The following is a 230,686-nucleotide window of genomic DNA, read 5'->3' as shown; positions in this document are numbered from 1 at the left end:
CCGGCCTTGCGGATCACCGATTCCACGCCCTTGATGATCTCCGAATAAAACGGATTGGCGAAGTCCGGCACCAGCAGTAGCAGTAGTTTGCTTTCGCCGCGCGTCAGGCTGCGCGCCAGCGCGTTGGTGCGGTAGCCCAGCGCGGCGACGGCGGTCTCCACCCGTTCGCGAGTATCCGCGTTCACCGGTTTGGTGGAGTTGAGCACGCGCGACACTGTGGCGATGGAGACACCGGCATGGGCCGCAACTTCGGAAATGGAAGCCGCTTTGGAAGTGTTGATAGACATGGCGGGTAGTTTACTGATAAATTGGGTTCATTGTTGGGAAAGCGCTTTCCTAATATACTGTAAAAAAGCGTTAAAAGGTGTACTCCTGTATTGAGATTATGGATATCAAGTATTCATATTATGGAGATGAAACAGATACTTAACGCTGGAGGTAAACGTGGGAAAGCGACTATCATGAATTTGTCGTACTTTTCCCAACCCCCTAAATCGATGTGGCTTAAGACCGCACGAAGGAGACAGACGTATGCACTATATGAGACTCTCGCGGCTCAATCGCGCCCTGGCCGCCGCCGGCATCTTCACCACCGGCCTCGCGATGGCGCAAACCGCCGACACCACCAAGCAGACGGGCATTCAGGAAGTGGTGGTCACTGCGCAGAAGGTCGCGCAACCGGCCAGTAAAACTCCGCTGGCGCTGTCCGTTCTGGGTGGCGAAGATTTGAAAGAAGCTGGCATCACCGAACCGCGCGCACTGGCCGACATGGTGCCGAATGTGCAGATCGGCCAGGAAAGCGGCAAGCTGCAGATCGCGATTCGCGGCGTGGTCAGCCTGGATATGACGGAGAAGGGCGATCCTTCGGCAGCCTTCAACGTGGACGGTGCCTATATCGCCCGCCCGGAAGCGCAGGGTAGCGCCTTCTTTGACCTGGACCGCATCGAAGTGCTGCGCGGCCCGCAAGGCACGCTGTATGGACGTAACGCCACCGCCGGCGCGTTGAACATCATCACCGCCAAACCGGAGAAGCAACTGGGCGGCAAAGTGAGTGTGGAGCTGGGTAACTACAACACCAAGCGCGTCGAGGGCATGGTCAACATCCCGATCAACGCCATGTGGGGATTGCGCGCCGCCGTATCGGGCAACCGTCATGACAGCTATCTGAATCCTGGCCCGAACACCGACATTCCGCTGGAAAGCCAGGACGATCGCGCCGGCCGTATCCACTTGCTGGGTACCTTCAGCAAGGACACCAGTTTGCTGCTGACCGCCGAGACCAGCCGCGTCAAAGGCGGTGGTTCGACACCGGTCCCGATCTCCAACTTCTTCAACGGCACAGCGGTCGATACGCTGGCGTTCTCGCCGGCCGGCACCGGCAACAACATCTCGAATCCGGTGTATGTGGATCGAGGCGCCACCGAGCAGCTGACCACCTCGCAGCGCTTCATCGGCACCAACGGCCACCGCAACAACAAGGCCGACAGCCTGCGCGCTGAATTCAAAACCTCTCTGGGCGATAGCGTCGGCCTGAGTTACCAGGTGGCGCGCCTGAAGACCGAGCTGGATGAACTGCAGAACGGTATCTACTTCGGTTTCCCGCTGACTGGCCTGATCAGCGGTTCGTCGCAATCCACCTCGCACGAGCTGCGCCTGAACTCCACCACCAACGGCCCGCTGCGCTGGGTGGCCGGCGCCTACTACTTCACCGAATGGATCGACCGCTACACCGACTACACCACCTACATCACCGCGCCATTCGGTTCGTTTAATGTGCTGGTGCCGTATCGTCCCTACATCACCAACAAATCGAAGGCGGTGTTCGGCCAGGCCACCTACGCGGTGCGTGACGACACCCGTGTGACGGTCGGCCTGCGCTTTACCCGCGACGAGAAAACCGGCACCGACCCGCTGGCCGGCACCGTGTCGGAAGATGGCAGCGGCGTCAGCTCGGCGGCCTACAGCAACCACGTCAAGTTCAGCAACACCAGCTGGAAGCTGGGCGTCGATCATGACCTGAGCAAGAAGATCATGCTGTACGCCAGTGTGGCCACCGGCTACAAGGCCGGCGGCTTTAACGATCAGGCTACCGCCGGCAGCTACAAGCCGGAGCATTTGACCGCGTTCGAGACCGGCGTCAAAGGCCGCTTCTTCGACAACACGCTGCAAGTCACCGGTAACTACTTCCATTACGATTACAAGGATCTGCAGCTGACCTCCATCGTCTGCCGCAGCGCCGATGTGACCACCTGCGGTTCGCAGACCACCAATGCCGCCAACGCCAAGGTGGATGGCGCGGAACTGGAAAGCACGCTGCTGGTGGGCGAGAACGGCACGCTGCGTGCCAACGTTGCCCTGACCAAGGCCAAGTTCAAGTCCTATCACCCGAACGCCACTGACGACTGGTCCGGCGACAGCCTGGATCGCGCGCCTGAACATACGCTGGGCCTGGCCTACACCCACCGCTACACGCTGCCAGGCGGCGCCGAGCTGTCCGCCACTGCGCAGACGCGCTTCTCCGCGTCGTACTACATCAGCGACCCGTCGGCCGGCATCCGTTACCAGCAGCCTTCGTTCCACAAGTCCGAAGTTTCGCTGGGCTACACCTCGCAGAGCGGCAAAGTGCGGGTGCAGCTGTATGCCAAGAACCTGGAAAACGAGATCACCATCGAGAGCCGCGTGCCTGGCACCTTCTTCGTTGGCGATCCGCGCACTTACGGCATCCGTACTTCGTATAGCTTCTGATTCACCACGCGGCGGCATTCACGCCGCCGCTTTGTCTCTCGAAAGGAGTTGATGTGTCCACACACGCAAACACAGGGCGCCAGGCTGACTGGCGGCAGGGCGCCATCCTGGTGCTGGCCGGCTTTCTGCCGGTGATGGCCATTGTGGCCCTGGCGCCGACTTTGCCGACGCTGCTCGCGCACTTCAAGGATATGCCGAATGCGCAGCTGATGGTGCCGCTGCTGATTACCGCGCCCAGCGCCTGTATCGCGCTGTTCGCGCCGGCCGCCGGCGTCATCACCGACCGCTTCGGCCGACGCAACCTGCTGCTGTGGGCGATGGGCGTGTACGGCATCGGTGGTTTTATCCCGTTCTTCATCGATAATTTCTGGGCGGTGGTGGCCGGCCGTATCGTCATCGGTATCGGTGAGGCGGCGGTGCTGACGGTCTCCAACACGTTGCTGGCCGATTACTTCGAAGAGAAGGTGTGTCATCGCTGGCTGATGATCCAGGGTCTGACCGGTTCCATTCTCGGTTCCATCACCATTGCCTGCTCGGGCTTCCTGGCGGCGCAGGGCTGGCAATGGCCGTTCGCGGTGTACCTGATCGCGGTGCCGATTCTGCTGGCCAGCATCGTCTATCTGTTCGAGCCGCAGCCGCGCGCCAAGTCGCAAACGGCCAGCGTCAGTTCACCATTCCCGTACATGGTGGCGGTGTCGATGTGTGCGGTAACCATCGTGCTGTCGGTGATCTACTTCGTGCAGGTGATTCACTTCTCGGTGCTGCTGAAAGATCTGGGCGTCGCCGATCCGAAGTCGATCGGCCTGGTGATGGCGATTCCAAGCCTGGGTGTGCCGGCCGGGTCCATCCTGTTCAAGCTGACTACCCGCTACGGTGCGCGTACCCAGATGGGTGTTGTGTTCCTGCTGTACTGCTTCGGTTTGGGCGGCATCGGCATGGCGCCGGACTACAAGGTGGCGCTGGCCTTCGCCTTCCTGCAGCAGCTGGCCAACGGCATCATCGTACCGGCGCTGATCGCCTGGGCACAAAGCAAATTCTCGTTCGAACATCGTGGCCGTGGCATGGGCTGGTGGGCCAGTGCCTTTTTCGCGGCGCAGTTCCTGTCACCAGCGTTTGTCAACGCGGTGCGTGGCTGGACCGGCAATCTGCAAAGCGCCTTCCTGGTATTTGGCGTTATCTCCGGCGTGTGCGCATTGGTGGTCTTCCTGACCCGCGACCGCAGCCAACCGTCCCTGATTCTTTCCCAACAAGGTAACAAATGAAAGCAACGCATCAGATCAAACGCGGCGTCTCGCTGTACAGCTACCAGTACGAGACCTTCCTGCGCAAAATGACGCTGGACGACTGCATCGCCCACGCCGCCGGCCTGGGGGCCAAGGGCATCGAAGTGCTGGCCGAGCAGTCCTTCACCAGCTTTCCCGAGGTGCCGCAGGCGCAGATCGACGGCTGGTTCGCATCGCTGGAGCGCCACGGCGCCTACGCCCAGTGCCACGACATGTTCCTGGACACGAAGCTGTACAAGCACCGCAAGCTGAGTTTCGACGAGATGGTGGCGTCGATGCAGCGCGACCTGCATTTCGCCCACAAGCTGGGTTGCAAGACCATGCGCATCATCGTCAACACGCCGCCGGAAGTGGTGGTGGCCTGCGTGCCGCTGGCCGAGAAGCTGGATATCCGCATGGGTATCGAGGTGCACTCGCCGTTCCACTTCGATCATCCATGGATTTTGCGTTACACGGAACTGACCCGCGCCACCGGCTCGGATCACGTGGGCTACATCCCGGACATGGGCATGTACACCAAAAATTATCCGCGTGTGTTCCGCGACCGTTTCCTGCGTCTGGGCGCGACGCCCGCCATCGTCGACTTCATCCTGGAAGCGCACGCCGCGCGCGTGCTGACGGATTACCTGCTGATGGACATCCGCAAGATGGGCGCCAATCCGGTCGACCTGCAGATGGCCGAGACCACACGGCACAACATCTGGAGCAATCCACGTCGCATGCTGGAGTTCATGCCATGGATCTTCCACATCCACGCCAAGTTCTACGAGATTGATGACAGCGGCAAGGAGCCGGCGATTCCGTATGAGGAGATCATCCCGGTGCTGATCGAAGGCGGCTACACCGGTCACTTGTCGAGCGAATACGAAGGTCAGCGCCACATCGAGGACGCTTTTGAGGTGGATGGCCGCGAGCAGGTTCGCCGCCAGCACGAAATGTTCAAGCGCCTGCTGGGCGAAGTCTAAGGAAGGACTGCACATGTACGATCAACACATCATCTATCCCGCCAGTCTGCGCAACACCGCCGAAGGTGGCAACGTCACCGGTTTCAGTCTGGGCGCGCGCCTGCCTTACTATCGTGGCCAGCCGCTATCGGTGGTGGAAGACGTCGCGGTGACTGTGGACGGCAACAAGGTGGCGCGCGAGCAGGTGCGCTTCAGCGTGCGTGGCAAAACCTGGTCGCTGGACCAACTGGAAGAAGCCACCACCGAACGCTGGGAATTTGGCGAAGTGGCGGATATTCTGGTGGCGCATCCAGGCGGCCTGTCGACCGGCCAGCATCAGGTCAGCGTCGCGGTGCAACTGCGCATCTCGTATCTGCCATGGAGTTCGGTAACCACCTGCACCCGCCAGGAAGCACTGGCTGAATAAGGAGCTACAAATGACCAGTACCATCAAAGGACCGGCCATTTTCCTGGCGCAGTTTGCCGGCGACCAGGCGCCGTTCAATTCGTGGGACGCGATCACGCGCTGGGCCGGTTCGCTCGGCTATCGCGGCGTGCAACTGCCCTCCAATGACGGTCGCCTGTTTGACCTGAAGCTGGCGGCCGAGAGCAAAACCTATTGCGACGAGCTGGCCGGCGTGGCGCGCGCCAACGGCGTCGAGATCACGGAGTTGAGTACCCATTTGCAGGGCCAGTTGGTCGCTGTGCATCCGGTGTACGACGAGGCGTTCGATGTGTTCGCGCCGGAAGCGCTGCGCGGCCGGCCGGCCGAGCGCCAGCAGTGGGCGGTGGAGCAGATGCTGTTGGCCGCCAAGGCGTCGCGCAATCTGGGCCTGGACGCCAGCATCAGCTTTCCCGGTGCGCTGGCCTGGCCGTTTCTGTATCCGTGGCCGCAGCGGCCAGCGGGCCTGGTGGAAGCGGCGTTCGACGAACTGGCCAAGCGCTGGCTGCCGATCCTGAACGCCTACGACGAAGTGGGCGTTGATGTCGCCTTCGAGCTGCATCCGGGCGAAGACCTGTTCGATGGTGCCACCTTCGACATGCTGCTGGAGCGCGTCAACCATCATCCGCGTTTGGCGATCGCTTACGATCCGTCGCACTTCCTGCTGCAGCAGCTGGACTACCTGGAGTTCATCGACATCTATCACGAACGCATCAAGGTGATGCACGTGAAGGATGCCGAGTTCCGTCCGACCGGCAAGCAGGGCGTATATTCAGGCTACCAGCCATGGTTGCAGCGCGCCGGCCGTTTCCGCTCGCTGGGCGACGGCCAGATCGACTTCCGCGCGATCTTTTCCAAGTTCGCCCAGTATGGCTTTAAAGGCTGGGCGGTGCTGGAATGGGAGTGCTGCCTGAAGCATCCAGAGCAGGGCGCGGCCGAGGGCGCGCCATTTATCCGCGATCACATCATCCGGGTGACGGAAAAAGCATTTGACGACTTTGCCGGGGGCGCGCGCGATCCCCAGCAGATCCAGCGCATGCTGGGCATATAAACAAGGAGACAGGATGGACAGGAGAACCCTACTTAAACGCATCGCGCTTGGCGCCGGTGCCGCCTACTGGCACGGCGGCACGCTGGCGATGGAGCTGGCACAGGCGGCTGGCGCGCGCGATGAAGGCGGCATTAGCGCGCCGGTGGCCTTCCCAAGCGCGCACGCCGCCACGCTGGCAGCGCTGTGCGAGGTGATTATTCCGAAGACCGATACGCCAGGCGCCAAGGAAGCCGGTGTGCCAGCCTTCGTGGCCGATATGTACGCGCACTGGATGAACGACGCCGAGCGCAAGCTGGTCACCGATGGTCTGGCGGCGCTGGATGCCGCCGCCCGCGCGCAGCACGGCGCTTCGTACGCTGAATGCAGCCCGGAGCGGCAGGCAGCCCTGTATGGCGCGACCCGCGAGGCGGCCAAGGGCTATCAGTCACGCGGCTTTGGTGCGCGTATCAACGATCCGGCCGCGCCATTCTTCTTCAAGCTGCGCGACCTGGTCACGCTGGGCTATTTCACTTCCGAAGCTGGCATCACCGGCGAACTGGCCTACGTGCCGGTGCCGGGCCGCTGGGAAGGTGACATCGACATCAAAAAATGGAATAGGCAGATTCAGATATGAGCTACGACTTCGACGCAATCGTCATCGGCTCCGGCATCACCGGCGGAATGGCGGCAAAGGAACTGACCCAGCGCGGCCTGAAGGTGTTGATACTGGAACGCGGCCGTCCGCTGGAACACCAGAAGGGCTACACCACCGAATTCGTCACGCCATGGGACGCGCCGAATCGCGGCCAGTTCGATCGGGACGAGATCGCGCGCGACTATCCGATCCAGTCCAACCAGCCGCACGGCCAGTTCAAGTGGGACAACAAGCATTACTGGGTCAAGGACAGCGAGCAGCCGTATGTGCAGGCCAAGCCGTATTCGTGGATACGCGCCAATGTGCTGGGCGGCCGTTCGCTCTTGTGGGGCCGTCAGGTCTATCGCTGGAGCGATCTGGATTTCGAGGCCAACAAGCGTGACGGTCATGGCAGCGACTGGCCGATCCGCTACAAGGACATCGCACCGTACTACACCCGCGTTGAGAAGTACATCGGCGCCTCGGGCGAGAATCTGGGCCTGCCGCATTTCCCGGACATGGAGCTGCAACCGCCGATGGAAATGACTGCGCCTGAAAAAGTCATGCGCGAGAAAATCCACGCCAAGTGGCCGGAGCGTTACCTGACCATCGGCCGCACCGTCAACCTGACCGAGAAGAAGAACGATCGAGGTCCCTGCAACTACCGCAACATCTGCCAGCGCGGCTGCTCGTTCGGCGCTTATTTCAGCTCCTTGTCGGCGACGCTGCCGGACGCGCAGAAGACCGGCCGTTTGACCGTCAAGACCAATATGGTGGTGGCCCGCATCGTCACCGACGACAAGACCGGCCGTGCCACCGGTGTGGAAACCATCGATGCAGCGACTGGCAAGCGCAAGACCTACACCTCGCGCATCGTGTTCCTCAACGCCGGCACCGAGGCGAGCGTGCAGATTCTGCTGCAATCGGCTGGCAAGCAGCACCCGAATGGCCTGGGCAACAAGGGCGATGTGCTGGGGCGCTACATCTGTGACCATGACGCCGCCAGCGTGTTCGGTGTTATGCCGGGGCTGGAGGATCGCTACTTCTACGGCCGTCGCGCCAACGGCATCTATGTGCCGCGCTTCCGCAATCTGAAAGGCGTGCGTGAAGAGGGTGTGGAGTTTGACCGTGGTTACGTGATGCAGGGCGGTTCGGCGCGCATGGGCTGGACCGACATGGCCGGTGATGGCGACGACTTCGGTGCCGATTACAAGCGCCGTCTGGCCAAACCGGGACCGTGGTTGGTCTACCTCGGCGGTGCTGTCGAAACGCTGCCACGCGCCGAGAACCGCATCACGCTGGACCCGGTGGCGCGCGATCGTTACGGCCTGCCACAGCTGCGCTTTGACGTGGCGCGCGGCGACAACGAGAACAAAATGGCTGATGATGCCATCCGCGAAGGCACGGCGATGCTGGAAGCCAGCGGCGCCAAGGTTCTGGGCAGTGGCCGCTTTGGCAACCTGCCCGGCGTGACGGTGCACGTGCAGGGCGGCGCCCGCATGGGCAACGATCCGATGACTTCCGTGCTGAACGCGCACAACCAGGTGCATGGCGCGCCTAACGTGTTCGTGACCGACGGTTCGGCCATGGTGTCGGCCGGTAGCGTCAATCCATCGCTGACCTTCCTGGCGCTGACCATGCGCGCGGCGGAATACGCGGTGGCGCAGATCAAGGCGGGCAAGCTATGAGCCGGCGTATCCGACTTGGCATGGTGGGTGGCGGCGAGGGCGCATTCATCGGCGCCGTGCATCGCATCGCGGCGCGTCTCGACGATCGCTATGAGCTGGTGGCGGGCGCGCTTTCGTCTAGTGCAGAAGCATCGCGCCGTTCCGGTGCCGCACTTGGGCTGGCGCCGGAGCGCGTGTACGACGATTATCGCGCCATGGCGCTGGCTGAAGCCGCGCGCGAAGACGGGATTGAAGCGGTCAGCATTGTCACGCCGAATCACGTGCACGCGCCGGCCGCGCAAGCCTTCCTGGAAGCTGGCATCCACGTCATCTGCGACAAGCCTGTGACCACCAACAGCGCCGACGCCCGCATGCTGGAGGCGCTGGCGCAGCAGCGCGGCCTGATTTTCGCTGTCACGCACAATTACTCGGCCAACGCCATGGTGCGTCATGCGCGGCAGATGGTGCGGGATGGAGAACTGGGCGAGATCCGTGTTGTGCAGGTCGAGTACGCGCAGGACTGGCTGGCGGAACCGCTGGAGCAGGGCGGCCAAAAACAGGCTGCCTGGCGCACCGACCCCGCCAAATCGGGCGGCGGCGCGATTGGCGATATCGGCTCGCATGCATGGCAGCTGGCCGACACCATTGTTGGCCGTCCGCTGGAATCGCTGTCTGCCGAGTTGACATCGTTCGTGCCCGGCCGCGCGGTGGACGACAACGTGCAGGTGCTGTTGCGCTATCAGGGCGGCGCACGCGGTGCGCTGTGGGCCAGCCAGATCGCGCCGGGCTGCGCCAACGAATTGCGCATCCGCGTGTTCGGCAGCAAGGGCGGTATCCAATGGCGTCAGGAGCAGCCGGAAGAACTGCTGTGGACCCCGCTGGGTGAGCCGACCCGCATTATCCGTCGGGGCACGCCCGCCGCCAGTGGCGCTGCAGCGCGCCTGAGCCGCATCCCCGGCGGCCATCCGGAAGGTTATCTGGAAGCTTTCGCCTCGCTGTACAGCGAAGTGGCCGAGCACCTGCTGGCCGCGCGCGAAGGCCGTGCACCAGCGCCCGATGCGGAATTCCCGACCATTGACGACGGCCTGCGGGGCGTCCTGTTTATTGAAGCGGTCCAGAAGTCGTCCCAGGCGGGCGGCAACTGGGTCGCATTGGAGACGAAATGAAAAATAACTTCAGTGACTACCTGATCGCGGCGCAAGGCAGCCGGGTGGAAGATGGTCTGATCAAGCTGGAAGTGTGGCTGCCGTGGTATCGGACATTGCCGTTGTCGGTGGTTGAAGTGGCCGCCACCAGCATCGATGGCCGCGCGCTGTCGCTGGACGGCGCCGAACTGGAAGTGAACGGCAAGCGCTACCCACTGAGCGCGCTGCCGGATCTGGTGGACGAGCTGTGGTTCGTGCAGGATTCGGCCTGGCTGTACGTGCGCGACGCGCAGGCCAAGGCAGGCGGCAAGCATGACGCCGAACTGCTGGTCAAACTGTACCCGCCATACATCCCGATGCTGACCTGGGTCACGCGCGGCGCCGCCACCATCTAAGAAAGGATTGAGAATGCAAACGCAACCCAAACTGGGCGCGACGCTGTTCGCCTTTACCAATGAATGGCATGCGCGCGAATACAATCTGGAACAGCTGATCGCCAAAATCGCTGAACGCAAGCTGGGGCCTGGGCTCGAAGTGATCGGCTTCCAAAGCTTCCGCAGCTTCCCGCATATCAGCGATAACGAAGCAGCACAGTTCCGCGACCTGGTCGCCAAATACGGCCTGGCGCCATCCTGCCTAGGCCTGAACGCCGACGTCGCCATCCGGCGTGGCAAAATGATGAGCGTGGACGAACTTGTGGCCTACCACGAACCGCAACTGGAAGCCGCCGCCAAACTGGGCTTCCCGGCCGCGCGCCTGCAATTCGCGGCACCGGCCGAAGTCGCGATTCGCCTGCTGCCGCTGGCCGAAAAACACGGCATCAAGATCGGACCTGAAATCCACGCGCCGCTGTCGCCCAACTCACCGCCGGTGCAGGCATACCGCGAAGCTTACGCCAAAGCCAACTCGCCGCTGCTGGGTTTCATCCCCGACTTCGGCTGCTGCGCGCGCGCACTGCCGCCGAGTTATCTGGACAACCTGCGTGCCCAAGGCATGCCGGAAGACTTGCTGCAACTGGCGATCGAAGTCTGGCACCTGCCGCAGGACGCCGGCTGGAAGCGTGGCGAATTCGCGCGCCGTGTCGAAGGCCGCAACGCCGATCCGGCCGTGGTTAGCGCGCTGTCGGTGATGTTCAACATCGTCAGCCCGAACAAGGCCGAAGTGTGGCGCGAGATCGTGCCGCAGGTGATTCACGTGCACGGCAAATTCTACGACTTCGACGCCAACGGCAGCGAATCCGCCATCGCCTACGAAGAGATCCTGCCAGTGTTCCGCGACGGAGGCTACGACGGCTACATCTCCAGCGAATGGGAAGGCCACCTGTATTCGCGCGCCGACGCCTTCGACATGGTCGAACGCCACCAGGCGCTGTGCCATCGCATTCTCAACGCAGCCTGAAAGGAGCGGGACATGAAACTGGCAACGCTGCGCACCGGAGAGCCGGACGGCCGGCTGCTGGTGGTGTCCCGCGACTTGAGCATGGCGCTTGACGTCGGCGTCATCGCCCCCAACCTGCTGCGGGCGCTGGAGCGTTGGGACGAAGTTGCGCCGCTGCTGCATGCCCTGTCCGATAAACTGAACGCCGGCATGCATCCCGGTGCCATGCCATTCGAACCGCGCGAATGCATGGCGCCACTGCCGCGCTGCTTCCAGTGGTGCGATGGCTCGGCCTTCCTCAGTCATCGTCAGCGCATGGACCACGCCAGCATCACCGCGCCGTTGCCAGAGCTGGACAGCGTACCGCTGATGTACCAGGGTGGCTCCGACAACTTTCTCGGCGCCTGCGACGACGTGCGCTTGCCGGACGAACGCCAGGACATCGATTTTGAAGGCGAATTTGGCGTCGTGGTCGACCGCGTGCCGATGGGGGCGACGCCGGCCGAAGCCGCGCGTCACATCCGCCTGCTGGTGCAGCTGAACGACTGGAGCCTGCGCGCGCTGGGACCGCGCGAAATGCGCAGCGGGTTCGGCCTGCTGCAAGCCAAACCATCGACCAGCTTCGCGCCGGTGGCGATCACCCCGGACGAATTGGGTGACAACTGGCGGGACGGCCGCGTGCATCTGGATCTCGAAGTGGAATGGAATGAACAGCTGTTCGGCCGTCCGAACGGACGTGAAATGCACTTCAGCTTTGGCGAATTGATAGCGCATGCGGCCAGCACGCGCAGACTGAGCGCCGGCACCATCGTCGGTTCCGGCACCGTATCGAATAAAGTGCGCGAAGCCGGCACCGCCTGCATCGCTGAGCGCCGCATGATCGAATTGCTGGAGCAGGGCGCCGCCGCCACCTCTTTCATGCGCTTCGGCGACCGCGTCCGCATGCGCGCCACCACCCGCGACGGCGAGGCGCCGTTCGGCGCCATCGAACAGCGGGTGGTGGGCGCGCTGTAAAACGCTCATGCAACGGGCGGTAAGCTCATCGTGTGGCGTTGCGAGAGCGGCCGAATTCCTGCGGGGCCGCCACTTCGCGCAGCGGAGTGCCGTTACGCGGCTTGAAAATCTCGCTGATGCCCATGGTGAGGATAGGGCCAGCCAGCGCCAGGTAGGAGCTGTCCACCCCAAACGGATTCCCGGCCAGGAACCAGCCGATGGTCGCCACCACCGACAGGATGATGCCGAAAAACGCGCCGCGCGGGGTGCCGAACTTCGGTGCATAGAAGGCCATCAGGATCAGCACCGCCAGCGTGGCGCGCAGCGCTTTCCCGAGGAAGGCGATCATCAGCAGCTTTTCCGCATACAGGGCCAGGATCAGCGGCAGCAGACCAGTCACGGCGATGGCGACACGCAGGAACAGCACCGATTTGCGGTCGTCCTTGGCCTTGTTGAAGAAGGGATCAAAGAAATCCTTCATCGCCAGCGTGGATGACGCCAGCGTGGTGGCCGAGATGCCGCCAAACAGCGCGCCCGCCAGGCCAACCACCATCACGCTGGCCGAGAAGGCTGGCATGTGGGCGATCAGTTTCGGGAAGGCGTCAATCGATTTGATACCTGGCCACATGACGGCGCTGCACATGCCGATCAGCGCCGCCATCAGGCCGAAAGGAATCATCAGCGATGAAACGTAATAGCATGCGCGGCGCGCCACGGCGGGATTGTCGGTGCCGACCAGTGCCTGAATCACATACTGGGTGGCGAAGATGGAGCCAATACCGCCTATCATCCAGGCGAAGATCTGGCCCCAGCCGATTTCAGTCCAGTTGAACATCTTGGCCGGCAGGTTGGCCTGCAGGGTTGCGATGCCGCCGCTGGCGTCCAGAGCGTATGCCAGCGCCAAAATCACGCCGATGTATTTGACGATGGAGTGCGCGAAGTTGGTGTACACCACCGAGCGCATGCCGCCCAAGCTGACGTAGATCACGGTGGTCACGCCGATCAGCAGAATGGCCCAGCTCTTTTTGATGTGCAGCACCGCTGCCAGCACCGCGCCACCGCCCGCGTATAGCGCCACGGCGACGATGCTCAGCGCCACAATGGTCAGCACCGAAGAGGCAAAGCGCACAGGCTCGCCGTAAGCGGAGGCCAGGATGCCGGAGATGGTGTTCTGGCCACTCTCCTTGAATTTTTTCACCAGCACGAACGACAGCAGCAGGAAGCCCAGTGACAGCGCCACCAGGTTCCAGGCGGCCGAGATGCCGACTTCAAAACCCTGCTGCGCGGTGCCGATACTGACCGAGCTGCCGATAAATTCCGATAGCAGCAGGGCGCCGATCAGATAAGCCGGGAAGTTGCGGCCGCCGGCCGTCATGCCTTCGCTGCTGCTCGCGTGTTTTCGCACGCTGTAGGTAATCCAGGATATGACAGCGAAGTACGCCACCGCGATCCCACCAATCGTTAGTAACCTTGTATCCATGATGTCTACTCCAATTCCTCTCCACCTGCTTACAGAAACGCGCGCAGCTGGGTGGTAAATTTCATATTAGCTTCTATATTCGAGATGTGCGACGCCGGCACGGTGGCCAGTTGCGCATTCGGGATTTGTTCCCGTAGCCAGATGCCATCGGCAACTGTGGTCACAGGATCGGCATCGCCAGCGATGATCAGCGTCGGAAGGTTGATGCGGCCCACGTCCTCGCGCAGGTTTGCCGCCGCCAGTACCAGGCAGCAGTCGGCGTAGCCGTTGGCATCCTGCTCACGCAGGCGACCAGTCATGCGCGCCACCGTGACCGGATCGCGGGCAATGAAGGCGGGCGTGAACCAGCGCGCCGACGCGCCGGCCGCCACGCTGGACATGCCCTCGGTACGGACCTGCTGTGCGCGGGCCAGCCAGCCATCGGCGGTGCCGATGCGCGCCGCCGTATTGGCCAGTATCAGCCGCGTGAAACGCTGCGGCGCATGAATGCCCAGCCACTGACCGGTCAGCCCGCCCATCGATATGCCGCAAAAGGCGGCGCGCTCGATCGCCAGGTGGTCGAGCAGGGCGATGACGTCCAGGCCGAGCCGGGCGAGGTCCAGCGGCGTGCTGCTGGGCGACGATAGTCCATGACCACGCACATCGTAGCGGATCACGTAATGATCCAGCGCCAGCGCGGCTGCCTGCGCATCCCACATCGACAGGTCGGTGCCGAGCGAGTTGGATAGCACCACGCATGGGTTGGCGGAAGAGCCATCGGTGCGATAGTGCAGCTGGGCGCCGGCGGTATCCATGAAAGGCATTGTGATTCTCCTTGTTTCAGGCGGCGGCGCGCTGGCGTTCCACTTCAGCCGCCGGCAGCGCGGCGCGTTCACCCGTCATGCGGAAGTCGAAGTCGATCGATGCGCATGGCTGCTGCAGGCGCAGCGCGTCCAGTTGCCGCGGATCGGTGATGCGCGACACCGGTGGCACCAGGCCCTCGCGGGTGGCGAAGGCAAAGTCGTCCCACAGGTATTTGTCGCCGTCGATGTTAATTTGCGTGGTCAACTTGCGCTGGCCTTGCGCGCTGACGAAGAAGTGGATGTGCGCGGGACGCTGGCCGTGGCGTCCCAACTGGTCCAGCAGCTGTTGGGTGGTGCCATCCGGCGGGCAGCCGTAGCCGACCGGGATGATGCTGCGGAACTGGTAGCGGCCCTGGGCATCGGTGATGATGGAGCGGCGCAGGTTGAAGTCCGATTGCGTGCGGTCGAAGAAGGAGTAATTGCCCAGCAGGTTGGCGTGCCACACCTCGACTTTTGCGCCAGGTAGCGGCTGGCCATCTTCGCCGTACACCGTACCTTGCATCATCAGTACCTCGGCGCGCTCGCTCTCGGTGCCATCGTCCAGGCGGGCGTAGCCCACGCTTTCAGGCGCGCCAGCCACGTACAGCGGGCCTTCGATGGTGCGTGGCGTGCCGCCGGCCAGGCCGGCTTTGGCTTCCGCTTCATCGGCGCGCAGGTCGAGGAAATGCTCCAGACCCAGGCCGGCGGCCAGCAGGCCCAGTTCACTCGACGCGCCGGCGGCCGACATGTAAGCCACGCCATTCCAGAATTCGGTGGGGGTGATGTCCAGGTCTTCGATGGCTTTGCACAGATCGCCCAGCAGGCGCACTACAACTTGCTGCAGGCGCGGGTTGGCCGGGCGCTGCGCCGCGTCTACGATCCAGGTTTGTACCAGTTTGTCGATTTCCGCATGCTTCATGTCAGGTCTCCTCTATTATCGGTGATGGTTTAAAGGTCGTTGTCGCGAACCGAGGATGGATGGCGGCAAAGCGGCATCACCTCGATCTGCATGTAAGGGAACAGCGGCAAAGCGGTCAGCAACGCGTGCAGTTCGTCGACACTGGCCACATCGAAGATGCTGATGTTGGCGTACTGGCCAGCGATGCGCCACAGGTGGCGCCATTTGCCTTCGTTCTGCAGCTGTTGTGCCAGAGCTTTTTCGTCGGCTTTCAGCTTGGCGGCTTGGTCAGCCGGCATGGCCGTCGGCAGACTGACGTTCATACGTACATGGAACAGCATGGGTTTCTCCTTTATTGGCGCTGCATGGCGCGCAGTTTGTCGGTGTCGATTTCAACCCCCAGGCCCGGGCCGGTCGGCACTTGCAGCATGAAGTCCTTGTAGACCAGCGGCTCGCTGAGCACTTCCTGAGTGAGCAGCAGTGGGCCAAACAGTTCGGTGTCCCAGGCCAGGGTTGGGAAGGTCGAGCAGAGGTGCGCCGTGGCGGCGGTGCCGATGCCGCCTTCCAGCATGGTGCCGCCATACAGTTCAATGCCGGCCAGGCGCGCCACGGTAGCCACTTCCAGCGCGGGCAGCAGGCCGCCGGACTGGGTGATCTTGACCGCGTAGACATCGGCCGCATCGGCGCGCGCCAGGGCCATGGCGTCGTCCGGGCCGTGCAGCGCTTCATCGGCCATGATGGCGACGTCGAAGCGCTGCTTCAGGCGCGCCAGCGCGCCGACGTTATGGGCTTTGACTGGTTGTTCGATCAGGTCGATGCCACCGGCTTCCAGCGCCGCGATGCCGCGCACGGCGTCGGTTTCGGTCCAGGCCTGATTGACGTCCACGCGCACGCTGGCCTTGTCGCCCAGGGCACGCTTGATGGCCAGGACGTGGGCCACGTCGTCCTGCACGCTGCGCAGGCCGATCTTCAGTTTGAAGATGCGGTGGCGGCGGATCTCCAGCATGTGCTCCGCTTCGGCGATGTCTTTGGCGGTGTCGCCGCTGGCCAGCGTCCAGGCGACCGGCAGCGCATCGCGCACACGCCCGCCCAGCAGTTCGGACAGCGGCACCTTGAGGCGGCGTGCCTGCGCGTCCAGCAGTGCGGTCTCGATCGCGCATTTGGCGAAGCGGTTGCCCTGGATGGTCTTGCGGATCCTGGCCATGGCCTTGGCCACGGCGCTGGCATCCATACCGGTGATCAGCGGCGCGATGTAGGTGTCGATGTTGGTCTTGATGCTTTCCGGGCTCTCTTCGCCGTAATTCAGGCCGCCGATGGTGGTCGCTTCGCCCCAGCCAACGATGCCGTCGTCGCAAGTGACCCGGACCAGCACCAGCGTCTGCGTGTTCATGGTGGCCACGGAGAGGCGGTGAGGGCGGATGGTTGGCACATCCACAAGGAAGGTGTCGATATTCTGAATCATATTTTTTCCGTATAATCGCTTATATGGGATCAAGATATCTCCGCTGAGGGTACTGGGTCCAACACTGTTTTGGTATGAGCTTGATACCTGAAAGGTATAGTTGGTATGGAATTAAGGCATTTGCGCTACTTTGTCGCGGTGGCGGAGGAGCGCAACTTCACGCGCGCGGCCGAGCGGCTGCACATCGCACAGCCGCCATTGAGCCGTCAGATCCAGCAGCTGGAGGAATTGCTGGATGTGGTGCTGATCGAGAAGGGCTCGCGCCCGTTGAGGCTCACCGAGGCCGGTGAATTCTTTCTGGTCCATGCGCGCACGCTGCTCGATCAAGCGCGCGACCTGAAGGCGATGACGCAGCGCGTCGGCAAACTGGAACGCAAGCTGGTGGTGGGCTTTGTCGCCTCGACGCTGTACGGCGAACTGCCGGACATCGTGCGCCGCTTCAGCGAGCGCTTTCCGCAAGTCGAGGTGACGCTGCACGAGATGATGACGGTGGAGCAGATGCAGGCGCTGAAGGAAGGCCGCATCGACGTTGGCTTCGGCCGTTTGAAAAGTGAGGATCCGAGCATACGCCGCATCACGCTGCGCGAGGAGCGCATGGTGGCCGCGCTGCCGCCCAATCACCGGCTGGCCGAGCGCAATGCCTTGTGGCTGCGCGACCTGGTGCACGAAAAGCTGCTGGTTTATCCGAAGTCGCCGCGCCCCAGCTTTGCCGATCAGGTGCTGGCGGTGCTGAGCGAGGCCAACGTCGTGCCAGGGGCGGTGGCCGAAGTGCGCGAGCTGCAGATTGCGATGGGACTGGTGGCGGCGGGACAAGGCATCGCCATCGTACCGGAGAGTGTGCAGGCCATGCATCACCGGAACGTGGTGTACCGCCCGCTGGACGACAAGCATGCGTTCTCGCCCATCCTGTTCAGCGTGCGCCACATGGACCGCTCGCCAGAGCTGGGACATCTGCTGGCGGCGGTCTATTCGATCTACGACGAGTTGGGCATCGCCTACGTGCCGGAGACGCTTTAAAGGCTGGACAGGAACCGCGTGACGGCCTTGGTGAAGGCTTGCGGCTGTTCGGCATAGCTGAGATGTGAAGCCTGCTGCAGCACTTCCAGCTGCGCGCCGGGGATACCTTCTGCCAGCGTGCGTGCCATTTCCACCGGCGTGCCCTGATCCAGCTCACCCGCGATCACCAGCGCCGGCGCTTTGATGTCGCCCAGGCGCGCGGTGGTGTCCACATTGCCCACGGCGGCGCAGCAGCCGGCGTAGCCGACGGCGTCGGTGCTGACCACGCGGCGGCGGAAGCGCGCCACGGCGGCGGCTTTGGTGGCGCGGAATTCGTCGTGGAAGTAGCGGCCCATCACGGCGTCGGCGATGGCTTCGATGCCTTGCGTTTGTACGGTGGTGATGCGCTGGCGCCAGTTGTCGCGCGCGGCTTCAGGATAGCCGGAGGTGGTGTTGGCCAGTACCAGTGCGCGTACCAGCGTTGGATGGCGCAGCGCCAGTTCCTGGCCGACCATGCCGCCCATCGACAGGCCGATCCAGACCACCGGCCCGGTATCCAGTTCGCGCAGCAGGGCCGCCGCGTCGTCGGCCAGTTCGGCCATGCTGTAGGCGCCGGCCGGAGATTCGGAGCTGCCATGGCCACGGTGATCGTAGGCGACGACGCGGCAGTCTTCGGCCAGCAGGTTGGCCAGCGGGTCCCACATGGTCAGGTCGCAGCCCAGCGCGTGACTCAGTACCACGGTGTGGCGCGGTGCTTTGCCGTTGCGTGGTTCACGCACCGCGTAGTGCAGGGCGGGACGACCGTTGCTGCGGCCTTCGTGGCCGATGCCGGTATGAGCGGTGGCGGCCGGCGCCAGCGGCGCCAGTTCGTAGCCGATCTGGGCGCCGACTTCGCGCAGAATCACTTGCGCATGCGAGAAGGCGGTGTTTGCGGCCGGTACGCCGGCGTAGATGGCGGACTGGATCAGCACTTCTTTCAGTTCGTCGGGCGTCAGGCGGTTTTCTTCCGGGCCAAGCAGCGCGGCGCGCACGTGCAGGTCGTATTCTTCCCAACGTCCCAGCGCGATGGTGATCGACAGGACGATGGCGCGGCGGGTTTTGGCTTCGAGCCCCGGACGTCCCCAGATTTCGTTCCACGCGAAGCGGGTGATCAGGTTCTGGAAGTCGGCGTTGAAGTTGGTGGCGTTGTTCAGCGAACGGTCTACCCAGGCGTCGCCCAGGATGCCACGGCGGTTGGCCAGGCCACGTTCGAAATCGTGATCGATAGGATCGAAACTCATTTGGTATTCCTCAGGTTCAGGGCGGCGATGTCGCCGCGCAGGCTTTGCAACTGGCGCGCGGCCAGGCGGTGGGCGGGGGCGGTGGCCTTGACAGCGTCGAACAGCGTTTGCAGATGGGCGGTGTCGACGGCGGCACGCAGTTGTTCATCGGCTTGCACCGCTTCGGCCAGCACTTCGGACAGATGGCGGCCGGAGGACAGTGCCTCGCCGGTCATCTTTTCCAGCAGCGCGTGGGCGGCGGCTTTGCCGATGGTGGCGGCCAGGTAGGCCGATGCGGCTTCCGCGAACACCAGTCCTTGCAGCGCGTCGATATTGCGCAGCATGCGCGCGCGGTCGATTTGCAGGCCGGCGAAGGCGTCGTTCAGCGCTTGCAGCGCGCCGTGTGCACTCAAGAAAAGCTGCGGCCATTCGGCCAATTCGGCCTGCCAGTTGCCGAGTCCACGTTCGTGCTGTTGACCCATGCAGGCCAGCAGTGCGGCGCCGTGTTGCGGCGTGCGCTGCGCGGCGGCCAGTGCGATCATGGCGGACACCGGGTTGCGCTTGTGCGGCATGGCGGACGAGCCACCACGGCCATTACCGGATGGTTCGGCCAGTTCGCCGATTTCGCCTTGCGCCATCAGGCTCAGATCCGTGGCCAGCTTGCCCAGGCTACCCGTCAGCACGGCCACTTCCAGGCCAAGGCGAACCCACTCGTCGCGCTGGGTGTGCCACTGCGGCGCGTTCTTCAAACCCAGCGCATTGGCGACCCTTTGAGCGACGGCCGGTCCTTGTTCGTCCATCACCGACAGCGTGCCGACCGCGCCACCGAGCTGCAGCTGCAGCGCGCGTTCGGCGGCTTCGCGCAGGCGCTGACGCGAGCGCACCAGCGGCGCCAGCCAGTTGGCCAGCTTGAAGCCGAAACTGGTGACCTGCGCCGGCTGCATCATGGTGCGCGCCAGTACCGGCGTGGCCAGATGCTGTTCGGCCAGATGCAGCAGATGGCCGGTGAGGTCGTGCAGGCCATCGTCCAGCAACTGCAACGAGTCACGCGTGACCAGCACCTGCGCGGTGTCGATCACGTCCTGGCTGGTGCTGCCCCAATGGACTTTGCTGGCGGCGCCTTTGTCGCGCGCGGCCACCGCTTTGGTGAGTTCCTTCACCAGCGGGATGGCCAGGCTACCGGCGCTGCGCGCGGCCGCGATCAGGGCGGGGATGTCATATTGCCGGGCATCGCAGGCGGTGGCGATGACGGCGGCGGATTCGGAAGGCAGCAAGCCTTCCTCGGCCTGGGCTTGTGAAAGTGCGGCTTCAAAACGCAACATCGCCTGCACAACCGCCGTGTCTTCAAACACGGCGATCATGTCAGGCGTGGTGAGGAAGCTGTCAAAAATTGATACGCTCACTCAAACTCCGGTTTTATACATAGTCAAAGAAGGCGGTTTCCTTCTCGCCCTGCATCCGGATCTCCCAGCTGTACTGGCCCGGAGCTGTCTTGGATGCGATCAGCGTGGCGCGGCGCGCTGCCGGCACTTGCTCCAGTATCGCCGATTTTTGCAGATCCGGGTCGTCTTCAAGGAACACGGCGGTGAACTGGTGCTTGACCAGGCCGCGCGCAAACACGGTGACGAAGGCGAACGGCGCGCCGGCTTCCTGCTTGACGTCGGCCAGACGCAGAACGAATTCGCCTTTTTCGCCGGTCGGCAGGCGGCGGAAGCCTGGGATCGGATGGGCCGCTTCCGCTGCGGCGGCAGCCGGTTGCCACGATTCGATCTGGGCGTCGTTGATCGCTACGCCGTCGCCGTCGTAGATGGTGCCGTTGATGGTGATGCTGCCTTCAATGGCGTTGCTGAATTCATTCGCCCATTTCCACGCTTCGTGCGAGAACGGACCAATGGTTTGCGAGGTAGTGATGTTGCTCATGCCTGTCTCCTGTCTTGCTCAGATACTTGCTCAGATGCCGAACGGCGTGGCGTCACGGCCGCGCAGTACGATGTCGAATTCATAGCCCAGCATCTCGTCGCCGACGGTCTGCTCAAGGCTGAAGCGGGAGATCAGGCGCTGGCGCGCCGCCTCGTCCGGAATGCTCTGGAAGATTGGGTCGTAGTCGAACAGCGGGTCGCCAGGGAAGTACATCTGGGTCACCAGGCGCTGCGCGTAGACGTTACCGAACAGGGAGAAGTGGATGTGGGCCGGACGCCATGCCTTGTCGTGATTCGCCCATGGATACGGGCCCGGTTTGATGGTGACAAAGCGATAGCGGCCTTCTTCGTCGGTCATCATTTTGCCCCAGCCGTTGAAGTTCGGGTCCAGCGGTGCGTTGTGCTGGTCCTTCTTGTGGCGATAGCGGCCGGCGGCGTTGCACTGCCAGATTTCCAGCAGCGAGTTGCGGACTGGCTTGCCGTCTTCATCGACGATGCGGCCGGTGACCACGATTTTTTCGCCCAGCGGTTCGGCTTCGCCATGTTTGGTCAGGTCGGTATCGTAGGGCAGGATGATGCGCGGCGATGGCGCGATGTTCTGTTCCGCCGCAGTGCGGGCGTCGATGCGCAGCATCGGCTGCGTCGGGCCGCGCTTGACGGTGGATTTGTATGGGGGATAGGTCAGTTCCGGATAAATTCCCGGAGCGATGGCGTCGAATTTCACGGCTAGTCTCCTGATGTTTGGTGTGTAAATAGTACGGACAGCAGGTCGTATTCCACAAGATGGGCGCTGCGTGCTATATTCGCTATGCGCACCGAGTGTGCGATATGCGCACAAAATACCCTTTTTCTGATGATGGATACTGATTTCTCCCCACGCGACCTGGTTGCCGGCCTTGAAAAGGGCTTGCAGGTGATTGAAGCCTTTGACCAGGAACGCAGCCGTCTCACCATCGCCGAGGTGGCGGAACGCACTGGCTTGACGCGGGCGGCGGCGCGCCGCTATCTGCTGACGCTGACCTATCTGGGCTATATGCGGCACGAGAACAAGCAGTTTTCGTTGACGCCGCTGGTGCTGCGGCTTGGTCAGTCCTATCTGCATTCGGCGCGTTTGCCTCGGCTGGTGCAGCCGTTGTTGTATCGCTTGGCCTATACCGTGGGCGAGGCCGCGTCGGCCGGCGTGCTGGATCACGATCAGCTGGTGTGCGTGTCGGCGGTGACGGCGGGGCAGCTGGTGTCGGCCACGCTGCAGCCGGGCACGCGGGTGCCGGCGTGGTGTACCGCCAACGGCCGCATGCTGCTGGCGCACCTGCCGCAGGAGCAGCTGGATGCGTATCTGGAGCGGGTGCAGCTGGAGCGCATCACCGAGCACACCATCGTCGACAAGCAGCAGCTGGCGCGCGAGATTGCCGAGGCGCGTGCGCAGGGCTATGCGCTGGTGGACCAGGAGCTGGAACTGGGCTTGCGTACCATGGCGGTCCCGCTGAAGAACTTCCGTGGCGAGGTGGTGGCGGCGATGAACATCAGCGTGCACGCCGCCCGCATGTCGTTGCAGCAGATGGTGGAGCGCTGCCTGCCCACGCTGATCAAGATGCAGGTGGAACTGAACGCGCTGCTGTAAGCCGCTACAGGTCCAGCACCAGCAATGGCCCGAGGGCGCGTGAGCAGCAGGGCGTGAAACTGTCGTTGGCGGCATGTTCTTCGTCGCTGAAGTACTGGTCGCGGGTCAAGCGCGCCGGCCAGCACGCCGGTGATGCAGGTGCCGCAGACGCCTTGTTCGCAGGAGACCGGGATCGCAATGCCATGCTCGGCCAGCGCCTGAACCACACTCTGGCCTGGCGCTACGGAATAGACCTTGCCGCTGCTGGCGATTTGTACCTCGAACGGCTGGTCGCCAGCTTCGCCACCCGCGTCCGCCGCACCGAAATATTCGCGGTGCACCGCTTGCTTCGGCCAGCCCAGGGCGCTGGCGGTGGTCGTCACCAGCTCGATGAATCCCGCGGGACCGCAGACGTAGAGGTGCGTGTCCGGCGGAGCATCGCGCAGCAGGCGCGCCACGTCGGGCCGCTGTCCCTCGCTGTCGAAATGGAAGCGCGCTTTGGCGGCGTATGCCGCGTTGCGGATGCGCTGCGTGAATGCGGCGCGGGTCGGCTCGCGTGCACAGTAATGCAGCTGGAAGTCAGCAGCATCGGCCGCCAGTTGCTCGGCCATCGCGAGTAGGGGCGTGATACCGATGCCGCCAGCCAGCAGCAGATAACTCGACGCCGGCGCCAGCGCGAACAGATTGCGCGGTGCGCCGATGCGAACAGTCTGCCCGACATTAATGCTTTCGTGGACCGTCTGCGAGCCACCACGCGACGCCGGTTCGCGCAGTACCGCGATCAAATAACGATGCCGTTCGTGCGGCGCATTGCATAGCGAGTACTGACGCACCAGCCCATTATCCAGCGCGATGTCGATGTGAGCGCCGGCCGCAAAGGATGGCAGTTCGCCGCCATCGGCGCGCACCAGTTCCAGGCTGACGATGCCCTCGGCCTCCACCTGTTTGCGCGCCACAGTGACAGTAATCATATTGTCCATGGTCGGCCTACAGCGAAGTGAGTTTCTGTTCGGCCGCAATCAGACCATCAAGCACGCGGCGCGCACGGACGGCGGCGGCATCCCCTGGCAGCAGCACTGGTTTCAACGACCAGAAATCGGCACCGTTCATCATCTGTTGCTGCGCTTCGAGCATCGGCAAGTCCTCGTTGGTGAATGGGACGCTCAGCGCTTGCACCTGTTCTTCAGCCACATGACGAGCGAATTCGCCCATGGCTTTGGGCGCGCAGAAGGCAAACCAGTAGTGCGTGCTGCCTTGCGTCTCCGGCGTGAAGATGTGCGGCAGCGGGAACGACCGGCCTTCGTTGCGAGGCTGGCCGGTGGCCACCGCGCCAGCGTCCAGCAGCATGCTGGCTGGCGCATCCCAACGCACGTCGATCCAGCGGTCTACTGGCAGCCCTTGCGGAAAGCCCATGCTGGTGTAGAGGAAGTCGGGCATGATTTCAGCCACCGTCTGCCGATTTGAGTAGATGGTGTTGCCGGCCTGTTTAACGCTGGTGATGGCGTCGGACACGCTGCTGCTGCCCAGCGTGGACGGATGCAGGTACTGGATGTGGCTCAGGTCCATGATGTTGTCGGTCTCCAGCACGTAGTTGGCGCGCGCGTGCAGATAGCGTTTGCCGACGTAGAAGACCTCTGGGTCCATACACGAAAAATCGGGCAGCAGCGCGACATCCGCTTTATCCTCATCGCCCATCCAGATCCAGATGGCGCTGAATTTTTCGATCACCGGATAGCTTTTGACCGTGGCCGCCGCCGGGACCTTGCCGTCGCCGTGCGGATTGTGGATGCATTTGCCGCCGCCGTTGAACTGCAGGCCGTGATACGCACACTGCACGCCGTTCGCCACCCGCTTGCCCAGATGCAGAGGGGCGAAGCGGTGCGGGCAGCGATTGCTGATCGCCTGAATCACGCCATCGTCATCGCGGAACAACAGCACCGATTCATCCAACAGCGTGCGCTGAAACAGCGCCTCGCCACCAACTTCGTTGTCCCACGCCGTCATGTACCAGCAGTTGCGCAGATATGCCATGAGTGTCTCCTCCATTTGTTTTTATGTATGCGGCGCATACATTGAGTAAATGATGGCACAATTACGCTTATTTGCAAACGGATTTCTAATTGGGTATGGCTACAGAGCGTGGGTATCATCACGGCGACTTGCGGGCTTCGCTAATTGCCAAGGCCTTGGAGGTGGTGGAGTCGGACGGCTATGAAGTGGTGTCGCTGCGGGCGCTGGCCGAGCAATTGGGCGTCACCCGAGGCGCACCGTATCGCCACTTCCCGGAGAGAGATCAACTGCTGGCGGAGGTGGCGGCGATCGGCTTCCAGCGCCTGCACGCGCTGGCGCATGCGGAAGCCGCAAGGGACGCCGAACCGATGGCACGCGTGGTGGCTGCGGCGCGCCAATTCCTGCGTTTTGTGGACGCCAACCCACAGTTGTTCCGGTTGATGTTCGAGGCCGGACTACTGAACGATCCGACCACGCATCCGCAACTGGCGCAGGCGCAGAGCGATACCTACGCGACCATACTGGCGATGTTCAGCGCCGCGCTGGAACAGGATGGCATCGCCGCTGGTCGGGCGCGTGGAAGGCTGATCGCATTCTGGGCCACCATTTATGGCTACGCCAAAATCAGACAGGCATCGCTGCTGCAAACCTATATGGTGGGCGATCTGGGCGCGGCCGATATCGAAGATCAGGTGATCGCGTCGGCCATCGGCCGCGACACGCTGTAATCAGGTGCGGCGGAATTCCTTGGGCGTGACGCCCATGCGTTTCTTGAACAAACGGCTGAAGTAGGCCGGGTCCTGGAAGCCCAGTTCATAAGCGATGCTGGCCACGCTGGCTGGCACATAGGTCAGCTTGCGACAGGCTTCCAGCATCAGCCGGTCCTGCGTGATGTCGAAAGCCGATTTGCCGGACAGCTTTAGGCACAGGCGATTCAAACGTGTCGGCGTCACCCGTAGCAGTTCGGCATACTGGCCCACCTGCCATTGTTCCTTGAAGTGCTGTTCCACCTCGTTGCGAAAGCGGCTGAACAGCTGGAAGTCGGCGCTGCCCGATTGATCGGCGATGCGGCGTTCGGCGTGCACGCGTACCAGCAGCAGCAGGGCGGCGCGGGCCAGCCATTCCAGCATCATGGTGTGGCCGTACTCGGGCCACGATGCTTCCGTCACCAGCTGCTGCAACAGCGTTTCAATCCGCGCCCGCATCTCCGGTTGGGCCGACAGGTCGATCGCCAACGGTTCGACGAATAGCGAGGAAAACAGGTCGGCGCGATTTTCGGTGGCGGAAAAAACAACGTTCTGGTCCACCGTCAGCACATAGCCGTGCGCCTCGGGCGAGAAATCGAAGCCATGCACCACGGTCGGGTGGATGGTGATGACCACCGGTCCGCTGCACTCCCACAGCGCGTCATTGACGGTGGCGCGCACCTCACCGCCGAATAAAAATAGTACCTGAAACGAGCCTGCATGCGTGTGGCGGTCGATGTGCCAATCGTACACGCGGCTGCGGGTTTCAATCAATTCGGTGTGCACCGATTCGGCGTTTTCCGCTCTTGTCTGTTCGCCATAGAGAGCGAACTGCGGAATGTCTTTGGTGCTGGGTTTGGTGTAGGCTGGCATGGGCGTGCTGGAGATGGTCTGTCAAAATAGTACAAGTTTTAGCGGATTTCATCCATTTTTTTTACGGCGCGGCAGGGCTACGATGACTCCATACTAATCAACAAGGAGACACGCTATGCGTACCCAGGTAGCCATCATTGGCGCCGGCCCGGCCGGTTTGCTGCTTTCCCACCTGCTGCACCTGCAAGGGATCGAATCCATCGTCCTCGAATCGCGTTCGCGTGAAGAAATCGAAGCCACCATCCGTGCCGGCGTGCTGGAACAAGGCACCATGGACATCCTGACCGAAGCCGGTGTCGGTGACCGCATGCGCGCCGAAGGCGCTCTGCACCACGGTATCGAACTGGCTTTCGGCGGCCGCCGTCACCGCATCGACCTGACCGAATTGACCGGCAAGGCCATCACCGTCTACCCGCAGCATGAAGTTATCAAGGATTTGGTGGCGGCGCGCGTTGCGGCGCAAGGTCAGTTGCTGTTCCAGGTCACCGACGTCGGCATCCAGGGCGTGGAGACCACGCAGCCTTCGGTGACCTTTACCCACAAGGGTGAACAGCACAAGATCGAAGCCGATTTCGTGGTTGGCGCCGATGGCTATCATGGCGTGTCGCGTCCCGCCATGCCGGGGCAGGAGCAGCGCAACAACTATCAGAAGATTTATCCGTTTGGCTGGTTCGGTATTCTGGTCGAGGCGCCGATTTCGTCGGAAGAGCTGATCTACGCTCAGCATGAACGCGGCTTTGCGTTGATCAGCACCCGTACTCCTACCGTGCAGCGCATGTACTTCCAGTGCGATCCGACCGACCACGTGGATAACTGGTCCGACGATCGCATCTGGGCTGAGCTGCATGCGCGCACCGAGAGCAACGACGGCTGGAAACTCAAGGAGGGCAAGATCTTCCAGAAGGGGATCATCGGCATGCGCAGCTTCGTGTCGACGCCGATGCAGAGCGGCCGCCTGTTCCTGGCCGGCGACGCCGCGCATATCGTGCCGCCTACCGGTGCCAAAGGCATGAATCTGGCGGTTTCCGACGTAGCGCTGCTGGCGCGCGGCCTGGATCAGTTCTACAAGAAGGGTAGCGAACAGCGTCTGCAGACCTACACCGAGGATGCGCTGAAACGCATCTGGCGTGCCGAGTACTTCTCGTGGACCATGACGCGTTTGCTGCACACCTTTGCCGATGCTACGCCCTTCGAACGCGAAATGCAGCGCGCGGAGCTGGACAACGTGGTCAACTCGCGCGCGCTGGCTACCTCGCTGGCTGAAAACTACGTCGGCGCGTTTTAAGCTTCGCTGAGCACAGCGCGGGTGCGACCCGCGCGTGCGAAGCAGCAGACCGCGACGGTGGCAATCGCCAGCGTGGCGTTGCCAAGACTGGTGTAGCCGGCGTGCTGCACCAGCGTGCCACCCAATACCGGACCGATGGCGGCGCCAATCATCAGCATTGCCGGCGTGGCCGACAGTGCGCGGCCGCCTGGGTCGAGACGTGCGATCAGGCCGAAGGCAAAGGTGTGGGTGAAGATCATCACGGCTGCATAGGCGGCGGTGGCGCCGGCATATGGCGCGAACTCGCTGCTGTGCGAGATGATGAGCGCCAGTGTCGCTTGCACCACCGGGCCGGCCAGCACCACATAACGCGCTGGCCAGCGGCGCTCCAGTAGCGCGGCCAATGGCGCCGGCGCCAGATTCACGATGCCCAGCGCGACCAGCACACCGGTCACTGCGGCCACGCCAAAGCCGCGATCCGCGCCGATGCGTTCGACAAAGCTGAACATCATCGCCTGCACCAATCCCATACAGCTGATGCCGACCGCCGCGTACCACACGGTACTGTCGATGTGTGCAGTGCTGCGTTGGCCTTGCTCGGTGGCGCCTTGGCGGCGCGGGAAAGCGGCCACACTGGTCAGCGCAGCGACGATCATCACAGCCGCAAACACCTTGAACAATGCTGGCCCGCCGGCGCGCTCCACCAGCACCGGCGTGCCGCCGAGGATGAAGATGCCGAACACCGCCAGCGCCAGTCCGGCCATGGCGAAGCTGCGGTGTGGCTGTTCGCCGCTGCCGATGGTGCCGTGAGTGACGCTGAGCGCACTGCCGGCGGCCAGGCCGGCCAGCGCGTGCAGTGCCGCCATCGCGCCGTAGTCGCTGGTTTGCGTCATTGCGGCGAAAGCGATGCCTGCGATGCCGAAGCCCCAACCGGCGACGCGCTCCGGAGCGATGCGCTGGAAGCGCGGCGCCCAGAACAGGCTGGCACACACTGCTCCGCCGAGAAACAGCGTCGCCAGCAGACCGGCTTGTTGTGGCGCCAGGCCGTAACGGGTAATCAGCGTGCCGACCCAGACTGGCAGCGCTACCAGGTCTATCATGCCGGCGCAATGGCCGATCATCAGTGCGATGCGGTTGGCGCGTCGCGGCGCGTGGTCATTCATCGAGGTCTCCAGGATTGATATAGATGTCGCCTTGCGGCGTGATGGTGATCGGCAGCGCGGTCAGCTTGTCGCCCATGCACGGTCCTTGCACGCAAGCGCCGTTCGCAATCTCGAACAGCGCGCCGTGCGCCGCGCAGACGATGTGGGTACCGGCGGCGTTCAGGTAAGCGTGACGACGCCAGGCCATCGGCGTGTCGCCATAGTGCGGACACTGGTCGCGGTAGGCGTAGACCTGTGTGCCTTGCCGCACCAGCAGCACACTGTCCTGGCCTTCATCCAGCGGATCGAAGCCGCGCGATTCGCCGTCCGGCAGTTCGTTCAGTGTGCACAGCTTCATTTGGTCTTCAGCAGGAAGTGGCCCAGTGCCGGCACCAGAATCAGCGCGCCCAGCATATTCCAGAGGAACATGAAGGCCAGCAGCAGCCCCATATCGGCCTGGAACTTGATCGGACTGGCGACCCAGGTGACGACGCCGATCGCCAGCGTGAAGCCGGTCAGCATCACTACCTTGCCGGTGAAGAGCAGGGCGCGGTAGTAGGCGAACGACAGCGTAGCACCCTGACGCAGCTGCGCCAGCGTGATGCTGAGGATGTACAGCGCGTAGTCGACACCGATGCCGACGCCGAGTGCGATCACCGGCAGCGTGGCTACCTTGACGCCCATGCCTAGCGTGACCATCAGCGCTTCCGCCATCACGGAGGTCAGCATCAGCGGCAGCACCGCCACCAGCACCGCGCGCCAGGAACGGAAGGTGATAAAGCACAGCAGCACTACCGCGCCATACACCAGCAACAGCATGTTGCGCCATGCCTCGTGCACCACGATGTTGGTGGCGGCTTCGATGCCGGCCGAGCCGGCGGCCAGCAGGAACTGGGTGTCCTTGGTGTTGTTGGCGGCGGCGAAACCTTCGACGTGACTGATAACGCGCGTCAGCGTGTCGGCCTTGTGGTCGCGCAGGTAGACGTAGACGGTCAGCAGGTTGCAACTGTCGTTGTACAGGCCACGCGGCGCGCCGGCGGTGACGGTGTTGAGCATGTCCTGGTTGGGCAAGAACTCATACCATTTCGGATTGCCTTCGTTGAGGCCCGCCAGCACGCGGCGGTTCAGCAGCGACAGGCTGTTGGTGCTTTCTACGCCGTCGATCTGGCGTAGCTGCCATTCCAGCGCGTCGATCTTGTTCAGTGTGTCGTACTGCGAGCATTGGCCATCGGCGGTTTTGACCATCACTGCCAGTACGTCACTGGAGGCGCCGTAGGCGGCGCTGAGGGCGGCGACGTCACGGTTGTAGCGGCTGTCGGCGCGCAGTTCGGGTGCGCCGGGATCGAGGTCGCCGATTTTGAGTTGGGTGCTGAGCGCGTAGGCGCCCACCGCCAGCACCAGCGCGACTACGATGGCGCCGGTGGCCCAGCGGCGGCTGGTGTAGCGGTCCAGGTGTGCCCACAGCGGGTGGCGTCGCTTGCCTGCAGCATCGGCCTGTTCGGCGCGCAGGCTGCGCGCGGCGGCGGTGACGCTGACGCCGGTGTAGCTGAGCAGGATGGGCAGCAGGATCAGGTTGGTGAAGATCAGCATGGCCACGCCCAGCGAGGCGGCTACCGCCAGTTCGCGGATGACGGCGATGTCGATGGTGGACAGTACGGCGAAGCCGACGGCGTCGGCCAGCAATGCGGTCAGGCCGGCCAGGAACAGGCGGCGGAAGGTGTAGCGGGCGGCCACCAGTTTGTCCATGCCGCGGCCGATGTCCTGCATGATGCCGTTCATTTTCTGCGCGCCGTGGCTCATGCCGATGGCGAATACCAGAAACGGTACCAGGATGGAGTAGGGATCGAGCGCGTAGCCGAGCAGAGGCAGCACGCCGAGCTGCCATACCACGGCTACTAGTGACGCCAGTACCACCAGCGTGGTGGAACGTGCGCAGCGCGTGTACCAGTAGACCATGGCGCTGGCGATGGCGACCGCTATCGCGAAGAATATCAGCACCGCGCGCACGCCGTCGATCAGGTCTCCCACCAGTTTGGCGAAGCCGGTGATGTGGATGCGCACACCCTGTTGTTCGTATTTGGCGCGCAGGGTTTCGAGCTTGTTGGCGAATTCGCCGTAGTCGAGTGCTTTGCCGTCGCTGTCCTTGACCAGCAGCGGTACGTAGATGGCGCTGGAGCTGGCGTCGGAGGCGATCAACTGGCCGATTTCGCCGGAGCGGGCGATGTTGGCTTTCAGCTGTTCCAGGCTTTGCTGGCTGCCGTCGTAGCCGTCCGGGATGACTGGGCCGCCTTCCAGGCCGTCTTCGGTAACGCCGACCCAGCGTGTGGCGGGCGTCCACAAGGACTTCATCTGGTTGCGGGCAACGCCGGGGACCAGGAATACTTCTTCGCTTAGTTTGCGTAGGGTTTCCAGATAGGCTGCGTCGTAGATGCTGCCTTTGGGGTTGTCGACGGCGATGCGGACGGCGTTGCCCAAGCCTGTCAGCTCGTTCTGGTATTGCAGGTAGTTGGCGATGTAGGGATGGTGGGTGGGGATGGTTTTTTCAAAGCTGGCGTTGATGGTGAGGCGGGTGGCCTGCCATCCGAGCAGCGCGGTCACCAGCACGCAGATGGCGAGGATCAGCAGGCGGTGGTTGAACAGCAGTCGTTCGAGGATGGAACCGGAGTTGCTGTCGAAGGGCGGCATCTCTTGCGCCGCCGGCGACTGGTTAAGATCGGACAAATTCATTTTACGGCTCCGGGGGATTGCGCGGGTACGGGGATCAGACCTTGGATGCTGAGGGCGAGCAGGCTGCCGTTTTTGGTCGCCAGCAGGCCATTCAGTGGCGGCAGCGGGGCGGCTGGTGCCGGAACCAGGGCGTCGTCGCGCAGGGTGAGTAGCATGCCGGCCTGGTTGGCGAAGATTAGCGTGCCTTCGTCGCGCGCGGCGGACGCGGTGATCGAGACTGGAGCGGGGTTGGCTAGTTGGCGCCAGCTGATGCCCTTGTCGTTTGAGCGCCAGACGTTGCCGCGCAGGCCGGCCAGGATGTAGTCGCCGTTGGTCAGGATGTCGGCGGTGAAGAAGCTGCCCTGATACGGGACGCTGAGGGTGTGGAAGCTGCGGCCGGCGTCGGTGGAGAGGGCTGCGTATCCGCGTTCTCCGGCGATCAGGATGGTGTCGCCCTGCTGGCGAGCGGCGTTCAGGTGCAAGCCTTTGGGGTTGTGCAGGCGGTCCATCCAGGCGTGCCAGGTGGTGCCGCCGTCTTCGCTGCCGAGGGCGAGGCCGTAGGCGCCGATGGCCAGCATGCGCTGGTTGTTTAGCAGGCAGATGTCGAGCAGGGGTTTGTCGGCGCCGTCGGCCACCAGGCGTTCGGCGTCGCGCAGGGCCAGGGCGTCGTTGCTGCGTTTGGCGGTTTCCAGTGCCAGGGCGGCGATGCGTTCGCCGTCCAGTACTTTTTGCCAGTGCGCGCCGCCGTCGGCAGTGCGCAGGATGATGCCGGCGTGGCCGACCGCGATGCCGTTGCGGGCATCGCTGAAGCGGACGGCGGTCAGGGTCACGCTGACAGGAATGTCGGCCTGCTGCCAGCGCTGGCCATTGTCGTCACTGAACAGGATGATGCCACGCTCACCGACAGTCACCAGGCGCGCACCAGCGTGCGCCGCCCCGAGCATCACCGACTGCGCCGCATGCCCCGACACCACCGCCGGCCGCAAGCGCGCGGCCACCACCGCGCCATTCGCGCCACCGGCCGCCTTGGCACCCGCCGAGCCGCCAAAGGAGTCGCTTGACGTAGACGCGCCGGCAATAGGGCCAAGGGGGCCACCCGTTGTCGCCGTGTCAGCCGTCGAGGCGGCCGAGCCGATCGCCGTCGTAGCTCCAGCCGAGCCGACGCTCGCCGCTGCCGGGGCGATGGCGCCATCGGCCGCCACACCGCCGTGGGCGGCGGCGAGGGCGGTTGCTGTGGCGGCGGCTGTGGCCAGCGTCTTGAGGTACAAGACTATCTTCCGCATCAGCGCGCACCTTCCCCGGCCATGGCATCCGGCGTGAACACGCTATCCTGATAGCGCGGTTTCAGCGGATACTGCGCCGCCTTGGCGTTATACAGATTCCCAATGAACCCCGTCCCCGCCACCAGATCCGCAAAGCCAAACGCACCAATCACCGTCCCAGGCAGATCCGGCGCTACAAAAGTCTGCGACCACAACGTCTTCCACAGCTGACCATTCGCATCCCAACGATCACCCAGCACACAGTTCCAGGTATCCTCATCGCAGTAGTAGCGGCTCTTCGGTGCCTGATGCCGCTGGCCAGCACGCAGCGTCGCCTCCACCACCCACACCCGATGCTTCTCCCACCGCACATGATCCGGATTCAGAAACGCCCGGCCCATCACCTCCGCATCAGTCTTCGGCTGCAACAGCTTGTTGCCGTTATACGGAATCAGCATCTCCTGCTTGCCCACCAGCTTCCAGTCGAAACGGTCGGTGCGGCCATTCCAGGTTTCGATCTCGTCAAAGCTCATCACACCCGCAGTGGATGGCGTTGGCGTATCGCAGCACGGATTCGGCAGCTTGCGCACACGGCGCTGACCGGTCAGATACACCCAAGCCTGATCCTTGCTCGGATCGATATTGGTACGTCCCACAATCGCCTCGCCCGCGCGAATCGGTGGCCCGGAATTGATCAGGCGCAGAAGCCAGAACTCATTCGACTTGGAGAACTGCTCCAGCGAGCCATCCTGCAGATAGTAGGGCATCTGCTGATCGCCGGTGCCGCTGGTGGTCAGCACCGCCTTGCCATCGCTGGTCAGCTGATACTGATTCACCTGGAACTGCCACGACGTGCCGCGCCAGCGCAGCATGTGATTCCACATCACCTCCGCACCAGTTTTCGGAATCGGGAACGGAATGCCGCCATAAGCGCCGGTGGTCACATCGCTGGCCAGCTTGGCGCGGGTGGCGTTCTTGAAGGTGTTATCGTAGACCCATTGCGGCGCCGCAGCCGTGCGGTGCGTGGTGTACACGTCCAGACGATATTCCGGATACTTCTTCAGCAGCGCCTTGGTGCCATCGGTCAGCAGCGCGCCATACTGATCGATATTCTTCGCGCTGACCACATACAGCGGCTTCTCATCCTTGAACGGATCGCCGCGACGGCCACCGGCCTTGTCGCCGGCAATCGGCGTGGTGTAACCGCCAGTCCAAGCGGGAATACTGCCATCCTTGTTGCCCGCCTTTTCGCCACCCAGCGGCGTCAGTTCCGATTTCAGCTTGGCCGCTTCCTCCGGCGTTACAGCCGCCCACGCGGGCAGCGCCACCGCGCAGGCCAGCAATGCGATTTGAATCTGCTTCATATACAAGTCTCCTGATAATTAAAATGTGCGACGCAGCGACAGCGCGACGTAATCGCGGTCTGCCAGTGGATTGCCGCTGCTATAGACGGCGCTGCCGCCAGCGAGCAAAGGCTGGTAATTGACGAACGGCTCGGCGTGGCCCAGATATTTGTTGTAGCTGACACTGAACTGCCACACGCCCTGATAAGTGCCATCCACGCCAAGCGTGGCGGTGCCGGTATGCTTGGCGCCCCAGCTCAAGCCCGTGACGGTGGAGTTACCCGACACCACATAGCGCACACCAACCGGCACATTGATGTCCAACGCCGGCAGAATCTGACGATAGGTCGGCGTATAGATCACCTGCAGCGCGGTTGCATCGCGCGTGCGCAGCCCGTCCAGCGTATGCGCGGGATCGTCGATCGACAGCGCGCGATTCCACGCCAGTTCACCGATCAGCGCCGATTCGCGCGCCAGGAAGTTGGGCGACAAGGTGCTGAGCCACGACACGTTGACGTGCGCGGTGCGGCCGCGCGCATACGTCGGTTCGGGCTGCACATTCGCATACACGATGTTCTGACTGGTGAGCGGCATGTTGTGCCGCACCGACGCTTCCATCGACAGATTGGTATCCCCGATCGAACGGGTGGCGCTGAAGCCGACCGTGGTCACCGCATCCGGGAACACGTAATACCAGCTACCCGGCGCGCTGCTGGTGACATTCAACTGCGAATAGAACACGCCGGACTTGTCGTGATAGCGCGCCGCATAAAAGCCCAGGTCCGTCTCTTCCAGCCGCCACTTCAGCTGCGCACCAAACTGGCCGCGATCCGATGGCTTGCGCTCCGCGCCCGGCAGCAGCGTATAGGTGCTGACGATCTCCGGCAGCGTCGAACCGCCCCAGATATTATTGGCGTTGCTGAAGTAGCTGCCGGCCGGCGCCATGCGGTCGGCCTCATAGTGGAACTGGTAATACGCCCCCACCATCACATCCTGATTCAGCTGCAGCTGGCCAGACAACTGCGGCACCGGACGGATGATTTCCTTGAACTGTGCGTTGGGCGAGGACTGCAGCTTCCACACATCCATCGGCCCCTGCGCGCGGGCGATGCCGTTATCACCGAAGAACAGCGTCTCGCCATACACCAGCGCGTGCTGGCCCAGACGCGCGGTCAGCTTGCTGCTTTCGCCCAGCTGCCAGCCGCCGAATACAAACGCATCCAGCAGTTCAGCCTTGCGGCCGGCCAGCTTGCGGGTGGAGCTGGGCATGCTGTTGTAGGGCGACTGGCCGTTGTGGGTATCGGTGGCGTCGGTGCTGCCGTCGTACGCCTGGTCGTACCACGCCGCGCCGCTGATGCGCAGACCGTAGCCCTTGCGGTACACCGCATCGAACTCGCTCAGCAGGTCAACGCGCTTGGACACGAAGCCCTTGTTGCGGAAGTTATCGTCGCCGGCGTTGAAGTTCAGCGCCTGCGGCACCGCCGATGCTGCCACACCCGGCACCAGCAGGCGCGTGCTGTTTACCAGCGCGGCATCGGCATCGTGAACGCGGTACAGCGTCGTCGCCTTGATGGTGTTATCAAAGCGCAGACTCCAATCTGGATTGGTGGTTTCGATTTCGCCCGCCTGGCTACCGGCGGCCGAGAGAACGGCTGCCGCGATCGCGGTCAGCCGAAAGGTACAAATACGCATGTGGTGTCTCCATCTTTTATGATTCGTGGAGTTCGCAGTTTGCGCATAACCGTTATATGTGTAAAATTGATTCCATGCATGTGTCGTATCGATACGGTGAATGCAATCATAAAAAAATGACAGGAGACGGCGTGCGGTTCAATAAACTGGATTTGAACCTGCTCGTAGCGCTGGACGCGCTATTCACCCTGCGCAGCGTCAGCCGCGCGGCAGAGCAGCTACATATGAGTCAATCGGCATTAAGCAGTTCGCTGGCCCGGTTGCGCGAATACTTTGACGATGAATTACTGGTGCAGGTGGGCCGGCAGATGGAGCTGACGCCACGCGCGGAAGCTTTGCAGGAAGCGGTGCGCGATGTGCTGGTGCGGGTCAACGCCACCATCGTGGTGATGCCGCACTTCGATCCCACCAAATCGGACCGCGAGTTTCGCATCTACGTCTCCGACTTCACGCTGGCGGTGCTGATGCCGCATGTGCTGGCGTTGGCGCAGGAGCAGGGCAGCACGGTGCGCTTCCACCTGCTGCCGCAGACGCGCCAGCCGCAACGAACGCTGGAGCAAGGCGATGGCGACCTGCTGGTCATCCCCGGGAATTTCTGCTCGCCCGATCACCCCACCGAAGAGCTGTTCGACGAAGAGTTCTGCTGCGTGGTGTGGAATGGCAGCCGTCATGCGCGCGAAGGTCTGGACATGACGCAGTACGCCGAAACCGGCCACGTGGTGATGCAGCCGCCCGGCATGGAGCGTTCATATGAATTCACGCAGACCCAGGAAACCGGCATGCTGCGCCGGCTGGAGGTGACCTCGTTCAGCTTCCTCGCCGCGCCGTATCTGGTGGTGGGCACGGAGCGTATCGCCACCATGCACAAGCGGCTGGCGCGCGTGGTGGCGCCTGGCCTGCCGATCACCATCCTGCCGTTGCCAGGGCCGATGAAGAGCATGAATCAGGTCATGCAATGGCATAAATTCCGCACCCAGGACCCGGGGCTGGTGTGGCTGCGCGGCCTGCTGCAGCAAGCGGTGTTGCGGATGGACGCGCAGTATTCGTCCGCTGGATAGGTCGGATCGATAGAAACGATTGTACGGGGAGTCGCATCCTGCATAGGATGCCGGAGTCTATGACTTTGAAAGGACTTCCCCATGTCGCGCCGTTTTGTCGACCTCTCCATTTTCCTCGAAAATGACGTTCTGTCGGACCCGCCCATCCTGGCGCCGAAGATCGAATACCAGACCCACAGCGATACGCTGGGTGAATTCATGCATCTGCTGCCGGGCACCAAGGCCGGCGACTATCCGGACGGCGAAGCCGCCGCCGCAGAATGGGTGCGTCTGACCACGCACAGCGGCACTCACCTCGACGCTCCCTATCACTTCCACTCGACCATGAACCGCAAACTGGGCGAGCCGGAACGTTCGATCACGATTGATGAAGTGCCGCTCGAATGGTGCTTCCAGCCTGGCGTGAAGCTGGACTTCCGCCACTTCCCGGACGGTTACGTGGTCACCGCGCAGGACGTGGAAGCGGAACTGGCGCGCATCGGCCACACCCTGAAGCCGTTGGAGATTGTGGTGATCAACACCCGCGCCGGCTCGCGCTACGGCCAACCGGACTACGTCAACTGCGGCTGCGGCATGGGCTACGAAGCCACCATGTATCTGCTGGAGCGCGGCATCCGTGTCACCGGTACGGATGCCTGGAGCTGGGATGCGCCGTTCAGCTACACCGCCAAACGCATCGCGGAAACCGGTGACGTTAGCCTGATCTGGGAAGGCCACAAGGCCGGCCGCGATATCGGCTACTGTCACCTGGAGAAGATGCATAACCTGGAAGCGCTGCCCGGCGATGGCTTCATGATTTCCTGCTTCCCCCACAAGATCCGCGCCGCCTCCGCCGGCTGGACCCGCGCCGTTGCTATCTTTGACTGACGTATCCATGGCGTCGATACGTCGCATGGATATATTCAATTTTCCGTTGCGTGCGCCGGCCCTTATAGTTGGCCTATACGACCACTCACAAGAAGGAAAGCAGCATGTTTAAATACTTCCCGACTAACTATGTCTGGAACCTCTCGGTCGATTTGGCCATCGAGATGGGCGCGCGCATGGGCGAGATTGAGGAGATGTGTGCGCCGCTGCAGGATGCGGCCAAACAGCCCGACGCCGCCGGCACCAAAGCCTTCCGCGAAACCTGGGCGCGCATGGCCGACAAGCTGTGCTCCCTGGCGGAAGAGGATGAACAGCGCGGCCGCCTGATCTCGGCCGGCGACAAATACGGCCGCGCCGCCACCTACTACCTGACGGCGGAACGCCTGCAGGCGCATGGCGCACCGGGTCGCATGGAACTGTATAAACGATTTGTCGAAGTGTTCAATCGCGGCATCAAGCTGGCGGGTGAAAACTGCGAACGCGTCGAAATCCCTTACGGCGATGCTCACATCTCCGGTCTGCTGGTGCGCGCCGAAGGCGTGACCGGTCCGGTGCCGATACTGGTGCAGGTGAACGGTCTGGATTCCACCAAGGAGATGAAGTACCGCGTCGGCTTGCCACGCTGGCTGGGGCAGCGCGGCATCTCGTCCCTGATCATCGACCAGCCAGGCACCGGCGAGGCATTGCGCCTGCACGGTCTGACCGCGGTCTACGATTCCGAACGCTGGGCCAGCAAAGTGGTGGACTGGCTGGAGACCCGCGCCGACGTCGACGCCAAGCGCATCGGCCTGGAAGGCGTGTCGCTGGGCGGTTACTACTGCCCGCGCGCGGTTGCCTTCGAACCGCGCTTCGCCTGCGGCGTGGTGTGGGGCGCCAATCACGACTGGCGTGACGTGCAGAAGAAGCGTCTGGCGAAAGAGGGCAGCTTCCCGGTGCCGCACTACTGGGAGCACGTGCGCTGGGTCTGGGGCGCCAAGGACATGGACGAATTCATGACCATCGCCGAGAAGGTTCATCTGGATGGTGTGCTGGATCGCATCAAGGTGCCGTTCCTGGTCACGCACGGCGAAAAGGATTCGCAGATTCCGCTGCACTGGGCGCAGCGCACCTACGACCAACTGGTCAACAGCCCGAAACGCGAACTGAAGATATTCACCGAACGCGAAGGCGGCGTACAGCACTCCAGCTTTGATAACTCGGCCAATGCCGGCGCCTACATCGCCGACTGGATCGCGGAAACCCTGGGCGGCCGTACCGCTCTCTGACAAGGACCAAACATGAATATTATCGGACCAGACGCACTGGTATTCGGCGTCGACGACGTCGCCGCTTGCAGCCAATACCTGATCGACTACGGCCTGAAGTCGGTCGACGCCGACGCCAACGGCGGCCGTTTCGAAGCACTGGATGGCACTTCGATCGTCATCCGCCATCAGGATGACGTCTCGCTGCCAGCACCGTTGCCGACCAAGTCGATGCTGCGCAAGACCGTCTACGGTGTGGCCGATAGCGGCACACTGGCCGCCATCGCGGATGAACTGGGCAAGGATCGTGAAGTGCGCCGCCTAGCGGACGGCTCGCTGGAAACCGTGGATGATTCGGGCTTCGTGCTGGGCTTCCAGGTGACGGTGCGGCGTGAACTGACGCTGGCCGCCGAAACCATCAACGCGCCAGGCGCACCGGCGCAGCGTGGCGCCAACGTGGTGGCGGTGGACGAAAACGCCGCCATCGTGCCGCGCACGCTGTCGCATGTGGTGTATTTCGTGCCGGACGAAGCGAAGGCGACCAAGTTCTATACCGACCGCCTGGGCTTCCGTTGCACCGATCGACTGGCAGGTGCCGGCCCGTTCCTGCAACCGGCGGGTACGCTGGATCACCACACGCTATTCCTGATTCAAACCCCGCCGTTCATGCAGGGCGTGGAGCACTTCACCTTCCACCTAGGCGGTCCGACGGAATTGATGCAGGCCGGTACGCGCTTCGTCAACAAAGGCTACCAGTCGTTCTGGGGACCGGGCCGCCACAAGTTTGGTTCGAACTGGTTCTGGTACTTCAACAGCCCGCTGGGCTGCCACGTGGAGTACGATGCCGACATGGATCTGCACGACGCCAGCTGGAACGCACGCACGGTGCCGATGAGTGCCGACGCGTCGCAGCTGTTCCTGTTCCAGTCGCGTGAAAAGTGGGCGCCGGGCGGACCGCCACCAGGTGTGGGCGCCGGCAAACCATAACAGAACAAGTATTCGGAGACACTCATGACACAAGCAAAAAAAGTACTGATCGTCGGCGGCGGCTTTTCCGGCATGTCCGCCGCCATCGAGCTGCGCAAGCGCGGCATTGAAGTCGACCTGGTCGAGATCGACCCGGGCTGGCGCTCCTACGGCGCCGGTATCAGTCTGGGTGGCGCCACGCTGCGCGCCTTCAAGAAGCTGGGCATCCTGGACGAATTCCTGAAGCGCGGCTTCGGCAGCGACGGCGTCGATCTGTGCACGCCGAACGGCCATCGCATCGCTCAACTGCCAACGCCTCGCATCACCGGCCCGGACGTGCCGGGCGGCGGCGCCATCATGCGTCCGGTGCTGGCGGCGATTCTGGCCGAAGCCACCCGCGCATCGGGCACCAATGTGCGCTTGGGCTGCACTTTCAAGAGCATCACCCAGGACGCGAACGGCGTGGATGTGGTGTTCGATGATGGCAGCACTGGCCGTTACGATCTGGTGATCGGCTCCGATGGCCTTTATTCGAAAATGCGCGAGACAGTGTTCCCCGACGCGCCGAAGCCAAAGTACACCGGCCAGGGCGTGTGGCGCGCGGTGCTGCCGCGACCACCGGAAGCGGAACGTGCGGCGATGTGGCTGGGACCGAAAATCAAGGTTGGCCTGAATCCGGTGTCCGCCACCGAAATGTATATCTATGTGACCGAAGATCGCGCCGACAACGCCTTCATTTCGCCGGACGAGTTCCTGGAACGCTTGCGCGCGCTGCTGGCGCCATTCGAAGCGCCAACGGTGCAGTGGATGCGTGACCAACTGGGCGTGCATTCGCAGATCATCTACCGTCCGCTGGAAGGCTTGCTGCTGCCACGTCCATGGAGCAAGGGCCGCATTGTGCTGATCGGCGATACCGTGCACGCCACCACGCCGCACATGGCGTCCGGCGCCTGCATCGGAATCGAGGATGCGATTGTGCTGGCGGAAGAACTGGAGCAGCACGCCGACACCGATGCCGCGCTAGCCGCCTTTGAGGATCGCCGCTGGGAACGCTGCCGCATGGTGGTGGAGAACTCTGGCCGTCTGGGCGAAATCGAGATCACCGGTGGCGACAAGGCGGAACATGGCCGCATCATGCGCGAAACGCTGGAAGCGCTGAATCAGCCAATCTGAAAGGATGCAATGAAATCTGTACGACGCATTGTTACCGGCCACGATAGTGACGGCAAGGCGGTCATCATCGAGGCAGGCCCGCTACCGACCGTGGTGCCGATCGAGAAAATACCGGGCACGGTGTTCCATGAAATCTGGTCCACCGACGCCACGCCGGCCCGCGTCGGCAATACGCCAGATCCGACGCTGGCGCCGCTGATGCTGCCGCCGCCAAAGCTGGGTACGCGCATCCGCATCGTTGATATTCCGCCGGACAGCGAGGAGTTCCTCAGGCACGGCGCGGACAATATGAAGGATGCGTTCAGCCAGATCGGCGATGCCGCCGCGTCGACGGTGAAGCAGAATTCACCGCATCCGCTGATGCACCGCACTGAGTCGATCGATTACGGCATTGTGCTGGACGGCGAGATGACGCTGGTGCTGGACGATAGCGAGCAATTGCTGCACGTGGGCGATATTGTGATCCAGCGTGGCACCAATCATGCCTGGGCCAATCGCTCTGGGCGCATGTGCCGGATGCTGTTCGTGCTGGTGGATGGTGAGTACGAGCCGGAGCTGCGCGCCGCGCTGGCGGCACGATGAGCAGCGGTTTGTTTAGCCTGAGCGGCAAGGTGGCGCTGGTCACCGGCGCCGCTCAGGGCTTGGGTTGGGCGATCGCTTCCGAATTGGGCGCGCATGGCGCGGCAGTGGTGCTGGCGGATCGCGATGCCGAGACAGCTGCCGCGCGCGCCGCCACACTGCGGCAAGACGGCGTCGACGCTATCGCGATTCCTTGCGATGTTGGCGACGCGGCGGACGTGGCAAGGTTGGCGCGGGAAGCGTTGGCCTGGCATGGTCAGGTGGATGTCTTGGTCTGCAATGCCGGTATCCAGGGGCCGGCCGGGCCGTTGGAGGCGGCATCGGATGAGGATTGGCAGCGCGTTTTCGACATCAATCTGCGTGGCGCGGCACGGCTAACCGGTTTGCTGGCGCCGGAGATGGCGCGGCGCGGTGACGGGCGGATTGTGCTGATGTCCAGCATCGCCGGCCTGCGCGGCAACCGTGCGATTGGTTTATACGGTTTATCGAAAGCCGCGCTGGCGCAGCTGGCGCGCAATCTGGCGGTCGAGTGGGGGCCATCCGGCATCTGCGTCAATGCCATTTCGCCGGGCCTGATTCGCACGCCGCTGGCGCAGGATCTGCTGGCCAATGACGCTTTCATGCAGCGCCGGCTGGCGATGACGCCGCTGCGCCGCGTGGGCGAGCCTTCCGAAATCGCTGGCGTGGCGGTCATGCTGGCCAGCCGCGCGGGCGGTTTCATCACCGGACAAAACATCGTCGTCGACGGCGGTACGCTGATTTCCGACGGCAGTTAGGAGAAACACATTAAGTTCGCAACCCTGAAATCCAGCTCGCCGGATGGCCGGCTGGTGGTGGTGTCGCGCGATGGTGCGCGTGCCGTGTACGCGAGCGGTATCGCTGCGACCATGATTGATGCGGTGGAGCGCTGGGAGCAGGTGTCGCCGGCGTTGAAGGTGCTGTACGAGCAGCTGAACGAGGGCACTGCCGAGGGCAGTTTCGCTTTCAATCCGCGTGATTGCGCGGCGCCGCTGCCACGCACTTATCAGTGGTGCGATGCGTCGGCGTTCCTGAATCACGGCCGCTTGATGGAGAAGGCTTTCAATACCGATCCGATTCCGGACTTTGAGACGATTCCGGTGATGTACCAGGGCGCGTCAGACGATTTCCTTGGCCCGCACGATGATGTGCCGCTGCCGGACGAATCGCTGGGCATCGACTTTGAGGGCGAGTTTGGCGTCATCGTCGGCCGTGTGCCGATGGGCGTCAGCCCGCATGCGGCTCAGGAGCAGGTGCGCTTGCTGGTGCAGATCAACGACTGGAGCTTGCGCAAGCTGGGGCCGCGCGAGATGGCGACCGGGTTTGGCTTCTTCCAGTGCAAACCGTCGACCAGTTTTGCGCCGCTGGCCATTACGCCGGATGAAATCGGCCCGGCGTGGTCGGAGGGGCGGGTGAAGCTGAATCTGCACGTGGAGTGGAATGGCGAGTGGTTCGGTCATCCGAATGGCGCGCAGATGAATTACAGCTTCGGTGAGCTGATTGCGCATGCGGCACGGACGCGCAAGCTGTCGGCTGGCACGGTGATTGGTTCGGGCACGGTGTCGAACACTGAGCGTGCTGTGGGCTCGGCCTGCATCGCTGAGCGCCGGGTGATCGAGATCATTGACCAGGGCGAGGCCAGGACGGGCTTTATGCGTTTTGGCGATACGGTGCGCATGGTGGCGCAGGACGCGCAGGGGAATACGCCGTTTGGCGTGGTTGACCAGCGCGTGGTTCAGTCGTCGGTGTAAGGAGCGAGCATGCATGTAGTCGTAACAGGCGCCGGTGGCTTCGTCGGCGCGGCGCTGGTCAGGCGTTTGCTGGAGGAAGGCATTCCCGGCGCAGCACCGCTCACGCGCCTGTCGCTGATCGATCGTCACTTCGCCGCGCCACCAGCGTGCGCCGCCGCAGCCGTCGCGCAGGAGGTTGCCCGCGCGGCGAGGCCGCTGGTGCGCTTGCTGACTGGCGACTTCGGGGCCGCTGGCGTATTGGACGAGGTGTTTTCCCCTCCGGTCGACGTGTTGTTCCACCTGGCCAGCGTGCCGGGCGGGCAGGCCGAGCGTGAATTCGCGCTGGGCTACGATGTCAATCTGCTGGCGCCTCTCAAGCTGTTTGAACGCGCCGCTGCGCAGGCCAACGTCCCGCGCGTGGTTTACGCCAGCAGCATTGCCGTCTATGGCAGCGTGCTGCCCGATCCGATCGATGACGGCACGCCGGCGCGGCCGGGCATGAGCTACGGCGCGCACAAGCTGGTGGGCGAAATCGTGTTGGCAGACCTGAGCCGGCGCAAGCTGGTGGATGGCGTGTCGCTGCGCCTGCCCGGCATCGTCGCCCGTCCAGGTCTGTCGGCCGGTCACGGCTCCGCATTCATGAGCGCCATCATGCGCGCCGTGGAGACGGGCAGTGACTATGTATGTCCGGTATCGCCCGAAGCCGGTTGCTGGTGGATGTCACTGCAAAGCTGCGTCGACAACCTGCTGCACGCCGCCGGACCGCTGGACACCTCGGCACTGGCGGCGGAGCGCGCGGTGACGCTGCCGGTCTTGCAGCACACAATAGGCGAGATCAAGGCCGCGCTGGCCCGCCGCTTTGGCAGCGACGCGGTGGCCCGCATCAGCCATGCGGCCGATGCCACCATCGAAGCCACCTTCGGCCGCATGCCCCGTCTGGATGACAGCAATGCACGCCGTTTCGGCTTTGCGCACGACGGCACGATCGACCGTCTGATCGAACGTGCCTGCATGACCTAAAGATCCAGCACCAGCCGCGCACTCAATGCGCGGCTGCAGCATGGCGTGCACTGATCGTTGGCGCGCTTTTCGGCATCGGTAAAATAGCTGTCGCGATGATCCGGAACGCCATCCAGCACACGCGTGACGCAGGTGCCGCATACGCCTTGCTCGCACGAGACCTCGATCTCCACGCCCTGCGTCGCCAACGCCTGCACGATGGACTGATGCGCGGCCACCGGCACCACCTTGCCACTGCTGGCCAACAGCACCTCAAAGCTGCTATCGCCGCTGGTGTCGACGGCGGCACCGGCGAAATACTCCTGATGCACCCGATCCGGCGCCCAGCCTAGCGAACGCGCCGTGCCGGTCACGTAATCAATAAACCCCGCCGGGCCACAGACATACAAATGCGTGTCGGCATCCGGCTCGCTTAGCAGGGCCGGCAAGTCCATCTTGTCGCCGCCATCGTCCAGATATAGCTTGCCAAATCCGGCGGCTGCACCCGCGAATGCGGCGCGACTGGCCGAGCGCGCGCAATAGTGCAGCGCGAAGACACTGCCATCGCGCGCCAACTGGCTGGCCATGCTCAAAATCGGCGTGATGCCGATACCGCCAGCGAAAAGCAAGGTGCGGCGCGCCGCCTGCAACGGGAAATGATTACGCGGTGCGCTGATGCGCAGCGTATCGCCCACCTGCAAGCGGTCATGCATGGCACGGGAGCCACCGCGTGAAGCCGGCTCGCGCAGCACCGCGATCTGATAGCGACGCGTTTCGCCTGGCGCATTGCAGAGCGAGTACTGGCGCACCAGGCCAGGGCCGATGTGCACGTCGATATGCGCACCGGCGCTGAATGGCGGCAGCGCGCCGCCATCAGCCGCCACCAGCTCGAAGCCTGCGATGTCGACGGCCAGCATGGTCTTGCTGGCGATACGTACGTTAATCAGCTCCATGGCGTTCACGCGGCTGTGCGGACTGCGATGATGCGGCGCGCCCGATTGGCACCAGCGTCGACGTGGATATCCACCTGCGGCGCACCGGCAAACTGCCGCATATTGCGATACTGTTCTTCGATGATGACGCGGTCCTCCTCGAAGGTTTGCGCGGTCTGTTGGTAGACCAGATCGATATTGTCCGGCTGCTCCGGATGTGCGCTGGCCGACATGGTCCAGAAATAGTGCGAGCTGGTTTCGGTTTCCGGCGTCACGCCGTGGAAGCCGCGCATGTGAAAGCCGCCGCGCTCCGGATTTTCCAACGACTCGGCGCCCACATCGACCGCACCGGTAAAGATCTGCAAATGATTGAGGTGGAAGTCGATTTCCTGCCAGCGGTCCACCAGCCCCTTGAACGGCCAGGCCGCAGTGTAGGTGGCGGGCGGTGTCGAAGCTTTCATCCAGCGCACCACGCGCACCGAGTTTTCGTCGGACGATACCGTGGTCGGCGCCTCCATGTGCACCTTGGCGTTGCCGCCGATGGTCTTGCCGTGCACATAGCCGACGTGGCTCAAGTCCAGCAGATTATCGTGGATCAGCTGATACGGCGCGCGGTAATGCACCACACCGGTTTTGTGCTGGTAGCGCGGGTTGCTGTGAGCAGGAATCGCCGGCGGCTCACAGTGCGGCTGGGTGCCGCTGGCGTCACCAAACCAGACCCAGATTACCTCATCGCGGATCACGGCGGGATAAGCCGCCACGCGCGCCTTGCCGGGAATTTTCACCTGACCGGGAATCTCGATGCAGGCACCGCTGCCGTCATACAGCAAGCCGTGATAGCCGCAGCGGATGCCGCCGCCATCCAGTATGCCGCAGGACAGTGGCACACTGCGGTGGCAGCAGCGGTCTTCCAGCACCGCGACGCCGTCGTCGCCGCTACGGAATATGACGACCGGGCGGCCGAGCAGGGTGCGAGCGAGCGGTTTGTCGGTCAGTTCATGAGCGAAGCCGCCTACATACCATTGATTGAGTGGGAACATGGTTTATCTCCTTGGTTATTTTCCGAAGGATGATTGCGCACATGGCTGTATTTGAAAATAGAATTTACTGCATAATGTTTATTTGAATTCGTAATTCAGGAGGTGCGCATGAGCGGTTTCGATCTCAACCTGCTGCCGGTGGCGCTGGCGATTTACGAGGAAGGCAGCGTTAGCGGCGCCGCGCGCAAGCTGGGCATGAGTCAACCTTCGGTGAGCGTGGCGTTGAACAAGCTGCGCACCTCGCTGGGGGATCCGCTGTTTGTACGCACCACGCAGGGCATGGAACCGACGCCGCGCGCGGTCACGCTGGTCGGACCAACGCGCGACATCCTGCAACGGGTGCAAACTGAGGTGCTGGCCAACGAGCAGTTCACGCCCGCCACCACGGAGCGCAAGTTCACGCTGGCGCTGTCGGACATCGGTGAAATGACTTTTTTGCCACGCCTGCTGGAACTGCTGCGCGCCGAGGCGCCTGGCGCTTCACTCAGCTCCGTCTCGATGCCGCCGGCGGAACTGGCGCTGGCGCTGGAGCATGGCGAAGTGGATCTGGCGATCGGGTATTTCCCCGATCTGAAGAACCGTAACATCTTCCAGCAGCGATTGTTCTCGCATTCCTTCATCTGCCTGCTGAGCGCATCGCATCCGCACAAATCGCCGCGCATGACCTTGCAGCAGTTTCTGAAGATGGGGCACGCGGTGATCCGCGCCGAGGGACGCAGCCAGGAATTGTTTGAGCAGTTCCTGACCCGCAAACGCATCCAGCGCCGGGTGGTGCTGGAGACGCCGCACTTCATGTCGATTCCCTTCCTGATCGCCGGCAGCGATCTGGTGGCGACGGTGCCGCGTGCGGTGGGTGAAAGCTTTGCGCAGTTTGCCGACATCAAACTGGTGGAGCCGCCGCTGGACATTCCCAGCTTCGATCTGAAACAGCACTGGCACCGCAAATACGCCAAGGATGGCGCCAACGTCTGGTTGCGCGGCGTGATGGCGACGCTGTTCGGCAGTTAGCGTCGTGCCGCCGCCACCTGCGCCATGCGGGCCATGGCGATCTTGGCGCTCATGCTGTCCTGATTCCAGTACTGACGGATCACATCCCACAGCGCCAGCGTGGTAGTGTAGGGCAGACCCATGCCGTGGGCGACACTGGGCAACAGCGTGCCGCGCTTGGCGCTGGCGGCGAAGTCTCGGCTGGACTGGCGCGCGCATTCGTCAAATCCATCCAGCTTGACGTCCTGCCGCACCGGGATCGAACCCTTGGCCAGATTGAAGGCGCGCTGGAAGTCCTTGCCCATCACTGCGCGCGCCAGATCCTGTTGCGCCGGCTGGCTGGAAGGGGCGACCTTGAACAGCGCCAGCGAATCGATGTCGAAGGTGAATGCGCCGGAGGTGCCCGGCGCGGCGGTGCACAGGATGTCGACGCCGGGCAGCTTGCCGGCGGCGTAAATCTCGCTCTTGGCCCAGTCGCCCATCAACTGCATGCCTGCCTCGCCCTTTGCCAGGGCGGCGGTAGCGGCCACCCAGTCGCGGTATTTACCCTGCGGCCCGGTGTAAGCCTTGATGCGCTTGAAGGTCTGCAGGATTTGCTCCATCTGCGCGCTGTTGAGCGCCGCCGGATCGAGCTGCATGAAGGCGCGCTTGTAGAAGTCGACGCCGGCGATGCCGATGATGACCGTCTCAAACGTGCCCAGGTCCAGCCAGGACTGGCCGGAGTAGGCCAGCGGCGCAATGCCGGCCTTGCGCATAGCGTCGGCCACGGCAAAGAATTCGTCCCAACTGGTGGGCATGCGCGCATTGGCTTTCTTCAGCGCGGCGGCATTCACCCACAGCCAGTTGACGCGATGGACATTGAGCGGCGCCGCTACGTAATGGCCATCGAATTTCATGGTGTTGCTGATGATGGGCGGCAGCAGCGCGTCCCAGCGCTCGGCCTGAGCGACGGTGTCGATGTTGGCCAGCTTGCCAGCGCGGCCCCATTCCTGGATTGACGCGCCCTTGATCTGCGCGGCGGTCGGGGGATTGCCGGAGTTGACGCGAGAACTGAGTAGAGTCAGCGCCAGTCCGCCGCCGCCGTCGGCCACCGCGAAGTCGCGCCATGTATGGCCTTTGCTGCGCATTGATGCTTTCAGGTTGGCCAGCGCGCCGGCTTCGGCACCGGTGGTCCAGAAATGCAGTACCTCGACTTCGCCGGCGTGGCAGGACAACGCGAGCAGGGCGGCGCAGACGCCGCTGAGCAGCCGCTTCATGGCGCCGCTCCCGGCGTCGCATCGATCGGCAAGGTAACGATGACACGCAGACCGTGCGGCTTTACCGGCTCCAGCGTTACTGTGCCCTGATGGCGTTCGACGATCTCCTTGACGATGGACAGTCCCAGGCCGCAACCACTACCGCTGTAGGTGGCGCGGACGAAGCGCTCGAACACGCGCTCGCGGTCTTCGGACGGGATGCCGGGGCCATTGTCTTCGACGATCAGCAGCGCGGACTGGTCCTGTTGGCGTACCCGCACCGTGACCTCCGCGCCGGGCTGGGCGTACTGAATGGCGTTGTCGATCAAATTGGCCAGCGCTTCGCGTAGCAGCATGGCGTTGGCGTTCACCGGCACGACGGCATAGGTGGCATCGGTGGCATCCTCGTCGAAGCCCAGATCCTGGCCGGCACGCAGCGCGCGCGGCACCAGTTGAACTACCGACTCGCGGGCGAAGGCACGCAGGTCGAAGTGGCCGCGTCGCATCTGTGCGGCGGCATCCGGCTCGGTGCGCGCCAGCGTTAGCAATTGCGCGACCAGGTGTGCGCTGCGATCGGCGCTCTGGTGGACCAGCTCCAGGCGTTTGCGCTGCTCATCGTCGGTGGCCGCTTCCAACGCCAGCTTGGTCTGGCTTTGCAGGCCCGCCAATGGTGTACGCAGCTGATGCGCGGCATCGCCGATAAAGCGCTTCTGCGCGCCGATCTGGCGCTGCACGGCGGCCAGCAGGTGATTCAGCGCACTGGCCAGCGAGCGCAGTTCCACCGGCGCCAGTTCCAGCTTGATCGGCGTGAGATCGTCCGGCGCACGGCTTTCGACTTCGCGCCGCAAGCGCGCCAGTGGCGCCAGGCCGGCGCGAATGCCGTAGCCGACGATCAGCGTCATCGACAGCACCAGCAGCGACAACGGCAGCAACGTATCGCCCAGGATGGCGCGCGCCAGCTCTTCGCGGTCCGCGCTGCTGCGCGCCACCTGCACCAGCATGGTTTGTTTGGGGGAGGCGATGTCACCAAACGGCACGTACAACGCGACGATGCGCATCTCCTTGGCGGGACCGGCCACTCCTTCGGCCGGCGTCACCATGCCTTCGTAAAAATACGGCGTGTCGAGACTACGCTGGGCATCGGCGGGCGGCGCTGGCAGCGTGTTATTCCCGAGGATGAAACTGCCCGGCGGCGTGCTGACGGTGTACATCAAGCGGTCCTTGGGATCGGCTTCGAGGATGTCTTGCGCGGCGCGCGGGAAGTCGATCAGCAAGCCCTGATCGATCGGCTTCAATTGTCGCAGCAGCGCGCGCGATGCCTGTACCAGGCTGGCGTCGATGGCGCGGTTGGTGTATTTGGCGGCCAGCCGATAGGTGGCCAGCCCTCCCGCCAGCCATAACACCAGCTGCGGCAAAATCAGCCACAGCATCAGTTTGCGCGAGAGGGAGACCATGCGCACCTAGGCGGCCTTGCCGGATTCTTCGAGCAGGTAGCCCAGCCCGCGCACAGTGCGGATGTCGAGCCCCGAACCTTCAAGCCGGCGGCGCAGGCGATGGATGTACACCTCGATCGCATTGCCGGCGCCGATGCCGCCGCCATCGTTGGCCCACGCTTGCGTGATCTGCTCTTTGGTGACCACGTTATCGCGCTGGATCAGCAGCAGTTCCAGCAGCTGAAATTCGCGTGGGCTCAGTTCCAGCGGCTGGCCGTTGACGGCGGCGCGGCGATTGCGGGCATCGAAGATCAGATTGGCGCAGCTCAGTTCCGCGCTGGAGGTGGCGGCTTTGGCGCGGCGCAGCAGTGCGCGCAGGCGCGCTTCCAGTTCAGGGAAGTCGAAAGGCTTGGTGATGTAGTCGTCGGCGCCCGCGTTCAGGCCGGCCACGCGGCTGTCCAGGCCATCCTGCGCGGTCAGCACCACCACCGGCATCAGCGCATCCGCCGCGCGCAGTTCACGCAGCACCGACAAGCCATCGAGCATCGGCAGGCCGAGATCGAGGATGGCCAGGTCGAAGCGTTGACGTTGCAGCAGGAACTGCGCCACCGGTCCGTTGGGCGCGTGCTCCACCGTGTAGCCAAGCTTGTTCAGTTGGGCTTTGAGGGCGTCGGCCAGGATGGTGTCGTCTTCGGCGAGGAGTATTTGCATGGTCAAAGTTTAACAATATATGAACGAGGAAACCACAAAGATCGCTCACGAAATTGATTGTATGCACAAACAAGCTTGCAAAGATTTACGTTGAATTAATGCGGTGCTATAGTTTATTAACACTTGTTAATGTTAATAACGCAAGCAAAGGAGGAGCCAGCACACCACGCCGCAGCAGCACCAGGGCCGTAGATGCCCGCCATACCAACAATAAACTGACGAGACAAAGATCATGTTGCATACGACACCATACAAGCAGAAAGCCATTGTGGCGGCCATCAGCGCCATCCTTGCCGGCACCTCGGCCATCGCCGGCGCGCAGACCACGGCGCCCCAGGACACGCCTACCGACGCGGCCACCGAAGCCAAGCCAATCGCCGTCGATAACGTCGTTACTGTCACCGGCACCAGCATTCGCGGCATCGCGCCGGTGGGTGCGGGCCTGACCAAGATGACGATGGCGGACATCGCCGCCACCGGCGCCACCACCGGCACCGAAATGCTGCGCGCACTGCCGCAACTGAATAACTTCAACACCACTGGTAACAACACTGGCAGCAACCAGGCCAACTTCGTCGATCAGCCGGCGGTGCACGGCATCGGCGTGGGTAATGGCGGCGGCGGTTTGACGCTGCTGCTGCTGGATGGTCACCGTTTGCCGGGCGCCGGCATCAATCAGACCGCGCCCGATGCGGGTGGCATTCCGCTGTCTGCGCTGCAGCGGGTGGAAGTGATGGCCGATGGCGGCTCGTCGATCTATGGTTCGGACGCGATTGCCGGCGTGGTCAACTTCGTCACCCGTCGTAATTTCAATGGCGCGGAGACCGGCTTTAACACCGGCAGCGGTAGCGGCTATCGCAGCACCAACTTCAGCCAGGTGTTCGGCAAGACCTGGGAAGATGGCGGCTGGCTGCTGTCCTACGAGCATACGCACAACACCGCGCTGGCCGGCACCGAGCGTTCGTACATCGTCAACGATCAGCGTCCGTATGGTGGATCGGACAGCCGTTCGACCTTGTGCAGCCCGGCCAACATCACCATGGGCGGCGTGGCCTACACCTTGAACGCCAGCGGCGCCATCACGCCGGGCACCAGCAAGTGCGAGGCCAATCGTGCCAGCGATCTGTATCCAGCGCAGACGCGCGATTCGGTGTTTTCATCGCTGCGTCAGAACGTGAGTGACCGCGTTGAGTTGTACGGCAGTGTGCTGGCGTCGCAGCGCGATGTGAAGACCCATGTCGCAGGCGACGGCGTCACCAGTGGTTCGACCACGGTCAGCGTGCCGTCTTCCAGCCCGTACTACCGCGCCATCAACGGTTCCACCGATACGCAGTCGGTGACTTACAACCCGGCCGGCGACTTCGGTTCAACCTTCACCAACAACATCCGCACTCAGACCCTGTCCCTGGTGGCCGGCGCGAATGTTGAACTGTCCGGCGGCTGGAACGCCAAAGTGGAATTCAACTATGGCCTGGAACGCGACGATGTGCGTAACCACGGCATCGATCAGGCACTGGCTACCACCAGCGCTGCCAACGGTACTTTCAATCCGTACGGCGTGGGCGCGGCTACCGACGCGGCGCTGCTGGCCCGCATTGGCAACTACGAAACCCGCTACTTCGCGCGTCAGACGTTGAAGGAAGGCCAGGCCAAGCTGGATGGCTCGATCTTCAAGATCCCCGGCGGCGATGTCAAGCTCGCGGTGGGCGTGGACGTGCGCCAGGAAGGCTTCGACGGCCTGGTGGTAACCGGCCAGCGCGACGCCGGTACGCCTTACAGTGCAGGCGGCACGCGCACCAGCAAGTCGGCGTTCGGAGAACTGTTCTTGCCGCTGGTGGGCAAGGCCAATCGCGTTTCCGGCGTGGAGAAGCTGGACCTGTCGCTGGCTGCGCGCTACGATAATTACAGTGACGTTGGCAACACCACCAATCCAAAAGCCGGTGTGACATGGACCGTGGTGGAGGGCGCGCAGATCCGCGCCAGCGCCGGCCGCTCCTTCCACGCACCGAGCCTGGCCGATGCCGGCACCGCTATCGACACCCGCGCGATCCGCTTCCCGTGCATCTCCGGCGCTTACGTCGGCTGCTCCAGCGCTGGCTCCAGCGATTACACGGTGGTGCTGGCCGGTGGTAACAGCAACCTGAAACCGGAGACGGCGCAGACCTACAACGTCGGCTTCGATCTGAGCCCGTCGCTGCTGAAGGGCTTCAAGTTGAGCATGTCCTACTTCGCCATCAACTACAACGACGTCATCACCTTCCCGACCTTTGGTCCGGTGGTGAATCCGCTGGCGGCCTATGACAAGTATCGCATCGTGCGCTCAGCCGGCATGACCGACGCCGAATGGCTGGCGGTGATTCAACCGCTGCTGGCCGGCATGCGCCACGATGGCCTGGTGTATCCGGACGTCGGCGGCCTGCCAACCGCCGTGTATGACCTGCGTCGTCAGAACTTTGCCGACGAGCGTATTCGCGGCATCGACTTCGATATCGGCTACGGCTTCCGCACGGAGCTGGGCAAGTGGAACCTGAACCTGGCCGGCACCCGCATGCTGAAGTTCGACCAGATCGTGCCCGGCGTGGCCGACAAGATCGAACTGCTGGGTACCAACTACGCCATCAAGACCAAGGCGCGCGGGCAACTGGGCTGGAGCAGCGGCGCGGTGGCGGCCAGCCTGTTCCTGAACTATACCGGCGGTTATCGCAACTCGGTCAGCACCGGCGTGCAGCAGGTATCGTCGTTCACCACGGTTGATACCAACTGGGCGTGGACGCTGCCGAACACCGATGGCTGGCTGAAAGGCACGCGCCTGACCTTCAACATCAGCAATATCTTCAACCGTGACACGCCGGTGTACTACACCAGCGGCACCAATGGCATTGTCGGCTTCGACGCCTCTTCGGCATCGGCGCTGGGCCGGGTGGTTTCGGTGGGCCTGAACAAGGACTGGTAATCAGGCGTTGATGAAGATGGAGGCCGGCGATGGAACAACAGGAACGACACAAACGCATCCTGCGGATGTTGGCGGAGCAGGGTACGGCCAGCGTCATGCATCTGGCCGAAGCGCTGGGTGCTTCGCTGGCGACGATACGGCGTGATCTGACGCTGCTGGAAACCGCCCAACTGCTGCAACGCACGCATGGCCGCGCCCATCTGGGCGGCGCTGCGGCGGCGCGGCAGCTGAGTTCCAGCTCGTTCGAGGGCAGCGTGCAGTATCGGGTGGAATGCAAGCGCGCCATCGCCCGCCGGGCGGTGGAGCTGTGTGCCGATGGCGATACGGTGCTGATCGGTGGTGGTACCACCACCTTTCAGATGGTGGATTTCATGGCCGGCCTTCGCATGCGTGTGCTGACCAATTCCTTTGCCATCGCGCGCGGCCTATTGGCCGGCAGTGACAACGAAGTCAGTCTGACCGGCGGAAAAATCTATCCCGAGCAGGGCGTGATACTCAGCCCGTTCGACACTCAGGCGGTGCAGTACTGGCAGGCGGATCATCTGTTCATGGGCGCGCACTGGCTGTCATCGCAGGGTGTGATGGAGGCCGATCCGCTGCTGATACAAGCCGGCCGGCGGCTGATTCCGCAAGCGCAGCACGTCACCGTGCTGGCCGATGCGTCCAAGTTTGGCGGCAACGGCGGCATGCTGCTGTGTGGCCTGGAACGCATCAACCGCGTCATCACGGACAGCGGTGTGCGCGACAGCGCGGTGCGGATGCTGGAGCAGGCCGGCGTGGAAGTGCTGGTGGTCGATCCCGAAACCCCTACAAAAAGAACGTCCCACGAAGGGACGCAGTCTTTAGCTATCTATTGAGGAGTTCATGAAACCAAGTCCCGAAGAAATCGCCCGCGCCAATGCGGAAGAGGAGGCGCGGCGCATCAACCTGCCCGCAGGTGAGCCGGTGGCCCGGTTCATCGAGCAGGCGCAGGCACTGATACCGACGCTGCGCGAGCGTGTGTTGCCGGTTGCCGCGCTGGTGGAAGCCGAACCGCGCCCGGAACTGGCGCTGCGCTTTGCCATGCGCGTGGTGGCCACCGGTTCGGCGCTGCCGGAGCGGAATTGGAAGGAGGGCGACAGTTTCATCGTCGATTTTGGCGAGCATCTGGCGGGTTATCTGTCGTTCCGCGTGGCGCCGACCGGCAGTGTGGCGGACAGTCCGATCCGGCTGCGCCTGACTTTGGGCGAAGTGCCGACCGATGTGGCGGAGCCGCTGTATCCGTATCGCGCCTGGATCAGCGCCGCCTGGCTGCCGGAGGAAATCATCACCATTGACGATCTGCCGACGGAGTTTCGCCTGCAGCGCCGTCACGCCTTCCGCTACGTGAAGGTGGAGATCCTGGCTGCGTCGCGCCGCTTTGGCGTGCGCTTTGACGAAATGCGGGCGCACGCCGTCAGCTCGGCGGCGACCGATCCCGCGCCACTGCCGGGCAGCTACCCGGAATGGATACGCCGCGTCGATCTGGTGTCGCAGTACACGCTGCGCGACTGTCTGCAAACCTGCTTCGAGGACGGTCCACGCCGCGACCGTCGGCTGTGGGTGGGCGATCTGCGCATGCAGGCGCTGGTCAACTACGTGACCTTTGGCGCCAACGATGTGGTCAAGCGTTGCCTGTACCTGTTTGCCGGCCTGCCGCGTTCCGATGGACTGGTCAACGGCTGCGTCTACGAACGTCCGGTGCCTACCTACGCCGACACCACCACGCTGGATTACGCGGCGCTGTATTGCGTCACGCTGCAGGAATATGTGGAAGCGACCGGCGATACCGCCTGCGGCCATGACCTGTGGCCGGTCGCGTGCCGTCAGATCGATTGCCTGCTGGAGCGCCTTGACGCCAGCCATCTGTTCCACGATACCGGCGCCACCTGGTGCTTTATCGACTGGGCGTTTGGACTGGAGAAGAGCGCCGCCACTCATGCGGTGATCGTATTCGCGCTGCGCCGCATGCTGAAACTGGCCGAAACGCTGGGACGAGGCGGCGAAGTCGCACACTATGCCACCGCCATCGAGCAAATGACTGAGGCGGCACGCGCACAGCTGTTCGACCGGGAACGTGGCGTCTACACCAGCGGGCCGCAGCGCCAAGTGTCCTGCGCCACGCAAGCGTGGATGGTGCTGGCCGGGATACCCGAATCGCGCGAGCAGGCGCGGACCGCGCTGCGCAACGTGATGGCCGATGCCGACGCGGTACGCCCGATCACGCCCTATCTGTACCACTACATCGTGGAAGCGATGCTGGCCTGCGGCATGCGCGATGAGGCGCTGGAGCTGGTGCGCAGCTATTGGGGCGGCATGCTGGACGCCGGTGCCGACACCTTCTGGGAAGCCTACGATCCGCAGGAGCCGCTGACATCACCCTACGGCGACATCCACGCCAACAGCTACTGCCACGCCTGGAGCTGTTCGCCGGCATGGCTGTCCCGCGCACTTGGTCTGGGCGCGCCCAATCTGGAGACTCAATGAAAGACGGGATCATCGAATCGCCGCGCCTGCGCGATCTGCCGCGCACCGCCTGGCGTGTGGCGCTGCTGGCTGGCATGGCGTCGTATCTGGACGCCGGCGCCATCATCACCAGCGGCGGCGCACTGGTACTGTACAAGGATACCTTCGGTCTGACGCTGGGCCAGATCGGCCAGCTGTCCGCGCTGCTGACCGCATTGTTCGCGATCGGCGCCCTGGTCGGCGGCCGCCTGGGCGATCGTTACGGCCGGCGCAAAGTCTTCACTGTCACCATGGCTGGCCTGGCCGCCGGCGCAGCCATGCTGGCCTTCGCACCGGACATCATCATGCTGTATGCCGGCACGGCGGTGGTGGGCTTCTGCATCGGCGCCGACCTGCCGGTGTCCATGGCCATGATCGCGGAGGAGGCACCACCCGGCTTCAAGGGACGGCTGATCGCCTTTTCGCACGTGCTGTGGATGGCCGCCATTGGCACCACTTTCATCGTACAGATGATTGTTGGCGATATGGGAGTCATGGGCGGCCGCATCATGTGGACGCACATCCTTCTGGTCACGCTGCTGGTGCTGGTGCTGCGCTCCACGCTGCCGGAATCGCAGGAGTGGACCCGTGCCTACGCCCGCCGCCAGCAGACCGGTGCCGATGGCCGTGCGCTGGAAAGCAGCAGCTTGCGTGAACTGTTCGGCCGCCGCTACATCGGTCCCTTCATCGGACTGGCGCTGTTTTATGGCGTGTTCAATCTGGCGGCGAATACCGGCGGCCAGTTCGGAACGCTGCTTTACACTGAACTGGCGCATACCTCGGTGTCCACCGCCGCCATGGTCAACACGGCGCAACTGGTGATCTCGTTTGCCAGCGCGCTGCTGTTCATGCGCACCGTCGATCTGCCATCGCGCATGAACTGGTTCCTGATCGGCGGCGTGCTGGCGGTTGCCGGCCAGGCGGTGCCGGTGGTTTTTGGCGTCAACGTGATATCGCTGGCAGCGTGGCAGATCATGCAGGGCGTGGGCGGCGCGTTCGCCGGTGAATCGATGTGGAAGGTGTGGAGCCAGGAGCTTTTTCCAACGCTGCTGCGCACCACCGCGCAGGGTGCCACCACTTTCTTTACGCGCATGCTGGCGGCGGTGTCCGCGCTCGGCACGCCGTACCTGATCCAGAGCGGTCCCGAAACACTGTTCGTGACGCTGACCCTGGCCGTGGCCTTCACCACCGCGCTGGGCTGGTTGTATATCCGCAGGGTGCCGGCGGTAGCGGCGCATTAAATTAATTATAAGGAGTGAGACAGGAATGAAGATGAATAAATCGCTGCGCCGCGCCGTATTGGTGGCTTTGTACAGTGCAGGCATGGCGCATGCCGCCGACCTTCAGCCATGGCGCGATGCCTCGCAGCCGGTGGAACTGCGGGTGGAGCAGCTGTTCAAGGCCATGAGTTTCGAACAGAAATCGGCGCTGGTCAGCGCCACCGATCCGATCGAGTACGCGCCACTGGCGCCGCTGGGCATACAGCCGCTGACCCGCGTCGATGCCTCCTCCGGCCTGCGCGGCGACAAGGGCGTGACCGCGTTCCCGGTACCGCTGCAACTGGGCGCCACCTTTGACGTCGAACTGGCGCGCGAATATGGCAAGGCGATTGCCGAGGAAGCGCGCGGCAAGGGCTGGAATGTGATCCTGGGCCCGACCGTGGACACGGCACGCGATGGCCTGAGCGGCCGTCTGACCGAATCCTTTGGTGAAGATCCGCTGGTGAACGCGGAGCTGGGCAGCACCGTCGCCGCCGCCATGCAGAGCCAGGGTGTGATCGCCATGGCCAAGCACTACACCGCTTACCACACCGAACGCGAACGCCTGACGATGGACGTGGAAGTATCGCAGCGCGCGCTGCATGAGGTCTACAACCTGCCGTTCTATTACCTGATCGAGAAGGCGCAAATCGGTTCGCTGATGGGTTCTTATCCTAAAGTGAACGGCAAGTTCATGCTGGAGAACGCGGAGTTGATCGCGCAGATCAAGCAGCACGGCTTCAAAGGCTATCTGGCCACTGACTTCATGGGCGGCCAGGATGGCGTGGCGCAGTTCAACGCCGGCATCGACTCATGGTCGCTGCAACCGTTCCTGCGCGTGCCAGACGCGCTGCGTGATGGCCGCATCAAGTCCGCGCGTCTGGACGATGCGGTGCGCCGCACGTTGTGGACGCTATTCTCGACCGGCGCCTTTGATCGTCCGGTGACCGACACCCCGGCCGCCGTGGTCACCACGGCGGCACACCAGGCGCTGGCGCGCAAGGTGGCGGAGAGCGGCACCGTGCTGTTGAAGAATGAAGGCGGCGTGCTGCCGCTGAAGCGCAGCGGCCAGATCGCCGTGATTGGCCCCGCCGGCAAGGAGACCGTCACCGGCGTGATGTGGTCTACCTTCGTCGATCCAGGCCAGTTCGTGACGCCGATCGAAGCGATCGCCGGCGCCGCCGGCTCGGCCGCCAAGGTGGTGCATGCGCAAGGCTCCACCGGCGACTTCGTGCTGCCGACCATGTCGACCGAGGGTGGCATGATGGCACCGCCGGCACCGCTGGCATCGCCGGACGGCACGCCGGGCTGGCAGGCCAGCTACTTCGCCAGCGAGGACTTCAGCGGCGCCGCCGTGCAGGATGTGGTGGCGGGCATCGACGTGCGTGGCCGGCCCAAACAAACCATGCCGGCCAAATGGTCGGCGCGCTGGGCCACCGACTATACGCCTAAAGCGGATGGACTGCTGCGGGTGGCCGTGCCCCTGTGCGGCACTGTCAAGGTACGGGTGGACGGCAAGCTGGTGATCGATGGCATGCGCTCGACGGCGGACGGCTTCCCCGGCTCCGGACCGACCACGTATCCGCTGCAGGGAACCGCGACGCTGAACGGCGGCCGCAAGGTGCGGGTGGAAGTGGAATACAGCACGCGCGGCGGCTTGACCGGTCCACGCATCCAGGTGGGCTGGGAGCCGGCATCGCAGATTGCGGATGCGGTGGCGCTGGCACGCAAGTCGGATGTGGCGGTGGTATTCGTCAACCAGGTCACCGGTGAAGAGATGGACCGCGACAATTACGCGCTGCCGGCCGATCAGGATGCGCTGGTGGAGGCGGTGGCCGCCGCCAACCCGAACACGGTGGTGGTGCTGAACACCGGCGGCGCGGTCAAGATGCCTTGGCTGTCCAAGGTCAAGGGCGTGGTGCAGATGTGGTATCCAGGGTCCGCCGCCGGTACCGGCATCGCCAGCGTGCTGTTTGGCGACGCCGAACCGGGTGGCCGCTTGCCGGTATCCTTCCTTGCCGACGAAAGTCAGGGTATTCGCCCATACCGTGGCGGTGGCACGGTGCGTTACGACGAAGGCGTGATGGTCGGCTACCGCTATCTGCAGCAGCACAACCAGCAGCCGCTGTTCCCGTTCGGTTACGGCCTGTCGTACACCAGCTTCAAACTGGATGAGGTGCGGGCACGCGCATCGACCAAGGCCGACGAGGCGGCGCTGGTGTCGGTACGGGTGAAGAACACCGGCGCCCGCAGCGGTTCCACCGTAGTGCAGGTCTACAGCGGCGCGTTGCCGGTGCCGGTGGAGACGCCGAAGGCCAAACTGGTGGGCTTCGCCCGCGTGCAGCTGGCCAGCGGCGAACAGCGGGTGGTCACGATTCCGGTGCCGCGCCGCCTGCTGTCCTACTGGGATGAGAAGTCCGGCAAGTGGATCGCCGCCAGCGGCAAGGTGGCGCTGAAAGTTGGCCAGAACTCGGCCGACCTCAATCTGTCCACCGACATCAGCCTGAAAAACTAGCACCTGGCTGACGTGCATGCACCGTCGATATCCGAGTATATCGACGGTTACGAGTTGACTACGTCGAACCAACCGGGCGTTGCCGAGATGACTTCCCACAGTTTGCCTGGAATGCTAGCCCGTGATACGTCGCCAGCGGAAATCGAAAGGCGAACATCACTATCCCGTCCGTCGCGGGCGTAATCCATCCATTCGGGATTGATCACCAGGCTTTGTCCCACGGCGACCAGCGAAAGTCCCATATCGAGCGCGCTGTCAGCTTGTGCCGGCGTCTTGATGCGGCCCGCAGCCATCAGCGGAACGCGGCCGCCTATGTGATCATGCAATATGCCGACGATCGTCGCGCTGTACGCGCCAGTTGACGGTTTCTGATCCAGGGCGTTGCCAAGGGAGGCATGGATGTAGCTTGCACCGGCATCAATCAGACGCGTGATCAACTGCAGCGAATCCGCAAGCGTCAGTCCTCCCTCGATATCTTCTTCCACCGAGACGCGATAGCCGAGCGCAAAAGGTCGATCAGCGTGTTCTGCGATCGTGCGCTTGATGGCGTCCACAATAGCCAGCGGAAAACGCATACGATTCTCCAGCGATCCGCCCCATTGGTCGCTGCGACGATTCGAATGCGGAGAGAAGAAATTTTGAATCAGGAAGCCGTGGGCGCCATGGAGTTCAACACCATCAAAGCCCGCAGCAATGGCGCGGCGTGCCGCCTCGGCGTATGCTTTCACCACATCGACGACTTCCTCGTCGCTCAACTCCCTCGGCATGATGGCTGGCGCAAATGGACCACCATCGCCAACCACCGCGCTTGCTGCGACCACGTCGGACACCAACGACGGCAAGGTCTTCACACCCGCGTGGAAGATTTGCAGAATTGCCGGTGCGCCGCCGCTCTTGGCAGCGAGAGCCAGTTTGCGCAAGCTCGGAATAAAGCGGTCGTCGTGAGCGGCAAATTCACCGGTAAAGCCGATACCATTTGCCTGGACGTGGGTGCAACCCGTGATCACCAAGCCAACGTGCTGTGCCCTGCGGCGGTAGTACGCTTCTTCTTCATCGGACACGGTGCCGTCGTCGTTGCTGGCCCAGGTGGTCATTGGCGCCATCACGATGCGATTGCGTAGAGATAAGCCTGGAAGGAGCTCCATTGGCTCGAATAGTTTGCTGTGTTTCAAGGCATTCACTTTCATATATAGATTGGTAGGCCGTCGCCGGCGGCGCTCTGATACATCAAATCGTATAGTCGATCTGACTCATGTGCGCTTCCCCCATTCGATCACCGAAGACTGGGTATTTACCGAGCATGGTGTCGATCGCCAGGACATCGGCGGCCGTTAGTTGCAAACGCTGAGCTCCGAGGTTTTCAAGCAGATGCGCCTCGCTGCGGGTGCCGGGAATAGGGACGATGTTTGGTCCTTTCGCCAGTAGCCAGGTCAATGCGACCTGAGATGGTGTTGCGCCTTTTTTCGCCGCGTAGGTCTTGAGCCATTCGACCAGCGGCATATTAAGCTTCAAGAATTCTTTCGATAAGCGAGGAAACCCAGCGCGAAAGTCGGTCTTAGGATCGAACACCGTATTCGTATCGATCTTACCGGTCAGGAAACCCGCGCCTACTGGCGACCATGGCACAAAGCCGATCCCCAGTTCCTGGCAGGTGTCCAGCACCCCATTCAATTCCACGTTACGGGTCCATAGCGAATATTCCGACTGGACCGCAGCCACCGGTTGCACGGCGTGGGCGCGACGAATGGTGTTGGCACTGGCTTCGGACAGGCCGAAATGCAGCACCTTGCCCTGTTTGATCAGCTCCTTGAGGGCGCCAGCCACTTCTTCGATCGGCACAGCTGGATCAACCCGGTGCTGGTAATACAAGTCGATGTGATCGGTACGCAGGCGCTTGAGCGATGCTTCGACTACTTTGCGGATATGTTCAGGCCTGCTATTCAAGGCTATCGTTCCGTCGATTGCGAAACCGAATTTCGTCGCAATCTGTACCTGGTCTCGGAACGGGGCGAGCGCCTCACCGAGGTAGTCTTCGCTGATGTAAGGCCCGTAAACTTCGGCCGTATCGAAGAACGTCACGCCGTTTTCGTACGCCGTACGGATGGTTTTGATGGCCTGCTCCTTGGGTACGGGCGCGTTGTAATTCCCCGCGAACGTCATGCAGCCGGCGCCGATTTCCGACACCTTCATGGTTCCCAAAGTACGTTGTTTCATCGTATTTCCTCGCGTTGGTTGAATGGTTTGATTGGCCTGAGCGCCGAGCATCGGAACAACCGCTACCGATGCGCCAAGCCTGATTGAGTGCTTAATGAAGCAGCGTCTGTCAATGTTTTCTGACATCGATCCTGGCCTTTTATAAGAGTTAAAGAAGAATGCTGTGAGTCCATGACGCCAATGTAACCCCGTACAATAGATATGATTAGATGCGATAATCTTCTTGCACTTATAGACTGAGGTTATAAATGGTTAAAGAAAGCATGGATGACCTGGGAGCATTCCTACTGGTGGCGACGCAACGCAGCTTCACACGCGCGGCAGCACAGCTCGGAATTTCACAGCCCGCGCTGAGTGCAAAGATCACTGCCTTGGAAGCGCGCCTTGGGGTACGCTTGCTGACACGTTCAACGCGCAGCGTCTCCACCACAGAGGCCGGCGAACGGCTATGTAAGTCGATCAGCCCACACTTCGATGGCATTGTTTCCGGGTTAAATGAGTTGAGTGAACTGCGGGACAAACCTGCAGGGAGCGTGCGCATTACCTCAGTCGAACATGCATCGCAGACTATCCTGTTGCCGGCGCTAGCGAAGCTGCTTCCCGACTATCCCGATATTACGGTGGAGATTAGTGATGACTACAGTCTTGCCGACATCGTGGCGGACCGCTTCGATGCCGGGGTGCGTTTGGGGGAGCAAGTTGCGCAGGACATGATCGCGGTACGTATCGGACCGGACTTCAAGCAATGCGTGGTCGGTTCCCCGGCGTACTTCAAGAAGCATGGAAAGCCCAAGACCCCGCATGATTTAACTGCGCACCGTTGCATTGCATTGCGCCTGCCAACGTCTGGCGGCGTCTGGTCGTGGCCATTTGAAAAAGAGGGCCGGGAATTGAAGGTTCGGCCAGGCGGGCAGTTGGCATTCAACACGATCTCACTGCAACTTGACAGCTGTCTGGCGGGACTCGGTCTGGGATATTTGCCCGAAGATGTCGTGAAGGGGCATATAGCAGCGGGCCGCCTGCAACGTGTGTTGGCGGACTGGTCGGCATCGATGTCAGGCTACCACCTCTACTACCCGAGCCGGCGTCAGCCGACTGCGGCATTTTCGTTGGTAGTCGCGGCTTTGCGCCTGCGAGGAGGAAAGCGCGGCGGCCGATAGCTTGCTTGAATCCCTATGGCGTTGCCTTCTGCGCGATCCGGTGCACGGCCTGGTGCATAGCATCGATAAATTCGTTCAATTTTTGCGTAGCTCCCGGATCTACGTTTTCCCCCGCCAATTGCAATGTCTCTACCGCCGTTCTTACCCGGGGATTGTTTTGGATGAGCGCATCCACTTGAGAGATCGTTTTCAGGTGATCGCGGCACAGCTGACGCCCCGGAGCTGAAAGTCCGTGATAGATCGCGATGGTGGTATCGTTGGTTTCAAGCCGCACGTAGCGGACATGGCCATCATAGATATGCAACCTTGGGTGAAAATAGTCGCCAACCGTGGTCGGGTAGTCAACCGCCGTCAGGGCCAGCGTTCCCCATTTTTTCTTTCCCTTTAACTGATTGCAGTCCCGACAGCAAAGCGCCATATTCCAGTAATGCAGAGAGAACTGGGGATATTCTTTCCGAGATAAGATGTGTTCCACCGGCCGTGCATGAGCGATATTTTGGAGCCAGCGACGGCAATAGCAACAACGATTGCCCTGCAGTTTAGCAAGGTGTTTGCGTAGCATCGATATGATTTCCCTGCCCAAGGGACGTTTCTTGCCTCCCTTTTTAGGGAATTTATAGTCGGTCAGTGTTGGCCAGCGGTCTTTCTTTAAGCGCGTCGCTTTCCGATGCTCATCTTCCCATGCTTTTTTCGCCTCCGCCCACAGGGCTTTGGTGCTGTGTGGTTGAGATAGAAATTGATCACGTTCTGCATCTAGTTCGACAGCGGTTCTATACATGGCCATCATTTCTGATCCTGCGTGGTGTTATCAGTCGATGCCAGCGCTGACAATTCCTCAACGGCGGACCGTGCGCGCTCAACCAGACTCAGGTCAAATTCAATGTCTTCATCGGCAGCAAATCGACGCTGCTTCTGAATAATCTCTTTCATGTTTTCCAGTTTTTCCAGCGTGTCGACCTTGGCACCGCTGTCCTCGTGGTCGCGGTTTGCCGCATCGATATAGCCCGCCACCAGGGAGGCACAGCGTTCGTGCACCTCGCGGTTGTTGTGGGTATAAGTCCGGAAGCCTTCGAATAGCGCGGTTTCGACGGAGCGACGATCGTCATTGGTCAGCTTCCACAATGCGCGATCTCTGATGGTGAAACAGTAATCTGTGCTGTCTTCCGTGCTGGCGATAATGATCGGTGAGTGGGTGGCGACCAATATGTCGACTTCAAAGGTCCGGGCTATGATGCGGAACAGCGTGGGAAGCGCCTGTTGCCAGGCGACGTGCAGGCTGATCTCCGGCTCGTCCACGAGCAGCAAGGCGCCAGCTTCGGCTTGAGAAATCATCTTTGCGAGAAGAAAAATGATTTGCTGTTCGCCTGAACTCAGTTCATCAAATGGCAGAATGCTGTCGTGATTCGAGCGGCGCAGGCCCAGCTTGTATTTTTTCGCTTGGTTGGGGTTGTTGCGCAGACTATGGATCAAGCTAAGATCATCGTCATCTTCGGACTCCAAGCTAACCACGCCGCTCACCAGGCGATCCTGTCCACGTTGGCTGGCCTTCAGGTTTTTTGAGATCAGATACCGTATCGGCGAGAATCCAATCAACCCCAGTATTTCCTTAAGCGTTTGCGAGCGAGGGGGGGATGCGTGGATAGCCAGCATGACCGAACCGATGTTGATTGCGGCCTTCTTAGTATCGACCGCAGTCGCGCTTGTTCTCGCTCCCATATACTGGTAGAACTCGCCAGCATCTTTTTGCATGTTGATAGGGAAGCGGTCCGTCGCGCCAAAAGATATTGCGACAGTGTGCCGTTTGGATGCGACGCTCTCGCTGGCAATTTCGCTCAATAGCAAGCTCTTTCCTTCCCCATTATTCCCAATGATGTACATACTTTTGCCACGATGGTTACTGTCCGTCATGACCTCTGCCAATTCGCCTCGGCCTACACCTTTGAGCCAGGTGCCGTCGGGCTTGGCAGTCAGGTAAGTTTTAGCGGACAAGGCGTAGTCATGCTGCTCTACTTCCGCTATGGAGACAAAACGCGACAGTCCTGCAGCATTATGATGTCCTGGTGAAAATTCTCGGGCAAAAATTTTCGCTAACAATGGATCCTTGGTTTCGAGTTGGTCGATTAAGTCCAACTGGAACTGCAATGGGTCCTCAAAGACATCCGCGATCAGCGCCGCGATAAAGGTAGCAGCGACGCTCGCGTCGTTGTCAGCAGTGAGCAATGACAACGGTTCGGCATCGATGAACATAATGCCATTGCGACCCGAACGCCTGATTTCACTGTCATTGACAATCAGCCAGGCAGAATATCGGCGCTTGGTATCGGAAGCGCTATGGGGGAAATCGATAACCGCTGCAATTCTTCCGCTATTGACGAGGTCATATCTGATCATAGCCTTGTGGCTTTTTGCTGTGCAGTCACTCTGCGGGACGACTGCAAGGGCGGAGCGAAATTTGAGCGGCGTGTTGAGCAAAAAAGCGATCAATTCAATTACTGTCGTTGTTTTGCCGGCGGACGAGTTGGACTGAGCCCATGAAAAATGAACGCTGTTTACCGGCGTTGGATTGAGAAGAAGAAAATCTAGTTCAGGTACATGAGCGGTATAGCGATCGATAAGTTGGTGGCGGTCGACGCGAGTGAGAGGGATACCGCGCATATATAGCCGCATGGCTGTATAAATGTCTGTGGCTTCGCTGCTGCCTACAAATAGCAGATCCTTATGCTGAGTAGACATTGCAGCAGCAAAATGGCCGATCCGGGTGTCCAGGTCACCAATCGTTTGTGCACGATGAAACATGCAATTCGCTGCAAGATGGGCTGCAAAGTATTCCCGCGGAAGATCACTCTTCGATGTGACTAACTGAGCGTGCCCGTATTCAAACGTATGCACAAGCTGGCCATCACTCTGATCTTTGACCCAATGATTTATTAGCTCGTATTGCTGCAGGACCCAATCTGTTAAAAGTGCGAAGTCGGGGCCATTTTGATCATTGATATCGAACATTGCGTTCGTAGCCGCAAACGTGTGGCTGAATTTCCCTATATAGGTGTGATGAGATGTCGCAGCCAGCCAAGCGAAGACGGCTCGCTTATTTGGAAGATTTTCTTCTCTAAGAAGGGGCAGTCGCCGCAGCCTTGATCGTCCCGAGTACTCATCATCGCTGCATAAAAACAAAAGCATCAATCCGTGCATGTATGTCAGCTCAGTGTTGGATGGGCCTAATTTAAGCATGTGCTCCCAAAATTTCATCGCCTGTACGTCGCTGTCCCGATAATTAGCCATGGTTCCTATGCAAGAATTAAAGTTGCCAAATTGTATCATTTTGATGAAAAGCCAACTACTGTGCTATCAGCAATTACGATTGCACATAGGTTGACACTGAGATAATATGAGAATAATTCTTATTTTCATTTGAGCGTAGTCGATGGCGACAGCGGAACTGGAATCGCAACAGCGGGTGGCGGCGCTTTATAGCGACCATCACGGCTGGCTGTTCGGCTGGTTGCGCAAGAAGCTGGGCTGCGCTCACAACGCGGCCGACGTGGCGCATGACACCTTTGTGCGCATCATCGCGTCGCGTGATGTGATGTTTGGCGTGCAGGAGCCGCGCGCCTATCTGACCACCGCCGCCAAACATCTGCTGGCCAACCGCGCCCGCCGTCAGCTGATCGAACAGGCTTACCTTGAAGAGTTGGCACATGCGGCCAACCAGGTCGATGGCTATCCTTCACCGGAGCAAATCTATGCGGCGATGCAGGCGCTGGAGCAGATCAGCGATGCCTTGCAGGGATTGGCCGTTAAGCCGCGTCAGGCGTTCCTGCTGCATTACCTGGATGATTTGACGCAGTCCGAAGTCGCCGCCTCGCTGGGCGTCTCGACCCGCATGGTGCAGAAGTATCTGGCGCAGGCGCTGCTGCATTGCCATCTGGCGGCCGAAGGTCTCGGCCAGTGAGCAATGAGATAGCACAGGCGGCGGTGCAGTGGATAGTCCGCTTGTCGTCCGACGACGACACAGAGCGCGCGCACGCCATCGCTGGTTTCGACGCCTGGAAAGCGGCCGATCCGCGCCACGCCGAGGTGGCGGCGCGCATGCAAGGGTTGATCGCCCGCGCTGGCGCTTTGCGCGGCGACAGTGGCGGTGGCATCAAGCCGGCTCACGCCGCGCTGAACGCGGCGCACACACTGGAACGCAAACAACGACGCCGCACGCCACGACGGATGGCAGCCGCTTTGGCGGTGGCCGCAGCGCTAGCGGTGCCGGGCTGGCTGTCGCTGCACGCCTGGCCGCCAGGCTATCTGCTGGCCGACCTGCGCACCAGCACCGGCCAATGGCAGACCCACACGCTGGCCGACGGCACGCGCATCACGCTGGGCAGCGGCAGCGCCGTCAATCTGCGCTTCGACAGCCAGCGCCGCACGCTGGAACTGGTGCGCGGCGAGATTCTGGTCGAGGTGGCACATGACGCCAACCGGCCGTTCGTGGTGGAGACCGAGGAAGGCAGCGTGCGTGCGCTGGGCACGCGCTTCGTGGTCCGCAACGACGGCGTGGTCACCACCTTGAGCATGCTGGAGTCGCGCACGCTGGTGTGCACTGCCGCGCAGCGCCTGCATCCGCAGCCGGACGAGCAGGGGATCACGGTGGACGCCAATCAGCGCGTGCGTATCCGCGAGAACGCACTGGGAGTGGTGGAGACCATCGACGGTCGCGCCATTGAGGATGCCTGGCGGCGTCACCAACTGGTGGCCAACGGCATCGCGCTGCCCGACGTGCTGGATGAACTGAACCGCTATCGTCCCGGCCATATTCAGTACAACCGCCAGCAGCTGGAAGCCATCAAGGTCCATGTGGTGCTGCCGCTGGACGATACCGAACGCGCGCTGCAACTGCTGATCGACAGCCTGCCGGAGCTGCGGGCGCGCCGGTTGACGCGCTATTTCGTCATGGTCGACGCGGCGCCGCCGGCCCGGTAAAAATATTTCGCGATCCAGTTCGTGTTTTGTTTTCTCGCGTGTCAAGGAAGGTGAGATCAACAAAAACGGGAAACTTCCACCATGCGATACCAACACTTCATCCTGCCCGCCATCGCCCTGGCCGCGCCGCTGGCCCAAGCCCAAACCCAGGTGCAGGCCGATATTCCGGCCGGTCCGCTGGCCGATGCGCTGAGCCGCTTCGCCCAGCAATCCGGCGTCGCCTTCGTACTCGATGCGCGGCAGGTGCAGGACTTGCAGACGCACGGCCTGAAAGGCAGTTATGGTGTGGAGGATGGCTTCAACACGCTGCTGCACGGCAGCGGTTACGTGATCGGCAAAACCGCAGCCGGCTATCGCCTGGTGGCAGCCCCCAAGCAGGACAGCGGGCAGATGACCGATTCGGTACTGCCCGCAGTGAGCGTGAAAGCCGATAGCGAGCGCGAATCCGCTACCGGCCCGGTGCCGGGCGTGGTCGCCAAGCGCAGCGCCACCGGCACCAAAACCGACAGCGCCATCGTCGAAGTGCCGCAGTCGATCTCAGTGATCGGCGCGCGCGAGATCGATGACAAGGGCATGGTGACGCTGACCGACGCGCTGGCGCAGACCGCCGGCGTGACCGTCAATCCGTATGGCTTCGATTCACGCGCGCCGGACTGGGTGATGCTGCGCGGTTTCGACGGTTGGTACACCAGCAGCTATCGCGACGGCCTGGCGCAGAACGTGGGTATCACCTTCCTTGGCGTGCAGACCGAGATCTATGGCCTGGAACGGCTGGAAGTGCTGCGTGGCCCGGCCTCGGTCCTGTTTGGCAAGGGCGACGTGGGCGGGGTGGTCAACCGCGTCAGCAAGGTGCCCAGCACGGACGCGCTGCGAGAGATTGGCGTGCAACTGGGCCGCTATGACCGCAAGCAGGTGATGGCCGATCTGGGTGGCGCCTTGGACGGCGAGCAGCGCTGGCTGTGGCGCGTGGTTGGCGTGGATCTGGACACCGGCACGCAGGAGAGCTATCCGAATGGCCAGCGCATGAAGCAGAAACGCCGCTATCTGGCACCGTCGCTGACCTGGCACATTTCGCCGCAAACCTCGCTGACGCTGCAAGCGGAGGCGCTGCGCGACGATAGTTCGGATGATATTCAATACGTCACGGCGGCGGATGGCTCGCAGAGCAGCATCAAGGAAGGCGATCCGAATTACAGCCGCATCGAAACCGATTCCGACGCCGCCGGCTATCAACTGACGCACACGCTGGACAATGGCTGGCAGTTGCAGCAGAAAGCGCGCTACGCGCACCGCAGCATGGACAAGCACCATATCGTGTCGTTCTTCGACGTCGATCCGAACGAGTTGCTGCGCCAGGCGCGGCATGATGTGGAATCGGTGCGGGAGACTGCGGTCGACACTTCGCTGCAAGGCACGCTGACGGCGGGCGGCATCACGCATCGACTGCTGTTCGGCGTCGACTATGACCGCAACCGCGCCGAGTGGCAGCGCTGGCAGGACATGACCAGTTCACTCGACATGGTGAATCCGGTGTACGGCATCAGCATCGCCGAACCTGCCACGAACTCGCGTGACAAGCAGGTGGTCAGCGAGCAGCTGGGCGTGTATGCGCAGGATCAGCTGCAGTTCGACCAGCACTGGCGGCTGACGCTGGGCGTGCGCCAGGACCGCGCCCGCACACATCTTGACGATCGGCTGGGCGATGTGCAGGACAACCGTACCGACAACGCCACCACCGGCCGTATCGGTGCCAGCTACCTGGTGGGCAATGGCTGGGCGCCATATGCGAGCTATGGCGAATCGTTTGTGCCGGTGATGGCGATCGACGACGATGTGCTGTTTAGTCCCAGCCGCGGCAAGCAGATCGAATTGGGCGTGAAGTACATCCCCGAAGATAAACCGTGGTCGTTCACGGCGGCGGTGTACAACCTGAAGAAAACCAATGTGGTGTCCTACGACCCGGTGGAATTTGTGCCGCATGCGCTGGGACTGGTGCGCTCGCGCGGGCTGGAACTGGAGGGACGCGCGGAGCTGAGCCGGCAGTTGTGGCTTACCGGCTCGTTCACGGCGCTGAACATGAAGATCCTGTCGAGCGCCATTCCCGAGGAAGTGGGTAATATGCCAATCCTCACGCCGAAACAGACCGCGTCGCTGTGGCTCGATTATGCGACCGGTGCCAGTGGTGGCCCGGGGTTGAGCGTAGGCGGTGGCCTGCGCTACACCGGCAAGCGTTACAACGATGCCGCCAATACTTCGTTCGAAGACGGATACACGGTGACCGATGCCGCCATCCGCTACGACACCGGGCCGTGGCGCTTCGCCCTCAACGTCAGCAATCTGTTCGACCGCTCCTACCTAAGCGGCCGTGCCTACGGCAGCTACTTCCGTGGCGCCGAACGCAATGTGATACTCACCGCGAAATATCGCTGGTAAGCCGTAGCGTGGTGGCCGGGCTTGCGGGAAGCTGGAATAGCCATGCCGCTTTGCCATCTACGCTGCGCGCCTGTCCGGCGAGGCGGATTTCGCGGCCATCCACCGTCAGCGACAGTGTGGATGGCCAGTCGGCGGCGGGTACTTGGAGCTGAATCGGACGATCGCTGGTGTACATCCAGCGGCCGTCGTCGCGCCATAGCGCTGCCGCCGTATCGCCGCTGTCGGCCGACAGCGCATAGCCTGACGCGGACAGCGTGCTGCCACGGCCCAGGAACAGGTAGTCCAGCTGTCCGCCGCGCTCCGCGACGATGGCGTAGCGGCCCCGCAGCTGCACGCCATCGCGCTGGTACTGCGCGTCCGCCGCATCGCCCGAGATGATGGTCTGGCGGCGCTCTCCCGCAGTGCTGACGCGCAGCGCGAGCGCATGGCCATCGTCGATCTGCTCGACCTCGCGCACCAGGCTTGCGCCATTCTCGGCCGGCTCGAAGATGGCGGTGAATGGATGCGTCCATGCCTCGCCGCGCTGACGTATCACCAGCGTGGGCAGCGGCGCGCGTTCGATCTCGGACGGCAGCATGCCGGCGCTCCACGCTGTCGATGGCGGCGCCATCACCGAGAAGTATTCACGCTGTGCCGAACCTTGCAACCACGCCGTCATGCTCAACGCGCGCTCCCGCAGTTTGAGGTCGAAACGCGCGCGCAGCGGTTGTTGCGATGTTAGCGACTTGCGGTTCTGCCAGAAATCGTAGCCCGCCAGGTCGCCATCGGCAAACGTGAGGCGCTGCGACGGCGTGTTCGCCAGCGGCTGGCCGCCTGCGCCGACAAACTGCATGCTTTGTCCGAGGTTGTGGTAGATGTAGTCGTGATAACGGTCCTTGCCGTCGCGCCGGCGCGAACGGAAGATGTCGACGAAGTAGCCGGCACCGTCTTCAAGCCTGATGACGCCCAGCGTGCGCGCCTGATCGGCATTGGTCTCCGGCTCGATGAAGCGCACGTCGCTGAAGGTCGCCCAGGGAAAAGATGCCGCCGCCGCGCTGCCGGATGCGGGGTACATGGCCTGCACGGTGAACGGGTGGTTGCTCTTCATTGACGGGTAGGCCGACACGCCGTCGACCACCACCGTGTTATGTGCCGGGAACTGCGAATAATATTCAAGGTGATCGTTTTGCAGATAGCCGGAACCACGTCCGCTTTCCGGTGCCAGGCTCAGTCCCTTGGCGTACAGCTCCATGGCGATGCCGTTGGCGTGGGCGTGATTGCCGCTGGAGCCGACCTGCGAAATGACCATGGCCTTGCGTTCCGCATCCGCGCCCGCGTAGCCATTGCGCTGTATCAGCCAGCTGGCGTTGGGGGCGTAGAAGGTGGGCGTCTGCCAGGCGGTGGCTGGAACCACGGGCGCATTCGGCATCGCCAGGGCTGGCGCGGGCCGAAGGCTGTCCAGCAGCGCATGGACATCATCCTTGCGTGCCGCTTCGCCCGCGCTGCGAATGGAAGCGAGCAGCGAGGCATAGCCGTTGGCGTCCTCGCTTTGCTGGTGTCGGATGGCGTGGGCCAGCAGGAGTTCCACCATGGCGGTGCGCGGCAGTTCGTAGCGGGTGTCGCCAAAACCGACGGTGCGGCCGTTGGGCAGCAGGTATTGGGGCAGGGCGCGCGCGGCCTTTGGTAGCGCCGGCAGATCCTTCAGCATATCGATGCCGAAGCTCTGGTCCAGCAAGTCCACGCACTCCATGAAGTCGCCCGCCACGTTGATCGAATAGCTGGGGGATTCGTTCCAGATGCCGGTGTTGGCGTCGTAGCCGTACTCCATCAGGCGGCGCAGCCCCCATTGACGAGAGCCGTCGCCATCGATCGCGCTGCGCACGTAGTGCTGGCTGCCGCGCCGGTCGGCATAGCTGTCGTCGGCGCCCAGGATGGCAGCGATGTGCAGCACGAAGCGCGCTTCGATCAGGTTCCAGTTATTCCATGGCACGCCGTTGGCGATGATGAGATCCGCCCACTTCTTGAAGGCGCCATCGTACAGCGCGCGCTTGTCGCCGGCACGTTGCGCGATGTAGGCGTGCATGAAGTCATAGGTTTCAGTTAGCGGGCCGACGACATCTTCGTGGATCACTTCAAACGACTGCAGGCCGACCAGCGTCTGGGCATGACCGAGGTTGAGGTCTATCGGCGTTTCGCGATAGGCGATGCCGCTTATGTAAGTATCGAAGATATCGTAAGCGAAGCGCGCATAGCTTTCGTCACCGCTGGTCCAGTAAAGGAAGGCGGCGTCGCGCGCCAACTCGACGATGCGCATGTTGATCGACTCGACAACGCGACCGCTTTTGGCCTGGCTGGCCCATTCCCACGGCTTGCCCGGCGCGTCGCGGTTCTGCAGCCAAAGCAGATCACGTTCGCCCATATACGGTTTGATGTCTTCCAGCTTGGGCGTGAGGTACTGGCTGGTGGCATCACGGCTGCCAGTGTAGCGCACGGTCGGCACCGGCGCGCGCCCCTCGGCATGGTCGTAGACGCCGTTCTTCACATACACCTGCGTGCTGTGCGACTGCCAGTACATTTGCAGGCGCGAGACGATCCATGCCGGATCGCTGCGATGCCGATCGACGTAGGGCTGCACGCGTGCCCGAATCGCGCGCAGGCTGCGTTGCGCGTCGGGGTTGCGCTCGATCAGTGCGACCACGGCGGACGGCGCCTCATCCTGCACCAGCAGGCGTGGATGGCCGGCGCCGGCCGCGCCGGCGGCTAGCATCAAGGCGAAAAGCGTAGATAAGCGCCGCACGTCAGAACCTCAAGGTAGCACTGAGGAAGAAGGAGCGCGGCGGATTGGTTTGCACCGTGGTCAGGGCGTTTGGATACTGCGCGATAAACTGGTCCAGCGTCATCCCGGTCGGCAGGCTGCCCAACTGGCCGATCTGGGTGGCGTTGCGATCATTAAAGACGTTGTTGACGTTGAAGTCGAAGCGCAGCTTTTCGTTGTAGTTGTAATAGATGCCCAGGTCGGAGACGCGATTCGGCGGCAGGTAGGCCAGCGCGGCGACGGTGGTCGGACGCTTGCCGATGTAGCGGAAGCGGAAGTAACCGCCGAAGTTGTCGAAGTCCGCATTGACGGTGCCGTTGTAGACCACCTTGGCCGAGCGCTCTTGCGGGCCGGAGGTATAGACGGCGGTGTCCGGCGTGGTGGCGACACCGGTCGCGCAAGCTTTCAGCGCGCCGCCGCAGCCAGCCGCCCACGATGCGGCGCTGAGTGCTTTACCCTGGTTCAGCGTCAGCACATTGCGCATGCCCAGCCAGTTGGTGAGGCGGAAGCGGTTGTCCAGCTCAATGCCATAGGATCGGTAATGGCTGTAGATTAGCGGCCGGGTATAAGGCGTGACGCCGTCCGCCAGTGTGCCGTAGCTGGTGACGCCAACGCGGTCGATGTCGACGAAGTAGGGCGTGGCCTCGATGCTGAAGCCCTTGGTGCTGTAGTTATAGCCGATTTCCGCCTGTTTGATGACCGGCAGGATGTTCGGATCGGTGGCATCCACTTTCCACTGCGCGTCGTAGTTATTCCAGTAGCCGTCGCCGTTTTTATGACCCAGCGTGTAGCGGGCATGGATGGTCTGACGTTTGCTGACGCTGTAGCTGATCGCACCGGTGTACTGGAAATAGTGCACGTTCTTGTTGTAGCGGATGGCCGCGCTGTCGGGATTGACAGCGTAGACGTTGTCGTAGATGGTCAACGGATCGCCATCCAGGCCACCGAAGCTGCGGCTGGTGGCGCTGCTGTTAGTGACATAGCGATAGTTCGTGCCATGGAAATTGTACGAGGTGTAGCGCGCGCCGAAGTCGAACAGCCAAGGGCCGGTTTCGTAGGTGAGGCCCAGCAGCGGCGAGATTTCGCGGGTGCGCACATCGTCATACAGGCTGCCGACGCTGTTGCCGCCGGTGCCGGCCACCGCGCCGAAGCCGGTAGGATCGGTCAACTGATAGGTGACCGGCGTGGCGGACTGCGTGGTGAAGGTGACATTGTAGGTGTCAGGTGAATTCTGCAAGCCCATGACACCCTGGCCGCCATTGAGCGCGTCGCGCACAAAGTGTATCCAGGCGGTGTAGGCGCCGGCGGTGACGGTGAGGTTGGACTTGTCGGCAAAGCTGATCGATTTATTGGCCGTGAACAGGTCGACGAAATCGTCGCTGCGGATGCGGTTATTCAAGGCGCTGACTGTCAACACCAGATTGGTGTTGGCGATCGGCGAATTCCCCGAGATGGTATTGTTGGGCAGCAGATTGGGCGTGGTGCTCTGCACGCATAAAGCGCTGCATGCCGCGCCGGTGCTGCTGCTGGCGGTGGTGCGCTGGTTGACGCGCACGATGACCTGGCCGGTGCTGCGGTCGGTCAGGGTGTAATAGCCAGGCGTGGTGCTCAGGCCGGCCAGCACGGAGCCCAGATTGGAATACACGGTGGACGAGGTCACCGACTGGTAGCCTATACCTTCCGCCTCGTTGTGATGGACCTCGTTGCTTTGGTAGCGGACGTTGTTGTTGACCTTCCAGCCGTTGCCGAAGTCATGCTCCCATTTCAGGCCGATGTAGCCGCCGCGATTGCGGGCGAAATTGCTGGGGTCCCAGTAGTCGGTGCGGCCATCCAGGCCGGAAGGAGTGGCGTGCGCGATATTCCCGGTCGGGATGAAGTTGGCGCTGCGGCCAAACGGCGTATCAAATGCGATCGGGCCGAATCCGTGTGCCATCGGCCGTACGATGTCCAGATATCCGGTATGGTCGTCCAGATATTTGACCGATAGCTGCAAGCTGCCGTTACCCCAGTCGCTGCGATACAGCTTATTGACGTTGGCCTTGATCTGGCCACCGCGATTGGGCGGATAAGCGATGTCGCGGTAGCCGTAACTGCGACGGTAGTCGCCGCCGATCGACCAGCCGAAGGTCTTGTCCTCATTACGCACGCCGTAATAGAAATCGTATTTCTGATACAGATTGCCGGGATGATCCTTGTTCTCCACGCCCAGGCGGGTGCCGAACATGCCACCCGGGTCGGTCAGGCCATTCTTGGAGATGTAGTTGAACAGGCCCGCCGGCGCGTTCGGCCCGGTGACTGCGGCCGAACCACCGCGTACCGCTTGCACGCTTTTGGTGGTGGCGTCGGCGCGCAGGAACATATCGGGCGAGAAGTTGGAGAACAGGCCGCCGACCACTGGCAGGCCGTCCTCCATCAGCGCGTTCCAGTAGTAGCCCACGGTGCCGGCGCTGGTGCCGCTGGAGATGCCGCGCGCATAAACGGTGTTGCGCGATTCGCCGGCGTCCGAGGTGACGACCACGCCGGGGATTTCGGTCAGCAGATCGGCCGCGCTGACCGGTGCCACCGCGCGCAGCCGCTCTTCGTCCAGCGTGGTGACAGAGATGGCCGCTTTGTCGGCGGTGGTGTTGCGCAGCACGCCGGTAACGACCACCACGGTGGGGGCGTCGTCGCCAGTGGCTGGCGGAGTGTTGGCGGTATCCTGTGCGAAGGCGCTGGAGCTGAGGACCAGCAGGCCGACGCCAGCTTGACGTGCGACGTTGCCCGCCTTGCGGCGTTTGCTTGCATTCTGCAAAATATGTCTCCTTGTTGTCGTGACTAGGATTGTCACGTTATCGATAACACGCATAGCTGCAATGCGTTGTGGTTATCGATAACATAATGATCGGCCCTGCGAGTGTCAAGAAACTTTGATATCGATAACGAAAACCTGTTGCAGAAAAGCGGCGGCTATTGACATGCAAACAAGAGCTCGTATAATCCGATCCGTTATCGATATCAAACGGCATCGAAATAACCGAAAAATTAATAAACGCCCGCCGGCACAGGTTGACCAGGAGGGCAAAGGAGACCAATTTGTTCATCTTCATACGCGTGCTCGCGTTTCTGCTGGCGTGCCTGCAGTTGCCGCCAGCCTTGGCCCAGGCGATGCCGGACCGGTTGCAGGTTCACCCGTTCCCCAATCCGGTTCGCTACACCCACCACAATGACGACTTCACGGTGCGCGTGCGCACGCCGGGAGGCGTGTGGCAGGATCTGTACGAATACAAGGTCAAGGTAGACCTGGATAATCCGCAGATGGCATCCATGGTGTACTTCAACTTCAACGGCACTGTGGAACTGGCGGTGCAGAAGAATAACGGCATCTTCTCGCAGGTGCGGGTACGGCCGGAGGGCAAAGGCGTCAAGCCGGTGGTCAAGGACGGCATTGCCTACTTTACGCTGCGTCGTCCGGAAAATCTGAGTGTGGAATTCGACGACGACCATCTGCACAATCTTCACGTATTCACGCACGCGATTCGAGACGATATGCCGGCGGTGCCGGCCAACCTGAATTCCAACGACATCGGCACCGCGCAACTGCCAGACCTCACTCAGAAGACGGTGTTTTTCGGCCCCGGCATTCATAGCGGCGAATTCCGTCTGCGGTCGCACACCACGGTGTATATCCATGGCTCGGCCATTCTCAAGAATCCGCTCATCCTCGAAGGCGTGGAAGATGTGAAGGTGTATAGCGACGGCCTGTTCGACGGCGTAGATATGACCACCATCCGCAACGCGCGCAATATCGAAATCGATGGTCCGATCTTCATCAATCAGCCGCACGGCACCATGCGCTGCATTACCTCGCAAGACGTGACGGAACGTTCTATCCGCAGCATAGGCGCCGGTCAATGGTCGGATGGACTGGGTCACTTTGCCTGCGAACGCGTGACGATAGCCGACAGCTTTATCCGCACCTCCGACGATTGCCTCACTTTTTATAATCATCGCTGGGACATCTGGGGTAATACGCGCGACGTTAAAGTCAGCGGCAGCACGCTGTGGGCCGATATCGCGCACGCGGTCATGATCGGCATCCATGGCAATACGCCCACGCCGCAGCATCCGCAGTCCGAAGTGCTGGAGCGGCTGCGCTTTTCGGATATCGACATCCTCGATCATGACGAGGACGATCCCGAGTACGAGGGTGCGCTGGGCATCATGGCCGGCGACGACAATCTGGTGCGCGACGTGGTGTTTGAAGACATCCGCGTCGACCGCATCGAAGAGGGCAAGTTGTTCAATCTGAAGATCGCCTATACCGCCAAGTACAACACCAGCCCCGGGCTGGGCATCGAGAATGTCACGCTGCGCAACATCCACTACACGGGCAAAGGTTCGCCCAGCGCTTCGGCCATCACCGGCCATGACGCGCAACGCAAGGTCCGCAACATCACCATCGACAACGTGACTGTCGGTGGCAAGCGCATCACCGGTCCGGAGGCCGGGGTGCTGGAACTGAACCAGTTTGTCGACGGCATCCACTACCGCTAGCGAAGGGGATACAAATGATTCGATATTTTCGCGCCATGGCAATGGCGCTGGCTTTGTGCTGCCCGCTCGCCGGAGCGGCCGATACGATACAGACCTTGGCCACCACTTATCAGCCGGTCCTGACCGAGACGGTGGATGCCAGTGGTTTCAAACATCCGGGTGTGGGCCTGACCCGCCAGGTGCTGGAGGACATGCGCACGCAGGTGCTGGCGCAAAAGGAGCCGTGGAATACTTATTTCAACCAGATGCTGCTGTCCAGCGCCGCTGGTCGCGCGGTGACTTCGAATCAGCAAAGCGCTTCCGATCCCAGCAAGCCATCGTCGTATGCGTTCAACAGCCAGGGCATCGAATCGCGTTTCATCGCGGATGCGCTCAAGGCTTATACCCAGGCCATTCTGTACTACGTGACCGGCGATGAAGTCTATCGCGCCAATGCGCTGCACATCATCCGCATCTGGGCGCAGATGGACCCGGCGCAGTATGCGTACTATACCGACGCGCATATCCACAGCGGCATACCGCTGAACCGCATGGTGGCCGCTGCTGAAATTCTGCGCTACTCCAGCTATCAGACGGCGGATCTGGCCTGGACCGATCAGGATACGACCAGCTTTACCAATAATCTGATCACACCGGTGATTGAAACGCTCCAGCACAGCAATGCCTACTTCATGAATCAGCACCTGTATCCGCTGATTGGCGCCATGTCGGGTTACATCTTCACCGGCAATCGCGTGCGCTACAACGAGGGCGTGGAGTGGTTCATGGTGAACAAGACGGCGGTGGATCAGGGCCAGAACGGCGCGATCAAGCAGCTGTTCCGGCTGGTGACCAAAAACGATGTCACTGGCGAGGCGGTGACGCCGGTGGTGCAGCACGTTGAGATGGGCCGGGACCAGGCGCACGGCGCCGGCGACGTCACCAACGCTTCGCTGCTGGCCCGTCTGCTGCTGGCGCAGGACACCAAGGTCGATCCGGTCGAGGGCACAGCATCCACTGCGGCCAACGCGGTCGGTCCCTATGAGTTCCTGAACGACCGCATCCTCGACGCCACCGAATACTTTGCCCATTACATGCTGGGCTACGAAACTCCTTGGGTGCCAACCGCCGCTCACACCGATGCCGCGGGCAACCCCACCATCATCTACAAGCAGCTGGCCAGCGCTTATCGCGGCAGGCTGACGCAGAATACCTGGGAGCCGTTTTACTACTACAAATACGTGAAGGGCATCGACATCGCGCAGCGCGCGCCCAACTTCACCCGCCTGTTTGCCGACCGCACCCTGTACAACTGGGATGGTGTCGATGGCGGTGGCGACTTCTGGCTGTTTATTCCACCTGCGGCGGAGGCGGAGGGCACGCAATATCTGGTCAAGCCGATCGTCGAGCCGGTGCGTGAAATTGAGGACCGCTTTAGCGCGCTGGATGACGGCGCGTTGGCGGCGCAGGACGATACCGCCTCCTATGTGCGCGTGACCGCAACCACCGCCGGCAGCAAGATCGCTGTCTTCGGTTATGCCAACGCCACCCGCACGGTGGCCTTCCTGGTGCGCACCAACGGCGTGGCCGAACTGGATGTATTCGACGACACCATCACGCTGCCGGACACCAAAGGCCAGTGGCGTTATGTCAGCTACGCCTTCAACGCGTATCAGAGCCTGGGCGACATGCTGTTCATCACAGTGAAAGGACCAGGAACGACGGTCGATCTGGATCACATCAACGTGCAGGCCGGGACCGTGCTGACGCCACCGGTATTCGATTCCGGTGATGCGGACGTCAACCTGTACACAAATGCCGGTTCCACCGCCGCCGTCAGCTACAGCTTTGCCGCCACCGACGGCAGCAACACTGGAGCGTTGACCTACCAGATCGACAATCTGCCGGCGGGCGCCAGTTTCGATAGCGCGACCGGCGCATTCTCGTGGACGCCGTCGCAGGCCGGCAGCTACAGCTTTGTGGTGGCCACATCGGATGGCACCACCGTTACCGCGCGTAGTGTCAAGGTGGTGGTGGGCGCGGATCGTCAGGCCGCTATCGCCGCCGCCAGCGCGGCCTACAAGCCTGACACTATCTACATCACCAGCAGCCTGTCCGACTATCAGGCCGCCTATCAAGCGGCGGTCAGCGCCGCCGGCAGTGCGACCGATGCCGAGTTCTATGCCAAGCTGGCCGCATTGGGCACGGCCACCGCCAACCTGAAGGAGCTTACGCCGCTGCTGGCCGATGGCAGCATCAATTACGCCAATATGTTCGTGGCCTCGACCTTCGGCACCCAGGTACCGAATGCGCTGGATGGCACGCCGGATACCTTTGTGGTGTACACGCTGGCGCAAAATCTGACGCACACCTTCGACTTCGGTCCAAGCTTCAAGGTGGCGGCCAATGCCTTCCAGCTGCAGGTGCGTGCCAGCTTCCCTGAGCGCATAGGCGGTGTCGCCATGTTCGGCTCCAACGACAACGAGAACTGGACCCGCCTGACGCCAGGCCTGACGGTGGTGACGGAGGATATGCAGACCTTGCCCGTGCAGGATGATCTGCAGAACCAGCGCTACCGCTTCTTCAAGATGCAGATGCTGGAACCGTCGAGCACCTTCCTGGAGGTGGCGGAGTTCCGCATCTACGGCCAGCGTTACGAGACCGTCAATGAAATCAGCGCGGTGACTATCGCCGCCGACCCAAGCCTGCGCAACCGCATTGTGCCCGGCGCCACGGTCAAGCTGAGTTTCGTGTCGAAGACGCCAATCAATAGCGTCAGCGCCACCATTCAGGGCTTGCCGGCGGCCGTTACCAGCAGCGATAACCTCAACTGGACCGCGACGGCGGTGATGAACGCCACGGTGACACCGGGCACCGTCAAGTTCCTGATCAATTACAAGACCGCAGCCGGCGTGGATGCGGAACCGGTACTGTTCACCACCGATGGCACCTCCTTGCTGCTGGCGGACTTGAACGGCTATCTGGGCGATCTGCTCAACATCACGAGCCTGAGCGATTCCAGCGGCCGCAATGCCGCCGACCTGCTGGTGGCAGCCAATCTGCTGGTCGACTCCAATCTGTCGACCTTCACCGACTTCCGTTTGAACGGCAGTGGCAGCGGCGGCTATCTGACTTTCGACTTCAAGCAGGGCGGCACGGTCACGCTGTCGCGGGTGGAGATTATTCCACGCCAGGACAGCTACTACACCCGCATCAAAGGCACGGTGGTGCAAGGCTCCAATGACAACAGCAACTGGACCACACTGACCGCTGCCGCCGCATCCACGCTGGACTGGCAGACGCTGACGGTGAGTGGCACCCAGCCTTACCGCTACATCCGCATCTACAACAGCAGCGCGTGGTACGGCAATATGGCCGAACTTCGCCTGTACGGCGTGGCGCAATCAGCCAACAAGATCGCCACGGTGTCGCTCAGTTCCGCGCAGAGCATCCGCAACCGTGTGGTGGCGGGGAATACGGTCAAGCTGGCGTTTGTGGCCAAGGAGGCGATCAACAATGTGAACGTGACGATTCAGGGCCAGGCCGCGACGGTCAGCAGCAGCGACAACGTCAACTTCACCGCCGAGGCCACGCTGGCACAGGGCGCGGCAGCAGGCAACGTGACCTTCGCCATCGCTTACAAGCAGCAGAACGGCAGTGACGGCGTGACCAACAGCAGCACCACCGACAGCACGGCTTTGTATGTGGTCAGCGAGGCCGATGTCATCGCCAACGTGCCGACGCTGACAACGCTGATCGACTCCACCAGCAACCGCACGGCGGCAACCACGCTGGCGCAGGTGAATGCGCTGTTCGACGCCAATCCCGCGACCAATTCGGACTTCCGCATCGGTAGCAGCAATTCCGGCGTGGGCAGCTACATCGTGTTCGATTTCAAGGCGGACAAGCAGGTGAACCTGAGCAGCGTGGAACTGCTGGCACGGCAGGACAGCAATTACGCCCGCATCAAGGGCGTGGTGATTCAGGGCTCGAACGATAACGCGACGTGGACCACGCTGACAGCTGCCGCTGTCTCCAGCATGGATTGGCAGACGCTGGCCATCAGCGGCTCCACGGCTTATCGCTATATCCGCATCTACAACGCCGGCACCTGGTTCGGCAACCTGGCGGAGGTGCGCTTCCACGGCTCGCTGCATGGCATCAGCGAGAACGTCAGCGCGTCGGCTCAGATGACGCAGCAGGGCGCGACGCTGAATCGCGCCACCGGCAAGTACGTGGGCGGCGTGACCATCACCAACACCGGGAGCACGGCACTGAACGGCACGTTGCAACTGGTGCTGAACAGCCTGACCTCCGGCGTCACCTTGGACAACGCTGGTGGCACTTTATCCGGCGCTCCCTATGTGACGGTGGCCTCGCCACTGGCGGCCGGCGCGACGCTCAATGTCGCGCTCACGTTCAGTAATCCCGCGCGCGGACTGGTGTCTTACACCCCGGCGCTGTATCGGACCAACTAGGAGACGGCAATATGAATAGTCCATTCAAACGCTTGCTGGCCGGCGCGCTGATCGCGCTGGCCGCTTTGGGCGCCGGTAGCGGCAGTGCGGCGGCCGGCACGCTGCACATCGCCATCGATACCTCGTCGTTCGGTGCCACCAGCGGTTATCTCGATATGCAGCTAAGCGCCACTGCCGGCATGCCGCTGGCGACGGCACTGGTCAGTAACATGACGGGTTTCGACAGCAGCGCCTTCATCGATTCCTGGGGCGTGACCACGGTGGCGGGCGGCTACCTGTTCCGCAACGACACCGCCAATGACCTGTTCCATGCGGTGAGCTATGGCGGGGTGATGTCGTTCGACCTGACTTTCAGCGGCGCGGTCGATCCGCTGACGGCCTACATCTCGCACTTCGTGATCTCGGCCTATGGCGCGGATGGCGTCACGGCGCTCGGCAATCCGGACCCTGTCACCGGCGCGCTGGCGAATTTCAGTTGGACGCCCGCGACATCGGCTGGAACTAATGGCATTATTGGCATACAAATCACGGATGCGCGGGTGGCGGTGGTGCCGGAACCGGCCGCGTGGCAGTTACTGGCCGCCGGCATGCTGCTGATGGCGATGGTACGACGCCGCCAGCGCTAACCAACAGGGGAGACAATGGATAAACGGATCATGGCACTGGCGCTGCTGGCGGCGCACTATACGATGCCGGCGCTGTCGGCGCAGCCGCACCGCGCGGAGTGGGAGCAGCCGGAGGTGGTGGCGGTCAATCGCGAACCGATGAAGGCGACCTTCTTCAACTTCGAAACGCGCGAGAAGGCGCTGGCGGGCGACAAGGCGGCTTCCGCCAATTATCGCTCGCTGGACGGTACATGGTCGTTTGCCTATTCTCCCAATCCGGAAGCGCGGCCCAAGGAATTCTTCCGGCCTTCGTATGACGTCAGCAAGTGGGGCACCATTCAGGTGCCCGGCATGCTGCAAACGCAGGGCTACGGAAAGCCGATTTTCACCAATATCCAGTATCCGTTTCCGGCCAATGAGCCTTTCATTCCGCATGCGCTGAATGAGGTGGGCTCCTACCGCCGCGATTTCGAGTTGCCAGCTGCGTGGAAGGAGCGTGACGTATTCCTGCAAATTGGCGCGGCCGGCGCGGCTTATTACGTATGGGTGAACGGCCAGCGGGTAGGGTATTCCGAGGATTCCAAGCTGCCGTCCGAATTCAATCTGACGCGTTACGTGCGCCCCGGCCGCAATACCATCGCCATCGAGCTGTATCGCTGGGCGGACGGTTCCTATCTGGAGGATCAGGACTTCTGGCGCGTCAACGGGATTGAGCGCAGCGTTTATCTGTATGCTGAACCGAAGACGCGTTTGCGCGACTACAAAGTGGTCGCCACGCTGGACCGGCCATCTTATCGCGATGGCCGCTTTGAACTGGAAGCCGAAATCGCTGGCGCCACAGCTGAGGTTCAGGTGCGGGCACGCGTGCTGGATGGCGAGCGTGAACTGCTGCAGGCTAGTGCCACGCCAGGTGCGGATCGCAAGGCGGTGCTGCGTGGCGCCATCCCGTCGGTGCAGCCTTGGTCGGCCGAGACACCCAAGCTGTACACGCTGCTGATTGAGGTCAGCGACGCGCAGGGCAAGCTGCTGTCGGCCACCGCGCGTAGGATAGGCTTCCGCACGGTGGAAGTGGCTGACGGCGAGGTGCGTGTCAACGGCAAGCGCGTGATGATCAAGGGTGTGAATCGTCACGAGCACGATCCGCATACTTATCGCGTGATGTCGATGGAATCGATGCGCAAGGATATAGAGTTGATGAAGCGGGCCAACGTCAATGCGGTGCGCACGTCACATTATCCGAATGACCCGCGCTGGTACGATCTGGCCGATGAATATGGCCTGTATGTGATGGATGAAGCGGACATCGAGTCGCACGGCTATATGGAGTTGGGCGACAAGGCACCAACAGCGGCGGCGCGCGCCGCGATCCAATTGGGTTACAAGCCGCACTGGCGTGTCGCGCACCTGGACCGCGTGTCGCGCATGGTGGAGCGGGATAAGAATTCGCCTTCGGTGATCTTTTGGTCGCTGGGGAATGAGGCCGGCACCGGACCTAACTTTGAAGCGGCTGCGGCCTGGATACGCAAGGCCGATCCGACGCGTTTGATCAGCTATCTTGGCCACGGCACGCTGAGCGAGGTGCATCTGCCTAACGAGTATGTGGATATTTATGCGCCGATGTATGACGATATTGAGAAGATGGCCGATTATGCGCAAGATCCGGCCTATCATCAGCCCATGATCCAGTGCGAATATGCGCACGCGATGGGTAATTCGCTGGGCAATCTGGAAGATTATTGGCGTGTGATTCGCGCGCATCGCAAGCTGCAGGGCGGTTTTGTGTGGGATTGGGTGGATCAGAGTGTGATCGCCAAAGACGAGAAGGGGCGTACTTACTGGGCGTCCGGGTTTGATCTGAATCCGGAGCGTGGCGATAACAGCGTGGTCGGCGACGGTGTGTTGCGCTCGGACCGCACGCCTGATCCTGAATATTATGAGCTGCAAAAGGTGTATTCGCCGGTGGTGTTTGAGGGCGATGCGCGTAGTGGGGCTCTGGAGGTAGTGAACCGGTACGATTTCCGCGATCTGTCGCATCTGGCGCTGGAGTGGCGGCTGGAGCGCGACGGCGTGACAGTGGCACGTGGCGCGCTGGCGCCGGCATCCGCTGCGGCGGGAGCGCGTCAGCAGGTGGACGTGTCGGCGGTGCTGGTCGCGGCGCGGTCGGCTCAAGCGGCTGCGGTGCCACCCTCGGCGCAGGCCGCATCGCCGGGTGGGGAACTGGTGCTGACAGTCGGCGCTCGCAGCAAGGTGGCGGAAGCGGGTGTGGAGCAGGGCGCCTTGGTCGGCTGGTCGCAGTTTGTGCTGGCGTCGGCCGCACCGGTTGCCAGCCAGGCCGGCTGGGTGACGCCGCAGCGCGTTGGCGACACCTATGAGCTGCGCGCCAGCGATGCCGTGCTGCGACTGCAGGCGGAAACCGGTCTGCTGACTTACAGCGTGGCCGGCCAGCCACTGCTGAAGGGCGGCAGCCCCAATTTCTGGCGCGGCCTGACCGACAACGATGAAGGCGCGGGCGTCGACAAGAGTCACGCCATCTGGAAGACCTTCACCGAGCAGCGCAAAGTCCGCGCCATCTCGGTGGACGGCGACAGCCTGAAAGTGCTGTTCAGCTTTGGCGCCGGCGCCGCCCACTGGGAGAATATCTACCGCATGCGTGCCGATGGCGCGCTGGAGGTGGCCGCCAGTTTCACGCCGCTGCGTGACGATCTGCCCGACCCGCTGCGTCTCGGCCTGCGTTTCGACAGCGCCACCGGCATAGACAAACTGCGCTGGTATGGTCGCGGACCGCAAGAATCTTACGTCGATCGCCATACCGGCGCCGCGCTGGGTCTCTACCAGGGCAATCTGGCTGACCAATATCACTCCTACATTCGCCCGCAGGAAAGCGGCAACAAGACCGATGTGCGCTGGCTCGTCTTGCGCGGAAAGCAGGGCGGGGTGAAGGTCAGCGCCGACGTGCCATTCTCTTTCAACGCGCTGGCCTTCCCGTATGAAGACCTGTATCTGCGCCCACGCGGCACATGGAAAAGCGCCGAGATCGCGCCGCATGGCGATGGCAGCCTGCTGATCGACATGGCGCAGGCTGGCGTGGGTGGCGACACCGGCTGGAGCCTGGACGGCCGCCCACATGTCAAGTACCGCATTCCGCTGGCCGCCGCCAGCTACCGATTCGTGGTTACGCCGTCACAGACCGGCATGCAATAGCCAGGAAGTGTTGACCCTCGTCGCAGGGTTGTTTATGATGTTTAGTAAAGTTATCGATAACTTGCCGTAAGTTGTTATCGATAACCAATAAGAATATACCAGAGGAGAAGAAGTAATGAGGAAGATGCTGATGAATACGCTGCAGCTGACCGCAGCGGCCCTGGCGGTTGGCCAGGCTTACGCCCAAACCCCGGCCACCGACGCCAAAGATGCCAACGATAATACGGTGGTGGTCAGTGGCATACGCGCCAGCGCCAGGTCCGCGCTGGCCGTCAAAAAAGACACGATGGAGGTGGTCGACTCCATCTCCGCCGAAGACATCGGCAAATTGCCGGATCCGAACGTGGCCGAAACCCTGACCCGCATTCCCGGCGTGCAGGGCTACCGTTATGGCGGCGAGGGCGCCTCGCCGGTGGGCCAGGGCTCGGGCCTGACCATTCGTGGCCTGTCCGGGCAGACCGCATCGCAGGTCAATGGCCGCGCCTATTTCACCGCCGGCAGCCGCGAATACAACGTGGAAGGCGCGATTCCTGGCATGGTGGCCGGCATCGACGTCTACAAGAATCCATCGGCCGAACACGTGGAGGGCGCGATCGGTGGCCTGGTCAACATCCGCACCCGCAAGCCGAGCGACTTCAAGGAGTTCACCGCCACGCTGAGCGTCAACGGCCGGGAGAACGATCTGGCCAAGAAAAAAGATCCCGAGCTGTTTGGCCTGATCGCCAACAAGTGGGATCTGGGCGGCGGCTCGCGCATCGGCCTGATGGCGGCCGGCGTGTACCAGAAGAGCACCGGCCGTTCGGACAACAATCCAGCCAACGGCGGTGCCAACTTCAAGCGCGCGGTGCGCGCCGACAGCGCGGAATATGCCTCGCTGGCGGCCGCCAACACCAGCAACAATCCAGCACTGCCGATGAGCGCTTACGTCGGCCGCACCGACATCAACTACCTGGCCAGCGTACCGACCGTGGCCAGCGCCGGCGCTTACACGCCCGACCTGACTGGCCTGACGGCGGCGCAGGCGGCCAACGTGATGGTGGCACCTGGCCTGACCAGTAACGTGTTCCAGGAGACTATCTACCGCACCCGCAAGGGTTTGAGCCTGGCCGCCGACTACCGCCAAAGTAATACGCTGCGCTTTTATACCGAAGGCGAGTACACCTACTACCGCTACTACCAGAATTATCGCGGCCTGAATTCGGTCGATGGCGGCAATGTTCAGAACCTGCAAACCACGCCGTTCAATTTCACCGAGGGACTGGCCAACCGTAACCTGAGCGGCGGCAGCGACGATGTACTGGTCAACAAGCGCCTGCTGAGCGGTACCTTCCTCAATTCGACCGTCAACACCATCGGTGGCGAGGAGCGTCGTCCCTACACCACCTGGATCGCCGCCGGTGGCGTGGAGTGGAGCCCGAATGCGTTCTGGTCGCTGAAGGCGGACCTTTCGTACATCAAGGCCGACCAGACCCAGGATAACCGCTCGGTCAACATGGATTCGGCCAATGGACTGTACTGGAGCACTACCCGCGTGGCCGATGGCGCGCCGCACTCGCTGACATTCAGCGGTCCTAGCCTGTCGGACCCGAGCAACTTCGTGTTCCGCGACTATAGCAATGGCACGTATCAGAAGTGGGACGATAACGGCTATGCCGCCAAGCTGGATGCGGCGTACTCGCCGGAAGAGGGCTTCTTCAACAAGATCAAATTCGGCGGCCGCGCAGCACATCAGAAGAGCCTCTACACCAACTTCAGCTTCAGCGGCAAGGCACTCACCAGCGATGGTGCGACCCTGACCGCCAACCGCTCCAACGGCATCAACGCTTCCACGTTGTCCGGCGTGCTGGAAACCGCACCGAGCAACTTCATGAACGGCGATGCCGGTTACTCTGGCGGTTACGTGGTGTACTCGCCGGCCGCGCTGGATGGTAATCAGGTGCAGGCATTGTTCCCTAATGCCGGTATCCCGTCGGTGGGCAACTATGCCGAGAATCTGCTGTCGCGCCGCGTGTTCAATGAACACACTCTGGCTGGCTACGTGCAGGGCGAATTCGCGACGGCGGACGAGCGCCTGCGCGGCAACGTCGGCGTGCGCCTGGTGCGCACCGATACCGACGTCACCGCGCGTGTGGCCAGTACCACCAGCGGCAGCACGGTGGTGGTGGACAATCTGAAGTCGACTTCCTACACCTATGCGCTGCCTTCGTTTAACCTGACTTACGATATCCAGAAGGACTTCCTGGCACGCTTTGGTTATGGCCGCGGTATGACCCGTCCGGAAATCAGCGCGCTGAATCCATCCATCACGGTCAACACGGTCAGCGGCACCGGCACCGCCGGCAATGCCGACCTGCGTCCGCAACTGGCCAACAGCTTCGACCTGTCGCTGGAGCGCTACTTCAACGCCACCAACTATGTATCGGTTGGCTTCTTTGACAAGGAGATCAAAGGCTTCCTGAGCGGTATCGTGGAATGCCAGACGGTGCCGCTGGTACCGGCCTACAGCGGCTCCACCGCCAACAGCTGCCCGACCGGCCAGTATCAGATCACCAAGTCGGTCAATGCGGAGAAGGGCTATGCGCGCGGCGTCGAGCTGGCGGGCCAGTACTTCTTCGATGGTCATTACGGCTGGCTGAAGGACTTTGGCGTGTCCGGTTCCTACACCTATGTGGACACCTCGAATCCGATCAACATCGGTACCGCGACGGCGCGCCGCGTCATCGATTCGCAGCAGCCGTTCGTGTCGAAGAACAGCTTCAGTTTGGCCGGTATGTATGAGGCCAAGCGCATGTCGGCGCGGCTGGTGTACACCTGGCGTTCGGAGCAGGTGCTGTTCGGCGTCTCGGCCAATCCTATCGATGGCCGCTACATCGAGTCCTACGGCATTCTGGACGGTTCGTTCAACTACGACCTGATGGAGAATCTGACGCTGTCGCTGACCGCCTCCAATCTGACCAACAAGGCGCTGAACCGCTACGTGGGTGAGCCGGGCGCCTATGCCACCGACATCGAACGTCAGCATTACGTGAACGGCCGTACCTACAGTGTCGGCCTGCGCTACAAGTTCGGCAAGTAATCGTCTCCCCCTCACGCCGCAATCCGGGTACAGCGCCTGGATTGCGGTTTTTATTTTTCTAATCTCGAAAGAATTGAATATGGCTGATATCGACGTACACTTCCTCGGCATCGACGAGGGCTTGCAGCGACTGCATCTGATCGACACCCGCAGCGGCGAATTCGCGTGGACGCTGGACCTGGCTGATTATCCGCTGGCGCGCGACATGCAGCGGCTGGACGACGAGCGGGTGCTGGTCGGCTACGATCACGGCTACTTTGAACTGGAGTGGCGCAGCGGCCGCGTGCTGACCGATTGCCGCCGCTGGAAGGACGTCACCGCCGTTACTCGGCGCGCAGATGGTGCCACGCTGGTCACCGGCATGAATCTCGATGGACGCGGCGGCGTCAATGTGCTGACGCTGGATGCGGCGGGCGACGTGCTGCACACGGCGTACCGCGAAGGTGATTACGTGCGCCTGATGCGCGTAACGCCGCAAGGCACTTATCTGCTATGCACCAATGACCACATCAAAGAAACCACGCCGGAGCTGATGGAATTGCGGCGATTTACCGCGCCCGGTTTCGAGCACGCCTGGAAGGCGGAGCGGCTGGCGGATGGTGGCACCATCGTCTCCGCCGGCTATGGCGCTTTTATCGCGGTATTCGATGCGGATGGCCAGTTGGTGCAGCGCTTTGGCGGCAAGGATGCGTTGCCGGCCAGCGTGGCGCCGTTCTTCTACGCCACCTATGCCTTCCTGCCGGATGGCCAGATGCTGGTGGCGAACTGGCAGGGCCATGGACCGGACAATGGCCACAAGGGGGCGCAGCTGCTGCGGTTCGATAGCGCGCGTCAGTTGGTGGCAACATGGTCGGCGCCGCAGCGCATCTCTTCGCTGCAAGGTTTGCTGCTGGTGTAAAAAAAATCCCGGACAGGGTAACCCCCGTCCGGGCAACTGGAGCGTGTCCGGGAGATGGACACGAGCGAAACTCAGTAAGGACCGGCGCCAGGCGCTGTCAGGTCGAAATGCTGCACATCCAGCCAGGACCCCGGTTGCCGGCCCGCGCCGAACAGGCCAATCTGCGCGCCAACCCAGGTGCCGCGCGTGACGGGGAAGGGGGATCCGACCGGCTTGAAGGTTTGGCCATCCACGCTGTAGGAGAAGTTGACGAAAGCGCCTTCGTTCATGTACGCGCGCAGCGTGAGTTCTTGCGGCGCCGGCTCCAGCACCACCATCGACTGCTCCTTGCAGCGCGGGCCGAACGGGCCGCAGATAGTCCATGCCAGCGCGGTGATGCCATCCTTGTGGCGTAGTCCCAGCCACGCGTACTGCATGCCGTTGACGATTAAACCGGCGCGGTCGCCATCGCGCGCTTGCTCCAGCCGCACGCGGGTGGTGACCAGGAAGCGCGAGGCGGGAGCTTTCTGCGTCAGGATCGCCGGCGAGGCGCGCACATAGTCATCGGCGTCGGCCAGCGATTGGGTGTACAGGCGCAGCGTACCCGGTTTGGCGCTCAACGAATACCAGCCCGGCTGCGGATTGGCGCCCCATTGCCATTGCAGGCCCAGTTGCGGCGCGCTGAAGTCATCGCTGGTGGCTGGCGCGGCCAATGGTTTACCCTGCACCGGCTTGACGTAGGTGATCACAGGTTCGCCCACGCCAGGTTGGCGCGATGGTTGACCGATCAGCGGCCAGCCGTCCCGCCACTGCATCGGCTGCAGATGGATCACGCGGCCGTAGGCGCCTTTGTCCTGGAAGTGCAGGAACCAGTCGCGCCCATCCGGGGCACTGACCCATGCGCCCTGGTGCGGGCCGTTGATCGGCGTGTCGCCCTGGTCCATGACCTTGCGTACTTCATAGGGACCGGCCAGGGAGTGCGAGCGGAACACCGCTTGCCAGCCTTGTTCGACGCCGCCGGCCGGCGCGAATACGTAGTAGTAGCCGTTGGCTTTGTAGACTTTGGGACCTTCGACTGTGTGGTAGCCGGGATAATCGGCGCCGTTGATGATGTCCTTGCCCTGGTCGTCCAGCATGCGGGTGGCGCCGGCGTCCATGTGGCGCAGTGTGATGATGTTGTTCTTGCCGGCGCGGCTGAAGGCCCAGGCGTGGGTTAGCCATGCCTGGCCGTCGTCGTCCCAGAACGGCGCCGGATCGATCAGGCCACGGCCGGCCAGCAGCAAACGTGGTGCGCTCCATGGGCCGCGGAAGTTGTCGGCTTCGATGACGTAGATGCCGCGATCCGGATCGGGGTAGAAGATGTAATAGCGGCCGTTGTGATAGCGCAGGCACGGTGCCCATACGCCCTTGCCGTATTGCGGCGCGGCGAAGATCTCTTGCGGTTGCAGGGCTGGCAGCGCGTGGCCGACCAGCGTCCAGTTGACCAGATCCTGCGATTCCAGCAGCGGCAGGCCGGGCAGGTTGCTGAAGCTGGAGGCGGTCATGTAGAAGCGGTCGCCAACGCGGATGGCGTCAGGGTCCGAGTAGTCGGCGTGCAGGACCGGATTGCGATAGCGGCCGTCACCCAGATCCGCCAGCCAGGGGGCATTGGACGTTGGCGTTTGCGGCGCGGCGGCGCTGGCTGCTGCTGTCGCGCCAGGCGCGCCGCACAGCAGCGTCATGGTCAGTGCCATGGCCAGCGTCGGTGCCGCTGGCAGGCGCGGATGGCGTACGGCGCTCACCAGTATGGCTCCCAGATGCTGCTAAGGCGCGTCAGCGCTTCAAGATAGAAGTAGTCGCCCCAGATGCAGGATTCGTCGATGCCGATGCGATTCGGCTTGTGGTAGACGGCGTGGCGCAGCAGGCCGGAGCCAGGGGCACCGTCGTGATTGAAGTACTGTTCCGACAGTGTGATCACCATGCCGGCGGCGGCGCGTTCGTACTCGGCGCGCAGCGGATCGAACAGCGGCAGGCGGCTGGCCAGTTCCAGCAGGCCGCAGGCGGCGACGGCGGCGGCCGAGCTGTCGCGCTGCTCCACGCCGGAAGTGAAGATCAGATCCCAATAGCAGATGCCATCCGCCGGCAGGCGGTTCAGGTAGTAATTGGCCAGCACCTTGCCGAGATCCAGCAAGCGGGTGTCGCCGTTGTGGCGCGACACCAGCGGAAAGCCGGAGATGCCCCATGCCTGGCCACGCGCCCAGCACGAGTCATCGCTGTAACCCTGATGCGTCTTGCCTTCGCGCGGCTGGCCGTTGTCCGCATCGAAGAAGAAGGTGTGGTAAGTGGAACCGTCGGCGCGGACGATGTGGCGCGCCGCCTGTTCGATGTGGTGGTTGGCGGCATCGCGGAAGCGCAGGTCGCCGCTGATGTCGCTGGCCCAATACAGCAGCGGCAGATTCAGGTTACAGTCGATAATCATGCGGCCGCGTTGGGCCGGATCGTTCAGGTCTCCCCACGCCTGGATGATGCCGGCGTTCGGATAGTAGCGCTCCAGCAGCAGGCGCGCCGCGCCCAGCGCCGCCTCGCGCGCCTGTTCGCTGCCGGTCAGCTTGTAGCCGGCCACGCACGACAGGCTGTAAAGAAAGCCCAGATCATGATGATTGATGGCGATGCGTTCGCGCTGGCGCAGGTCGAAGCTGGCCACGTGCGCTTCGGCGGTGGCGCGGAACTGATGGCCGCCGCTCAGCTCATAGGACAGCCACAGCATGCCGGTCCAGAAACCGTTGGTCCATTCGGTATTGTCCATCGTCCCATAGATGCCGCCGGTGCTGGACGGTGTTGGGAAGCGGGTGCCAAAATGGGCGACGTTGCGCTCAACGGCCGCCAGCGCGTCGCTGATGGCGCGATCGATGCGGGCGCGTTCTGGCAGCTGGCGCCAGGCGTGCGGCAGGCGCGCGGTTTGCAGAGGTTCCGGCAGGGCAGGGTGTAACACAGCTTGCATGAATAATCCTTAAAGGCTGGCGTTGGCCGCTTCGCCCACCGGTGCCGCCGGCTTGACTTCGGGTGGCGTTGGCGACAGGGCGAAAGCGGAGCAGATCAGGCAACCGGCGCCAATGGCGGCCAGCAGCAGGTAAGTGTGGTTGAAACCGATCAGGTCATACGCTTTGCCGACCAGTGGCGACAGCAGGGCCAGTCCCAGTGAGTGCCCGAAACTGACACCGACCATGTAGACGGTGGATGCCAGCCTGTTGTCGAAGTGGTGGGCGATATAGCGGAAGATCGACACCACCAGAATCGGCAGCTCGAACGAGTGCAGCATCTTCATGGCGGAAATCGACACCGGACCGACCGCCAGACCGGAACCGGCAATCCGCACGATCATGATGGAGCCGGCTAGCAGCAGGCCGTTCTTGGCACCGATGCGGCGCACCAGCAGCGGCGAGACGAACAGGCCGGCCGCTTCGACAAAAATCTGCAGCGAATTCAGATAGCCGAACATGGCGGCGCCGGTGGCCTTGTCGGCGAACTGCGAGGCGAAATAGCTTGGGAACTGCTGGTCGTAGACCAGGTAGATATTGGTCACGGTAAGCACGAAGGCCATGAAGCGCCAGAACGCCGGGTCGCGCAGCAGCGCCACAGCATCCGCCAGGCGCAACTTGGCGCCGGCGGCGGCCACGGTGTCGTGTTCCGGCAAACGCCACAGGGCCAGCATCAAGACCAGCAGCAGGCCGGCGCAGGAGGCCAGTATGAAGTTGATGTGCGGGTCGACGTTGTACAAGCGGCCGGTGAGGAAGGCGGCGCTGGCAAAGCCCAGCGATCCCCACAGCCTCACGCGGCTGTATTCGAAACCGTAGGCGCGGCCGATGCGGTCGACATAGGATTCGATCGCATAGCTGCCGGCAATGAAGGTAATGCCGAGGTAGATGCCGCCCAGCGCGGCGCCGGCCAGGATATGGGTCTTCAGCAGCGGGCCGTAGACGTAGACCAGGAACAGGCCGGACAACATGCACATCAGGCCGACCGCCCACAGCACGTGCTTGCGCATGCCGACTTTGTCGGACAGGTAGCCGTACACCGGCTGCGAGCACATGGCTGCGATGAAGTTGGCCGAGAAGACGATGCCGGTCTCGGTGCCGGACAACTGCAGCGTGGAGCGCAGCCACAGCGCCAGCAGCGACATGCTCATGGCCTGGGCGAAGAAATAAACGTACACAAAAGTGCACAAGAAGCGGAAGTGGGACTGCTTGCTGGTCATGGCGTGATTGTCTCCAGATGCCTTTGTTTGTAGTTGTTATCGATAACTTAGCGTGATGTGGCCCGCCTGTCAAGAAATTTCAGGCGGGCCGTCCGCCTCAGGGCACAGGTTGAAGCCACAGCGCCTGGCCGCCGGATGCCGGCATGGCCAGCGTCAGCACGCTGGCGGCGTCCACGCTTTGGGTGCGGATGCCGACCTTGGTGCGGGTGGCGGCGCTGGCATCGTCGGCGTAGATGGTGGCCTGGTAGCGGCGTCCGGCCGGCAGGAAGTCCAGCTTGAGCCGCACGCTGCGCGCCTCGTTGTTGGTGATGGCGCCGACATACCAATCCTGACCGCTGCGGCGGGCGATGGTGACGTTGCGCCCCGGCGCGCCATCCAGCACGCGGGTTTCATCCCACACGGTGGGGATGCGGTCCCAGAACGCCAGTTCAGGCTCATCCCGCGACAGCTCAGGCTTGTCGTACCAGTACAGCGTTTGCAGTGGGCTGTAATAGATCACGGCCAGCGCCAGTTGGTGGGCGTGAGTGGTCTTGATGCGCGGGTCGTAGTAGCAGATGGTGTAATCGGCGGCGCCGGCCAGGTAGCGGGTGAACGGCAGCACCGTGTTGTGGGTCGCATCCGGCATTTCCTCGTTGCCGCGTATGCCCTCGGACGTCATCAAATTGGGCCAGGTGCGCTGCTCGCCGGTGGGGCGCCAGTCGTCGTGGATGTTGACCATGATGCCGGCGGCGGCGGCTTGCTGAATCGCTTTCTCGATCCAGGTGGTCCAGCGGTGCGAACCGACCTGCACGAAACCGAACTTGACGCCTTTGACGCCCCAGTCGCGGTAAGTCTGGAACAGCGTATCGGATTGCGTCAACAGCGCCTGCTGGTTCACGTACAGCCAGACGCCGACGCCGTGCTGCTTGCCGTAGGCGATGATGGCCGGCAGGTCAAAATCCGGAATCGCGACTTTGGTGGCATCGGAATCGAAGGAGAACGCCGGGCCATACCACTTCCAGTCGAACAGAATGTATTCCAGCTTGTGGCGGGCGGCGAAATCGATATTGGCCTTGGCGGCGGCGGTGGTCTGGGTCATCACGCGCATGATCTTGCCCGGCTTGATCCACGCGCTGTCGGCAATGCGTGCCGGCGGGTTCAGGTTGAGGATGAAGTGATTGTTCTCCACCAGTTGGCCCGGCGTGCGCGCGATCATGATGCCGCGCCACGGCGTGGCGAACGGCGAGATCAGGTCGGCCGCATCATGCATGGCGGTGACCAGCGTGTCTGGCTTGTCGGCGCTCAGTTTGAACTTGGTGCGGGCGTAGTCGACCATCTGCGCCTCCAGCAGCGCCACTTGCAGGCCGCTCGGCAGCTCCAGCGTCAGCGGGCGCTCCGACTGATCGGGCCAGTCGCGCAGCGGCAGCAGCTTGTATGGCGCTTGCGCCCAGCCGTGATACCAGGCGCGGGTGCCGGCCGGCAGCGCGAATTCGGTGTCCTCGCCGGTGATGCGGTAATAACTGCCTTTCTCGTTTTCGGGGAAGGCGAAGCGCAGCGCCACGCCTTCATTGTAGGCGCGCGCTTCGACCGACAGCTTGTAGACCGGATTATCGTCCTTGACCAGATCCACCGTCATGGCCTGGTAGTGGTCGCGGATGCTGGCGCTTTCGCCGGTGACCGGCTTCCAGCTGCTGTCATGACTGTCGCGGCGCACGCCGGTGACGGCCAGGTTTTCGAACCAGCGCGGATGACGGTCGACCGGCAGTGCCATCGCGCTTTCGGACAGATGATTATCCAGCCGCAGTTCCAGCAGCGAGTCGCGGATCACGGTTTCTCCGCTGTAGCTGACGTTGTAGTACAGGGCGCGCTTGCCGGCGCTGTCGGTCTTCTGCATGACGGTCAGGACGATCTTGCCGTCGGGGGAGGTGAGGCGCTCCTGCAATGCGGCGGCGGACGTCAGGCCGCAGGCCAGCAGACAGAGTAGCGCGATCAGATGACGCATGGTTGGCTTCCTTCTTCCAATACTCGAACATGAACCAGAGGCGCCAGCGCCTCGATCTGGCTTAAAGTGGGCGGCGTGGCGCCGGAATGGCAGCAGGCGGCGGCACCAGCTGCGACGGCAAGACGCAGGTGGCCGATGCCGCTGGCCTGCGGCCGATGCATCATGCTGTACAACAGCGCGCAGATGCTGGCGTCGCCGGCGCCTATGGTATCAGCCACCGTCACTGGCGGCGGGCTGGCATGCCATGCCTGCGCGCCGCTGTGGAATTCGGCACCGTCCGCGCCCAGTGTCAGCAGGATGTCGGCGGCGGGATTTAGCGCCCGCAGATGTGCCAGCGCGCCGCGCGTGTCGTCGGTGCGGAACAGTCCTCGCAGGTCTTCGTCCGAGACCTTGATAACGTCCGCCAGCGCGGCCATGGTATGCAGCGCGTTATCGTAACGGTGGTCCATCAGCTTGCGGAAGTTTGGATCGTAGCTGATCCGCACGCCCTGCGTTTTGAGTGTGGCTGCCAGCGCCTGCAGGCGATCGGCCAGCGGTGGGCGCGCCAGGCTGATGCCACCGAAATGAACCCAGCGTACTTCGCGCTCCCACCCGGACGGCAACTGCCATGGCGAGAACTGCAGGTCGGCGCTGTTCTCGCCGATGAAGAAGTAGTCGGGCGGCGCGGTTTCGTGGACGATGGCCAGCAACGGCGGCTGGTCGTTCAATTGCAGGAAGCGCGGATCGAGGCCGGCTTGCTGGGCGCTCAGTTGCAGCGCCTGGCCAAACACGTCGTTCGAGATGGCGCCGGCAAAGGCGCTCGGCACCTCCAGCCGCGCCATCGCGCGCGCCACATTCAGGCCGGCGCCGCCGGTCAGACTGGTCCACTGATCTGGGCCGGTGCGCACCATGTCGGTCAGCGCTTCGCCAGCGGAGACGAAATGCGGCAGGGTGTTCATGCGGCGCTCCTCAGGACGCGCAGCACTTCGTGGCAGGCACCCATGGTGTGATAATCGGTCTTCCCGGCCGGGCTCTTTTCGTCGGTGAGCTTGCGGTTGTCCGGTCCCAGGATGCGATACCAGGCGCCGTGCTGGTGGTCCACCATGTGGGTCCAGCTGTATTGCCACAGTTTTTCGTACCAGCGCCAGTAGCGTTCCTCGTTGGTGCGCAGCGCCAGCACCGCCGCCGCCGCTAGCGATTCAGCCTGTACCCAGAAGTATTTATCGCCATCGCAAACGCGGTCGTCGGGACCGAAGCCGTAGGCCATGCCGCCGTTGGCCTCATCCCACGAGTGGGCCAGCGCATCGTCGAACAGCGCGCTGGCGCGCGGCAGCAGCCAATCCGCTGGCTGCGCCAGTTGCGCGCGGTGGCGCTCCAGTTGCAGCAGCAGCTTGGCCCACTCGGTGAAGTGGCCGGGCTGGTAGCCCCAAGGGCGGAAGATATTGGTTTTGTCATCGCGGTTGTAGTCCCAGTTGACGCGCCAGTCGGCATGGTAGTGCTCCCAGATGCGGCCGCCGGCCAGTGCGGCCTGACGTACCGTGATGTTGTGCGCCAGCGTTTCGGCGCGCAGCAGGTAGTGACGCTCGCCGCTGGCTTCCCATGCCGTGATCAGTGCTTCGCAGGCATGCATGTTGGCGTTCTGGCCGCGATACGGCAGCAGCGTGCTCCAGTCGGCACTGGCCTGGTCTGCGTACAGGCCGTGGTCTGCTTGCCAGAACCGTTGTTCCATCAGGTCGTAGGTCTCGGCCATCCAGGCGCGCGCTTCCGGCACGCCGGTCGCCAGCGCCTGGGCGTAGGCCAGCAGCACGAAGGCCAGGCCGTAGCAGTGGTTGTCGCCATCGGTGACAGTTTTACGCTCGCCGTCCCAGTGCAGTTGCCAGGCGTAGCCGCCGGTGGCGGGATCGCGATGCACGTCGCGCAGGAAGGCCACGCCGTGGCGCACGGCGGTCAGGTACTGTTCGTCGCCGAATTCGCGGTACGCGGTGGCGTAGTTGAAGACGAAGCGGGTGCTGCTGACCAGATGGCGCGTAGCGCGGTCATAGATCTCGCCATCGTCCTTGAAGAAGTGATAGAAGCCGCCGCTGTTGTCGATGCAGCGCGGGTGGTAGAAGCGCATCGTTTGCGCGACGTGCTTTAGCAGGAATTCAGGAGCTCGGAAATTGGGCGTCATAGCGGATTCCAGTCTGTTAGTGTGGGCGCCAGCGTGGCTGGCAGGGCGCCGCTCCAGGCGGCGATGCGGTAACGGGTGCGCCACGGCTGGCCGGCCCGCAGTACGATGCCGAGACGGTCGGCCAACGGATGTCCGGCCGGCGGGCGCGCCACCCGGCTCAGGTCAAACACGCTGTTGAGCGGTTCCGCGCCCAACGCTACGTGCCGCCCTTGCCAGGGGAATTCGGGACGGCCGCGATTACTGAACCACAGCATCAGGTCGGGGAACTGGCTGGTGTCCCACCACATGCCGACCCGCGCGCCGTAATCGAGGTAGTGCAGGCTGAATGGGGCGGCGTCCGGCGCGGCGGCCAGCGCGCGCACCTGCAGCAGCTCTTCGCCGGCCTCGCTCAGCGGCAGGTGGCTCAGATCCAGCGCGCCATGCAGGCCGGCCAGCGCATCCAGCCGTTCGGAGCGCACGTCGGGCCGTAGCCGGCTGATGGCGCCGGCGCTGCGGCTTGGGTAGCTGTAGATGCCGTCATGCCGGCCCAGTTCCAGCTGCACCCGGCCACTCGGATGCGGTAGGCGGAAGGTGGGATGCAACCCGGCCGGCAGGCGCAGGCTGCGGCGCGGCAGGATCACCAGTTCCATGTCCAGCGCGGGCGCGTCCGGCACCACCCGCAGATGGCGTTCGATGCGCGCCACCGGCGAATCGTCCGGATAGTCGATAGCCAGGCACAGACGCTCGGCGCTGGCGTGCTCGCAGCTCCAGCGGTGATTGGAGCTGTAACCGTGCGACCAGTCGTCCTCCGGCGCCAGCGAAGTCCAGCCGGGCGGAAGGTCGGGCGGCAGATCGGTGCGGCCGAACGGCACGCAGGGCCATTCGCCGCGCAGGCGCCGCAGCACGCCGGGCAGGCCAAGCGAGTCGGTGGTGCCGGCCCAGGGCGCGACGTGCATCACTTGCAGATCGCGTTCGGCGTCGAGCCGGAAGTGCAGGGGGCCGAGCATGCCGCCCAGCGCCTGCACTTCGGCGCTGCCGTGGGCCCAGTCCAGGCGCCACACCTGCGGCGTGTAGGGGAGTCGGTGTTCAGCGGCGGACATCCAGCGAGCCTTCCATTGTGGCGAGAATTTGTGCCTCTGACAGCGGGTGCATGTCGCCCGCAATGCTATGTTTGGAACAGGCGGCGGCTAGCGCGAAGCGGATACAGTCGGCCGCGCGCCAGTCGCGCAGTATGCCGTGCAGCAGAGCGGCGGCGAAAGCGTCGCCGGTGCCGATGCGGTCGACGATGTCGGCCAGTTGGCGCGGCGGCGCCGTGGCCGTTTCGCCGTCGCGGGTATGCAGCGTCGCGCCCAGTTGGTGGCGCTCCACGCTGAGTTGCGAGCGGCTGGTGGCGGCGATGGCGTTGAGTTGCGGCCAGGCGTCAAATGCGGCGCGGATGGCGGATGCGCGCTCGCCATGCGCCAACTGTGGAGCGCGCAGTAGCAGGGCGATGTCGCGCTGATCGATGAATGCCAGGTCGGCCTGGGCGACGATTTGCGTCAGCAGTGCCGCGCCATCCTCGCCGCGCGCGGCCCACAGGCTGGCGCGGTAATTGCCATCGAACGATACGCGCACGCCGAGCCGGCGCGCATGACGTACCGCGTCCAGTGTGGCCTGGCCGGCTTCGGCGCTGACAGCGGGGCTGACGCCGGAAACGTGCAGCCACGCGGCGCCGTCCAGCGCGGCGTTCCAGTCGTAGTCGGCGGCGCTGCGCAACGCGAAGGCGGAACCGGCGCGGTCATACAGCACTTCCGACGGGCGCAATACGGCGCCCGGCATCAGGAAGTACAGGCCCATACGGCCTTGGTCCGCGCTGATCGTATCGGTATTCACACCGTGACCACGCAGCACGTCGCGCGCATGCCAGCCCAGCGCATGATCCGGCACAGTGCCGACGAAGCGCGCCGCGTGGCCCAGCCGCGCCAGTGAGACCGCGACATTGGCCTCGGCGCCGCCGACGCAGACTTCCAGCGCGGGCCGCTGTAGCAGTTGCTCGCCGCGCGGCGCGGCCATGCGCAGCAGCAGTTCACCGTAACAGACCACGGCGCCGGATGAGGGGGCGAACAGCGTCATCGTGCCAGCCATCCGCCGTCCACCGGCAGCACCACGCCGTGCACGTAATCGCTGGCGGCGCTGGCCAGGAACACGGCGGCGCCATTCAGGTCGGACGGCTGGCCCCAGCGTCCGGCCGGAATGCGGGCCAGGATCTGCGGTTCGCGCACCGCATCCTGGCGTAGCGCGGCGGTGTTATTGGTGGCGAAGTAGCCTGGCGCGATGGCGTTGACGTTGATGCCGCGCGCCGCCCATTCATTGGCCAGTGCGTGCGTCAGGCCGGCCACGCCGCTTTTGCTGGCGGCGTAGGCTGGCACGCGGATGCCGCCCTGGAACGACAGCAGCGAGGCGACGTTGATGATCTTGCCGCCTCCGTTGGCCAGCATGTGACGGGCCGCCGCCTGCGACAGGAAGAACATGGACTTCAGATTGGTGTCGACCACCGCGTCCCAATCCTCTTCGGTGACGTCAACGGCATCGGCGCGGTGGATGATGCCGGCGTTGTTGACCAGGATGTCGAGCCGGCCCATGGCGCCCACCGCCTGTTCCACCACCCCCGCCAGCTGCGCATGCTGCCCCAGGTCGGCCTGCACCGCATGGAAGCGGCGGCCGTTGGCGCGCACCGCGGTTTCGGTATCGGTGGGCGCGCTGCGGCCGGCCGCCACAATGTCGGCGCCGGCCTGCGCCAGGGCGATGGCGATGGCTTGTCCCAGGCCCGTGTTGGCGCCGGTGACCAGCGCCACCTGGCCGCTCAGGTTAAACAAATTGTGCATGCTTGCCTCTTATTTGAGCTGGCAGATGTCCAACACCTTCATGTCGGTGTAGTCGAGGTTTTCGCCACCCATGGCCCAGATGAAGGCGTAATTGGCGGTGCCGGAACCCATGTGGATCGACCAAGGCGGCGACAGCACCGCCTGTTCGTTCTCCACCACGATGTGGCGCGCGGCGTCGGGTTGGCCCATGAAGTGGAAGATGCGCTGTTCCGGCGCGACATTGAAGTAAAAGTAAACCTCGGAGCGGCGCTCGTGCAGATGCGGCGGCATGGTGTTCCACACGCTGCCGGTTTTTAGCTCGGTGAGGCCGAGCAGCAGTTGCGCCGACTGGCACACGCCCGGTATCACGTACTGGTAAATGATGCGTGCGTTCGAGGTCTCCAGGCTACCGCGCTCCAGCGGCACGGCGGTGGCGTGGGTGATTTTCTTCAGTTCATAGCGGGCGTGAGCCGGCGTGGAGGCCAGGTAGAAGCGGGCGGGATTGGCGGCATCATCGGAGCTAAAGCTGACCGCTGCGCTGCCCATGGGGATGTACAAGCCGTCGCGCGGCGCCAGTTCGATGCGTGCGCCGTCAACCGTCACCCAGCCGCTGCCGGCACCGACGTTGATGAGGCCCAGCTCGCGCCGCACCAGGAAGGGCGCGGACGCTTCTCCCGGCGTTGCCGGTTGCGGCGGCAGTTCCAGCGTCTCGCGCAGCGGCAGCGCGCCGCCGATGACAAAGCGCTCATCATGGCTGTAATTCAGGGTTACGCGCTCCGGCTGGAACAGGTTACCGATCAGGTAGCGGCGCCGCAGGTCGTCGTTGCTGGCCTGCGCCATCATGTCCGGATGGGTGGCGTAGTAGGTGTGGTCGTACATCGTGGTGGTCTCCAATGTTCGTGTTATCGATCACATTCTAGCAGAGGTTTTTTAAAAAATGCAAAGATCAAAAATATGCGGGGCAGGGCAAGCGGGCCAGATGTGGCGGGTATGTAGGAAAACTTCAGGTTTTTTTGCCGAGTTGGCGTATCTCAGGTAGGATGACAAAAAATTTAATCGATAACATGGATTCACCTATGCCACGAGCTCCAAAACCAGCCGCCAGCCCGGACGAGGTCGTACGTCCTGCCACCGGTGTCACGTTGTACGATGTCGCTGAACGCGCCAAAGTGTCGGGCATGACGGTGTCGCGGGTTATCAACGATAACGCCCACGTCAGCGAAAAGACCCGCGAGAAGGTGATGCGGGCCATCGAGGAGCTGGGTTACAAAGTGAACGTCGCCGCGCGCGCGGCGCGGGTGGGGACTTTGCGGGTCGGTCTGTTGTACAGCAATCCCAGCGCGGCCTTCCTCAGCGCCTTCCTGGTCGGCGCCATGGGCCAGTGCAGCCGCAGCGGCGCCGAGCTGATACTGGAGCACTGCGAAGACCTGAAAACCCAGCGCAAGGCCATCGAACGCCTGATCGCCAAAGGCGCGGATGGCGTGCTGATTCCGCCGCCGCTGTGCGACTCGCGCTCGGCGCTCAAGCACTTGAAGGAAATCGGCATGCCGACGGTGGCGGTGGCCACCGCTAAACCATCGCCGCAGGCTTCCGCCGTGCGCATCGACGACTATGACGGCGCGCGCTCGATGACCAAATACCTGCTGTCGATCGGCCATCGCGACATCGCCTTCATCAAGGGCGACCCTGAGCATACGCCTGCGCAGTTGCGCTACCAGGCGTTCATCGACACCATGCACGAGGAAGGGCTGCAGGTGCCGGCCGAGCGCATAGCACAGGGCATGTTCACCTACCGATCGGGCCTGCTGGCGGCGCGCGAGCTGTTGTCGCAGAAGGTGCGGCCAACCGCCATCTTCGCCAGTAACGACGATATGGCGGCTGCGGCGATCGCGGTCGCGCATGGCATGCATTTGCAAGTGCCCGAAGATCTCGCCATCGCCGGTTTCGACGATACGCCGGTGGCGGTGACCGTGTGGCCTGAGCTGACCACGATTCACCAGCCGATCGGTGATATGGGCCGGGCCGCAGTGGAGCTGGTGGTCGAGCAAGTGAAGGAAAAGCGCTCGGGCCACGCGCCCACGCTCAAGCACCACTTGATGCCGTACACGCTGGAAGTGCGCGAATCCACTACGCTCGATGCCTGACTAAGCCTCGCTCCACTGCCGCAGCAGATTGTGATAGTGGCCTGTGAGATTGACCAGTTCTTCGCAGTCGCCGAGGCGGGCGCGCAGCGCCTGGATATTGCGGTCCAGATCAAACAGCATGCCGCGCCGGCCATCGTCGCGGATCATGCTCTGGGTCCAGAAGAATGAGCAGACGCGCGCGCCGCGCGTGACCGGTTCCACGCGGTGAATGCTGGTCGACGGGTAGACGATCAGGTCACCGGCCGGCAGCTTGACTTCGTGCGTACCGTAGGTGTCTTCGACAACCAACTCGCCGCCTTCGTATTCATCGGGATCGGTCAGGAACAGCGTCGACGAAACGTCGGTGCGCAGCCATTGGCCGCCGGGATGCACACGACGCATCGCGCCGTCGACATGGTTACCATAGGTGCCGCCGCCCGAATAGCTGTTGAACAGCGGCGGGCAAGTACGCAGCGGCAGCGCGGCCGAAAAAAACAGCGGGCTGCGATACAGCGCATCCAGCACCACTTTGCCGAGATCACTGGCCAGCGGCGAGCCCTCGGCCAACTGCTGGTTGCGCTTGACCTGCGCGCCCTGGTTGCCGACGGTGGCACGGCCGTCGACCCAGTCGGCGCCAGCCAGTTTAGCGCGCATGGTTGCCACCTGATCCGGCGTCAGGATGCCGGGTATGTGCAGCATCATGGTGTATCTCTCCTACCCAAAAGGAACAGTGTAGGATGGCCGCATTTTTTTTAAAATGTCGCAGGTCAAGAGTATTGAGAAGGATATCCGTATGAGTTTTGTGCAAACCATCAGAGCCGGCACGCTGCCCAATCCGACCGGATTCGGTTTTAAAACCGATGCCTGGAACAATGCCTATCAGGTCGAGCGAGATGGTTCTGTCCGTGATGATCATGTCTACCTGCTTGGCTTGGTGCTGGGTCAGCAAGCTGGACGGATACAGAACAGTGTGGATCATCTGGCGTCGCAACTGCGGTTTCGGACGATTGATGCACTAGTGCCGCACTTTTCACGGCGCGTGAACGAGGTACAGCGCATGGCCTTCGACAGTTGGGGAAAAGCGGTTAGCGAAGAAGATGCCATCTCCGGCGAGCGGATGCTTGAATTAAAGTGCTTTGTCGATGCCGCCGGCAATGAGCACGCTTTGCAGGTGCCGATGGAGGCGACAGTGGACAGCATCTGTAATAGCCTCAAGTTGTTGCGGCATACCGCCGGACTGGGGAAAATGGAGGCGGAAGCAAATGAGGCCGTGGACATCCGTGCTGGCATCGATCATTTTATGGCGCTGGCCCAACACAGCCTGTCCATCCAGCGTGTATGGAATGCGGTGATCTGGTGGCAGGCGGAGGTATTGGTCGATCCGAACACAGGCAACTATGCGGTAGACGACAGTTGCAGCGATCTGGCGCAGCGCGCCACGGTGGACCTGGTACGGCGGCCTGCTCTCCTTGCTAGAAACATCGAAAATTTCAAGAAAACCCGTGACGATGGTCATCATCCCGGCGTGTTCTTGCCACATATTACCTTGGAAGATGGGCGCTTGGCTGTGCGTGCGGTGCCAGCATTTCAGATTCCAGAGCCGGACCGTAATGCCTTATTGGCATCGCGCAGCGAAAGCAATATCCTGCAGGATGCGGCACTTAGCGGCTTTATCCAGAAGATACATCCGGCAGTAGGTCTCAGCATTGCTGAAATGCTGGTGGTGTGGGGCGAACTGGCGTTGATGGCCAGCCAGCTCATGATGTTGGCTCGCGCCAGGGAGGCTACTGTGGGCGATGCGGAATTGACGGTCATACTGGAAAGCTGCCTCAAGCGCGAAGAAGTGCTGGACGCGCTCAAGCGCTGTGTTCAGCTGTCGGCTGACAAGGCGGCCGAGTGCCTCGATTTTTTCTGTTTTACGGCGGCCAGAAGCGCGACGCTGTGGGACAAACCACTATTACGGAGCGGCGACGATGTCGCGCTGTTATGGTGGCCGTTGCAGGGCATCCATCACGCCAGAGTCTTGAGCGCCTGGGCCAAAGCCGATCCTAAGCTGAAGGCTGCGTTCGGCAAAAAGGGAACCGCTAACGAAAAGCTGCTGGAGCAAGGCATGCTGGATGCGATCCGGCGCGGCCCATACCGCGAGCGCATCCGTTTTGTGGGCGCCGGACTGGAGCCGCCGCTGAAGCCGGATGAAGAAATCGATATGCTGATCGTGGTGGACGACACCGCCTTTGTCATCGAAATTGCCTCGATTCCGTCGCCGGCCGAAGCGTATGAATTCCATGACACGGAAGGACGGCTTGAACAAAAGGCTGGACAGTGCAAAGCCAAGTGTGCGGTGTTGGCCGAAGACCTGAGCCAGATCGATGGCTGGGACAAAGATCGCCCCGAAGGCAGCAAGATTAACAGAGTGTTTGGCCTGGTACTCACCAACTCCTGTCTGCGCGACGGCTATGACAGTAGCGGCCTGCGCTACAGTCATTGGGACACGTTATTGAATTTGATAGGTTCGGGTGGGACTTACTTTGGTGTGATGCGCGGTACGGAAGAGGTTACCCTGATGGCACCGGTCCGGATCGGTGCCGGCGAGTCGCTGGCCGATGCCGTGATTGCCACCTTGACGAAATCGCCGAAAACCGAGTTTTATACCAGCTTCTTGAGGTCGGCTGTCTATAAGCTGAAGGGATTTGACAGCACCGACTTCGAAGGCACGTATTGTGCGTGCGAGATCAATGTGCCGCCGCAGACCGAGCTGGAAGCACAATTGACGACATGCAGCTTCGCCGACAGCCTGGTTGAAGTCGACGGTGTTGACTAGACCTCGGGGGTAAACAAAATGTCGCAGATCAAGCGCGGCGGAGCATGCCGGCCAGGGTGGCGGCGCTGACCGGTTCGCTGAACAGATAGCCCTGCGCCTGATCGCAATGCAGCTGGCGCAGGAAGTCGCGCTGCTGCGGCGTTTCCACGCCTTCCGCCACCACCGTCAGCCCCATGCTGTGCGCCAGCGCGATGACGGCGCCGGCGATGGCGCTATCGTCGGCATCGGCCGGGATGTCGCGCACGAAGGAGCGGTCTATCTTCAGCGCGTTGATGGGGAAACGCTTCAGGTAGGACAGGCTGGAATAGCCGGTGCCGAAATCGTCGATCGCCAGCAGCACGCCCATTTCGCTCAGGCGCTGCAGCGTTTGCGCGGCGCTGTCCGGGCGATCCATGAGTACCGATTCGGTGATCTCCAGTTCCAGCGCGCTGGCGTGGCAGCCGGTTTCCGCCAGTACCCGCGCCACCATGGCGTCCATGCCGGGCTGACGGAACTGGCGCGCCGACAGGTTGACCGCCACCCGCAGCTCGGGCAGGCCGGCGCGCTGCCAGGCCACGTGCTGGGCGCAGGCGGTGCGCAGCACCCATTCGCCGATCGGCACGATCAAACCGGTTTCCTCGGCGATGGCGATGAAGGCGTCCGGCATCACCAGCTGGCCGCCGCCTTGACGCCAGCGCAGCAGCGCTTCGGCGCCGATCACCGCGCCGCTGGCCAGGTCGATCTGCGGCTGGTACATCAGCTGTAGCTCGCCGCGTTCGATGGCGTGCCGCAGGCCACTCTCCAGCGTCAGGCGATCCAGCGTGCGCGCGTTCATCTCTTCCGAATAAAACTGGTAGTTGCCGCGTCCCTGGGCCTTGGCCTGGTACATGGCGGCGTCGGCGTTCTTCAGCAGCGTCTTGCCGTCGGCGCCGTCGCGTGGATACAGGCTGATGCCGATGCTGCAGGCCGGCGCCAGCTCGTGGCCGTGGATTAGCATAGGTTTGAACAGCGCGCTCAGGACCTTCTGCGCCAGCGCGGCAGCGATATGCTCGCTGGGCAGTTCGGCCAGCAGTACCACGAATTCGTCGCCACCCAGACGCGCCACGGTGTCGGCGTCGCGCACCGCCTGTTTCAGACGCCGGCCGACTTCGATCACCACGCGGTCGCCGGCATCGTGGCCGAGGCTATCGTTGATGGTCTTGAAGCGGTCCAGATCGAGGAACAGCATCGCCACCTGGGCGCCGCTGCGGCGCGCCTGCGCGATGGCCTGCGCCACCCGGTCCAGCAGCAAGGTGCGGTTGGCCAGGCCGGTGAGGGCATCATGGCGCGCCAGGTGCATCAGCTCTTCCTCGAACTGCTTGCGCTGCGAGATGTCCTCGATCACCGCGACCAGCGTGGCGGCATGGTCGGTATCCAGCTTCATCGCCGTCACCGTGGCTTTGACCCACACGCGCTGGCCGTTACGGCACAAGTAGCGCTTTTCGCGCGAGGTTGATTCCAGCTCGCCGTTGGCCAGCGCCTGCAGCAGCGGACCATCGATCTGCCAGTCTTCCGGTGTGACCAGATCCCACACGTGCATGGCCAGCAGCTCGGCTTCGGTGTAGCCGACGATGTCGAGCAGTTTGCGGTTGACGCGCAACCAGCGGCCATCCGCCGACAGCTGCGCCAGGCCCACGGCGGCCTGGCCGAAGGCGGCACGGAAGCGGGTCTCGCTGTCGCGCAGTTGCTGGCGGCCGGCCTGGATGTAGGTGTCCAGCGCCAGGCCCATGTCGAAGCAGGCGATTTTCATCAGCGCGCCGTAGGTGGGCAGGAATAGCTGCGGGCGGTCGTGCAGCAGCTCGGCCAGCACCGGTGCCAGGTCGCCCAGGTATTTTCGATAGGCGCCGATATACCATTCCGGCGCCAGGCCGATGCGCTGATGGGCGAGGCCGACGCGTAGCCGGTGGCGCACGTAGTCGGCGTCATACTCGCCGGCGGTCAGCGAATGGAAGTAGGCACCCTGTAGCTGGTGCAGGCGGTCCAGCACCACCGGATCGGCCAGCAGCGGCCGCAGCGCCGGCACCGATTGCAGATGGCGGTAAAAAGCGGCGATCACCGGTGGCAGGCGTGGCAGCAAGGTGGCATGGATTTGCCGCAGCAGCGCCACATCCTCCGCGCTGATTTCAAGGAACCGCAGGCGCTGCCGGATTTGCTCCTCGGTGGGCATCATGGCGTCTGCGCTGTGGTCCAGGGCGCGGGGATCTGCTGGCATGCGGGCTGGTGCTCCAGGTTGGCCGGCGCGCGAAGGCGCGCCGCGCTGGGCACCAGTCTATGCTGCGTAGTTTTACTTATAAATGCGCAAGATCAAGTTCTTCCAAGCACTTCACAGTGCTTTGCTGCACAGCTGGAACTCGGGATCGTCGTCGTAAGGGCGGATCTGGAAGCCCAGGCTGGTCATCAGTTTCAGCATCGGCCGGTTCTTGCGCAGCACCAAGCCGACGATTTCGCTCAGTCCCTTGTCGCGCGCCACCTCCATAATCTCCAGCATCAGCCGCGTGCCCAGGCCTTGGCCGCTGAATTTGTCGTCCACCAGCAGCGAGAATTCGCAGCTGCTGCGGTCCGGATTGGCGATGTAGCGCGAGACGCCGATGATTTGCTCGGTCTCGGTGAAGCTGCCATCGTCGTCGGCCACGCGGTTGGTCAGCACCGCCACCAGCGCCATTTCGCGGTCGTAGTCAATCAGCGTGTAACGCGCCAGCATCGGCACCGACAGCTCGCGCAGCGAGGAGGCGAAGCGGTTGTAGCGCGATTGCTCGGTCAGGCCGCGCACCAGCGACTGCAGCATCTCGGCGTCGGTCGGCTGCACCGGCCGCAGCTTGTATTCGCCGCCGCCGCGCATCGGCCACACGCTGGTGGTGGTGGACGGATACGGCATGATGGCCAGTTGGTCGTAGCGCTGTGCCGATGGCGGCGCGGCGCCCACCACCACGCGCGCATCCACCGCCAGCACGCCAGCGCGGTCGACGATCAGCGGGTTGATATCCAGCTCGCGCAGTTGCGGCAGCTCGCACACCATCTCGGACACGCGCAGCAGGATGTGTTCGATCGCCTGCAGGTCGGCGGCCGGCGCGCCGCGCCATTCGCCCAGCGTGCTGGCGACGCGCGCGCGCGAAATCAGGCGCTGCGCCAGGAATTGATTCAGCGGCGGCAGCTCGACCGCGCGGTCGTTGATCAGCTCCACCATGGTGCCGCCGGCGCCGAAGCCGATCACCGGCCCAAACAGCGGATCGCTGGCGACGCCGATATACAGCTCGCGGCCATCGCGCTTGCCGGCCATGCGCTGCACCGTTACGCCGTTGATGCGCGCGTCCGGCTGCAGGCGGCGCACATTGGCCAGCATGTCGCCGTAGGCGGCGCTGAGCGCGGTGGCGTCGGCGATGTCCAGCACCACGCCCTGGACTTCGGATTTGTGGCTGATGTCGGGCGAGTCGATTTTCAGCGCCACCGGATAGCCCAGTTGCGCCGCGATCAGCAGCGCCTCGGCGCCGCTGCGCGCCGGCATGGTGGCGGTGATCGGAATGTGGAAGGCCGCCAGCAGCGCCTTCGATTCCATTTCGGTCAGCACGCTGCGGCGCTCGGCCAGCACGCTTTCCACCAGCCGGCGTGCGCCTTCCAGGTCCGGCTTGGCCAGTTGCGACAGCGGCGGCGGGGTTTGCTGCAGCAGTTGCTGGTTCTGATAAAAGGCGGCGATATTGCTGAAGCCATCCACCGCCGCTTCCGGCGTGCGGAAGTTGGCCAGGCCGGCTTGCGCGATCAGCTTGCGCGCCGGCGCCACCCGCTCGTCGCCCATCCAGCAGGCCAGCAGCGGCTTGCCCAATCCCTTGGCGGCATCCAGCACCCCTTGCGCCACCGCGACCGGATCGCCATCCAGTTTGGGCGAGTAGATCACCAGCAGGCCGTCGACATTGGGGTCTTGCGCGCAGGCGCGGATGGCGGCGGCGTAGTGCTGGCCGCTGGCTTCCTCCGACAGGTCGAGCAGGTCGGTCAAGGTTGCATGGGGCGGCAGCTCACCCGCCAGTGCGAGCGCGGCGTCGGCGCCGGGTTGGCTCAGTTGCAGCCCGAGAGTACCCAGCCAGTCGGCGGCCAGCACGCCGGGACCGCCGCCGTTGCTGATGATGGCCAGGCGCGGTCCCACCGGCCGGTAGCGCGAGGCCAGGCATTTGGCGGCCGAGAACAGCTGCACAAAGGTGTTGACCCGCACCGCGCCGGTCCGCCGCAGCGCGGCGTCAAACACTTCATCGCTGCCGATCATGGTGCCGGAGTGGGTGGCGGCCGCGCGCGAAGCCGCCGCCGCGTTGCCGGATTTGATGATGACCACCGGCTTGGTGTTGGCCGTCAGACGCAGCGCCGACAGGAAGCGGCGGGCATCGGTAATCCCTTCCATATAAATGACGATGCTTTCGGTGGCCGGATCGGTGGCCAGGAAGTCCAGCGTCTGCGCCAGGTCCACCGCCGTGTTGGGGCCGAGCGAAACCACCGCCGACAGGCCGACCGCGTTGGTACCGGCCCAGTCCAGGATGGCCGAGGTCAGCGCCCCGGATTGCGAGATCAGCGCCAGGCTGCCGCTTTGTGCCAGCCGGCCGGTCACGCCGGCGTTCAACTGCAGGCGCGGACGCTGGAAGCCAAGACTGTTGGGACCGAGCAGATACATACCGTGTTTGCGGGCGATGGCGTGCAGCTCATTGGCCAGCGCCGGCGCCACGCCGGTCGACACGATCAACGCCGATTTGCACTGGATGCGGCCAGCCACCTCCAGCGCGAACGCCAGTTCCTCATGCGGCAGCGCGATCAGCGCCAGGTCGGCGCGCGACTGCACCAGGTCGGCCAGGGTGCCGGTCATGCTGACGTCGAGGAAGGTCAGGGCGCCGTTGTAGCCGCCATCGCGCAATTGGGAGCATAGCGCGCGGCCCTGCGTGGTCTGGTCTTGCGGCCGGTCCGGCGGGCCGGCAAACACCACGATGGATTTGGGGGCGAACAGGGGCGCAAGGTAATGCTGATCCATGACTTTATTTTCTCGACAGTAAGGTCAGGCCACACTATACGCCAAACAGCAAAGCCCGCGCCACGTTGCTGACGGCGATGGTGGCCGGATGACTGAGGCGGCGCTCGGTGGTAATCGCATACACCTGCTCGACCACGCTATCGATCCGGCCCAGCGTCACCACGCGGTATTGGTCGCACACCTGGGCGGCAATCGCGGTCGGCGCGAAGAACACACCGGCGCCGGTCTGGCCGAAGGTATTCATCATGGCGCCGTCGTCGAATTCACCGACCACGCGCGGATGAACGCCGCTCTGTGCCAGCCATTGCAGCAGCCGCTGGTGGGTGGCGAAATCCTCCCCCGGCAACAGCATCGGCGCGCCGTGCAGGCAGGCCGGGAAGTCGGCACCGATGTGGGCCGCCAGTTCGGCGGTGGCAAACGCGGTCAGGCTGCTTTCGCCCAGCAAGTGGTTATACCCGCGCACGCTGAGGTGGGACGGCAGCGGGCGGTCGGCGATCACCAGGTCGAGCCGGTGCACGGCCAGGTCGGCGATCAGGCTGGCCAGCCGGCCTTCGCGGCAGATCAGTTTGACCGGCTCCTTCAGCGCCAGCGCCGGCTCCACCAGCCGGAAGGCGATCAGCTTGGAGACCGAGTCGGCGCAGCCGACGCGAAACGGCATGACGGCCGCCAGCGATTTGTCGCGCAACAGTTCCAGCAGATCGTCGCTGGCGCTGAAGATGTCGTCGGCATGGCGCAGCATGCGGCGGCCCATGTCGGTCAGCTCCAGGTTGCGGCCGGCCTTGCGGAACAGTTCCACGCCCAGCGACTCGGCAAACTCGGTCAACTGGCCGGAAATCGACTGTGGCGTCAGGTGCAGTTGATCTGCGGCGCGGGCGATGCTGCCAGTCCGCGCCACCATCCAGAAATAGCGCAAATGTTTGAAGTTGAGTGTGGCCATCGCGTAAATACCTCGAAAAATTCGATGTAATACGTCAGAAAGTTCGAATTGTACGATGTTTTTCGCGCCGGTATAGTGAACTCAAATTGTCCTTGGGAGACGTGCGATGAACGGTCTGGAAAGTATAGCCAGCGGCCCGATGTGGGCCGCCTTTGTCGGGTTCGTGCTGGTAATGCTGGCACTGGACCTGTTTGTGTTTGGCGGAAACAAGGCACACAAGGTGACCATCAAGGAGGCCGGTATCTGGTCGCTGGTGTGGGTCAGCATGGCCTTGCTGTTCAATGCCGGCCTGTGGTGGTATCTGAAGGACACCGCCGGCGAGGCCGTGGCCGACCAGAAGGCGCTGGAATTCTTTTCCGGCTACCTGATCGAAAAAGCGCTGTCGGTCGACAACGTGTTCGTGTTCCTGCTGATCTTCTCGGCGTTTCAGGTACCGGCGCAATACCAGCGCCGGGTGCTGATTTACGGCGTGCTGGGCGCGATCGTCATGCGCGCCATCATGATCGGCGCCGGCGCCTGGGTCATCAGCGAATTCAGCTGGGTGCTGTACGTGTTTGGCGCCTTCCTGCTGTACACCGGCCTGCGCATGATGGTGGCGGCCGATAAAGAGCCGGACGTGGTCAACAACCCGGTGATCCGCTTCGCCCGCCGCCATATGCGGCTGGACGATGGCGATCATGGCGAGAAATTCTTCGTCATGAAGAACGGCCTGCGCTACGCCACGCCGCTGCTGCTGGTGCTGATGCTGATCGAGGTGACCGACCTGATTTTCGCGGTTGATTCGATCCCGGCCATCTTCGCCATCACCACCGATCCGTTCATCGTGTTCACGTCCAACCTGTTTGCGATTCTGGGCCTGCGCGCGCTGTACTTCCTGCTGGTGGACGTGGCCGACCGCTTCCACTTGCTCAAATACGGCCTGGCCATGGTGCTGACCTTCATCGGTACCAAGATGCTGATCATGCCGTGGTACCACGTGCCGGTGCAAGCTTCGCTGTTGGTGATTGCCGTGCTGATCGGCGCCAGCTGCGTCGCCAGCCTAGTGGTATCGCGCAAGCCGGACCCTAAGTAATTCAAACTGATTAAAGGAGATTCAACCATGCGTAGCTATCCCGTCAACAGTACCCTTGCCGCCGCGCGTCTGCTGGCGCTCACCGCCATCTGCGATGGCAATCTGGCGCCGGCCGAACTGCAGGCCATGGCCGCCGCCCGGTTGCAGCCGCACACCACGCTGAACGAGCAGCAGTTCGGCGAGGTGATTCAACATCTGTGCGACGACTTGCTGGCTACCGCCGCCGGTACCACGGTGCAGCTGGACGCGCCGTTGCTGGACGCCTTGCTGGCCGAAATCCAGGAACCGCCGCTGCGCCGCCAACTGCTGCAGGCAATGTGGAATATCGCCGAGGCCGACGGCTGGCTGGCCGATGGCGAGGCGGTGCTGCTGAGCCGCGCCGCGACGGTGTGGGGCGCCGAGACCAACTTCGTGCGCCCGGCCGGCGAGCGCCAATCTGTGTCAACTTGATATGGATCATGGATTTGGCTTGCCCGCTTCGGCATAGTGGCGGCAGCCATAGCCATCAGGAGGAGATCATGGACACCAACGCGTTAAGTGCCGACATGGTGCTGGGCATTCCGCTGTTCGATGAAGCGCATGCGGCGCTGGCGGAGCAGATCCAGCAACTGCTGCAAGGCCCGGACCACGAGTTTGACGCCAACCTGGCGGCGCTGGTCGAGTGCCTGGAAGTGGATTTCCGGGTCGAGGAAGAGTTGATGGATGCCATCGATTATCCGGCCACGCGCAGCCACCGCGAGCAGCACGCGCGCGTGCTGGCCACGCTGCACGGACTCAAACCTGGCGATATCGCCGCCGGCCGCAAGGTCGCGGCGCTGATATTGCCGTGGTTTGAGATGCATCTGGCCACCGCCGATACCGCGCTGGCGATCGCGCTGGAAGTGGCTGGCCGCGCCCACACCGGCAGGGCGCGCGCCGAATCGCTCGGCATGCATCATTAATCGTCCAGCGCCAGCGGCATGCCGGCCGCCACCTGTTGCACCGCCGGCTGGTCCGGCAGGCTGAAAGCGCGCTGGCCCATGCTGAGCCAACCGCGCCGCCGCAGCGCGCTCAGGCAGCGGCTGACGGTGGACGAAGTCAAACCCAGATAATCCGCGATGTCCTGGCGCGACATCGGCAAGCTGGCGCGCGCCGCCGTGCCGTGCGGCGCCTGCTCCAGCCGATGCAACAGAAACTGCGCCACCCGCTGCACCGCCGAGGTACTGCGCAACATCGCCGCATGCTGTTGGTGACGCGCGATGGTATCACTGAGCAACTGGCCGAAGGCTTCGGCGCTGCGCGGCTGGCGGTCCAATAGCGTGGTCAGCATCGAATACGGCACGGTGGTGACGTCGCACGGCGTCAACGCCACCGCGCCGGCGTGGCGCTGCTGTTCATTGAGCGACTCCAGCCCCAGCCACGCGCCCGGCCCGAGGAATTCGATGATGTGCTGGCCGCCGTCGCGCCCGTGCTGGTACAGCTTGACGTCGCCGCTGCGGATGATGTGCAGTTGCTGGTCCACCGCGTCCGACACGCGGAACAGATGCTGGCCGCCATCCAGATGCACGCAGCGCTGCTCGTCGCACGATGGCAGCGGCGCCGCCGCGCCGGGCGGCGCTTCATCCAGGCACAGGCGGCTGAGCGGACAGTCCTGGCAGCGGCGCAGGGTGGCGGCCAGTTCGGGCGTAACCAGGCGTAAGTGGTGGCTCATCATCAGCTTTCCATTCCGGCGGCCATGCGCTGCAGCGCGTCCGGATCCAGCAGGGTTAAATCGCGGCGCTGCAATTGCAGCATGCCGAGGCGGCGGAACTGGTCCAGCAGCCGGCTCACGCACTCGGCGCTGACGCCGATGTAGCTGGCGATATCGCAGCGCGACATCGGCAACCGGAAGCGCAGCGCCGAATAGCCGTTGCTGCGGTAGGCGTTCGACAAACTCAGCATGAGCTCGGCCATGCGCTGGCGCGAATGGGTGTGATGCAGCAGCATCGCTGCTTGCTGGGCGCGGCGGATTTCGCCGGCCAGCAGCGCATGCAAGCCCTCGCGCTGCATCGGCTGGCGGCGGCCACGGAATGATTGCCGGTCCCAATCGATGACGCACACTTCGCTGTCTTCCAGCGCCACCGCGCTGGCGCCGTGGCTGGCTGCGCCCAGCGTGTTCAGGCCGAGGAAGTCGGGCGCCATGGCGAAGCCGATTACCTGTTCGGTGTCGCCGGGGCGCGCCATCACCAGCTTGAAGCTGCCGGAGCGGATGCAGTAAATCCGGTTGCCCGGATGCTCGCCGGCGCGGTACAGGCTGTCGTGGCGGCGCACCCGCAGCCGGTGGCCGGCAATCTGTTCATCGGCCGCCGTGCCACGGCACAGCCCCAGGTGGATACAACGTTCACAGTTGCTACGGTAAGAATCGATACGCATGCCACCCCGCTTAGTGCGCCATCAGCACCGGTACCGTCATCGACTGCAGCACGCGGCGGGTGACGCCACCCAGCACGATTTCGCGCCAGCGCTGATGACCATAAGCGCCCATCACCAGGAGGTCGACGCCGAGATCGGCCGCCAGCGATAGCAGCGCGTTGCCGATATCCAGCTCCGGCGGCGTGGTCTGCTGCGATACTTCCACCTTGACACCATGACGCGCCAGATACAGCGCGATGTCGGCGCCCGGCTGTTCGCCATGCACGCCGTTGTGCGGCTGGGCGTTGAACACCGCCAGCGTCACGCGCTGACTGCGGCGCAGCAGCGGCAGCGCGTCGGTGACGGCGCGGGTGGCGGCGCGGCTGCCGTCCCAGGCCACCAGCGCGTGCTGGTCGATGCGCGCGTAATGGCCGGCGTACGGCACCAGCAGCACCGGCCGGCCGCTGTGCAGGCAAATGTGTTCCGGCAGCTTGGGCAGCCAGTCCGGACCGCTCAGGTCGGGATCGTTCTGGCTCAGCACCACCAGATCGGCGTAGCGCGCTTGCAGCACCAGCCCGGTTTCGGCGTCGTCGTCGCTGCTGCGGCCTTCGTAGCTGGCGCCGCTGATATGGGCTTTGCCGGCAAAGCTCGTCAATGCCTTTTCGCAATTGTCCTTAATGAATGGCAAATCCACTTGCGGGATCATGGCGCCGTAGGCATAGGCCGCGTTGCGGTAGTACTCGGTGTTGAGGCCGGTGAAGGCGGCACCCACCAGATGCGCTTCATGGCTGTAGGCGACCTGGCAGGCCAGGTCGTAACGGTTGGTGGCGTGCGGCGACAGGTCGGCATGGACCAGAACATTTTTATACGTCATGATGGTTCTCCTTGTTAGCTTGTGGTCAGGCTATCAAAGGCAATCGACAATTTTTATGATGTGGATCAAATTTCCCCAAGTAATTTTTTGACGGCCGCGCTGGACAGGTAATTTGTGACATAGTCGTTTTTGAGGGTTGACGTTCTCAGCCGAGTTGTTACCATTTAATAATTAAAGCAAAAACAGTCACTTACCGAGTCCGGAAGGTTTCCGGCAGGCAGAAGCCGCAGTCGCTGTGTAGAGTGAGATACAACAGATCTCAGTACCACCCACCAAAAAACTAGGGGAATATCATCGACTATTCAGCCATGATGCCGGTTGCCTCAACGGCGACTGCGGGCACATCACACGCGCTTGATACGCATGGTGAAGTGCTTGCTGCATTGAAAAAGGTTTTAGCGAGTAAGCAATTCTCCAAGGCGCACCGCTGTGCCGCCTTGCTGTCGTACCTGATGTATCACGCGCTGGGCCAGGACGAACCGCGCCCACCGTCCGAGCATGAAATCGGCGTCGCCGTGTTTGGCCGCGACCGTGTTACCTATTTCACCGGCGACGATCCGATCGTGCGGGTGCAGGCCGGCCGCTTGCGGCTGCGGCTGGCGGCCTATTATGCGGAGGAGGGCTGCGCCGACAGCCTGCGCATCAGCATTCCGCTCGGCAGTTATCAGCCCAAGGTGGAGCGGATCGCAAGCGCGCCGCCGGTCCCCGCCGCCAGCCGCTCGCCGCTGTTGATGCTGTTCCGGCCGCTGGCCTGTCTCGGCTCCAGCCCGCTGCTGGCGGCCTACGCGCTGGGTCTCAACGATGAGCTCGGCTATCGACTGTATCGCGCGCTCAGCTCGATCCGCCGCATCGATGCCGACACCCCGCTGGCCGCGCTCAGCCCGGCCCCCGGCGCGCGCGTGCTGGAAGGCACGGTGCGGCAGGACGCGGCGCGGGTACGGGTTTCGCTGTTGCTGCGCGGCGTCGCCGATGGCGCGGTACTGTGGTACGAGCAGTTCGATGATGCAAGCTGCGCCACCATCGCCGCGCAGGAAAACATGGCGGAACGCTGCGTGCTGGCGTTGCGCAAGTATCTCCCGGCGTAACACGTAACGTGTAACGGTAAAGATACTTCATCGTCATTGCCATAAACGAATAAGGTTGCGGCAACCTTATCGGAGCGGCAAATGATTAGTGCAGCACTCAGCCAGATGGCAGCCCAGCTTAACCAGCAATTCAGGAGTAACTTCCAGCTGGCCGAGGATGTGGCTGTGGTCTCGAACCTGGTTGAACTCGATGGTAGCGTCACACCCAACGCCAACAACAAGCTGGTGCTGACGCTGGTGAACATCGAGAAGGACACCATGCCGCAGCGCCCGCACGGCGGCGGCCGCAGCCTGGACGACCGGCTGCTGCAATCCAACGCACCGCTGTACCTGAATCTGTACGTGATGCTGAGCGCGAATTTTGGCGCCGGCAATTACGCCGAGGCGCTGAAATACATCTCGCAGGCGATCGCTTTTTTCCAGATCAAGCCCATTCTCGACCAGCGCAACAGCCCCGGCATGGACCGCCGCATCGACCGCCTGGTGCTGGACATCGAAAACCTGCCCATCCCCGACCTGAACAACCTGTGGAGCTTGCTGGGCGGCCGCTACCTGCCGTCGCTGTACTACAAGGTGCGCATGATCACCGTCGACGCCGGCGCCATCAGCGGCCAGCTGCCATTCATCAGCGACCTGCGGCCGCTGCTCGGCAAGGAGTAACAGATGGCGCGTTACCGCAAATTGCTGGCGCTGGAAATCACCCACGAATACCTGCGCGATACCGTGATTCCGGGCCTGCGCTATGTGCCGACCGCCGACTGTGCCGAGCTGATGGAGCAAGAAGGGCTGCTATGGCGCGCGTTGCCGTCCGGCGTCGAGCTGTGGCAGGAACAACGCGAGGTGGCCAGCGCCACCGAGTGGCAGCTGGGACTGGATGTCTACAGCAGCGACCCCAGCCTGCGCTTTTACACCGCCTGGCCGCAGCAAGCCTATCTGGACGTCAGCGCCGGCCAGCAGGACGCGGCGCGGGTGCTGCGGCTGGCGGCCCAGCCGGCGCCGGCCGAGGCGCGCGGCCCGGTGCTGTGGCTGGACCTGGCTTGCGGTCTGATTGAAGGCGCCGATGTCGACGCCGCTGCGGCCAGCGTGCGGCCGTGGCAGGTGGCGCTGCGCGCGCGCCAGATCCACTGGAAGTATTTTTTCTCCGGCGGCCTGGCGGGCAAACCACTGAGCATCATCGATCTGGACGCATCCGACAGCGAACCCGGCATCCGCTTTGCGCCGTCGCCGCTGGCTGCGACAGCAAACGGAACGGCGTACCTGTCGGCGTCGCCGCTACCGATGCAAAGCATACCGCGGCAGCGTTTGCAGCTGCGGGAAGCGGGAACGGCAGGAAAAGTGTTGATCAGGCGATTACCCAATGCCAGCGTCGACAAGCTGGGTAAAGAGCAGGGCCCCAACGGCCAGTCGATGATCGTTGCGGAAATTTATGTTCACCAATAATCTTCAAAGGAAAACCTATGGCAGGCGCGTATAAAACCCCTGGTGTTTATATCGTTGAAAAAAATGCCTTCCCGAATTCCGTGGTCGAAGTGGCCACGGCGGTGCCGGCGTTCATCGGTTACACCCAAATCGCGGACAATAAGGGGAGTTCGCTGCACAACAAGCCATGGCGCATCACGTCCCTGGCCGAGTTCAAGCAGTATTTCGGCGGCGCGCCGAAGGATCTGTTTGAGTTCGCTCCGGTCGCGGATGCCAAGGACGCCAGCGACTTCAAGAACAGCGCCGGGGCCGGCTATACGCTGAAGCGCAAGGGCGGCAAGGCCGACACCCTGCGTTACTTCCTGTACCGCAGCATGCAGCTGTTCTTCCAGAATGGCGGCAGCCCGTGCTACATCGTCTCGGTGGGCGGTTACGCCGACGGCGATGCGGACATCAAGAAAGCCGAACTGCTGACCGGCATCGACCTGCTGCTGAAAGAGCAGGAGCCGACCATCGTGGTGATTCCGGATGCGATGGCGCTGTCGGTCGATGAAGCGATCGCGGTCCAGCAGGCCAGCCTCAAGCATTGCGGCTACCAGATGAAGAACCGCTTTGCCATCCTCGATATCCACGACGGCTTCAACGACCGCGCCACCAATGATCCGGTGCTGGCCTTCCGTAACGATCTCGGCACCAGTTTCCTCAACTATGCGGCGGCTTACTATCCGTGGCTGAACACCTCGATCGTGGAAAACGCCGACGTCGGCTTTGAAAGCTTTGCCGACCGCACCAAGCTGAAAGAGCTGCTGGTGGGCGAACTGGGACCGATCGAGCAGGCGCCCAAGGATCTGGTCGACATCCTCAACCAGGTCGGCGACGCCAATCGCGACGCCACGCTGAAAACCTATCTGTCGGACGACGAACTGCACAAGATCCTGTTCTCGGTCAGCCAGACCTACGCCAACATCCTGCTGGCCATGAAGCGCAAGCTCAACTTGCTGCCGCCGGCGGCCGCGCTGGCCGGCGTCTACACGTTGGTCGACAACGCCCGTGGCGTGTGGAAGGCACCGGCCAATGTCAGCCTGTCGGCGGTGATTTCGCCGGCCGTCAACATCACCCACGACGAGCAGGAAGACTTGAACGTCACCACCGCCGGTAAGTCGGTCAACGCGATCCGCTCCTTCATCGGCGAGGGCACGCTGGTGTGGGGCGCGCGCACGCTGGACGGCAACAGCCTGGACTGGCGTTACATCAACGTGCGCCGCACCATGATCATGATCGAGGAATCGCTGCGCCTGGCCACCAAGGCCTATGTGTTCGAGCCCAACGTCAGCGGTACCTGGGTCACCATCAAGGGCATGGCCAACAATTTCCTCAACAGCGTGTGGAAGCGCGGCGGCCTGGCCGGCGCCACCCCGGAAGATGCGTTCAGCGTCAGCGTCGGCCTGGGCGAGACCATGACCCCGGAAGATATTTTGGAAGGCATCCTGCGCGTCACCATTCTGGTGGCGATCAGCCGTCCTGCCGAATTCATCGAGATCACCTTCCAGCAGCAGATGCAGAAGTCGTGATCCCATTTTGACCTTTAACTGAGGAGGTGTGTTATGCCAGATGACGGCGCAAGTCAATCGACAAACGTATGGCCTATGCCTAAGTTCTATTTCCGCGTGAAATGGGACTCGAATGAAATGGCGTTCCAGGAAGTATCCGGCCTGGACATTCAGTCGGAAGAAATCAAGTACCGCCACGGTAACAGCAAGGATTTTTCCGTGATCAAGATGCCGGGCATGAAAAAATTCGGCAACGTCACCATGAAAAAAGGCGTGTTCAAGGGCGATAACAAGTTCTGGGACTGGCTGGTGCAAATCAAGATGAACACCATCAAGCGCGTGCCGGTGACCATCAGCCTGCTGGACGAGGAAGGCAACGACACCATGGTGTGGGAGCTGACCAACGCCTGGCCGACCAAGATCTCCAGCACCGACCTGAAGTCCGAAGGCAATGAAGTGGCGATCGAGACCATCGAGATCGTGCACGAGGGCTTGAAGATAACCAACGGCTGATATGTTCACCATCCGCGACTTCTTTGAAGACGGCTATCCACCGCCGGCGTTCTACTTCACGGTGGAGTTCAAAGTCGATGCCAACACCGATGTCGACGACCGCGTCAACATCGTCGACGCGGCCTTCAGCGAAGTCTCGGGTATCAGCACCGAGATCGAGCTGGAGACGGTGGCCGAAGGTGGCGAGAACCGCTTTTCACACCAGTTGCCCAAGCGTATGAAGCACGGCAACCTGGAGCTGAAGCGGGGCGTGGCCATGTTTGAGTCGCCGTTGTTGGAGTGGTGCAGGAACACGCTGCAAGGTGAATTCGTGCGGCCGATCTCGCCGCGAACGGTGTATGTGCACCTGAAGGGCGGCGAGGACGGCGACGTGCTGCGTACCTGGATGTTCAACAATGCCTATCCAGTCAAGTGGAGTGTGGATAGCTTCAATTCCACCAAGAACGAAATGGCGATCGAGCATATCGCGCTGGCGTACTCGTACTCGGAGCGCATGCTTTAAATCCGGAGGAAGCATCATGGCGATAGAAATCCGCGAGCTGGTCATCAAGACCACCATAGTCGAGCGTGGCGGCGAGGCTGCCGCCTTGCCGCAGGCCATGCCGGTGGTCAAGGAAGAAATCCTGGCCGCCTGCCGCCAGCTGGTGCTCAGCCTGTTGCGTGAACGTGGAGAGCGCTAGGCATGTCCGGACAAAAAACTCTGTTGACCATTACCGGCGTCACGGTGGCGCCGGACGGCACCATCAGCGAGGATACCTCGCGTCCGGTGTTCGAGGCGCTGATCAATCCGACCGGCTATGGCCATGATTTCGGCGTGCGCTACACCAAGAAGCGCGCGCTGGGGGCGCCGGACATGGAGCCCAAGTTCGTCGCCATGCAGTCGGAAAAGCTGCAGCTGAAGGAACTCGTTCTGGACGGCACTGGCGCGGTGCCGGGCGCGCTGGTGGCGGTCAAGGAGCAGGTGCAAAACCTGCGTGATACCGTCTATACCTATGTCGGTGAAAACCACGAGCCGCCGATCGTGGAGGTGGTGTGGGGCAATCTGCTATTCCATGGCCGCTGCGAGAACCTGAAATTCGAGTACACCATGTTCATGCCGGACGGCCAGCCCTTGCGTGCCAAGGTCAGCATGTCGCTGGTGGAGTACAAGAGCCAGCCGGAGATAGTCAAGGAAGCCGACCAGAAGTCGCCCGACCTGACCCATCTGGTGACGGTGGTGGCCGGCGATACGCTGCCGCTGCTGTGTGCGCGCATCTACCGCGACCCGGCCTACTACCTGGAGGTGGCGCGGATTAACGGCCTGACTGCGTTTCGCCAGCTGCAGCCCGGCATGAGTCTGCGCTTTCCGCCGCTGGGATAAGCATCATGCCCGTTTCTCCGCTCAACGATAGCACCGGTCAGGTGACCGTCACGGTGACCTGCGACGGCACCAAAACCAGCGACAAGGTACAGCTGTACTCGCTCGACGTGCGGCATGCCGCCAACCGCATTCCCAGCGCCATCATCACCATGGTCGACGGCGATATGGAGAAAGACGAGTTTCCGGTCAGCGACGGCGCCGAGTTCAAGCCGGGGGCCAAGATCGTCATCAGCGCCGGCTATGCCGGCACCGAACAGGTGATTTTTACCGGCATCGTCATCAAGCATGCGATCCGTATCGACAACGACAATGAGGCCATGCTGGTGGTCGAATGTCGCGACAAGGCGCTGGCGATGACGGTCGGGCGCAAAAACGCCAATTATGTCAACAAGAGCGACAGCGACATCATCAGCGCGCTGCTCGGCAAGCATGGCCTGAGCGCCACCGTGGGCAGCACCAATGTCACCTGGAAGGAGCTGGTGCAGTACAACGTCAGCGACTGGGACTATATGATGGCGCGCGCCGAGGCCAACGGCCTGCTGGTGACCGTGGAGGCCGGCGCCGTTAGCGCCAAGGTGCCGGATGGTACTACGGAGCCTGTGCTGATGGTCACTTATGGCATCGACATGATCGACTTCGAGGCCGAGCTGGATGCCCAGAGCCAGCTGCCCCAGGTGACCAGCACCAGCTGGGATCTGGCCAGCCAGGCGGTGATCACGCAGGTGGCGCAACCGGTGCCGATGGGCACCCCGGGCGACGACAGCGACTGCACGCCAGACACGCTGGCGCAAGTGGTCGGCCCGGCCGATTACGGCCTGCAAACCGCCGCCACCGTCGACACCAACGCGCTTACGGCCTGGAGCAAGGCGCAGCAGACCAAGGCCGCGCTGTCGCGGGTGCGTGGCCGGGTCAGCTTCCAGGGCAATGCCAGCGCTAAGCCGGGCGCGATGCTGCAACTGGTGGGGGTCGGCAAGCGCTTCAGCGGCAATGTGTTCATCAGCAAGGTGACCCAGAGCGTGAAGGATGGCGTGTGGGTCAGTCATGTCGAGTTCGGCATGTCGTCGAACTGGTTCAGCGAGGATCACCAGTTGCACGCGGCGGACGCGGCCGGCCTGACCGCCGGCATCCAGGGCTTGCACGTGGGCGTGGTCAAAAAGCTGGATGCCGATCCGGAAGGGCAGTACAAGATCCAGGTGTCGGTGCCGCTGATGCAGGCCGAGACCGATGGCGTGTGGGCGCGGCTGGCCAGTTTTTACGGCTCGTCCGGCTTTGGCGCCTTCATCATTCCGGAAGTGGGCGACGAGGTGGTGCTGGGCTTTTTCAACAACGACCCGTCGAATCCAGTGATACTCGGCAGCCTGTACAGCAGCACCCGGACCCCGGCCTATGAGCTGGAGGCGGCCAACAATTTCAAGGCGCTGGTCACCCGCAGCAAACTGAAGCTGGAGTTTGACGACGACAAGAAAATCATCACGCTGCTCACGCCGGGCAACAACAAAATCGTCATCAGCGACGACGCCAAGTCGATCCTGCTGCAGGATCAGAACAGCAACAAGGTCGAGCTCAGCCCCAGCGGCATTTTGCTCGACAGCCCCAAGGACATCACCATCAACGCCAAGGGCAAGGTGGCGATTACGGCGGTGATGAACGTGGAAGTGACCGCCCAGGCCGACGTCAAGGTCACCGGTCTGAATATCAACCAGAGCGCCAATATCGGCTTTGCCGCCAAGGGCGCCGCCACCGCCGAACTGTCGGCCGCCGGCCAGACCACCGTCAAGGGTGCGCTGGTCATGATTAACTGAGGAAACCGCCATGCCGCCCGCCGCCCGGATTACCGATATGCACGTTTGCCCGATGGTGACGCCCGGCCTGCCGCCGATACCGCACGTCGGCGGCCCGATTTCCGGCCCGTGCGTGCCGACCGTGCTGATCGGCTCGTTGCCGGCCGCCGTGGTGGGCGACCTGTGCATCTGCGTCGGCCCGCCGGACAGCATCGTCAAGGGCAGCGCCACCGTCATGATCGGCAACCGGCCGGCGGCGCGCATGGGCGACACCACCGCGCACGGCGGCAATATCGCGCTGGGCCTGCCCACCGTCATCATAGGCGGTTGACGATGGCGACCGATCAGTCCTTCCTGGGCACCGGCTGGAGTTTCCCGCCCGAGTTTTCGCGGCGCGGCAAGGTGCATCTGGTCAGCGCGGACGAAGATATCCACCAGAGCCTGCGCATTCTGCTGAGCACGGCGCCGGGCGAGCGGGTGATGCAGCCGACTTTTGGCTGCGGCCTCAAATTGCAGGTCTTCCAGGTCATCAACGAGAGCACGGTGACCAAGCTGAAGGATGTGATCGCGCGCGCCATTCTGTTCTTCGAGCCACGCGTCAAGCTGGACAACATCACGGTTGACATCAGCATGGCGCATGATGGCCGGCTGGATTTCCAGCTGTATTACACCGTCATCAGCACCAATGCGCGCCACAACATCGTCTATCCGTTCTATTTCCGCGAAGGTAGCGATGTCCATGTCTAAGTGCCAGGATGATTGTTCATGAGTGCGCGCCTGATCGTCAGCGACGGCCGCGACCAGCAGCACCGGCGTCCGCCGGCGCTGTGCGGCGACTATTTCCAGCTCAACGAGATGTCGTTCGAGCAGCTGCTGGCGCTGGCCGCCGAGTATGCGCGGCTGATGCGCTTCTACCAGCTGGACCTGAGCGCGCAAGGCAACTGGCACGAGTATTTCAGCGCCGATGAAACCATTTTGATGGCGTCCATCCTGGCGATCGACACCAACCAGATGCTGCGCTGGTTCGAACAGCGCTTGCAACAGCAGCCGGCCTACACCAGCTGGTTCAGGCCCGACATCCAGCACCAGCTGACCGGCGGCTACCGCGACCGCCTGGATTCGCCGTTGCTGGTGGCGCGCGCGCTGGACATCTGGCTGATGGCGGTGCAACCGATGTCCAGCCATGCCGGCCAGGAAGTGCGCATGCTGCTGGACGGCATATTGCGTGGCATGAAGCGCGAGCTGGGCGAACTGGTGCAGGCGGCGCCATCGTCGTTCATCCGCGTCTCGGACCGGGTGTTTTCGGCGCGTTTTCTGGAGTTGACCGAGTTGCAGGCGATGCCGCAAGAGAGCGCCTCGGCCAGCGCGGTGCGCCACAATTTCCATACCTTGACGCAGGGCGTGCGCATGCTGCAGAACGGCATCCGCGAGCTGCTGCCGCCGTCGCTGCTGAGCGGCGGCCACGATCCCGGCATCAGCCTGCTGATCGGCTTCATCCGTTTATTCCAGCAACTGCTGCTGCGGTTGAACCGCTTTGGCGAGCAGCGCATCGACTTTTATTACCAGAAAGTGCTGGGGATGCGGCCGCAGCCGCAAAAGCCGGACAGCGCTTTTCTGGTGATACGGCCGACGCCGGCCGCGCGCCAGATCCAGATCAACGCAGGCGCCGAGTTCATCGGCGGCGTTGACGAGAAACAGCAAGACATCATTTATTCGGCCGACAGCGCCGCCACGCTGACCGATGCGCGCGTGACGGCGCTGCATACGCTGTATTTCGAGCGCCGGCCGGTGGTCGGCACCACCGGTTGCTATCACCGCAGCTTTGAGTTGCCGGCGCTGGATGTGGACGAACGCGAGCATGAAAAAGTGCCGGCCTTGCCGCTGATGGGCGCGCCCAAGCCGGGCGAACCGCTGAACACCAGCGCGGCGGCCGCGTTTGGCTTCATCCTGTCCAGCAAAGTGCTGCTGATGCGCGAGGGCGAGCGCACGGTGCGGGTGCAATTCCAGTATCGCGTGCCCAGCCATAGCACCCGGCTGTCGCTGGAAGACAGCTTGAAGCGCATTCTGGAGCAGGTGCGCGCCGACCGTACCCGCAAGCCGGAGGAAATCAAGGCGCTGCGCGTCAGCGACGTGTTTGTGCGGCTGTTCCGCAATATGTTCCGCATCAGCGTCACCACGCCGGCCGGCTGGCACGAGGTGGCCGAGTACCGGCCGGAGTATCGCGGCTTGAATCCGGCCGTGCCCGAGGATTGCCTGGCGATCGAGTTCATGCTGCCGGCCAGCGCGCCGCCGCTCACGCCCTACGATCCGCTGCTGCACGGTGGTGGCTACGACAGCGTGCTGCCGCTGCTGCGCTTTGAAATGACGCAGAACGAGTACCGCTACCCCTACGATCTGCTGGCTGAATGCGTGCTGCATAACATCCGCATCGAGGTGGCCGTCAAGGCGGTGCGGCAACTGCTGCTGCACAACCAGATCGGCCAGCTGAGCGCGCTGTCGCCGTTCATGCCGTTCGGGCCGTTACCGGCGGTGGGCAACTATCTGGTGGTTGGCTGCGAGGAAATCCTGTACAAACAGTTGCGCGATGTGTCGATCGATGTCGAATGGACCGGCATGCCGCTCGGCCTGGGCGGCTTCCCCGGCTATTATCGCGGCTACACCGAACCGCTGAAAAGCGATGACGTCGAAGCCAGCGTGGCGGTACTGACCGACGGCAAATGGCTGGGCGCTGGCGTGCCGGTCAAAGTATTCCGTTACCAGCAGAATCCGGACGGCAGCCCGACCAATCTGACCAGCAACGACAACACCATCAGCCTGCGCTCGGCGGTGCAGTTCTACAAGCCGGTGGACGGCTTGCCGACGGCGGACGGCGCCGGTTTCCAGTACACCTCGGCCAGCATGAACGGGCTGTTCAAGATTACGCTGGATAGTCCGGCCGGCGCCTTTGGCCACCAGGAATATCCGGCGCTGCTGTCGCGGGTGCTGACCACCAACGCGCAGCAGAAGAAGCCGCTGCTGATCCAGCCGCTGCCGAATGCGCCCTACACGCCGCAGATCAGCCGCATCGCGCTGAACTACCGCGCCAGCGCCAACATCAGCTTTGAAAAGAACCGCCGCAGCGTCAGCCAGGCCGATACCGACAGCTTTATTCATCTGCATCCGCTGGGCTGGCAGACCATGTTCTTCAGCGACCGCCGCATCATCCGGCAGATTCCGCGCTACCAGTCGCCGGGGCAGCTGTTCATCGGCGTCGAAGGCAAGAACTTGCGTGGCACGCTGTCGCTGTATTTTTATCTGCGCGAGGATTCGCTGCCGATGAGCGGCATTGCCGATGTGGGCTTTCGCTGGCGCTACCTGTCCGGCAACCGCTGGCGCTCGCTGGAAGCCAACCACATCCTGGAAGACTCGACCAAGGGTTTCATGACCAGCGGCATCGTGCTGGTGCAACTGCCCGAGGATATCGACACCAGCAACACCGTCATGCCGGCCGGCCAGTTCTGGCTGTGCGTGTCGGCCGAGGACGGCGTCGAGCGCTTTTGCAGCCTGTATTCGGTGTATGCGCAAGCGATCCGCGTCACATGGCGTGCCGACCGTGGCGCCAAGCCGCAGGCGGTGATGCCGGCCATGCACATCACGCGCAGCCGGGAAAACATCCCCGGCATCGATAGCGTCTACCAGATCCGCCGCTCATTTGACGGCAAGTCGGCCGAAACCGCACTGCAATTCCGGGTCCGCGCCAGCGAGCGCCTGCGCCACAAGAACCGGGCGCTGACCGCGGCCGATTTCGAGCAGTTGATACTGGAGCGTTTCCCGCAGGTGTACAAGGTCAAGTGCTTCCCCAATCTGTGCCAGGTCGACGATCCGGAGCGGCGGGTGCGGCCCGGCCATATCCTGATTGTGGCGATTCCTTATCTGAACCGGGGCGGCCACGTCAACCAGAAGCCGACGTTGAGCGGCTATCTGGTGAATGAAATCCAGGACTTCGTGCGCGGCTACGCGTCGCCGGACGCCATCATCCATGTTGAAAATCCGGTGTACGAGGAAATCCAGGTGCGTTGCACCGTCAAGTTGAAGTCGCAGCTGAACACCGGCCGCTTGAGCGAGCAGATCAACCAGGCGCTGTGCGAATACCTGTCGCCGTGGAGCGGCAAGGGCATCACCCAGCATTTCGGCTGGTCGCTGCGCCAGCATGATGTGGAATCGTTCCTGCTCGATCTCGGCTATGTGGACGAGGTCACCGGCGTGTCGTTGCTGCAGATCGCGCCCTGGGGCAAGCCGATGGACCGCCTGTACCGGCTGCACGACAACGCGCTGAAGCGCAACATCGCCGACAAAGTGATCCGACCCAGTTATCCGTGGAGTATCGCCGTGCCGATGAATCAGCACTGGATCGCGCTCACGGACAAATCCGAAACCAAGGAAGGCAAGCCGATCGGCATTAACGAGCTCAAGGTCGGCTCCACCTTCATCATCCCGCCAAGGAAAGAATCATGACCCGACGCCGCCGCACCATGCTCAAGGAGCAGTTTGAGGCGGGCAAGATGCCCAGCCAGGAAGACTTTGCCGACCTGATCGATTCCATGCTCAGCATGCTGGACGAGGGCTTCGAGAAAACCCCGGAAGCCGGTTTCAAGATCGCCCAGCTGCGCGACGGCAAGCTGATCAGCTTTTACCAGGATATCGGCACCGGCGCCGCCATGTGGTCGGTAGGGCTGGAAAAAGCCAGCAACAGCCTGAGCTTCGTGGACCGCAACGAGCAGGCCTTGCTGACGCTGGCCAGCACGGTGGACGGCGAAGGCGTGCCGCATAGCGGGATAGGCATCCGCCAGAGCCATCCGCGCCATGAGCTGGACGTGGCAGGCACCGTGGCATCGCACGGCCGCGTCGGTCGCAGCGGCGAGCTGGCGGTGCCGGCCGACGGCTACTGGTATGACGTCACCGATTACCTGACCGGCTGCCAGGCGTGGGAAGTGGTGGCCGGTGTCGGCGCCAAGGATAGCGAGGGGCGCTACGCCATCATGCACGCGTTTGCCACCAACGCGTTTGGCGCCAATGGCGACATCAGCTATCACCAAAGCCATTTCGGCAACAAGTGCAGCCGCATCGAGCTGCGCTGGGTCAAGGGCGATCTCGGCAAACCGTTCGAATTCAAGCTGCAGATGCGGGTCGGCTGCGCCTATGGCGAGGACGTCTGGATCAAATACCACATGACGCAGCTGTGGCAGGACACGCTGATGCTGGAAAGCGAAGACAAGCCGCTGCGCCAGCCCAGCCCGCAATACGATGAAAAAGGCAAGATCAAGGGATAAATCATGTGCGAGACCAAACATGGCATCAGCCTGCGGATGACGCTGGCGCAGGGCGACCTGATCCTGCAGGGATTGGCGGAACGCCCGTTCAAGCAAGTGTATGAACTGATCGGAAAGCTGCACCAGCAGGCCGCCGGCGCCGATCCGGAACAGGTGGCGTTTGAGCTGACCCACGCCGAGCTGCGGCTGGTGCTGGAGGTGCTGGGCGAGTTGCCCTTCAACCGCGTGCAGCGGCTGCTGCACAGCTTGCATGCGCAGATCGAGGCGTGGCGCAACCGCGCGCTGGAGATGGAACTGAGTGAAGACTGAGGATCACATCAAGCGTTACCTGAGCGACCCGGACGGCCTCGATTTCGACGGCCTGCGGCGCAAGGGTGTCGCTTTGCTGCAGGATTTGTCGAGCGCACAGTGGACCGACTATAACCTGCATGATCCGGGCGTGACCTTGCTGGAACTGCTGTCCTACGGCTTGACCGATCTGGTCTACCGCACCGATTTCGAGGTGGCCGATTTCCTCACCGGGCCGAATGGCGCCATTGATTTCGAAGAGCAGGCGCTGTTCCCGCCGCAGGAAATTTTCCCCAGTCAGCCGGTGACGGACATCGATTTTTGCAAGCTGATCTACGATACGCTGCCTGAGGTGGACGATGTGTGGATACGTCCGAATGGTGCACCCGGCCTGAGCAAGGTATTCATCAAGCCGCATGAATCACTGTTCAACGATGGCAATCGCGGCGAGTGCGAGGAATTGCGCCATCGCGTGCTGGCCTTGCTGGCCGAGCACCGGCCGTTGGGGCGCGATGTGTCCGAGGTCTGCATCGTGCGGGCCCAGATGTATGCGCTGTCCGGCGAAATCGATATCGATGACAGCCGGCCGGCGGCGGAAATTTACGCCGACATCTATTTTCGTTGCGCCAAGCTGGTGTCGTCGGGTGGCCAGATCGTGCGCTTCGAGGAAGCGCTGGCGCAGGGTATGAGCTGGGAGCAGATGCTGGAAGGGCCGCTGACCCAGCACGGCTACATCGCGGACGGCCATTTCACGCAATCGAACTACGAGATCGACGTCATCAAGCTGATTACGCTGGTGCGGCATATTCCCGGCGTGCGCCAGGTCAAGCGGCTGTGCCTGCTGGATCAGGACCAGGTGGAGCATAGCGAGATCCGGTTGGAACCGTCCGGCGATTTGTGTCCGGTGCTGGCTTATCCCGGCGAACCGGGCGCGACCCAGTCCTTGCGTCTGGTGCACGGCAAGAGCGCCGGCCAGTTGCCGGTGGGATCGCAGGATGACGATCCGCGCATGCCGGGCCGGCGCGCGGTGCAGTTCCATGAACAGGTGGCGCTGTATCTGCGCAAGCTGGAATTCGAATACGATGCGTTCCGCAACAATGACGGCCAACTGCGGCGGCTGCTCAAGCTGCCGCACGGCACCTATCGCGCGCTGGATGAGTATTCGTCGGTGGGCGAGCATACGCCGGCGATTTACGGCATCAACCATTACGGCGTGCCGAAGTCCGATCCGCCCGAGGTGCATGCGCGGGCGCGCCAGCTGAAGGCGTATCTGTATCCGTTTGAACAAATCATGGCCAATTATCTGGCCTCGCTGCAGGGCATCAAGCGGCTGTATTCGGCCGACGCGACGCTGGACCGGACCTACTTCGCCCAGTACCTGAGCGACACCGAGGTGCCGAATCTGGAGATTCTGTATCACCGCGACATCGGTCCGGCCGATGTTGACGCGGTGCTGATGGAACAGGACGTGTTTACCGACCGCCGCAACCGGGTACTGGACAGCATGCTGGCGCTGTATGGCGAAGTGTTTCCGGCCGACGCGCTGAAGCGTTACGACGTGTACCACGCCGGCGATTTCGGCCGGCATCTGATCGATTGCAAGATTCGCCTGCTGCGTCATCTGTGCGAGCTGAGCGCGCGGCGCGGGCAGGGCATGAATGTGCAGGCAGCTTACTGGGAAGGCGAGAACTACGCGCCGATGCAGCATCGGGTGCAGCTGCTGTGCGGCAGCAGTGAGCGGATGGTGGGTCGTTCGCTGGTACAGGCGGTGCATAACGACACGGTGCAGTTCATCAGCGACAAGCGTTATCAGGACAAGCTGGAGCAGCAGGTGGCCTTCGACCACACCACGGCGCTGGCCTGGACCGCCGCGCCGACGCCGGGCACGCCGGAGGCGACGCTGCCGCATGGCGCGCTCAGTCCGTCGCTGATGCTGGCCGGGATACACAAGGAAAACTACCGCGTGCTGGCTGGCGACGATGGCCATGGCTGGTTGTGCGTGAATCTGGATGATGAGCGTTGCTGGCCGGTGCTGCGGGTGGCCAATGAGGCGCTGGCCGATAGCGCGCACCGGCTGCGTGAGTTGCTGATCGAGCTGAACAAGTCGTCCGAGGGCTTTCATCTGCTGGAGCATGTGCTGTTGCGGCCGCGCGGCGATGCGGCGGGGCGGGAGGTCGGCGAGGAGTTCTATGCGCACCGGGTGAGCGTGGTGTTGCCGTCGTTTACGGCGCGGTTCCGCGATCCGGGCTGCCGGGCGTGGGTGGAGGAGGTGATTTCGCAGCATTTGCCGGCGCATATTCTGCCGACGTTTTATTGGCTGGACTTTGCGTTTCTGGCGCAGTTTGAGCTGCGTTACCGGCGTTGGCTGGAGTTGCAGGCTGCGGGTGGCGATGCGGCTGGGCTGGATGTGGCCGGCAGTCAGTTGATCGAGTTTCTGGGCAAAGTTGATGCTTACCATACTAACCGGCATTGGATGTGATGATGCAGACGCCTAATCTGATCCATGGTCTGACCTTTGATGTCGCCTACGAGGGGAGCGCGATGAGCGGCGATGCGCTGGCTGAATGGCTGCGCGCGGTGCTGCTGCCGGTGGTGGACGAGGTGTTGGCGCGTCAGCCTGGCCGTCGCCGTATCGAGCGGCTGGAGCTGGATCTGGGTAGTGTGGACCAAGACGAGGCCGAGGAAGTGTTGGCGCGGCGGCTGTTTGCGCAGTTGTCGTCGGCGTTGGATGGTGCTGCGGAGCTGGCGGGCGGGACGCCGGTTGCTGCGGTTAAGCGCGAGCCCGAGGTGGGCGATTTGTTGCTGGGTTTCTTGCGCAGCGGTCGGTTGGCCTGGGTGGTTTCGGCCGATCCACGCGTGGCGCATCAGGAATTGTTGCGCAAGGTGCTGGGGGGGGCGGGCGGGCGGGCGGTGCTGAAAACCGTTGTGCAGGACAGAAAGATGTTGTTGCGTCTTGTGCGGCAGTTTGATGCGGAGTTGTTGGCGGAGGTGGCGGAGTTGGTGCATAGCAGCCGTCCGCCGCCGCCGCGCCTGCGTGCCGGGAGTGCCGAGGTGGAGGCTTATTGGCTATCGGTCCTGCGCGGCGAATCGCCAGGGGGCGCTGATGCTGGCTTGTCTGCCGCTGAGCCTGCGCACCTGCCAGCCGCATCGACTGCGCAAGCAGTGGGCGGCGACAGCCACGCCGTCGCCCAAGCGAGCCGAGACGCCCGCAAGCACCCGCCACTGCCCAGCGGCGCGCAACAACTCGCCCAAGCCCTGCAGAAGGCCGAGATGGCAAAAGCCGGGCGCCTGTTACCCGAAGCCGCCACCGGCCCAGTAGCCGCCACCTCCGCCGAGCGGCCAAGCGAACCAGCACAAATCAGTGCCACCGCCGGTCCAACCGAGCCCGCACCGGCCCGCCCGCACGCCAACCCAAGTAACACCGCACAACCCCGGCCCCCAGCCAATCCAAGCCGGCCAGCGCAGACCGACGCCTCAGCCAGCCCAAGCGCCTCAGCGCAGACCAGCGCCTCAGCCAGCCCAATCGCCACAGCGCAGACGAGCGCCCCGGCCAGCCCAAGTGCCACAGCGCAGGCCAGTGCCTGGGCCAGCCCAAGCGCCGTAGCACAGACCAGCGCCTCAGCCAGCCCAATCGCCACAGCGCAGGCCAGTGCCTCAGCCAGCCCAAGTGCCACAGCGCAGGCCAGTGCCTGGGCCAGCCCAAGCGCCGTAGCACAGACCAGCGCCTCAGCCAGCCCAATCGCCACAGCGCAGGCCAGTGCCTCAGCCAGCCCAATCGCCACAGCGCAGGCCAGTGCCTTAGCTAGCCCAAGTGCCGCGTCGCAGTCCAGTGCCTCGGCCGGCCCAAGTGCCGCAGCGCAGACGAGCGTCTCGGCCAGCCAAAGCGGCCTAGCGCAGAGCAGCGCTCTGGTCAACCCAAGCGGCATCGCGCAAACGAACGTGCTCGGTCGGGTAAACGATCCAGCGAAGACTGGCGCGTCGGGCAGCCAAAGCGGCCCGGCGCAGCCCAGCGCGTCTGCCAGCACAAGCGGCGCAGCGCAAGCCAGCGTGCTCGGTCGCGCAAGCGGTTCAGCACAGGTCAGCGCCCCGGCTCACCCTGATGATTTAGCGCTGACTAATATATCCGCTCGATTAGGCGACGCGACTCATGGCAGCATCTCTGCTCGTTCGGCGGATCAGACAGAAGCCGGCGCCTCAACGCACGAAGACGATCCAGCATCGATCGGCGCACCCGTTCACCGTGACAATCCGATCCAGGCGCGCACGTCGACAAAACAAAGCAACCAGGTACAACACGACACTGCGGCACACCTGGACAACGCTGAACGCGCCGCGACGTCTAAGTATCTCGACGGCTCGGCAACGAAGAACGCTGCTGCGCGCCTTGACGGCCCGGAAGCGTCCAGCAGCATTGCTCGCCAAGAGAACTCCGCCCAAGTAGATGCGATCGCAAGTTCAGCTCTCACGCAACCCGGCATGCTTGATCAGCCTGACGATCCGGCGAAAGCCCAAGCCTCAGTTCACCCCGGTAATCAAGCGCAAGCAAAGACCAATGCTCGCTCGGACGACCAAGCATCACCCGGCGTCACTGATCGCCTTGAAAGCAAGACAGTGCCCGGTAATTCTGGTCCCACCAATCACCAGGCGGCTTCCAGCAACTCAGGTCACTCAGACAGCCTGACAGCCGCCACCAATTCCACTCAGCCGAACGTTCTGGTGGGCTCCAGCGACTCCGCTCGCTCTGACAGCTCTGCAGAGCCAAGCATTCCTGCTCGCGGAGACACGCCAGCACAAACCGCCGCCGTCGTATCATCAAGCGGTCTTGCGCAAGCTGACAACTCCGCAGGTTCGGACGGCACATTGTATGCAGGTATCGGCAATCAGCACATCGGCAGCAACCAGCCGAAGGACGTTACATCAGCATCAGAAGTCCCGCGTGCGGGCCTCTCCAAGGAAACCATCGCGGCGGTAGCACGCCGAGGCGTCCGTCCTTTCGTCGACCAACCCGGTGCCGAACCGCGCAATGATGTCACCAATGCAGCCGCAGGCGCGAACTCTGTCGCATCACCCACTGGTGGCGACGATCGACCATCTTCGTCCATGCCGCCCACACCCGAGGCATCAAACCGCTTGGCAGCGAGTGCCGCCACCAACGCGCCTCTGGAAGCGCATGGCTTCCAATCAGACAATTCACCTCCTCCCGCCGCCAGCGACTCCAAGCAGTCCGACGCGGCCCGTTCAAGCCGACCAAGCATCAAGCGTCAGCTCACGCACATTCTGCTAACGTCCGACATCGCCAGCCTGAAGCCACTGTTGCCCGAGATCGCCGCCAGCTACCGAAACGAATTCGCAACGTTGTGGCACCGTTTATCAGCACCAGCCCGGCAGCGCAATCTTGAACGCAGTCAGAGTGAACTCAGCGCATCAGAGCATGCGCTGCTGACAGAGCTCATCGCCAAGCGCACCAGCGAAGGCCCGCTTGCCGGCAGTGCGGTCAACTTGTTCTATCTGGCCTTGCAAAATGGTGACGCAGCCAGCATTAAGCGCCTATGGCCGAGCATCACCGAAGCGCATCATGCCGGATTCAACGCTGTATGGAACCGATTGTCTGCAGACGTGCGACGTCAGCACCTCGTATTGCTGAAGGAGGTATTGAGTCCAGCAGAGCAAGGCTCGCTGTCAGTGCTGTTACCCGCGCGCGTCGCCGGTTTGCGCCAGGAGCAGGGGAGGGACGCACATGAGGCGTCAGCGCAAAACGAGGCTGTGGTCGCAGCCTCAGGCGAGCCAGCGGCTGCGGCTCCAGTTGCAACCGGCAACGCAGCCATCGCCTCAGCCGACGTAAGAGCCGAGCCCCGCGCAAGGATCGACACCAAAGCCGCAGCCACCACCGCGACTAGCGCCGTAACCGTAGCCACGCCAGACGCAATCACTGCCATCGCAGCAACCGCTACCGCGATCGCTGCAGCAGCTTCACCCGACGCAATTACCGCCGCTGTCGCAGCCCCCCGCGACGCAGCCACGCGCGACGCAGCTACGCGTGACACAGCTACGCGTGACACAGCCACGCGCGACGCAGCTACGCGTGACGCAGTCGCGCCCGATGCAGGCACGCGCGACGCAGCTACGCCCGACGCAGCTACGCGTGACGCAGTCGCGCCTGATGCAGCCGCGCTCGACGTAGCCGCGCCTGACGCAGCTACGCGCGACGCAGGTACGCCGGAAGCAGTCGCCGCCCCGCCAGTCGTAGCCGTAGCAGCAGCCGGAGCCGCGGCCGCAATTGGCGCCGAGCCAAGCGCGTTCGCGATCGCCCCTGCGCTCGCCCTGTTCCGCGACTGGCAGCGACACAAACTGGAGCTGGCCAGCCTGTCCCTGTCGCTGGCCGACCTCAAACAGTGGCTCAACTGGTGGCTGATGCACGACCCCCGCCTGGTCAATCAAGATTGCAGCCTGATGTTGCAAGCGATAGAAACCCGCTGCGCCCAAGTTGAATTGCCTGAACTCTTTATGCGAGAAGTACTGACCGCGCTGCGTGCCGACAATCCACTGGATCTGGACGCGCTGGCAGCCCAAGCCAACCGCGCCATGATCGCGAGCGACAGACCGGCGGCAATGGACCCCATCACCACCCTCAAATCGCAACAAGCAATCAGAAACTTTATCGAGCAGCATAGGGCAGAGGATGCGGCGCTGCGCAACCTGAATGCCGCCCAGTTGCACCAGCTGGTACGGGCCTGGATCACGCAAGATGCGACGGCCGAGCCATCGTTGTTCCTGTTGGCGATTGAGGACCGAGCGTTACAGGCCGCTGATGCACATGCGTACTTCAGCACGATTTTGCAAGGAATACTGGATGGCCGGGCAGTGGATCTGGACTTGCTGGTGATGGCGGCCCCATCGGCTTGGCCGTTATCAGCGAGGGAAGCACAAGTCGAGGCGTCAGCGATGCCGGACGCGGCACAGCCACGCGTCGAGCCGGCCGAGAAATCAGGACTACCGCCAGCGTTGTTACGCGTATTGCCTGGACGACTGGCAGATGCATTCCTGCAGGCCGATCTCACGCCGCTGAAGGGCGTGTGGGCCGAACTGGCACGCGCCCACCCCGATCTGCTGCGTGCCGCCGCCCAGCGCTACCTGCGTCGTCCGCAATCGCGTGATGCGTTGATCGCCAATTCCAGCGCCGACATGCTGCGTGGGCTGCTGCAAGCTTTGTCGCCCGCCGTCGCCCAAGTGTTGTTGCCTATCCTGGATCACGCGGTGGAGTGCAACGCCGTGCTGCCGGCCCCACTGACGCTGCAGCAATTCCAGCAGCGCGTGATCAGCTTCGGCTTCCAGCAGGCGATGGAAGGGCAGGATGCCAACTGGCTGCCGCTGTTGCTCGACAGTCTATCGCCCAACCAGCCCAACCAGCCCGAGCAGCAACAAGCCGCCCACGCGTGGCATGCGATCTTGCCGGCAAGCCCGGCACTCAAGCGCTCGCTCTTTGGCGAAAAATACCTGGCCGCTGTGCGCGCGTACGATGCGGACAGCCACAGCCAGCCGGCATTGCACACCATGCTGACCATGGAGCTATGCCAGACTTATCCAGAGTTGATCGACGAAGCTCTTCAAGCTCAGTTGGCCGCCACGCCGCCATCGCCAGCCTCGGCGGCCAGTGAAACCACGCTCGCCATTTTGCTGATGCGTACCGGCCAGCCCGACAAGCTGGAACAACTGGCAGTGGAATTACAGCTGCAGCGCATCCTCAGTGCACCGCAGACGCTGTTGAGTGGCGCGCTGGAGAGCGCACTGGCGCAGCCAGCCACGATCGCCCGGCTGGCCGAATACACATCGGGTCCGGTCATGGCGCAACTGTTGGCGCGTCTGGCGCCGGAACTGGCGGCACAGCTGCCCATTGCGCTGCGCGCCATTTCCTCGCAGCTGGACATCGCCAACATCCCGGCGATGCAAAACAGTGCCCTGTGGCGCAGCATTTACGAGGCCGCGTTTGTGGCCGCCGATCCGGTTACGCTAGCGGAGTTTATCCGCACCCTGGTGCAGACGACGGCACCGAAGGCCAGCGTGCCGCAGCCGGTGAGCGCAGCGTCAACAGGCGCAACCGGTCAAGCAGGCCCAGCGTCCCAGCCCGCCGCCATCATGCAAGCGCTGATGATGCCGCTCACTGCGCCGCCCGCGCTGGCCGAGCAAGCCGGTCCGCCTGAGCTTCGAGATGGCGCCACCACGCACCAGGCCGAAGCGCAGGACGACGTCTATGCCGGCGAGTCCAGTGTGCTCAACGCTGGCATGGTCATCATCGCCACCTATATGCAGCGCCTGTTCAGCATCCTCGAACTGACCGAAAGCGGCCGCTTCAAAAGCGAGCAGGAAGCCCAGCGCGCGGTGCACCTGCTGCAATACGCCGTCACCGGCCAGACCAGCACGCCGGAATACCAGCTGGTGCTGAACAAGCTGTTCTGCGGCATCCATGGTGGCGAACCGATCGCCGCCGGCATCGACATCACCGATAAGGAAAAAGACACCATCGAACAAATGCTGAAAGGCGTGATCGCCCACTGGAGCGCACTTGGCAAGACCTCGGTCGGCGGCCTGCGCCAGACTTTCCTGCGGCGCGAAGGCCAGCTGTATTTCGACAACGACGCCTGGCACCTGAAGATCCCGCAAGCCACCTTCGACATGCTGCTCGACCGCCTGCCGTGGAGCTTCTCCATGATCAAGTTCCCGTGGATGCCGCATCCATTGAATGTCACCTGGCGCTAGCACCATGAAAAACAATAACATCGCCGCTAGTCTCGAAACTGAAGTCGCCTGGTTCATGCAGGTGTGCGACGCCCGTTTCGAAGCCTATTTCAAGGCCGATCATGGCGGCGTCGATCTCGCGCGCCTGTGTCCGCCACCGGACTTGTCCGAGCGCGACTGTCCCTACGCCCAACTGGCACGCGAATACAACATGGGCTTTGCCGAGCGTCTGGTGCTGATGCTGGCCTTCATGCCCCACCTGCGGCCGCAGGTGCTGGACATGTTCCTGCTGCAAAACGCCGCGTTGGGACGCGGCTACAGCGAAATCGGCGGCTGGCGCGGCAAGCTGCACTCCGGCTTCCTGCCGACCTGCGAAACCGCCGCCTTCCTGCTGGCCGGCGCCGACATCGGCCTGCGCTTCAAGGTCAGCCAGCTGTTCAAGGACGACCACTACTTCACCCGCAGCGGCATGCTCAAGTTCGAGCATGAGGCCAGCGGCGAGCCGATGTTCGGCTCCGCGCTCATCCTCAGCAACGAATATTTGCAACGGCTGTCCGACGGCGAAGTCCACAAGCCCGATTTCAGCGCCAGCTTCCCCGCCAAGCTGATGCAGACCAAGCTGGACTGGACAGACCTGGTGCTCAACCCGGAAGTGATGGATGAGGTCGAACACATCGTCACCTGGCTGCGTCAGCCGCAGCACATTCTGCGCGCCTGGGGGCTGGAGAAATCGGTCAAGCCCGGCTACCGCAGCCTGTTCTACGGCCCGCCGGGTACCGGAAAGACGCTGACGGCCAGCCTGATCGGCAAGGCGGTCGGCGCCGATGTCTACCGTATCGACTTGTCGATGATCGTGTCCAAATACATCGGTGAAACCGAGAAAAACCTGGCCAATGTGTTCGACCAGGCGCAGAACAAGAACTGGATCTTGTTCTTCGACGAGGCCGATTCGCTGTTCGGCAAGCGTACCCAGACCAGCAATTCGAATGACCGCCACGCCAACCAGGAAATCTCCTACCTGTTGCAGCGGGTCGAGGATTTTCCCGGCGTGGTGATCCTGGCCACCAACCTCAAGGCCAATATCGACCAGGCGTTTGCGCGCCGGTTTCAGAGCGAAGTGTATTTCGCCATGCCGGACGCCGAACAGCGGCAGCGGCTATGGCAGGGCTTGTTCACCCAGCCGGAGCGCTTGGGCAGCGACGTCGATTTCCAGGCGATTGCGGAGAAGTACGAGCTGGCCGGCGGCGCCTTGCTCAATGTGGCCCGCTATGCGGCCATCCGTGCCGTGATGAACGGCCGCGAACACCTCGTGCAGGACGATCTGATTGCCGGCATCGGCAAAGAATTAATGAAGGATGGGAAGACATTGTGAAACACTTTAGCCAATTACATCGCCTGAAAACGCTTGGCATGCTGGCGATCTGCCTCGGGATGCCGGTCGGCGCGTTTGCGGCCGAGCCAGTGCTGGCCGCGAAGCCGGTGGTGCGCAGCTACACCCTGGTCGGTTATAACCGCAACATCAAGCAATCGGACTTCGACGGCTTGGGCAAGGCCACGGTGCTGCAATTGCAGCAGCAGCTGAAAGACATCTACAAGCAGCTGCCGGACTGGCAGAGCGATTACGCGATGAAGGAGCAGCCGCTGAATGACGGCATCGTAGGCCGCATCACCCTGTCCTGGCTACAGCGTTACGGCTTCAACTTCAAGATTGTCACCGATGCCGGCTATGCCCAAGCCTTGCCGGCCCATGTGGCGCGGGTTGCCGCCTTCGGCAGCGCGCATCCGACCGAGCTGGGCGTGCTGCTGGGACCGGAGTTCGAGGACTGGGACGAGGAACAGCCGGCCGCCGTCAAGGCCAAGGATTATGGAGCCCGCCAGCGCGCGGCGGAGGCCGAGCTGCTGGAGCTGGTCAACCGTTTCCGCGCCAGCCGCGTTACGGCGCCGCGCCCGACCGACACCAGCACCGACAGCAACGGCTATTTCAGCTACGTGTTGCGCAAGGATGATCTGGAACTGTTGCAAGGCAAGGATCAACTGGCGCAAAAGCTGATGACGCTGAAGGACAAGCATTTCCGCTCGCAGGAAGAAATGAAAGTGGGCCTGCTGCATACGCTGGGCAACCGCGAGGAGTTGCTGAAGTCGCTGTGGCCGGTGGTGAAGTCGAATACGCGCGGTTTCTACGGTTTTTTGATCAACAGCACCACGCTGGACAAGCTGGAAAAGAGCAACACCCTGGAGCCCGCCACCATGGACCAGTTGCGCGAGCTGGGCACGGTCTATCTGCCTAGCCAGGATGCCTACGACAGCTATATTGCCGACCGCACCAATGACGGCACGCTGAAAATCACCGAGGAAGAGATCGCCCTGCTGGCCAAGGGCACCCGCGTGTTCGACAATTTCCACCTTGACGAGCAGTCGCTGGATACCATTCATAACCAGCTCAAGGACAATGTGCTGAACGCCGGCATGCCGGCGCAGGTGGTGCGCATGCTGGAGCAGATGCAGGATGTGAGTTATGCCGAGCTGAGTATCTTCCGTAGTGCGGCGATATCCAAGATCGACTTCGGCATCGGCATGTGCAAGTTGAATGCGCCGACCAACAATCCCTACGTTTCCAACTTGCGGATTTCCGACGACGACACGGCGGCGCTGGAGAAGCAGCTGCAAGTGCTGCATCCGCACTCGGTGGATGGCACCAACCATCTGGTCAAAGGTTGGGACGATGCGTTCCAGCAGATCAATGCGCTGCGTGCCAAGGCCGAGCTGTGCGATGACGCCACCGACAAGCAAAGCAAGGAGCTGGTGGCGAATATTTATCTCACTTATCTGGGCGTGGCGATTGAAAACCTGGCGCGCAAGCGGATGCCGGACACCATCCCGACCATCCAGATCAAGGGCGGAAAATGCGGTTGCGCGCTGGACGACCTGCCGCGCATCACCTACGGTTTTTATCCCTATTGGGAAAAGAAGGAACAGGTGCAGTCGATTAATTTCCGCGCGCTGAACCGGGTGGCTTTCCAGGCGCTGGCGGTGGACAATGTCGGCAACTTCATGCTGGGGGCGGACAATTTCGATGTGACCGATGTCGGTAGCGCGGAAACCGCGTTTGTGCGTGTCGCACACCAATACAATTCCAAGGTCGACTGGGTGATCCAGAAAAACGATTGGGACGGCGACTGGAAATCGTTCTCGGCGCAGAGCCGCAAGGCGGTGTTTGCCAAAATCCGCGCCAACATCATGGCGCTGCTGACCACGCCGATGAGCGATACCGTCTCCAAGCTGAAGGGCTACAGCACACTGGGGTTGGAGCAGCCACGGCGCGGCGATGGCGTCACGCTGTACTTCCCCAACTATCCGGACGACGCCGAGGCGACCTCGGAATTCAACACCTTCTTCCTGGCGCTGCGCACCCAGCTGGACGATGAAGGACTGGGCTTGAATATCCTGGTGGCGCAAAACGTGTTGATGGCGGGGCGGAATGGCGGGCCGGGCGCATTCGGGCTGGCCAACCTGATTACGCTGCGCAAGAAACGCTCGGCCACCGAGCCGAGCCGCCCGGGCGGACCGGAGAACGACGAGTTCATCCTGGTACTGCTGAACGAACCCAGCTCGGATGCCAAGAAGGCGCTGCGCGCCAGTATCGAGCGCGATTCCGCGCTGCATGGCTCGGACCGCGCCGACTTCCTGCGCAGCCTGTTGCCGGTGCTGCATTTCGATAACCGCAACTGGCAGCAACTGGAGGACGACATTGTTTATGCGCGTGACAGTTTTGGCGGCGTGGGGCTGTGGGCACCCGACTTTGATAATCTGGCGCAGCCGGTGCAAGACCCCTCGCTGTCTTGCCTGCAATCGAAGCAGCTGAATATTTGCCTGGCGCGCAACTACTCCGATCCTACCGAGGAAATCAAATTGCCAGGCCCGCTGGAAAGTTTCGCCTGCGTGCAGCGTTGGACCTTGCGCGTGATACTGGCGGTGCTGCTGGCGATTATCTTCACGGTGGTGGTGTTGTTCTTCCGTTTCTGCGGCGCGCAGAACTTCATCAAGAAATACTTCCTGTATGTGCTGTTGTTGGTAGCCATTCCGGCGCTGCTGGTGTTCACCATGCTGCTGCTGTACGACCCGCTGCTGGCGCGGCTATCGTCCGGCAACCTGCCGTTCTTCATGATGGCGGTGTTCTGCATGGCGATCCTGATCGCCGGCTATATCTATCTGCGGCAGCGGCGCCGGGTGCCGATGCGCCAGCGCGGCACGCTGGTGCGGCATGACGGCGGCTTACCGATCCTGGTATGGCGCACCGAGGCCAGCGAGCATGGCTTCGAGTGGGTTATCCGCAACAACGGCAGCGGTTACGCCATCATCAAAAACGTCGAAATCATGTTCGACAACCATCCGTTTGCCGATGTGAAGGCGGCGCTGGATTCGGTGCTGGCGACCGACACCAAGGTGCAGTGGAAGAGCATGCCGCTGTTGGGCAAGAAGGTGGATGCGGGCGGCGAACTGCTGGCCTTGACGATCGCCGATGCCGACGCGGCGCGGGAAGTCGAATCCAGGCTGGCGGAAGGGCAACTGGTGGTGCATATTGTGTATGGCGGCGCCAGCAGCGAACACTGGATTACAGATGGCAAGGAAGTCCGTTCTATCTCGATAACGTAGTTCACTTCAGGAGGATATAGATATGAAAGTTCGATCGACCCGGCCGGCGGACGACCGCCGCATGGCTAGCGCCACCGCGAGCCCGGCACAAAAACGCGAAGCGGGCGTGCGTTCGCATTATCAGGACATGGCCAGCAACTCGGCTCAGGCGGCGCAGTTGATGGAGCGCGCCAATATGATGGCTGGCGGCGGCGCACCGGCACAGTTGGCCGAGGATGAGGAGCTGTTGCAGGGCAAATTCGAAGGCGCGCAGCTGATGGAGGACGAGGAACTGCTGCAAGGGAAATTCGAGACCGCGCAGCGCGCTGAGGATGAAGAGCTACTGCAAGGCAAATTCACCGTGCAGCGCAAGGACAATGGCGGCCTGCCGCCGCAGCTGAAGAGCGGCATCGAGAGCATGTCCGGCATGAGCATGGACCATGTCAGCGTCCACTACAACTCGGACCGGCCAGCGCAGCTGAACGCGCACGCCTACGCGCAAGGCAGCGACATTCACGTCGCGCCGGGCCAGGAACAGCACCTGCCGCACGAAGCCTGGCACGTGGTTCAGCAAGCCCAGGGCCGCGTGCAGCCGACCACGCAGATGAAGGAATCCACGCCAGTCAACGACGACCCCGGCCTGGAATCCGAAGCCGACGTGATGGGCGCCAAAGCCATGAGCCTGGGCCAGACCCAGCTCAAGGCTGGCGAGCAGGAGTAGTCGACATGCAAGCGCCGCTTTTAGCAAAACATGACTGTGATGCCGGCCAAACGGACACCTTGAAGAGAGTCGCACAAACGCAGGCTCTTACGGACAACCGGCCCGAGGCGGTGGCGCAACGTAAATTGGCCGAGATGATGAATAACAGCCCGCGTGCGTTGCAGCAACTGGCCCTAAACAATGCTATTCACAACAGTCCGCGGATGGTGGCGCAGCGCCATGATATGAAAGGGCTCTTTGGTGGTGAGGCCAAAGTACAAGGGCACGGCGCAGTGCCAGCGGTTGCGCCGGCATTAAACGGCGGTGCTGTGGTGCAGCGTGTGATCAAGGGACTGGAGACGTATACCGATGCCGAAAAGATTCCTCCGGACTGGGTGCAAGCGTACAAAGATGATATCGCTGACCCACATTCGCATATTAGCGAAAGCGATATCCTCATACTTTACCAAAAATTGACGGGCAACAATCCACCTGGAAATGTGAAGCTGCTTAACACGGGGGGCGATCATTGGGATCTCCGTGTGACAAATGAAGACGAGACCGAATATACGGTCAGCACAGTCCATGACGGTAGTTGCGGTGTCCATGCGGTTGATGCTCTGATGAAAATCAGCAATGGTCAAATCAGCGGCGCGCAGAATAAGCATAATGCGGATAGTGCGTTTGTCCTCTATGCGCGCAACATCCTGATGCAACACTATGCCGAGGATGAAAGTCCGGAAGAAATCAAAAAAACTATCGCTCATGTAATTGATGCTAAGGAAACTCTTTCCTACACGGGATTTGGAGCTCTCCTAATGGGGAAAATCGCTGCTACCGGATTAATCGACAATAGCAAACAGGCGGCAGACCTGGACTTCTACGCCAATCAAAAAGAACTCAAAGCACAGTCCAGCAGTAGCTCATCGAATACGAATTCAAACAGCGGTGGAACAGGTCCGGTGTTTAAATCAGGTGTGAGCACGAAGAACTTGGAGTCCACCACCGATCAAGCTGGCGTCGGCAGCACCTCGAGTTCGTCGAGTACGCCACTTGACACTATGCGTGCTTACCTGAATGACTTGAAGGATCAGATTGCGGAATTGCCCAAGGGTGCTGATACGCAACTACTGGGCGCAAAAATCGCTTACGGCTTCCAGTTGATCGGCGACTCGTCGACAGCTCAAACAGTCTTAAGCCAATTCGGCCAGAAGAATTTCCATGAGCTTAAAACTATAAGCGTCAACCATAATCGGATTCAGCTGGCTGTGGTGCTGACGCATGTGTTGGAGAGAATTTTCAACGAGCGGCATGCCAGCAAGCCGTTTACCAGCGCGAGCCAAGTTGCTAAGACGTATGCTAACGAGATATCGAAAGCCTTTTCCCTTGACGCTACATCGGATAATGCACCGCCAAAGCTCGGGCGGAGCGGTCAGGTTCCTCCAACGACGATCTCGGGTGTGCTCGGAAAGGGCAAGTCATCAGCACAGCAAATCTATCTCGGGCATAACGCGAATCAGCATGGACCTGCACTCGCACATCGGCACGAGTTGATTAAAGGTACATCGACAGCGAGTGCGCTGGATGCGGTTAAGTCATCCGTCATCGGAGGGTCGATGACGGATGACTTGCGCGATCCTCTGAACTGCGCGGAATGTATTCCAATCACTTCCGCCCGCAAGGCTAAACTGTCTGTCGAAACCGATGATGTTTTTCCGCTTTCGCGCCATGAGGCTAGTAGCTATACGCACATCAAAACCTGTGAGAATTGCCAGGCCATGTATGGGATTGAGGACCGCAGCGAACGGGAGAAAAAGCTGGCGGATGAGAAGCGCCAGATACAATCTGCTATCAAGGCCAAGGCTGCGAAGGCCATGAGCAAAGTACAAAAGGGGACGGCGAAAGAGTCGAAGGAAAAAACTATCGACGCCACCAATTTCTTTCAATCGGACGTGAAGGCCATCTATACAAGATTGAAAAAGACGATAAAAGGGGTGGCGGAACATGACATTTATACATACCTGCCACCAGCCAAGTATGCTTCTGGCTGGGCTGCGCTAGAACCGTCTGACCGAGAAAATCAGGTCCGTCAGGCGATGAACAGCGTCGCGAAATCCAAGTCAAGCAAGAAATAACGAAACCGTCCAAAATATCATGCTGTGCTAAGTCAGAACCGCCTTGGTGATCAGAATAATGTTTAACGTGACGATGGTGGCCATCATGCACCAGGCTAGCGCCGCCACCGGGCGTGGGGTGGCGAATTTGCCCATGATGTGGCGGTCGCTGGAGTAGCGTATCAGCGGCCACATGGCGAATGGCAGTTGCAGGCTCAGGATCACCTGACTCAGTAGTAGCAGGCCGGTGATGGCGTGGTCGCCGTATAGCAGCGTCACCACCAGCGCCGGTACGATGGCCACCGCGCGCGTCACCATGCGCCGTGCCCACGGCGGCAGCTTGAGCTGGACGAAACCTTCCATTACGATCTGCCCGGCCAGCGTGGCCGTCACCGAGGAACTCAGCCCGGCCGACAACAACGCCACGCCAAACAGGATGCTGGCCAGCGCGGTGCCGGTCAGCGGTCCAAGCAGCTTGTACGCTTCCTCCAGATCCGCCACGCCCGCATGGCCGCTGGTATGGAACACCGCCGCCGAGGTAATCAGAATCGCGGCGTTGACCAGGAAGGCCAAGCCCAGCGCCAGCACTATGTCCGCTGATGCAAACGCGATCGCCTTGCGCTTGCCGCCGGCGCTGGTGTGGAAGCATCGCGTTTGCACGGTGGAGGAATGCAGATACAGATTGTGCGGCATGACGGTGGCGCCGATGATGCCGATCGCGAGGTACAACATGCCCGGATCGGTCACGGTCTGGGTCGTGGGGATGAAGCCCTCGGCCACCGCCCGCCATTCCGGCTGCGCCAACGCCAGGTTGACTGCAAAGCACAGGAACACAATGCCCAGCAGCGCCATCACGAACGCTTCCAGATAGCGGAAGCCGCGCTGCTGCAACCACAGGATGGCAAACACGTCCAGCGCGGTCAGCACCACGCCGTACACCAGCGGGATCCCGAACAGCAGCTTGAGCGCGATGGCGGTGCCGATCACTTCGGCCAGATCACAGGCGCAGATGGCCAGCTCGCACAGCAGCCATTGCGCCATCGCGGAACGGCGCGACGAATGCATGCGGCATAGCTGCGCCAGATCGGCCTGCGCCACGATGCCGAGCCGCGCCGACAGGATCTGCAACAGCATCGCCATGCAGCTGGACAGGCCGATAATCCACAGTAGCGCATAGCCGTAGCTGGCGCCGCCGGCCAGGTCGGTGGCCCAGTTGCCCGGGTCCATATAGCCGACCGCCACGAGATAGCCGGGGCCGGCGAAGCTGAGAAAGCGCCGCCACCAGGGACCGCTGGCGCGTACCGCGACACTGCGCTGGCCGTGGGTGCCGGCCTTGGGCTCCAGCGTGCTGCCGCTGACGGGCGGCGTCATGAGGACTCCTTTTCGGCCGCCATGGCCGTGTGCGTGAATGACAAAATGCGTGGCGGCGATGGCTGGCTACGTCCTGAATCGCAATGGTACGATATTTTCGCGTGGCGGTCGCTAGATTCGTGCCGCGCCGGCGATCGCGGATTCCGCTCTGGCGCTTGCCGCATAGCGTAGCAGCGTGTCGCCAAAGCCGCCGCGTGCTTTGGCGTCGCGGCGCGCGCTGGTGAATACACGGGGTGCGGCGCTCCAGGCGAAACGGGCGCCGGTGCGTTCCAGCGCGGCGACCAGCGCCACGTCCTCGCCGCAGATCCGCGCCTCGAAGCCACCGGCGCGCAGGTAGGCCGCCGCCGAGACGCCCAGATTGGCGCCGTGGATATGGCGATGGCCGTCGGCGTCGTTGTAGTGGTGGTGAAAGTAGCCGCGCAGTCGTTCGGTGTCTTCGCGGTGTGGCGACCAATCGTTGACCGCGACCGTGCCGCACACCACGTCCACCTTCAGGCGCAACTGGGCCGCCAGCCAGTCCGGCGCCACGCGGGTGTCGGCGTCGGTGAAAGCCAGCCAGCGCGCGCCATGCCGCAGCAGGTGGCGGCTGCCGGCGGCGCGGGCGACACCGACATTGCGGACATCCACGCTGACGTGATCGATGACGCAGCCCGGCGCGGCGCGCTCCGCGTGGCGGAGCACAATCTCCTGCGAGCGGTCGCTGCAACTGTCCAGCGCCACCACGATGCGTACCGGCTCGCCACCGAGCTCCGGGTGCACGGTCGCCGCCTGGGCGGCCAGTAGGCAGTCGTCGAGGTAACGCTGTTCGTTGTGGGCGGGGATGACGATGCCGATCATGTGCTGATTCCTTCTTGTTGTGCCACTGAGCGCGGATTGCGCGACCACACGTCTAGCAGGAAGTCCGCTTCGGCGTGATGGACGACGCGGTGCAGCTCCGGGCAGGCGTCGAAGCTGTCGTGAATGAACTTGGTCTCCAGAAGACGGTCCGGGAACGGCCGGCGCCAGTGGCAGAGTACCAGTGTGCCGTCGATGGTCAGGGTGTCGCGGCAACGGTCGCGCAGCTCAAGCAGTGCCGGCTCGCTGAAGTAATAGGCCAGTTCACTGACGATGATCAGGTCAAAGGTCTGATCCGGCCAATCGCCTGGCAGTTGTTGGCACTGCACCGTGACGTGCGCCATGCCATCCACCCGTTGCTGCGCCAGCCGCACCGCCGCCGGGGAACCATCGCTGGCGCTCACGCGGTCGGCGCGGCCGGCCAGCGCGGCGGTCAATTCGCCGTTGCCGCAGGCCGGCTCGTAGACGTGGCGGTAGCGCGACGCCGGCAGGGCCGCCAGCAGCAGCTCGCGCTTGCGCCGCTCATACCAACGCTGGCGCACCTGCCACGGGTCGTCATCGTGCTGATACAGCTGCTGGAAGTGGGGCCTCATGCGAAGTAGATTTCATAGGGCCGCAGCAAGCGGGCCAACACGTGCGGCCCCAGTACCGCCGCCTGGCCGGTGCTCGGGTCTTCCTGCAATTGGGTCTGGAAACAGGCGACGGCACGGCGTTTTCGCTGCAACTGGTCGGCGCCGAGTTCAAGCCGGCGCGCACGCTGCCATGGCACGCGGCCATCGCCCGGCGCCGCCCAGTGCCAGCCCCACACCGGCATTTCCACCAGCGTGGCCCGGCAGGCGCGTGCCGCCAGCGATGCGGCCAACCCGCAGGCTTCATGGTCCGGGTGGCCATCCTGGCGCCAGGTGACGAACACCACGTCGTCGGGGCGCAGCAGTTGCAGCAGCAGATTGTGCAACTGCTCCAGGCCGGCCTGGACGCGGCCATCGTCGAGATGGGCGCGCAGTACTTGCGGCGCGGCGGTGCCGCTCAGGCCCAGCGCCGCCAATGCGGCCTCGGTCTCGCGCGGCCGCAAGCGGGCCAGATCGGTGGGCGTCAGCAGCGTGGAACCGGGATGGCTGGCGGCGCCATTGGTCACCGCCAGCAGCACGGTGCGGGTGCGCTGCGCGTGCAATTGCTGCAGCAGACCGCCGCAGGCCAGCACTTCATCGTCCGGATGCGGCGCGACGATTACGGCGCGGCGGCCAGGTGGCACCAGTTCGGCGGCGGTGGTGGTGGGCAGTTCATCCAGACCGCCCCAGGACAGCCAGTCGGCTGCCGGCGTGCCGTGCCCTTCGATGCGGGGCGGCGGCGCGGCGGGTTCGTTCATAACGCCCATGGGGCTTCCTCCTGTTGTGTCAGCAGATTGCCGAGTGTGGCGAGGTCGCGCTGCGCGTGGCTCTGGCGCAGGAATACCGGCAGGTCTGCGGCCAGCCTCGCGAAGCGCGCGTCGCGGCATAGCGGACCGGCGCCCAGCGCTCGGGTGGTGTGATGCAGCACGGCGGTGGCGGCGGCTTCCACACCTAGGCGCGCGCGCATGGCGCTGCGGCCGGCGTAGGCGCCCGGTGCGCGGTCGATGGTGGCGGCGGTGGCGCGCAGCAGCGCGGCGGCGGCGGCCAGCGCCGCATCGACCTCGCCCAGGTGCGCCAGGCGGTGCGGGTCTGGCGTCAACTGGCTCCGCGCCGCTTGATGCAGATACCCGGCCAGCATCTGCGCGGCGCCATACCAGCAGGCGGCGATTCCGGCGCCGCCATGCCAGAATCCGGGCCGGCTTAAATAAGCGCCGGGGGCGCCGACCGGTATCGCCGCTGCGTCGTCAAACAGTACGTCAACGCTGGCGGTGGCGGCCATGCCCACCGCGTGCCAGCCGTCGCCGGTGATGGTGACGCCGGGGGCGCGCAGCGCCACCGCCACCAGGCGGCGCTGGCCGTCGGCGTCCTGGCAGCTAACCAGTGCCTGGCTTAGTTCCGCCGCGCCCGAGCACCATGGCTTGCGGCCGGAGATGGTGTAGCGATCGCCGTGCTGGTGCAACACCACGACGGCATCGGGTGGCTCGGCACACCACACGCCCCACGCGGCGCCGGGGCGCTGCGGACCATTCAGTTCGGCCAGGATCGCCAAGGCGTCGGTGTGGCCTTCGTACAGCTTGGCCAGGCTGAGGTCATGACAGGCGGCCAACGCCAGGCATTGCCAGCGCTGCAGCGTGGCGCCATGGCCGGGCAGGGATAACTGGTCTTGGCCGGCGGAGATCAGGCTGGCGAGTTGCTGGCCGGGCGTCTGCTGTGGCTCCAGCCGGGCCAGTGCCTGACTGAGGCTGTCGGCGGACGCGTAGGGAAGGCGGGCGATTTCCATGGCAGAGAATAAGATAGGTTGGTATGGATGATCGGCTGCGCGGTACCGCTTGTCTGTTAGGCCGCTCACTCAAGCCGCATCCCGGCCGGGGTGTGTTGGCGCACATACCAGGGCGTGGGCGTCGGCCATGCTGTAAAGCGTTGTCACACACCGAAAGCCGTTGATGGGAGACTGGATCGACTTGCTGCAATGGCCTGCGATGGCAATCACGGTGACGGCGGGGCTGCTGGTGGGATCGAAGTCCGCGCTGCGCCGCAAGGGCGGCTTTATCGCTTTCCTGCTCAGTAACGCGCTGTGGATCGCGTGGGGCTGGCACGACGATGCGTGGGCGCTGATCGCGCTGCAGCTATGCCTGATCGTGACCAATCTGCGCGGCATCCTCAAAAACGAAGACTCCTGACGCTGGCGGTGATACAGAATGAGATTCGCATCCATCACGCCCTACAAATTAATGCAATAGAGTTGCATTTGTGTATAATGCAGGCGGATTGCATTAATACACGGAGCCCTCATGCTGGTAGTACGACCCTCACGGCTGGCGCTATGCCTGGCCGCCGTTTATCCCTTTATGGCGTTCGCCGACGACGTGGTGGAGATTACCGGCGTGCGTCAGCCTTACCGCAGCCTGTCCGCCACCGGCGCCACCAAGACCGAGACCGATTTGATGGATCTGCCGCAAAGCGCGCGCGTGCTGACCGCCGACATGCTGCGCGACGCCGGCGTCAATCGCTTCGCCGATGCGCTGGAACTGGGCAGCGGCATTTCACGCCAGAGCAATTTCGGCGGCGTGTGGGACAGCTACGCGATACGCGGCTTTACCGGCGATCCCAATTATGGTTCAGATTTTCTGGTCAACGGCTTCAGTTCCAGCCGTGGCTACAACGGCTTGCGCGACAGCGCCAACATCGGCAGCATCGAGATTCTGAAAGGGCCGGCGGCGGCATTGTATGGACGCGGCGAGCCGGGTGGCATCATCAACGTCACCACCAAAAAGCCGTTGTTCCAGCCGTCGTACACGCTGGAGCAGTCGGTGGGCTCGCACCAGACCTGGCGCACGGCGGCCGATCTCACCGGGCCATTAAGTGACACGGTGGCATATCGTCTCAACGCGGCCTACGAGCAAGGCGACAGCTTCCGCGATACGCTATCGTCGAAGCGGCACATGGTATCGCCATCGGTGATCTGGCGGCTGTCGGACAGCACCACACTGTCGTATGAACTGGAAGCGTTCGAGCAGCAGGCGTATTTCGACCGTGGCGTGCTGGCGGTGAAGGGCGTGCTGGGATTGATTCCGAATTCGCGCTTTCTGGGCGAGACGGCGGATGGCCCGATGACGGTGCGCTCCACCGGCCACCAGCTGTTTGTGCAGCATGACTTCAACCCGCAATGGTCGCTGCAGAGCGGACTGTCTTACCGCAGCAGCGGCATGAAGGGTTATTCGACCGAGGCGTCGGCATTGCAGGCCGATGGCCGCACGTTGTGGCGCCAGCGCCGCTACCGGGATTTTTCGGCGCAGGACTGGTCCGGCCGCGTGGAGTTACTGGGCAAACCGGGTGCGCATCATGTGCTGTTTGGCGTTGACGGCTACCGCTTCATCGACGACCGGCTGCAACTGCGCCGGAACCCGTCGGCAGCGGCGCCGTATGCCATCGATATTTACGCACCGGTGTATGGCGGCACGCAGCCGACGTCGCTGGCCACGTCGATCGACACCCGTGAACAGCAATGGCAGACGGCGTTTTATGTGCAGGACCAGATCGATCTGGCCGCGAACTGGAAGGCGCTGCTGGGCGTGCGCCGCGATGCCTATCGCCAGACCATCACCAACCACCTGCGCGGCGGTTTGCAGAACCGGCAGGCACTGGATGCGACCAGTCCGCGCGCGGGCATTGTGTACCAGCCGCACAAGCAAGTCTCGCTGTATGCGTCGGCAGGCAAGTCGTTCCGTCCCAACAGTGGCATCGGCATCAACAACGAATCGTTCCCGGCCGAGAGCAGCCGCGCTTACGAGGCGGGCGTCAAGTATGAAGGGCAGATCAGCAGCACGCTGGCGTTCTACTCCATCCACAAGAAGAACGTGCTGACGCTGAATCCTGTGGACACCAACTTCTCGCTGGCCGCCGGCGAGGTAGGCAGCAAGGGCATGGAGCTGGACGTGGCGGGCGAGATCGCGCGCAAGCTGCAGCTGTCGCTGTCCTATGCCTACACCGATGCCAAGGTGTTGCGCGATAACGTGCTGGCGGTTGGCGGCCGGCTGGCCAATGTGCCGAAGAACAGCGCCAATGTGCTGCTGGTGCAGGACTTCAGCGTGGGCGGCAAGCGCGCTTCGTTTGGCGGCGGCGTCAATTACGTCGGTGAGCGCAATGGCGATGTGGCCATCTCCAGCACCTTCAAACTGCCGGCCTACACGACGGCGCGGCTGGTGTCTTCGTATTCACCGAACAGCAAGCTGCGCTTGTCGCTGGACGTCGATAATCTGTTCGACAAAGTGTACTATGCCAGCTCTTATCAGCAAACTTGGGTGCAGCCGGGCGAAAGCCGCCGCGTGACCCTGAAACTTCAATACAAGTTATGAGCAATAAACGTGTGGCCTCCATCGATGTGATGCGGGGCTTGGTCATGATGATCATGATGATCGATCATGTGCGCGAGACCTTCTTCCTGCGCTGGCAGGTCAGCGATCCGATGAACGTGGCGGACACCGATCCGGGTCTGTTCTTCAGTCGCCTGGCGGCCCACTTTTGCGCGCCGATGTTCGTGTTTTTGACAGGGCTGTCGGCCTGGCTGTATGCGCATCCTTCGGCCGGAGCGCGCTCGCCGGCGGGCTTTTTGTTCAAGCGTGGCCTGTTTCTGATTGCGCTGGAAATCTGTGTGGTCAGCGTGGCCTGGACCGGCCGTGTGCCGCCTACTACCATCTACCTGCAGGTGATCTGGGTCATCGGTCTGGCGATGATCGCACTGGCGCTGTTGCACAAGCTGCCGCGTGGTGTGCTGATCGCGCTCGGGCTGGCGATCGTGTTCGGCCACAATGCGCTGACGCCGATCAGCTTCCAGCCCGGCGAAGCGGGCTACATCCCCTGGACCATTCTGCACGACCGTGGCTACCTGGTGGCCGAGGGCGCGCTGAAGGTCAAGGTCAGCTATCCGCTGCTGCCGTGGATAGGCGTGATTGTGCTGGGCTATGCGGCCGGGCCTTGGTATGCCTCGGTCACCGCGCCATCGCAGCGCCGCAAGCTGCTGGCCGGCGCCGGCGTGGCAGCGCTGATGCTGCTGGCAGTGCTGCGCGGTCTGAATATCTACGGCGAGACCAAGCCGTGGGAGCAGGGCGTCGACGCGCTGCACACCGCCATGTCCTTCCTGAACGTGACCAAATATCCGCCATCGCTGGCCTTCCTGCTGCTGACGCTGGGCGTCGGGCTGCTGGTACTGGCCTGGCTGGAGCAGCGCGACAACGCCTTCCTGCGCATCTGCGCCACCTTTGGCGGCGCGCCTATGTTCTACTATCTGCTGCATCTGTATCTGCTGCTGGCCTTGCAGATGCTGGCCGTGACGGCCTTGGGCGCGAACCACGGATCGCGCTATGAGTTCGATAGCCTGTGGCAGGTGTGGGCCTTGACCGTGGCGCTGATCCCGCTGCTGTACTGGCCATGCCGCGCCTTCGGCAACTTCAAGCGCCGCACCACGATGGCGTGGGTGCGTTACCTGTAAGCGTTGTCCAGCAACTGCTGTTCGAGGAACTCGACGCACACGCGCACCTTGGCGGAACCCGCAAGCCGTTGCGGGTAGACCGCCCACACATTGGCGTCCTGGGTGTACTGCGGCAGCAGCTGTACCAGTTCTCCGCTGTCCAGATGCGGCTGCGCGTCCCAGCGCGAGCGCAGTACGATGCCGGCGCCGGCCACCGCCCATTGCAGCGCGATCTCGCCGTGGTTGGACGACAGCGTGCCGGTGACTTTCACCGTTTCTTCCACGCCGCCGGCGCCGCGCAGCGACCATACGCCAAATGGCAGGTCGCGTTCCTTGATGGCCAGGCAGTTGTGTCCCGATAGATCGGCCAGACTGCGCGGCGTGCCGTGCTGCTTCAGGTAGGACGGCGCCGCGCACAGGATGCGGTGATTGGCCATCAGCTTGCGGGCGATCAGGTGGGGCGCGATGTCATCGCCGATGCGGACATCGAGGTCGAAGCCTTCAGCGACGATGTCGACCAGCCGGTCGAACACTTCAAACCGCACCTGCAGCGCTGGATGCGTGGCCACCAGCCGTGCCACCACCGGCGCCACCACGTTGCGACCGAAGCCGAAGCTGCTGCAGATGCGCAGCGGGCCGCGTGGCACCTCGCGCCGTTCGGCCACTTCGTGCAGCAGGCTGTCGAGGTTTTCCAAGATCGTCATGGCGTGGGCGTAGACTTTTTCGCCATCCTCGCTGACGGTCACGCGCCGCGTGGTGCGATGGAACAGGCGCACGCCGAGGATCTGTTCCAGGATGCCGATCCGTTTGCTGACGTAGGCCGGCGACATGCCCAGTTCCTCGGCCGCCGCTGCGAAGCTGGCCTTGCGGGCGGCGGTGGCGAAGACGCGCAGGTCTTCATTGTCTATGCGTTTATCCACGATTCGTGTTCTATCGAATTACATTTAGGCTGATTATAAACGATGAAAATCGGATTATGCTGTGGCTTTCGCATGAGGAGAACGCCATGACAGTACATAAAATCGCCGTGCTCGCGGGTGACGGCATCGGCAAGGAAGTGATGCCTGAGGGGATACGCGCGGTGGAGGCGGCGGCGCGCCGTTTCAAATTCGGCATCGAGTGGACCACGTTTGAGTGGCCGAGCTGCGAGTACTATCTCCAGCACGGCAAGATGATGCCGGACGACTGGATGGCACAGTTGCAGGGCTTCGACGCGCTGTTCTTCGGCGCCGTCGGCTGGCCGGAGACGGTGCCGGACCATGTGTCGCTGTGGGGATCGCTGCTGAAGTTCCGCCGCCAGTTCGACCAGTACGTGAACCTGCGGCCGGTGCGTCTGCTGCCCGGCGTGCCATGCCCGTTGGCCAACAAGCAGCCGGGCGACATCGACATGGTGATCGTGCGCGAGAATACCGAAGGCGAGTACTCCAGCGTCGGTGGCCGCATGTTCGAAGGCACGGAGCGCGAGTTCGTGCTGCAGGAAGCCATCTTCACTCGCACCGGCGTGGACCGCGTGCTGAAGTTCGCGTTTGATCTGGCCCAGAAGCGGCCGAAGAAGCATCTGACCTCGGCCACCAAGTCGAACGGCATCTCGATCAGCATGCCGTACTGGGATGAGCGGGTGGATGCGATGGGCCTGGACTATCCCGAAGTCCGCCACGACAAATACCACATCGATATCCTGACCGCGCGCTTCGTGCTGTCGCCGGAGCGTTTTGACGTGGTGGTGGCGTCCAATCTGTTTGGTGACATCCTGTCCGATCTGGGTCCGGCCTGCGCCGGCACCATCGGCATCGCGCCTTCGGCCAATCTGAATCCTGAGCGCAGCTTCCCGTCGCTGTTTGAGCCGGTGCACGGTTCGGCACCGGACATCTACGGCCAGAATATCGCCAACCCGATCGCCATGATCTGGTGCGGCGCGATGATGCTGGACTTCCTCGGCTATACCGATGCGCACGATGCGATGGTGGCGGCGCTGGAACGTTGTCTGGTGGATGGTCCGCGCACGCCGGACATGGGCGGCAGCGCCAGCACCACCGACGTTGGCAAGGCGATTGCGGCGCTGATCTGAGCGCGCTTCAGCGGCGCGGCCAGTAACCCTGATCCAGCAACGGCTTGACGCTGAAGCCGTGGATCAGGATCGACAGCATGATGACGCCGAGCGAGATGCCGGTGAGCTGGCGCGCGATATCTGCCGGCAGACCGGCCTGGATCGCGTACACCAGATAAAACAGCGAACCGATGCCGCGCACGCCGAACCAGCCGGTGATGCCGCACATGCGTTTGCTGGCGCCGGCGCCGATCATGCCGAGGCAGACCGACAGCGGGCGGGCGACTATGAACAGGAAGGCCGCCACGCCGATGGTTTCGTAGGGCAGGTCGTTCAGCGAGATCATCCCGCCCAGCAGTAGCACCAGCGTCAGCTCGGACAGGCGCTCCAGATGTTCCTTGAAGACCAGCGATTCGCCGCTGACCACCTGCGGCACGTTGCTGGCTTGCGCCACTTCGGACTTGGCGACGTCCGGCTCCAGCAGGCCGTGACGGTCCTTGGGCGCGCCGGCCAGTACCAGCTCGGTCTGACGTAGCGCGACGGCGGCGAAGAACACGGCCAGGAAGCCGGATGCCTTGATCAGGCTTGCGGCGGCATACACCACGGCGATCATGCCGAGGCCGACCAGATCGTCCATGATTTCGTGGCGTGGTTCGACGATGCGCAGGCGCCAGCCCAACCGCGCCAGTCCTGCGCCGGCCGCCACGCCCACCGCCACTGCGGCAGCGGTGGCCCAGATCACGTCGACCAGCAGCCAGTGCACCAGATGATCGGTGCCGCCGCTGTCGCCGGCGTTCAGCATGGCCAGGCCAAGCAGTACGAAGGGGAAGGCGCTGCCGTCGTTCATGCCGGCTTCGCAGGTGAGGGTGAAGCGCAGCTTGTCCTTGTCGCCGGGATGGCGCACCTGCACGTCAGTGGCCAGCACCGGATCGGTGGGCGCGAGGATGCCGCCCAGCAGAATGGCGGCGCCGGGTGGCAGATGCAGCACGTACCAGCCGAACAGCGCCACCAGCGCCACCGTCAGCGTCATCGACAGCCAGGCCAGGCGCAGCGGCGCGTTCCAGCGTCCCAGCTTGAATGGCACCGGCATCTTGATCCCGGCCGAGAACAGGGAGATCAGCAGCGCGATCTGGGTCAGCATTTGCAGCAGGGCCGATTCCTTGGCCGGATCGAAATTCAGAATGTTGAAGAAGCTGGGCCCCAGCAGCAGTCCGACCGCCAGGTAGACAATGGCGGAGGTGAAGGGCGAGCGGGCGATAGTCGTCACCGCCAGCCCGCGCGCCAGCATCAGCAGACCGACCAACAGAAACCAGTGATTAGTGCTCATTGCGTCTCCTTGTCCGTAGACGCTGCGGCTTTAGCGGCGCTGATTGGGGTAGCGTTCCAGTGTGGCGATTTCGCGCCCCGATACCATGAATTCACCGTCGCCCCGGTAGTGCAGGGTCTTCGGCAGGCGTGGCCTGGTGGCGACGTGCGCACGCACGACTTCCCACACAAACAGCGGATGATTGGGATTCGGCTTCGCATCCGCCAGTCGGCATTCAAAGCTGGCGTAGCACTCGGCGATCAGCGGTGCCTCCACCATCTCCGCCGCTTCGGGCGTCAGGCCGAAGAGGGTAAATTTATCGGTGTCGGCACCGCTGCAATTGCCGATGCCGATGACTTGTTCCAGCAATTCGGCGGTTGGCAGGTTGATCACGCATTCGCCGCTGCCGACCACCATCTCGTAGCTGTGATTGCTCTCATCGATGTAGCAGCCAAACAGCGCTGGCGTAAAGCCGATCATCATGTGCCAGCCCATGGTCATGATGTTGTTCCGTCCTTGCCAGGCGGAGCTGACCAGCACCACCGGCCCAGGCTCCAGCAGGCGGCGCACGTTGGCCACGTCGTAGTGCTGCTTGCGATATTTTTTTATCATGTGCCCAAGGATAGGGCGATATATTCGAAAAGTCTGTGGGATAGGGCACGGTGGAGCGGTTATACTCTCCGGCACTATGAAAAAACTCCTGCTTTCTCTGGCGGCGCTGCTGCCTGTGCTGGCGTCGGCGGTGCCTTGTTTGCCGGTCGCGGCGCTGGTCGAGCGCGATTCCCGATATGAGGAAGCGTTGCGCGTGGGCGATGTGGCGTTTTTGAAAACGCTGCTGGCCGACGATTATGTGTGGGTCCATTCGCTGGGCTCACAGATCGAGTCGCGCGCCAGTCTGCTGGCGCGGCTGGAGAAACCGGTAGTTTATAAATCCCGCACCACCAGCGATGTGCACGGCCACACGCAGGGCGATACCACGGTCCTGCGCGGCGTCAGCACCACCGAACAGTGGAATGCCGACGGCGTCACCTGGCGCGCCAACCGCTATCAGTTCATGCGCACTTATGTGAATGTGGACGGGCAGTGTAAGCTGCTGGCGGTGCAAACAATGAATCTCAAGTAAATGGAACAACTGAATACCAACGCCGTATCAGGCGTGGCGCTGTCGCGCGCTGAACTGGAACATCATCTGGCACAAGGCGTGCGCCGTTTCGAGAGCTGCGCTTTCGATGATGAGGATTTGTCGCGTCTTGATCTGCAAGGCGTGGTGTTCGAGCGCTGCACCTTTGCCGGCACCACGCTGTTCGCTTGCAAGCTGGCGCGCTCGCATTGGCTGCGCTGCCGCGCCGGCAGTGCGGATCTGGAATCGGCCGATGGCGTCGATGCGCGTTTTGAAGGCTGCGATCTGAATAACACCAAGTGGCGCCGCGCCAAGCTGGCATCGGCCTGGTTCAGCGGCTGCAAGCTAACCGGCGCGTCGTTCGAGGAAGTAGCGCACCTGGGCATCCACTTCGAGGAATGCCTGCTGGTGGGCGCGGACATGCGCGGTTTCTCGTTCCGCAAGGCGGTGCTGAAGGAGCTGGATTTTTCCGATGCCTATCTGGCTGCCTGCGATTTCCGCGACGCGGTGTTTGAAGGCGGCAGCCTGCGTAACGCGGTGCTGAAACAGGCCAAGCTGCAGGGCACCGATCTGCGCGGCGCCGACATCGAGGGCGTGAAGTTGACCGATGGCGGTTTGTTCAAAGGCGCCATTATTTCGCACGCGCAGTCGGCCAGCTTCCTGCGCGAGTTGGGGCTGATGGTCGTGTAACTGGTTTTATTTGTTTTGTTTGTTTCCGTACAGCAATTGTGTTAGGGTGAAATTTCCATTCTGATATGGTTGTGAAATTTAAAAGGGGGAACGATGAAACAAACGACTTTGGTGGCGGCTATCGCCATGCTGTTCGCAGGCCATGCGCAGGCGGTGGATTGGCCGAGCGGCTTTTCGAAGTGCGCGGACGAAGGCGGTACTTGCAAAGTGGGCACCAGCACGCGGCAGGTGTCGTTCGGGATCAAGGATCAGTGGGTGATCCAGACCTTGTCCGGCGATGTGGCGTGCAGCGTGGCGACCTTTGGCTCCGATCCGTATGCGGGCAAGGACAAGAAGTGCGCGCTGGGACCGTTGTCGGCCACGCCGACGCCAACGCCAACTCCGACGCCTACCCCGACGCCAACTCCTACACCGACTCCGACTCCGACTCCGACGCCAACGCCAACGCCAACGCCGGCCGATGCCACTTATGAAGCCGCGCCAACCGCCGGCTGGGCAAGCCAGAACGGCGGCACCACCGGTGGCGCCGCTGCCGCCTCCACGGCGATCTACAAAGTCAGCTCGGCTTCGCAACTGGTGGCTGCCATCAAGGCTCAGGGCGACAATCCGAAGATCATCAAACTGTACGGCACCATCGACCCGACCGCGGCCGACAACGGCGGCGCCTACACCAGCACCACCGACCAGGCGGCGCGGCTGCAGATCAAATTGGGCAGCAACACCACGCTGATCGGCATCGGTAGCGATACTAAGCTGGTCAACGCCAACATCGTCATCAACGGCGTGCAGAATGTCATCGTGCGCAACCTGAATATCGTCAACCCGTGCGACATCAGTCCAGTGTGGGACCCGGACGACGGCAGCGCCGGTAACTGGAACTCGGAATACGACGGCATCACCATCCTGAACTCGAAGAACGTGTGGGTCGACCACAACGTGTTCACCGACGCACCGAAGACCGACGACACGCTGCCAGTCGAAAACGGCAAGATCAAGCAGTGCCACGACGGCGCGCTGGACGTGAAGAACGGCTCGGACTACGTCACCGTCTCCAACAACCGCTTCGAACTGCACACCAAGAATAACCTGATCGGCTCATCCGACTCGCGTACCAGCGACGACGGCCATCTGACCGTGACTTTCACCGGCAACCACTTCCTCAACGTCAGCGAGCGGGCGCCGCGAGTCCGTTTCGGCAAGGTCCACGTCTATAACAACTACTTCGAAGGCAGCCGCACCCACGCGGTCTACCCGCATCACTACAGCATCGGCGTCGGCTATCTGGCCAAGATCATCTCGCAGAACAATGCGTTTGACGTCACCGGCGCCACGGTGTGCACCCAGATCGTCACCAACCCCGGCTCATCGAGCAAAACCGGCGCCATCGTCGACAGCGGCTCGCTGCTGAACGGTGTGGCACTGGACGTGGCGGGCAAGTGCAGCTTCAGCGCCTCGGTAGGCTGGACTGTGCCCTATGCCTTCACGCCGCTGGCGGCAACGGCGGTGAAAGCCTCGGTGACGAGTAACGCCGGCACCGGCAAAATCAGCGTGCAGTAAGTCCTTCCTCGTCGCGCAGCTGCACGCTCATGCCGTCGCAGCTGTCCGACCACGCGGTCAGCCACTGCGGCAGCGGTGGCGACTGCGTCGGCATGCCGAGATCGCGCACGATGTCGGCTGGCGGTACCGTGCCGCGCGCGGCACGGAATACACCGCGCATCACCACCACACCGGCCACGCGGCCATCCTTGACGAAGCGGTGTTCAAGGAAGCTCCATTTATCGTCCCAGCCCAGCATGCGGGTGTGGACTTCAAAGGATTCAAACACTTTCAGCTCGCGGCGGAATTTGCCCCAGGCGTCACCGACGATGGGTACCGCCTTGTGACGCAGCGCGGTGCGGAAGGCGCCGCTTTTCAGCACATAGTCCATGCGGCCGACGTCGGCCAGCGTGAAATAGCGGCCGTTGGTGACGTGCCGGTTCAAATCCAGATCCAGCGGCCAGACGCGCATCCGCACCACCGTGGTGGAAAACGGATCGGCTTTCTGGCGCCACGGACGGCGCAACAGCAATAACAGGAGGCGGAACCAGAGATTCATAGTGTCAGGGTGAGTAGAGTGTGGCCACCACTATAGGTGACTGGAATCTGCTAAGGTAGGTGCGGAAATGACTTTTTTCATGCGAAATCTGCCATCATGCACGTTACCTTACTTCTTGCCGACCTGTGTTCGGCCTCCAGCGCCACCACCGCGCTGGAACTTCTCACCGCCGTCAATCTGCTGTCCGAGCAGCCGGTGTTCGACGTCACCACCGCTTCGCTGGACGGCCAGCCGGTGCGCACGCTGCGCGGCCTGACGCTGGACGCCGACGCCGCGCTGGACGATATCGAGCATACCGATCTGGTGCTGATCCCCGGTTTCCTGTTCACGTTGCGCGAAGCCTTGCCCGGTTTTGCGCGCTATGGTGACTGGCTGCGTCGCCAGCACGCGCAGGGCGCGGTGTTGGCCAGCATGTGCACCGCGACCTTCCTGCTGGCCGAAACCGGCTTGCTGTCCGGCGCCCGCGCCACCACTCACTGGGCGTTCGCGGACCTGTTCCGCAAGCGCTATCCGGACATTCGCATGGACGAGCGTCACACGCTGTGCGAGGACGGTGGCCTGATTACCAGCGGTGGCGCCAGCGCCGGTATGGATCTGCTGCTGCACCTGACGCGCCGTTACGCCTCGCTGGAGCTGGCGCAGAAATGCAGCCGCTATCTGCTGATCGATAACGCCCGCAGCGAGCAGTCGGTGTATGTGATGTGGTCTATGCCGAAGAGTCACGGCGACGCCGATATCCTGCGCGTGCAGAACTGGCTGGAGGAGCATTACAGCGAACCGCTGGCGATCGAGGAACTGGCGCCGCGCTTCGGCTTCGGCGTGCGCAATTTCATGCGCCGCTTCAAGGAGGCGACTGGCTACACACCGCTGGCCTACCTGCAAACGCTGCGGCTGGAGCAGGCCAAGCATCTGCTGGAATCCACGCGTATGAGCCTGGACAGCATTACCTTCAAGGTGGGATACGAGGACAGTAATTCGTTCCGCCGGCTGTTCCAGCAGCGGGTGGGACTGCTGCCCGCGTCGTACCGGAAGAAGTTCCAGCCGCGGGCAGCGTAGGGGGACAGGCTTATTTGTTCAGCAGCGAGTGCTGGCGGGCGTAGCCGAAGTAGATCACCAGGCCGATCACCAGCCAGATGCCGAAGGCAACCCAGGTAACCCAGCTCAGATAAGCCATCAGCGTCACGCAGAACACCACTGCCAGCGCCGGGATCACCGGCACGCCAGGGCAGCGGAAGGCGCGCTTCAGGTCAGGGCGTTTTTTGCGCAGGATGACCACCGCCACCGACACCAGCGTGAACGCGGCCAGGGTGCCGATGTTCACCAGCTCACTCAGCACGTTCAGCGGCACGAAGGCGGCCATCAGGCCAAACACAATGCCGACCAGCCAGGTGGCGAAGAACGGGGTCTGGAAGCGCGGATGCACGGTCGACAGGCGTTTCGGCAGCAGGCCGTCGCGCGACATGGCGTAGATGATGCGGGTCTGGCCGTAGGCCATCACCAGAATCACGGTAGTCATGCCCAGGATCGCGCCCAGGTCGACGAAACCGGCGAACCAGTTTTCACCGGCGTGTTGCAGTGCCAGCGTGACTGGGTGGTCGACGCCGAGGAATTCTTTGAATGGCACGATGCCGGTCATGATGCCCGAAACGATCACATACAGCACGGTGCAGGCGGCCAGCGAACCGATGATGCCGATCGGCAGATCACGTTCCGGACGTTTGACTTCTTCCGCCGCCGAGGTCACAGCGTCGAAACCGATGAAGGCGAAGAACACCAGCGCCGAGGCGCTCAGCATGCCGTTGACGCCGTACGGCATGAACGGCTGCCAGTTGGCCGGCGTGACGTGACGCGCGCCGACGACGATAAACAGCAGTACCACAGTGATCTTGATGACCACCATGACGTTGTTGACGCGCGCCGATTCGCGCACGCCGAGGCTCAGCATCCCGGTCAGCACCAGCATGATCAGCAGTGCCGGCAGGTTGATGATAGTAGCGACGCCGGGCAGGGCGCCAGGGGCGGCGCTGAGTGCCACCGGCAGATGCCAGCCGAAGCCGGAAATCAGCGACTGGAAGTAGCCGGACCAGCCGACCGACACGGCGGAGCTGGCGAGGCCGTATTCCAGCAGTAGATCCCAGCCGATCATCCAGGCCGCCAGTTCACCCAGCGTGGCGTAGGAATAGGTGTAGATGGAGCCGGCCACCGGGACGGTGGAGGCAAATTCAGCGTAGCAAAGGGCGGCAAAGCCGCAGGCGATGGCGGCGACGACAAAGGACAGCGTCAGCGCCGGACCGGCCGTCACGGCACCGGTACCGGTTAGCACGAAGATGCCGGTACCGACGATGGCGCCTATGCCCATCAAGATCAGGTCGAAGGGACCGAGCACTTTGGCCAGGCCGCCGGGTTTGCCGGCGTTGGCGATCATGTCGTCCAGATTCTTGGTTCTAAAGATGCTCAAAATGGCTCCAGATTTATTGTGGTTATCGCAATTCCCGATCGGCGCCTTGTGAGCGCTGGGATCGGGCGACCGCAAATAATACAATATGCTGGAGTCAAAGCTGCCGTTTTATTACCGAAAAATGACGGTGATTGCCGGAGTATGTTTGTTTTGCGCGCGGCGTGCTTGGATTAACGACGGAAGGCGTCTCCCAGCTTGCCCATATCGATCGGCGGCGGGATATAAATCTGTGCCACGGCGACGGCTTGCGTCACCGGCGAGGTTTGTTCGACGACCCAGTCGACGACGGGTGCTGCCAGCGGCGAAGCGATTGCTGCGGCGCACAAGGCGGTTTTGAGGATGGCCATGGCTGTCTCCTGTTATTGCAGTAGTGTTTACTGTTGTTATTGACTTCATGTTAGTCAGAACACTGCGCCATGACGAATGGATTCTGTAACTAGCTGGTATCTGATTTGTCGATAGATAGCAGGGATGATACGTACAGCAGGAAGCGGTCCTCCAGCCGGGCCAGATTCAGGCCGGTAATGTCGCCGATGCGGCGCAGGCGGTAATCCAGCGTATTGCGGTGTATATGCAACGCTTCGGCGGTGGCGGCGGGCTGGCCGTCGTGGGCGAACCAGGCTTCCAGCGTGCGCTGGAGCAGTTCGCGGTTCTTCCCCAGCTTGTCGATCGGCGCGCGCAGTTGGGCCGCCTGCCAGCCGGTGTTCAGGCCGGACAGCAGTACAGGCAGTGCATGATCGTAGTAACTGTACAGGTGCTGCTTGCCAGCGCCGCCGCTGCTGCCGCCGCCGCTGCCGATGATGCGCGGCTGACGCGCGCGGCACAGGCGGGCGGCGGTGCGGGCGCTTTGCCAACTGGTGGTCACCTCGGTCATGCCCTGGCCGGCGATGCCCTGGGTGAGCGCATGCGGTTGCGGATACAGTTCGCGCAGGATGGCGCCCAGCGCCTGCAACTGGCGCTCGTGACCCGGGCCGGGCGGATCGAAAAACTCCAGGATCGCCAGTTCGCGCGGGCCGGCGGCCGCAGTCAGGGCGGCTGGCACGCGCGCCTGCAGCCGCAGTTGCAGCGCTTGCGGGTCCGGCGTCGTGGCGGCGTCGCCGTCCAGCTCCAGCAGGTAGACCGCGTGAAGGCGTTCAAACCGCACGTCGAGCCGGTGCGCCCATGCCGCCAGGTCGGCCGGATCGGCGTGGTCGCCGTTGATCAGATTGAGGACGAAGGCTTCGCGGTAGCGCGAATCGCGCTGCAGTTCGCCGGCCAATTGCGCCTGTTCGAGGATCATTTCGGCGGTCAGCCGCACCAGCTCACCGAACTGGCGTACTTCGTCCGGCGCGCCGCTCAGGCCCACCGCGCCGCATAATTGGCCGTGCACCGTCAACGGCAGATTGATGCCCGGCTGAGCGCCGTGCAGATTGCGGGCGCTGGCCTGGTCGATTTCCACCGTCAGCCGCTTGGCCAGTGCCAGCAGGGCGCCGGCGTGCAGCTCGCCGATACGGGCCGGATTACCGCTGGCGATGATGCTGCCGTTGGCGTCCATGACGTTGACGTTATAGGGAATGATGCGCATGGTGCGGGTGACGATGTCCTGCGCCAGGGCCGTACTCAAGATATCCATGGGCGTCATTTTAGGGCATTTGCACAATAAATGGTGGTGCGTGACGCGGAGATTCGGGCATCTGGCCAATGCTTTTTTGTGAAGGATTCCAGATAATCGCCGTATCATTAAAATACCCCGGAGACTTGCATGAGCACTTCCACCACTGCACAAGCGTGGCCGGCGGCGTCCGTTCTGGATGGCGCATATAAAAAAGCCAGCTGGCACCTGATCCCGTTTATCTTCGTCTGCTACCTGTTCAATTACCTGGACCGCGTCAACGTCGGCTTTGCCAAGCTGGAGATGCTGGACGCCCTCAAATTGAGCAATACGGTGTACGGCCTGGGCGCCGGCATCTTCTTCATCGGTTACGTGCTGAGTGGCGTGCCGAGTAATCTGATCCTGCACAAAATCGGCGCCCGGCGCTGGATTTCGGTGATGATGATCGCGTGGGGCGGCCTGTCCGCCTGCATGCTGTTTGTGAACTCCCCAACTTCGTTCTATGTGCTGCGCTTCTTCACAGGCGTGGCGGAAGCCGGCTTCTTCCCCGGCATGGTGCTGTACTTTACGCACTGGTTCCCGACCCAGAAGCGCGGCCAGGTGATGGCGCTGTTCATGTCGGCGATTCCGATTTCGGGCCTGATCGGCGGTCCGCTGTCCGGCTGGATGCTGTCGCACTTCTCGGCCGGCCAGGGTGGCATGGCCGGCTGGCAGTGGCTGTTCCTGCTTCAGGGTTTGCCGACCGTGCTGCTGGGCGTGGGCGTATTCCTGTATCTGAATGATGGCATCGCGCAAGCCAAGTGGTTGAGCGTTGAAGAGAAGTCCGCGATGCAGGCGGCGCTGGCCGCCGATGAACAGCAGCGCGCCGCCGCCAGCAATGTCGGCCAGTCGTTCGGCGCGGTGCTGCGCAACGGCAGCGTGTGGATGCTGGGCGTGATTTACTTCTGCATTCAGATGGGCGTCTACGCGATCAACTTCTGGCTGCCGTCCATCATCAAGGCGCTGGGCTTCCAGAGCGCGCAGACGGTGGGCTGGCTGAGTGCAGTGCCGTATCTGCTGGCCGCCGTGTTCATGGTGTGGGCCGGCCGTTCGTCCGACAAGCATCGCGAGCGCCGCTTCCACGTCTCGCTGCCGATGGGTATGGGCCTGATTGGCCTGCTGCTGGCGGCTAACTTCTCCAGCAATGCGCTGATCGTCATGATCGGCTTGAGCATGGCGACCATGGGCGCGCTGACGGCACTGGCGCTGTTCTGGTCTCTGCCGGCCGCCTTCCTTGGCAGCGCGGCAGCGGCAGGCGGGCTGGCGCTGATTAACTCGCTGGGCCAGATCGCCGGTTTCGTCAGCCCCTTCCTGGTCGGCTGGATCAAGGATGCGACTCAGAGCACCGACATGGCGCTGTATATTCTCTCCAGCGTGCTGTTGATCGGTGCGATACTGGTGCTGCGGGTTCCCGCGAAACTCGTTAATCGATAAGAGCCGCCGATGAAAATAGTAATAGCGCCCGATTCGTTCAAGGAGAGCCTGACGGCGATGGCCGTGGCTAATGAGATCGAAGCGGGCTTCCGCGAGGTGTTTCCGGACGCGGAATACGTCAAGCTGCCGGTCGCCGATGGCGGCGAGGGCACGGTGCAGGCCATGATCGACGCCAGTGGCGGCAAGCGCATCGCCTTGCCCGTCACCGGCCCGCTGGGCGAAACGGTATCGGCGTTCTATGGCCTGATGGGCGACGGCCAGACCGCAGTGATTGAAATGGCCGCCGCCAGCGGGCTGGAACTGGTGATGCCGTCGCAGCGTAATCCGCTGCGCACCACCAGCTACGGCACCGGCCAGCTGATATTGAACGCGCTGAACGCCGGCGCGCGCCGTTTCGTGCTGGGCATCGGCGGCAGCGCCACCAACGACGGCGGTGCCGGCATGCTGCAGGCACTGGGCGGCCGGCTGCTGGACGCCACCGGCGCCGACCTGCCGCCAGGCGGCGGCGCGCTGAATATGCTGGACCGTATCGACCTGTCCGGCCTGGACGCGCGCATCAAGGACTGCGTGTTCGACATCGCCTGCGACGTCAGCAACCCGCTGGTGGGGCCGCAAGGCGCATCCGCCATCTTCGGCCCGCAGAAGGGCGCGACCGCCGAGATGGTGGCGCGGCTGGACGACAATCTGCGTCACTACGCCGCGGTCATCGCCCGCGACCTGGGACAGGACGTGGCCGAGGTGCCGGGCGCAGGCGCTGGTGGTGGCATCGGCGCCGCCATGCTGGTGTTCCTCGGCGGCCGTTTGCGGCCGGGCAGTGAAATCGTCACCGCAGCCGTCGGCCTGGATGCGGCGGTGGCGGACGCGGAATTGATCATCACCGGCGAAGGCCGCATCGACGGCCAGACCATCCACGGCAAAACGCCGGTCGGCGTGGCGCGCGTGGCGCAGCGTCACGGCAAGCCGGTGATCGGCCTCGCCGGCTCGCTGGCCAGCGATGCGGCGGCGGTGCATGAACACGGCATCGACGCCGTATTCGCCGCAGTCACCCGCCCATGCACGGTGGAAGAGGCGCTGGCCGCCGCCGCCGTCAACGTGCGCAACGCGGCACGCAACATCGCCGCCACGCTACGGTTGGGTGCGGGGCTGGGCTTGTGATAGAGTTGTCCCCCATGTAAGTCAGGGGGACAAACTTCTATGGCGAGAGGCGGACTGCCGTCGATCAAGGTGCAGATCTACAGCCTGGTATGGGCCTGCGCCTTGCCGGCGGTTGTCGGCTTTTCCCTGCTGACCGCACACTTCATCGAACGCGAACGCCATCAGATCAAGTTCGATACGCTGATCATGGCGCGCGCCATGATCCAGGCGGTGGACCGCGATCTGAACACCGGCATCACGGTCGCGCTGGCGCTGGCCAACTCGCCCAGCCTGGACCAGGGCGACATCGCTGCCTTCTACGCCGAAGCCAGTAAAGCGCTGCGGCCCGAATTCCCCGGTTTTAATTTCGTTCTCAGCGACCGCGATTCGGTACAGCTGATGAATACCGTGCATCCGTACGGCCAGTTGCTGCCGGATCCCGGCAGCCTGGATCGCATCCGCAAGGTATTCGATACCGGTAAGCCGGTGATCTCGGATGTGTTCATTGGTGGCGTGCTGAAACGGCCGCTGGTGGCCATTCATGCGCCGGTGCTGCGCAACGGTAAAGTCATCTATGTCATTTCGGTGGCGTTTGTGCCTGAGCGGCTGGGCCGCGTCTTGCGTGAACAGCAGTTGCCACCGGACCGCGTGGCGGCCATCTTCGACAGCCAGGGCGTGATTGTGGCGCGCACGCTGGATCCGGAAAAATCAGTCGGCAAGAAAGGCGCCCCGTCGCTGCTGGCGCAAATGCCGGCCGCGCGCGAGAACGCGGTGGAAGCGATTACGCTGGAAGGACTGCCGGTGTATTCGATGTACAGCCGTTCTTCTTACAGCGGCTGGGCGGTGGTGATTGGCGTGCCGCGCAGCGTGGTGTGGTCCGAGATGCTGGCGTCGATCAAATGGATCAGCATTATCGTCGCGGTGCTGCTGATCGCCGGTTTTGTGGTGGCCTGGGTGTTGGCGCGCAATCTGGGGCGTTCGGTGGGCTCCTTGTCGTCGGCGGCAGTGGCGCTGGGGCGTGGCAAGGTGACGGTGGCCGAACCGCCGATGTTCCGCGAGGCCGACGATGCCATTAATACGCTGAAGACGGTGGAGAAGGAGCTGCAGGACCATCGTCACCATCTGGAGGGACTGATCGAAGAGCGCACCACGCAACTGCAGTCGGCCATGCGGGAAGCGCAGGCCGCCAATGCCGCCAAGGACGTCTTCGTGGCCAATATGAGCCACGAGCTGCGCACGCCGATGAACGCGGTGCTGGGCATGGCGCATCTGCTGGGCGCCACCAATCTGTCGCCGGAGCAGAGCCGTTATCTGGAGATGATACGGGCTTCCGGCCAGTCGCTGCTGGGCATCCTCAACGACATTCTGGATTTCTCCAAGATGCAGGCCGGGAAGGTGGAACTGCACCCGGTACGTTTCAAGCTGGACGATGTGCTGCATGCGCTGGCCAGCATCATGAGCGTCAGTGCCGGCGAAAAGAATCTGGAGCTGTGCATCGGCGTGGAGCCGGATGTGCCGCGTGTGCTGTTTGGCGATGCGCTGCGGCTGCAGCAGGTGCTGGTCAACCTGGCCGGCAACGCCATCAAGTTCACCGAGCAGGGCGAGGTGTCGGTGCTGGTGCAGCGCGTGGCGCGCGAGCCGCTGACGCTGCGCTTCTGCGTGCGCGATAGCGGCATCGGCATGAGCGAGGAGCAGCTGGCGCGCCTGTTCTCGCCGTTCACGCAGGGCGACTTGTCGTTCACACGCCGCTTCGGCGGCACCGGGCTGGGGCTGACGATTTCCAAAGGGCTGATCGATCTGCTGGGCGGCACCATCGTGGTGCGTAGCGAGCCTGGGAAGGGTAGCGAGTTTCAGTTCACGCTGGCGTTACAGGCCGACGTGGAGGAGTCGGCGCGGGTGATGCCGAACAAGCTGCATGTGCTGGTGGTGGACGATAACCACACCAGCCGCCAGTTCATCAGCAAGACCATCCAGGCATGGCAGTGGACCAGCGACAGCGTGGCCTCCGGCGAGGAAGCGTTAGCGCAGCTGCGCGCTGGCCGGCATTACGACGTGGTGCTGGTCGACAGCCAGATGCCTGGCATGGATGGCGCGGCCACCATGCACGCCTTGCACGAACAGGCGCCGCAACTGCCTGCAGTCTGCATGATGAATGCGTACGGGCGCGGCAAGCTGATGATGGAAGGCGCCAACAGTGCCGCCTTGCTGACCAAGCCGGTCACCGCATCCAGCCTGTTCGACGCGGTGCAGACCGCGCTGGCGCCATCCGCACCCGGTGGTGGTGTGCCGGTGCCGGCACAGCTGCCCGCGCTGGAGGGCGTGCGCATTTTGCTGGTAGAGGACAATCCGATCAATCAGAACGTGGCGCGCGGCATACTGGAACAGGCGCGCGCGCTGGTCACGGTGGCGGAAAACGGCCAGGTGGCGATCGACTTGCTGCGCGCCGATGCCGCCTTCGATCTGATCTTGATGGACGTGCAGATGCCGGTGATGGATGGCTTCAGCGCCACCCGCATCATCCGCGCTGAACTGGGCCTGGGCTTGCCGGTGATCGCCATGACGGCCGGCGTGATGGAGTCCGAGCGCGAACAGTGCACGGCGGCCGGCATGGACGATTTTATCGCCAAGCCGATCGACGTTGAGCATATGTTTGCGACGCTGGCGCGCCATCTGCGGCCACGCTCCGATAACTAAATTGACGGCTGCGATATTCATTTCGAGATCGCGATTTTTTTAAACAAGCTTATTTGGAATTGTTCGTTTTATTACGTGGGCGCGCGCTTTATATTGACGCCCATGAGTACCGTTTCCTTTGCTTCCGCCGCACGCGACCAGTTCCTCGGCGGTGAATTCCGCCGCAGTTACAGCTGGCTCACCGCCAGCGTGCATCGCCTGGTTGGCTCGCGCTACGACGCCGAAGACCTGGCGGCATCGGCCTTCACCGAATTGGCCGGGATGGATGACATCACCCAGATTCGCCAACCGCGCGCGCTGCTGACCACCATCGCGCGCCGCCTGACCTATGAGTTCTGGCGCCGCCGCGATCTGGAACGCGCCTATCTGGAAGAACTGGCGCTGGCGCCGGATCTGGCGGATGCGTCGCCTGAGGATATCTGCGAAGCCATCGATGAGCTGTTGCGCATTGACGCGGCACTGCAAACTATCAGCGCCAAGGCACGCGAAGCCTTCATCCTCAGCCAGTTCGAGGAGCTGGGTTACGCGGAAATCGCTGAACGGCTGGCGGTTTCGGTCAGCATGGTACGCAAATACATGGCGCAGGCGCTAGCCGCCTGCTATCTGGCCGCATGAAGCTGGCGCCGGCCGAACATCAGGCGGTGATGTGGGAAGTGCGCTTGCGCGAGGGCGATGTCGGCGCCACTGTGCTGAATGAATTCGATCATTGGCGCACGGCGGAAGCGGCCAATGAACAGGCCTGGAATAATTTGCAGCAGCGCTTATCCCGATTCAGTGAACGTGGTACAGCGTCTGCGGCCGCCGCGCGGGCCTTGCGCGCACCATCAATCGAGCGTCGCCGCGCCCTGCGCGCCGCGTTTGGCATGCTGGTGATGGGCGTTGGCGCCTGGGGCGGCGTGCGCGGCCTGGGGCTGGACGCCGACTGGCACAGCGGCGTGGGCCAGCGTGGCGAGGGCAAGCTGGCTGATGGCACGCCGTTGGTATTCGATGCCAACAGCCGCATTTACCTGTCCGGCAGCGCGGCCAGTCCGCGTCTCGACCTGCGGCAGGGGCAGGTGTTGCTGCGGTCGTGGCGTCAGCGCGACGGTGTGCTCAGCGTGGCGACCGCGCATGGCTCGGTGGCTACTGGTGGCGCGGTGTTCAACGTTGGCCGCCTGCACGAGCGCAGTGTGGTGTCGGTCAGCGAAGGCAGCGCCTTGCTGCGACCTGCAGGCGGCGCGGCGGTGCTGGTCGGCGCCGGCGAGACATTTTTTTTCGATCGGCATGGCGCGCAGGCGGCGGAGCTGTCGTTCAGCGCGGTCAGTGCGTGGACGCGCGGCGTTTGCGTGGCCGACCGCATGCCGCTGGCGGAGCTGTTGGAGATTTTCGGTCGCTATCGTCAAGGACTGCTGCGCGCCAGCGGCCGTGCCGCCGCCATGCAAATCAGCGGCGTATTCCGGCTGGAGGACGTCGAGCGCGCGCTGTTGCAGGTGACGGACATTCTGCCGCTGCGTATCCAGCGTTACGGTCGTTATCTGACCGTGCTGAATGCGGCCTGAAAAATATTTTCGCCGGCCGGTGTCACTTTTCGATTCTCGCTGCACATGGTTGGTGAAGCGCCTCGATCGAGGTGCCATAACTTTGTGAGGCACGTTTTGCAGAAACCACAGCACATCCTGGCCATTCTGGCCGTTACCCAGTTACTCGCGTTGCCGGCCGCGCTGGCGCAGGACGCCACACGTCATCAATACCAACTGGCCGGTGCGCCGCTGGAGAAAACTTTGCTGCGCATCGCGTCTGAAAGTGGCGTGGCACTGGCGTATGATCCCAAACTGCTGGAATCGGCGCGCTCGGCGCCAGTCAATGGCAATTACAGCGCCACCGAAGCGATCACGCGCGCGTTGGAAGGCAGCGGCTTTGAGCTGGTGAGCACCGGCGGTGGCCGCACGCTGACGATCCGCCGCACCGTGGCTGCGCCTTCGGCTTCACGGCCCGCCGTGCAGCAGTTGATGGCGCCGGTGGCCCTGCGCGCGCCGGTGGCCGCAGCGGCTGCAGTGGCGGCTGCGCCGAATACGGAAGTGTTGGCGCGGGTGACGGTGTCCGGTACGCGCCGGCCCGGCACCAATCAGGAGAGCGATGACGTGCAGCGCGCGCCGACGTCATCCTACCGCGTCAGCGGCGAAGTGCTGGAAGAGCAGAACCTGACCACGCTGGAAGACCTGCAACAGCTGGTGCCCGGTCTGGTGATCCAGAGTACCGATCCGTCGGACACGCAGATCACCATCCGTGGCGTCGGCGATGGCGGCGGTCAGGCCAGCGGCGATGCGAACATCGGCATGCCGAGCAGCGTGGCGATTTACGTCGACAATGTTTACCTGCCGCGTGCCGGCATGTTGAGCAGTGGCCTGGGCGATATCGCCTATGCCGAGGTACTGAGCGGCGCGCAGGGCACGATGTTCGGCGCCAATGCCACTGGCGGCGTGCTGAATCTGCAGACTCGCGCGCCGAGCTTTACGCCGGAAGCGTCGGCCAGCGTGTCGTATGGCCAGAACGGTTATACGCGCGGCCGGGCGATGTTGTCCGGCCCACTGTCGGAGAACTGGGCTGGCCGTTTGAATCTGGTCTACACCAATAACGATGGCGCGGTCACCAATGTGCGCAATAACCATAGCCTGAACGGCGTCACCAGCAGCGGCGTGCGCGGTCAACTGCTGTACAAGCAGGGCGAGAAGTTCAATCTTCGTTTGAGCGCGGACCTGAACATCACCAACAGCTCGCCGACTTCGGTGCTGTTGTCGACCAATACCTTTAGTGGCGTCGACAGCTTCCTCAAGCATTCCACGGCGGTCGGCAACCATGTGGTGTTTGGCCCGAATGTGGATCTGGATGACGAGAACAATGTGCACACCAAGCAGGGCGGGGTGTCGGCAGAAGCGAACTGGAAGTTCGATAATGGCTACAAGCTGCGCTCTGTGACGTCGTATCGTTACTTCCGCACCGATCCGGTGTATGCCGATGGTTTGAGCGTGGCGGTATATAACAATACTGGCACCCAGGTGCTCGACCGTACCTGGTCGCAGGAACTGCGTCTGGATTCGCCGGCCGGCGAGAAGTTCGACTACGCGCTGGGCCTGACCTATCTGGGCGAGAACCTGAACACCACCGCGCACACGCGCTACACCAACAACAAGCTGGCCGGCGTGTATTACGACGCCACCAGCTACAACGGGCTGGATATCATTCGTCTCGGTACGCTGCACGATAATATGCTGTCGCCATACGTGCAGGGCACGCTGCATATCGCGCCGACCTGGGATCTGGTGGGCGGCGTACGCGCCAACTATGAGGAGAAGGGCGGTCAGTTCATTCGCTATAACAAAGCGGCCTTCAACTCGGGTTACATCAAGGAGTATTACGTGCTGCCTTCGGGGACGCTGGTGCTGAAGCATGAGCTGTCGCCGGAGTGGAGTTCGTATCTGGCCGGTTCATACGGCGAGAAGTCGGGTGGTCTGAATATTTCGGCTGGCGCGGCGAAGGCGGCTGGTTACGATACGCTGATTATTAAGCCGGAGAAGACCAAGAGTCTGGAGCTGGGCGTCAAGGGTGCGCTGCTGGATAACAAGGTCAATCTGAAAGCGGACGTGTTCCTGACCGAGGTGTCGGACTTCCAGACCCAGGGCTATGATCCGGATACTCAGCAAACCTATCTGATGAACGCGGGGACTTTCCGTTCGCGCGGTGCCGAGGTGAGTGTGGCGGCGGCGATTACGCGCAATTGGGATGCGACGCTGGCGGGTGTCTTCAACGATGCGTATTACACCGATTACGCTAACGCGCGTTGCCCGGCCGAGGTGACTTTGTCGCCGAGCCCTCCCGCGTCCTGCAATCTGACCGGTGAGCGGGTGTTCAATGCGCCGCGCGTGACGTGGAATGCGAGTACGCGTTACTCATGGCGCAGTGATAATGGGCTGAAGAATTTCGTCAGCGCGCGCTATTCGTATCGTGGCTGGATGTATGGTACGGTGGATAATTCGTATCTGACGCGGGTGTCGGGTTATGGCCTGGCGGCGTTTGCGGCGGGGACTGGCCGCAAGCTGGAACATGGCGAGTGGAGCGCGTCGGTGTGGGTGAACAATGCGTTTGACAAGCAGTATTATCGCCGGGTGGTGAGCGGCGATTATGGTTCGGTGTGGGGCTGGCTGGGCGAGTCGCGCACGTTTGGGGCTACGCTGTCGTATAAATATTAAAGGAGATGGCAGGATGAGCGCATCGCTCGAACGGAGGCAGTTCTTTAAACTGGCCGCGCTGCTGGGCAGCGGCGTGGCGTTGAGCGATGGCGCGGTGGCTGGCAATACCGCCAGCGGCGTGGCGTCCGGCGCGAGCGCTGCGTCGGATGCGTCGGATGCGGCGGGCCTGCTGCCCGGCGAGACCTTGCTGCAGTGGCTGGACGGCGCGCCGGAGAGCTTCCAGGGCGCGACGTGGGGCGTGCCGTGGCCACAAGGCCGCGTCCCCGCCGATGCACAATTCGCCCTGCGCCCGCTCGCCGCGACGGCGCGGGATGGCGCGGCGGTGCAATCGTGGCCGCTGGCTTACTGGCCGGACGGCAGCCTGAAATGGTCCGCCCATGCGCTGGCGCCGCAATTGGCCGGTGCGGCAGCGGCCAGCACGGCTCGCGACGGCTCGTCGTTGCTGGCATCGTCCGTCACCGGCGCTGTGGCGACTGCGCCTGGTGGTATTGGAGCGGCGGCGGGCGGCACTGCGCCGCCGGCCGCGCGCTTTGCTTTGCGGCCGTTGCTGGACGTGGCGGGACACGCGAACGCGGACGCAGCGCGCGCCGACGCGGGGGCTAGCGCGGCAGCGGGGGCGGGCACAGGCTTGCTGGCGACCGAGCGGGGACGCGACGGCATCGCGGTCGACACCGGGCCGCTGCAATGCACGCTGGCGACCGATGGCGGCATCCTGCTGCGCGAGGCGCGGCGACAGGGCAAGCCTTTGCTGCGCAATGGCCACCTGGTCCTGCTGGCCGACGACATCGCGGATGATGACACCACCGCCCGCCGCAGCTACGACAGCATCATCCAAAGCACCACGCTGGAACAGAACGGGACCCAACGCGCCGTCATCCGCATCACCGGCACGCACCGCCACAAGGATGGCGCCAGCCTGCTGCCATTCGTGGCCCGCCTGTACTTCTATCGTAATGCCGACACCATCCGCATCGTCCACACACTGACCTACGATGCCGATCCACAGAAACTGAGCATACGCGGCGTCGGCCTGCGCTTCGCAGTGCCGCTGGAAGCGCCGCTGTACGACCGCCACATCCGCTTCACCGGCGCCAATGGCGGCGTGTTCTCGGAAGCGGTACAAGGTCTCACCGGCTTGCGTCGCGACGGTGGCGCAGCAGCGGAAGCCCAACTGCAAGGGCACGCCGTGCAAACCGCCAGCATCCCGCCGGCAGTCAGCAAAAACCTGCGCTACATCCCCGCCTTCGGCCACTACTCGCTGCTGCAATCGCACCCCGACGGCTACAGCATCAGCAAGCGCACCGGCAAAGGCAGCGGCTGGATACACGCCGCCAGCGGCAACCGCGCCGGTGGCACCGGCTACCTCGGCACGCCGGACGGCGGCATCGCCTTCGGCATCCGCAACTTCTGGCAAAGCTACCCTGGCCAGATCGACATCCACGGCGCCGAAACCAGCGAAGCCAGCGTCACCCTGTGGCTATGGGCGCCCAACGCCCAGGGCATGGACCTGCGCTTCTACCACAACGGCATGGGCGAGACCGACCACGCCAAACAGCGCGACGCGCTCGACATCACCTACGAAGACTACGAACCCGGTTTCGGCACACCATACGGCGTCGCCCGCACCAGCGAACTGGAACTGCAACTGCTGCCTGCCACGCCGACGCATCAGCAACTGGCCGCCATCAGTCGCCGCATCCAGTCGCCGCCGGTGCTGACAGCCTCGCCGCAGCGCATCTACAGCGCCGGCGTGTTCAGCGAATACTGGAGTCCCGCCGATGCCAAGCCATCAAAGCTGGAACAGCAACTGGCCTGGACTTTCGACTTCTACCGCAATCAGGTTGAAGACCGCCGCTGGTACGGCTTCTGGGATTACGGCGACGTGATGCACACCTACGATGCGCAGCGCCACGTCTGGCGCTACGACGTGGGCGGCTTCGCGTGGGATAACTCGGAACTCAGCACCGAAATCTGGCTGTGGCACTACTACCTGCACAGTGGCCGCGCCGACGCGTATCGCCTGGCCGAAGCCATGACCCGCCACACCGGCGAAGTCGATGTCCACCACATCGGCCCATACAGTCCACTCGGCACGCGTCACGGCGTCCAGCACTGGGGCGACAGTGCCAAACAACTGCGCGTATCGACCGCCATCAACCGCCGCTTCTTCTATTACCTGAGCGCCGACGAGCGCGTGGGCGACCTGCTGCGCGAACAGGTCAACGCGGTCGACCGCCTGCGCACCATCATCCCCGGCCGCAAGATCGGCCAGCAGGCGCCGGCCAGTGAACCCGATACACACGCCAGCGTCTCCTTCGGCACCGACTGGGGCGCCGTAGCTGCCGCCTGGTTCACCGAGTGGGAACGCACCGGCCAAGCGCAATACCGCGACAAACTGGTGAACAGCATGACCAGCATCGCCGCCCAGCCGCTGGGCTTCCTGGCCGGCGGCGGCGTGATGGACCTGCGCACTGGCGCCTTCGCGCTGGACCCGGCCGCGAAGATCAACGTGTCGCACCTGAGCGCTGTCTTCGGCCTGCCCGAAATCTGCAGCGAATTGATACGCACCGTGCCGGCGCCGGCCTTCCGCGACGCCTGGCTGCGTTACTGCCGCCTGTACAGCGCCACGCCGGAACAGCAGAAGGCCGAGCTGGGACAAGATTTGGGCAAGCTGAATCTGGGCCAGGGCCACGCGCGCCTGCTGGCTTACACCGCCGTGCAGCAGCAGGACGAGGCGATGCTGAAGCGCGCCTGGGCACAATTCTACGAAGGCAAGGCAGGCCTGCGCGACAAGGATCTGGTATCGCGCCGGGTGACGCCGCCACTGGTGCTCAACGAAGTGGAAGAGGCGCCGTCGCTATCCACCAACGCCGTCGCGCAATGGGGGCTGGGCGCAATCGGGCTGCTGGCCTTGCAGGCGCAGGGCGTGGAACTGGCGCGCGATGACTTCACCCGCTTCGACCCGCAAAGCTGGGCGGTGGAGGACGAAGCCGGCCAAGCCGCCACCGCAGCCTACACCGAACATGGCGCGCTGATACTGAACGCGCCGCGCGGGCTAACCGTCTGGCTGCGCCAGCAACTGCTGGGCCACTACGAAATCAGCTTCACGCGCACTGTGTTCTCGGACGCGCGGCTGTCAGACCTGAACTTCTTTTGGGAAGCGCAGCTACCGCAAGGCTTCACGCAATCCGGCAAGTTCGAAGACTACGACAAGCTGCGCATGTTCTACGCCGGCATCGGCGGCAACACCAACACCACCTCGCGCTTCCGCTACTACGACGGCAACGAGCGCAAGCTGCTGCAGGAGTATCTGGCACCGGACTATCTGCTGAAGGCCAACCGGCCATACCGCATCCGCATCGTAGTCGATGCGCGCGGTACGCGGCTGTACGTGGACGACAAGGAGTATTTCAGCGCAACCGGGCCGCTGGTCGGCGGTGGCTACTTCGGCTTCCGCACCACGCTGTCGCGACAGAAGGTGGAACAGTTCCGGGTACGGCGGATCGCCTGATTCAACCGGCCAAGCGCCATTCGACGCGATTGCGGCCGGCCTTTTTGGCCTGATACAGCAGCGCGTCGGCGGCCGCGAACAATTCGGCGCCGGTTTCGACGGCCGCCGCGTTGAGCGTAGCGCCGCCGGCGCTGACGGTCAGCATCGGCGCCACCGACGATGCCTGGTGCGGAATCTGCAATTCGGCGATCGCGCTGCACACGCTGTTGACCACCTGCTGCGCTTGCGCCGCCTCGGTATCCGGCATCAACAAGACCATCTCCTCGCCGCCGTAACGCGCCGCAAGGTCGGCCGGGCGGCGCAGGCCGGCGGCGGTGGTGCGGGCCACGGCGCGCAGCGCGCGGTCGCCGGCCGGATGGCCGTAATGGTCGTTGTATTGTTTGAAGGCGTCGATATCCAGCAGCGCCAGCGACAATGGCCGGCCGTTGCGGCGGCTGCGCTGCCATTCGGCTTCGTACACTTCATCGAAGCGACGGCGGTTGGCCAGTTCGGTCAGGCCGTCGACGTGGGCCAGATGCTCCAGCATGCGGCGCTGGCGCACCATCTGCAAATGCATGGCCACGCGCGCCATCACCACCGTCGAGTTGAACGGCTTGGAGATGTAATCGGCGGCGCCCATCTTCAGGCCATTGGCTTCGTCCTCCGGCCGGCCCAGGCCGGAGATGAAGATGACGGTGATGTGCGCGGTCTGGGCATCGGCGCGCAGGCGGCGCAGCACTTCGTAACCGTCCATGTCCGGCATCACCACATCGAGCAGGATCAGGTCCGGCAGATGACGCATCGCGCGTTCCAGCGCCTGCGCGCCGTTCTTGGCCAGCAGTACCGTGTGTTCGGGCTTGAGCAGCTCGGCCAATACCTGGCGATTGACGATGTCATCGTCGGCCACCAATACCTTTTGGGTTCCCGCGAAGTTCATGCGCTTGCTTCCGTTTCGGTTTGCAGGGCGCGCACCAGTGCGCTCAGCGGTGCCAGCGCGGCCTGATACTCGATCTCGTCGACGGCGCGCTGCACGCTGGTCAGCAGGGCCGCATGGGGTAGGACCGCCGGCAGCGCCCGCAGTTCCGCCAGCACGTCCTCGGCGCGGGCATCGTCGGCGCGCAGATAAGCTTCGAGCCGGGTGATCAGCAGCGTGACGTCATCGTCGCGATAACGCGGCACCGGCGTCGGCTCGCTCATCCGCGCCAGGCCGCCGACCACCACCTGCAGGCTCTCCGCCAGCTCGCTCGCCAGCATCGGGATGCGGTCCTGACGGCCTTCGCGCAGCGCCTGTTCCAGTGCCTGCGCCAGATCGGCCAGATGGAAGGCGCCGATGTAGCCGGCGGTCGACTTCAGGTTGTGGGTGATGCCATGCAGGATATCGTGCTGGCCGCTGGCCACCGCCTCGCGCACCGCTTGCGCGGCAGGCCGGTATTCGTTGAGGAAGCCGCGAATACGGCGGTCCAGGCGTGCGCGCTGGCGGTCCACGCTTTGCAGCGCCATCTGCCAGTCGACGCCCGGGATGGCGGGCAACGGGCCGCCGCTGGTGTAATCGGCCGGCGGTGGCGCCGCCTGCAGCGTGGCGTCGATGTGGGCGCGCCGCGCCGTCAGCCGCGATGGCGGTATCCATTTGATCAGGGCACGGAACAGCTGTTCCGGCGCGATCGGCTTGGTGAGGTGGTCGTTCATGCCGGCGGCCAGGCTCTTGTCGCGGTCCCCGGCCATGGCGTAGGCGGTCATGGCGACGATCGGCAGGTGCTGGCAGCGCGGCATGGCGCGGATGCGGCGGGTAGCGGTGAGGCCATCCACTTCGCGCATCTGCACGTCCATCAGCACCAGGTCGTAGTCGGTCTGTTCGACCATGCGCACCGCTTCGCCGCCATGTTCGGCGATGTCGATCTGCATGCGGGCGGCGGACAGGAAGTCCAGCGCCACCTCGCGGTTGTTGGCATTATCCTCGACCAGCAGGATGCGTGCGCCGTCCAGCGCCGACAGGTCGCGCATCGCCAGGCCGGCATGGTCGGAGCGGCGCAGTTCACGCGCCGGTTGTTGCGGCGCTAGCGGCCAGTCCACCGGCGCGCTGCTGTTGTCGGCAATGCCGAGGCGGATGATGAAGCTGAAACGGCTGCCGATGCCCTGCGTGCTGGTGACCTGGATGTCGCCACCCATCAGCTCAACCAACTGGCGTGAAATGCTCAACCCCAGCCCGGTGCCGCCGTACTTGCGCGTGATGGTGGCGCCGGCCTGGTTAAACGACTGGAACAGGCCCGCCACCTGCGCCGGCCGCATGCCGATGCCGGTGTCGTTGACCGCAAAGCGCAGCGCCACCGTTTCCGCGGTTTTGTCCATCAACTCCACCGTCACCACGATTTCGCCGCGCTCGGTGAACTTGACGGCATTGCTGGTCAGGTTGAGCAGCACCTGGCTGAGGCGCAGCGGATCGCCGATCAAACGCGGTGGTACGCTGCCATCCACACGCATTTTGAATTCAACCCGCGCGCTGTCGGACTTGATGATGGTCAGGCTGGCCAGATGGTCCAGCATCTCCTGCAATTCGAACGATGTCGACTCCAGTCCCAGCTTGCCGGCTTCGATCTTGGAGAAGTCGAGAATGTCATTGATGACCGCCAGCAGATGCTCGCCGGCGCCCAGGATTTTGCCGAGGTAGTTCTGCAGCTTGGGGCTGGGCTCCGTCATCAGCGCCAGCCGGCTCATGCCGATGATGGCGTTCATCGGGGTGCGGATCTCGTGGCTCATATGGGCCAGGAATTCGGATTTGGTGCGGGTGGCTTCCTCCGCGCGCAGCATGGCGCTTTGCATGGCCTTGGTGCGCAGGCCGAGGATGCGGGTGAACACCAGCATGTCGAAGATATTCCCGAACTGCAGCGCGTGCATGCTCCAGAAATTGGCGTCGACCTGGCCCGCGATGACCTGGCTCAGCATCGCGGACGACGCGAAGCTGACGCCCCAGCCGATCAGGAAGTAGATGCCGACCGCATCACCGCGACGGGCACGGAAATAGGCGCCGGGCAGGCCAAGCAGCATCGGCATCACGCCCAGCGTGCTGACGATGATGACCAGCGTTTCCACGCTCATGATGTCGCTGATGTAGGCCAATGCGCTGATGACGCACAGCGCCGCGCCGCCTTTCATCAGGCGGCTGAAGATGCGGTCCTTGCCCGGCCGCGCCAGCGCCTGCTCGACGAACAGGTAAGCTCCGCAGGACGCGGTCAGCGCGAACAGGCCGCCGGCGTGGATGCTCATCCACTCGTTGTGCTTCCACAGATACTGGTTGCCCAGGCCGAAGAACTCAAGCGAAAACAGTGTGGTGCCGGCCACCAGCAGCGCGAATTTGCCATACAGCGGTTCGCGCAGCGTGACCCATTGCGCCAGGCTGTAGAGCAGCAGGCACAGACTGAGACCCGTCAGCACGCCTTGCAGCATCTGCTCGTCCAGCGCGGCGCCATGGAACGTGGCCGGACGCGAAAGACTGATCGGCAGTATCAGCGAACCGACGTTCTGCACCCGCAGCAGCAGCACGCGCTCGCCGCCACTCGGCAGGTGCAGCAGCGCCGCCGGCGTGCGTGGGCGCGGCTCGCCGTCCGGCGGTATTTGCAGATTGCCGATGACCTGGTGATCGACCATGCGACCGCCGTCGGCCACATACACGTCGACCCGGTTCAGCACCGCGTAGTCGATATTCAGTATCCATTCGGCGTCGCCGGACGCTTGCGAAACGATGGGGATGCGCAGCCACACCACGTCTTTGTGCACGCCCAGTGTGGCGTAGGCGGAATTGGGCTGGGCATAGTGTTCGACCGCGTTCAGCGCCTGCCCGGGTGTCAGTTTGCCGCCTGGGTCGCTTAGCATTTTGACGGCGGGCCAGAGTTCGACATGATCGTGCCGCCCATCCAGCAGCAAGGGACCGCCACCCGCCATGGCGGTAGCGGGCGCCAGCACCAGCGCGAGGATGAGTAACAGATAGCGGGCCAGATGGTTCAGCATGGGATCAGAAGCGGTAGTCCAGTCGCAGGTCGACCGTGCGCGGGTCGCTTGGCACGGTCATGCCGAAGCTGTCGATGGCGATGGGACGGACTTTGTTTTCAATATTCTTGACGCGCGCCAGCACGCTCCACTGGCCATGTCGCGGGCGGTAGTGCAGCGAGGCGTCGCTTTCGGTGTAGGCTGGAATGCGGTACTCCAGCAACTGCGTCGGCACGGCGATGACGGACGAAGCACTGCGGCGCGCGCGCAGGCTGGCCGCCAGTTCGCCGGCTGCCAGATGGAAGCGGTGCTCATAGCCCAGCGTGAGGGTGTGCGCGGGCGAGCGGTCCAGGTGATGGCCAGCCCAGTCGTGCACGCCGTCGGGACTGTAGCGGGCGTACTGCGCATCCAGCAGCGCCAGCGCGTAGTTGATGCGGTCTTGCGCGGTCAGCGCCAGTTGGCTTTCGGCTTCCAGCCCTTTGACGTCGGCCTCACCCGCGTTGGCGGTCACAAAGCGCGGTGCGCCGGTGACGAAGGCGACGCCGGACAATTGCAGGTTGCGATAGTCGTAGTGGAAGGCGGCCAGGTTGAGCGTGGCGCGGTTTTGCCAGAAGCGGGTTTTCAATCCGGCTTCGTAGGAGCGCACGGTTTCCGGCTGATAGAACAGCGTCTGCGCAGGCACCGCCAGCGCGGCCGGACATTGCAGCCCAAGTTGCACCGAGCCAGCCAGGCAACCGTCATTGAAGCCGCCGGCCTTGTAGCCGGTGGCGATGGCGCCGTACAGCAGCGTGGCCGGGGCCAGATCGTAATCGGCGCCCAGTCGCCAGGTGGTCTGGTGGGTGTGCAGGCTGGCCGCGTTCAACAGCGCGAAGTCGGTGGCCGGATTGAATACCGCGCCTTGCTGGAAGTTGGTCGAGCCGACGCGCGATTTGTCATCCTCGGTGTAACGCGCACCGGCGGTGGCGCGCAGCTTATCGGTGACGGCGTAGGTGGCCTGGCCGAACAAGGCTTTGCTGGTCGAAACGGTGGGGCCGTGCGGGAACACATAATAGGGCGGCAGGCCAAGCGGTTCCAGGTCGCGGAAGGTGTAGGTCTGCGCCGAGTTTTCGCGGAACCAGTAGACGCCGCCCTGAGTGCTGAGCGGGCCGTCGCCATTGCTGGCCAGCCGCAGTTCGTGCGAGTTCTGTGTGTAGTCGCCACTGAAGTTCTGGCGCACGCCCAGCGCCAGTGTGGGCGCCACGCGGTAATAGAAGTTGGCCAGCGCCTCGTGTTGATAGCTGAGGTGCGCACCCAGATAGTACAGCGTGGCCGGGCCAAGATCCCAGGTCAGGTCGGCGCCGATGCCGGAGGTGGTCTTGTGGCTGTAGCCTTGCTCAGGTACGGCGTTGGGTGGCACGAAGCGATTGGTTAGCTGCGCGCCGGTGTCCGCGCCATTCCAGACCGGATGGCCGCCGGCCACGCCACGGTAGAAATTGGTGTCAGGGACGAAGCTGTCGTTGTTGTCGTCGACCTGGCTGTGGTCATAGCGCAGCAGTAGCGTGGCGTCGTGGTTGATCTTCCATTTGGCGGACAGGCGCGCCGACAAGTCGTCGCGGTCTTTGCCCAGCGTATGCGTGGTGTGCTGGGCGTTGGTCAGATAGCTGTCGTGGTAGTTGTAGGCCAGCGCGGCACGCACGGCCAGTGCCTCGTTGAGCGGCACATTGAGCATGGCGCTGGCCTTGCGGCTGCCGTAGTTGCCGATTTCGGTGGCGACGCTGGCTTCGAAGCGGTTCACCGGCGCCTTCGAAATTACACTGACCACGCCGGCCGTGGTATTGCGGCCGTATAGCGTGCCTTGCGGGCCGCGCAGCACTTCCACCCGTTCCAGGTCGTAGAAGCTGAGATTCTGAATTTGCGGGCGGGCGATATAAATCCCGTCCAGCAGGAAGGCGGCCGAGGGATCGCCTTTTTCGGTGGTGTCGGCATTGGAGACGCCACGGATGGTGATGCGCAGCCCGTCGGCGGCGTTATCCAGTTCCACATTGGGCAGGCGCGCGCCCAGCGCGGCTGGGTTGTCGATGCCGGCTTCGTTGAGTTGTGCCGCGTCGAGCGCGGTCATCGCCACCGGCGTTTTAGATTCCAGTGATGGCGCGCGTTGTGCAGTCACCGTCACTTCCTGAATCTGGGCGCGCGCCATCCCCGCGAACAGCAGCGACAGTGTCAGGACCAGGAGTTTCGGGGCCGTGGAAACCGGGGACGTCAACATTGTGAATTTTAAAACGACAGTTGCGTTCAGGATGCAAAGCCGACGAGTTTAACAGGTCGGCTTGCATTTTTGTAGTTAGCATAGCAACTATCTGTATAAAAAATCCACACTTTTACAGCGCGCCAGGATTGCGTTGCCAGATGCTATAGCAGAGCGCCGTGGCAAAACTGACCCACACGATGTAGGGAACTAACAACACTCCGGCCCAGCGGTCGCGGCGCCAGAACACGAAGATGGTGGCGGCGATCAGTAGCCACAGCACGATGATGTCGACAAACGCGGCCGCGCCCAAATGCCAGGCGAAGAACAGCCAGCTCCATAGCGCGTTGACGGCCAGCTGCACGGTGTACAGTGCCAGCGCGGGACGCGCCAATGATGGTGGTGCCAGACGCTGTACACGCCACGCGGCGATCGCCATCAGCAGATATAGCGCGGTCCAGGCGGGACCGAACAGCCACGCTGGCGGCGCCCAGTCAGGACGGTCGAGCTGTTGATAGAACGCCTGCGCGTTGGCGGTGGCGTAAGCGCCGATGGCGGCGGCGATGAAGGTCAGCACCAGCCAGCCGGCCAGCGCGGGCAGGCGCAGTGGCCGGGGTTGGACAGAAGCGTGGGACGACATGGAACGCCCTCCAGAATTAAGGTGAGGCCATGGTGCGGGCAGCACGGACGCGGGTCTGTGCGCCACGCCACTTAGTCGTCAGGGTTGGCGGCGCTGCCACCATCGGCGTCCGGTGTAGGCGGCGCGCGCCGGCAGTGTCAGCGTCACGCGCACGCCGCTGCCTGACGCCGCCGCGATATCCAGCCGGCCGCCGGCGCGGGCCGCGCGTTCGCGCATGCCGACCAGGCCATAGTGCTTGTCCGGGGCGGCGGCGTCCGGTGCCATGCCCTGGCCGTCGTCCGTAATCTCCAACACAAACTGCTCGCCGCCATAACTGACCCGCGCCTCGACCCGGCTGGCTTGCGCGTGATGGTAGGCGTTGCGCAGCGCCTCGCGCGCGATCTCGCAAGCTTCTTCGGCCGCGAGATCGCGCAGCTTGCGGCGGGTGCCGCTAACCACCACGCCGAAGGCGGTGCCAGGATGGGTCGCGGCCAAATGGCGGCCGGCTTCGGCGGCGGCGGTTTCAACGTCGTCAACGCGGCCGGTGCGTAGCTCGTGCACTTGGTCGCGGCCCTCGATAATGGTGGCGTCGGCCTGCTCCATGATCGGTTCCAGCTGACGGCGCGCGGCTTCCGGCAACTGATGTGCGACCAGGTCCAGCCGCAGCGTCAGTGCCTGCACGCTTTGCAGGAAGGTGTCGTGCAGCGCGCGCGCAATGCGTTCGCGTTCGGCCATGCGCACTACCAGCTGCTCCGCCACGCGGCGGGTGGCGATGCGCAACCGGTACCAGTACAGCAGATAGAGCAGGGCAGCCGCCGCCAGCGCGCACAGCGCCTTGAACCAGACAGTTTGTACGAACGTGGCCTCGATTTCGAATTCCAGCTGCGCGTCTTTGGCGGCGGCGCGGCCGTCGGCATTGAAGGCGCGCACGCGGAAGGTATAGCTGCCCGGCGCTACGTTGGTGTAGTAGGCGATACGGCGGCCGCCGGCTTCCTGCCAGTCGGTGTCGACGCCGGACAGCTGATACTGGAAGCGCATTCCATCCGGCTTGCCCAGACCGGGCGCGGTGTAGCGCAGGTTGAAGTGCTGCGATCCGGGCGGCAGCCGCAAGCCATTGACGGCCTGGTAGCCATGCTCGCCGATGTCGATGCCCAGTACCTGGGGCAATGGCGCGATGCGGTCGCGTCGCACCGCCGCTGGCGCCAGCCGCACCACGCCGCTGCTGGTCATGAACCAGATCTGGCCAGTGCGATCGGTGTAGACGCTGGGCAGGCGGTTTTCCAGCATGGCCTGACCGCTGTAGCCATCTACTTCTCCCAGCAGCTCATAGTTCAAGGGGCGGTCGGGGTGGGCGATCGCCGCCTGCCAGTCGGCGTGGCGCACGTGGACCACGCCCTTGGCGCCATTCAGCCAGCGGTCACCGTCGGCGCTGACCGCCATGCCGGAGATATTGTGCAGCTCTTCGGGCCGCAGCGCGGTCAGCTTGCGTAGCTGGTCGCCATCGAGGAAGGCCAGGCCCTGGTCTCCGCCCACCATCAACTGCTCGCCGGCGTACAGCATGGTGGCAAGGCCGATCAGTTGAGCGTCGTAGCTGGTCAGTTTGCCGTTGTCGTTGAAGACCAGGGTGCCGTCGCCGGTGGCGTGCCAGCGTTGGCCGGGGCGGATGCCGGCGATGCCGAGGAAGATGCGCGGCGGCAGACTGAAGGCGCTGCGCGGCTGCCATTTGCCGTCCACTAGCCCCATCAAGCCGGTTTTATCGCTGGACATCCATAGTACTTTGCCGTCGTCCACCAGACCAAACACGATGAGGTCGGCCGGCTTGCCATCCGCCGGCAGCGGCAGTGGAATCTGTGTAATCCGGCCCTGGTAATGGCGTTCGATGCTGCGCTTGCCGGCCAATAGCAGGCCACCTTCGCGGTCGTTGGCGACCACGCGGTAATAGACCGGCGATTTTTGCGGAACGGCGCCAATGGCCAGCTTCCAGGTGGTTTCGTTGGCGGTGTCGGCCAGCCAGATGCCACCCTCGGTATCGCCGGCCATGCTGTAGGTGCCGCCGATTTGCGGCAGGCGCTCCTGGATCAGATAATTTTCGCGGAAGCGATCCAGCCCGGCCTGGGTGGCAATCCACAGATTACCCTCCATGTCTTCCAATACCGCGTTGGTGGCGCGTGAACTCAGCGTCAGCGGCGGCACCAACTGGTCGGTGGCGTCGCGCGCGGCGATCAACGGCGTGTCGCCGCGCTGGGCGGCATTCGCGATCACGCACAGATTGTCCGGACAGCCACGGGTCCACAGGTTGCCGTCGCGGTCGAACTGCGCCAGGTAACGCGATTCCACCGAATTGAACGCGGCGGGACGCGGCAACGGGCGGGTGACGCCGGGCGGCAGTGTGAGTTTTTGCGGCAGCGGTGTGACTTGCCGGCTGTCGGAGATCCACAAACGGCCGTCGGGCGATTGCAGCAGGCCGGTGTCGCCACCCTGCGCGCTGACCAGCGTGAAACGTTCGCGCTGGCGGTCCAGCCGGTAGACGCCTTCGTCAAACAGCGCCCATAGTTGCTGGTACTGGTCCAGCAGTACCGCGCGCGCGGCGCTGGATGGCAGTCCTTGTTCGGCGGCGACCTTGCGCAGCTGGCCGTGCGCGTGCACGTACATGCCCTTGTCGGTGGCCAGCCATGTGCTGCCGTCAATGTCGCTGGCCAGGGTCTGAATGAAGCCGGGGGCCGCGTCCAGCGCGACCAGGTCTTCGAACTTGCCGTCGGCGTGCAGCACCGACAGGCCGCCGACCGAAAAACTCATCCACAGGTCGCCGTTGGCGCCGGCGCGCAATTCGGTGATGCGGTGCTTTGCCACCGTGCCACGGGTGGGAATCTTGTAGCGCTCGAAGCGCACGCCGTCAAAGCGGAACAAGCCGGTGGTGGTGCCCAGCCACAGCCAGCCGTCCGGTGTCTGCGCCATGCACTTGATTTCGCCGGGCGCGCCATCGCGCGTGGTCCAGGCGACGTGGTTGTAGTCGTGCAGCCGGACGGCGGGATCGAGCGCGCTGGCTGGTCCGCAACAGACCAGCAGCGCAAGCAGTGCGGCCTGTATGCAGTACCGCAGCATCAGGCTTTTTTCACGCCAAGCTTGTAGCCGATGGCCAGCAGGGCCAGCCAGGCCGGGATCAGGAACACCGACAACTGCAGGTCCGGCGTCAGATACATCACCACCAGAATCGCGGCCAGGAAGGCCAGGCACAGGTAGTTGGTCAGCGGGTAGCCCAGGCTCTGGAACGCGGTGACCTGGCCGGCGGCCTTTTTCTGGGCGCGGAAGCGCAGGTGGATCCAGCTGATCAAACCCCAGTTGATAATCAGCGCCGACACCACAAGCCCCATCAGGAAGCCGAAGGCTTTGCCGGGCATGAAGTAGTTGACCGCGACGCAGGCGCCGGTGGCCAGTGCCGATACCGCCAGGGCGTTCAGCGGTACGCCGCGCGCGTTCACCTTCAGCAGCGAGCGCGGGGCATTGCCTTGCTTGGCCAGGCCGTACAGCATGCGGGTGTTGGAATAGACGCCGCTGTTATAGACCGACAGCGCGGCGGTCAGCACCACCACGTTCAGCACGTGCGCCACCAGATCTGAATTCAGCGCGTGGAAAATCAGCACGAAGGGGCTGCCGCTGGTGACCACTTTCTGCCACGGGTACAGCGACAGCAGGATGCCGAGCGCGCCGATGTAGAAGATCAGGATGCGGTAAATGGCCTGGTTGGTGGCTTTGGGGATGCTGACCGATGGATTGTCCGCTTCGGCGGCGGTGATGCCGATCAGTTCCAGTCCGCCGAAGGAAAACATGATGACCGCCATGGCCATCGCCAGTCCGCTCACGCCATTCGGGAAGAAGCCTCCGTGCTGCCACAGGTTGGCGACGCTGGCCTCGGGGCCGGCGGCGCCGGAGAACAGCAGGTAGGCACCGAACACGATCATGCCGACTATCGCCAGCACCTTGATGATGGCGAACCAGAATTCCATCTCGCCGAAGGCTTTGACGTTGAACAGGCTGATGGCGTTGATGATGGCGAAGAAGGCCAGCGCCGACACCCAGGTCGGCACGCCCGGCCACCAGTACTGTATATAGATGCCGACCGCCGACAGCTCGGCCATGCTGACCAATACGTACAGCACCCAGTAGTTCCAGCCCGCCATGAAGCCGGCCCACTTGCCGCAGTATTTGTCGGCGAAGTGGCTGAACGAGCCGGCCACCGGCTCGTCCACCACCATTTCGCCCAACTGGCGCATGATGAGAAAGGCGATCAGGCCGGCCACGCCATAACCCAGCAGCACCGACGGCCCGGCCATCTGGATGGTCTGGGCGATGCCCAGGAAAAGGCCGGTGCCGATGGCGCCGCCCAGCGCGATCAACTGAATGTGCCGGCTCTTCAGGCCGCGCTTTAGTTCACTCATCAGAGCCTCAGTACGAAATCAAAGCGCTGATTCTCGCACAACTTAGTCTTCGTGGGCAGGGAGGGGCGTGAACTTATAATCGGCGCGGGCGTATTCGTGGCCGCGTTTCACGGTCAGCACCACCGAGCGCACGTTGGCGATGTCCTGCAGCGGATCGCGCGCCAGGAATACCATGTTGGCGTATTTGCCGGTGGCCAGGGTGCCGAATTCGCGCTGCTTGCCGAGCGCCTCGGCGGCGTTGGCGGTGGCGGCGGTGATGGCCTGCTGCGGCGTCAGGCCGGCGTAGCGCACCAGTTTTTCCAGTTCGCCGTCCAGCACCGGGTAGGGATCGTCGCCGGTGTTGTCGCTGTCGGTGCCGGCGATGATCTTGATCCCCGCCTGGTGCATGGCGCGCGTGATCTCGCCAGCCAGCCCGATGTGGCAGTGCGGGCCATCGTTCTTGTAAACGCTGAGGGTGGCGTCCATGATGGTGCCGGATTTGGCCAGCGCCGCGATGTATTTGCGGATGCCGGGATCTTGCGCGGTCAGACCTTCATACGACGGCTCGCCGTTGTGGCCATAGGTCGACTTGCCGTTCTCGCGCACATAGCGGGCGATCATGCAGACGTGGGACACGGCGGTGGCACCCAGCGAATCGTAGGGCGAGGCCGGGTAGACCTGCATGTGGGTCCAGACCGGGAACTGCTGCGCCCTGGCCTCGGCGATCAGGCCGCGCACCAGTGTGCCGGGCAGGTTGGCGTAGATTTTCATGCCGGTGGCGCCGGTGCCGCGCGCCTGTGCCACCGCCAGCGGCAGCTTGGTGTGCTCGTCCGCCGCGTACAGCCATGGCACGCTGCCCGGCTGCGTACCCAGCGCGGCCACCACGGTGCGCGGGTCCTTGAAGAAGCTCGGGCCGGCCACCAGCGAGGCGTAGAAGATATCGGGCGCCGGGATGCGGCTCAGCAGCGCATCGCGCGACAGGCCGGCCAGTTCGCGGGCGTCGCCGGCCATGTCGCGCACGCCGGTGACGCCACCGTAGATATTGCGCTTCAGCTCAGCCTCGGCGTACGGACGGTCCGGATTGGTGGCGTAGTGGACGTGTGAGTCGATCAGGCCGGGCAGCACAAACTGGCCGGAGACGTCGACCATGCGCGCGCCCTCGGTCTGTTGCGCGCTCAGTTGGGCGACGGGGAGGATGGCTTCGATGCGGTCATCCTTGACGATAACGGCCATCTCGGCGCGTGGCGCGGCGGCGGTGCCATCGATCAGGGTGGCGCCGCGATAGATCACGCGGCCCAGTGCCTTGCCGTTCAGTTTATCCAGGCGTTGCTGCTCGGTGTTGGCCTTGGGCTTTTCCTCTGCTGCGTGGGCGGCAGGGAACAGGGCGGCGATGGCCAGGGCGAGTGCGGCGTATTTCAAGGTGTTCAGCTCCATACACTATCGGCTACGCGCAGGAAGTTCGTGCCGAGGATTTTTTCAATGCGGCTGCTGCTGTGGCCACGTTTGGCCAGCAGGTCTGCCAGTTTGTAGAATTTGTCGCGGCCCATCAGGTCCGGCAGGAAGGGCACGATGTCCGGCCGCTCGCCGGGCGCGCTGATGCCGGCGGCGCGGCGCTGGCGCACTTCGTCTTCCAGCCCCTTCATATAGGTGGCCATGTCGTCGATCTGCGGCACGGTGCCGTCGGTGCCGATGCCGACATGGTCTTCGCCGCAAACATGGATGGCGTGTTCGATGTGGGCGATCAGATCGGCCGCCATCGGCTGCCGGCCCGCCGCCAGGAAAGGCATGAAGTAGATGCCGACAAAGCCACCTTTGTCCGCCACCAGCCGCAGTTCGCGGTCGGTTTTATTGCGTGGCAGGTCGGCCACGGCGCGGCAGCCGGTGTGGCTGATGATGATGGGCGCGCGCGACGCGGTCGCCGCGTCCAGGCAGATTTGCTCGCCGCTGTGGCTCAGGTCCACCAGGATGCGGTTGCGGTTCAACTGGTCCACCACGTCGCGGCCGAATTCGGTCAGCCCCTTGTTGGATGGCGCCATCGAGCCGTCGCCCAGCTGATTCGGACCATTGTAGGTCAGCTGGATAACGCGGATGCCACCCTTGGCAAATACTTCGACCCGGCGCGCGTCCTTGCCCATCATGGCCGCGTTCTGGAAGCCGAGGATTACGCCGATGCGCTTTTCAGCCTGCGCGCGCTTGATGTCGGCGGCGCCGCGCACCAGCAGCAGGTGCGCCGATTGCTTCTGGATGAAGATGTTCCAGGCATGGACGTCGGCCAGGCTTTTTTCATAGGGATCGCCGTCGCCGAACACATAGCCGATGGTCATGTTGAAGGCGTTCAGGCCCGAGGCCTTGGCGTCCGCAAGCGAGCGGGCGTCGATGCCAAAATCGGAGGCGGCGTTTTCGCGACGCGTCACCGGCAGGTTGATGTTGTCGATGCCGCCCAGGGCGTCGATGATGAGTGGATGTTTGTCGCGCAGCGACGGTGCGGCGGATGCCGGCAAACCGAGGCTGGCGAGGGTTGCCACACTGGCGGCTGCGGCGCTGTGCAGGAAGGTACGGCGGTCTGTCATGTATCTATCGTCCTTATTTGAGCGGCGCGTAGGCCATGCATTCGACTTCGATTTCGCCGCCCAGCGCCAGGCCGTTGGCGCCCAATGCGCTGCGCGCCGGCAGCCGGTCCGGCTTGAAGTAGGTGATATACACCTTGTTGAAGTCGGCCCACTTGCCCATGTCGGCGATCATCACCGTGCACTTGACCACGTTGTCCATGCCCAGCCCCACGCCGCGCAGGATGGTGGCGATGTTGTCCATGGCCTTGCGCGACTGCGCCTCAAAACCACCGGGCACCAGGCCCTTGTCGTCAGTGCCAAGCTGGCCGGAGACGAATACGAAATCGCCGGCGCGCACCGCCTGCGAGAATGGACGCCCTGGCGGGTTGCCCTGATTGTAGAACTGCGCGTCGGCGGCGCCGGCGAGGCCCGCGCAGGCCGAGAGCAGCAGCGCGGCGATGAGGCGTGGATAGGTCATGAGATTCTCCTTTCGCGAAAAGTATAAACAATTTGTTTAAAAGGTGGGAAAATAAACGCATGGATCAACAAAATGTTTCAAACCGATGAAAGCTGTTTCATTGGCCGCCGAGCGCGCGGCCGTTATCAACGCGCTCAAACCCATCGTGCCGATGCTGGCCTCGATGGCCGGACCACATCTGGAAGTGGTGCTGCACGATGTGAGCAAGCCCGAAAACTCGGTGATCGCCATCGCCAACGGTCATATTTCGGGCCGCACAGTCGGCAGCTCGGTGCTGGCCGGGCCGCAGAACGACAAGGGCTTTGCCGCCGCCACCCGCATCAAATCGCCGGATGGCGCGGTGCATAGCCTGGTGGAGGATTACGTGACAGTGACGGCGGATGGCCGCGAGCTGCGTTCCGCGTCGGCCATTTTCCGCGACGCTGGTGGCGAACCGTTCGCCACCCTGTGCCTGAACGCCGATCTGACGGGCTTCCAGATGGCGCAAGGCTGGCTGACGCGGATGCTCAAGCCCATCGTGCAGCAAGCGGCGGCGCCGGAAGCACCGCCGCCGGAAGGGCAGATGGATACGCTGATGCAGGAGATTATCAGCCAGGCGGTAGGGCCGGGCGGTTCGGCCGACAAGCTGACGCGCGAGGAAAAGATCCAGGCGGTGGGCGCGATGCAGCGGCGCGGCCTGTTCATCGTCAAGGGTGGCGTGGAGCGGGCGGCTGCCGCGCTGCGGGTATCGCGCTTCACGATTTATAATTACATGGATCAGCTGCGCCGGCGTGAATAAGCCGGCGCGGCGCCGCCTCACACCAACCAGGGAAGACCGTATGACGAGTTTGATGAAAGCGATGCGCGTGTTGTGTGTATCGCTGGTAGCGTTGTCCATGCAGATATCCACCGCCGCCGAAGCACCGCCGCAGGGCAACCTGCTGATCGCCGGCGGCGCGCTGCGCCCCGATAATGCCGTGGTCTGGCAACGCTTGGTGCAGCTGGCGGGCGGTCCGGGCGCGCGCATCGCCGTCATGCCCAGCGCGGCCGGCAACCCGGCCCGTTCCGGCGCCAACCTGGCCGCCACGCTGAACAAATATGGCGCTTCCGCCTTCGTGGTGCCGGTGGCGGTACGCTTCAAGGACCGCGACTACCAGAAGGATGCCGAAGACGAAACGCTGGCCAAATCGATACGCGAAGCCGGCGGCGTTTACTTCACCGGGGGCGACCAGGGACTGATCACCAAGGCGCTGGTGCGCCCGGACGGCAAACGCACCGCCGTGCTGCAGGCGATCTGGGATGTCTACCAAAAGGGTGGCGTGATCGGCGGTACCAGCGCCGGCGCGGCCATCATGAGCAGCACCATGTATTACGAGGCCGACACCGTGCTGGGCACGTTGAGCGTCGGCGTCAACGATGGCAAGGAACTGGCGCCGGGCCTGGGCTTCGTCGGCACCGACCTGTTCGTCGATCAGCATCTGCTGGCGCGCGGCCGCTTTGCCCGCATGCTGCCGGCGATGCTGAAAAAAGGCTACAAGCAGGGCTTGGGCATCGATGAAAACACCGCCATCATCATCAACGGCAAGCGCGATGTCGAGGTGATCGGCTACCAGGGCGCGCTGCTGCTGGATGTGAGCCGCGCCACCCGCAACGCCAGCGAGAAGGACTTCAATTTGTCCAACGTCCGCATCAGCTATCTGGATCGCGGCGACCGCTACAACCTGCTGAGTCACGAATACACGCCGGCCGCCGACAAGGTAAACGGCAAGCTGGACCCGGCCAATCCGGATACGGACGAGCAGGTGTATTCGGCCGATATCCTCGGCCACAACACGGTGTTGGTGATGATGGAAAAGCTGATCCACAATGCCCGCAAGGAGGCGATCGGCATCGCCACTGCGGCCCCCGGCGATCCGCGCGAGGACCTGGGCTTTGAATTCAAGCTGACGCGCGACGCCGAGAGTGTGGGTTATGAGTCGGCGGTGGCGGACGCTTACACCATCCTCAATTTGCGGATGGACGTGCGCCCGCTGCACATTACGAGGCCTTGGTATCGTTGACCGTGCTGCCGCTGGTCGAAGTACCGTTGATTTTGTCGCGGGCTTCCTGCTTCTGCTGTTCCTGCTGCTGAATATTGGCGATCTGCTGTTCCTGCATCTGGATTTGACGCTGAATGTCCATGATCTCCTTGGTCAGAATTTTCTGCTCGTCGGTGTCGGTGGACTCGCGCAATTGCTTTTGCAGTGATTGCGCCTGCTTTTGCAGGTTCTTGATGCTGGCCTGCAGACGTTCGATCTGACCCTGGCTGCCGGTGCTGCTGACGCTACTGCTGCCGCTGATGGAAATGCTCATTGTGTACTCCTGTTGGTGTTGGGTTCACATTGATATGGCGGCCATTTACGGGTAAATACTAAGTGCACAGTTGCTTGAAATGCACGTATGCTTGCGCTTTTCGTGTAAATTTGAGTTAAGCATGACAGGTGAAGCGGTTCCAGCGGATGTCGCCTTCGGCCAATCGGCGCTCGGGCAGTTATTGGCCGGCGTGAGGGCAGAGGGTTCGGCCTCCCATCGTAATATCGCGGATTATTTAATACGCAACCCAATGCGCGGCACCGCGCTGAAGATCGAGGAAATGGCGGAGGGCTGCAAAGTCTCAACCGCGACCATCAGCCGCTTCGCGCGCGACATCGGCTTCGCCAGCTACGGCGCGATGCGCAGCGCGCTGGCGGAAACCCTGCACAGCGCGATCCAGCCGGTGGAAAAACTGCGCAACTCACTGGCGCGTGGCGCCACCAGTTCCGCCGGCCAGACCAGCCTGGAGTACGCGCGCGCCAATGTCGCCGCCACCCATGGCTCGCTGTCGCAGCGCGCACTGGAGCAGGTGGCACGCACGATCAGCGCTGCCCGTACCGTGTATGTGCTGGGCATGGGCATGTCGTCCAGCCTGGCGTTCATGCTGGCGCGCCATCTGCAGCCGTTCTGCGAACATGTGGTCGATCTGGCGGGTCCGGGCGGTACCGAAACGGCGGCTGCGCGCTTGCTGCATATCCGGCGCGGCGATGTGCTGATCGCCTTTTCGCTGCCGCGCTATTCGTCGGGCGTGATGCGGCTGGCCCAGTACGCCGCCGACAAAAAGGCGACTGTAGTGGCGATCACCGATACACCGTCGGCACCGATGGTGGAACTGTCTGATCACGTGCTGTATGCCAGCAGTGCCCACGTGGTGCTGGCCAGCAGCAACGTGGCGGCGGTGGCGGTGATGGAGGCGCTGATCACGCAACTGATGGTGTCCAAGCAGGGCAACGTGATGAAGGCCGAGCTCCTGACCGAGATGACCGGCGAGTACATGGTGTGCGACGATGTTTAGCGTATTTACTAAACATCGCCCCATATACCGCGGCCGCATTTGACCGTGGTCCGCTCCCGCGCTATAAAGTCGGATCGTCTTTTGTAGCGGGGTCGCATGTCCAAATATCTTCCAGCCGGCGCGTTGGCGCTGGTCCTGGCACTTCCGGCGATCGCCATCGCCCAGACCTCGCCGGCGGCGGCGGTCGATGTCTTCATCGGCACCGGTGGCGATGGTCATACCTTCCCCGGCGCCACCCGGCCGTTCGGCATGGTGCAACTGAGCCCAGACACGCAGGTGCGGCCGTTCCGCCAGAGTTATCCGTGGGCGTCCGGCTATCGCTATGACGATGACAGCATCCTCGGCTTCTCGCACACGCACTTCTCCGGTTCCGGCCACTCGGACCTGGGCGACGTGCTGCTGATGCCTTATAGCGGCGAGACCAAATGGGAGCCGGGGTATCCGGAGCGGCCGTTCAGCGGCTATCGCTCGCGCTTCAGCCACAAGGAGGAACGCGCGGAGCCGGGCTATTACGCGGTGCGGCTGTCCGACAATGAGGTGGATGTGGAGCTGACCGCGAGTGAGCGCGTGGGCCTGCACCGCTATCGTTATGCCAAGGGCGCCGAGGCCAAGGTGATGCTGGATCTGCGCAGCAGCATCTACGATTACGCGGCCAAGAATCTGTGGTCACGCCTGCGTGTGCGCGATAACACGCTGATTACCGGCATGCGCGAGACGCGTGGCTGGGCCGCCGGCCGTCAGCTGTATTTCGCGATCCAGTTTTCCCATCCGCTGACGGTGCGCTCGCTGCGCAATATGGAGCGCGATGTCGAGTACAAGGGCTTTGCGGGACCGGGTAGTGGTCCGGGCGACAAGGCACAGGTGGAGGGCAAGGCGCTGGTTGGCGCGTTGGAATTCGGCGTGCCGTCGGATGGCCAGCTGCAGGTGAAGGTGGCGATTTCCGGCGTCAGCGAAGAAGGCGCGATCGCCAATCTGGCCGAGATGCCGGGCTGGGACTTCGACGCCGAACGTGCCAAGGCATCGGCCGCGTGGAACGAGGCGCTGGGCGCGGTCGCCATCGAGGCCGCACCGGAGATGCGCAAGATGACTTACACGGCGCTGTACCACAGCATGCTGGCGCCTAGCCTGTACATGGATCGCGATGGCCGCTATCGCGGGCCGGACAACGAGGTGCATCAGGCCAGCGGCTTCCGTTATCACTCCACGTTCTCGCTGTGGGACACCTACCGCGCGCTGCATCCCTTGCTGACACTGATCCAGCCGGAACAACGCAACGTCGATTTCGTGCGCTCGCTGATCGCGTCGCAGCAGGCCAGCCCCTACGGCATTCTGCCGGTGTGGCAGTTCCATGGCCTGGAGACCTGGTGCATGATCGGCTATCACGCGGTGCCGGTGATCGCGGACGCTTACATGAAAGGGCTGAAAGGCTTCGACGCCGAAGAGGCGCTGAAGGCGATGACGGCCAGCGCCGAATATGGCCCTTACGGTGGCCTGCAGTACTACATGAAGCTGGGCTATGTACCGATCGATCTGGAGCCGGAGGCGGCGTCCAAGACAGTGGAGTATGCGTTTGACGACTGGACCATCGCCCGCATGGCGGAGAAGATGGGCAAAAAGGACATCGCCGCGCGCTATTACAAACGGGCGCAGAATTATCGCAACTCGTTCGACGTCAAGACCGGCTTCCTGCGCGCGCGCAAATCGGACGGCCAGTTCCGCGAGCCGTTCAATCCGGTGCTGTCCAACTTCGGCAGCGACTATACCGAAGGCAGCGCGTGGCAGTATTCCTGGTATATGCCGCACGATAACGCGGGCTTGATCAAGATGCTGGGCGGCGACCGCGCGCTGCAGGACAAGATCGACCAGGTGTTCGACGCCAAGGTGGACGAGAATGTGTACGCACACATGGAAGACATCTCGGGCCTGATCGGCCACTATGCGCATGGCAATGAGCCGTCGCACCATGTGGCCTATCTGTATAACTATGCCGGCGCGCCGTGGAAAACGCAGGCGCGTCTGACGCAGGTGGTGGCGTCGCAGTACGACACCACGCCGGCTGGCTTGTCGGGTAATGACGATCTGGGGCAGATGTCGGCCTGGCTGGCGTTTACGGCGCTGGGCTTTTATCCGGTGGCGCCGGGCAGCAATGAGTACGTGATCGGCCGGCCGTTCCTGGATAAGGCGGAGCTGAATCTGCCCAACGGCAAACGCTTCACCATCCGCGCGCTGGGGCTGAGCAAGGAGAACATCTACGTGGCCGGCGTCACGCTGAACGGCAAGCCGTTGGCGCAGACCTTCCTGCGTCACGATCAGATTACGGCCGGCGGCGAGCTGGTATTCACCATGTCGGCGCAGCCGAACAAGGACTGGGGCAAGGCCACCAGCGCGCGGCCGTACACGCAGACTGCTTACTGAAGCGCTTCGACTTCCTTGAGGAAGTCGGCGCTGAAGACGGGAAGTTTGTCGTCATTCTTGGCCAGCGCCTGATAGCGCAGCACGAAGTTTTTGGGCGGCTGCTTCAGCATCTCGAAGATGGCCGCCTTGCCATCGTGCTTGATGATGGTGGTGGCCATCAGCCAGCCAAGGTCGTAGGCGGTTTCGTCGAAGTCGGTGGTGAACATCAGACCGTAGATGCGATCGTAGGCGTCCTCATTGTCCGGCGGCGCGAGGCGCATGCGCCAGCCCAGGGTTTCAAACATGGTTACCACATCGCCGATGCGGTTGGCATTGCGGGCGATGCCCAGGTAGCGCCGGTTGGAGTAGGGCGTGACCGGGCGCTCGGCCAGCGGATGCGTGAACAGTTCGGCCGTGCCCTCCTGCTCCAGATGCACCAGCAGGTGGTTCAGCCATACCGGGCCGGTGCTGGCGGCTGCGCCACGCTGGCGAGGCAGGTTTTCAGCACGCATGACGTGGAACTGCACTGCGTGGAACAGTTCATGGGCGACCATTTCGGCCAGCTCCTGGGTGCTGGCGGCTTCGCTGTACAGCAAGTCGACGTAAACATCGTCCCGCACATCGTCAAAGGCGAAGCCGCCGGAGGTGCTGCCGAAGATGAAATGTACCCTGATGTTGGCACCGAAATCGGTGGGCACATATTCTTTGATCTGTCGCCGCACCTCGGCCGCCAGCGGCGCATAGCGCCCATAGCCTGGCTGGGATAATTCGGCGGCGACCGTGGTTGCAGCGCGTACGACCTTCTGGCTGTTGCGCAGTTTTTTCAGCCACTGGGTCAGGCCATCGCAATCCTTGAGCTGCATCTTGCGTATCATCGCCTTGCCGTCGGACTGCTCGCATAGCGCGGCGGCCTGGTCGAAATTGCCGCTGCTGATAGCGGTGCTGACGGTCTTCGCCGTCTCAAAATCGAATTCGAATCGCAGTTGATCGGCATGGGATGGAGCGGCGCATAACAGCGCCAAGGCGGCAAAGACTGCTGACAGCTTCATTGACACTCCGGGAATAAGGGAATGTCATAGAATAGCACCGCCTCAGTCTTGTGCGCGGGTGGAAAGGGCGACAATCGCCACGCCGGCGGCGACGATCAGCGCGTCTTCAATCAAGCCGCTGCGGGTCTGGCCGATTTTGGCCATCGCCTGCTTGCGCGCCGACAGCGTCACATAGGCCAGCGGTACGGCGGTGGCGACGGCGACCGCCGCGCCGGCGGATTCGCGGCCACGCGGCGCCAGCGCGGCACCGGCGATGCCCGCGCTCATCACGCGCGCCAGCAGGCCAAGGAACACGGTGCGATCGGGCGCGGTCTTCATCTTGTCGCCGGCCAGTTCACCGAGACCCATGGCCAGCGCGCCGTATTTGAAGGTGGGACGATCGAGCAGGAACAATTCGCCGCTGGTGCGGCGATGCGCGAGGCGAGCGGTGGCGATGGTCGCCATCGGCGTCATGGAACGCGCGCTGGCGACGGCGCCAATCAGGGCCGATGAGAGCAGCTTAGGTATCTTCATTATGGTCACTCCAAATGCGCCAATTATTGCTGGTGATTGGCGCGTTTTCAGTTAGACCGCGAACAGAAAGGGAGTATGGATGAATAAATGGTTATGCCTGGCGATTGCCATCGTGGCAGAAACGATCGCCACCTCGGCATTGAAGTCGAGCGAGGGATTTACGCGGTTGTGGCCATCGGTGCTGGTGGCGGTGGGTTATGTGGTGGCGTTCTATTTTCTGTCGGTGACGCTGCGCTCGATACCGGTCGGCGTGGCGTATGCAATCTGGTCGGGTGTCGGCATTATCCTGATCGCCACCGCCGGCTGGCTGCTGTTCGGCCAGAAGCTGGACCTGCCGGCGATGATCGGCATGGGTCTGATTATCACCGGCGTGGTGATCATGAACGTGTTTTCCAAAGTCGGCCACAGCTGATGGCTGGCACAGGCTTGCGCGCCATCCGGGCGGATCTTTTGTTACATCTATAAATTTGCTTTTTAATTAATCAGAAGCTATCCTTTTGGCAATTATAACCTTAAGGAAAATGCAATGAAATCGTATGGTGCGGAATTTTTCGGGACGTTTTGGCTGGTGCTGGGCGGCTGTGGCAGCGCGGTGCTGGCGGCGGCGTTTCCGGGGCTGGGCATCGGCTTTGTCGGCGTCTCGCTGGCGTTTGGTTTGACGGTGCTGACCATGGCCTATGCGATCGGTCATATCTCCGGCTGCCATTTGAATCCGGCGGTGTCGATTGGCCTGTGGGCTGGCGGCCGCTTCCCGGCCAATAAACTGCTGCCGTACATTGTGGCGCAGGTGTTGGGCGGCATCGTCGCCGGCGGCGTGCTGTATCTGATCGCCAGCGGCAAGGCCGGCTTCGATGTGGCCGGCGGCTTCGCCTCCAACGGCTATGGCGAACATTCGCCAGGCGGTTTCTCGCTGACCGCCGCGCTGGTATGCGAAGTGGTGCTGACGATGATGTTCCTGATCGTGATTCTGGGCGCCACGGATGCGCGCGCGCCGGCTGGCTTCGCGCCGCTGCCGATCGGCCTGTGCCTGACCTTGATCCACCTGATCAGCATCCCGGTCACCAATACTTCGGTCAATCCGGCGCGCAGCACCGCGGTGGCGGTGTACGTTGGCGGTTGGGCCACCAGCCAGCTGTGGCTGTTCTGGGTGGCGCCGATTGTTGGTGCGCTGCTGGGCGCGGTGGTTTATCGTCTGATCGGCAGCAAGGACTAAGCGGAAATTTCCGGCTCGCGGTTGAAGAACGTGAGCCGGTTGCCTGATGGGTCGATGATGGTCATTTCGCGTCCGCCCCATGGCACTTCGGCCACGCCAGGCCGTGCGTGCTTGTACTCTTTGGCGATCAGTTCGGCCTGATAGGCGTCGACGTCGGAAGTGGCGATGCGGATCGCCGCGCCGGGCGCGCAGTCGCCGAAGTGGCCGGACAGGTGCAGCAGGCAGCCATCCTTCGACACCTGCGTGTACAAAGGGAAGTTGCCCTCGAAGCGGTGCTCCCAGTCGACTTTGAAGCCGAGGAAGTCGACATAGAAAGCGCGCGTCAGTGTTTCATCAAACATGCGCAGGATGGGAGTGACGGTGCCCAGGCTCATGATGTCTCCGTTAGTGGATTAAGCTGTAGATTACACCAATCACGCCCAGCGCCAGCACATAAAACACCAGCGGCAGAATCAGGAACCAGAAGCGCGCCGACCCCTTGCGCAGCGTGAACACGGTGGTGGCGGCGCAATAGCTGGTCCAGCAGGACCATAGAACGAACACAATCAGCAGCATGTTGGCGGCGCTGTTGGCATTCCACGCTTCGGCGTAGTTGGCGTAGCTGAAGGTCTGGATCACCGGCAGCGCGACCAGCGGCAGTGCCAGGACCAGATTCTGCAGCGTCGCCACGCTGCGCGCATCGTCAGGCGGCACGTCCTCCGCGCCGGACCATTCCAGACGCTTGCGATACCACCAGCCGCGCAAATACCAGCTCACCACGCTGCTGACCATGCCGCCGATCAGCACCAGCGTCCAGTAGCTGAACCAGGAGTTGACCACGTCGCCGTAGAAGCCGGTCAGTTGGCTCACGTCCTCGCTGCGCATGTCGGATTTCAGCAGCCCTTGGTCGATGCGGTCGATGGCGTTGGCGATACCTGCCAGCGCGGCGGCGATCATGATGCCGCGCCGATCGCTGGTGGTGTTCGGATCGGCAAAGAACGCGCGTGGCGTCAGCAGCAGTGCGACCAAACGATGGGGGTTAAAGCTAAACGAAGCAGTACGCATTTAAGTACCAATTCTTTCATTTGAGAAGGTTGGTATTTTAGCAGTTATTTTAAAATTAATAAACCTCGGGGACAATAATTTCCGGCGGAACAGGGCGGCGCACGTAGTCATCGTGGTATTCGCGCTCCGGCAGTTCGATCGCCGGATGCGCCACTTCCTCATACGGCATCTGCCCCAGCAGGTGATGGATGCAGTTCAGGCGTGCCTTTTTCTTGTCGACGCCTTGCACCACCCACCATGGTGCTTCGGGGATGTGGGTGCGCTCCAGCATCACTTCCTTGGCCCGGGTGTATTCCTCCCAGCGGCGGCGCGACTCCAGGTCCATCGGGCTGAGCTTCCATTGCTTCAGCGGGTCGTGGATGCGGCCCAGGAAGCGCGCATTCTGTTCTTCGTCCGAAATCGAGAACCAGTATTTGATGACCTGGATGCCGGAACGGACCAGCATGCGCTCGAATTCCGGCACGGTCTGGAAGAATTCCTCGTACTGTTCGTCGCTGCAGAAGCCCATCACGCGCTCGACGCCGGCACGGTTGTACCAGCTGCGGTCGAACAGTACGATTTCGCCGGCGGCCGGCAGGTGCGACACGTAGCGCTGGAAGTACCATTGCGTGCGTTCGCGGTTGTTGGGCGCTGGCAGCGCGGCCACGCGGCATACGCGCGGATTCAGGCGCTGCACGATGCGCTTGATGACGCCGCCCTTGCCGGCGGCATCGCGTCCTTCAAACAGGATAACCACTTTGTGGCCGGTGTGGACCACCCAGTCCTGCAGCTTGACCAGCTCGGCCTGCAGTCGGAACAACTCGCGGAAGTAGAGGCGGCGCTCTTCCTTGGCTTCGGCGCTGCGTTCGCGCTCGACCACCTGGCGGGTGTGCGGGTCGATCTCACGATCTTCCAGCTCCATCTCCAGTTCTTCGTCGTAGCTGTCGGTCAGTTCGCGCTGGACGCGTTCCAGCAGTTCATGCTCGTTCAAGTTCACGCAATACTCCTCATTTTGAATTGAGGAGTAGCTTACGCGTGGATTATGACGGCGTTGTGACCAGGCCAGGCAACTCCGGTTCGGCGGCCGGCTGCGGCGCTTCGGCATGCTGAGTCGCCAGTTCCAGCTCTTCGAAGGCATCGTAGGTCAGCTGCATCAGGCGATCCGGATCGGGCACCAGGTCGGTATCCACGAATAGCGCCAGCTGGATCTGGCCGGCGTAGGAGATGAACGCCAGTCCCACGCCCAGCTTGCCGGCCTGCGGCACCCAGCAGATCAGGTCCGTCAGGCGCGAGCCGGCCAGAAAACGGCGGCTGGCCGGACCTTCGATATTGGTCAGCACCACCGAGCCTTTGGAGGTGAACAGGTCCAGCGCGAAATGCTGCAAGCGGGTCGGCAGGCAGCCGGCCAGTGACAGGAAGGCCATGGTGGCGCGCGGCTGGTGCGAGCGCTTGATGGCGGTCATGCGGCTGCTGGACAGCCGCAGGCGGTCGCATGGATGCTCGGCATTGGTTGGCAGGTCCATCGCCACCAGGCCGAATTCGTTCCCGAGCTGGAAGGCGTTGGCCTTTTCGCGCAGGTTGAAGGTGACGGCGGCGCGCAGGGCGCGGCCATCGGGACGTTGTCCGCGCTCGCCCAGGTAGTTGCGCAGCGCGCCGGAGACGGCGGCGACCCAGACGTCATTCAGGGTCACGCCCATGCGCTTGGACATGGCGCGCACGCGGTCCATCTGCAGCGGCGGCAACCAGACCAGTTGCTTGGCGCCGGTCATCGGCGCCTTGAACTGGGTATGCGCGTCCGGCCACAGCACCGACAGGCGGGCGACGTGGAAGCCGATCTTGGCCCACGACAGGCCGCGCACCACCGCCGAGCACACCGGATTATGTGCCACCGCGCGGTGCGGATGGCCGACCGGCGACGGCGTGGTGCCATGCAGGCCGTTGTTGTCAGTGAGGTGATTCAGCACGTGCACCAGTCCCAGGCCGTCGGTAATGCAGTGGTGGACGCGGAACACGATGGCGTGGCCGCCGTTGACGCGATCCAGCACCGTCATATGCCACCTTGGCCGGTCAGGCTCCAGCGGCAGGTGGGCCAATCGGGTCAGATGGTCTTGCAGCTCGGCGCGCGAGACCTCGTGCTGCATCCGTTCCAGCTTGATGTGGCGGTGGATGTCGAACTGCTCGTCCTCGACCCAGCGCCGGCCCACTACTTTTTGCGTGAAGCGCGGATAGTTGGGCAGGCGGTGGGCGATGGTGGTCACCAGTCGCTCCATGTCGACCGCGCCTTCAAACAGCAGGATGCTGTTGATGACCATCAGATTGTTGCGGGTATCCATGCGGTGCCAGGCATAGTCGCGGTGGGTCATGGCGGCGCTTGCGGGCCTGGCCGGCTTGGCGGGTTCGCTTGGGCGAGGGCGCAGCGCGTAACGGTTCAGGCCACCCATGTGGACGCGGCACAGATAATCGCACCAGTCGATGGCGCTGGTGTCGACGCTGTAGCGGGCGCGGTCTTCGGCGCCGAAGCGTTGCGCCAGCGACTGCAGGCGGTCGTTATGGAACACGTAGCGCGGCGCGGTGTAGAACGAAAAGGTCAGGGCCAGCAGCTGAGTGGTGCGCAGCGCTTCCAGTTTGGGCGATTCGCCGGCGCCGAGCAGTTTGCGCACGCCGCTCCAGCATGCGGCGGCCAGGCCCATGGCGCGCATGGTCAGCAGGAAGGCGGGGCGGCTGACGACGCGGAAGTCGTGCTTGGGTTGGCGATAGAACAGGCGCTCGTACTGGCGCCAGTTGCGGCGCGCTTCGCCCTGTATCAGTTCGATCACGCGGCCGACCGTCACCGGATTGCTGGAGCCGGTGCAGCATTGGTAGACGCGGGTGGCCGGCGGCGATTGCAGCGCTTCGGCGGCGGCCAGGATGATGCTGTTGGCGACCAGGTCGGCCGGTACGATGTCCGCCACCTGATTCGGTTTGGCGGGGAAGAAGTCGGTCTTGCCACGCGCGTAGGCGAGGATGATGGCGTCGGCCACCTTGACGCCTTCGATCCAGCCAGGCACCGGTTCCTCCAGCGTGCTCTCGATGATGGAGGGGCGCACGATGGTGAGCGCGCGGCCGCGCATGCCGGCCATGGCCAGTTGTTCACCCATCCATTTGGTGAAGGTGTAGGTGTCGTTCCAGCCGTGGTAGTTGGCTTCCTCGATGCCCAGTTGCGTCAGGCGGCGCGTGCGTTCCTCTTCGTCGTCGATGTCGGCGCGCAGTTCGACGATGCGGTGCTGCAGGTGCTGGAGTAAACCGTATAAATCATAATGGCCATCGGCGTGGCGCGGAATCGCGGCGCGGGCCGGCGTCACGTTCTGCTCGTGCATCGCGCCCTTGTTGTAGCCGTTGACGTAGCAGGTCGATACCTGAATCAGCGGCGCATGGCTGGCGCGCGCCAGCTCGGTGATGTGCTGCACACTGAGGGCATTGATGGATAGTGCCTCGTCCAGCGCCTCGCGGAAGTTGACGCTGGCGGCGGTGTTGATCACCAGGTCGATGCGGCGTGCCAGCGCGTTAAAGCTGGTGATCGGCAGGCCGAAGCCGGGCGCGGTCAGCTCGCCGCTGATGCATTCGATTTTCTCGTTGAAGAAGCGTTCCAGCGCGGCCGGGTTGTCGGCGCGCAGGCGGTCGAAGATGGAGGAACTGGCGATGTCGCGCCGGAAACGGGCCTGGGCGTCGCCGCGGATCAGCAGCACGATGCGGCCGATGTCGGGTACGGTGCGGATCAGCTTTTCCAGCACTACTTTGGCGAGGAATCCGGTGCTGCCGGTGAGCAGCACGCGCTTGCCGGAGAGTGCCGCTTGCACATTCAATGCTGGTGTCATAGGTTGCTCAGAAACGGTGTCAGAACTGCAATGAGCCGATCTTAGAGCGAAACCGCGAGGTGACTAGCTATTTTGCACTGGCTTCAGGAGCCAAACGCATGGCGTGACGAGTCAGCACCGGGGCGCGCTGGCGGGCGTCGTGCGGCATTTGTGCAACGAATCAGTGCTTGTGCTTGCCGTGGAACAGACCGTCCCATACTTCCTTGATGGTGGCGGTGACCACGCCCAGCGCATCGGGATCGCCGCGCAGCAGGGCGCGCAGATAGTGGCTGGCCTGCTTGGAGGAGACGTGAGGCGGCAACGGCGGCACGTCCGGATCGGTGACCATTTCCAGCAGCGTGGGTACCGGTGAGGCCAGCGCCCGCTCCCAGGCCGGCGCCACGTCTTCGGGGCGGTCGACGCGGAGGCCGCGCAGTCCCAGCAGTTCGGCGTAGGCGGCATAAGGGAAGGGCGGCAGATCCTGTGATGCCTTCAGCTTGGCGTCGCCTTCGGTGATGCGCTGCTCCCAACTGACCATGTTGAGGTCGCCGTTGTTGAGCACCATGATGATCAGGCGCGGATCGCTCCATGTGCGCCAGCTGTTGGCCAAGGTAATCAGCGCGTTCACGCCCAGCATCTGCATGGCGCCGTCGCCCAGTAGCGCGATCACTGGCCGGTCGGGCTGGACGCATTTGGCCGCCAGCGCGTAGGGCAGCGCCGAACCCATGGTGGCCAGGCCGCCGGACAGTGACGCCGTCATGCCCTGGCGCAGCTTGAGGTCGCGCGCATACCAGCTGGCGCAGGAGCCGGAGTCGCAGGTGAGGATGACGTTGTCCGGCAGGCGCGGCGACAGTTCCCAGAACACGCGCTGCGGATTGACCGGCTTGGCGTCGTTCATGGCGCGCGCTTCGAGCACCTGCCACCAGTCTGCGACGTTGTCTTCGATCTGCTGGCGCCAGCTACGGTCGGGCTGCTGGTTCAGCAGGGGCAGCAGCGCTCGCAGCGTGGCGGCGCTGTCGCCGGCCAGGCAGACTTCCATCGGGTAACGCAGGTTCAGCATGCGCGGGTCGATATCGATCTGCACCGCGCGCGCCTGGCCTTCCTTGGGCAGGAATTCGGAATAGGGGAAAGCTGAACCCACCATCAGCAGGGTGTCGCAATCGTTCATCAAGTCCCAACTGGGTTTGGTGCCGAGCAGGCCGATCGAGCCGGTCACATAGGGCAGCGTGTCCGGCACGGCGGCTTTGCCCAGCAGCGCTTTGGCGATGCCCGCACCCAGCTTGTCGGCGACGGCGATCAGTTCCTCGGTGGCGTGCAGCGCGCCGGCGCCGGCCAGGATGGCGACCTTCTTGCCGGCGTTGAGGATGGCGGCAGCGCGTTGCAGGTCTTCGGCGCCCGGCACCAGCGCGTGGCCGGTGTAACCGATGCCGCTGTGGATGGTGCCATGTTCACGCGGCGGCGTTTCAACCGCGTCCATGTCTTGCAGATCGTTGGGCAGGATGATGCAGGTGACGGTGCGGCGTTCGATGGCGATGCGCACGGCGCGGTCGACCAGATGGCGTACCTGGGCCGGGGTGGTGGCCATCTGCACGAAATCGTGGGCGACGTCCTTGAACAGCGACAGCAGATCGACTTCCTGCTGATAGTCGCCGCCGAGCGCCATGCGGCTTTGCTGGCCGACGATGGCAACCACCGGCTGATGGTCCATTTTTGCGTCGTACAAGCCGTTCAGCAGGTGGATGGCGCCAGGGCCGGAGGTGGCCAGGCAGACGCCTACCTCGCCGCTGAACTTGGCATGGGCGCAGGCCATGAAGGCGGCCAGTTCCTCGTGCCGGGTCTGGAAGAATTCGATGCCGGGATCGCCGTGGCCGAAGGCGCCGACCACGCCGTTGATGCCATCTCCAGGATAGCCGTAGACGCGTTTCACGCCCCAGGCTGCCAATCGTTTCAGCACAAAGTCACCCACCGTCGCCATGCCGCACCTCGTCGTCGTCAGGTTCGAGGCCCGATTCTAGCGGCAAAGCGAACTATTGCGCAGCGATAACGTGCGGGGCAGTTTCTCAGACGGTGCGGGCGGCGGTGCCGAACAGGGCGACTTGCAGGCCGCTGTCGGATTCGGTTAGCTGTATTGGCGCGGTGCCCCCGGGCATTTCGACGCGGACGATGCCGGCTTGGACCAGGCCGACCCGCCACGCGGCGCTGGCCACCGCGCTGGCGCTGGTGCCGGAGGAGGCGGTCGGTCCTTCGCCGCGTTCAAAGACCCGCGCCAGCAGATGTTGTTCGCCGGCCAGCGCGACCCACTGCAGGTTGACGCCGGCCGGGCAGGGATCGCCGGCGCCGAGGCCGGGCGGGGCCGGAAAAGCCGCCAGGGTTAGCGGTTCCAGCAGGGAATTTTCATGCAGCGCAGCAAAGCTTGGCAGGTCGTTGTGATCGCGCAACAGGGTGACGCAGTGCGGATTGCCGATTCGTACAAATTGGCTGTTTCCCCACGATGGATGCAAGCGGGCAAGTCGCGGCACGCGGCTGGTTGCCTTGCCGTTAAAGGCGTTCTCCACGATATGCGACAAATCGGCGGCCACCGCCTTGGGGCCGAAACTCGGTTCGCCCAGCGTCAGCCACCAGCCGGATTGGCCTTCATGCGCGCCGGCCGTCACCGGCGTCGGCAATGGCGACGGCAGGGCGCGGCTATCGTGGTGAACTTGCAACAGATAGGCGCCCGGCGGCGCGATGGCGCGGTCCACCAGCGATTGCGCGAAGATGGTCAGGCCGTTGCCGCTGCGTTCTGCCAGCGAACCGTCGGTATTGACGATCAGGACATCGAATGGCGCAACGGACTGGAAGGGGCCGATCAGCAGCCCATCGGTACGGTGCGGCTTGGCGCCGGCCGGTACCACGCCGTCCGGCCAACTGCACAAAAGTTCAACCGCCTGCGACGACCATGAGCGCCGTTGTTGCGCGGCCGACGCGGCTTGCATGGGGATGGAAATGCCGAGATCTTGCAGCTGCTGCGGGGAGATGACGGTGTAGATGTTGCCGCGTGCGTCGTAGTCTTGCTGGATCATCGGAAAGGAAAACGCCCGGCGGCGCGTTGGCCGGCCGGGCGTGCAGCAGTTTTAAAGCTTAATTATCGCGGATATTCCATGCGCGGTTGATGCTCAGCGCGGCCAGTGAGCTGGCGGCGCCGGACAACAGGTAGACGCCAACATAGGCCAGGCCGAAGTTGGAGGCCACGCCCAGCGCCACCAGTGGCGCGAAGCCGGCGCCCACCAGCCAGGCGAAGTCCGAGGTCAGCGCCGCGCCAGTGTAGCGGTAGCGTTGCGGGAAGTTGGCGGTGACCGCGCCGGCGGCCTGACCGTACGACAGCCCCAGCAAAGCAAAGCCGATCAGGATGAACGCGTCCTGGCCGGTTTCATTCAGCCCGATCAGGAAGTGCGCGAACAGGCTGAAGATACCGATCATCGTCGCCAGCGTGCCCAGCGTGCGGCGGCGGCCGTAGCGGTCGGCCACAAAGCCGGAAATGATGATGCCAATCGTCATCAGCACCGCGCCCACCATCTGCACTTGCAGGAAGCCGGCCAGCGAACGCTGCGAGGTCAACGATATCCACGACAGCGGGAACACCGTCACCAGGTGGAACAGCGCGTAGCTGGCCAGGGCGGCGAGGGCGCCGATGATGACGTTGCGGGCCTGAGTGCTCATCAGCTCGCCCACCGGCACCGGGTCCAGCTGGTGCTCGTCCAGCAAGTGCGAGTATTCATGCGTGGTCACCAGCCGCAGGCGGGCGAACAGCGCCACCACGTTGATGGCAAACGCCACGTAGAACGGATAGCGCCAGCCCCAGTCGAGGAAGTCCAGCTGCGACAGGTTGGTCAGCATGTAGGCGAACAGGCCGGCGGCGATGATGAAGCCGATCGGCGCACCTAGTTGCCCGATCGCCGCATACCAGCCGCGCTTGTTTTCGGGCGCGTTCAGCGCCAGCAGCGACGGCAAGCCATCCCACGAGCCACCCTGGGCCACGCCTTGCCCGATCCGTAATATGGACAGGATGACGATCGACCATGTGCCCAGGCTGGCATAGTCCGGAAGGAAGGCGATACCGGCGGTGGAAACGCCCATAATCAGTAGCGCCAGGGTTAGTTTTACTTCTCGGGTGAAATGATGCTGAACTGCCATAAATGCGACACTTGCGATCGGTCGTGCAACAAAGGCAAGCGCAAAAATGGCAAAAGCGTATAGTGTCCCGTCAAGTCGGCTGTCGTACGGGAAGAAGACCGACGGGAAGACCAAGGCGGAAGCGATGGCGTAGACAAAGAAGTCGAAATACTCTGAGGCGCGCCCGATCACCACGCCAATTGCTATTTCTCCGGGAGAGATATCGGCATCCCGGGCATTAATACCGCGTGCGCCGGGGCTTGTTTGAGGATGTTCGTGGACGTCGACATGGACGCCATCGATGGAAGTCGGATTAGCCATAGTCTCTTTGTCTCATTAAGTAATTGTTATCACCGGGCCTGTCTCACCGGGTAGGACAAAGTGTCCAATGGCAAGATCGGTCCTTAGTGAGTACAGTAGCATGTTCCCAATATTCTGTAACGTACATTACCGCATGATTCCTCCTATCGTTCGTCGTGGATTGCTCCTCGCACCGTTATTGTGGCTCGCTGGCTGCGATACGGTCGTGCTGAATCCGTCCGGGGATATCGCAGCGCAACAGGCACACCTTGTTGTTGTGTCAACCTTGTTGATGCTGTTGATTATCGTACCTGTCATGTTCCTGATCTGTCTGTTCGCTTGGCGCTATAGAAAGTCAAATACCGCCGCCGAATACAAGCCGGACTGGGACCACTCTACCAAGCTCGAACTGCTGATCTGGGGCGCTCCGCTGCTGATCATCATCGTGCTGGGCCTGATCACCTGGATCTACACCCACTTGCTGGACCCGTATCGTCCGCTCAGCCGCATCGACGAAAACCGTCCGATCGCCGCCGGCGTCAAACCACTGGAAGTGCAAGTGGTGGCGATGGACTGGAAATGGATGTTCATCTACCCAGAGCAGGGCGTTGCCACTGTCAATGAACTGGTGACCCCGATCGATGTGCCGGTGCGCTTCCACATGACCTCGACCAGTGTCATGAACGCGTTCTACATCCCTGCGCTGGCCGGTATGGTCTACACCATGCCTGGCATGGAAACGCAGCTGAACGCCGTGATGAACAAGGTAGGCGTGTATGACGGCTTCTCGGCCAACTACAGCGGCGCCGGTTTCTCCGACATGAAGTTCAAGTACCACGGCGTGTCGCAGTCCGACTTCGACGCCTGGGTAGCCAAGACCAAGGCCGACACCAGTGCGCTGACCCGCACCGAGTTCCAGGCGCTGGACAAACCGACCATCAAACACCCGATCATGCACTTCGGTACCGTGGACAAGGGGCTGTACGACCTGATCCTGAACCGTTGCGTGGCCGAAGGCACGGTTTGCATCAACACCCAGATGCACCAGGATGCCTCGCGCATGAAGGCAGCGGCAGCGGTTAAAAACCTGCCGAAAGACGTGTGCGAGCCGACCGTCGCCGCCACTGCTCAACCTACCCGTAAAGAATGACCATGTCTGATCTGAATCTCACCAATCTGATCTTTGGACGGCTGTCGCTGGAAGCAATTCCATACCACGAGCCCATCCTGATCGGCACCTTCGCCGGTGTGGCCTTAGGCGGTCTCGCCTTCCTCGCCCTGATGTTTAAATTCCGCTTGTGGGGTCCGTTCTGGCGCAACTGGGCCACCTCGATCGACCACAAGAAAATCGGCATCATGTACATGGTGCTGGGTATCGTCATGCTGTTGCGCGGCTTTGCCGACGCGCTGATGATGCGTGCGCACCAGGCGCTGGCTTTCGGTGATAATCCGGGCTTCCTGCCGCCGCACCACTACGACCAGGTGTTCACCGCCCACGGTACCATCATGATCTTCTTCGTCGCGATGCCATTCGTGACCGGTCTGATGAACTACGTGGTGCCGCTGCAAATCGGCGCGCGTGACGTTTCGTTCCCATTCCTGAACAACTTCTCGTTCTGGATGACCACCTTCGGCGCCGTGCTGGTGATGCTGTCGCTGTTCATCGGTGAATTCGGTAAAACCGGCTGGCTGGCGTTCCCGCCGCTGTCGGGCATCGCCGCCTCGCCTGACGTCGGGGTCGATTACTACATCTGGTCGCTGCAGGTGGCCGGTGTCGGCACAACATTATCTGGCGTCAACCTGCTGGCCACCATCATCAAGATGCGCGCGCCTGGCATGTCGATGATGAAAATGCCTGTGTTCACCTGGACCGCGCTGTGCACCAACGCCCTGATCGTCGCGACCTTCCCGATACTGACCATCACCCTGGCACTGCTGTCGCTGGACCGTATCGCCGGCTTCAACTTCTTCACCACCGAACTGGGTGGTAACCCGATGCTGTACGTCAACCTGATCTGGATCTGGGGTCACCCTGAGGTCTACATCCTGGTGCTGCCAGTGTTCGGCATCTTCTCAGAAGTGGTTTCGACCTTCTCCGGCAAGCGTCTGTTCGGCTACACCTCGATGGTGTACGCGACCGTCGTGATTACCGTGCTGTCCTACCTGGTATGGCTGCACCACTTCTTCACCATGGGCTCCGGCGCAAGTGTGAACTCGTTCTTCGGCATCACCACCATGATCATCTCGATCCCGACTGGCGCCAAGATCTTCAACTGGCTGTTCACCATGTACAAAGGCCGCATTCGCTTCACCGTGCCGATGCTGTGGACCGTGGGCTTCATGCTGACCTTCTCGATCGGTGGTATGACCGGCGTGATGCTGGCTGTTCCGCCAGCCGACTTCGTGCTGCACAACTCGCTGTTCCTGATCGCCCACTTCCACAACGTGATTATCGGTGGCGTGGTGTTCGGTATCTTCGCCGGTATCAACTACTGGTTCCCTAAAGCCTTCGGCTTCAAGCTGAACGAATTCTGGGGCAAAGTATCGTTCTGGTGCTGGCTGGTCGGCTTCTGGGTCGCCTTCACCCCGCTGTACATCATGGGCTTCATGGGCGTGACCCGTCGCATGAACCACTTTGACGATCCATCGCTGCAGATCTACTTCATCGTCGCCGCCGTTGGCGCGCTGATCATCGCTGCCGGTATCGGCGCCTTCCTGCTGCAAATCGCGATCAGTATCAAAGACCGCGCCAAGCTGCGTGACGTCGACGGCGACCCATGGAACGGCCGTACCCTGGAGTGGGCCACCTCGTCGCCACCGCCAGACTACAACTTCGCGTTCACCCCGGTGGTGTACGACAACGATAGCTGGGCCGACATGAAAGCCAACAAGTATCAGCGTCCGCTGAAAGGCTTCGTGGACATCCACATGCCGAAAAACACCGCTGCCGGCTTCATCATCTCGGCACTGGCGGGCGGCTTTGGCTTCGCCATGATCTGGCAGATGTGGTTGCCTGCGGTAGCGGCCTTCGTGCTGATGCTGGCAGCGATCATCATCCACACCTTTAACTACAAGCGCGACTACTACATCAAAGCCGATGAAGTGAATCGTACCGAAGAAGCGCATACTCGTTTGCTGGAAAGCCATGTCTGATATTCACGCTAACGGCGCCGTGAGCGCCGATCCAAGTGCGCGTTACTACGTGCACCACCACCATCCTGAGAACGGCACGCTGCTGGGCTTCTGGATTTACCTGATGAGCGACTGCCTGCTGTTCGCCGGCCTGTTCGCCTCCTACGCCGTGCTGGGCCGCAGCTATGCGGGCGGTCCGACCGGCGCCGAGCTGTTCGACCTGCCGACCGTGGCGTTGAACACCGCGTTCCTGCTGCTGTCGTCGATCACCTATGGCTTCGCCATGATCGCCTCGCAGCGCAAGAACCTGAAGGCCACCATCATCTGGCTGCTGATCACCGGCGCGTTTGGCCTGTGCTTCCTGTACCTGGAGCTGGACGAGTTCCTGCACCTGATCCACGAAGGCGCGGGTCCGCAACGCAGCGCGTTCCTGAGCTCGTTCTTCGCGCTGGTCGGCACCCACGGTCTGCACGTGACCTTCGGCTCGATCTGGCTGGTGACCCTGTGCTTCCAGCTGGCCAAGCACGGCCTGACGCCTGAAAACAACCGTCGCCTGATGTGCCTGTCGATGTTCTGGCACTTCCTGGACGTGATCTGGATCGGCGTCTTCACCTTTGTCTATCTGATGGGAGTCCTGCCATGAGCGCACCACATAACCACTCTGAGCACGACCACCACGGTCATGATGACCACGGTCACGGCGGCGACGGCCACCACGGCAGCCTGAAGGACTACGCGATCGGTTTCATCCTGTCCGTGATCCTGACCGCGATTCCGTTCTGGCTGGTGATGCACAAGGTGTTCGACAAATCGAGCACCACCGCCATCGTCATCCTCGGCTTCGCCGCGATCCAGGTAGTGGTCCACATGATCTACTTCCTGCACATGAATGGCAAAGCGGAAGGCGGCTGGTCGATGCTGTCGACCGTGTTCACGCTGGTGCTGCTGGTGATTGTGCTGGCTGGCTCGATCTGGGTCATGTACCACATGAACATCAACATGATGCCTTCGATGGGTAACGACGTTCATAACATGCAAGACATGCAATGATGACGGGCGCAATCAAGCGCCAACGTCCCCGCGCCCTGCGCGTCATCCTGGCCCTCGCGGCCGGGGTGATGTTCGCGGGGTTTTTTGCTTTAGGGACGTGGCAAATCTTCAGGCTGCAATGGAAACTGGCGCTGATCGAACGTGTCGACCGGCGCGTGCATGCAGGGCCGGTGCCGGCGCCGTCGGTGGCGCAATGGCCGCAGCTGAGCACGGACGCGGATGAGTACCGCCGCGTGCAGCTCAGCGGCGTGCTGCTGGACGCTTCCACCACCCAGGTGCTGGCGTCGCTGGACCGCGGCATTGGCTACTGGGTGTTGACGCCGTTGTGTACGCCGGACGGCGGCATTGTGATGATCAATCGCGGCTTCGTGCCGGCCGGCGTCGGTGGCTGGAAACCGCAGCCGGCGCCGCCGATGGCCGCAGCCGATGCGTGCCGTGGCGCGCAGGGGCCGACGGTCAGCTTCACCGGTCTGCTGCGCGTGAACGAGGTGGCCGGACGGCTGCGTCAGAACGATCCGGCGCGCAATTACTGGTACACCCGCGATCTGGCGGCGATCGCCACGGCGCGTGGTTTGCCGGCGGTGGCGCCGTACTTTGTCGACGCCGACCAAGCCAGCGCCAAAGCGGCCGGACCGGTGGCGGGCGAGCAGCCGGCGGGCGGCCTGACGGTGATTTCCTTCGTCAACAACCACTTGGTTTATGCTATCACCTGGTACGCGCTGGCCCTGATGGTGGCCGCCGCGGTAGTCTGGGTCGTTCGAGATGCGCGCAAACAGAAAACCTAATCCCTACGACGGCAGCCGCACGCCGCTGCCGGTGGTCGAGCCGCTGGCGGCGGCCAACGCTTCCGCCAGCAATATCAGCCACGCGGCCGGCCACAAGAACATGCAGCAGCTGATCCAGCTGCGCTGGATCGCCGTGATCGGCCAGATCACCACCATCGCCACCGCCTCCATCCTGCTGGGCGTGCAGCTGCCGATGCCGGCCATGCTGAACATGCTGGCCTGCCTGATCGCGTTCAACGTCGCCAGCATCTTGCGCTGGCAGGAAAACCAGGTGGTGTCCAACAGCGAACTGCTGCTGGCGCTGACGGTGGACATCGCGATCCTGACGGCGCAGCTGTACCTGACCGGTGGCGCCACCAATCCGTTTGTATTCCTGTATCTGCTGCACGTGATTCTGGGCGCGGTGTTGCTGGAAGCCTGGTCGACCTGGACCATCGTGATCGTCACCGGCATGTGCATCGCCGGGCTGGCGCTGTTCTCGGAACCGCTGCCGCTGCCGCAGGACCACGCGCTGGGCATCTTCAGCCTGTACGTGCAGGGCATGCTGCTGTGCTTTATTCTGGACGCGGCGCTGCTGGTGATCTTCATCACGCGCATCATGCAGAACATGCGCAGCGGCGCGGCCGCGCTGTCGGACTTGCGGCAGCGCGCGGCCGAGGAGGAGCACATCGTGCGGATGGGCTTGCTGGCCTCGGGCGCGGCGCATGAACTGGGCACGCCGCTGGCGACGCTGGCGGTGATTCTGGGCGACTGGAAGCGCATGCCCGAATTCAAGGGCAACCCGGTGCTGCTGGAGGAAATCGGCGAGATGCAGACCCAGCTCAAGCGCTGCAAGGCCATCGTCAGCGGCATCCTGATGTCGGCCGGCGAGGCGCGCGGCGAATCGTCGGCCGCCACCACCATCAACACCTTCCTGGATGAACTGGTGGCGGAATGGCGCGTTGGGCGGCCGGTGCTGGACTTTGAGTTCGATAACCGCATCACGCCGGATCATCCGGTGGTGTCCGATTCCACGCTCAAGCAAATGATCTGCAATGTGCTGGATAATGCGCTGGAAGCGTCGCCGCAGTGGATGCGAATGGAAGCCAGCCTGCAAGGCGACATGCTGATATTGCAGGTGACCGACCAGGGCAGCGGCTTCGCAGCGTCTATACTGTCGCAGTTCGGCAAACCTTACAACTCCAGCAAGGGCCGTCCCGGCGGCGGACTGGGGCTGTTCCTGGTGGTGAACGTGGCGCGCACGCTGGGCGGGGAGGTGACCGCCACCAACCGTCCGGAAGGCGGGGCGATGGTGCGACTGACGCTGCCCTTGTCGGCGATCGAAATCAAATCGGAACAACAGACAACATGAGTACAGAAGAAGAACGCGTGCTGCTGCTGGTCGAAGACGACGCAGCGTTTGCGCGCACACTGGGGCGCTCGTTCGAACGGCGCGGCTACCAGGTGCTGCTGGCGGAAAACGTCGACGAGGCCAGCGCGCTGCTGGTCGAGCACTCGCCGGGCTACGCCGTGGTCGACCTCAAACTGAAGGGCAACTCGTCCGGCCTGGCCTGCGTGCAGATGCTGCACGAGCATGATCCCGAGATGCTGATCGTGGTGCTGACCGGCTTCGCCAGCATCAACACGGCGGTGGAAGCGATCAAGCTGGGCGCCTGCCAGTACCTGGCCAAGCCGTCGAATACCGACGACATCGAAGCCGCGTTCGAACACGTGGCCGGCGCGGCCGAATTGGAGCTGACCACGCGCGCCACCTCGGTCAAGACGCTGGAGTGGGAACACATCCACGCCGTGCTGGCCGAGACCGACTTCAACATCTCCGAAGCCGCGCGCCGGCTCGGCATGCACCGGCGCACGCTGGCGCGCAAACTGGAAAAGCAGCGCGTCAAATGAGCCAGGGATCACTGTTTGACTTCGAAGCGCCGCCGACGCCGACCGACCGCATCTTCTTCGCCGTCGCGCCGGATGCCGGCGCCATCGCCGAGCTGCGCGCCCTGACCGCCCAGCTGAAAGCGCAACACGGCATGAGCGGCCGCGCCACCGCCGACGCCAAGCTGCACTGCACATTGTGCAACCTGGGCGACTTCGCCGGCATGCCCGACGCCTTGATCGCGCGCGCCTCGCAGGCCGCCGCGCTGGTGGCCGCCGCCACGCAGCCGTTCGTGGCCAGCTTCGACACCGCCCAAACCTTCATCAACCGCGCCCGCAATCGTCCCTTCGTGCTGACCGGCGGCGAAGGCGTGGTCGGCGTGACCGCGCTCTACCGCAACCTGGCCAGCGCGCTGCTCAAAGCCGGCATCAGCGGCAATCCTGCCAGCTACACGCCACACCTCACGCTACTGTACGACGACGTCACCGCCGCCCCGCAGGCAGTCGCCCCCATCGAATGGACCGTGCGCGAGCTGATCCTCCTGCACAGCCATATCGGCCAAGGCCGCCCCTACACCATCCTCGCGCGCTGGGCTTTGTAACCGGGGTCAATCCTCCCAAAGCTACACGGGCTCTACCGTAGCGGAACGCTACGGTAGAGCCCGTGTAGCTTTGGGAGGATTGACCCCGGTTTGAGGCCGGTTAGAATGGTGTTTTTGCGGGAGGCGTCATGCTTGTCAGGCGTTGTGCTGTGCTGTTTCTGGAGCCGCGTGAGGATCTGGATGTGGATTGGGCGGCGCTGTTCGCGGGACAGGGCGCTATTGGCGCGTCGCTGGAATGGGTCGCGCTGGCGCCGCATCTGGGGCGCGAGGTGGTGCTGGATGCCACTGCGCTGGCGGCGCTTGGTGGCATGAGCTTGACGCTGTGGCGCGAGCGGGCGGAGTATGAGGCGAGGTTTGGCGCGGAGCTGGTCGACAGTTTGCTGGCTTCGGGTCTGCTGGTGTCGGATGCGCCTGAGTTTGCCGCGCTGCGCGAGCGCGATGAGGTGCTGCGCTCGCAGCATTGGCGGCCGTTGTCGGCCACCGCGCATATGTTCAGCCGCTGGGCCGATATGCGCGTCGATAAGGGCATGCAGTTCCCTAGTTTTGATGAGCTGGTGGAGCATTACGGCTCGCCACCGGCGCCCACCATTAATCGGCGCGATGATGGGCAGGCGATTGCGCTGCCATTGCCGCCGCAGGCGCCGCTCGATGCGACGCTGTTCCAGCGCTACACCGGCCGCAATTTCGATCCACTCGCGGTGCTGCCGCTGGCCACCGCTTCACGCCTGCTGCAACGCGCTTTCGGCGCGCAGGGTCAGCATGAGATGGCGCCGGATGCTTTTGTGCTGAAGAAGCTCAGTCCCTCCGCCGGCGGTCTGCATCCAACCGAGGCCTATGTGCTGGCGCAGCGGGTCGAAGGGCTGGCGCCCGGTCTGTATCACTATCAGCCGGTACAGCATTCGTTGGAGCCGCTGACGTTGATGTCGACGGCGCAAACCGAAGAGCTGGCGCTACGCATGGTGGCGGATCAGGATTGGTTTGTGCCGGCGCCGCTGCTGGTGATACTGGTGACGCGGGTGGAGCGCAATTTCTGGAAGTACCGCAATCACGCCAAGGCTTACCGCGCGCTGCTGCTGGACGCCGGCCACTTGTCGCAAACGTTTTATCTGTTGGCCAGCGAGGCCGGCATGCCGGCGTTTGTGACAGCCGCCATCAACGAGGTTGATATCGAGCAGGCGCTGGGCCTGGACCCACTCAAGGATATGGTGGTGGCGGTATGCGGCTGCGGCCCGGCCTCGGGCGCGCAGGATACGGTGGAGATGCGCTACGAACCATAAAAAAGCCCGGACCTTCGCGGGTCCGGGCGGACGTCCGGGGAGGAGTGCGCTTAGCGCCGACCGGACAGGAAGAATGGGATGGCGCCGGCGGCGCTGTCCACTTTGGCTTTGATGGCGTGGCGGCTGGCGGCGATCACTTCTTTCGATGGCAGGCAGCGCGCGGCCGGAATCTGGTTGGCGTCGAGGCGTACGCCCAGACCGCTCAGGGCGTGTTGCGGATCGTGCAGGAAACCCTGGCGGAAGCTGTCGTCACCCGCCAGTTTGGAGAGCAGCAAATCGAGATCTTGTGGCGCCATGTCTAGCCCTTTCAATGTGGAATGAACACCATTGCATGCTAGGCCATGCACGATACGATCTCAAGTCATTTTGTCACTATTGTCTTACTATGAAGTCTGGGCCGCTTCCGCCTCGCGCTGTTCGGCTTCCTGCTGAGCGCTGCGCATCACCACTTCGAACGTGACAACGAAGGCGTGCAGCAAATCTGCCATGGACACCGCCTCCGCTCTGAGCCGATCTTCCAGCACACTTGATGTTTTGAAAAGTTCGTTGGCAGAGAGATTACCCGCCGCGCCGCGAATGCGGTGCACCAGTTCGGCCGCATGCAGCAGTTCGCCGGAGTCGATTGCATGTTGAATCTGTTGCAAACTGGCTTCAAAGTCATGCGCGAACAGACCCAGCAATTGCGATAGCAGCGCGCCGTGGCCGCCCAGCCGTTCCATCGCCTCATCGACATTGATACCGGGGCGCGGCGTGGCCGGTACCGCCGCCGGACGCGGCGCCGCCGGCACGCCCTCCGGCGCGGCCCGGCTCAGGTCCGGCTTGACCCAGGTTGCCAGCACCGCGTACAGCGTGTCCGGATCGATCGGCTTGGTGACGTAGTCGTTCATGTCCATGTCCAGGCAGCGTTCGCGGTAGCCGGCGATGGCGTGCGCGGTCATGGCGATGATGGGCAGGCCGGCGTGGCGCTCGTCGGCGCGAATCAGCGCGGTGGCCTGGTAACCGTCCATGTCCGGCATCTGGATATCCATCAGCACCGCGTCGTACTGGTTGGCGTTGACCATGCGCGCCGCTTCCTCGCCGCTGCTGGCGACATCGGCGCGCACCCCGGCGCGCTGCAGGATTTCGCTGGCCACTTGCTGGTTGATGGCGTTGTCGTCCACCACCAGCACATGGGCGCCACGGATGCGCGCCGTGGCCACCGACGGCGGCGCGACGATGGCGTCGATCGGCTGGCTGGCCTCCAGCCCCAGCCCGGCCAGTACAGCGTTGCGCAGCAGTTGCGGGTGTGCTGGTTTGTCGAGGAAGGGCATGACGCGGGTTTGCTCGGCGGTCTCTTTGTTATGTTCGCGCGCGTAGGCGGTCACCATCAGCACCGCCGGCACCGTCGCCAGTTCGGGATCTTCGGCGATGCGGCGCAGGGTCTCGATGCCGTCCAGATCCGGCATGTCGGCGTCGATCAGCAGCACATCGTAACGATCGAGCTGCATGGCGGCGACGGCGGCCGCGCCCGAAGCAACGGCGCGCGCTTTCAGTCCCAGAGCGTTGAGCTGGATCTTCAGTGTGTGACGGGTGGCTTCGCAATCGTCGACCACCAGCACGCGCTTGTTCTGGGCGGCGGCCGGCACCGGCGGCAGACGCGGCGTCTGGTCGGCGGCGGCTTGCAGATGGACGGTGAAACTGAAGCTGCTGCCGATGCCTGGTTCGCTGTCGACCTTGATCTCGCCGCCCATCTTGCGCACCAGTTGCTGCGAGATGGCCAGACCCAGTCCGGTGCCGCCATACAGGCGGGTGGTGCTGGCGTCGGCCTGGGCGAATGCCTGGAACAGGCGCGCCTGCTGTTCCTGGCTGATGCCGAGCCCACTGTCTTCGACCGTGAAACGCAGCACCAGCGGCTGGCTGGCGCTGACGGCGCGGCCGCTGTCAGCCAGTTCGACACGCAGTTCGATGTGGCCGCGCGCGGTGAATTTGAGCGCGTTGCCCACCAGGTTGACCAGGATTTGCCCCAGCCGCAGCGGGTCGCCCAGCAGATTGGAGGGCACGTCGGGCGCGGCCCAGATCACCAGTTCCAGTCCGCGTTCGGCGGCGCGCCACGCGAACAGGTCGGCGATCTGGTTCAGCGTGTCCGGCAGTTCGAACGGCAGGGCTTCCAGTTCCAGCTTGCCGGATTCGATCTTGGAGAAGTCCAGCACGTCGTTGATGATCTGTAGCAGGCTTTGGCCGGCGCGGCTGATCTTGCGGAAGTAGTCCAGCGGCTGCGCCGGCAGGTCGAGGTGGGTGCCCAGGCCGGCGAAGCCGAGGATGGCGTTCATCGGGGTGCGGATCTCGTGGCTGATATTGGCCAGGAAATCGCTCTTGGCACGGGTGGCTGCTTCGGCGTTGGCGCGCGCCTGCTCGATCATGCGCATCGCGCGCGCTTTCTGGTAGGCTGAGACGAAGGGCTCTTTCAGCGCCTTCAGCAAATCCAGGTCGCTGGCTTCGAACACCGCCTGGTACTGGTAGTTTTCAAAGATCAGATAGCCCTCGACCTGGCCATCGATCACCACCCGCACCGACAGCAGCGCGCAAACGTCGCCCGGCAGCGAGTCCGGGTGATGTACTTCGAAGATGTCCGGCGCGATCGAGCTGTCGGCCGGGGCGTAGCGCAATTCGGCCTGGCGCAGGTCGATGCGGTAGGCGTCGGCGGCGGCGTCGATGCGGCCCCAGGCCGCGCGCAGGCTGAGGGTGTCGGCGCCTTCCTCGCGCACCAGCGCCAACGCTGAATCGATGCCCTTGATGATGGTCGATTCGTGCAGGATGGTGTGCAGCAGGGCGTCGAAGTCGATTTGCTCGTTGATCGATTTGATGATGGCGTTGAGTTTTTCCAGGTGCTGGGTGCGCGAATACACCAGCGCCTGCAGCGCTTCGCCTTTGCGGTGCAGATGGCGCAGACGCCAGCGCACCAGCGCCCACGCCAGCACGCAGCAGATCAGGAAATAGCCGAACCAGGCCCACCAGGTTTCGTGCCAGGACGGCAGCACCAGCACCCGCATCGTGCGTTCTTCCGCGTTCCAGACGCCGTCGCGGTTACTGCCGCGCATGCGCAGCACGTAGGCGCCGGGCGGCAGGTGGCCATAGCTGACGATGCGGCGGCTGGCGTCCACTTCGTTCCAGCGCTGGTCGAAGCCTTCCAGCATGTAGGCGTAGCGGTTGCGCTGCGGCGCCGAGTAGTCGAGTGCCGCCAGTTCCACTTCAAAGCCTTGCTCGCCCGGCTGCAAGGTCAGTAGCGGGCCGTTTTTGTCGGCCAGGTCGGCCGGTGTCAGCGTGCGCTGATCCAGACGCACGGCGCTGATCGCCAGCGGCGGGCGGTAGGCCCAGTCGTTCAACCGGCCCGGATAGACCACCGCCATGCCGGAGGTGGCGCCGAACACCAGATCGCGTTCGGCGGTGACGGTGCTGGCGCCGATGAAGAAGGTGCGGAAGGCCAGGCCATCGGCGCGCGACAGCGCCCGCGCGCGCAGCGTGGCCGAGTCGATCACGGCGATGCTGTCGGCGGTGGCGGCCCAGACCCGGCCAGATGGATCCGATTGCAGCGACATAATGGTGCCGGCCGATAGTCCGGCATTGGTGCCGATCCGTTCGAACACCGGTTCGCCCAGCGCGTCGCGCCCGGTCATCACGCAGATGCCACCGCCGTAGGTGCCGACCCACAGCCGGCCGCGCCGGTCGATCACCAGGGAGCTGATGATGTCTTCCGATAGCGCATCCGGCTTGGCGGGATTGGCCTTGATCTGTTCCACCTTGCCGCTCTCCGGATCGAGTCGGTTCAAGCCGTTGCGGGTGGCCACCCACAGCGCGCCGTCGGCGTCCGGCACCACGGCGTGGATGCGGTTGTCGGTCAGGCCGCCGCCTTCCTGGCCGCCCTGCACGTAGCGCAGGACGGAACCAGTGGCCGGGGTGTAGCGCAGCAGGCCGTCGAAGGTGCCCAGCCACAGCTCGCCCTTGCGGGCCAGGATGGTGCCGACGCGCGGATACGGATTCCCCTGCGGCAGCGGCACGCGCCGCACCGTGCCGCCATTGGCGCTGGTGTGATACAGGCCAAGCTGGGTGCCGATCCAGGCTTCGCCCGGTTCCGCCTCGGCCAGCGCCAGCACCACGCGATTGGGCAGGGCGGTGTCGGGCTTGTGCGGATCGGGGCGCAGCGCGGCGCGGCGCGCGCCGTTGGCGGGCACGATGTCGATGCCCTGGTCGGCCAGGCCGATCCAGACTTCGCCGCGACTGTCGGTCATCAGCGCCGAAACGCCGGCTTCCTGCGCGCCCTCGGCGCCGAACACCGAGTCGATCGCTTCGCTGTGCGGGTCATAGACATCGACACCGCGCTCGGTGGTAATCCAGATCATGCCGCTGCGGTCGCGCAGCAGGGCGGCGGTGCGGTCGTGACTGAGGCTGAACGAGACCGCCGGCTGGTGCAGGATGCGGGTGCTGTGCGGCGCGGCGGTGCGGTATTCGATCACGCCGCCGCCATACGTGCTGGCCCACCAGATGCCGGGCACGGTCTCGGTAACCGCCAGTATCATGTTGGCCTCGGCGTCCTTGACCCCTTTGAGGCTGACCAGGCGGCCGCTGTCGGCCAGCGGTTCGACGATGCCGATGCCGCTCTTCAGCGTGCCGAAGGCGATCTGGCCGCGGCTATTTTCGCCCAGCGCCAGCACGGTGTCGCTCCAGCCGGCACCGCCGCCGCTGATCGGGATGGTGACGATGGTGCCGTTGGCGTCCTTGCGCGCCAGGCCGGTGGCGCTGCCGATCCACAGCGAACCATTGCGGTCCATCAGCAGCGCGCGGATCTGGTTGTCGGGCAGGCCGGGCGTGTCCTCGTGGCTGTAGCGGCGGATGGTCTTGTGGACGGTGTCGTAGTATTTGAGGCCGCCCGGGGTGCCGATCCACAGATTGCCTTTGCTGTCGCTGGCGATGGCGCTGATCTGGCCGCGCGTCAGCTCATCGGCGGGACGGATGAAGTGTTCACTGGTTTTGTCGTACATGGCCAGGCCGGCGGCGGCGGTGCCGATCCACAGGCGGCCGGCGCTGTCGACGTGCAGCACCTGGATGAAGTCACCCGGCAGGCTGCTGGCGTCGGCGGCGTTGTAGTGGAAGCTGCGCACGCGATAGCCGTCCCAGCGCGCCAGCCCGCTCTGGGTGCCGATCCAGATATAGCCGTCGCTATCCTGCGCCAACGCCATGCCCACCGGATGCGGCAAGCCCTGTTCCAGGCCCAGATGCTCGAACAGGGGCGTGGCCAACTGGTCCCACCGTTCCGGGCCGGCGAGGGCGGTGCTGCACAGGGTAAGGCAGGCGGCCAGGATGGCCAATAGCTGCGCTGCGGCGCGCAGCGCATGCCGGATGGGGGCGTGATCGTTCAAATCAGGGCACACTCCTCTAAAGGATAGTTCAAGCATACGGAAATGCTGACCGAAAGTCCATGCTTGCCGACGCGTTTTGCCGTGCGCTTGTACAATCGCCACATGCAAACAAGAGTAGGTACGGATATGAAACCTGAAGTATTGGTGTTGGCGGCCAGTCCGTCGGCCGATGTGATGGCACAGCTGGAGCAGCAATTCGATTGTCACCATCTGTGGCAGCAGCCACGCGACCAGCAGGCGCAGTGGCTGCAGGGCGTGGCCGCTGAAGTGCGCGCGGTGGTGACCACCGGCGCGATCGGCATCAACGCGGCGCTGCTGGCGCAACTGCCCAAGGTGGAAATCGTCGCCGTCAACGGCATCGGTACCGACGCGGTGGACCTGGACGCCACCCGCGCGCGCGGCATCGCGGTTACCAACACGCCGGGCGTGCTGACCGATGACGTAGCTGATGTGGCCATGCTGTTGCTGCTGTCGGCCGCGCGCCGTTTGCCGGCGATGGACTTTTATGTGCGTACCGGCGGCTGGGAAGCCGGCAAGCCGGTGGCGCCGGCGCGCGCGCTGGCGGGCAAAGTGTGCGGCATCTTTGGCTTTGGCCGCATCGGCCAGGCGATTGCGGCGCGGGCGCAGGCGTTTGGCATGGAAGTGCGCTACTTCCAGCCGCGTGCCATTGAAGGCACGCCGGTGCCGCGCGCGGACTCGCTGCTGGCATTGGCCGAGGCCAGCGACTACCTGGTGATCGCCGCGCCGGGCAGCCCGGCCACGCGGCACGCGGTCAATGCCGAGGTGCTGCAGGCGCTGGGCCAGACCGGCACCCTGGTCAATATCGCGCGTGGCTCGCTGGTGGATGAGGAAGCGCTGATCGCCGCGCTGCGCGACCGCACGCTGGGCATGGCCGCGCTGGACGTGTTTGCCGATGAGCCGCGTGTGCCGGTGGCCTTGCGTGAGCTGGAAAATGTGGTGCTGACGCCGCACATCGGTAGCCTGACGGTCGAAACCCGACACGCCATGGGACAACTTGTCGTGAACAATCTGCGTGCCCATTTTGCCGGTCAGCCGCTGCTTACACCGGTAAAATAATCGTTTCAAGCTTATGTGTGATGTGCATATAAGGTATTGAATATGCTATATTTCTTCCATTAGAATCGTTTCATAGAACGTTTCATATGGCGGACATATTGCAGATACTCCGGCTGGCGCGGGTGATTTCCGGCGCCGAGCTGCTTCAGCGCTTGCAGAAAGGCAGGCCCACGCTCAGCCGTGCCACCATGATGCGCATGGTGCGCGAGTTGGGCGATCAGGTGGTGGTGCGCGGCGCCGCCCGCCGCACCAGCTATGCGGCGCGCCGTCCGCTGCGCGGCAACGGCGCGTCGCTTCCGGTGTACCGCATCGACGCGGCCGGGCGTGGCGAGCAAATCGCGCTGCTGGACCCGATCTATCCCGCCGGTTGCGCGCTGCGCTACGAGCAAGCGCTTGAATGGCCGCTGGCGCCCGAGATGCGCGATGGCTGGTTCCCCGGCCTGCCGTATCCGCTGGACGACATGCGGCCGCAAGGTTTCCTCGGCCGGAATTTCGCCCGCAACTACGCCACGTTGCTGCAAGTCGGACCTGATCCGCAAAAGTGGCCGGAGGACGATGTGCTCTACATGCTGGCGCAGCTGGGGCACGACAGCGCCGGTAATTACATCATCGGCGAGGCCGCGTACCGCCGCCACCTGGAGACGCTGCGGAGCGGCCACGCGCAGCTGAGCGAAGCCGATTATCCCCAACTGGCCGCGACAGCGATGCAAGCCGGCGACGCTGGTTCCTCGGCCGGCGGCGAGTTCCCCAAATTTACCGCCTGGCGCGTGCATGAAGGCGAGGGCGCGCACGTCATCGTCAAATTCTCGGGAAATGATCGCACGCCGGGCGTGCAGCGCTGGTCCGACCTGCTGGTATGCGAGCATCTGGCGCTGGAAACCATCGGTGCCGAGCTGGGATTGGCGGCGGCGCGCAGCCGCATCTGCAACGCGGATCAGCGCACCTTTCTTGAGGTGCTGCGGTTTGATCGCCACGGCGAATTCGGTCGTTCCGCGCTGTGCAGCTGGGCCGCGCTGGATGCGGCCTTGTTTGGCATGGCTGGCGAAAATTGGAGCCGGGTCGCCGCGCGGCTGCTGGCGGAGCGCTACATCAGCAGCGATACCGCCGCGCGCATCAATCGCCTGTACCATTTCGGTCGCCTGATCGCCAACAGCGATATGCACGAGGGGAACCTGGCTTTCGTGCCCGGCGCGCCGGACGAGCCACCGCTGGCGCTGGCGCCGGCCTACGACATGCTGCCGATGCTGTATGCGCCGGTGCGTGGCGTTGAGCTGCCGCAGCGCGAATATGCGCCGGCCTTGCCACTGCCGGCCGAACAAGAGGACTGGCTGGCGGCGGCCGATGCGGCGATGCTGTTCTGGAGCGCGGCGGCGGCGGATGAGCGCATCAGTGCCGCCTTCCGCGCCGTGTGCAAGTCTAATGGCAGGGAGTTGAAGCGTCTGAGGACGCTGGTGGTGGCGTCACCGGCAGCGGCAACTGGGCGTAGGTCTTGACGCAGTTGCGGCCGGCGCGTTTGGCGGCGTACAACGCTTCGTCGGCGCGGCTGTAGGCCAGTTCGAAACTGGTGCCTTGCGGGTTCCAGCTGACGCCGACGCTGGCCGTGATCTGGCGGTCGATCGGCGCGTCAAACACCTGGTCGGCGATGGCGTCGCAGATGCGCAGCGCGACGCTGCGCGCTTCTTCCAGGTCCGAGGTGGGCCAGATCACCGAGAATTCCTCGCCGCCGACGCGGCCCACCGCCGCATCTGCACCCAGCAGCGTGCGCAGGCAGCTGACCACAGTTTTGATAACGGCGTCGCCGGCCGGATGGCCGAAATCGTCGTTGATCCACTTGAAATGGTCGATGTCCAGCACGATCAGCGCCATGTCGCTGTGCTGCAGGCAGGCGCTGGCCGTGTCGATGACGGCGGCGCGGTTCAGCGCACCGCTGAGCGGATCGTGGGTGGCGCGGTATTCCAGTTCCTTGGCCAGTTCGTGCAACTGGCGGTTCATCTGATTCATGTCCAGTTCCGCGCGGTCGCTGCGGCGGATCAAACGACGGCTTTCGCGCATCAGACGCTCGTAATGCACGATCATGTCGGCCAGCGCGGCGCGAGCGTCGGCGCGCGGATCGTCATGCGCGGCCCTGGCGTTGGCCAGCGCCGCGCTTTCCAGCGCAAACAGGTCGGCGTCGGCCATGGGATTCATCAGTTGCTCACTGCGTGGTCGTGGAAGTCGAGCGCGCCGAAATCGTCCTGCAGTTCCTGGCCGAATTCGAGGATGGTGTCGTCGTCCTCGTCGTGATACCAGTTCAGGCGCACCTGGTTGCCGGCCATGGCGGCGTTGTTCAACGCCTCGAAGAAGGTGAACAGCATCTTGGTGCTGGAGCTGTTGAAGTAGGCCAGCGAGACGTTGACGGTAATGGCGGCGTCGTTGCAGCTGTCGAGGTAAGCCTGGACGCGGGCGATCACCGGGCCGTAAAAGGCGGCGGCGTTCTCCGGATACGATTCACCCTTGATCGACAGCGTGTGCTGGTCGAAGCGGAAGTCGATTTCCGGCGAAGTGGGCGAAGCGGCGATAAACATTGGTTCCATGGTCGTTCTCGGTATTGGTTCAGATAATCGCTTTGATGCAGAAGATGGTGGCGTCCGGATTGTGCGTGTCCTTGACGAATTCGAATTCCAGCGGCTCGCTGGCATCGCGCGCCATGGTCAGGAAGCCCAGGCCGGCGCCCTTGCTGTCGGTCGGGGTGTCGTCGCGCAGCGCTTTCTTGTAGGCCGACTTGATCTCTTCCATGGTCATGGTATGCAGCGGATCGAGACGGTTGCGGATGCGCTCCACGTTGGCGCTGTCGACCGGATTGGCGCACAGCAGGAAGAAGCTGTCGTCCTTCATGCCGATGCAGAACGAGCCGCGGCGGATCTGGTTCTCGGCCTGTGAGTCCGGCGTCAGCGAGTCGGACGAATAGTGCATGATGTTCTGCGACATTTCGACAAACGACGAGAAGATGCGGCGCCGGGTAGGTCCGGCCGCGCCGGCCGTGTCCAGGCGGGCCTTGATGGTCTCCGAAATGGCGGCCACCACGTGCTGCGAGAAATAGCCCACGTAGAAAAAGATGATGTGGCGCTTGCGGGCCACGTCAAAGAAATCGCTGAATTCTTCGTACAACAAAATTGCTCCTCAGGGGCGGAAACAGAAAAAGGTGAGGTCGTCGCGGCGCGGCTGTTCGCCTTGCCACGTTTGGTAATCGTCCAGCATCGCCTGCGACACGTGGCGCGCGCACTCGGTGCGCTGCGCCAGCAGCACGTCGCGCATGCGGCGCTTGCCGTAGGCGATGTCCTTGGCGCCGCCGATCTGGTCGATCAAACCGTCGGTGGTCAGGAACATCAGGCTGCCGTCGGGGATGTGGATGATTTTGTTGGTCCACTGGTAGTCCATTGGGGTGTCGACATAGCCGACGCCCATGCGTTCGGCGTCCACGGTCTGCACCGCCTGCTGCTCGGGATCGAGCTGGAACAGCGCCAGTTTCGCACCGGCGAAATGCAGCTGGCGGCTGGCGTTGTCGAACCACAGGAAGGCGGCGTCCATGCCGTCATTGGATTCGGTGGCGCCCTGGCCTTCGACCTGACCCAGCACGCCCTTGACGCCGCGATTGACTTCGGCGATCAGGCGGGCCGGATCGCGTGGGCCAAGCTGCTGCAAGGCCTGGGTCAGGGTGGACGACGAGATCAGCGTCATGAAGGCGCCCGGCACACCGTGGCCGGTGCAGTCGGCAATCGCGGCGAACCAGCCATCGTCGTAGCGGGCGAAGTGATAGAAGTCGCCGCCGACGACGTCGCGCGGCTGCCATTCCAGATGGGCGTCGTCCAGCGCGTCGGACAGCGCCAGGTTGGAGGGGCGCAGCAGCGAGCGCTGGATCACGCTGGCGTAGTCGATGCTGTGCATGATCTGGCGGTTTTTTTCGGCCTGCATATTGGCCACCACGTTCATCAGCTGCAGGCCGAAGCCGACGCCGGCCAGCTCGCCGTTACGCGTTACGATAAATCCATCAGCCAGTGCTTTTTCGCCGGACTCGACGGCGCGGAAGGTCAGCGCCTCGATGCTCATATTGGCGTCGACGATCAGCGGTTCCTTGTCCATGAAGGCGATGCAGCTCTTCTTGCCGTACAGCTCGTGGTAGAAGGGCTTGGACATCTGCGACATGAAGATGTTGCGGCTGATCAGGCCGATCGGGTGGCCGGCCTCGATCACCGGCAGGCTCATCAGGTCGCGGCGCTCGGTGAACAGTTCGAGCACGGCAAAGTTGGTGGTGTCGGACAGCACCGAGATCGTCTCCACGCACAGGTCGGCGGCGACGGACAAACGAAAACGGGGCAGATGCAAACGAGAGGCATTGAACTCCACGGCCGGGAACCTTTTATCAACACTGAGCCCCGCATGCTACCGGGCAATTGTTACCTCCTCATTACATCTTGACTGAAGGAAATTACTGTTGACGAAATTGCCTTGCGGTAACATCGGCGTCACATTGGGTGTGTAAATTGGTGAGAATTCGTGCCATGGGCACACTTACTCCTCTGATGAAACGTGATGAAATTCCCTCAATTGAATACCGGCATGCGCGTGATGGCGTCGTTTGCCGTCCTGTTGTTTGTGATGGCGAGCATGT

General features: G+C 63.1%; 181 protein-coding genes and 1 pseudogene (2 of these 182 cut by a window edge). 98 read left to right on the top strand and 84 right to left on the bottom strand.

The features are described 5' to 3' along the window. Positions 1-287, bottom strand: partial view of a LacI family DNA-binding transcriptional regulator gene (locus tag GJ699_RS07460; protein ID WP_154374661.1) — the 5' end (the start) only. Its footprint begins 718 nt before the window's first position; only the first 287 of its 1,005 coding nucleotides appear in the window; its start codon is at positions 285-287; its stop codon lies off the left edge, out of view. 244 nt (positions 288-531) lie between these two features. On the opposite strand from GJ699_RS07460, the gene GJ699_RS07455 reads away from it, so the two are divergent. The 11 genes from GJ699_RS07455 to GJ699_RS07405 are packed head-to-tail and all read left to right on the top strand — an operon-like array spanning position 532 to position 12,281. Beyond that, entirely contained in the window at positions 532-2,745 is a 2,214-nt protein-coding gene (locus GJ699_RS07455) for a TonB-dependent receptor (protein ID WP_154374659.1), read from the top strand. A 53-nt stretch (positions 2,746-2,798) separates the two neighbouring features. After that, positions 2,799-4,007 carry an MFS transporter gene (locus tag GJ699_RS07450; protein ID WP_154374657.1) on the top strand — a complete coding sequence of 403 codons (1,209 nt, stop codon included), beginning with the start codon at positions 2,799-2,801 and terminating at the stop codon, positions 4,005-4,007. Beyond that, positions 4,004-4,993, top strand: coding sequence for a sugar phosphate isomerase/epimerase family protein (locus GJ699_RS07445; protein ID WP_154374655.1), 990 nt, complete (start codon positions 4,004-4,006; stop codon positions 4,991-4,993). The genes GJ699_RS07450 and GJ699_RS07445 overlap by 4 nt, the downstream gene beginning before the upstream one ends. 13 nt (positions 4,994-5,006) lie before the next feature. Further along, positions 5,007-5,399, top strand: coding sequence for a C-glycoside deglycosidase beta subunit domain-containing protein (locus tag GJ699_RS07440; RefSeq protein ID WP_154374653.1), 393 nt, complete (start codon positions 5,007-5,009; stop codon positions 5,397-5,399). Between the two features lie 10 nt (positions 5,400-5,409). Continuing rightward, a complete protein-coding gene (locus GJ699_RS07435; RefSeq protein ID WP_154374651.1) occupies positions 5,410-6,465 on the top strand; it encodes a sugar phosphate isomerase/epimerase family protein in 1,056 nt (351 codons plus the stop codon). 13 nt (positions 6,466-6,478) lie between these two features. Further along, the gene (locus GJ699_RS07430; RefSeq protein WP_154374649.1) at positions 6,479-7,078 is read left to right on the top strand and encodes a gluconate 2-dehydrogenase subunit 3 family protein; all 600 of its coding nucleotides are present in this window, start codon (positions 6,479-6,481) and stop codon (positions 7,076-7,078) included. Next, a complete protein-coding gene (locus GJ699_RS07425) occupies positions 7,075-8,766 on the top strand; it encodes an FAD-dependent oxidoreductase (protein WP_154374647.1) in 1,692 nt (563 codons plus the stop codon). Before GJ699_RS07430 ends, GJ699_RS07425 begins: the two co-directional genes overlap by 4 nt. Further along, on the top strand, positions 8,763-9,911 hold the full coding sequence (locus GJ699_RS07420; RefSeq protein ID WP_154374645.1) for a Gfo/Idh/MocA family protein: 1,149 nt from the start codon (positions 8,763-8,765) through the stop codon (positions 9,909-9,911). The genes GJ699_RS07425 and GJ699_RS07420 overlap by 4 nt, the downstream gene beginning before the upstream one ends. Beyond that, positions 9,908-10,285 carry a C-glycoside deglycosidase beta subunit domain-containing protein gene (locus GJ699_RS07415; RefSeq protein ID WP_154374643.1) on the top strand — a complete coding sequence of 126 codons (378 nt, stop codon included), beginning with the start codon at positions 9,908-9,910 and terminating at the stop codon, positions 10,283-10,285. The genes GJ699_RS07420 and GJ699_RS07415 overlap by 4 nt, the downstream gene beginning before the upstream one ends. Before the next feature lie 13 nt (positions 10,286-10,298). Next, a complete protein-coding gene (locus tag GJ699_RS07410) occupies positions 10,299-11,288 on the top strand; it encodes a sugar phosphate isomerase/epimerase family protein (RefSeq protein ID WP_154374641.1) in 990 nt (329 codons plus the stop codon). Positions 11,289-11,300: 12 nt separating this feature from the next. Beyond that, a complete protein-coding gene (locus GJ699_RS07405) occupies positions 11,301-12,281 on the top strand; it encodes a fumarylacetoacetate hydrolase family protein (RefSeq protein WP_154374639.1) in 981 nt (326 codons plus the stop codon). Positions 12,282-12,306: 25 nt separating this feature from the next. Here GJ699_RS07405 and GJ699_RS07400 read toward each other — a convergent pair whose 3' ends face one another. The 5 genes from GJ699_RS07400 to GJ699_RS07380 form a co-directional block, all read right to left on the bottom strand. Next, entirely contained in the window at positions 12,307-13,665 is a 1,359-nt protein-coding gene (locus tag GJ699_RS07400) for a sodium:solute symporter family protein (RefSeq protein WP_371867484.1), read from the bottom strand. Positions 13,666-13,769: 104 nt separating this feature from the next. Continuing rightward, on the bottom strand, positions 13,770-14,543 hold the full coding sequence (gene pcaD / locus GJ699_RS07395; RefSeq protein WP_154374635.1) for a 3-oxoadipate enol-lactonase: 774 nt from the start codon (positions 14,541-14,543) through the stop codon (positions 13,770-13,772). 16 nt (positions 14,544-14,559) lie between these two features. Then, complete coding sequence (gene catA, locus GJ699_RS07390) at positions 14,560-15,480, bottom strand: catechol 1,2-dioxygenase (protein ID WP_154374633.1); 921 nt, start codon at positions 15,478-15,480, stop codon at positions 14,560-14,562. A 29-nt stretch (positions 15,481-15,509) separates the two neighbouring features. Next, complete coding sequence (gene catC / locus GJ699_RS07385) at positions 15,510-15,800, bottom strand: muconolactone Delta-isomerase (protein ID WP_154374631.1); 291 nt, start codon at positions 15,798-15,800, stop codon at positions 15,510-15,512. An 11-nt stretch (positions 15,801-15,811) separates the two neighbouring features. Then, positions 15,812-16,921, bottom strand: a complete 1,110-nt coding sequence (locus GJ699_RS07380) for a muconate/chloromuconate family cycloisomerase (protein ID WP_154374629.1) — start codon at positions 16,919-16,921, stop codon at positions 15,812-15,814. A gap of 105 nt (positions 16,922-17,026) precedes the next feature. On the opposite strand from GJ699_RS07380, the gene GJ699_RS07375 reads away from it, so the two are divergent. Then, positions 17,027-17,938 carry a LysR family transcriptional regulator gene (locus GJ699_RS07375; protein ID WP_154374627.1) on the top strand — a complete coding sequence of 304 codons (912 nt, stop codon included), beginning with the start codon at positions 17,027-17,029 and terminating at the stop codon, positions 17,936-17,938. Here GJ699_RS07375 and pcaCD read toward each other — a convergent pair. From pcaCD to pcaH, 4 genes are read right to left on the bottom strand one after another with little or no spacing between them, the layout of a single operon-like run. After that, positions 17,935-19,197: a bifunctional 4-carboxymuconolactone decarboxylase/3-oxoadipate enol-lactonase PcaCD gene (gene pcaCD / locus GJ699_RS07370; protein ID WP_154374625.1), complete on the bottom strand. Its 1,263-nt coding sequence runs from the start codon at positions 19,195-19,197 to the stop codon at positions 17,935-17,937. The two genes, GJ699_RS07375 and pcaCD, sit on opposite strands and share 4 nt — an antisense overlap. Beyond that, entirely contained in the window at positions 19,194-20,579 is a 1,386-nt protein-coding gene (gene pcaB, locus GJ699_RS07365) for a 3-carboxy-cis,cis-muconate cycloisomerase (RefSeq protein ID WP_371867483.1), read from the bottom strand. The genes pcaCD and pcaB overlap by 4 nt, the downstream gene beginning before the upstream one ends. 13 nt (positions 20,580-20,592) lie before the next feature. After that, positions 20,593-21,096 carry a peptidase associated/transthyretin-like domain-containing protein gene (locus GJ699_RS07360; protein ID WP_154374623.1) on the bottom strand — a complete coding sequence of 168 codons (504 nt, stop codon included), beginning with the start codon at positions 21,094-21,096 and terminating at the stop codon, positions 20,593-20,595. A 30-nt stretch (positions 21,097-21,126) separates the two neighbouring features. Further along, a complete protein-coding gene (gene pcaH, locus GJ699_RS07355; RefSeq protein ID WP_371867482.1) occupies positions 21,127-21,819 on the bottom strand; it encodes a protocatechuate 3,4-dioxygenase subunit beta in 693 nt (230 codons plus the stop codon). 129 nt (positions 21,820-21,948) lie between these two features. On the opposite strand from pcaH, the gene GJ699_RS07350 reads away from it, so the two are divergent. Then, positions 21,949-22,716, top strand: coding sequence for an IclR family transcriptional regulator domain-containing protein (locus GJ699_RS07350; protein ID WP_154374619.1), 768 nt, complete (start codon positions 21,949-21,951; stop codon positions 22,714-22,716). Between the two features lie 4 nt (positions 22,717-22,720). Here GJ699_RS07350 and GJ699_RS07345 read toward each other — a convergent pair. Together GJ699_RS07345 and GJ699_RS07340 are read right to left on the bottom strand one after the other, a co-directional pair. Next, a pseudogene (locus GJ699_RS07345) lies at positions 22,721-23,675 on the bottom strand (PDR/VanB family oxidoreductase). Between the two features lie 7 nt (positions 23,676-23,682). Further along, positions 23,683-24,726: a Rieske 2Fe-2S domain-containing protein gene (locus GJ699_RS07340; protein WP_154374617.1), complete on the bottom strand. Its 1,044-nt coding sequence runs from the start codon at positions 24,724-24,726 to the stop codon at positions 23,683-23,685. Between the two features lie 95 nt (positions 24,727-24,821). Between GJ699_RS07340 and GJ699_RS07335 the strand changes: the two genes are divergently transcribed. Next, positions 24,822-25,433: a TetR/AcrR family transcriptional regulator gene (locus tag GJ699_RS07335; protein WP_154374615.1), complete on the top strand. Its 612-nt coding sequence runs from the start codon at positions 24,822-24,824 to the stop codon at positions 25,431-25,433. On the opposite strand, the gene GJ699_RS07330 is transcribed toward GJ699_RS07335, so the two are convergent. After that, positions 25,434-26,324 (bottom strand): helix-turn-helix domain-containing protein, encoded by an 891-nt coding sequence (locus tag GJ699_RS07330; protein ID WP_154374613.1) that lies wholly within the window; start codon positions 26,322-26,324, stop codon positions 25,434-25,436. 115 nt (positions 26,325-26,439) lie between these two features. On the opposite strand from GJ699_RS07330, the gene GJ699_RS07325 reads away from it, so the two are divergent. Continuing rightward, the gene (locus GJ699_RS07325) at positions 26,440-27,609 is read left to right on the top strand and encodes a 4-hydroxybenzoate 3-monooxygenase (RefSeq protein ID WP_154374611.1); all 1,170 of its coding nucleotides are present in this window, start codon (positions 26,440-26,442) and stop codon (positions 27,607-27,609) included. Here the strand turns inward: GJ699_RS07325 and GJ699_RS07320 are convergent. From GJ699_RS07320 to GJ699_RS07295, 6 genes are read right to left on the bottom strand one after another with little or no spacing between them, the layout of a single operon-like run. After that, positions 27,606-28,751, bottom strand: a complete 1,146-nt coding sequence (locus tag GJ699_RS07320) for an MFS transporter (RefSeq protein ID WP_154374608.1) — start codon at positions 28,749-28,751, stop codon at positions 27,606-27,608. The two genes, GJ699_RS07325 and GJ699_RS07320, sit on opposite strands and share 4 nt — an antisense overlap. Beyond that, complete coding sequence (locus GJ699_RS07315; RefSeq protein WP_154374606.1) at positions 28,744-29,088, bottom strand: Rieske (2Fe-2S) protein; 345 nt, start codon at positions 29,086-29,088, stop codon at positions 28,744-28,746. Before GJ699_RS07315 ends, GJ699_RS07320 begins: the two co-directional genes overlap by 8 nt. Further along, the gene (locus GJ699_RS07310) at positions 29,085-31,457 is read right to left on the bottom strand and encodes an efflux RND transporter permease subunit (protein ID WP_154374604.1); all 2,373 of its coding nucleotides are present in this window, start codon (positions 31,455-31,457) and stop codon (positions 29,085-29,087) included. Before GJ699_RS07310 ends, GJ699_RS07315 begins: the two co-directional genes overlap by 4 nt. Further along, on the bottom strand, positions 31,454-32,719 hold the full coding sequence (locus GJ699_RS07305) for a WD40/YVTN/BNR-like repeat-containing protein (RefSeq protein ID WP_154374602.1): 1,266 nt from the start codon (positions 32,717-32,719) through the stop codon (positions 31,454-31,456). Before GJ699_RS07305 ends, GJ699_RS07310 begins: the two co-directional genes overlap by 4 nt. Next, positions 32,719-34,062: a DUF1329 domain-containing protein gene (locus tag GJ699_RS07300; RefSeq protein WP_154374600.1), complete on the bottom strand. Its 1,344-nt coding sequence runs from the start codon at positions 34,060-34,062 to the stop codon at positions 32,719-32,721. The genes GJ699_RS07305 and GJ699_RS07300 overlap by 1 nt, the downstream gene beginning before the upstream one ends. 18 nt (positions 34,063-34,080) lie before the next feature. Continuing rightward, the gene (locus tag GJ699_RS07295; protein ID WP_154374598.1) at positions 34,081-35,733 is read right to left on the bottom strand and encodes a DUF1302 domain-containing protein; all 1,653 of its coding nucleotides are present in this window, start codon (positions 35,731-35,733) and stop codon (positions 34,081-34,083) included. 131 nt (positions 35,734-35,864) lie between these two features. On the opposite strand from GJ699_RS07295, the gene GJ699_RS07290 reads away from it, so the two are divergent. The 9 genes from GJ699_RS07290 (at position 35,865) to GJ699_RS07250 (ending at position 44,388) form a co-directional block, all read left to right on the top strand. Beyond that, positions 35,865-36,791, top strand: a complete 927-nt coding sequence (locus tag GJ699_RS07290) for a LysR family transcriptional regulator (RefSeq protein ID WP_371867481.1) — start codon at positions 35,865-35,867, stop codon at positions 36,789-36,791. 81 nt (positions 36,792-36,872) lie between these two features. After that, positions 36,873-37,658: a cyclase family protein gene (locus GJ699_RS07285; RefSeq protein ID WP_154374594.1), complete on the top strand. Its 786-nt coding sequence runs from the start codon at positions 36,873-36,875 to the stop codon at positions 37,656-37,658. Between the two features lie 104 nt (positions 37,659-37,762). Beyond that, positions 37,763-38,923 carry an alpha/beta hydrolase family protein gene (locus tag GJ699_RS07280; protein ID WP_154374592.1) on the top strand — a complete coding sequence of 387 codons (1,161 nt, stop codon included), beginning with the start codon at positions 37,763-37,765 and terminating at the stop codon, positions 38,921-38,923. 12 nt (positions 38,924-38,935) lie between these two features. Then, a complete protein-coding gene (locus GJ699_RS07275; RefSeq protein WP_154374590.1) occupies positions 38,936-39,889 on the top strand; it encodes a VOC family protein in 954 nt (317 codons plus the stop codon). Positions 39,890-39,913: 24 nt separating this feature from the next. After that, positions 39,914-41,041 (top strand): FAD-dependent oxidoreductase, encoded by a 1,128-nt coding sequence (locus tag GJ699_RS07270; protein ID WP_154374588.1) that lies wholly within the window; start codon positions 39,914-39,916, stop codon positions 41,039-41,041. 9 nt (positions 41,042-41,050) lie between these two features. Beyond that, positions 41,051-41,623: a cupin domain-containing protein gene (locus GJ699_RS07265; protein WP_154374586.1), complete on the top strand. Its 573-nt coding sequence runs from the start codon at positions 41,051-41,053 to the stop codon at positions 41,621-41,623. Further along, on the top strand, positions 41,620-42,396 hold the full coding sequence (locus GJ699_RS07260; RefSeq protein WP_154374584.1) for an SDR family NAD(P)-dependent oxidoreductase: 777 nt from the start codon (positions 41,620-41,622) through the stop codon (positions 42,394-42,396). Before GJ699_RS07265 ends, GJ699_RS07260 begins: the two co-directional genes overlap by 4 nt. Before the next feature lie 9 nt (positions 42,397-42,405). Beyond that, complete coding sequence (locus tag GJ699_RS07255; protein WP_371867500.1) at positions 42,406-43,389, top strand: fumarylacetoacetate hydrolase family protein; 984 nt, start codon at positions 42,406-42,408, stop codon at positions 43,387-43,389. Between the two features lie 9 nt (positions 43,390-43,398). Beyond that, positions 43,399-44,388, top strand: a complete 990-nt coding sequence (locus GJ699_RS07250; protein ID WP_154374580.1) for an NAD-dependent epimerase/dehydratase family protein — start codon at positions 43,399-43,401, stop codon at positions 44,386-44,388. On the opposite strand, the gene GJ699_RS07245 is transcribed toward GJ699_RS07250, so the two are convergent. Together GJ699_RS07245 and GJ699_RS07240 are read right to left on the bottom strand one after the other, a co-directional pair. After that, a complete protein-coding gene (locus GJ699_RS07245) occupies positions 44,385-45,320 on the bottom strand; it encodes a PDR/VanB family oxidoreductase (RefSeq protein WP_154375095.1) in 936 nt (311 codons plus the stop codon). The two genes, GJ699_RS07250 and GJ699_RS07245, sit on opposite strands and share 4 nt — an antisense overlap. Positions 45,321-45,325: 5 nt before the next feature. Further along, positions 45,326-46,339: a Rieske 2Fe-2S domain-containing protein gene (locus GJ699_RS07240; protein WP_154374578.1), complete on the bottom strand. Its 1,014-nt coding sequence runs from the start codon at positions 46,337-46,339 to the stop codon at positions 45,326-45,328. A gap of 108 nt (positions 46,340-46,447) precedes the next feature. On the opposite strand from GJ699_RS07240, the gene GJ699_RS07235 reads away from it, so the two are divergent. Beyond that, on the top strand, positions 46,448-47,347 hold the full coding sequence (locus tag GJ699_RS07235; RefSeq protein WP_154374576.1) for a LysR family transcriptional regulator: 900 nt from the start codon (positions 46,448-46,450) through the stop codon (positions 47,345-47,347). Here GJ699_RS07235 and GJ699_RS07230 read toward each other — a convergent pair. Genes GJ699_RS07230 through GJ699_RS07220 form a run of 3 tightly spaced genes read right to left on the bottom strand, consistent with a single transcriptional unit; the run spans position 47,344 to position 50,705 of the window. Then, positions 47,344-48,582, bottom strand: a complete 1,239-nt coding sequence (locus tag GJ699_RS07230) for an ABC transporter substrate-binding protein (RefSeq protein ID WP_154374574.1) — start codon at positions 48,580-48,582, stop codon at positions 47,344-47,346. The two genes, GJ699_RS07235 and GJ699_RS07230, sit on opposite strands and share 4 nt — an antisense overlap. Beyond that, the gene (locus GJ699_RS07225) at positions 48,579-50,015 is read right to left on the bottom strand and encodes a sensor histidine kinase (protein WP_154374572.1); all 1,437 of its coding nucleotides are present in this window, start codon (positions 50,013-50,015) and stop codon (positions 48,579-48,581) included. Before GJ699_RS07225 ends, GJ699_RS07230 begins: the two co-directional genes overlap by 4 nt. A 6-nt stretch (positions 50,016-50,021) precedes the next feature. After that, the gene (locus tag GJ699_RS07220) at positions 50,022-50,705 is read right to left on the bottom strand and encodes a response regulator transcription factor (protein WP_154374570.1); all 684 of its coding nucleotides are present in this window, start codon (positions 50,703-50,705) and stop codon (positions 50,022-50,024) included. 232 nt (positions 50,706-50,937) lie between these two features. On the opposite strand from GJ699_RS07220, the gene GJ699_RS07215 reads away from it, so the two are divergent. The 5 genes from GJ699_RS07215 to GJ699_RS07195 are packed head-to-tail and all read left to right on the top strand — an operon-like array spanning position 50,938 to position 59,955. Beyond that, positions 50,938-53,658 (top strand): TonB-dependent receptor domain-containing protein, encoded by a 2,721-nt coding sequence (locus tag GJ699_RS07215; protein ID WP_154374568.1) that lies wholly within the window; start codon positions 50,938-50,940, stop codon positions 53,656-53,658. A 29-nt stretch (positions 53,659-53,687) separates the two neighbouring features. After that, a complete protein-coding gene (locus GJ699_RS07210) occupies positions 53,688-54,515 on the top strand; it encodes a DeoR/GlpR family DNA-binding transcription regulator (protein WP_154374566.1) in 828 nt (275 codons plus the stop codon). Between the two features lie 7 nt (positions 54,516-54,522). Continuing rightward, entirely contained in the window at positions 54,523-56,163 is a 1,641-nt protein-coding gene (locus GJ699_RS07205; RefSeq protein WP_229261984.1) for an alpha-L-rhamnosidase-related protein, read from the top strand. Beyond that, positions 56,160-57,422: an MFS transporter gene (locus GJ699_RS07200; RefSeq protein ID WP_195763483.1), complete on the top strand. Its 1,263-nt coding sequence runs from the start codon at positions 56,160-56,162 to the stop codon at positions 57,420-57,422. The genes GJ699_RS07205 and GJ699_RS07200 overlap by 4 nt, the downstream gene beginning before the upstream one ends. 25 nt (positions 57,423-57,447) lie before the next feature. Continuing rightward, complete coding sequence (locus tag GJ699_RS07195) at positions 57,448-59,955, top strand: beta-glucosidase family protein (protein WP_154374562.1); 2,508 nt, start codon at positions 57,448-57,450, stop codon at positions 59,953-59,955. Between the two features lie 47 nt (positions 59,956-60,002). Here GJ699_RS07195 and GJ699_RS07190 read toward each other — a convergent pair whose 3' ends face one another. Further along, positions 60,003-61,142 carry an NADH-dependent flavin oxidoreductase gene (locus tag GJ699_RS07190; RefSeq protein WP_154374560.1) on the bottom strand — a complete coding sequence of 380 codons (1,140 nt, stop codon included), beginning with the start codon at positions 61,140-61,142 and terminating at the stop codon, positions 60,003-60,005. A gap of 40 nt (positions 61,143-61,182) precedes the next feature. Then, positions 61,183-62,169 (bottom strand): aldo/keto reductase, encoded by a 987-nt coding sequence (locus GJ699_RS07185; RefSeq protein WP_154374558.1) that lies wholly within the window; start codon positions 62,167-62,169, stop codon positions 61,183-61,185. Between the two features lie 248 nt (positions 62,170-62,417). Here GJ699_RS07185 and GJ699_RS07180 point away from each other — a divergent pair, with 248 nt between their 5' ends. After that, the gene (locus tag GJ699_RS07180) at positions 62,418-63,329 is read left to right on the top strand and encodes a LysR family transcriptional regulator (protein ID WP_154374556.1); all 912 of its coding nucleotides are present in this window, start codon (positions 62,418-62,420) and stop codon (positions 63,327-63,329) included. A gap of 13 nt (positions 63,330-63,342) precedes the next feature. On the opposite strand, the gene GJ699_RS07175 is transcribed toward GJ699_RS07180, so the two are convergent. Both GJ699_RS07175 and GJ699_RS07170 read right to left on the bottom strand, forming a co-directional pair. After that, a complete protein-coding gene (locus GJ699_RS07175; RefSeq protein ID WP_154374554.1) occupies positions 63,343-64,116 on the bottom strand; it encodes an HNH endonuclease in 774 nt (257 codons plus the stop codon). Continuing rightward, on the bottom strand, positions 64,113-66,611 hold the full coding sequence (locus GJ699_RS07170; protein ID WP_195763482.1) for an ATP-binding protein: 2,499 nt from the start codon (positions 66,609-66,611) through the stop codon (positions 64,113-64,115). The genes GJ699_RS07175 and GJ699_RS07170 overlap by 4 nt, the downstream gene beginning before the upstream one ends. A gap of 142 nt (positions 66,612-66,753) precedes the next feature. Here GJ699_RS07170 and GJ699_RS07165 point away from each other — a divergent pair, with 142 nt between their 5' ends. The 3 genes from GJ699_RS07165 (at position 66,754) to GJ699_RS07155 (ending at position 70,733) form a co-directional block, all read left to right on the top strand. Next, the gene (locus GJ699_RS07165; RefSeq protein ID WP_154374550.1) at positions 66,754-67,281 is read left to right on the top strand and encodes a sigma-70 family RNA polymerase sigma factor; all 528 of its coding nucleotides are present in this window, start codon (positions 66,754-66,756) and stop codon (positions 67,279-67,281) included. Continuing rightward, positions 67,278-68,300, top strand: coding sequence for a FecR family protein (locus tag GJ699_RS07160; protein ID WP_371867480.1), 1,023 nt, complete (start codon positions 67,278-67,280; stop codon positions 68,298-68,300). The genes GJ699_RS07165 and GJ699_RS07160 overlap by 4 nt, the downstream gene beginning before the upstream one ends. Before the next feature lie 81 nt (positions 68,301-68,381). Further along, a complete protein-coding gene (locus GJ699_RS07155; protein WP_154374546.1) occupies positions 68,382-70,733 on the top strand; it encodes a TonB-dependent siderophore receptor in 2,352 nt (783 codons plus the stop codon). On the opposite strand, the gene GJ699_RS07150 is transcribed toward GJ699_RS07155, so the two are convergent. Further along, positions 70,711-73,479, bottom strand: coding sequence for an endo-acting ulvan lysase-like protein (locus GJ699_RS07150; RefSeq protein WP_229262005.1), 2,769 nt, complete (start codon positions 73,477-73,479; stop codon positions 70,711-70,713). The two genes, GJ699_RS07155 and GJ699_RS07150, sit on opposite strands and share 23 nt — an antisense overlap. 31 nt (positions 73,480-73,510) lie before the next feature. Continuing rightward, positions 73,511-76,318, bottom strand: a complete 2,808-nt coding sequence (locus GJ699_RS07145; RefSeq protein ID WP_195763481.1) for a TonB-dependent receptor plug domain-containing protein — start codon at positions 76,316-76,318, stop codon at positions 73,511-73,513. 281 nt (positions 76,319-76,599) lie between these two features. Between GJ699_RS07145 and GJ699_RS07140 the strand changes: the two genes are divergently transcribed. The 6 genes from GJ699_RS07140 to GJ699_RS07115 all read left to right on the top strand — a co-directional run bounded on the left by GJ699_RS07140 (position 76,600) and on the right by GJ699_RS07115 (position 90,297). After that, a complete protein-coding gene (locus GJ699_RS07140) occupies positions 76,600-78,060 on the top strand; it encodes a glycoside hydrolase family protein (RefSeq protein ID WP_154374540.1) in 1,461 nt (486 codons plus the stop codon). A 14-nt stretch (positions 78,061-78,074) separates the two neighbouring features. Further along, positions 78,075-82,517 (top strand): discoidin domain-containing protein, encoded by a 4,443-nt coding sequence (locus GJ699_RS07135; protein WP_154374538.1) that lies wholly within the window; start codon positions 78,075-78,077, stop codon positions 82,515-82,517. A gap of 11 nt (positions 82,518-82,528) precedes the next feature. Next, on the top strand, positions 82,529-83,143 hold the full coding sequence (locus tag GJ699_RS07130; RefSeq protein WP_154374536.1) for an NF038129 family PEP-CTERM protein: 615 nt from the start codon (positions 82,529-82,531) through the stop codon (positions 83,141-83,143). 15 nt (positions 83,144-83,158) lie between these two features. Further along, the gene (locus tag GJ699_RS07125; RefSeq protein ID WP_154374534.1) at positions 83,159-86,323 is read left to right on the top strand and encodes a glycoside hydrolase family 2 TIM barrel-domain containing protein; all 3,165 of its coding nucleotides are present in this window, start codon (positions 83,159-83,161) and stop codon (positions 86,321-86,323) included. Positions 86,324-86,438: 115 nt separating this feature from the next. After that, complete coding sequence (locus tag GJ699_RS07120; RefSeq protein ID WP_154374533.1) at positions 86,439-89,399, top strand: TonB-dependent receptor; 2,961 nt, start codon at positions 86,439-86,441, stop codon at positions 89,397-89,399. A gap of 79 nt (positions 89,400-89,478) precedes the next feature. After that, positions 89,479-90,297, top strand: a complete 819-nt coding sequence (locus GJ699_RS07115) for a WD40 repeat domain-containing protein (RefSeq protein ID WP_154374531.1) — start codon at positions 89,479-89,481, stop codon at positions 90,295-90,297. 71 nt (positions 90,298-90,368) lie between these two features. On the opposite strand, the gene GJ699_RS07110 is transcribed toward GJ699_RS07115, so the two are convergent. The 10 genes from GJ699_RS07110 to kduI form a co-directional block, all read right to left on the bottom strand. After that, positions 90,369-92,057: a glycoside hydrolase family 43 protein gene (locus tag GJ699_RS07110; RefSeq protein WP_371867479.1), complete on the bottom strand. Its 1,689-nt coding sequence runs from the start codon at positions 92,055-92,057 to the stop codon at positions 90,369-90,371. Further along, positions 92,054-93,256 (bottom strand): glycoside hydrolase family 88 protein, encoded by a 1,203-nt coding sequence (locus GJ699_RS07105; protein WP_154374529.1) that lies wholly within the window; start codon positions 93,254-93,256, stop codon positions 92,054-92,056. The genes GJ699_RS07110 and GJ699_RS07105 overlap by 4 nt, the downstream gene beginning before the upstream one ends. A gap of 9 nt (positions 93,257-93,265) precedes the next feature. Next, positions 93,266-94,510 carry an oligosaccharide MFS transporter gene (locus tag GJ699_RS07100; RefSeq protein ID WP_154374527.1) on the bottom strand — a complete coding sequence of 415 codons (1,245 nt, stop codon included), beginning with the start codon at positions 94,508-94,510 and terminating at the stop codon, positions 93,266-93,268. A 97-nt stretch (positions 94,511-94,607) separates the two neighbouring features. Beyond that, positions 94,608-96,491, bottom strand: a complete 1,884-nt coding sequence (locus tag GJ699_RS07095) for a glycoside hydrolase family 97 protein (protein ID WP_154374525.1) — start codon at positions 96,489-96,491, stop codon at positions 94,608-94,610. After that, positions 96,479-97,429 (bottom strand): carbohydrate kinase family protein, encoded by a 951-nt coding sequence (locus GJ699_RS07090; protein ID WP_154374522.1) that lies wholly within the window; start codon positions 97,427-97,429, stop codon positions 96,479-96,481. Before GJ699_RS07090 ends, GJ699_RS07095 begins: the two co-directional genes overlap by 13 nt. Then, positions 97,426-98,640, bottom strand: a complete 1,215-nt coding sequence (locus tag GJ699_RS07085; RefSeq protein WP_154374521.1) for an AGE family epimerase/isomerase — start codon at positions 98,638-98,640, stop codon at positions 97,426-97,428. The genes GJ699_RS07090 and GJ699_RS07085 overlap by 4 nt, the downstream gene beginning before the upstream one ends. After that, entirely contained in the window at positions 98,637-99,719 is a 1,083-nt protein-coding gene (locus GJ699_RS07080) for an aldose epimerase family protein (RefSeq protein ID WP_154374519.1), read from the bottom strand. The genes GJ699_RS07085 and GJ699_RS07080 overlap by 4 nt, the downstream gene beginning before the upstream one ends. Next, entirely contained in the window at positions 99,706-100,743 is a 1,038-nt protein-coding gene (locus tag GJ699_RS07075) for a sugar kinase (protein ID WP_154374517.1), read from the bottom strand. Before GJ699_RS07075 ends, GJ699_RS07080 begins: the two co-directional genes overlap by 14 nt. Then, positions 100,728-101,483, bottom strand: coding sequence for a 2-dehydro-3-deoxy-D-gluconate 5-dehydrogenase KduD (gene kduD / locus GJ699_RS07070; RefSeq protein WP_154374515.1), 756 nt, complete (start codon positions 101,481-101,483; stop codon positions 100,728-100,730). The genes GJ699_RS07075 and kduD overlap by 16 nt, the downstream gene beginning before the upstream one ends. Positions 101,484-101,492: 9 nt before the next feature. Further along, on the bottom strand, positions 101,493-102,341 hold the full coding sequence (kduI, locus tag GJ699_RS07065) for a 5-dehydro-4-deoxy-D-glucuronate isomerase (RefSeq protein WP_154374513.1): 849 nt from the start codon (positions 102,339-102,341) through the stop codon (positions 101,493-101,495). A gap of 197 nt (positions 102,342-102,538) precedes the next feature. Between kduI and GJ699_RS07060 the strand changes: the two genes are divergently transcribed. Next, the gene (locus GJ699_RS07060; RefSeq protein WP_154374511.1) at positions 102,539-103,606 is read left to right on the top strand and encodes a LacI family DNA-binding transcriptional regulator; all 1,068 of its coding nucleotides are present in this window, start codon (positions 102,539-102,541) and stop codon (positions 103,604-103,606) included. On the opposite strand, the gene GJ699_RS07055 is transcribed toward GJ699_RS07060, so the two are convergent. Further along, the gene (locus tag GJ699_RS07055; RefSeq protein WP_154374509.1) at positions 103,607-104,287 is read right to left on the bottom strand and encodes a Fe2+-dependent dioxygenase; all 681 of its coding nucleotides are present in this window, start codon (positions 104,285-104,287) and stop codon (positions 103,607-103,609) included. A 91-nt stretch (positions 104,288-104,378) separates the two neighbouring features. On the opposite strand from GJ699_RS07055, the gene GJ699_RS07050 reads away from it, so the two are divergent. After that, positions 104,379-106,406, top strand: a complete 2,028-nt coding sequence (locus tag GJ699_RS07050) for a hypothetical protein (protein WP_154374507.1) — start codon at positions 104,379-104,381, stop codon at positions 106,404-106,406. A gap of 28 nt (positions 106,407-106,434) precedes the next feature. On the opposite strand, the gene GJ699_RS07045 is transcribed toward GJ699_RS07050, so the two are convergent. The 3 genes from GJ699_RS07045 to nhaR form a co-directional block, all read right to left on the bottom strand. Next, positions 106,435-108,636: a putative bifunctional diguanylate cyclase/phosphodiesterase gene (locus GJ699_RS07045; RefSeq protein WP_154374505.1), complete on the bottom strand. Its 2,202-nt coding sequence runs from the start codon at positions 108,634-108,636 to the stop codon at positions 106,435-106,437. 111 nt (positions 108,637-108,747) lie between these two features. Next, positions 108,748-111,426, bottom strand: coding sequence for a bifunctional acetate--CoA ligase family protein/GNAT family N-acetyltransferase (locus GJ699_RS07040; protein ID WP_154374503.1), 2,679 nt, complete (start codon positions 111,424-111,426; stop codon positions 108,748-108,750). A gap of 34 nt (positions 111,427-111,460) precedes the next feature. After that, positions 111,461-112,363, bottom strand: a complete 903-nt coding sequence (nhaR, locus tag GJ699_RS07035; protein ID WP_154374501.1) for a transcriptional activator NhaR — start codon at positions 112,361-112,363, stop codon at positions 111,461-111,463. 106 nt (positions 112,364-112,469) lie between these two features. Here nhaR and GJ699_RS07030 point away from each other — a divergent pair, with 106 nt between their 5' ends. The 3 genes from GJ699_RS07030 to GJ699_RS07020 all read left to right on the top strand — a co-directional run bounded on the left by GJ699_RS07030 (position 112,470) and on the right by GJ699_RS07020 (position 114,376). Next, complete coding sequence (locus GJ699_RS07030; protein ID WP_154374499.1) at positions 112,470-113,435, top strand: TerC family protein; 966 nt, start codon at positions 112,470-112,472, stop codon at positions 113,433-113,435. 27 nt (positions 113,436-113,462) lie between these two features. Beyond that, the gene (locus GJ699_RS07025; protein WP_154374497.1) at positions 113,463-113,885 is read left to right on the top strand and encodes a TerB family tellurite resistance protein; all 423 of its coding nucleotides are present in this window, start codon (positions 113,463-113,465) and stop codon (positions 113,883-113,885) included. 68 nt (positions 113,886-113,953) lie between these two features. Beyond that, positions 113,954-114,376: a bacteriohemerythrin gene (locus GJ699_RS07020; protein WP_154374495.1), complete on the top strand. Its 423-nt coding sequence runs from the start codon at positions 113,954-113,956 to the stop codon at positions 114,374-114,376. Here the strand turns inward: GJ699_RS07020 and GJ699_RS07015 are convergent. From GJ699_RS07015 to GJ699_RS07005, 3 genes are read right to left on the bottom strand one after another with little or no spacing between them, the layout of a single operon-like run. Then, positions 114,373-115,128 (bottom strand): Crp/Fnr family transcriptional regulator, encoded by a 756-nt coding sequence (locus GJ699_RS07015; protein WP_229261983.1) that lies wholly within the window; start codon positions 115,126-115,128, stop codon positions 114,373-114,375. The two genes, GJ699_RS07020 and GJ699_RS07015, sit on opposite strands and share 4 nt — an antisense overlap. After that, complete coding sequence (locus GJ699_RS07010; RefSeq protein ID WP_154374493.1) at positions 115,128-115,826, bottom strand: Crp/Fnr family transcriptional regulator; 699 nt, start codon at positions 115,824-115,826, stop codon at positions 115,128-115,130. Before GJ699_RS07010 ends, GJ699_RS07015 begins: the two co-directional genes overlap by 1 nt. 10 nt (positions 115,827-115,836) lie before the next feature. Then, complete coding sequence (locus GJ699_RS07005) at positions 115,837-116,679, bottom strand: universal stress protein (RefSeq protein WP_154374491.1); 843 nt, start codon at positions 116,677-116,679, stop codon at positions 115,837-115,839. Positions 116,680-117,062: 383 nt separating this feature from the next. Here GJ699_RS07005 and GJ699_RS07000 point away from each other — a divergent pair, with 383 nt between their 5' ends. The 20 genes from GJ699_RS07000 to GJ699_RS06905 all read left to right on the top strand — a co-directional run bounded on the left by GJ699_RS07000 (position 117,063) and on the right by GJ699_RS06905 (position 146,184). Then, positions 117,063-117,764, top strand: a complete 702-nt coding sequence (locus GJ699_RS07000; RefSeq protein ID WP_154374489.1) for a hypothetical protein — start codon at positions 117,063-117,065, stop codon at positions 117,762-117,764. 81 nt (positions 117,765-117,845) lie between these two features. Beyond that, positions 117,846-118,424, top strand: a complete 579-nt coding sequence (locus GJ699_RS06995) for a Pvc16 family protein (RefSeq protein WP_154374487.1) — start codon at positions 117,846-117,848, stop codon at positions 118,422-118,424. 3 nt (positions 118,425-118,427) lie between these two features. Continuing rightward, positions 118,428-119,204, top strand: a complete 777-nt coding sequence (locus tag GJ699_RS06990; protein WP_154374485.1) for a hypothetical protein — start codon at positions 118,428-118,430, stop codon at positions 119,202-119,204. A 17-nt stretch (positions 119,205-119,221) separates the two neighbouring features. Continuing rightward, the gene (locus GJ699_RS06985) at positions 119,222-120,754 is read left to right on the top strand and encodes a phage tail sheath family protein (protein ID WP_154374483.1); all 1,533 of its coding nucleotides are present in this window, start codon (positions 119,222-119,224) and stop codon (positions 120,752-120,754) included. 75 nt (positions 120,755-120,829) lie between these two features. Further along, entirely contained in the window at positions 120,830-121,246 is a 417-nt protein-coding gene (locus tag GJ699_RS06980; protein WP_229261982.1) for a phage tail protein, read from the top strand. Position 121,247: 1 nt separating this feature from the next. Then, positions 121,248-121,748 (top strand): phage tail protein, encoded by a 501-nt coding sequence (locus GJ699_RS06975; protein ID WP_154374479.1) that lies wholly within the window; start codon positions 121,248-121,250, stop codon positions 121,746-121,748. Positions 121,749-121,764: 16 nt separating this feature from the next. Continuing rightward, entirely contained in the window at positions 121,765-121,926 is a 162-nt protein-coding gene (locus tag GJ699_RS06970) for a DUF5908 family protein (RefSeq protein WP_154374477.1), read from the top strand. A 2-nt stretch (positions 121,927-121,928) separates the two neighbouring features. Beyond that, positions 121,929-122,606: a CIS tube protein gene (locus tag GJ699_RS06965; protein ID WP_154374475.1), complete on the top strand. Its 678-nt coding sequence runs from the start codon at positions 121,929-121,931 to the stop codon at positions 122,604-122,606. A gap of 5 nt (positions 122,607-122,611) precedes the next feature. Next, positions 122,612-124,408, top strand: a complete 1,797-nt coding sequence (gene vgrG / locus GJ699_RS06960; protein WP_154374473.1) for a type VI secretion system tip protein VgrG — start codon at positions 122,612-122,614, stop codon at positions 124,406-124,408. Between the two features lie 10 nt (positions 124,409-124,418). Beyond that, positions 124,419-124,718: a PAAR domain-containing protein gene (locus GJ699_RS06955; protein ID WP_154374471.1), complete on the top strand. Its 300-nt coding sequence runs from the start codon at positions 124,419-124,421 to the stop codon at positions 124,716-124,718. Positions 124,719-124,720: 2 nt separating this feature from the next. Continuing rightward, complete coding sequence (locus GJ699_RS06950) at positions 124,721-125,134, top strand: GPW/gp25 family protein (protein WP_154374469.1); 414 nt, start codon at positions 124,721-124,723, stop codon at positions 125,132-125,134. 18 nt (positions 125,135-125,152) lie between these two features. Beyond that, complete coding sequence (locus GJ699_RS06945; protein ID WP_154374467.1) at positions 125,153-128,881, top strand: baseplate J/gp47 family protein; 3,729 nt, start codon at positions 125,153-125,155, stop codon at positions 128,879-128,881. Next, positions 128,878-129,696: a hypothetical protein gene (locus tag GJ699_RS06940; protein ID WP_154374465.1), complete on the top strand. Its 819-nt coding sequence runs from the start codon at positions 128,878-128,880 to the stop codon at positions 129,694-129,696. The genes GJ699_RS06945 and GJ699_RS06940 overlap by 4 nt, the downstream gene beginning before the upstream one ends. Positions 129,697-129,699: 3 nt before the next feature. Next, positions 129,700-130,005 carry a hypothetical protein gene (locus GJ699_RS06935; RefSeq protein WP_154374462.1) on the top strand — a complete coding sequence of 102 codons (306 nt, stop codon included), beginning with the start codon at positions 129,700-129,702 and terminating at the stop codon, positions 130,003-130,005. Further along, positions 129,995-132,463 (top strand): baseplate wedge protein, encoded by a 2,469-nt coding sequence (locus GJ699_RS06930; RefSeq protein WP_154374460.1) that lies wholly within the window; start codon positions 129,995-129,997, stop codon positions 132,461-132,463. Before GJ699_RS06935 ends, GJ699_RS06930 begins: the two co-directional genes overlap by 11 nt. Further along, complete coding sequence (locus GJ699_RS06925) at positions 132,463-138,738, top strand: contractile injection system tape measure protein (RefSeq protein WP_154374458.1); 6,276 nt, start codon at positions 132,463-132,465, stop codon at positions 138,736-138,738. The genes GJ699_RS06930 and GJ699_RS06925 overlap by 1 nt, the downstream gene beginning before the upstream one ends. A 4-nt stretch (positions 138,739-138,742) precedes the next feature. Further along, on the top strand, positions 138,743-140,089 hold the full coding sequence (locus GJ699_RS06920; protein WP_229261981.1) for an ATP-binding protein: 1,347 nt from the start codon (positions 138,743-138,745) through the stop codon (positions 140,087-140,089). After that, the gene (locus tag GJ699_RS06915; protein WP_154374451.1) at positions 140,086-143,370 is read left to right on the top strand and encodes a G protein-coupled receptor family protein; all 3,285 of its coding nucleotides are present in this window, start codon (positions 140,086-140,088) and stop codon (positions 143,368-143,370) included. Before GJ699_RS06920 ends, GJ699_RS06915 begins: the two co-directional genes overlap by 4 nt. Positions 143,371-143,392: 22 nt before the next feature. Then, entirely contained in the window at positions 143,393-144,070 is a 678-nt protein-coding gene (locus GJ699_RS06910) for an eCIS core domain-containing protein (protein WP_229261980.1), read from the top strand. Between the two features lie 5 nt (positions 144,071-144,075). Then, positions 144,076-146,184 carry a hypothetical protein gene (locus GJ699_RS06905; protein ID WP_154374449.1) on the top strand — a complete coding sequence of 703 codons (2,109 nt, stop codon included), beginning with the start codon at positions 144,076-144,078 and terminating at the stop codon, positions 146,182-146,184. Positions 146,185-146,211: 27 nt separating this feature from the next. Here GJ699_RS06905 and GJ699_RS06900 read toward each other — a convergent pair whose 3' ends face one another. The 5 genes from GJ699_RS06900 to GJ699_RS06880 all read right to left on the bottom strand — a co-directional run bounded on the left by GJ699_RS06900 (position 146,212) and on the right by GJ699_RS06880 (position 150,756). Next, positions 146,212-147,534, bottom strand: coding sequence for an Nramp family divalent metal transporter (locus GJ699_RS06900; RefSeq protein WP_154374447.1), 1,323 nt, complete (start codon positions 147,532-147,534; stop codon positions 146,212-146,214). Positions 147,535-147,645: 111 nt separating this feature from the next. Beyond that, complete coding sequence (locus GJ699_RS06895) at positions 147,646-148,371, bottom strand: glycosyltransferase family 2 protein (protein ID WP_154374445.1); 726 nt, start codon at positions 148,369-148,371, stop codon at positions 147,646-147,648. After that, positions 148,368-148,961, bottom strand: coding sequence for a class I SAM-dependent methyltransferase (locus tag GJ699_RS06890; RefSeq protein ID WP_154374443.1), 594 nt, complete (start codon positions 148,959-148,961; stop codon positions 148,368-148,370). The genes GJ699_RS06895 and GJ699_RS06890 overlap by 4 nt, the downstream gene beginning before the upstream one ends. Continuing rightward, on the bottom strand, positions 148,958-149,743 hold the full coding sequence (locus GJ699_RS06885) for a PIG-L deacetylase family protein (protein WP_195763480.1): 786 nt from the start codon (positions 149,741-149,743) through the stop codon (positions 148,958-148,960). Before GJ699_RS06885 ends, GJ699_RS06890 begins: the two co-directional genes overlap by 4 nt. Continuing rightward, positions 149,731-150,756: an acyl-CoA dehydrogenase family protein gene (locus GJ699_RS06880; protein WP_154374441.1), complete on the bottom strand. Its 1,026-nt coding sequence runs from the start codon at positions 150,754-150,756 to the stop codon at positions 149,731-149,733. Before GJ699_RS06880 ends, GJ699_RS06885 begins: the two co-directional genes overlap by 13 nt. Positions 150,757-150,919: 163 nt before the next feature. Between GJ699_RS06880 and GJ699_RS06875 the strand changes: the two genes are divergently transcribed. The 3 genes from GJ699_RS06875 to GJ699_RS06865 all read left to right on the top strand — a co-directional run bounded on the left by GJ699_RS06875 (position 150,920) and on the right by GJ699_RS06865 (position 154,464). Continuing rightward, positions 150,920-151,156, top strand: a complete 237-nt coding sequence (locus tag GJ699_RS06875; RefSeq protein ID WP_154374440.1) for a hypothetical protein — start codon at positions 150,920-150,922, stop codon at positions 151,154-151,156. Between the two features lie 111 nt (positions 151,157-151,267). Next, positions 151,268-153,331, top strand: coding sequence for a TonB-dependent siderophore receptor (locus GJ699_RS06870; protein WP_154374438.1), 2,064 nt, complete (start codon positions 151,268-151,270; stop codon positions 153,329-153,331). Next, complete coding sequence (locus GJ699_RS06865; protein ID WP_154374436.1) at positions 153,328-154,464, top strand: acetyltransferase domain-containing protein; 1,137 nt, start codon at positions 153,328-153,330, stop codon at positions 154,462-154,464. The genes GJ699_RS06870 and GJ699_RS06865 overlap by 4 nt, the downstream gene beginning before the upstream one ends. Here GJ699_RS06865 and GJ699_RS06860 read toward each other — a convergent pair. Further along, on the bottom strand, positions 154,455-155,363 hold the full coding sequence (locus tag GJ699_RS06860) for a LysR substrate-binding domain-containing protein (RefSeq protein WP_371867478.1): 909 nt from the start codon (positions 155,361-155,363) through the stop codon (positions 154,455-154,457). The two genes, GJ699_RS06865 and GJ699_RS06860, sit on opposite strands and share 10 nt — an antisense overlap. 86 nt (positions 155,364-155,449) lie before the next feature. Here GJ699_RS06860 and GJ699_RS06855 point away from each other — a divergent pair, with 86 nt between their 5' ends. Then, the gene (locus GJ699_RS06855; RefSeq protein ID WP_154374434.1) at positions 155,450-156,511 is read left to right on the top strand and encodes a tartrate dehydrogenase; all 1,062 of its coding nucleotides are present in this window, start codon (positions 155,450-155,452) and stop codon (positions 156,509-156,511) included. A gap of 7 nt (positions 156,512-156,518) precedes the next feature. Here the strand turns inward: GJ699_RS06855 and GJ699_RS06850 are convergent, their stop codons facing one another. Continuing rightward, positions 156,519-157,817: a cation:proton antiporter gene (locus GJ699_RS06850; protein WP_154374432.1), complete on the bottom strand. Its 1,299-nt coding sequence runs from the start codon at positions 157,815-157,817 to the stop codon at positions 156,519-156,521. Positions 157,818-157,847: 30 nt separating this feature from the next. Beyond that, complete coding sequence (locus tag GJ699_RS06845; protein WP_154374430.1) at positions 157,848-158,408, bottom strand: flavin reductase family protein; 561 nt, start codon at positions 158,406-158,408, stop codon at positions 157,848-157,850. Between the two features lie 76 nt (positions 158,409-158,484). Here GJ699_RS06845 and GJ699_RS06840 point away from each other — a divergent pair, with 76 nt between their 5' ends. From GJ699_RS06840 to GJ699_RS06830, 3 genes are all read left to right on the top strand, one after another. Then, positions 158,485-158,919 (top strand): nuclear transport factor 2 family protein, encoded by a 435-nt coding sequence (locus tag GJ699_RS06840; RefSeq protein WP_154374428.1) that lies wholly within the window; start codon positions 158,485-158,487, stop codon positions 158,917-158,919. Beyond that, positions 158,920-159,606 carry a pentapeptide repeat-containing protein gene (locus GJ699_RS06835; protein WP_154374427.1) on the top strand — a complete coding sequence of 229 codons (687 nt, stop codon included), beginning with the start codon at positions 158,920-158,922 and terminating at the stop codon, positions 159,604-159,606. A 93-nt stretch (positions 159,607-159,699) separates the two neighbouring features. Beyond that, entirely contained in the window at positions 159,700-161,163 is a 1,464-nt protein-coding gene (locus GJ699_RS06830) for a pectate lyase family protein (RefSeq protein WP_229261979.1), read from the top strand. On the opposite strand, the gene GJ699_RS06825 is transcribed toward GJ699_RS06830, so the two are convergent. After that, the gene (locus GJ699_RS06825) at positions 161,150-161,701 is read right to left on the bottom strand and encodes a thioesterase family protein (protein ID WP_154374425.1); all 552 of its coding nucleotides are present in this window, start codon (positions 161,699-161,701) and stop codon (positions 161,150-161,152) included. The two genes, GJ699_RS06830 and GJ699_RS06825, sit on opposite strands and share 14 nt — an antisense overlap. A gap of 96 nt (positions 161,702-161,797) precedes the next feature. On the opposite strand from GJ699_RS06825, the gene GJ699_RS06820 reads away from it, so the two are divergent. After that, on the top strand, positions 161,798-162,757 hold the full coding sequence (locus tag GJ699_RS06820; RefSeq protein WP_154374423.1) for a GlxA family transcriptional regulator: 960 nt from the start codon (positions 161,798-161,800) through the stop codon (positions 162,755-162,757). A gap of 10 nt (positions 162,758-162,767) precedes the next feature. On the opposite strand, the gene bcaP is transcribed toward GJ699_RS06820, so the two are convergent. From bcaP to GJ699_RS06805, 3 genes are all read right to left on the bottom strand, one after another. Beyond that, a complete protein-coding gene (gene bcaP / locus GJ699_RS06815) occupies positions 162,768-164,159 on the bottom strand; it encodes a branched-chain amino acid transporter BcaP (RefSeq protein ID WP_308495505.1) in 1,392 nt (463 codons plus the stop codon). A 170-nt stretch (positions 164,160-164,329) separates the two neighbouring features. Continuing rightward, complete coding sequence (locus GJ699_RS06810; protein ID WP_154374421.1) at positions 164,330-164,506, bottom strand: hypothetical protein; 177 nt, start codon at positions 164,504-164,506, stop codon at positions 164,330-164,332. An 89-nt stretch (positions 164,507-164,595) separates the two neighbouring features. Next, entirely contained in the window at positions 164,596-165,771 is a 1,176-nt protein-coding gene (locus tag GJ699_RS06805) for a sugar diacid recognition domain-containing protein (protein WP_154374419.1), read from the bottom strand. A 129-nt stretch (positions 165,772-165,900) separates the two neighbouring features. On the opposite strand from GJ699_RS06805, the gene GJ699_RS06800 reads away from it, so the two are divergent. The 7 genes from GJ699_RS06800 to GJ699_RS34120 all read left to right on the top strand — a co-directional run bounded on the left by GJ699_RS06800 (position 165,901) and on the right by GJ699_RS34120 (position 178,788). Then, positions 165,901-167,223: an MFS transporter gene (locus GJ699_RS06800; protein ID WP_154374417.1), complete on the top strand. Its 1,323-nt coding sequence runs from the start codon at positions 165,901-165,903 to the stop codon at positions 167,221-167,223. A gap of 9 nt (positions 167,224-167,232) precedes the next feature. Then, entirely contained in the window at positions 167,233-168,378 is a 1,146-nt protein-coding gene (locus GJ699_RS06795) for a glycerate kinase (protein ID WP_154374415.1), read from the top strand. Between the two features lie 39 nt (positions 168,379-168,417). Continuing rightward, on the top strand, positions 168,418-171,051 hold the full coding sequence (locus tag GJ699_RS06790) for a hybrid sensor histidine kinase/response regulator (RefSeq protein ID WP_154374413.1): 2,634 nt from the start codon (positions 168,418-168,420) through the stop codon (positions 171,049-171,051). A 102-nt stretch (positions 171,052-171,153) separates the two neighbouring features. Then, the gene (locus tag GJ699_RS06785; protein ID WP_154374411.1) at positions 171,154-171,666 is read left to right on the top strand and encodes a sigma-70 family RNA polymerase sigma factor; all 513 of its coding nucleotides are present in this window, start codon (positions 171,154-171,156) and stop codon (positions 171,664-171,666) included. Beyond that, positions 171,663-172,589 carry a FecR family protein gene (locus GJ699_RS06780; protein WP_154374410.1) on the top strand — a complete coding sequence of 309 codons (927 nt, stop codon included), beginning with the start codon at positions 171,663-171,665 and terminating at the stop codon, positions 172,587-172,589. Before GJ699_RS06785 ends, GJ699_RS06780 begins: the two co-directional genes overlap by 4 nt. Before the next feature lie 96 nt (positions 172,590-172,685). Continuing rightward, the gene (locus GJ699_RS06775) at positions 172,686-175,277 is read left to right on the top strand and encodes a TonB-dependent receptor (protein ID WP_195763479.1); all 2,592 of its coding nucleotides are present in this window, start codon (positions 172,686-172,688) and stop codon (positions 175,275-175,277) included. Between the two features lie 13 nt (positions 175,278-175,290). Beyond that, positions 175,291-178,788 (top strand): exo-rhamnogalacturonan lyase family protein, encoded by a 3,498-nt coding sequence (locus GJ699_RS34120; protein ID WP_195763478.1) that lies wholly within the window; start codon positions 175,291-175,293, stop codon positions 178,786-178,788. A 1-nt stretch (position 178,789) separates the two neighbouring features. On the opposite strand, the gene GJ699_RS06765 is transcribed toward GJ699_RS34120, so the two are convergent. The 9 genes from GJ699_RS06765 to GJ699_RS06725 all read right to left on the bottom strand — a co-directional run bounded on the left by GJ699_RS06765 (position 178,790) and on the right by GJ699_RS06725 (position 193,033). Next, positions 178,790-179,704 (bottom strand): diguanylate cyclase, encoded by a 915-nt coding sequence (locus tag GJ699_RS06765; RefSeq protein ID WP_154374408.1) that lies wholly within the window; start codon positions 179,702-179,704, stop codon positions 178,790-178,792. Next, on the bottom strand, positions 179,701-182,769 hold the full coding sequence (locus tag GJ699_RS06760) for a hybrid sensor histidine kinase/response regulator (protein ID WP_195763477.1): 3,069 nt from the start codon (positions 182,767-182,769) through the stop codon (positions 179,701-179,703). The genes GJ699_RS06765 and GJ699_RS06760 overlap by 4 nt, the downstream gene beginning before the upstream one ends. Positions 182,770-182,773: 4 nt before the next feature. Beyond that, positions 182,774-184,993 (bottom strand): TonB-dependent receptor, encoded by a 2,220-nt coding sequence (locus GJ699_RS06755; RefSeq protein WP_154374407.1) that lies wholly within the window; start codon positions 184,991-184,993, stop codon positions 182,774-182,776. Positions 184,994-185,105: 112 nt separating this feature from the next. After that, complete coding sequence (locus tag GJ699_RS06750; protein ID WP_154374406.1) at positions 185,106-185,612, bottom strand: TspO/MBR family protein; 507 nt, start codon at positions 185,610-185,612, stop codon at positions 185,106-185,108. Positions 185,613-185,690: 78 nt separating this feature from the next. Further along, positions 185,691-188,693, bottom strand: a complete 3,003-nt coding sequence (locus GJ699_RS06745; RefSeq protein ID WP_154374405.1) for a sensor histidine kinase — start codon at positions 188,691-188,693, stop codon at positions 185,691-185,693. Then, a complete protein-coding gene (locus tag GJ699_RS06740; RefSeq protein ID WP_154374403.1) occupies positions 188,693-190,027 on the bottom strand; it encodes an amino acid permease in 1,335 nt (444 codons plus the stop codon). Before GJ699_RS06740 ends, GJ699_RS06745 begins: the two co-directional genes overlap by 1 nt. Positions 190,028-190,069: 42 nt before the next feature. Beyond that, a complete protein-coding gene (locus GJ699_RS06735; protein WP_195763476.1) occupies positions 190,070-191,425 on the bottom strand; it encodes an amidohydrolase family protein in 1,356 nt (451 codons plus the stop codon). 5 nt (positions 191,426-191,430) lie between these two features. After that, entirely contained in the window at positions 191,431-192,576 is a 1,146-nt protein-coding gene (locus GJ699_RS06730) for a dipeptidase (RefSeq protein WP_154374399.1), read from the bottom strand. 13 nt (positions 192,577-192,589) lie between these two features. Continuing rightward, entirely contained in the window at positions 192,590-193,033 is a 444-nt protein-coding gene (locus GJ699_RS06725; RefSeq protein ID WP_154374397.1) for a RidA family protein, read from the bottom strand. 85 nt (positions 193,034-193,118) lie between these two features. Between GJ699_RS06725 and GJ699_RS06720 the strand changes: the two genes are divergently transcribed. Together GJ699_RS06720 and GJ699_RS06715 are read left to right on the top strand one after the other, a co-directional pair. Continuing rightward, on the top strand, positions 193,119-193,811 hold the full coding sequence (locus tag GJ699_RS06720) for a helix-turn-helix transcriptional regulator (RefSeq protein WP_154374395.1): 693 nt from the start codon (positions 193,119-193,121) through the stop codon (positions 193,809-193,811). A 40-nt stretch (positions 193,812-193,851) separates the two neighbouring features. Further along, on the top strand, positions 193,852-195,072 hold the full coding sequence (locus GJ699_RS06715; protein WP_229261978.1) for a cyanophycinase: 1,221 nt from the start codon (positions 193,852-193,854) through the stop codon (positions 195,070-195,072). Here the strand turns inward: GJ699_RS06715 and GJ699_RS06710 are convergent. Further along, positions 195,050-195,364 carry a FlxA-like family protein gene (locus GJ699_RS06710; RefSeq protein ID WP_154374393.1) on the bottom strand — a complete coding sequence of 105 codons (315 nt, stop codon included), beginning with the start codon at positions 195,362-195,364 and terminating at the stop codon, positions 195,050-195,052. The genes GJ699_RS06715 and GJ699_RS06710 overlap by 23 nt on opposite strands. Positions 195,365-195,485: 121 nt before the next feature. Here GJ699_RS06710 and GJ699_RS06705 point away from each other — a divergent pair, with 121 nt between their 5' ends. Together GJ699_RS06705 and GJ699_RS06700 are read left to right on the top strand one after the other, a co-directional pair. After that, on the top strand, positions 195,486-196,379 hold the full coding sequence (locus GJ699_RS06705) for a MurR/RpiR family transcriptional regulator (protein WP_154374391.1): 894 nt from the start codon (positions 195,486-195,488) through the stop codon (positions 196,377-196,379). A 96-nt stretch (positions 196,380-196,475) separates the two neighbouring features. After that, entirely contained in the window at positions 196,476-198,794 is a 2,319-nt protein-coding gene (locus GJ699_RS06700) for a GH92 family glycosyl hydrolase (protein WP_154374389.1), read from the top strand. On the opposite strand, the gene GJ699_RS06695 is transcribed toward GJ699_RS06700, so the two are convergent. Both GJ699_RS06695 and GJ699_RS06690 read right to left on the bottom strand, forming a co-directional pair. Beyond that, a complete protein-coding gene (locus GJ699_RS06695; RefSeq protein ID WP_154374387.1) occupies positions 198,788-199,822 on the bottom strand; it encodes a DUF5700 domain-containing putative Zn-dependent protease in 1,035 nt (344 codons plus the stop codon). The genes GJ699_RS06700 and GJ699_RS06695 overlap by 7 nt on opposite strands. A 42-nt stretch (positions 199,823-199,864) precedes the next feature. Beyond that, on the bottom strand, positions 199,865-200,335 hold the full coding sequence (locus GJ699_RS06690; RefSeq protein WP_154374385.1) for a hypothetical protein: 471 nt from the start codon (positions 200,333-200,335) through the stop codon (positions 199,865-199,867). Between the two features lie 79 nt (positions 200,336-200,414). Here GJ699_RS06690 and GJ699_RS06685 point away from each other — a divergent pair, with 79 nt between their 5' ends. After that, positions 200,415-200,747 (top strand): DMT family transporter, encoded by a 333-nt coding sequence (locus GJ699_RS06685; protein ID WP_154374383.1) that lies wholly within the window; start codon positions 200,415-200,417, stop codon positions 200,745-200,747. Between the two features lie 114 nt (positions 200,748-200,861). Further along, entirely contained in the window at positions 200,862-201,548 is a 687-nt protein-coding gene (gene aqpZ, locus GJ699_RS06680) for an aquaporin Z (RefSeq protein ID WP_154374381.1), read from the top strand. On the opposite strand, the gene GJ699_RS06675 is transcribed toward aqpZ, so the two are convergent. From GJ699_RS06675 to GJ699_RS06640, 7 genes are all read right to left on the bottom strand, one after another. Further along, positions 201,545-201,922 (bottom strand): glyoxalase superfamily protein, encoded by a 378-nt coding sequence (locus GJ699_RS06675; RefSeq protein WP_154374379.1) that lies wholly within the window; start codon positions 201,920-201,922, stop codon positions 201,545-201,547. The genes aqpZ and GJ699_RS06675 overlap by 4 nt on opposite strands. A gap of 10 nt (positions 201,923-201,932) precedes the next feature. Then, positions 201,933-202,592: a hypothetical protein gene (locus GJ699_RS06670; protein WP_154374377.1), complete on the bottom strand. Its 660-nt coding sequence runs from the start codon at positions 202,590-202,592 to the stop codon at positions 201,933-201,935. A gap of 55 nt (positions 202,593-202,647) precedes the next feature. Further along, positions 202,648-203,493, bottom strand: a complete 846-nt coding sequence (gene ppk2 / locus GJ699_RS06665; RefSeq protein WP_371867499.1) for a polyphosphate kinase 2 — start codon at positions 203,491-203,493, stop codon at positions 202,648-202,650. Positions 203,494-203,611: 118 nt separating this feature from the next. Further along, positions 203,612-206,425: an SDR family oxidoreductase gene (locus GJ699_RS34450; RefSeq protein ID WP_229261977.1), complete on the bottom strand. Its 2,814-nt coding sequence runs from the start codon at positions 206,423-206,425 to the stop codon at positions 203,612-203,614. A 160-nt stretch (positions 206,426-206,585) separates the two neighbouring features. Then, complete coding sequence (locus GJ699_RS06650) at positions 206,586-208,379, bottom strand: thiamine pyrophosphate-requiring protein (protein ID WP_154374376.1); 1,794 nt, start codon at positions 208,377-208,379, stop codon at positions 206,586-206,588. 85 nt (positions 208,380-208,464) lie between these two features. After that, positions 208,465-209,466 carry a diaminopimelate epimerase gene (locus tag GJ699_RS06645; RefSeq protein ID WP_154374374.1) on the bottom strand — a complete coding sequence of 334 codons (1,002 nt, stop codon included), beginning with the start codon at positions 209,464-209,466 and terminating at the stop codon, positions 208,465-208,467. 58 nt (positions 209,467-209,524) lie between these two features. Further along, positions 209,525-210,877 carry an MFS transporter gene (locus GJ699_RS06640; protein ID WP_154374372.1) on the bottom strand — a complete coding sequence of 451 codons (1,353 nt, stop codon included), beginning with the start codon at positions 210,875-210,877 and terminating at the stop codon, positions 209,525-209,527. A gap of 133 nt (positions 210,878-211,010) precedes the next feature. Between GJ699_RS06640 and cyoA the strand changes: the two genes are divergently transcribed. The 9 genes from cyoA (at position 211,011) to GJ699_RS06595 (ending at position 219,568) form a co-directional block, all read left to right on the top strand. Further along, positions 211,011-212,006: a ubiquinol oxidase subunit II gene (cyoA, locus tag GJ699_RS06635; protein ID WP_154374370.1), complete on the top strand. Its 996-nt coding sequence runs from the start codon at positions 211,011-211,013 to the stop codon at positions 212,004-212,006. A 2-nt stretch (positions 212,007-212,008) separates the two neighbouring features. Beyond that, the gene (cyoB, locus tag GJ699_RS06630) at positions 212,009-214,009 is read left to right on the top strand and encodes a cytochrome o ubiquinol oxidase subunit I (RefSeq protein WP_154374368.1); all 2,001 of its coding nucleotides are present in this window, start codon (positions 212,009-212,011) and stop codon (positions 214,007-214,009) included. Beyond that, positions 214,002-214,631, top strand: a complete 630-nt coding sequence (gene cyoC, locus GJ699_RS06625) for a cytochrome o ubiquinol oxidase subunit III (protein ID WP_154374366.1) — start codon at positions 214,002-214,004, stop codon at positions 214,629-214,631. The genes cyoB and cyoC overlap by 8 nt, the downstream gene beginning before the upstream one ends. Then, complete coding sequence (gene cyoD / locus GJ699_RS06620) at positions 214,628-215,038, top strand: cytochrome o ubiquinol oxidase subunit IV (RefSeq protein WP_154374364.1); 411 nt, start codon at positions 214,628-214,630, stop codon at positions 215,036-215,038. Before cyoC ends, cyoD begins: the two co-directional genes overlap by 4 nt. Beyond that, positions 215,035-215,823 carry an SURF1 family protein gene (locus GJ699_RS06615; RefSeq protein ID WP_154374362.1) on the top strand — a complete coding sequence of 263 codons (789 nt, stop codon included), beginning with the start codon at positions 215,035-215,037 and terminating at the stop codon, positions 215,821-215,823. Before cyoD ends, GJ699_RS06615 begins: the two co-directional genes overlap by 4 nt. After that, positions 215,801-217,174: an ATP-binding protein gene (locus GJ699_RS06610; RefSeq protein ID WP_154374360.1), complete on the top strand. Its 1,374-nt coding sequence runs from the start codon at positions 215,801-215,803 to the stop codon at positions 217,172-217,174. Before GJ699_RS06615 ends, GJ699_RS06610 begins: the two co-directional genes overlap by 23 nt. After that, positions 217,171-217,713: a response regulator transcription factor gene (locus tag GJ699_RS06605; RefSeq protein ID WP_154374358.1), complete on the top strand. Its 543-nt coding sequence runs from the start codon at positions 217,171-217,173 to the stop codon at positions 217,711-217,713. Before GJ699_RS06610 ends, GJ699_RS06605 begins: the two co-directional genes overlap by 4 nt. After that, on the top strand, positions 217,710-218,291 hold the full coding sequence (locus GJ699_RS06600) for a 2'-5' RNA ligase family protein (RefSeq protein ID WP_154374356.1): 582 nt from the start codon (positions 217,710-217,712) through the stop codon (positions 218,289-218,291). The genes GJ699_RS06605 and GJ699_RS06600 overlap by 4 nt, the downstream gene beginning before the upstream one ends. A gap of 128 nt (positions 218,292-218,419) precedes the next feature. Further along, on the top strand, positions 218,420-219,568 hold the full coding sequence (locus tag GJ699_RS06595; RefSeq protein WP_154374354.1) for a putative peptide maturation dehydrogenase: 1,149 nt from the start codon (positions 218,420-218,422) through the stop codon (positions 219,566-219,568). Between the two features lie 50 nt (positions 219,569-219,618). Here GJ699_RS06595 and GJ699_RS06590 read toward each other — a convergent pair whose 3' ends face one another. Then, positions 219,619-219,864 (bottom strand): NHLP-related RiPP peptide, encoded by a 246-nt coding sequence (locus GJ699_RS06590; protein ID WP_154374352.1) that lies wholly within the window; start codon positions 219,862-219,864, stop codon positions 219,619-219,621. An 87-nt stretch (positions 219,865-219,951) separates the two neighbouring features. Beyond that, positions 219,952-224,961, bottom strand: a complete 5,010-nt coding sequence (locus GJ699_RS06585) for a hybrid sensor histidine kinase/response regulator (protein ID WP_229261976.1) — start codon at positions 224,959-224,961, stop codon at positions 219,952-219,954. Positions 224,962-225,087: 126 nt separating this feature from the next. Here GJ699_RS06585 and GJ699_RS06580 point away from each other — a divergent pair, with 126 nt between their 5' ends. Beyond that, positions 225,088-226,038, top strand: coding sequence for a 2-hydroxyacid dehydrogenase (locus tag GJ699_RS06580; RefSeq protein WP_154374348.1), 951 nt, complete (start codon positions 225,088-225,090; stop codon positions 226,036-226,038). A gap of 86 nt (positions 226,039-226,124) precedes the next feature. Continuing rightward, on the top strand, positions 226,125-227,531 hold the full coding sequence (gene yjjJ, locus GJ699_RS06575) for a type II toxin-antitoxin system HipA family toxin YjjJ (protein WP_154374346.1): 1,407 nt from the start codon (positions 226,125-226,127) through the stop codon (positions 227,529-227,531). Here yjjJ and GJ699_RS06570 read toward each other — a convergent pair. From GJ699_RS06570 to GJ699_RS06555, 4 genes are read right to left on the bottom strand one after another with little or no spacing between them, the layout of a single operon-like run. Continuing rightward, on the bottom strand, positions 227,455-228,216 hold the full coding sequence (locus GJ699_RS06570; protein WP_154375069.1) for a GGDEF domain-containing protein: 762 nt from the start codon (positions 228,214-228,216) through the stop codon (positions 227,455-227,457). The two genes, yjjJ and GJ699_RS06570, sit on opposite strands and share 77 nt — an antisense overlap. 8 nt (positions 228,217-228,224) lie before the next feature. Next, entirely contained in the window at positions 228,225-228,611 is a 387-nt protein-coding gene (locus tag GJ699_RS06565; protein WP_154374344.1) for a DUF1987 domain-containing protein, read from the bottom strand. Positions 228,612-228,630: 19 nt separating this feature from the next. Further along, entirely contained in the window at positions 228,631-229,188 is a 558-nt protein-coding gene (locus GJ699_RS06560; protein ID WP_154374342.1) for a SiaB family protein kinase, read from the bottom strand. Positions 229,189-229,197: 9 nt separating this feature from the next. Beyond that, entirely contained in the window at positions 229,198-230,400 is a 1,203-nt protein-coding gene (locus GJ699_RS06555) for a SpoIIE family protein phosphatase (RefSeq protein WP_154374340.1), read from the bottom strand. Between the two features lie 207 nt (positions 230,401-230,607). Here GJ699_RS06555 and GJ699_RS06550 point away from each other — a divergent pair, with 207 nt between their 5' ends. Beyond that, on the top strand, positions 230,608-230,686 hold the start of the coding sequence (locus tag GJ699_RS06550) for a methyl-accepting chemotaxis protein (RefSeq protein ID WP_154374339.1). It continues 1,541 nt past the right edge of the window; only the first 79 of its 1,620 coding nucleotides appear in the window; its start codon is at positions 230,608-230,610; its stop codon lies beyond the right edge, outside the window.

Source organism: Duganella guangzhouensis (assembly GCF_009674535.1).
Taxonomy (GTDB): Bacteria; Pseudomonadota; Gammaproteobacteria; order Burkholderiales; family Burkholderiaceae_D; genus Rugamonas; species Rugamonas guangzhouensis.
Note: the sequence above shows the minus strand (reverse complement) of the source record. Positions and strands in the feature narration are given on the sequence as shown.

What these genes read in the sequence shown, in the direction of transcription:
- GJ699_RS06850 (WP_154374432.1), bottom strand. Translation starts at nt 157,817, where the DNA reads ATGAGCACTAATCACTGGTTTCTGTTGGTCGGTCTGCTGATGCTGGCG.
- GJ699_RS07085 (WP_154374521.1), bottom strand. Translation starts at nt 98,640, where the DNA reads ATGACGCCCAATTTCCGAGCTCCTGAATTCCTGCTAAAGCACGTCGCG.
- aqpZ (WP_154374381.1), top strand. Translation starts at nt 200,862, where the DNA reads ATGAAATCGTATGGTGCGGAATTTTTCGGGACGTTTTGGCTGGTGCTG.
- GJ699_RS06705 (WP_154374391.1), top strand. Translation starts at nt 195,486, where the DNA reads ATGACAGGTGAAGCGGTTCCAGCGGATGTCGCCTTCGGCCAATCGGCG.
- GJ699_RS07300 (WP_154374600.1), bottom strand. Translation starts at nt 34,062, where the DNA reads ATGAAGCAGATTCAAATCGCATTGCTGGCCTGCGCGGTGGCGCTGCCC.
- GJ699_RS07275 (WP_154374590.1), top strand. Translation starts at nt 38,936, where the DNA reads ATGAATATTATCGGACCAGACGCACTGGTATTCGGCGTCGACGACGTC.
- GJ699_RS06970 (WP_154374477.1), top strand. Translation starts at nt 121,765, where the DNA reads ATGGCGATAGAAATCCGCGAGCTGGTCATCAAGACCACCATAGTCGAG.
- GJ699_RS07340 (WP_154374617.1), bottom strand. Translation starts at nt 24,726, where the DNA reads ATGGCATATCTGCGCAACTGCTGGTACATGACGGCGTGGGACAACGAA.
- GJ699_RS07270 (WP_154374588.1), top strand. Translation starts at nt 39,914, where the DNA reads ATGACACAAGCAAAAAAAGTACTGATCGTCGGCGGCGGCTTTTCCGGC.
- GJ699_RS07075 (WP_154374517.1), bottom strand. Translation starts at nt 100,743, where the DNA reads ATGGCTGGCACGATGACGCTGTTCGCCCCCTCATCCGGCGCCGTGGTC.
- GJ699_RS07310 (WP_154374604.1), bottom strand. Translation starts at nt 31,457, where the DNA reads ATGAATTTGTCCGATCTTAACCAGTCGCCGGCGGCGCAAGAGATGCCG.
- GJ699_RS07040 (WP_154374503.1), bottom strand. Translation starts at nt 111,426, where the DNA reads ATGGATCAGCATTACCTTGCGCCCCTGTTCGCCCCCAAATCCATCGTG.
- GJ699_RS07200 (WP_195763483.1), top strand. Translation starts at nt 56,160, where the DNA reads ATGAAAGACGGGATCATCGAATCGCCGCGCCTGCGCGATCTGCCGCGC.
- GJ699_RS06750 (WP_154374406.1), bottom strand. Translation starts at nt 185,612, where the DNA reads ATGTCGTCCCACGCTTCTGTCCAACCCCGGCCACTGCGCCTGCCCGCG.
- GJ699_RS06835 (WP_154374427.1), top strand. Translation starts at nt 158,920, where the DNA reads ATGGAACAACTGAATACCAACGCCGTATCAGGCGTGGCGCTGTCGCGC.
- GJ699_RS06755 (WP_154374407.1), bottom strand. Translation starts at nt 184,993, where the DNA reads ATGTTGACGTCCCCGGTTTCCACGGCCCCGAAACTCCTGGTCCTGACA.
- GJ699_RS07130 (WP_154374536.1), top strand. Translation starts at nt 82,529, where the DNA reads ATGAATAGTCCATTCAAACGCTTGCTGGCCGGCGCGCTGATCGCGCTG.
- GJ699_RS07380 (WP_154374629.1), bottom strand. Translation starts at nt 16,921, where the DNA reads ATGATTCAGAATATCGACACCTTCCTTGTGGATGTGCCAACCATCCGC.
- GJ699_RS06980 (WP_229261982.1), top strand. Translation starts at nt 120,830, where the DNA reads ATGCCTAAGTTCTATTTCCGCGTGAAATGGGACTCGAATGAAATGGCG.
- GJ699_RS06765 (WP_154374408.1), bottom strand. Translation starts at nt 179,704, where the DNA reads ATGAACTTCGCGGGAACCCAAAAGGTATTGGTGGCCGACGATGACATC.
- GJ699_RS06605 (WP_154374358.1), top strand. Translation starts at nt 217,171, where the DNA reads ATGAGTACAGAAGAAGAACGCGTGCTGCTGCTGGTCGAAGACGACGCA.
- GJ699_RS06710 (WP_154374393.1), bottom strand. Translation starts at nt 195,364, where the DNA reads ATGAGCATTTCCATCAGCGGCAGCAGTAGCGTCAGCAGCACCGGCAGC.
- GJ699_RS06790 (WP_154374413.1), top strand. Translation starts at nt 168,418, where the DNA reads ATGGCGAGAGGCGGACTGCCGTCGATCAAGGTGCAGATCTACAGCCTG.
- GJ699_RS07445 (WP_154374655.1), top strand. Translation starts at nt 4,004, where the DNA reads ATGAAAGCAACGCATCAGATCAAACGCGGCGTCTCGCTGTACAGCTAC.
- GJ699_RS06985 (WP_154374483.1), top strand. Translation starts at nt 119,222, where the DNA reads ATGGCAGGCGCGTATAAAACCCCTGGTGTTTATATCGTTGAAAAAAAT.
- GJ699_RS07235 (WP_154374576.1), top strand. Translation starts at nt 46,448, where the DNA reads ATGAGCGGTTTCGATCTCAACCTGCTGCCGGTGGCGCTGGCGATTTAC.
- GJ699_RS07225 (WP_154374572.1), bottom strand. Translation starts at nt 50,015, where the DNA reads ATGGTCTCCCTCTCGCGCAAACTGATGCTGTGGCTGATTTTGCCGCAG.
- GJ699_RS07305 (WP_154374602.1), bottom strand. Translation starts at nt 32,719, where the DNA reads ATGCGGAAGATAGTCTTGTACCTCAAGACGCTGGCCACAGCCGCCGCC.
- GJ699_RS07250 (WP_154374580.1), top strand. Translation starts at nt 43,399, where the DNA reads ATGCATGTAGTCGTAACAGGCGCCGGTGGCTTCGTCGGCGCGGCGCTG.
- GJ699_RS07170 (WP_195763482.1), bottom strand. Translation starts at nt 66,611, where the DNA reads ATGGCTAATTATCGGGACAGCGACGTACAGGCGATGAAATTTTGGGAG.
- GJ699_RS06885 (WP_195763480.1), bottom strand. Translation starts at nt 149,743, where the DNA reads ATGGGCGTTATGAACGAACCCGCCGCGCCGCCGCCCCGCATCGAAGGG.
- GJ699_RS06855 (WP_154374434.1), top strand. Translation starts at nt 155,450, where the DNA reads ATGACAGTACATAAAATCGCCGTGCTCGCGGGTGACGGCATCGGCAAG.
- GJ699_RS07195 (WP_154374562.1), top strand. Translation starts at nt 57,448, where the DNA reads ATGAAGATGAATAAATCGCTGCGCCGCGCCGTATTGGTGGCTTTGTAC.
- GJ699_RS07315 (WP_154374606.1), bottom strand. Translation starts at nt 29,088, where the DNA reads ATGAAGCTGTGCACACTGAACGAACTGCCGGACGGCGAATCGCGCGGC.
- GJ699_RS06675 (WP_154374379.1), bottom strand. Translation starts at nt 201,922, where the DNA reads ATGAGCCTGGGCACCGTCACTCCCATCCTGCGCATGTTTGATGAAACA.
- GJ699_RS06785 (WP_154374411.1), top strand. Translation starts at nt 171,154, where the DNA reads ATGAGTACCGTTTCCTTTGCTTCCGCCGCACGCGACCAGTTCCTCGGC.
- cyoA (WP_154374370.1), top strand. Translation starts at nt 211,011, where the DNA reads ATGATTCCTCCTATCGTTCGTCGTGGATTGCTCCTCGCACCGTTATTG.
- GJ699_RS07155 (WP_154374546.1), top strand. Translation starts at nt 68,382, where the DNA reads ATGCGATACCAACACTTCATCCTGCCCGCCATCGCCCTGGCCGCGCCG.
- GJ699_RS07405 (WP_154374639.1), top strand. Translation starts at nt 11,301, where the DNA reads ATGAAACTGGCAACGCTGCGCACCGGAGAGCCGGACGGCCGGCTGCTG.
- GJ699_RS06965 (WP_154374475.1), top strand. Translation starts at nt 121,929, where the DNA reads ATGTCCGGACAAAAAACTCTGTTGACCATTACCGGCGTCACGGTGGCG.
- GJ699_RS06870 (WP_154374438.1), top strand. Translation starts at nt 151,268, where the DNA reads ATGCTGGTAGTACGACCCTCACGGCTGGCGCTATGCCTGGCCGCCGTT.
- GJ699_RS06715 (WP_229261978.1), top strand. Translation starts at nt 193,852, where the DNA reads ATGACGAGTTTGATGAAAGCGATGCGCGTGTTGTGTGTATCGCTGGTA.
- GJ699_RS34120 (WP_195763478.1), top strand. Translation starts at nt 175,291, where the DNA reads ATGAGCGCATCGCTCGAACGGAGGCAGTTCTTTAAACTGGCCGCGCTG.
- GJ699_RS06945 (WP_154374467.1), top strand. Translation starts at nt 125,153, where the DNA reads ATGAGTGCGCGCCTGATCGTCAGCGACGGCCGCGACCAGCAGCACCGG.
- kduD (WP_154374515.1), bottom strand. Translation starts at nt 101,483, where the DNA reads ATGCACAATTTGTTTAACCTGAGCGGCCAGGTGGCGCTGGTCACCGGC.
- yjjJ (WP_154374346.1), top strand. Translation starts at nt 226,125, where the DNA reads ATGGCGGACATATTGCAGATACTCCGGCTGGCGCGGGTGATTTCCGGC.
- GJ699_RS06830 (WP_229261979.1), top strand. Translation starts at nt 159,700, where the DNA reads ATGAAACAAACGACTTTGGTGGCGGCTATCGCCATGCTGTTCGCAGGC.
- catC (WP_154374631.1), bottom strand. Translation starts at nt 15,800, where the DNA reads ATGCTGTTCCATGTACGTATGAACGTCAGTCTGCCGACGGCCATGCCG.
- GJ699_RS06990 (WP_154374485.1), top strand. Translation starts at nt 118,428, where the DNA reads ATGGCGCGTTACCGCAAATTGCTGGCGCTGGAAATCACCCACGAATAC.
- GJ699_RS07265 (WP_154374586.1), top strand. Translation starts at nt 41,051, where the DNA reads ATGAAATCTGTACGACGCATTGTTACCGGCCACGATAGTGACGGCAAG.
- GJ699_RS07105 (WP_154374529.1), bottom strand. Translation starts at nt 93,256, where the DNA reads ATGCAAGCTGTGTTACACCCTGCCCTGCCGGAACCTCTGCAAACCGCG.
- vgrG (WP_154374473.1), top strand. Translation starts at nt 122,612, where the DNA reads ATGCCCGTTTCTCCGCTCAACGATAGCACCGGTCAGGTGACCGTCACG.
- GJ699_RS07350 (WP_154374619.1), top strand. Translation starts at nt 21,949, where the DNA reads ATGATGGATACTGATTTCTCCCCACGCGACCTGGTTGCCGGCCTTGAA.
- GJ699_RS06610 (WP_154374360.1), top strand. Translation starts at nt 215,801, where the DNA reads ATGCGCGCAAACAGAAAACCTAATCCCTACGACGGCAGCCGCACGCCG.
- GJ699_RS06570 (WP_154375069.1), bottom strand. Translation starts at nt 228,216, where the DNA reads ATGGCCGACGCCGACCTGTTTGCGCTGGAAAGCGCGGCGCTGGCCAAC.
- GJ699_RS07030 (WP_154374499.1), top strand. Translation starts at nt 112,470, where the DNA reads ATGAACGGTCTGGAAAGTATAGCCAGCGGCCCGATGTGGGCCGCCTTT.
- GJ699_RS06935 (WP_154374462.1), top strand. Translation starts at nt 129,700, where the DNA reads ATGTGCGAGACCAAACATGGCATCAGCCTGCGGATGACGCTGGCGCAG.
- GJ699_RS06840 (WP_154374428.1), top strand. Translation starts at nt 158,485, where the DNA reads ATGAAAAAACTCCTGCTTTCTCTGGCGGCGCTGCTGCCTGTGCTGGCG.
- GJ699_RS06700 (WP_154374389.1), top strand. Translation starts at nt 196,476, where the DNA reads ATGTCCAAATATCTTCCAGCCGGCGCGTTGGCGCTGGTCCTGGCACTT.
- GJ699_RS07190 (WP_154374560.1), bottom strand. Translation starts at nt 61,142, where the DNA reads ATGAAAGTGAATGCCTTGAAACACAGCAAACTATTCGAGCCAATGGAG.
- GJ699_RS07135 (WP_154374538.1), top strand. Translation starts at nt 78,075, where the DNA reads ATGATTCGATATTTTCGCGCCATGGCAATGGCGCTGGCTTTGTGCTGC.
- GJ699_RS06725 (WP_154374397.1), bottom strand. Translation starts at nt 193,033, where the DNA reads ATGACCTATCCACGCCTCATCGCCGCGCTGCTGCTCTCGGCCTGCGCG.
- cyoD (WP_154374364.1), top strand. Translation starts at nt 214,628, where the DNA reads ATGAGCGCACCACATAACCACTCTGAGCACGACCACCACGGTCATGAT.
- GJ699_RS06780 (WP_154374410.1), top strand. Translation starts at nt 171,663, where the DNA reads ATGAAGCTGGCGCCGGCCGAACATCAGGCGGTGATGTGGGAAGTGCGC.
- GJ699_RS07120 (WP_154374533.1), top strand. Translation starts at nt 86,439, where the DNA reads ATGAGGAAGATGCTGATGAATACGCTGCAGCTGACCGCAGCGGCCCTG.
- GJ699_RS07420 (WP_154374645.1), top strand. Translation starts at nt 8,763, where the DNA reads ATGAGCCGGCGTATCCGACTTGGCATGGTGGGTGGCGGCGAGGGCGCA.
- GJ699_RS06910 (WP_229261980.1), top strand. Translation starts at nt 143,393, where the DNA reads ATGAAAGTTCGATCGACCCGGCCGGCGGACGACCGCCGCATGGCTAGC.
- GJ699_RS06995 (WP_154374487.1), top strand. Translation starts at nt 117,846, where the DNA reads ATGATTAGTGCAGCACTCAGCCAGATGGCAGCCCAGCTTAACCAGCAA.
- cyoB (WP_154374368.1), top strand. Translation starts at nt 212,009, where the DNA reads ATGTCTGATCTGAATCTCACCAATCTGATCTTTGGACGGCTGTCGCTG.
- GJ699_RS06695 (WP_154374387.1), bottom strand. Translation starts at nt 199,822, where the DNA reads ATGAAGCTGTCAGCAGTCTTTGCCGCCTTGGCGCTGTTATGCGCCGCT.
- GJ699_RS34450 (WP_229261977.1), bottom strand. Translation starts at nt 206,425, where the DNA reads ATGACACCAGCATTGAATGTGCAAGCGGCACTCTCCGGCAAGCGCGTG.
- GJ699_RS07335 (WP_154374615.1), top strand. Translation starts at nt 24,822, where the DNA reads ATGGCTACAGAGCGTGGGTATCATCACGGCGACTTGCGGGCTTCGCTA.
- GJ699_RS07165 (WP_154374550.1), top strand. Translation starts at nt 66,754, where the DNA reads ATGGCGACAGCGGAACTGGAATCGCAACAGCGGGTGGCGGCGCTTTAT.
- GJ699_RS06690 (WP_154374385.1), bottom strand. Translation starts at nt 200,335, where the DNA reads ATGAAGATACCTAAGCTGCTCTCATCGGCCCTGATTGGCGCCGTCGCC.
- GJ699_RS07280 (WP_154374592.1), top strand. Translation starts at nt 37,763, where the DNA reads ATGTTTAAATACTTCCCGACTAACTATGTCTGGAACCTCTCGGTCGAT.
- GJ699_RS06880 (WP_154374441.1), bottom strand. Translation starts at nt 150,756, where the DNA reads ATGGAAATCGCCCGCCTTCCCTACGCGTCCGCCGACAGCCTCAGTCAG.
- GJ699_RS07360 (WP_154374623.1), bottom strand. Translation starts at nt 21,096, where the DNA reads ATGAGCAACATCACTACCTCGCAAACCATTGGTCCGTTCTCGCACGAA.
- GJ699_RS06645 (WP_154374374.1), bottom strand. Translation starts at nt 209,466, where the DNA reads ATGATCCAGCAAGACTACGACGCACGCGGCAACATCTACACCGTCATC.
- GJ699_RS07375 (WP_154374627.1), top strand. Translation starts at nt 17,027, where the DNA reads ATGGAATTAAGGCATTTGCGCTACTTTGTCGCGGTGGCGGAGGAGCGC.
- pcaCD (WP_154374625.1), bottom strand. Translation starts at nt 19,197, where the DNA reads ATGAGTTTCGATCCTATCGATCACGATTTCGAACGTGGCCTGGCCAAC.
- GJ699_RS07240 (WP_154374578.1), bottom strand. Translation starts at nt 46,339, where the DNA reads ATGTTCCCACTCAATCAATGGTATGTAGGCGGCTTCGCTCATGAACTG.
- GJ699_RS07095 (WP_154374525.1), bottom strand. Translation starts at nt 96,491, where the DNA reads ATGCGTCATCTGATCGCGCTACTCTGTCTGCTGGCCTGCGGCCTGACG.
- GJ699_RS06905 (WP_154374449.1), top strand. Translation starts at nt 144,076, where the DNA reads ATGCAAGCGCCGCTTTTAGCAAAACATGACTGTGATGCCGGCCAAACG.
- GJ699_RS07295 (WP_154374598.1), bottom strand. Translation starts at nt 35,733, where the DNA reads ATGCGTATTTGTACCTTTCGGCTGACCGCGATCGCGGCAGCCGTTCTC.
- GJ699_RS07205 (WP_229261984.1), top strand. Translation starts at nt 54,523, where the DNA reads ATGAAACCAAGTCCCGAAGAAATCGCCCGCGCCAATGCGGAAGAGGAG.
- GJ699_RS06825 (WP_154374425.1), bottom strand. Translation starts at nt 161,701, where the DNA reads ATGAATCTCTGGTTCCGCCTCCTGTTATTGCTGTTGCGCCGTCCGTGG.
- GJ699_RS06650 (WP_154374376.1), bottom strand. Translation starts at nt 208,379, where the DNA reads ATGGCGACGGTGGGTGACTTTGTGCTGAAACGATTGGCAGCCTGGGGC.
- GJ699_RS07090 (WP_154374522.1), bottom strand. Translation starts at nt 97,429, where the DNA reads ATGAACACCCTGCCGCATTTCGTCTCCGCTGGCGAAGCGCTGACCGAC.
- GJ699_RS07150 (WP_229262005.1), bottom strand. Translation starts at nt 73,479, where the DNA reads ATGCTAGCCGCCGGCGCGGCCGGCGCCGGCCATCCACGCCTGCTGGTG.
- GJ699_RS06900 (WP_154374447.1), bottom strand. Translation starts at nt 147,534, where the DNA reads ATGACGCCGCCCGTCAGCGGCAGCACGCTGGAGCCCAAGGCCGGCACC.
- GJ699_RS06640 (WP_154374372.1), bottom strand. Translation starts at nt 210,877, where the DNA reads ATGGCTAATCCGACTTCCATCGATGGCGTCCATGTCGACGTCCACGAA.
- GJ699_RS07175 (WP_154374554.1), bottom strand. Translation starts at nt 64,116, where the DNA reads ATGATGGCCATGTATAGAACCGCTGTCGAACTAGATGCAGAACGTGAT.
- GJ699_RS07100 (WP_154374527.1), bottom strand. Translation starts at nt 94,510, where the DNA reads ATGACCAGCAAGCAGTCCCACTTCCGCTTCTTGTGCACTTTTGTGTAC.
- GJ699_RS06730 (WP_154374399.1), bottom strand. Translation starts at nt 192,576, where the DNA reads ATGACAGACCGCCGTACCTTCCTGCACAGCGCCGCAGCCGCCAGTGTG.
- GJ699_RS07010 (WP_154374493.1), bottom strand. Translation starts at nt 115,826, where the DNA reads ATGCGTATCGATTCTTACCGTAGCAACTGTGAACGTTGTATCCACCTG.
- GJ699_RS07210 (WP_154374566.1), top strand. Translation starts at nt 53,688, where the DNA reads ATGGAACAACAGGAACGACACAAACGCATCCTGCGGATGTTGGCGGAG.
- GJ699_RS06745 (WP_154374405.1), bottom strand. Translation starts at nt 188,693, where the DNA reads ATGCTGCGGTACTGCATACAGGCCGCACTGCTTGCGCTGCTGGTCTGT.
- GJ699_RS07425 (WP_154374647.1), top strand. Translation starts at nt 7,075, where the DNA reads ATGAGCTACGACTTCGACGCAATCGTCATCGGCTCCGGCATCACCGGC.
- GJ699_RS06795 (WP_154374415.1), top strand. Translation starts at nt 167,233, where the DNA reads ATGAAAATAGTAATAGCGCCCGATTCGTTCAAGGAGAGCCTGACGGCG.
- GJ699_RS06565 (WP_154374344.1), bottom strand. Translation starts at nt 228,611, where the DNA reads ATGGAACCAATGTTTATCGCCGCTTCGCCCACTTCGCCGGAAATCGAC.
- GJ699_RS06940 (WP_154374465.1), top strand. Translation starts at nt 128,878, where the DNA reads ATGACCCGACGCCGCCGCACCATGCTCAAGGAGCAGTTTGAGGCGGGC.
- GJ699_RS06685 (WP_154374383.1), top strand. Translation starts at nt 200,415, where the DNA reads ATGAATAAATGGTTATGCCTGGCGATTGCCATCGTGGCAGAAACGATC.
- GJ699_RS07410 (WP_154374641.1), top strand. Translation starts at nt 10,299, where the DNA reads ATGCAAACGCAACCCAAACTGGGCGCGACGCTGTTCGCCTTTACCAAT.
- GJ699_RS06615 (WP_154374362.1), top strand. Translation starts at nt 215,035, where the DNA reads ATGATGACGGGCGCAATCAAGCGCCAACGTCCCCGCGCCCTGCGCGTC.
- pcaD (WP_154374635.1), bottom strand. Translation starts at nt 14,543, where the DNA reads ATGCCTTTCATGGATACCGCCGGCGCCCAGCTGCACTATCGCACCGAT.
- GJ699_RS07285 (WP_154374594.1), top strand. Translation starts at nt 36,873, where the DNA reads ATGTCGCGCCGTTTTGTCGACCTCTCCATTTTCCTCGAAAATGACGTT.
- GJ699_RS07260 (WP_154374584.1), top strand. Translation starts at nt 41,620, where the DNA reads ATGAGCAGCGGTTTGTTTAGCCTGAGCGGCAAGGTGGCGCTGGTCACC.
- GJ699_RS07330 (WP_154374613.1), bottom strand. Translation starts at nt 26,324, where the DNA reads ATGCCAGCCTACACCAAACCCAGCACCAAAGACATTCCGCAGTTCGCT.
- cyoC (WP_154374366.1), top strand. Translation starts at nt 214,002, where the DNA reads ATGTCTGATATTCACGCTAACGGCGCCGTGAGCGCCGATCCAAGTGCG.
- GJ699_RS07050 (WP_154374507.1), top strand. Translation starts at nt 104,379, where the DNA reads ATGAGTTTTGTGCAAACCATCAGAGCCGGCACGCTGCCCAATCCGACC.
- GJ699_RS07025 (WP_154374497.1), top strand. Translation starts at nt 113,463, where the DNA reads ATGCGTAGCTATCCCGTCAACAGTACCCTTGCCGCCGCGCGTCTGCTG.
- GJ699_RS06895 (WP_154374445.1), bottom strand. Translation starts at nt 148,371, where the DNA reads ATGATCGGCATCGTCATCCCCGCCCACAACGAACAGCGTTACCTCGAC.
- GJ699_RS07435 (WP_154374651.1), top strand. Translation starts at nt 5,410, where the DNA reads ATGACCAGTACCATCAAAGGACCGGCCATTTTCCTGGCGCAGTTTGCC.
- GJ699_RS06600 (WP_154374356.1), top strand. Translation starts at nt 217,710, where the DNA reads ATGAGCCAGGGATCACTGTTTGACTTCGAAGCGCCGCCGACGCCGACC.
- GJ699_RS07005 (WP_154374491.1), bottom strand. Translation starts at nt 116,679, where the DNA reads ATGACGTATAAAAATGTTCTGGTCCATGCCGACCTGTCGCCGCACGCC.
- GJ699_RS07220 (WP_154374570.1), bottom strand. Translation starts at nt 50,705, where the DNA reads ATGCAAATACTCCTCGCCGAAGACGACACCATCCTGGCCGACGCCCTC.
- GJ699_RS06820 (WP_154374423.1), top strand. Translation starts at nt 161,798, where the DNA reads ATGCACGTTACCTTACTTCTTGCCGACCTGTGTTCGGCCTCCAGCGCC.
- GJ699_RS07230 (WP_154374574.1), bottom strand. Translation starts at nt 48,582, where the DNA reads ATGAAGCGGCTGCTCAGCGGCGTCTGCGCCGCCCTGCTCGCGTTGTCC.
- GJ699_RS06670 (WP_154374377.1), bottom strand. Translation starts at nt 202,592, where the DNA reads ATGCGTACTGCTTCGTTTAGCTTTAACCCCCATCGTTTGGTCGCACTG.
- catA (WP_154374633.1), bottom strand. Translation starts at nt 15,480, where the DNA reads ATGAAGCATGCGGAAATCGACAAACTGGTACAAACCTGGATCGTAGAC.
- GJ699_RS07415 (WP_154374643.1), top strand. Translation starts at nt 9,908, where the DNA reads ATGAAAAATAACTTCAGTGACTACCTGATCGCGGCGCAAGGCAGCCGG.
- GJ699_RS07180 (WP_154374556.1), top strand. Translation starts at nt 62,418, where the DNA reads ATGGTTAAAGAAAGCATGGATGACCTGGGAGCATTCCTACTGGTGGCG.
- GJ699_RS06950 (WP_154374469.1), top strand. Translation starts at nt 124,721, where the DNA reads ATGGCGACCGATCAGTCCTTCCTGGGCACCGGCTGGAGTTTCCCGCCC.
- GJ699_RS06760 (WP_195763477.1), bottom strand. Translation starts at nt 182,769, where the DNA reads ATGCTGAACCATCTGGCCCGCTATCTGTTACTCATCCTCGCGCTGGTG.
- GJ699_RS06720 (WP_154374395.1), top strand. Translation starts at nt 193,119, where the DNA reads ATGAAAGCTGTTTCATTGGCCGCCGAGCGCGCGGCCGTTATCAACGCG.
- GJ699_RS06810 (WP_154374421.1), bottom strand. Translation starts at nt 164,506, where the DNA reads ATGGCCATCCTCAAAACCGCCTTGTGCGCCGCAGCAATCGCTTCGCCG.
- GJ699_RS07125 (WP_154374534.1), top strand. Translation starts at nt 83,159, where the DNA reads ATGGATAAACGGATCATGGCACTGGCGCTGCTGGCGGCGCACTATACG.
- GJ699_RS06580 (WP_154374348.1), top strand. Translation starts at nt 225,088, where the DNA reads ATGAAACCTGAAGTATTGGTGTTGGCGGCCAGTCCGTCGGCCGATGTG.
- GJ699_RS07020 (WP_154374495.1), top strand. Translation starts at nt 113,954, where the DNA reads ATGGACACCAACGCGTTAAGTGCCGACATGGTGCTGGGCATTCCGCTG.
- GJ699_RS07015 (WP_229261983.1), bottom strand. Translation starts at nt 115,128, where the DNA reads ATGATGAGCCACCACTTACGCCTGGTTACGCCCGAACTGGCCGCCACC.
- GJ699_RS07245 (WP_154375095.1), bottom strand. Translation starts at nt 45,320, where the DNA reads ATGGAGCTGATTAACGTACGTATCGCCAGCAAGACCATGCTGGCCGTC.
- GJ699_RS06955 (WP_154374471.1), top strand. Translation starts at nt 124,419, where the DNA reads ATGCCGCCCGCCGCCCGGATTACCGATATGCACGTTTGCCCGATGGTG.
- ppk2 (WP_371867499.1), bottom strand. Translation starts at nt 203,493, where the DNA reads ATGGAGCTGGAAGATCGTGAGATCGACCCGCACACCCGCCAGGTGGTC.
- GJ699_RS06800 (WP_154374417.1), top strand. Translation starts at nt 165,901, where the DNA reads ATGAGCACTTCCACCACTGCACAAGCGTGGCCGGCGGCGTCCGTTCTG.
- GJ699_RS07325 (WP_154374611.1), top strand. Translation starts at nt 26,440, where the DNA reads ATGCGTACCCAGGTAGCCATCATTGGCGCCGGCCCGGCCGGTTTGCTG.
- GJ699_RS06925 (WP_154374458.1), top strand. Translation starts at nt 132,463, where the DNA reads ATGATGCAGACGCCTAATCTGATCCATGGTCTGACCTTTGATGTCGCC.
- GJ699_RS06975 (WP_154374479.1), top strand. Translation starts at nt 121,248, where the DNA reads ATGTTCACCATCCGCGACTTCTTTGAAGACGGCTATCCACCGCCGGCG.
- GJ699_RS07185 (WP_154374558.1), bottom strand. Translation starts at nt 62,169, where the DNA reads ATGAAACAACGTACTTTGGGAACCATGAAGGTGTCGGAAATCGGCGCC.
- GJ699_RS06845 (WP_154374430.1), bottom strand. Translation starts at nt 158,408, where the DNA reads ATGATAAAAAAATATCGCAAGCAGCACTACGACGTGGCCAACGTGCGC.
- GJ699_RS07320 (WP_154374608.1), bottom strand. Translation starts at nt 28,751, where the DNA reads ATGAATGACCACGCGCCGCGACGCGCCAACCGCATCGCACTGATGATC.
- GJ699_RS06740 (WP_154374403.1), bottom strand. Translation starts at nt 190,027, where the DNA reads ATGAGTGAACTAAAGCGCGGCCTGAAGAGCCGGCACATTCAGTTGATC.
- GJ699_RS07115 (WP_154374531.1), top strand. Translation starts at nt 89,479, where the DNA reads ATGGCTGATATCGACGTACACTTCCTCGGCATCGACGAGGGCTTGCAG.
- nhaR (WP_154374501.1), bottom strand. Translation starts at nt 112,363, where the DNA reads ATGGCCACACTCAACTTCAAACATTTGCGCTATTTCTGGATGGTGGCG.
- GJ699_RS07045 (WP_154374505.1), bottom strand. Translation starts at nt 108,636, where the DNA reads ATGCCAGCAGATCCCCGCGCCCTGGACCACAGCGCAGACGCCATGATG.
- GJ699_RS06595 (WP_154374354.1), top strand. Translation starts at nt 218,420, where the DNA reads ATGCTTGTCAGGCGTTGTGCTGTGCTGTTTCTGGAGCCGCGTGAGGAT.
- GJ699_RS06805 (WP_154374419.1), bottom strand. Translation starts at nt 165,771, where the DNA reads ATGGATATCTTGAGTACGGCCCTGGCGCAGGACATCGTCACCCGCACC.
- GJ699_RS07215 (WP_154374568.1), top strand. Translation starts at nt 50,938, where the DNA reads ATGTTGCATACGACACCATACAAGCAGAAAGCCATTGTGGCGGCCATC.
- GJ699_RS07455 (WP_154374659.1), top strand. Translation starts at nt 532, where the DNA reads ATGCACTATATGAGACTCTCGCGGCTCAATCGCGCCCTGGCCGCCGCC.
- GJ699_RS07440 (WP_154374653.1), top strand. Translation starts at nt 5,007, where the DNA reads ATGTACGATCAACACATCATCTATCCCGCCAGTCTGCGCAACACCGCC.
- kduI (WP_154374513.1), bottom strand. Translation starts at nt 102,341, where the DNA reads ATGTACGACCACACCTACTACGCCACCCATCCGGACATGATGGCGCAG.
- GJ699_RS06875 (WP_154374440.1), top strand. Translation starts at nt 150,920, where the DNA reads ATGGGAGACTGGATCGACTTGCTGCAATGGCCTGCGATGGCAATCACG.
- GJ699_RS06865 (WP_154374436.1), top strand. Translation starts at nt 153,328, where the DNA reads ATGAGCAATAAACGTGTGGCCTCCATCGATGTGATGCGGGGCTTGGTC.
- GJ699_RS06590 (WP_154374352.1), bottom strand. Translation starts at nt 219,864, where the DNA reads ATGGCGCCACAAGATCTCGATTTGCTGCTCTCCAAACTGGCGGGTGAC.
- GJ699_RS06920 (WP_229261981.1), top strand. Translation starts at nt 138,743, where the DNA reads ATGAAAAACAATAACATCGCCGCTAGTCTCGAAACTGAAGTCGCCTGG.
- GJ699_RS06890 (WP_154374443.1), bottom strand. Translation starts at nt 148,961, where the DNA reads ATGAGGCCCCACTTCCAGCAGCTGTATCAGCACGATGACGACCCGTGG.
- GJ699_RS07055 (WP_154374509.1), bottom strand. Translation starts at nt 104,287, where the DNA reads ATGATGCTGCACATACCCGGCATCCTGACGCCGGATCAGGTGGCAACC.
- GJ699_RS07080 (WP_154374519.1), bottom strand. Translation starts at nt 99,719, where the DNA reads ATGTCCGCCGCTGAACACCGACTCCCCTACACGCCGCAGGTGTGGCGC.
- GJ699_RS07060 (WP_154374511.1), top strand. Translation starts at nt 102,539, where the DNA reads ATGCCACGAGCTCCAAAACCAGCCGCCAGCCCGGACGAGGTCGTACGT.
- GJ699_RS07430 (WP_154374649.1), top strand. Translation starts at nt 6,479, where the DNA reads ATGGACAGGAGAACCCTACTTAAACGCATCGCGCTTGGCGCCGGTGCC.